We start from the raw sequence: 230,686 nt of genomic DNA, 5'->3' as shown, positions 1-230,686 counted from the left end.
TAAACTGTGTTTTCGTTACACCAGAAATCACACCGATTTCCGCAAGGGCATTGACAGATCCTCTTACGCGGGTATTTAAGTCTTTAAAACCTGCATCAAGTGCATTTTTTGTATCAAGCATGAGCATATTAGCTAAAATAACGGCTGCATCGCCTCGTGTTAACGTTTGGTTTGTACCAAATTTTGTTGCCGAAATACCATTGACTACTTCTATATCATATAAAAAGCTGACAGCTTCATCATATTGACTTCCTACATCTACAAATGGATGGTTCGACTCTGCGCTCACTGGAACTGCTAAACTAGATATGACTACTGTGATAGCTGTTACAGCTGTGAATAGCGAATATTTGTTCAATGGGTTATCTCCTATTCTTCAATTCTTAGAATGATTCTACCATACCCCATGTCATAGGTAAATATTTACAAACAGAAGATTTCTAGAACTCCATCTGTAACATTTAAATTACGCTGGACTAAAAGTTCACTATAACCCTTATCTACAGCCACTGAAAAACACTTTATTTTGAAAAAAATTGGTCAAAATAAAGTGTTTTTCAAATTACTTTTGTAATTATTGATCAATTTCAATAGTCTCTATTGCATTAAAGCACCCGTTAGTTTAATGAGAGTTAATCTTGTTCCCATCTTAAAAAAGCCCAAAATTGCAGCATTTCCATTTTTAAAGGGTATGTATGATTTAAATATTCCTCTTCAACAACCTTAATGATGGGGAAATCAGCTACTACCTCCGTACAGGCAATGCTTAATATTTCTTTTTCTTCCTCAGTTGGTTCACCGTCAAAATAGCCTTTCCAATACAGCGTTTCGTTTTCTAATGATACCGTTAGCCCTCTTAGTTTGTTGGGTATTGCGCTTAAAAGGGAATAATGGCAACTAATAATCAAATCATTTATCGCTGGAACCATAATAAACACCTCTGTTTAATGATTGTCTCCTAATAAATTACAGTATCTCTTATTCAAGCAACCTACCCCTATAGTTAAAGAAAAAGTTCTGAAAAATAGGATTTCAATCAATCTTTACTTTCAATATTCGAACCTTGTTTTCAATGATACAGCTGCTGAAAGTATAAGAATATTTAAAGCTTTTCAGTTAGAAACTCTGGTCCTTTCTTTGATTAACATAATCCTCGATACAGGAAATTAAAAATTATCCTTCACTAAGGATTCTTTTTAACATTTTGGGTTTTGATTCTCTCAAGCTTTTAACAAACTTTTCTCCAAAGATACAAATAGATCGTTGCCACGGATGGGATAAATATCCCCATTCAAAATCTTTCTGTAAGAAAAAATAATAATCTCCATTTGGAAAAAAGGGAACAAGCCATTCATCGAACTCATCTTTTATAAACTCTAACCTGGGATTTACCCAATATCCATCATGTTGCCAATCCAAAGCATAGATATAATCATCTTCATTTGTACACTCAATGAAAGCCGATATTAGCTTATTCTCTAAATCAATGTGATCTTCATCATCCCAATCATCCCAATAACCCTTAAAATAATCTGATATGTCATAAATAACAAAAGGACTTGGAACTTTATACGAATTTCGATTATCTGTATTGGGATTAAAAGAAAATTCTTTGCAGAATCTGTTCCAAATGTCATCATATTCTTTCTCGTTTAATAGAATCCAATTTTCCAAAATTTCTTCACTTCCGTTTCATAGCATATTATTTAATCAATTATACTGTCTAACTCATATTTTGCCATTCCAGTTCACGTAATGTCACAATATCGAAATCAAAAAAGAGCTTCCAATAGGAGATCCCTTTAACTACTTAACTAAAACCTTCGTCAATGAAAAGCCTAATTTTTTAATCAGTAATACCTAAACATAGTTATTGATACTTATTGTATTTGTTTGAATCAAATAGGTGGTACCAAGTATCTGATTGTAATTTTGCTTTTTTATTTATTTCTATAAATTCTTTAATGTCCATACTTAATTTGTTCTCCAATTGAGGGAGACGTTCACCCCAAGTCCAACCAACTAATATATTCTTAATTGACTTGTCCGAAAGAATGTTTTGAAAGAACTTATTATCCAGCGTGATTTTTTTACCATCTTTATGAACAAAATTGCAAGAACACATGCCATCGGTTAATGTGAAGTTAGGATATTGACCCTCAATTTTTATATCGTTACTTTTATCAGAAATTGATTTCATTAATTCTTCAGCGCATATCTTTTTACCTTCCTCGGTTACTTTTAAATGTATAAAATAACACACTTACTCCACTCTCCCTCTCATTTTGATAACGCCTTAGAGTTCGTGTCATTTTTCTATAGAGTATCTATTATCTTCTAGACTTTTGAGTTCATCCCCCTTAATAATGTCTTTTGAGAAAAGTGCTTCCTCAAAATTATCATCATCTACTAGATACGAGTCTCCATCATCTACTCGCCAATTAAATGTAGTAATATCAATTGGCTCTAATAGATCCCCAAGTAAACTTCCGTATTCATTTGGTATTTCAAAAGTAATCCCTCTCTTCATTAAGCATACCTCCAAAACTTAATCGTTTGCTTGGACTATCTGACTCTAAGTCTTTACATGGTTTCAACCATTGAAAACAAGAAGCATTCTACAATCATTTTGCATCGCTACTTTATCTAAAAGGACAATTAACTTAAAATATTTCCCTCGTTCTTCAACCACAATGAGTTTTGCTCCTTACCTCTATAAAAGTAGACATCCTCCCTTAATATCTTTTCATCCTATCACAAAAGTGGTACCATTTTCTTATTGAGGAAATGTTTGATTTCCTCGCACTCCCCTTTCTACCGATTGGGGGTTTTATTATGCTACAAAAAAGGAACGTACGTTCTAAAAAATGTCAAGGTGAAGCCAATGGCCTATTCTACAAGATTGGAGGATTACATTTTTTCTTTATATCAATCCATTCACATCTATGAACCTGAACAACTAAGGATTGAACTTATTGCAAGTCGACTAGGTGTAAATGTGGAATACATAGGCGGTGTTAGTAAAACGATTCATATGCCGGAACAACCTCTCATTCTTATCAATCGGCACTTAACTCCAGAAGCCCAATGGCAAGATTTTGGCCACGAATTAGGGCATTTATTGCGACATTGCGGCAACCAAATGTGCCTCCCTCCTCCCTTTATCGAATTACAAGAGTGGCAGGCTAATAACTTTGCCCTACACTTTTGTATTCCTACCTTTATGATGGAACAATTAGAGTTCCCTTGGCGGAAACAAGAAGTAATTTACTTACTGGCACGAACTTTTACGGTTGAATTTTCTTTTGCGGCTCACCGTCTAGAAAGATGGCTGCACCAAAAAGAAAGTCTGTATTTTTGGCAAGATATGTCCGAAGCTCAAGAACACTATTTGTAGCCGCGTGCTAATGGAATGATACATAAGCAAACGGAAAAGCTTAAACTATGGTTAAAAGACAACAGTAGAGAATTTGGGGTTTTTGTGGAGATTAAATATACTACCAAGACTGAAGAAGCAGTAAAAATTACTCTCAGAGAGATTCCTAAATGAATAAGCAAAATTAAAAAAAGCTCCCTATCCACTAAGGACCAGGAGCTCTTCTCTTATTTTTCTTCTCTAATTTGTGGATTAAATCCAAAGTGATGGGAAATATTCTGTTGAGCTGTCGAAGCTGATTCCAGCGTATTAAACACGCCTGTCCAGATTCTTTTCTCCTTAGCAAATGGTTTATATCCCAACTTAGCGCCGATTAGTTTGGCTTGCTTCTCCGCTTCTGTGTTCGTTTTAAAAGCACCCGTATAGATACGGTACTTTCCTTCTGTAACGACAGCAGCCTTTGTCTCTTCCTTATTCAAAAACCATGATAGCCGTTTGTTTCCTATTAGCTGATTCAAGTCTACGTTCCCTTTTACACCAGCCAAGCGACCAGTGTCAGTATATTGGTGTAGATCACAAGGATAGTCGGGCTTTTTTCCACCATAACGTGGAATCCAAACAAAATCTGCTTTGATTTTGTCTGCTTGAAACAGCTTGTACGTATGATGACCGACATACAGTCCCACTTTTTTCGCTCCCAATCTTCGTAGCTCATCAATGAAAGCCTGTGTACTGGCTCTCATATCGTCCATCGTTTTTACTTCCACATCAGCCACCCAGAATAGCGCTTCTTTGTCGCCCCTTTCCCAAAAATCTTGCGCTTCTCTTTTGGCATCGCTAATAGAAACAAAGCGACAAAAAGCATAGTTGCCAAATGGCACTCCATACTTTTTAGCTCCGGCTGCATAGTTTTTATATTGTCGGTCCCGCACTCGGGACCCGTCTTGAACCCTGAGAATAGCGAGGGACAATTCTTTTGATGCTTTGCTCCAGTCAATATCCCCTTGATGATGGGACAAGTCTGCAATTTTACTCATTTATCTTTCCCTCCAACCGTTTTCGCCCTTTTCTCCCCTCAACTCGACTTACCTTTGCCTCTAACTCTGACTTTACCCACTCTGTTATTTTCTTTAGAAGCCATTCCGGTACCCATTCTCCCCAGCCTGCACGAATACTATTAGCGGTCATGGGGTGAATCACATGGTATAAGACACCGAGTGATAACAAGCCAAACAAAATTCCCGGCAACCCTAACGCTGCATCTAGCAAGTGGCCACCTGCAGGTCAGAGAAGTATAAAAAAGTACGGAAGACACCATATAATCCGTACTTGCTTGCATACGATTTATCTTTTTTAGAAGCTCTAGTCTCACTCATCCAATCCATTGCTATAAAAAACGCTACAGCAAGCATCAATGCTCGTACTGTTTCCCTTTTTCCGCAAAAGTTTTCAAATAAAGGTGTAAATAAAGCTCCCATAAGAGCCGCACCTATTCGTTGAACTGAATCCATTGCCTCACCCCTAATATAAAATAAAAGAATGTCTATAGAGACATTCTCAAAAAATCAGCGTATAACTTATCAAGACTCACCAATAACTCTTTGGAGTACCTCCTTGGATATTACCCTAGCTTTAACCCATCCTTTTAGAAGAGAAACTAAATGCTCTTCTTCTAAATCTAAAGGGCGAGGCACGAAACTTTCTTTTTCATCTCTATCTCTTTTGTAATATGCAAACCTTATCTCTGTTGTCCCTTTTTCTCTAACAAGAATTTTTTCAATGGCATAAACTGAATCTCCTGATGTAACTTCTCCTTGCTCAAGCAACTAGCAGCATTTCGTGGATTTAATTACTTTACTAACTAACATTACCTCCCTTTCATACAGGCCATTCGACACATCGGCGAAGCAAACCTTTTTTCATAAAAAATACATCTATCCTGTTTGGTGTTGCATTATCTTCTGGATGTAATAAAAAAGCCAACAGGTTACTGTCAGCTTTTTTAAGGTACTTAAACCCTCTTGTATTAACGTAAATCTTCACTCTTTCAGAACAGATTCTTTAGGGGATTCTGCACCCTCCAAAACAAAATATTTGCCATCGACTTTGTCTAGGACCCAAAAAAATGGAGGCTTATCCTCAGAATTTTCATCAGAATCTTTCTTTGGTTCTACCATAACCATAGTCCAACCATTTTCATAATTTGAATCTAAACCCCCTACAACTTCTTTACGGATGTCTCCTTTGTTCAACTCTTTAAACTCTAGATTTTCAGTTCCCCCCAAATCATGCACAATCTCAGCCAAGTCGGACGAAGCTTCTACATAGCGCCCTCTAATTTTCTCATACTGAGAAGATATCTGCTCAAACGTTTCAATGTCTTGATTCAAAGCCGCTTCATACCACTCTTTTACTGTTTGTTCAGATGAACTACTACTTGAACAAGCACTGAGTAGAAAAACAAATATAAGTGCCATAAAGACTTTTTTCATTATAACTCTCCTAACCACTGATGTTTTTCTCTTGGTGATCAAATAAAGAATAATATTACCAAATCAATTCCATAAGAGAATTTTTAATAGATTGAACAAACTCATACATTGATTAATTTGATATACCATCTGTTTTTGAACCAATAGTACTAGGATAATATATCTAACATAATTACACAATACATGAAAATATATATCATTCTGGTTAGTTTTTATAATTCGATAAAGGATAGTTCAGCAAATTACATTTATATTGATTAACCTTAACAGGTGTGTATTTTCAAGTGCCATATTGTCGTCCCGACAAGTCATGAAAAATAACTCCTATTGTTCAGCAGCGTTTACATCTAATACTTGATAGACGATCTCTTTTAAGTTGGACAGTTTTGGAACCTGCTCCTTTTGGTAATTTCCATTCAATATATTTCTTGCCTAAATTTTGATCACAGATTAAATCAGCTGGTGCACGTTCATTAAGGCTTTCCATGATCTCCAATGTTTCTTCTAGAAGGAATTTAGAAAAAAAGCCATGAGTAACAGCATTCTGATTTCCTTTTGTAGCAGTCCCAGCTTTATTGACTTGGCGTTTATATTTCCCTTGGGTGCACTTCTCTTTTTTGTGTGCACACTTTTTCAGAGAGTGCACCCCGGTCACGGTTCCATCCATAACGCTTTTTCCAAGACTTTACCGTGTTAATAGATACCTCGTACTTTTCAGCAATATCTTTGTACTTCATGCCTTTGACGTAATCTTTCTCCGCTAATATATATATCTTTCAGTCATGCTACATCACCTGTCACCTCCGATATTTATGTTTGTTTTGGAGCAAAGAAAAAAGCACCCATTTATTCGGATGCTTTGAATAATTCATCTTCCCTGGCTACCTTAATACAGCGGGTCATTTAGAACAAAAACAGAGTTAGGTGTGACCATGTATTAACTTTAGACATTTCAACTGCTGATAAAAACCTTCCTTATCCTGCAACTGTCAGAAGAACCATAATTCCATTGGTCAAACCGTGAATAATGACCGAAGGCCAGATAGAATCAGTACGTTCATATGCCAAGGCAAAAATTATACCACTCAAGAAATTTACAGGCATAACATTATAAGTTGGAATATGAATAGCTGTGAAGATTAATGAACTTAGTAAAATGGCTCCGACTATACTTATGCGTGTACGTAACCAGCGGTATAAAAAACCACGATAGAATATTTCTTCATATATTGGCGAGATAACTGCGGCAGCTATAAAAGCAATTAAGGCATTAAAGAAAGTTACATTTTCCTGCAAGGCCTCTGTTTTGCTGTTCTCATACGTATTTCCAATAAAGCTAGTAAGCACCATAACTATCGTGGCACCAACCATTAAGACAATAGTCAGCATGAAAATAATTTTCCAATCCTTTTTAGAAAATGCTCTTATCCCTACTTCACTCCAAGAAAGTTTTTTTGGGCGGAGAGCAATAAAGTATACGCCTAGAATAAGAACAATTGCTATTGTTAGCCCCATTAAAGTCCCTGAATATAGATCATTATCAAGCCATTGAGAATAAATTGGCCAAACGACAAATTTAATACACCCTATTACAAATCCAAATTCAAGTAACATCAATAATACAAATTCTTTTAAACCCCAGTGATCCTGTTCCTTCCAATTCACTTCATTTGTTTTCATTCACTTTCCCTCTTTCTTCACGTGTTATAATTTAACTATATTAGATGACGCAACGTCATCTTCAATCTTTATTTTCAGGAGGAATGAAATGAAACAATGGACGACAGGTCAAGTATCTAAGGAGCGAAACATTTCCGTTCGCACACTTTGTTATTATGATCAAATTAATCTCCTCACCCCAAGTTATAAGGATGATAAAGGACGACGATATTACTCAGAAGAAGACTTATTCAAGTTAGAAAAAATTATTATTCTAAAATCACTCTCACTCCCACTAAAGAATATTCGCGATTTATTAGATAAGCTCTCCTATAAACAAATTTTGATCTCTCATCATAATTACTTACAAGAACAACTTTCAAAAATTCAAACCAGCATTTCTAACACAGCTTCACTGATCAATATGATCGATTTGGAAGAATGTTTGTCTTGGGAACATGTCTCCCGCATTGTTCAAACTTCGCAACATAACTCTAAAAAATGGATGGACTATTTTGAAGATGATGAAAAGATACTCCTGCAAGAGACAATTCCAAACCTTGGCAGCAATAAAGAGATAACACAACGGTATATTTCTTTGTTACGGCGAATTAAATGGTGTATAAAACACAATATTAAACCGGAATCAGACGAAGGTTATCAAATTGCTCTCGAATTAATAGACATATCGAACGACACCTTCCAAGGAGATACAGAATTAATGGATAAGTTTTGGAAAGTCAGAAAACTGCAGACTGACGAAACAGGACTATATCCGATTTCCGAAGATGCACTAGAGTATGTAGAACAATGCCTTTCCTATGCAACAGAGTTAAGAGCAGGTATATAAATAGCCAGTGTAAAGCATTATGACAACGCACCCTTTAAAAACTCAATGAAAGACGGCGTATTTCTTATAGAATGCTGAGAATGCGGAATAAAGAAAAATATTTAACCCCATCAATGGACGGGGTTTTTATTTTAAGAAAAAAGCATCCCGAGGGATGCTTAATCAAAATCGAAGAGCTTAGGATATTTTCTTCTTCATAAAGGATCTTATTATAATTAAGATTTTTTATTAATTTCATCCAACAACTTGATAATAGTGTCATTTTGAGCTTTAATAGCCTTTAAACTTTTTTCAATCATACTACTTGAGAAAAATACAATTAGTATAAGTGCTATTCTAATAATCCAATCCATATACTTTTCTCTCCATTTTGAAATTCTATTACATAATATACTACTAGACTTTATTAAAAGAACGACTTCCACACTCTGTTTAAATTACAACCGTGTCGGAGCTTTCACTTAACTGAAAAATAAAAAATGCCATCGAAAAGTGACGCCTTGTATAAAGTTCTTCTGTAACATTCAAACAGTAGCCTTAATTTTATACTTCTTCACAAAATCCAAATTAACGCTACCATTTTCTACTACGTAAAATCCTTTCGCTTTTTCAAGCTCATCTTTCAGTTCCTTTTCAGAATTCCTCTCCGCCTCAAGCGTGATAACCTGATTATTGATTAAATGAAAGTCAATTGAATATTTTTTTATTCTCCCCCCTCTATCTACATAGTTCGATAGAAGGAAGTTTTTACCTACAGTATTCATTCGACAAATACCAACAATAGAAAAATTTCCTTAAGGTGCCTCTAACTGAGTATTTCTTATAGAACACGTAGAGTGTGGGAAGAAAAAGATTATCTATCCCTGTTATTCAACAGTGTTTTTATTTTGCATACAGAACAAGCACCTCAAAGAAGATGCTCTGTTTAAAACTTATCTCGCCTTTTTATCATCCATCTTTTTAATCAAGGATGTAAACTCTTTTAAATATTCATCAGTGGTAACTAGCCCTTTATGGGCCAGGACATTAACCAATGCCACTACACTTGCTGAATGAACCTCATCACCATTTAAGTGTTTAATACCTGTTTTTTCATAAGCACTATTCAAGTCTTTTTCTTGCAAGTTACCAACCACCTTCTATATTTAACTTTTATCGAGTAGTCACCTCAAATAAAAACAGCTAAAGAATAGCTGCCACTGTTTATTCCTGTTCATATTCTTTTATATACTTCATTCCTTCCGCGGTTAACTCCGGACCTTTGCTACCATTATTTGTGGCATCAATTTGAACTAGATCGCTCTTTTTAATATGGTCTATTTCGGCTTCAAATTGCTCCTCATTCATAGAAAAGTCATTCTGATGAGGTTTTTTCCCGTTCTGAATTGCTTTTAGGACTTTGTACATAAACTGGTCTCTTTCCATATGGCCTCCTCTGTGTTAGCTCTCTAGAGATTTAGTTGATTGGTTGCCTGCTAACTTGCTTATAAGTTCCCTGTGCATACTTGGAGTAAACACTCTAGTTATACAAAAACTATCTTTCTTTATTACTCTTAAGAGCCTCTTAAACGAGAATAATCTTTTTATAGGGTCTACCATATGAGGAATGTTTTACCGCTCCGTTCCTGCCTCCCATTCTAACAAGCCGAATGATGCTCTTGCAAAACCGTATCCTTTGGAACATCCGGAACATATTCTGCAAATTGCTCTATAATTTTCTCTCTCAACCGTCTGATATATTACTTTATGCATAATAAGCACAAAGATTCTGGCAAACATGAAAATAAAGACCATAAACATGAATGCAATGGATGTATTTGTGATCAATTAAGAAAGTTATAAACACAGACAGAAGTAGACGTTTTTTTATCTAGTGGCCAAGTATTAGAAGACGTAGTATTTATTAACTTTGATCGGGATAACTGCTGTGCCTTCTTTTCAGATCCTGAAACAGAACCAGGCTCAACCCTTATTGTAGACTGCCAAAGAATTGATGCGATTCGTATCGAAGCAGACTAATGAATTTCAACTGTCAAGTTTAAAGTAGTGGTTGGAAAAGGCTGGGAGCTTTCCTGGCTTTTTTATTTTCTTCTTTCCAATTCTTTCTGAACTTAATCCAGTATGTAATATTGTTTCTTCCCGTACTCTTCAACTGGACCACTTACCGTCAACATGATAGTTGTATATCTTTAAGCGTTTTTTGCCAATAAGCACAATCCCTCTGCGAAAGACTTTTGCTTTTCACTTTTATTAAAGGTCCCCAGTAGATTCCGCCTTCTTTTTTCAATGAAATGCTACTTAGTATATAAGACTTATTTTTCTAAACAAGTACAAGTTTCCAGTAAAGTCTGATATAATCTCTCTTGTTGACAAATTTCTTCAATATACTACAAATGATCTTCATAATTATAATAGTTACTAGAAAGGAGAACTTATTGTGCTTCCAATAGAACTTATTTGTCATGAACTCAAACGTTTAACAGACGACTATTATAAATGTGAAAATTCCACTATAAAAAACCTTATATATTCTGATATCAAACTTTTAAGCAAAGCTCTGTTTCTTAGTGACCAGTCGGATATATAAACAGCTTAAGAATCTATCTCTTTGAATACACACTACTGACAGACCCCAACTTACTCTATTAAATGAACTTGGCCTTAGATAAGCCGGGAGCTTTCCTGGCTTTTTTATTCTCTCCCCATCTTCTCTAGATCACTCTAATAATGCGCTAAGTGCTGCTATGTTTTTTAAATTAATTGTGCCCACATTTGACATCATCCTCTTTTGCTAAACTTCCCTTCTTTTTTACAAAATGTTACATATAAGTAAAATTTATTGTCACATCTTCCATATACAAAGAATAAAATGTAAACTATAATTGTAAACAATAGAGGTAAAAGGAATTTATTACAATTTAATTCAGGCATAGAGATCCACGTCCTTTACCACAAATAAAGGGAGGTAATGATCGTGTCTTTAGAACATACAAAAAACATGTTAAAAACAATGATGTTTTATAGTAGCAGTCAAATTACTCACAGTGTTTCCAAAAACCAAAAACCGCTACTCTCTATAAGCTACAAAAAAGAAAGCAATATTTTTGAAATAACTTATTTAGAAACAGCTGCTGTTGAAACTTACAGTGATATTGAATCAACCGCTCTGGCAATAGAAGAAGCCACAAATAACTAATTTTAAAACATACTCCATAGGGTCAAAGTGGTTTCTATTTCCATATTGAACTAAATCACCACTTTTCACCTCTTTTCAAAGCTACCTAGATTATATTTCTAAAACTCTGTATATTCTCTCTCTGGATTCTCACCGGCAACATGAGAGCCAATCCGCCTCTCTGCATCTTTTGCTAAGTGAAGCAGCCCCCTCGGTCCGAAGACTCTTAATCTGCGATTCCATTAAAATGCTCACTTCTTCCTCTCAACACCTATTATTTTTCAGCAGCTTTTTCTTTTGTTTTTTTGAAAATCAATATTATTAAGGTTATAAATAACCCACCAACGATCGTTAAAGGAAAGAGCAAAGTATTGATAAAATGCTGATAAATCCATGTATCAAAAAGCATAAGTTTCACCTCAATCATTTGCTATTTCTTGTAGTATGAACACTAAGAGCTATCCTTATGAAAAAGTGAATCACATACACTGCTTTATTTCGCTCCTTCCACGGCTTGTGCATTAATATCAGTATTTAATTCCTAAAGTCTTGTGGTAACATTTTTAGTACAAAAAACAATTTAGGAGGCAATTTTATGTCATTTGCAAATACTCCCGCCCCGCCGTATTACGCTGTTATTTTTACTTCTCAACGAACCGAAACAGACGCTAAAGGATATGACAGTACAGCTCACTTAATGGTTAAGCTTGCTTCTAAACAGGACGGGTTTTTAGGCTTAGAAAGTTCAAGAGATCAGAATGGGTTAGGTATAACCGTTTCCTACTGGGAGTCATTAGAAGCCATCAATCGATGGAAGGAGCACATTTCACATCAAAAAGCTCAAGAAAAAGGGAAAAAAGATTGGTACTCCGCATACATAACTCGTATTTGCAAAGTAGAACGCGACTATTCCCTTTCCGAATAATAATACTTCTGAGGCTTCCATTATATGAAGCCTTTTTATTGCATATTTTGTGTCTATTATGACTCTGAGACGTGTTTATTCTGCTTACTGTTATCAATATATATCCTTAATAAGCTCCCCTCCTCCTCTCACCTTCTTTTTCCTCCTCACATAAGCCCGATACTCTTCTGTCGGCAAAAACCCTTCATGATCGAGACTATATTGTAAGCAAACTCAAGGATTGAAGTGACTCTCTAAACAAATATCCATTCCAATCCGCTCCTCTTGATTCAGTTTTCAAAGTCCGTTACAATAGAAACAATCCTATATTTTCTAAACATCTGACTCGCTCTGCCAAGCGAGTCTTTTTCATTCCGCTGTTTTAAAGGTTGCCCCAAGGTGCTCAATTAAATAATCCTCCAAATTCTTTTCTAGATCACTTCCCCATTGATTTCAATAATGTCATCCCCTACTAAGATTTCATCACCGAAAGCATCCATACCAACATGTTCTGGCTGACTCATCATGTTTGCATAACCTGTTTCCATCGTACGAGTAATTACTGGATGTTCGATGTTCATTGGATTCGCCTTCCTTTTTACTAATAATGTGAATATTCCCTCAAAAAGTAAAATATGTTATAATATTCTTATTCGCCCATATGGCGGTGAGCAACTCCAACTAGCTTGCCGCTTTTCCTTTTGAGGCGAAATAACGTTTTTTAGCTTCAAACTCTACTGATAAAAGTAAAATTGGCTTATCCCCCATTTCCTTACAAAGCTTTCTTCCTTCAGAAACCTTCATTAAACGACTTGCTGATAAAGTGAAACACATTTTTGTCATCCCCCCTATAGGAAGCTGGTTATCCAAAATCTAAGAAGTAGCCGCTTCAAATAAATCGAAAACCAAAAAGTTTGATGAAATCAGCTTGTATGCTCAAGATTACAACGCTAGCGACAGTGAGCGTACAGAGTTTGAGAATTACATCGTTAATGAATATAAAACTGGTAAGTATCTATCAGACATAGAAAATGACGAGTATATGCTAACTAACATCTTTAAAGCTGAGGTTGCCGATGCTTACTATGATCACCGAGGACAGGCAGTACACCGATCGCCCTCTTCGCTTTTGATTTTTGGCAGAATACAAAGTATACATACAGAGGCATTGATATTGTGAATAGCCATGAGGTTAAAACCAATGAGGAACAGATGAATAAGTCTTTGGCGAAGATGTATTGAATAAAACAGAAACTCCCACTGAAGAAATTGGAGTGGTGTACAGAGATAATACAGTTGTTTAATTTACAATAAAGTCATTTAAAAACGTCAGTCATGCTATTCAACAATCAGGCCATTTTGTTGAATAAAAAAAGGAGTTGTTTGTAGGTTAATCGAAGCTAATCATGAAGATAAAAAAGGATAATGGAGAGGATAAAATGAAGGTTATTGGTCTTATTGGCGGAATGAGTTGGGAATCTTCTGTTGAATATTATCGGATTATCAATGAAGAAGTTAAAAGAAGGTTAGGGGGATTACATTCAGCGAAATGTCTTTTATATAGTGTTGATTTTCATGAGATTGAACGTTACCAATCAGAAGGCGCCTGGGAGATGGCCGGTGAAATGTTAGGTAATGCTGCGCGTTCTTTGGAAAAGGGAGGAGCTGACTTTATTGTCATTTGTACTAATACGATGCACAAAGTTATAGGTGACATCCAGTCAAAAGTTAATGTCCCACTTTTGCATATCGCAGATGCAACAGCAGCTCAAATTAAAGAGAAAGGAATTAATTCTGTTGGGTTACTAGGCACAAGGTACACAATGGAGCAGGATTTTTATAAATCACGCTTGGAGTTTAACGGTATACAAGTTATTGTGCCAAATGACAATGAAAGAGAGATTGTAAACAAGATTATTTACGAAGAGTTATGTTTGGGTAAGATTCATCATGAATCAAGGAATTATTATAAAAAAGTTATCCAAGGTTTAATCGAATCTGGCGCTAAAGGGATTATATTAGGCTGTACAGAAATTGGGTTATTGGTAAAGCCGGAGGATTCTGTTGTTCCTCTATTTGACACAACCTACATACATGCTTTTGAAGCTGTAAATATGTCCTTAAAATAAGGTTATGAACTTTTTAAAGATTTTTTAATTCTTCCGCAAACGGGCGCGATTGTGGAAGAAAACTTAGATTTTTAAACGACTTTATTGTTATATTTTTTAGTGTAATGAAGTATCCTATATCAAAAATTAAATAACATATTTTTAACCCCGTCCTAAATTTAGAACGGGGTTATGCTTGTTTGATCTTTTAAAATAAATAACTTTATTGTCATTTTACAAGTGGGAGTTTTGCTTTATTTGCCTGATATCCCTCCCAGCGCAAACAGATGGAGGTTTTTTCAAATTACTCTTATGATTATGGATCATTTTAATAGGTTTATTGGGTTGAAGCCCCTGTTAGTAAAGCAAGGAAGTTGAAATAATTCGCCTAGCCGTTAACCATACATAAACAGAAACTAAAAATAAACAACCGGGCATGACCGCCCGGTTGCACATCATCCTGTATTAATTAAATTCAACATCGATTCTTTTTTTATCCTGGCTTGGATCATTTAATTTAGGCATACAAATTTCCAATATTCCATTCTTATATGTGGCTTTCATATCTTCTTTTACAGAAACCCGTGCCGGCAAACTAATGGAACGCTGGAATCGGCCGGTAAAACGCTCTTGTGTGTACAAGTGTTCACTCTTAATTTCCTGTGACGTGTTATTGGTTCCACTGATTGAAAGCAGAGTGCCTTCCGAATCTAAGGTAATATTTTCTGGCCGTGTTGGCGAGTGAACGTAATGGTTCGGACGGAATTATGGACATAGATAATCTCCTCCTATGAATTGTCATATAAACGAGATTTTCTATTAAAGAATTGCATTCAGTTTAAAACTAGTTTGACTCAGCCATAAGAGTATAGTCATGAATAAAACTAGGATCATGTTCTGTATTTTGCTACTTACCGTCATAAATAGTCAAGCAACAGGGGGTTTTTGGATTCCTTCAGGTTGAAATCTTTTCAATTCACGGCGAAGTAAGCGTTTGATCTTTCGCTTTCTGTGAACAGCTTTTTTCCCATGTGAAATCCCTCCTTTAAAATTGGAAACATTATTCCCCATTGTAGTAAGAGACATATTCTTCTTCGGCAAAGTAGCAATCGTAGAGGCCAGATTCTTCAGTAACTTCTTGACATAATGAACAGTAAAGGTCGGCTGGCCAGAAATGAATTGGTCTTCCACACTTGGTGCAACTACCTTTCAGTATTACGTCCCCTCCTTTACAGTTATAGCTATAATTTTTACAATTTTTTTATACCAAAATTCAAAAGTGATTTCAATTACGATAAAAACTCAATATTCACCTTATTTTTTTATTTGTACGGATTTTTATTATTCTACTTGTACTTTTCTTGATTTTTCACATCATTTCTCTCATTTTTATTATATTTACTACTTGTCCTAAACTTCCCTTCTTGCATTAAACTGCCCTGTTAATTTAAGAAGAAAATCATAAAAATAGGACCTTCAATCGTACTTGATTATAATTTTTCAATAAGGATAGGATAACACACTGACTCTCCCCTTTGCTTTTGACTTTTGGTAGAACACAAAGTATACAGGCATTGATGATGTAATCAAAGCGAACGAGGAACAGTTGGATAAGGATTTGGCGAAGATGTATTGAGTAAACAAAACTCCCGCTGAAGATGCTTAAATTCAATGGTTTTTAATTTTTGTCTACCTCCTATTGTTCTTCTAACAAATTCTTAGTGATCAGAAAACGTAGAAAAGCAGATTACTTCCTTTTCCAATTAAGTGTAATTATAATTATTTATGATGCTTCCCTAATAAATACTTAACTTTCTGTCATCCTGTCAATCCAATATAACCTCTTTCCATGAACAGCTATGTTTTTAGTACTTGACTGTATCGTCACTTTACTATTTAAAGCGTTAGGTGTTCTTTTTACTATTGCACAAATTTCATATATAAATGGAGGGATCACAGTGCAAAAACGAGCCATTATTTATTGTGAAAATCAATTTGGTACTATGGATGGTAAAACGGCGAATGGGTTGATACGGGAGCCTGGCAATTATAAGATAACCGCCATTATTGATAGCAGCAAACATGGACAGGATGCCGGACTATTCCTAGATAATCAGTTTAATGGAATCCCGATATGCAAAGACTTAGAGGAAGCAATTTTTTGTTCTAAACAAAAGCTGAATGATTTCATTCTTGGCATCGCACCGGCTGATGCCTTCTTAAAATTGGCTGAAAAAGAAGTCATTATCCAAGCGATGAAATTCGGAATGGATATTATTAACCCTCTTCAAGAATTTTTAACCGATGACGAGGAAATGATGAGCTACGCTAAACAATACGGTGTAAAAATTCATGATATCCGCAAACCGAGACCGAAGAAAGAGTGGACCCTCTTTACCGGCGAGATATTAAACATAACTACCCCAATCATTACTATACTCGGTACAGATGGAGCATGTGGTAAGCGTACAACTGCGAAGATTATTGAAAAAGAGCTTAACGACAGAGGATATAAGACGGCGTTTATTGCAACTGGGCAAACTGGCTTAATTCAAGGGGCAGAGTATGGGTTTGCTATGGATGCTTTTCCGATGCAGTATTTGATTGGTGAACTGGAGCGGGAAATACTGCGAGCCAATCGAGTCGAGCAGCCCGATATTATTATAGTTGAGGGACAAGGTGCATTAAGTCATCCGGCATACGCAAGCTCGTGTGCTATTTTAAAAGGAGCCAGACCGCAAGCTGTTATTTTACAGCATCCATCAAAAAGAAAAGTGTTGGGAGACTTCCCTTTTATAGAAATGCCAAATGTGGAAGATGAAATCAATCTAATTGAACATTACGGAAATACAAAAGTAATTGCGATCACGCTTAATCATGAAGATATGACCGATCAGGAGGTCGTACAAGCAATCAGTGAGTATGAAAAAACCTATCATCTTCCTGTTGCAGATGTGTTAAAAACAGGCTCTGAGAAAGTCATTCAATCAATCATCGATTTCTTCCCTTCCTTGAAGAAGGCAGTTGTATCCTAATGGTTCTGTCTCCACGAGTGGAAATAAACCTCGAAAAAATACGCCATAACGCAAGGACTTTAAGAGATCTATATGGAAGGAAAGGAATCGAAATTACAGGGGTAGTGAAAGGTGTAGCAGCAGACTTCAAAGTAGCCAATACTTTAATTGAAAGTGGAATCGCTAGTCTTGCAGATTCCAAAATAACCAATATCGAGAAGCTGAAAAAAGCTAATCTAAAAGCATCCTTGCTGTTATTACGCTCCCCCGCAATGAGTGAAGTTGAAAAAGTAGTGACATATGCGGATATCAGCGTAAATACGGAGCTGGATGTTATTCGGGCTTTATCGGAAGAAGCTATTAGGCAAAAGAAAAAACACAAAATTATTATCATGGTTGAAATGGGAGACTTAAGAGAAGGTATTTTGTTAAAAGATGTCCCCCACCTGCTCCGTGAAGTCCTGAAATACCCTGGCATTGAAATTGCTGGGATTGGTACGAACTTTGCGTGCTTTGCAGGAGTAATGCCAACCGAACAAAAAATGAGGGAATTCTCCCACTTCGTTACAAACATACAGAAGACATTTTCTCTTGACCTTTCCTACATTTCTGGAGGGAACTCCGCCAATCACAATTGGCTAATAAACACAAAAAACGTTGGTGCTGTTAATAACATTAGGCTTGGAGAATCTATTTTTTTAGGCCGGGAAACAGCAGATAATGATATTATTCCTTCTTTATACCAAGATGCTTTTTACTTCATTGCAGAAGTGATTGAATCGAAAATTAAACCGTCTGTTCCATTTGGAAATGTTGGAAGAAATGCATTTGGAGAATCTGTTTCCTTTGAAAACCGTGGCAATATGAGAAGAGCAATTGTCGGAGCTGGAAGGCAAGATGTGCTAGTTTCGGGACTCGTCCCCGTTCAACCATTTGAAATAATAGGATCAAGCAGCGACCACATCATCATTGACACAAAAAACACTGCTCTGAAACCGGGAGATGAAGTAAGATTTTCTCTTAATTATGGGGCAATGCTTTCTTCTATGACATCTCCTTATGTGTACAAAACATATATCAATTCACTATCTAAAATTAGACAAAAAGAATTTCATAAAAAGCAGTTTCTATTTAATAAACCTGTGCAAAAAAGCTCTTATTTAAGTAGCTAATATTTATGACAGGGACTAGAATGAAAAAGACACTCCTTAAATCATCACTTGGGAGTGTCTTTTTTGTATGTTATATATTAACACGAAAAGCATCCAGCATTTTCTTACAATCCTTGAAACTATTTCCACCAAGATGAGGTTTATTGTAAACTCCCAGAGAACATATGTTTGCAATGTAATGTCAAGGTGAAGTCAATGGCCTATTCTACAAGATTGGAGGATTACATTTTTTCTTTGTATCAATCCATTCACATTTACAAACCTGAACAACTAAGGATTGAACTTGTTGCAAGTAGACTAGGTGTAGATGTGGGATACATAAACGGTGGCAGTAAAACTTTTCATATGCCTAAACACCCTCTCATCCTTATCAATCGGCACTTAAAGAAGCCCAGTGGCAAGATTTTAGCCACGAATTAGGGCATTTATTGCGACAATGCGGCAACCAAATGTGCCTCCCTCTTCCCTTTATCGAATTATAAGAGTGGCAGGCTAATAACTTTGCTCTACACTTTTGTATTCCTACTTTTATGATGGAACAATTAGAGTTCCCTTGGCGGAAACAAGAAGTAATTTACCTACTGACACGAACTTTTACGGTTGAATTTTCTTTTGCTGCTCACCGTCTAGAAAGATGGATGCACCAAAAAGAAAGTTTGTATTTTTGGCAGGCTATGGCCGAAGCTCAAGAACACTATTTGTAGCCGTACCCCAATTGAACAATACATAACCGAGCTAAATGAATGATGGATTTAAAAGGAGTGAAAGGAAATGGCAAGTATTTAAAAACGTGGAGAAAATTCATTTCTATTAGTTGTTGAAGCAGGTTATGATACAAAAGGCAAACATAAAAAGAAAACAAAAACAGTTCGTGTTGACCCAGGTCTCTTAAAAACAAAGAAAAAGTTAAATGACTATTTACAAGCAGAATTATATAAATTTAAAACCGAAGTGGAAGCTGGAGAGTATATTGCTCCAGAGAAAATAAAACTTGGCGAGTTCATTAAAGAATGGCGAGAAAAATATGCAGAGAGAAATCTTAGTGACAAAATTCTCTATAAGCAATGGCAATTGATTGAGAATCATATCTCTCCTCACCTTTCTCATCCACGTCTTGATCAAATCAAACCTATTCATATTCTAAATCACTTTGATTACTTATCTCAGGAGGGTGCTAGAAAAGATGCGAAACCTGGTAAACTATCTGATGCAACCTTATATGAAATCGACAAAGTATTAAGAAGTATTTTTAACCGTGCAGGGGAATGGCAGCTTATTAAAGCTAGCTCTCTGAGGAATATTAAACGACCAAAAGTGCAGAAAAAAGAAATGAATTACTTGGATGAACAAGAGGCTCGAAAAGTAATACAAGCTCTCAACGAGATGAATCCAACAAGGAACAAAGACTGAAGCAAAGCAAGATATTTCTATGCCTCGTTGGTATATGGGCGAACTGAAAGACTATTACCGAGAGTGGAGAAAAGAAAAGCTTGCTCTTGGCGATCAATGGCAAGGCGGAGATCGCCAATTTATTTTCCATTGTGGATTAGGTATTCCCTATTATCCGGCTAGAGCTACAATTAACTGGATCAAGTTCCGGGATACACACGGTCTTAACATTCGGCTGCATGATTTGCGACACACAATGGTCACCCTCTTGACTGAGGAAGGAGTTAACTCGAAAGCCATTCAACAACGTGCTGGTCATAGCAGTTCTAAAATCACTTCTGATGTCTATGGTCACATCACTAAAAAAGTATTGGAAGCAACCGCTTAGAAGTTTGAAAAATTCTACCCAAAGAATTTCGTCACCAACTGGCTTTTCTTAAAAAATGACAAAGCCACAAAACGTTTATACATCAAGGTTTATTAGGCATACAAAAACGGGGCGAAAGTGATTTTATCTCCCCGCCCCGAAGGATACACTATTCAAGTTAATTCTTATTAACACTCTAGGAATACGATTGTGTCAAGATTTTTAATCTTCCCATTATGATTAATTCGAGTCAAAAAAGAAGATTTTTGATGAATTTGGTCCCTAATTGGTCACCATGGTGACCGTGAAAAGAGGTGGCTTTATTCTTTATTTCCTCTTTGCTGATGGTACTATCTCAAATGTTTCCTCTAATTGATGCGCTGCCATTTCTACTAATGATCCGTCTTCTAATACAAGAAAAAGCATGGCTCCTTCTATTGGCTCCGAATGTCTCAGAAAGAGCCCTGTCTTTCTGCATCGAAGATTTACATTGTTTTCACACCTGAACTTATCCAACTCTTTAAAGCCTTTAATACTATTCAATGACAATAATATCCTTCCCTTCACATGATATATAGAACTTTTTATTCAAATAACTAGAAAAACTTTCTAATTATTTCTTCCCAACCCTATTTTACCTGATAAAATATACTTATAAATAAAAAGGAGGAAAAAAATGAAAAAATTTTTAAAGGTACTTATATCTATGGTCTTATTACTTATCGGTTTTACAGCCTTTCATTCAACTACAGAAGCAGCAAAAAATCCGATCAGCCCTAAACAAAGCCGGATTACATACACATTGAAAGATGCAAACGGTGTGGCTTATAAAGTGTATTTCGCAGGTGTTAGAGAGAAAAAGGCAATTGCCTCATACAACCGTGGTGACTGGGCAGGTGTTTGGGCCGGAGCCAATCCGGGAGATTTGCTTTACAAAGGGAATTACACACTCTACACACAAAAGGTTGGAACAGGGCAAATTAAACAGTCTCGTCATTATTTTAAAGACTACACATTGAATTCAACAAAGAGAACTGTTCATATGTACCCCTCTAAATATAAAGGGCAACCAGATATTTTAGCGGTTGCAGAAATAGAAAGTTCTAATTCTGAAACTGCTTCATGGTACTATATGAAAAACGGTGTTTTAACTAAAATTGTAGACGCCGGTTATACACTAAGAGCTCAAGTTCTTGGAAAGAATTCATTCCTCATTGCAGGCTATGATAATGCTGAAGGGGAATGGTACTTTAGTGAATTATACTTAGATCCATCTAAAAATATTTTTGATCAATATGATCCTATCTATAATAATCCAGGAGCAGTGATTAGAAACTGGAAAAAGCATTGGCAATAAAAATAAGCCCCACTCAAACGAGCGGGGCTTTTCTCATTGTTCTTGCCTAATTTGCGCATTGAAACCAAACTCTCGGTTAATATTCTGTTGAGCTATCGTAGCTGATTCCATCGTATTAAACACGCCTGTCCAGATTCTTTTTTCCTTAGCAAATGGCTTGTACCCTAGCTTCTCGCCAATTAATTCGGCTTGCTTCCTCGCTTCTTCTTCAGTCCTAAATGCGCCTGTATAGATACGATACTTTCCCTTTCGGACAACAGCGGCCTTTGTCTCTTCCTTATTCAAAAACCATGACAGCCGTTTGTTTCCTACTAATTGATTCAAGTCTACATTTCCTTGTTTTCCCCCCATCTGGGCAACTCCTTTCGTAAGTTCCCTTCACATATCCCCTTTCTTTACATAAAAAAAGACACCTTTTTCAGGCGCCTTTTGCTTTATTAATAAATTCGATTCATGTAAAGAGTGTCTAGAAACCGAATGTGTTCTTCTCGCTTCGATGCCTCTAGATCACCTATTAATTTTCTAATTACGCTCCTTTGCTCAAAAATAATTGTTATTAATTCCTCTTTAGTCATCCTTTTGAACCCTGGTCTCGTAATGAGAAACTCCTCTTCATATCCCATATACTCTAATAGAGCTTTATGAAGATTGGCATACTGATCAGCAGTCTTTTTTAATTGTTCGTAATCGGACAGAGAAACTTCAATTTTAGCTTCGTGTTCTATGTCTCCCATTTTCCCCACCCTTGTTTTTATGCTAGTTGTAATATAGAAAATCAATACTGGAAAAAGTTAAAACTTATTTCTCCTGCGTTATTTATCGTCATTGTGAAAGACTTTCTTTAATAACTTTTAAAAATATTTTTGGTAATAACACCTACTATACAGTAGTGTCTGCACCTTTCCTTTTCATAAAAATACACCTATTCTGTTAGGTGTTTTGTGTCGTATTATCGTCCGGGTGTGTAAGAAAAACCCCCACCTAAAAAGGTGAGGTGTGAAAAGATGCACTCAAGGCGCTGGATTAACTACATTCCAGCCAGTATTCCCGACTACTAAATCAGACGTTAGGATAAAATCTTTGTTGGTAATACTGATATTGTCACTTGAGATATTTTTAATTTTTGTGCGCTATTCTCGTCTTATCCTTCTCTATAACGAGCCTTCACCATGCAGGCGGCTTTCGCCGCACACGGCGATCCGTCAGCGATAGATCTTAAAACTTATTTCCCCGGATAAATTACAGTTCATAAGTCTTATAAAACAAGAAAGCCTACACTGTTTACGTTTTATCATTCCGCTCATATCTAAAAAATAACACCTGCTATAGATCAGCGCTGACATCTAATACTTGATATACGATCTCTTTTAAGTTCGACAGCTTTGGAACCTGCTCCTTTTGGTAATTTCCATTCAATACATTTCTTACCCGAATTTCTACTAATGCGCTGTTTGCTGTAAACATTACGCATTTCCCCCAAGTGCAACTGTTAGTTCCATATTTAACTTTATATTTCCCTTCTTTATCGGGAAAATCAGCTATCTCCTCTACTAAATACCCTTCTTAATGCAGCTGCTCTTGCGTTTTATTCAAACTGTAGTGAATAGGTACCAACACTATTTATTCCAAAGGCCGGGAGCTTCCCCGGCTTTTTTATTCATTTTTTTGTAAAACTTAAGAAAAATATTACTTTTAATGTAAAATAAAAGTATAATATTACCTTTAACACCTGCCGATATATATAATACTAAAGGTTTAGGGGTGGTGAAAATGAGCTTACAAAAAGAAATTAAAGAAGCCGATGAGTTAATAAATCAAATCAATAACATTCGAAGCCTCATGATCTCAACAGGAATGCGTAAAGGTTTTACCGATCTCCAAACGTTAAAATACAGCGAGGAATTAGACAAATTACTCAATAAATATCAGTTAATAAACTTATCCTTTCCTTATAAATCGTAGTCAGAAGCTTTCCTGGCCTTTTGCACCTTTCTTACACCTTCGAATAAACTATTTTGTATTCAATGGCACCCAGCTTTCACTTAATTGGATACGGTCGTTGATAAGCCAGGCAAAAGCCAGGCTTATTTGTATATTTCTGTAGAAGTTGGAAATACTGTTTAAAGTAGTACTCATCTGTAATCCTCCTTAGAATATATAGGCTAATCATTGTGTCAGGGCTTCCCTGGCTTATTTATTTTCTTCTTTCCAATTGCTGAACTAAATCCAAGATGTATTTTTGATGATTCACATATTCTCCCACTGAATTTTCATTGGCAACATGAGAGCCAATACACCTTTCTACATCTGAGATTAATTGTCACAACTTCTCTTATTAAAAATTTTTAATTTATGATTTTATTAAAGGTCCAATTGGTTTCCTTCTTTGCTTTTCGACTCACTGTTTGATCAACTCCTGTTAATTAACAAATTCTTGAACTACTTCATACAATAATCAAAAAAATGGAGTTGATCCTCATGGTGAGATGGATTGATGTATCAACATCAAAACATCAATTGAGACTGTTGGATGGGAACAAGCTCATAAAAACTTATCCAATAGCTGTTGGAAAAATATTGTCGCCAACACCTTCTGGGACATACACAATTATCAATAAACAACATAATCCCGGTGGACCATTTGGAGTGCTTTGGATGGGATTATCCAAACCTCATTATGGTATACACGGAACAAATAACCCAGCTTCTATTGGTAAGAATGTCTCGCATGGGTGTAGTAGAATGTTTAATCACGATGTTTTAGAATTATCATCTAGGGTTCCAATCGGCACCATGGTTTCTATTCATAAATAGCTCTGTTAATCTCAACACCTTTACCATATAGTTTGTAACTAAAGCGCATCGTTAATTGAGCAATTTTGCTTCTTTTGGATAAATAAATTAGAATGCCACCATACTACTCTTAAAAGGTGGTGAATTAATAAATGGATTTCCCTACAATACACACAAACTTTTGGGATGCTGTTATTGCTGTTCCTGTAGTGATGATCCTAACCCAGTTGATAAAAGTCTTTTTCAAAACCCCTAAAACGTTTGTCCCTCTAGTAGCTCTTTTGCTTGGAGTACTCATATCCGTCTTTATCAGCCATAGGGGCCATCTTATAACCGGGCTATTTATGGGCTGGTTTTATGGCTATGCAGCCATAGGTTCTTATGCTTCTTTAAAGACCAGCATCTTTGCTTATTTAAAGAAAGTGAGACGTGAATAATGTTAATTTAACGTCCCTCTTCTTTGGTAGCTGTCATTGTCTGCATCTAATCGGCTATCTCCTCATTCCTCTTTCTTTTTCCCAGATCAATCTACTTTCCTAATGACGCGTCTGTCTGCTCCCCCCATCTTCTTTTTCTCTCTCACATAAGCCCGATACTCTTCCATTGGTAAAAACCCCCTCATGATCCGGACTATAGGTAAGCAACCTCAGTATGTGCGGATACCTCTTCTCAAACAGCTTTCGCTTGACCTTAAATACTTCGGTTTCCACTCCCTTGATGTCTACTACTTCAATGCTTCCGTTCTTCCTATGCACTTCAAAGTCGGCCACATACTCAATTTTCCGGTGCATTATCCCGTTCTTCGTAAAAGCTTCTTGAAGCAAATATCGCGGTTGTGTCCGAAAGAAGAGAATTTGATCATTCGTCTGCAGCCGTTTCAAATGCTCATAATACTTAGCTTCAGCCTTGCTATCGAACGTGATGCCGTCCACCACTGCTTTCCTAGAGCCGTATTTTGACCTCACAGACTGGTAAGTATCTATCAGATATAGAAAATGACGAGTATATGTTGACGAATATCTTTAAAGCCGAAGTTATTGATACTTACTATGACCATCGAGGACAGGACAATACACCGCTCTCCCTCTTCGCTTTTGATTTTTGGCAGAACACAAAGTATACGTATCGAGGCGTGGATGACGTGAATAGTCACGAGGTTAAAGCCAATGAGGAACAAATGGATAAGGCTTTGGCGAAGATGTGTTGAATAAATGACAACTCCCACTGAAGAAACATGCAGTGGGAGTTTTGTTTTGCTTTGTTTGCCTGGTATCTATGAGAATTGATGAAGCGTTTTTTCGAATGACTATTATAGTTTTTATAACAAAGCTTGATAAACTTAATAAATCCTATTGAACTAAAGCCCCCTTTAGTTCAATAACCATTTCTTCTAAAGGTGCAATTTTAATCCCTCATGCGATGCCTTGAAACCTAACTTTTCATAGAAATGAAGTGCTTCGGGTCTCTTTTTATCTGTTGTTAATTGAACCATATGACATCCACGCTCTTTGGCACGCTGAATCGCCCATCGAATTAACATAGACCCTACACCTTTTCCACGTTCTAAAGATGCAGTACGCACACCTTCAATTGTGGCCCTCCATCCTCCTTGGTGAGTAATGAATGGAGTATATGTAATCTGTTGAACACCTACTATTTCTTCACCATAACAAGCCACAATCAATTCATTGTTTGGGTCAGAGTTGATGGATTGAAATGCCTTTATATAACTTTCTGGCAAAGGCTGTTTATAAAGCTCTCTTTTGTTTCCTAAAACATCATCCGAAAGCATATACACAATCCTGTCCAGGTCTTGTATTGTTGCTTCTCTAAATGTAACTTGATTTGTATTCATTAAAATTTCCTCTCCAATGTAACCATAATAAGTTTTATTCCATTAATGATAGTTGAGATATTAAGCAAAAGTCCCCGTTAGTTAAAAAAGCAGTATCACTATTAGGCATTACTTTTAATAAGAGTTTGGTTATTGGGGTAATCTTTTACGAGCCGCTCTAATGTTTTTTGCTGATTATTTCCTATATCACAAAGATTCGATAATCTCTCTTTTGGAATATTCGATACAATGTTTATGAAAGTCCAGATTCAATCATACCTATAGTTTGGCGTGTAATACCAACATCTTTAGCTATATCTGCTTATTTGAATATTTTCATATAGACTTTTATTGAATTGCCATTATCATTTTTATCTGCTTCTATGAGCAAGTATTCTTCTTCGTCTATTTTATGAATATTCATATCAGAGTCTTTTAATGGTACAGAGTTAGATTGAATTATTATAGGAATACAGAATAACCATTTTTGATTAATTTGTTGAATGTTTCCCAAAATAATCGGTATTCATTTTTACATTTCTATAATTTAAGTTGTAAATCCTTCTTCAACTAACCTGCCCCTATAGTTGTTGATGATGTAGATAGTCATGAGGTACAAGCGAATGAAAAACAGATGGATAAGGCTTTGGCGAAGATGTATTGAATAAATGACAACTCCCACTGAAGAAATTGAATCCAGTGGGAGTTTTGCTTTGTTTGCCGGGTATCTATGAGAATCAATGAAGTGTTTTTTCAAATTACTATTATAATTTCTATAACAAAGCTTGATAAGCTTAATAAATCCTATTGAACTAAAGCACCTGTTAATTCAACAACAAACTCCTTTAACGGTTCTCCGTGTTTTTGTAACTGCAAGTTTTAAGTCCATTCTTTACCGATGTCCCTTTTTTGAATCCAAAATAAACATAGATGCATCCTGTCCCATGAATAGTTTACTTCCAGTATAAAAAGTTTTGAATTGAATGTCCCTATACCCGATTTTAGTCATCATGTCGGTTAACTCTTCTGGATTAAATCCGTTATGAACAATATCTGAAACTACTTTTTCATTTATATTAAAGTCCACTATTAATAGATGTCCCCCTTCATTAAGAACATCAAATAGTCTTGATAAAACGAATTCAACATCAGGAATATGGAGTAGAACTTGAGCCATAAAAATATAGTCGGCATGTAAATCCGACGGTCTTTCCTTTTCAATATCAAAGCATAGTGTATCTGCATTCTGAATATTAAAATCCGTTATTTTTTGTTTTATTTGATTTATCATATTTTGTGACGTATCCAGAAAAAGTATAGAATGAAACTCGTTTAACAAATTCATTCCGACAAGACCAGTTCCACATCCAAAATCAATCGCATTCTTACTTTTAGCGTCAACTAAATAATTACGGATGGCATCTGAGCATACCTTTGCAATTTCGATTCTTTCAGGAGTGTCATATTTATTAGCTATCATTTCAAACTTATCAGTATTTCCCATTATGATCTCTCCAATCAGGCATAAAAAACAAACCTAAACACTCAAAAAATGTCATTTTTCAACATACCACTCTGTATATAATAATACAACTAACTTGCCCATTAGTTTAAGAAGAAAATCATAAAAATAGGACGTTCAATTGTACTTGATTATAATTTTTCAATAAGGATAGGATAACACACTGACTTCCCTCTTCGCTTTTGATTTTTGGCAGAACACAAAAGTATACATATCGAGGCATTGATGATGTGAATAGCCATGAGGTTAAAGCCAACGAGAAACAGATGGATAAGGCTTTGGAGAAGCTGAATTGAATAGTTGAAAACTCCCACTAAAGACATGAAAATTTAGCGGGAGTTTCGCTTTAATTACCAGATATCTATGAATGTTCATCCTGATGAGAATAGACTTTTTTTTGAAATGATAAAGTTGCCCAAATAATAGTAATTAAAGCTTTTCGGTTAGAAGTTATAAGTTTTCTTCTCATTATGATAATAAAGTTATTTAATTCTTCTTTAACTAGAGTACCCATTAGCCTAAGTGTATTAAATAAAATAGGCTATAGGCTGTCTTAGAAATTCTAATGTATATGATCATATTCTTCATTTTCTAAAATTGTAACAGCACGAATTTTAGCATCTAAAAAGTTAGACTTTATTTGTTGTTTGGCTTCTTCAAAATTAAATGCCGTTACATTCTTATAGAAAATTACACCAGAGAGTTCATATTCAACTGTATAAATATCCTTTTTTTCATTTTTTTCCAAAGTGATACCCTCCCCAAAGTTATTTAAAGAAGTTTAGCAATCAAATTACATTCTTTACTTTTTCTGAATTACATTTTAGGGGTGTCCATACCTATCACAGCCCATTCCTCTTTTGATGGACCATATAAACCAGGAACTGTTAAACCTGCTTGGCGCATAAGGATTGTCATTTGTCCTCGATGATGAATTTGATGTTGAATCATAAAAAATAAAAGGTCTGAATTTGACATTCTCTGTCCAAAAAACTCCTGTATTTCCCCAAGACTCTTATCATTCCATTGTTTTTTTACAGCTTGAGACAAAGCGCTACTTGCTTGTCGATAGGAGTCAGATATGAACTTTGCTGAAGTCGGAACAGGATAATCTTGATTGGGAGAGTCAAAAGAAAGGTCTGTTCGAGATGCTATAACGCCAATTGCTGTTACAGTATGCCAAGCTATCCTTCCTAATGTCCAATTTTTAGATGTTACTTTCTGGAGTAAGGATTCATCTGTAAGTTGATTGAGAATTTTTTGGGTAGCTCCTGCTTCAACATCCCATACTTTAAAAAAACTATTTAGTGTTTGAAACATATTTATCCTCCTTACTTAAATACTCCATAAATATATTCTATATCCTCTCAAGATTTCCTATTAATACCGCAAAAAACGGATGTATTTTTCAAATGACTTTATTGCCACTAAGTACATCCAATAGAATTTTTGTTTTTTTAGCTTTCATTTATAGTATGGTTCGCCCATATTAATTTCAAAAGCAATTACCGAACTTGTGCACGAAGTTTTTTCTTCATCGATATTTAAATACTAAAAGAAAAGGAAGTAAAAAAGAAAACAATTATGTCCAAACAACTATGCCAACCAAGCCGACTCCACTAACTACGGAACCAGCTCCTAAAAAAGAATCATTTAAAAACTGTACGGAACTTAGAAAGAAATATCCAAATAGCGTTGACAAAGGACACTCGCTTATGATCCAAAGCATGACCGTGATAAAGATGGATGGGCTTGTGAAAAACAAGTATGCTTCAAGTTACCTATTAAGAAAGGGACCACTTCAGTCCCTTTTTCTATTTTCTTTAACCTGCTTAGTTGTTGCTTTAAAATAAAGATTGATTAAAAACACCTCACAAACTAGTATTCTACGATAAATAAAAAGAATCCATTCTAAAAAAAGATTGATCAAAATGAATTCTTTTCCGACATATTAAGTTTAGTTTTTATAAAAAAAGTTTAATCACTCTCTAGCAGTATTTCCCTACAATCGTTTTTTTCTTGAGGAAGCATTTACATAATGATTAGATGTTCTACATCCTATTACAACAATTAAGCATGTAGTCCATACATTGCAGGGCGTCATTAATCCGGCGTTTCTTAGAATTATAGTAACGTACACCTAACCCTTCTTGGATACTTATCGATTCTCTAATAATGTTATGCCATCTTTCTGGCATGTAATTGATTGCATATTTGCCTGTATCTATTTTTGAAATGATTTCATAAAAGGCCGTCATGTCTCCTCCGGAGCATTCCACCATCAGGTTAGCTCCAGTGCAGCGATAGCTGACGGCCTTTTTCTATATAGTCACACACGAATCTGTCAGTTCAAAATACCACTCTAGGAAGGAGTTAAAGCTTTTCCATTGCGAATTCAATTTACCGGCAAAAAAATCCTCCATCTGCTGGCCCAACCCTAAACCTAACACTTCGTCTGTGTTCTTATTATAAAAAAAGCCAAACTCCCCTTCGAAGTTATCCAACGGAATATATTCTTCAGGCAGGTTTAACACAGCATGAGTTCTCTCCATACCTAATATATAATCAGAAGAATTGATCATAAACCAACAAATCTGATAGATTTCACGTCGTTTGCTAAGGAAGGTCGGCCCATCCTCTGCATGCAAATAAAATGTAGCAAAGTCTGAACTCAAATCGACGCCTAACTTTACCAATGCATGTTCATACTCCTCTGTAACGTCTTCAAACCACCAGTTTTTGCTTTTGCAATAATCGATCACCTTTTCCGATAACATCTCAACTGCTCCTTCGATATAAAATAAATTATCTAAATTATAACCCTGAGTATATCATTCCTTCTTTTTCTGTCTTAGATGGTTTAAGACACTATGTAGTGAATCAAAGCAAGGCACATCTTTATCCTTACTTTGTTTCCAGCAACCCTCCAGAATCAGTTCAATTACTTTACGCTCTCTGCGTTAAATCAAGAAAATTGCCAAAAACCTGCTACTGGATGTTGGACCTCAGTTACCCCTATTTTGGCGAAAATATATAGTGATCCAAAACCAAAAGGATAATTGTAATCGGGATGAAGCAGCGTTTCGGGGTAACCATCTTCATCTACTTGAAATAAAAAAGAAAATGATTCCTCCTTTAGTTTCGTAAAATAATAGTCTTTATTTTGAATAAGCCTCGGGTTTCCACCGAGTTTGATCAAAAAAGACTGATCCATGGATTTTTCGTCATTGCTTATTTCTCCGTCTGAAATTACATGTTTTATAAGACCTAGATTAGTAAACATATCTTTGACGCTTTCCGTTGAAATTGGATGCTCAATCACCTTTATCGAGCAATTCGGATAAACATTGTTGTCCAAATATTCCTCATAGTCCTCTGGGATGAAGATTGAAATCATGCTCTCAGGTTTAAAGGGATGGACGAGGCTCAAGTAAAAATAATATTTTTGGTTACTTTCGTGGATAAGATCTGCTTGACCATCAAAGAAGTCAGGTGCATTCCCGCCGATCCAGCCTGTACCATGCTCGTTCGATAGGCCTGGCTCCGCATAATAGAGAATACAGTCTGTCCTCTCAACTAAACTATTCATACGGTTCTTCATTTACAACTCTCCCTCAAGAAAATGAATGAGGTGCATTTCAGGCTGCACGAGGAACTCTGTAAAGCTGCATAAATCCGCATAAGTCTGATACTCCACGTCATAACAGCCTATCTGACCTTTTTTCTTCGAATTCCAAACTAGCTGCAGATCGGAGTAATGGCCGATATCAGCTGATAAACGCAGCAGCTTTTGCCTGCCGAATTCCCTCTTAATCGTATTGGTCAATGTGACCAGTTCATCGGTTAATTTATATTTTTTCAGCTCACACTTTTTGTTTTCCACATTATGTATAGCAAATGGCTCCAGCGATTTTAAATAGTCGGCCAAAACTGTATTTTTATTATTGATTGCAGTTGTATAAGGCCGCTCGCCGCCCTTTTTACGCTAAAGTAACGCCCACGCTTTGTTCAATCAAAAATTTGACCATGACCAAATAACCGTGCATTAATCTAAAGAGCACTATTTGGTTTGACACTCGAGCAAGAATCTGCCACCAGCTCCGATCCATCATTAATATTCATAGTTATAAATGGAATGCAAGGATTTCCCACAGCTAATTATAGCTATACCAAAATACGGCTAAAATTAATGTTCTTTCCTGGTGTAGATTGCAGAAAAACTAAAGGACAAGTTTACAGTCGCTACGAGCACCCACTATACTAACAAAAAGTTGTTTAAAGATACAAAATGATTAGGATACATAAATTCTTTTTTAGGTGTCTTGGAGCCATATGCATCATTGAACTTAATCATTTCCGAAAAGGGGAATTACACACCCACCTCAACAAACCTTGACCAAAATCTATTATTCTATTTTATTGAAAACACTCTTGCCTCAGATGGAGATTATTTATTTTATGATGATTTAGGAAACGAATTTGCAAATTTTATTTCAATTAAAAACTGAGTAACAAAACAATGGGCTATGCACTTAAAGGTTGTCTGGGCTGTTTAGACCTATTCATATTGTTACCTCTTGTAGTTGGTGGATGTATTGCATACTTCAGCGCAAAAGAATATGACGAGCCAGAGGAATCTGTTACTGAAAAGGTTGAAGAAGCAACTCCTAACAATGGATAATGCCCACTAAAGAAATATGCAGTGGGAGTTTCGCTTTGTTTACCTGGTATCTATGAGAATCAATGAAGCGTTTTTCCAAATTACTATTACAAAGTTTACTAATTTTAATAAATCCTATTGCACTAAAGCACCGTTTGTTTAAGCACAATTATTCACATACTTTATCAGAAATGCTTATTCCTTTATATCTTACTCATCAGAAAATAAAAATTCAATTCGCTCTTGTTTTTTCTTGTTCATCAAGTAAAGTAACTTTAAAACAACAAATATTATACATGGCAGAAAGGAGTAATATATCTATGGGCTTTAAACTCTCTACACCTAGTTATCAGATTATTTTTAATGGCTCTGCTATCAATATTATTGATTTAGACAATCATGAAATGATTGCCAAATTTAAGGACTTGAAATTTGCATACCGTGGTATGCTCAATCCAAACAAAAATACTTTTGTTGCAAAAAGTAATGACGGAGTGCTTGCAATTTACTCTTTAGACAGTATGACATTAATATCCAAATATAAAAAACGGGGTATACGCTCTCCGCAAGATGGAGACTTTTGCTTTGGCCCACAAGGTAGTTTTCTGAACCTAGAATATAACCCCAAAACTTTGCTTAGTTCTGTTGTTGTTCATGATGATGTAACCCTTGAGGAAAAATGTAGATACTTTGAGACTGAACATTTTGTGCTAGATACTGTGGAATATGATAACGAAAAAGAAATGTTTTATATTATCGGGTTTGAAAGGTTATGCTCTAATAATCCACAGGACTCTCAAAATGAATACTTTGAAATGCTTTTTGACGGTAGCCAAATTATCCAGAAAAATAAGATTACATTCAAAAGATATGGGTATCTATGTTATCTAAAACATACATTAAGATGGCATCCAGAATACGCACATCCATAAAAATAAAATTTCTAGCGGGAAAGCCCCCGTGTGGCTTTCCTGCCCTTTCCCTACTCCTGCTAGTCCAGATATAATATAAATTTTATTCATTATTCCCCCCACTTTTTATATGTACAGATGTAATTCAATGTAAAAACCTTGAAGTCCCTATTCAACTAAACTGCCCCGTTCGTATTATAAGGTCAGCCAGATTTTTCTGGTTGATCTTTTTTGTTTAGGATTTATCCTATCGGTAGCCGGGGTAGAACGTACCTGCCCGTGGAACAACGATTCCGCCAACTAACCTGTTCGCCCCCTACTTGTAGAAACATGTTTGAGGCTGGTTGGGACTGCGATCCCGTATAACAAGCGAAGCTATGAAACTGCAAGCAGGAATTAGGGGTTACCGGCAATCATTCAATCAGGAGGAGATAACAAGCATGAACCCAGTAATTGGTCTGGATGTGGCGAAAGGTGAAAGCCAAGCCCAGGCATTTTTAGACAAAGGAAAACCTTATGGAAAGAGCTTCGGCATTCAGCATACACGTGAGGGATTAGATACATTTCTTCACTTTCTAAAAGAGGTGGAAAAGCAGACAGGACATCAACCTGCGGTCGTTTTAGAGTCAACAGGACACTACCATACTCCCGTCATTCAGTTTCTGGAGGAACATTATTACCTGTTTATTGTCATTAATCCTATCATCTCTTATCAAGCGAAAAAAGCCAGTCTACGCAAGGTAAAAACTGATGCCATTGATGCCTATCATCTAGGGGAACTTTACTACAAAGAAGAACTTGAACCGTATAAAAAAAGAGGAATTCAGCTTTTAAACCTCCGACATTTGACTAGGCAGCATGAAACCCTGACGGGTTTATGTGTTCAAGCCAAGTTACAGTTTCATTCAATTTTAGACCAGGTGTTTCCTGAGTATAGAGGTGTGTTTGGTGACTTGTACTCCAAAGTATCTCTGCATACTTTATTGGAGTTTCCTACGTCAGAAGCTATATTAAACGCTGGAGAAACGAAAGTAGCTGAAAGAATTGCCATACTATGTATGAGCCGTTCCGAACGGTGGGCAAAGGAAAGAACAAAAAAGCTAATGGAGGCAGCCAAACGAAATCCATTTCAAAGCATTATATATCACAGTCACCTCATCAGCCTAGAAATGTATATCAAGATGGTTCTCCAATACCAAGAGCATCTAGCTCAGTTGGAGAGCAAAATTGATGCCCTAGCTGGAGAACTGGAAGAATATAAGATTATCCAATCAATCCCTGGTATAGGAGAAAAGATCGCCGCCACGATTATTTCTGAAACAGGAGAAATTAATCGGTTTAATCATCCTAAGAAACTGGTGGCCTTTGCCGGTATAGATCCTAGTGTTCACTCATCTGGTAAGTTTACAGCTACGATCAACCGTATCACCAAACGAGGCTCAAGCAGGCTTCGGCATGCCTTATACATGGCTGTTCTCTGTGGTATTAGAGGTTCCCGAAATAAAAAGCTGAAAGCTTTCTATGACAGAAAACGAGAAGAAGGAAAACCCTTTAAGGTGGCAATTATAGCCTGTGCCAACAAGCTAATTCATTGGATTTATACTCTTTTGAAACGCAAAGAACTTTTCCTTGACTTAGATTAGAAAGAAATTTTAATTAAAAAACCCAAAACCTTCCACATAGAAAATGGAAGGTTATTTGGCATGTCTATTTTTAGTATAGCATCTAATTCTTAAAATATTTATAGAAAAATATTGACAAACTATTAGCTGGGTTAGTTTAAGAAGAAAATCATAAAAATGGAATTTCAATCGTAATTAATTATGATTTACAAACGAGTATAAGATAACACACTGATCAACCTCCTCACTTTTAACTTTTGGCAGAACACAAAATGTACAGGCAGAGGCATTGATGTTGTGAATAGCCATGGGACTAAAGTCAATGAGGAACAAATGGAGAAGACTTTGGCGAAGATGAATTGAATAAATGGAAAACTCCCACTGAAAAAATTTGAATTCAGTGAGCGTTTTGCCTTAGTTACCTGTTATCAATGGAGACTCGTCCTAGCGAGAATCAATGAAATGTTTTTTCGAATTACTATTATAATTTCTATTTGAAACGGTCTATCCATTGTTTTATGCAGAAATGGAGACCGTTGGCGTTTTAAATATGGTATAAACCTTTGATAACGTACTTACCATCATTTGATTTGATTCAATTAGATAATGTTCTAATCCTTTTTCTTTTGCATATGTTTTATAAGCTCTTTAAGCGTCTGTTACAGTACATTGCCAGTATTTTATTATTAGTACAAGCAAAACAGCACAGGTTCTGCCCAAGAACTGAACCTGTGCTGTTTATTACATATGAACCTCTCTAAATGGTTACTCTACCATCTTTGCATTCACATATACTACTAGTCCTAGGATTACAAGCACGCAAAAAGTAACTAAATATCCTGGAGGTTTAACACCTACCAATCCGCCAAGAATCATTATACATCCAAGAATAACCTCAGTTCTCCCAACAATCTTTGCAAGTTTTGTTTTATCTTTTACGCGTTTTTCATTAAATCCTGATAATAACCACGTCATTTTTTTGACTCCAACCAAATAACCTAACACTAAAAAAATAATACCAATCACAATTAAATTAATATCCACTTCTCAATCACCCCTTTAAAATTTCTTTACAATTAACGGTACAATATAGAAAGGCACGTAAAGCGTTAATAAGAGATACAATAGCAGCATTTCGTTATTCAAATTGATTGTTAGCAATCGTCTAGCATCCAACACTAATAATAAAACCAAGAACGCATTTAATAGATACACACTTCTTAAAGACCATTTTGATATATTAGCATTTACTCGATCATCAAATTCGATTTCATCTGCTTTCATTTTAGTCCGAATATATTTAGCTAAAACAACAAGGAGCGCACATATTATTAGCAGCATCCATTTTAATATGGAATCTTCTAAAGCATATAAAACAAGTAACAAACTAATAATTGGTATGTATGTGAAGATTGTTTTCATCCTTACTACTCCTCCATCCAAAATAGTTGGTCTACTGATACTTCTAAAGCATTTGCGATTAATAAACAAACTTTAATTGTTGGATTATACTTTTGTGCTTCAATTAAATTCATCGTTTGTCTTGTTACACCTACAATTTTTGCTAAATCACTTTGTGTTAAGTTTCCTTTTTCAATTCGCTTCAGTTTCACAGAATTTTTCACTTCAATATCTTTCAAAAATAAACCACCTTTCCGAAGGCAATTCAGTAATTCGGCTTAAATGTCTCCAAACACATTGTAACATATATTTTAACTATGTCATATATATATGACATTCAATTATAAAAATAAGCTCAAAACAATACTTCAACTAGTGATGTTTTTATAAAAAGTTACAGAAAAAGAATAAAAAATTCATTAACGTAAAACGATCATACTTAAACTAACGAGACAGGACTGTGCAACTAATGTTACAATTTATGATATATATTTCGATAGATAAAAATAGGGCAGGTCGAATATGAATAGATTTCTGAAATTATTTATAGGGTTGTATTTAGTTTTTGCATTAACAGGGTGTTTTGGTGAAGATTATGATGTGGGAGTGCCAACTGCTCATTTAAATTTGGATATTGCATCCGTACAATTAACAGAAGCAAATATTAGCTGGGTTACAGCAAGTGAAGATGTACAACAAAAGATAGAGGATACTGAAAAATTTGCATCATCACTGGATGAAATAAAGGTTTTTTCAAATCAGAAAGCCTCTTTAGATTTTAAAGAAAACGAAGAAAATGGGGGAGATATTTGGACAGATCCCAAAATAACAGTTTTCCTATTAAAAGATGACCAACGAATCGAACTCCCATTGGGTGATTCAGGAGAATTTCAATTCCCAACTAATAAAGGTAATTACGTTCTGGAAGTGACATTTATAAATTCGGCAGGGAGTGCTCAGTATTTAGGAAATGTTCTAATTCAGTGATTAAAACACGCCTGTTGTTGGAGTAGCAAACGCTTTAGTTCAACAAGGTAAATAAAAAAGCCCCTATCCATTAAGGATAGGGGCTTTCGTCTGTTATTATTCTTGCCTGATTTGCGGATTGAACTCAAAACTCTCGGCTGATATTCTGTTGAGCTATCGTAGCTGATCCCAGCGTGTTAGACACGCCTATCCAAATTGTTTTCTCCTTAGCAAATGGTTGATATCCCAACTTAGCGCCGACTAGTTTGGCTTGCTTCTCCGCTTCTGTGTTCTTTTTAAAAACACCAGTATAGATGCGATACTTTTCCTTTATAACAGCAGCTATCTTTGTCTCTTCCTTATTCAAAAACCATGATGGCCGTTTGTTCCCTGATCACCTTCCTCACTTTTGATTTCTGATAAAACAAAAAAATATATGTATAGTGGCATTGATGATGTGAATAAGGCTTTAGTGAAGATGTATAGAATAAATGAAAACTCGCACTAAAGATACTTAAATTCAGTGCGAGTTTCGCTTTGTTTACCTGGTATCCCTTCTAGTGCAAACAGATGAAGTTTTTTTCAAATTACTCTTATGATTATTGATAGCTTTAGCAGGGTCAATTGCGCTAAAGCACCCATTTGAAAAAAAGTTTGATCATTTTCTACCCTATGTTATTCAACAATCGCGCCCGTTTCAGAAACAAGCGGTTAACGGAGCTCTATTGAATGGGCACTTAAACACGTCCTCTACTTTTTAAAATTCTCATCTAACAAAGGTTTTCCTTCTTGATCAACCATAACAGTTAATCCACTTCCAGCACCCGTCTGATTCAACATGTATAGAACCCCGGTCTGATTATCACGAATAACCTTAAAAATCTCTAATTTCCCTTGGGTATAAATAATTTCAAAACGTTTGCTATCCATTATCCCACTCCCCCTTAACCCAATAATTGTTAAAATGATTCATTAATTTTAGATAATCTCCTTAATTTTAACATATGCACCATTCTCATCATAACTATTCCTCCAGAATATGGCCCTTTAATGGAGGAACATAAACAGAGTTTTACAACATCAATAATAAAAAGAAAAACCCTGTTTTATCATTGAATTTTGATTAAACTTTATTAAAATTATCACTCTTTGTTTCAAAACTACAGCGCTCAGATGATTCCAAGTATTGTAGCAAGTCAATATATGGCTGCTCTTTTCTTTTTATAGTATTTTCCTTTCTTCAGGTCCATTTCAGATAAATTTTGATGTCCTTTATCTCCTGAGAATAAAATACTTTATTTCAATAATTCTCCGCTCAGTAAAGTCCAAGCTGTTCTCTAATGCACGTTCAATTTGCTTCAATTTTAATTCATTGAGCCGACCCTGCTCACGTACAGAAGGTCATGTTGTTGACTCTTACAAAAAATTAAAATCACCAGGTATTAATGTGACCATCAGAAGTCAATTTAGAATGGATATAGATGCTGCTTGTGGTCAATTGTATGGAATGATCCAAAGAGCAACAAGCAGTAATTTGAGGTAAAGATGGGGCTGAATTGTATTCCATAAAAAAATTTGTTAATATAAAAATACAATTATGAGAGGACTGATGGATGGACAATGATTAACTAATCTATATTTTTATTTGAAATGAATAACTTCAAACTACAAAATATAGGGTTAGTCTATCCATTTTTACAAATCAGTCTACACTTTATTCGTCATGGTCCCAATGGCAAAAAAAGAACTTATGTAATATAAGTGAAAGGCTAATCCTTCCAATTATAAATTGGGAGGATTTTTTATTCTCTCATAGTTAAGATTGATATTTTTTAACCTGTAACTTTAATCTAATAAAGGAGAGAGAAATGAGCAATTCAGACACTATTGTTACGCATGTAATACTCCGTATAAGTCGTTAATATCCATCAAACTTATGCGGAGAAATTCAGAATAGATGGATGTGCCGACTTTGTATAAGAAGCAAGAAGTGTTGATATACAAAGGAGGAATTATCATGTCAATGATACAAGTTCAAGATTTAACTTTTTCTTATCCAGGTAGCTTTGACAATATTTTTGAAGGTGTAAACTTTCAAATAGATACGGATTGGAAACTTGGATTTATCGGTAGAAATGGACGAGGTAAAACAACATTCTTTAATTTATTATTAGGGAATTATGAGTATAGCGGGAAAATCATTTCTTCGGTAGAATTTAATTATTTCCCTTATCCAGTTTCGAATAAAAACAAGTATACTTATGAAATCTTTGAAGAAATTTGCCCCAATGCAGAAGATTGGGAATTTCTTCGTGAAATATCCTATCTAAATGTTGATGCCGAGGTCATGTACCGACCATTTAAAACATTATCAAATGGGGAACAAACAAAGGTGTTGCTTGCTGCACTTTTTTTGACTGAGGGTCAATTTCTATTAATTGATGAGCCTACCAATCATCTAGACACTGATGCACGAAAGATGGTCTCTGATTATCTAAGGAAGAAAAAAGGGTTTATTTTAATTTCACATGACAGAATCTTTTTAGACGGATGCGTTGACCATATCTTATCTATAAATAGGGCAAATATTGAAGTTCAAAGTGGTAACTATTCTTCTTGGAAGTTAAATTTTGATAGACAGCAGGAACACGAAGAGGCAACAAATCAGCGTCTACAAAAAGACATTGGGAGATTAAAACAGTCTTCAAAGCGTTCAGCAGGTTGGTCTAATCAAGTGGAAGCTTCCAAAAATGGAACAACGAATTCGGGCTCTAAGTTGGACAAGGGTTTTGTAGGCCATAAAGCGGCAAAGATGATGAAGAGAGCAAAGAACCTTGAATCAAGGCAACAAAAAGCCATTGAGGAAAAATCAAAGCTGCTAAAAAATGTGGAAAAAACTGAGTCATTAAAATTAGAACCATTGGAATTTCAGTCGAGTGAATTGATTGTTTTAACTGATGTGTCTGTTAAGTACGGTAACCAAATAGTGAATAAGCCAATTAGCTTTAAAGTTGAACAAGGTGACCGAATTGTACTTGATGGAAAGAACGGAAGCGGAAAAAGTAGTATCCTAAAACTAATTCTAGGAAATCCGATACAGCATACAGGCTCAATGAATTTAGGTTCAGGCCTCATTATTTCCTATGTCCAACAAGACACTTCTCATTTGAAGGGACTGTTATCAGACTTTATTGAAGAGCATGAGATTGACGAAACGTTATTTAAATCCATCCTACGTAAGATGGATTTTGACCGAATTCAATTTGAGAAAGATATATCTCATTATTCTGGTGGACAAAAGAAAAAGCTGCTTATAGCCAAAAGTTTATGTGAAAATGCTCATTTATATATTTGGGATGAGCCGTTAAATTTTATTGATATTTATTCACGCATGCAGATTGAAGAGCTTATCCAAAGATTTAATCCCACAATGGTTATTGTTGAGCATGATCAGGCATTTCAACAAACAGTTGCAACAAAAATTATATCTATGTAGTTAAATATGAAGAACTCAAGATATAATCAGTAAATCAGGTTAGTAAACTATATGGTGCTTTAGTTGAAGAACATAGCTAAAATGAACAAACTTTTTTATGAAAACTAAACATAAATCTGCAAGAGAAGAATCCATTTTGATCAATCTTTTTTCAAAATGGATTCTTTTATTTACCGTAAAATAATGGTTTATGAGTTGTTTAGGAACAAACTTTATTTTAAAGCAACACTATCTCTTGTAGTTGGTGGATGCACTGCATACTTCGGCGCAAAAGAACAGGACAAGACAATACGCCAATCACTCTCTTCTCTTTTGATTTTTGGCAGAACACAAAGTATACAATCATCATGAGGTTAAGGCGAATGAGGGACAGATGGATAAGGCTTTGGGAAGATGTACTGATGAATAGAACAAACTTCCCACTGAAGCTACATGAATTCAGTGGGAAGTTTGCTCGAATTATCTAGTATCCATTCCAGTGCAAGCAGATGAAGGATTTTTTCAAACTGCTCTTATGATTATTGATCATTTTAGTAAGCTCTATTGTGCTAAAGCACCCATTTGTTTAATAAAAAGAAACTTCAAATAACCAACTCTACTATATATTATATTAAATTACATTTTTTATCTTAAAATTTATAGTACCAAAAAATCGCTATTTCGTTTGCTGTTGGGAAGTTTGAGTAAAGCATAGTATCAACTGCCCCTATTACAAATTGATTTTTGGCATAAAAATTACAAGCTGATACATTAATCTTGTGTTTCAAGCATAAGGCCGCAAAAGTTATTCTCCTTTGCCCACTCAATAGCTTTATTTAATAATGCTGTTCCTACACCATCTTTTCTATACTCTTTTGCAACAGCAATGTCCTCAATTAATGCATATCCATTCCAATTCGAACGAAGTTTTATCCGCCCAATACAGTTTTTTCAACGTAATAGAAAAAGACAGCCTTCTCTTCTTCTTCAATATAACTGATGTCAATTTCATCATCTTCGTATGGTTTAAAATAAGGTTCAGAAAACTTTTCCACTGTATATTTCCATACATTGTTTTTAAATGCAGGTATAATTCTTCCTGAAACAACGAAACCTTCGTTTGGTTTACAAAAATCCTTCATATTAAATTGATTCATTTTAATTATCATATCAACCTCTCCATCAAAACGAAATTATACGTATTCAATCGTCAGTTTTACTTTATCCTTATGGAACCAAACTGCTCCTTTAGTGCAGTACGCCTGAAATGGCTTTTATTTTTGGTCTTCAATTGTAATAGTTGTGGCAGCTGGATCTGATCCCATTGAACTGGCAAATGTGACGAACCATTTGTCCGTTTTTTTGTTATAGGCAATTTCACGAATGCCTTCTACATCTGGTTTTTCTTCTCGTTGTTCGATAGCTTTTCGAACAATATCTTCTTCAGTTAAATCCGCTCCTTTTGGCTGATAGGTCGGCAAAACGGTAACAAATTTGGCCCTGCCTTGTCCCGGATATGATTCAGCGATCGCTCCTGATGCTTCCACATCAACACGCTGGCCGATCTTCAGCTTTTCGTTTGCTTTTGGAAAGCTGTAATTCACAGCTCCATAATGCTCCGATACTCCGCCGGTTGCGGAGAAATTATCCGGTCTCGCCTGAACCACAAGCATCCTGTCCGCCGATACCTTCATTACCCAGCCTCCTTCATTTGTTTGTTTATACGAGACGGGTTCTTCCGGATATTCAACATCGCGATCTCCAGGAAGCGGAAGCATTCTTCCTTCCTGTTTAAAGTTCATTTTATAATCTGTAAATTGGTCCTTCAGTTTGTTAATCTGCTCGCCTGTTAAAAAGTCATGACCAATTTCAATGGTCCTCGTGATTGTATCTACACTCATATTGAGTTCGACCCTCTCTGGTTCCGGCATGGCGTCTTTCATCGGCTTGATGGCTTTTGACACTTTATACATCAAATCCTGGTTGTCCCATTCACTGTATTCGCTCTCAAACAAGTGAATGTATTTAGCCAGAATTTTTCCTTCATCGACTTGTTTTTGTAGGCGGCGAGCGAGTTCCTTTGCTTTATCATCCGGATCTTTTATGCCAACCCAGACACCGGATTCTTCAGCACCAGATTCCTGGTTTTTCAAGTACAGAATGCCGTACTCATGAAAACTCCCGTAAATGTTTTGAATCGCATTAGTTACCGCTTGAAACTCAATGGACTGAACACCATAATCTTCTTTCAACTCTGGCGTCACTTTGCCCAAATAGCCGCCCGTCAATGTCTCATCGTGCAATGCCTTTTCATACGCCGCGTCGCGAATCGCTGTATCATCTGCTGTTTGCTCCAACTCCACAAACACGTTTTTCTCCTGTTCTGATGATTGTTTCTGCTCTTTTGGCTCTTTTGGCATCGGTGACTTTTCATCTCCACAGCCAGCGAGCAATGTACCTACTATCAAACTCAACATGAGTTTTTTCATGGAAATTTCCTCCTTCATTTCCACTATATCACAAACAGATGAATGAATATCCTATACGCCCTTTGTTGACATCACACCACAACTTTTTTCCTCATTATAAACTTTTATTAGAGTCACCAGGTCAATATACTGATTATAGCTGCTCACTCCATGAGCTCTTGTCGTTTTTTGACAAACCGAGAATATAGAATTCCCAATTGATTTGTAGGATACCGTAGGAAATTGCTTTCAACTTATACACGCTGCGGCGTGTCTTTATTTTAGATGTATGCTAGCTGTAGAACGATAATAAAGTTGTTTGATTTCTCCATGATAAATAAGAGCCTTACTACATTTGATATGTAATAAGGCTTTTAAAAGTTGTTTAAAACTAAATTGAGCTAAAAGAATTGTGTTGCTTAAAAGGGTATTAAAGTTGTTTAATTTTTGTTGAACCATCGCACCTGATAGTTTAAGTACACTTATTCGTAAAAGCAAGATACTTCCCTCTAGAATCATTACCAACAAATTAGTGAAATTTGTTAAACAGCCCTGTAATAAGAAATATACTTACTACGCCCCAAACTGTGGTGCCAACTATCCACCAAACTATGAATGGGGTGGTTGGATTTTTCTTATTAACCATATTCCTTTTTATAAAAACGATAACAATAAATCCAATTAAGATGAAACCAAGAGTTATCCAAAGTAATAAATCCACTCTCTATTCCCTCCATTGACAACCATATATACTCATTTTACCTTAAAAGCATAAATTTGTTATAGAACTAACCTGCACCCGTTCAATAAGAATTAAACAACTTTATTGTTATTAAACATTAGCACAGGGAAATCGGAGATTATTTTTGAAGAAATACATTCGTTGTTGCTTGAAGAATATTCTCAAACTAATAATAAAATCAGGAACATATGGATTATCTTTTTCAATTTTTTATACCATTTCCCCCTTACTTTTTACAAATGCACCTCATTAGAAAGTCCATAAGTGTATTTGGCATTAAAAAGTGCTGACCTCTGCACAAAATCGTTGCGTGAGTCTTCACATGTGTTCTGTAAGATACACTTCCTCTAATCATCGATTTTGTTTACCGCCTCTGCACTGGTACTCCTGCGTTTAACAAATAACCACACGACTAAAACAATAGTATTAATTTGCAATTTTTTCCGTTTCCTGCTATGATAAAGAAGAATTATTTTTGTTCGGTGTAAAGGATAGTATGAATATCGACTTTTCGTCTTGATGATACTTTGGGCAAGGATAGTAATATAATGTGTGGCAACGCACTAGGAGGCAATAAAAATGGAACAAGGTACAGTGAAATGGTTTAATGCAGAAAAAGGTTTTGGCTTTATCGAACGTGAAAATGGAGACGATGTATTCGTACACTTCTCTGCAATCCAAAGTGACGGATTCAAATCTTTAGACGAAGGTCAAAAAGTAACGTTTGACGTTGAGCAAGGTCCTCGTGGAGCTCAAGCCGCTAACGTTCAAAAAGTTGCTTAATCTCAAATCGATTATACAAACAGGTTCTTTATAGAGAGCCTGTTTTTTTATGCCCTCTATATCATACTCAATAAAAAACCCTGCTCAACGTTCGAGCAGGGAGATGGTACAGGTAATAGAAAAAGATGTAAAGCTTCAAAGGTTTGTTTACAGTATAACACACTGGATTGACAATATGCGGAATAACCAACATAAATGTGACATATGCCAACCGCCAAAAGTATTACGCTACACGAAATATCAATTTCTATTAAATAGATGTTGGCGCTATTTTATTTTATGGGAGTAATCCATGATAACTCCTACCCTCCCCTTCCTTTTCATCCCATCGCATCAGATGAAATTTATGTATATCCTATTATGATCAGCAGCAAACAAAAAGGATCATCCCTTTTCGTAAAGACTTATCCTTTTCTTCGTTCATTCAACGATCTTTAGGTATTCTTGATTAATTAGAATAACAGCTGGACCATCTACAAGAATTCCACCAACTTCAATTTTTTCATAAGACTCAATCTTAATAGAAGTAACCCCTTTTCGCTTCTTTAACTCGTTACTTAATTCCTGCGTTGGAATGTGTTTCATATCTCCACTCCTTCTCATTGTTTCATCTAATCTTATTATGTTAAATGAATGATAAAATGGTTTCTAGTTCTAGAAATTCCGTTAATTGCTATTGTTGACTATATATTTAGATATTTATGAAAAAAAGATACACAATTCTATTCACTATCACAATAGATGTAAAAAGTTTTTAAAGGTAGAGATAAGATTGATTATTTTTTCTTCTAGAAATAACCACTAAGATAGTCCTGAAACAATGAAAGCCCTGCCTCTCTTTCATCCTTACGGCTCCTTGTCCGTGCCAGTATGAATCAGGATTACAAAAATCAAGTGACTATTTTATCGAGTTTTTTGATAAATCTTCAAATGTTCATAGAAGAAATTTAAATAATAAAGATGGATTAGATTGTAGAAATAATAAAAGAGGTTAATGTTCTAAAAGTAATTGAAGAAGTTGAATGTCTTTGAAATGATTTACTTTTAATCATCATGTTCCCGAAAAATTCAGAATGCTCATCGGAATGCTATACATATCTATAATTGACCCTAATAAAAAATTTTGATTTGATTTTCAGTGATTCCTTTAATTACCTCCAGTTCACTAATCAAAAATCCATATGCATTATCCAACATTTTTTTTTCGCTTGCATTAAGTGCTTTTTTTTCCTTCATACGCATTAAATCGCGTACAACTTCCGCACCTTCTTGTATTTCACCCGTCTTTATTTTGTTCGTGTTTATTTTATGCCTTTGCTTCCACGGCAGTAGCTTATCTGATTCTCCATGCTGAAAAATGTGTATGATGTGTTTCAATGCAAGAATATCAGTAACTGGCCGTATACTTGAACTCAATATTTTATGCGTTGGAATCATCACTTGCATATTACCGATTGACATTTTTATGACATAATACTGCTGTCTTTCCCCTAGGAATTCTCTTTCTTCTATGGCTTCAATTATACCTGCTCCGTGCATTGGATAAACGATGTTATCGCCAATTTGAAACATATAATCCACCTCCATATATGGTAACCTTCTTAAGGTTATCATATATGTGTTTTTTTATCAAATATATTATAATAACACGGCATGTTTTTTATTGTCAATAACTTTTTCTTTAAAAAGCAGTTCAACGAAAACATTAAAACAATAAGAAAGGTGTCACATTCCCACTAAAGGAAAGGTCAATTCGTCCGTACATATCCTAAAACCTTGGCCAATTAACAGAGATGAGTTTTTCTTTAACCGTTGATCATCTTACTAATACGGCGATTGTCTTCGTTATAAGTATACTTGGCCGCCAGCTGTTCACTAAGAGCCTGGATTTCTACCAGCTCATTGAGTTTATTATGTATAGATTTATACTGCCCGTCCCGTGTCCGGTTATCATCGTCATCATAGGTGTAGGTATGAGAACCTGCTGTCTTCAGTTGGTTGCTTGCATTATACGTATATTCTTTAGTTTTCGTTTGGCCAATGTACAAGTTTCTATCTATATCCTAACTACACGTGACTCCCCTTTACGCTTTTCCCCCTTCCATAAGCCCAAACCTTTCATGTAACTTATCACATAGAAGAAAAATAAGACGTTCCATCCGAAAGATGAAGGGTCATTTATTAATTTGCACAGGCTGCGCGACAGCTACCATCAATCTGGTATTCCTACATCTAATTTCATAACTTATTTAAACACCAAATCCTCTAGTTCACCAAGCGTACTTACACCTTCTAGTGAGCAAATCACTCTGCTCTTCCCTTTTTTATTGTACATAGGTATAGTACCATAAAAATCACAAAGTATTTCCATTGAATAATACATTAAAAAAGCCCCGCTCACTAATAGCAGGGGTATACTTTATTCACCAAACAGGCGGTATTTTTTTGCACAGCTCATCCTGCTCTGCTTTTCATGTTTTCATGTTACTCCTAAAAAGAAAGCTTTTCCTATTAATTTTTATGAATGTCTGGAATCACTTGCTGTTTCATATTTAGTGCAGAAAATTTATTTATTACTATTACAATGAAGCTGAAACATCCTTTCTTGAATTTTTATTATTATGTTTATTCCGCTTTGATTTTTTTTGAAAAAAACCAGTAACTAAAAGTATCAAAAGCCAGGACATTATTAGCAAGAAATTGGTCGTATTGCCTGAAGCTAACCTTAGAGTACTCCATACATAGGCTGCATAAAACAGAAGCGTGCCAATAATAAAGAGCAAGAATATCCTAATCCCTGCTTTGATGTACGGTTTCTTCTCATGTTTGATAATAAAGACTCTTCTGCCGCTTTTCACTTTAACTGCAAATAACAGCAAGTATATCCCCAGTAAGACTCCGAGTACACAAGATATAATTAAGTTATTTTTTCTCAGCTTGGCAATAGAGGAATATCCTTCAGGCATTTCCCCAGTCTCATATTCCATCCAAGAATGATAAACATCCTGCCTTAAGTCTATCCCCCCTTCGCTATTCGTAAGGATAACCAATCCATCTTTTGATGACGGGTTAATACCATAAAAAGAATGCCACCCTCGATTATCACCGGAATGGTAAATTAACTTCTGTTGATCAGGTACGTTTTTCACGAATATCCCCAAACCATTCTCCCCTAACACCAGCCTCTGCATTTCCTCTACGCGTTCTTTCTTAATGATTCCATACCCCTTGCTTTTCTGATTGGTGGTATCCATACTTGCCAATATTAATGTCATCATATCGGTTATATTTGTTTTAAGACCTGCAGCGGCTTGTTCGGTAAATTGATAATTTGGAAGCTCTTGCCCAAAATAGCCGTATGCTTTCGAAAGATTAGGATCTTTTGTATCTTGCCGGAACGAACTGGATTTCATTCCTAAAGGCTTCATAATTTGCTCTTCCATATATCGATCAAAAGGCATTTCTGCCACCTCTTCAATGACAAGCTGCAAAATACTATAACCGACGCCAGAGTAAAGCGTCTCTTTACCCGGTTTATTAGTAATTTGCACAGGGTCATTCAGCCATCCCTTTCCAGATAAAGACTCCTTTATCGAATAGAGAGGCTATCCCGGTGCCACATCGGGATAGCCTTTATGTGGAGATAACCCTGCAGTGTGGCTCAATAACTTTCTAATAGTAACTTCGTTATTATTAAATTCTGAATTAGGCAGTTTCCAACCTTTCAAATACTTTTCAACAGGGGCATCCAGTGACAAACTCCCTTCATCTGCAAGGTGTAGAATTCCCCATGAGGTAAGACTTTTAGATACAGAGCCGGCCTGAAATAAGGCATCCCCATCAATAGGTATCTCTTTTTTCTTATCTGCATAACCGTAGGTAAAAGTATACGTAATACGTCCATCATGTATAATTCCAATTGCAACTCCCGGCACACCATAGGTCTGCTGCCATTTTGGCACTCGTCATCCATCTCTTTCTTGAAGTCTTCCACACTTTCATTAGGATGTATATCCGTTTCTGCTTTTACCGCTTTCGTAAACCACAATTTATCTGCGGTCAATACCGAAATGATTAAACATAAAATCAATAATGCTTTTAGTCTATTCCTCATCTTTGTCTCTCCTGTGTGAATTAAGACTACCGCATTGGATGATTTGGTTTAATCGATCTTTCTTTCATTAATCTTACAAAACTGTCATCCATCTTTAAAACCCTGATATTCAACGATTTTACAAAGTAAAAAAGTTAATGGCAGCTATGGAAGGACAAATAGCTATTCATGTTTCAAACAACGGGAATATGTACAAGTAAATGCGTGCGTTAGGATAAAAACCCCCCATCTATCAAAGGGGGGACTGATCCCTATCGTCTAACAGGGTGTTTTTATAGTGGATCATCTGAATTGAAAGACCCATTGGGGAACTGTTGAGTGACACTACGTTGTTCCGTTAAAGGGCCAAATTGTTGAGTACCTCTTGAACTACAATATTCTTTGTAATTAAGCAGTAAACCATTTTCTAGAATGCTCTATTAGCAGCTGATACCAGTAAATGATAAAAGCAAAGACAAAATAATATAAAAAAAGGTGGATCCGTTTAAAATTAACTAATTTATAAACGTTAAACTTTTCAAAAAAATAAGTAAGTGGGTAGGAAAAGCTTAAATTCGAAATTAAATTCAAAAGAATATAACGTTTAAATTTTCCAAACGATAAATGGAAAATCCATAGGGTGCCAGCAAAAAACGGACCAAAAATAAAGCTTAAATCATGAAAAATGAGCTCTTTGATTCCTCCTTTAACCCTCCACCATTTATACTTATAGGATAAAAAACATCCGCATATAACAAGCGACGAACAAAAGATGGAAACAGGCAAATATTTACGAAATGCATTTTTGGGTAAAAATATAACAGAAGTCCATGCAATAATTATGGATACTATTCGAATTAAATTAGGTATCATTCTTTCTCCCCCTTTTTAGATATTCTGTATTATTTATGGGGAGACTATTCATCTAAAAGGGGCTTGATATTGAAAAGGTTTTCACCTAATTACAGGGAGCGATGGTTAAACAACAAAGAGTAGAAGATAATTAAACTTTTTTATAAAAATCAAATTAACATCTACTGAAGAAGAATCCATTTTGATCAATCTTTTGTCAAAATGGATTTTTTATTTAACGGAAAATAGGGTTTGTGAGGTATTTTTGATTAAGCTTTATCTTAAAACTACCGCACTTCAAGCGTGGTAACATGATTACTGATTAAATAAAAATCAAATGATCTTTAAGTTTGATAATCCGCTTCATCATAACAACTCCATTTCCTTATATTTCTACAAATAGGGAGGTTTCGCCTCTTATCTTGTTGAATATGGTAAAAAGAGGAGGTGTTAAGTATGACTCTCTATATAGTTACTTATGATTTAAATCGTCCAGGGCAAAGATACCATAACTTATTAAAAGTATTACGTCGTTATCCTGATCATCATCATATTTTAAAATCCACTTTTTTAATCAATACCACGGAAACCACTTCACAGATTTCTGAAAAGATTAAAACAGCCGGTTTGGCTGATGCCAATGACAACTACTTGATTACAAAAATAACCAACCCGACACAGGGATGGTTACCAAAATCAACATGGGCTTGGATCAATGAAAGAATTTAAAGACTTTCGCTAGCAAGCATCTTTAAAGATGCTTGCTTTTTTATTTTCTCCTCGAGCTTCCCCCTCACTCTCTTATATGTATCCCGTTTGGTACCCATAATCTCTAAAACACCTCTCTTCTGATAGCTCTTCATCAACAGAAACAGCAGATAATTCCTCTTTCATTTTATCTCCCTCTCAATAAGCACCGCCTTGCGCTATTTGCTTTTATATTTTTTTAGGTTCTCCGTATCCATCCCCGTGACGATCGTGCGCAATCCTGCTAGGCTCCGGTTACTCACTTCCATCTACTATCTGTTAATCTTTTGGACAAACCTCATATTAATCACAAGGGTAAAAAAGATGATTGGGTATAACAATGCAGAATACCAAAGCTTCCACTCATTGTGATAAAAAAATCCAGTCTGTATGGAAACCCATTCAAAAAAAGTGGAGAAAATAGACCAGCATAAGGTGTATAGTAATTTTATTGATATTTTTTGTTCAAAAGGAAAAAAATTAAGAAATAATAAGCTAATTGACGGAAAGTAAAGAATGGTTCCAAAAAATCCCTTCCATTGAAATCCTTTTTGAAAATAGCCATAAAAATCATAATGTAAGTCGAATATCATATCAAACGTCAAACCGTATGCGTAAGCAAAAAAGCATGTGGAATAAATCACCACTTTATCGATCCTTTTCGGAACAAAAAACGCAATTATATTAAAAAGGATAAAAACAATAAAAATAATTATCCACAAATTAATTTTCCTTTCTTACAATTCCTTTATTTTTGCCATACCTAAAGCAAAGTGACTCCAAAGAACATTCTCTATAAACTCCATTTGCGATTCTTCACAATTAACAATTAGAATAACCTCAGAATGCTTTCCTCTTAATAGCCTTCTCTTTTTTTTTAGAACTAATTCGATAAAGAGTCTGATTCCGAGTCCACAAACAAACCCGATAAACGCTCCTATAAGTCCCCAATAAATGGGCCCCCATGATAAGACAAATCCGATACTAGCACCAATAACGGAAAAGGCTGTGGCAAGTGCCATTCCTATATCAATCAATGATGTACCATCAGAGCGATGAAGAGAATCAAGTATTTTCCGCTCTTCTATGCGATTATCTAGTGGGACTGCATATATACATTCTTGATTAATCCCTTTTTTCTCCAATGTTGATATAGCCATTTCCAAATAAGAGGTGGTTTCAAAGGTCGAAAAAATTTGTATTTTGTTCATTTTACTTTTTTCCCCTTAAGTATTTTAAATCCGGTAGATTGGTAATTTTCTTTTAAGTGCCTCCTTAAATCTTTTTCAAAAAGCTTATTATTTTCAACTGTATTAGTGTAAGCATCATAAATGGCATATCCATAATGGGAAGGAATAAATAATAACCACTCTGGTTTCAATATAGAAGTTGCTTCCTTCACCTGACCTAAAAACAATAGAGAAACTGCCTCTAGAGCATGTGAAAAGTAAAAAAAGGTAACTAATCCAACGATGATAAATATAGCTGTCAATATTCTGTGTATATATAGTTGTCCTAGACCAGGGATAAACAACGACCAAATGACGGAAAGAGCCGGGTTTCTTTTATCTAGGTAGTTAATTTCTAATGCTCCTAAAGCAAATGTGTTAAAGCGATGATCTTCATGTTCCGCCAAAAGATAAATTCTATTCATATCTACAGTCGTTCGATAACTATCCCAAATACCAAAAAGGTAAACAGGAATGTACATGAGAAGCCACCTAGTATCTAACACGTCTTTAGCCATGTCTATATTTCCTTGAAAAGAATAAATCATGGCAAGGTTGACATTTGCATGGATGTTAACGATAACCTCCCAGATAAATAATGCATATCCTCTAAGATATTTAGACAAAATCATATGTCCGAAACCCGGGAAGGCTGCTGACCACCATGCGATGATATAAGGGCTCCTTAAATGCAATTGAGTAGTTCCAAATATACTTACATGGGCTAAATATCTCCTTGCACTATTATCATTTGTATAGTTATTCATATTAAGCCACCCTTAGACAACGAATATTCATAGGTTTCCCAAATTTTATATTTTTATCCTGTTTTGCTAATGAATCTAAATAGCAGTCAAAAATATGAATAGTCATATTTATCACCTAAAGGTGTTAATCAACAAAATAACCCTTTAATGGCGTAACATAAACGGAGCTTTAGAACATCAACAATAAAAAAGGAAAAATCCTGTTTCAACACAGAACTTTGAACACGTTTTACTGAAAATTATTAATCTTTCTTTCAAATCTACAGCACTCAGATGATTCCAAGCGCTGTAGCAAGACGATATATGGCCGCTCTTTTCTGCTCAAAGAAACAAACCCGCACCGGCAAATGCTCAACCTGTGATTCCATTAAAATGCTCATAAAAAAATTCCTTCGCATTTTTTTATAAAATATGCATTAACTATTTATAAACTGTTTATTTCCTAACTCAGCAATAATGGTAAAATATTCATATGAATAGAAATCTATCTTTAGAAAAGGTGGGTCATTCGTGAAGTATTATATTGATTTTCTTTTAGCCATCTTACTAACAGCTTTATCTTATTTCATTGGCAGCCTTGCACTTGGCAATGGGGTATTAGCCTGGCAAGCTCTTATAATTGGTATTTCTGTAGTCTTATTAGGTGCTATTACAGAGGCACTCAAAGCTCCCATGTGGTTAATTATTCTAGCCCCTTTCCCAGTCGGTATGCTTTTGCTTTTTCTCTTTTTACGTGAGCCTGTACAAACATGGTTTCTTACATATTTAATCACGTTAGCTATATACTCAGTCATACATGTGATCATGAGTTTCTTTTTTAAATTCCACTCTTTAATCCCTGCTTGGAAATTATCATAATGAAGTCATTTGATAGAAGGGAATCCTATGAAGGGTTCTCTTTTTATGTCACAGTTTGCTGCTGGAAAAGGAAGCTGGTTATCCAAAATTCAAGGAGTCGCCGCTTCAGATAAAACGAAAAAAACCCACTGAACACGCTTGAATTCAGTGAGTTTTTGCTTTAGTTATCCAGTAGCAATGGATGATGATCATCCTAGTTAGAATCGACGAAGTATTTTTTCAAATTCCCCCATGATTTTTACAATAAGGATTCATCACTTTGATAGATCCCATTGCACTAAAACACCAGTTAGCTGAAAATAACTAACTAAGCATCCGTTATAGCCTTTCCTGTTCCCAAACAAGTGTTACAATCTTGGACATAAACGGATTCAACACCTAAAGAAAAAAATCCTCTACCTGTGCAATCGGGACATATTCCCCTTTGAAAAATTTTTTCTCTTCGTTTTTCTTTTAGATTCCCAAAGAATGTTAACGAAACCATGTAACCACCTCCAAGCTTTATCCCGAGTATCAGTTAGTTACATCTTTTAATCCTATGGAAGCTAATTTAAATAAACTGCAACCTTTAGTAGAAGGACTATTATTGGGTATTGTTTTTTCTTGCTTTTGCTCTTTGATCTGCTGCTTTTGAACGTTGTTGAGCAACTAGATCATCCTTATCAGCAAGCTCTTGTGAGAATTCAATATCTCTACCGTCTGACTGAAAAGCCCCGGCTGTATTCGTAATTTGATCGTTATCCTCATTATTTTTGCTTTGTACCATCTTAAAAACCCTCCGATTGAATTGTAGTATACACATAAAGTGTGTAATTTTAATTCACCTTATTCATTTTTTGCTTAGCTTTATTCGAAGCACTTGTTTCTCTAAAGTCCTTACTTTTTTCTCTTCTAATGAGCCAGCTACTAACCAGCCACGTTAATTTAAAGAGAAAATCATAAAAAACAGGACTTTCCCTCGTACTTGATTATCATTTATCAACAGAGATAAGATAACACACTGGTCTCCCTCTTCGTTTTTGATCTTTGACAGAATACAACAAGGCGTCGATGATGTGAATAGTCATGAGGTTAAACTGATGGATAAGGCTTTGGCGAAGATGAATGAAATAAATGACAACACCCACTGAAGAAATTGGAATTCAGTGGGTGTTGCTTTAGTTACCTGGTTCTATAGGTATTCATTCTAGTGAGATTTATCTTTTTTCTTTAGGACTATTACTTCTGTTTTTTCTCTTCCATTTTCTGACCAATCAACAGTTATCGTTAATTCTTTTGTTTCTGACGTAACCACTTTATTTATTTCTTCAGCATCTGGAGTAGCCTCTCCTTGCTCGTTCAGAGTATATTCACTTCCACTCAAACCACCCTGTTTCGTCTCCAGTTTGTACCCTAGATGTTCTACCACTTTAGGATTGCTGCCTTTAAACTTTAGATATATAGACGGAGCGATTCTTTTGTCTGAATACTCTGTCGTTTGTCCTGTATAAACCTCTGTTCCCCAGCTTTCTCCTTCTCCTCGGAATAATAGATCTTCATCTTTATTCGAATTACATGCTGCAAGCATAAAAATCACACTCATCACTAACAAAAAACTAAATCGTTGTTTTTTCATCTCAAATCACCTTTATGTTTTTTTACAACATTTTCACCATGTAAAGGAACAATAGTGTTTGATCGTTGCAAGTTTGCATGCTCTATACAGGTCTGATTCATATAACCCAGCAAGAGTGAGATATTTTTCAAATGACTTTTATGATCTTTGCAATAAAGTTTGATAATTTAAACGGTAAACTAAACACAAAACTCCCGTGTAATCTGTTTCTTTATCTCCTCTATCGGAAATTTCTGTGGATAGGTAGATATCATCAACATAATCCCTTGCAGAACAGATGAAAAATATAACGACCGTTTTCTTGGCTCCTTCTCTCCCATCCTTTCAAATATTTTACACTGGAGTTCAAATTGTCTAGTATTTTCTTCGATAATAAGGCGACTGTATTTAATCAACTCTTCATCAGACTCTGGCTGAGTTTGTAGATGGAGGTAGAATCTATGGACTTCCGGGTTTTTGTGAATATTATCAATAGCTCCATTAATTATAAATTTAAGTTGTTCACTAGGTGTCTCCAAGGAGACTGCTTCCGTCATTACTTCAACTACTTCCCCGATTCTAACCTCTACCATTTCAGAAAGCAGCTCTTCTTTTCCTTTGTAATAGTTATAGAGTAACCCTTTCGAAATACCCGCTTGTTTAGCAATATCGCTTATAGAAGTAGCGTAATATCCCTGTTTCATAAATAACTCCATAGCTGTAGCGCGAATTTTTTCTTTGGATGCTTGGCGAATACGATCATTCTCTTGAGGGGTACGTGGCATTTTAACTTCAATCCTCCATAAAAGCAGTGATTTCCTGATATAAATTTTCAGAATGAGTGAGGGGCAGCATATGGTCGGCATCCTCGATTTCGACGAAACGAATGTTTGGAACCCTGCGGAAACAATCGGCAACCCGAAAATTATCTGCCAAGTCCTTTTTCCCAATAAAAAACAAAGTTTCGGGATTCAATTCTTCTAATCGTTCTATTGCTGGTGGTTGAGGCCATTTCATGCAGAAGTCAACAGGCCACTTAAGCATACGCTCGAAATGATGTCTGAGCATTCGGACAATGAGATCTTTGAGCGGACTATCGATAACGACCTGATATGTTGATGAACGAAGGGCAAGCTCTAACATTTTATCAATATTAGGAGCAGCTTCCAATATTTCGTTGTGATATTGCTCAAACTCTTTTGAATAGGAAAAACCAGTCAAGGAAGGAGCAATTAATACGAGTTTTGATACTCTTTCAGGATAATTAAGAGCGAGATCGGTTGCAATCTGTCCTCCCATGGAATGGCCTATAATGGCTGCTTGATTCAGTTCTAGGTCATCCATTAGTGCCAGTACGTCTTCAACATAGTTTACATGTTTTATAGGAGATGGTGATTTACCAGCACCGCGGCCATCAAAAGCAATCACTTTGTAATTCTTAGATAAAAGAGACACTAAAAGTGTCCATTCCCTCAAATCAGTCCCACCACTATGAACAAGAACAACAGGATGACCATTACCAGTGATCTCAAAATATAAATCCAATGCAATCCCTCTCTTTCATACTGAATTTTCAGTTTTATTTTATTATTGAATGAACGTTTAGTCAATAATAAATGTTATTTAATTTTTAGGCTCTGTTAAATGCTATTATCAATTGTTCGTAAAGCTAAAGGGACTTATAATTTTAAAGTCCCTTTTGGCTTAAATTAAATCGTTCTTTACTGAATGCAAAGCACGTAAAGCATTTACTGTGTGTGAACCCCAGTGAGCTTCAAAATGAAATTTCCAATGCCAAATTGCTTCGTTAGTCGTTTCTTGCTCGAACAATATGATCCCTTCTTTAAGGTCTTTATAAATATCTAAAATATCATCTGATAAGCTTCCGCATTCTGGCTTATCTAATTTATAAGGGTCAAATACTTCCCAGTAATATTCATATTTACCGAAATCAATCTTGGGTAAAGAAATTTCTACTTGTAGTGCTTTTATATTATCAGGTTCAACATCAGGAAGTTGCTGTGCCTTTAAGTATAAGTCTAAAAGGGCAACCAGAAGTTTTTCTATACTTCTTTCCTCAATACAAGTTAATGAATCAATTAAAGTACAATAATGATTAGCCGAGGAAAGGAAACTCCTTACATCCTCATTTTTCATATTTACTCACTCCAATGACAAACAATTTAGCCACTATATTTTGTTAATCTTAATTTTCTATAAGTGGCATTAGTGGATAACAAGCAACTATCAATAACCGCCTTACTTATGATTGTTGAATTATTGCGGAATCTGATTAGATTCAAAAACTAAAACCAACTCAAATAATGGTCGAAGTATTTTGTTGCCGCATCATTAAACCAGGCCAACCAGTCTGTTAAACGGCTATGATAGTGATTGACATTTTAAACATGATAAAGCTTCCCCACGGAACTACTTCCCTTTTCAGTTGGAAATACCTTCTAAATATTCTTTTTATCTCCCAATTCAACTGATAGAATATACCTAGAAACTAAAAAGGGGGATGAAAAATGAAAAGATGTTGGAAAGTAATTATTTCTACGGTTTTATTGTTAGTCGGCTTCACAGCTTTAAAACCAACAGCAGAAGCAGCAAAGAACCCGATTACACCACAACAAAGCCGAGTTACATACACATTAAAAGATGCGAATGGCGTGCCGTACAAAATCTATTTCGCAGGCGTGAGGGAAAAGAAGGCTATTGCGTCAACAGACCGTAACGACTGGGCGTCTGCTAACAATAGTGAGGCAGATAAGGGCGACTTGCTCTATACGGGTAATTACACGCTCTATACGCATAATCCAAAAACAAGCCACATTAAAAAGTCGAATTTCTACTACAAAAGCTACTTATTGAACGCGACTCGCAAAACGGTTTATACAGTTCCTTCGCGATATAAAGGGCAACCAGACATGTTGATGGTTGCATACTCTATGGGCGACGGCTATGAAGGCGCAGATTGGTTTTATATGAGAAATGGTATACTGACGCAGATTATTTACGGCGACACGCTGCCACACTCAAAGCGTCCACAGGTAATCGGCAAAAATAAATATCAGACCGCTATGTATGATCCTGATGACCGCCGTTGGTACTTCGCAAACATTACAGTTAACCCGACCAAAGCGACGCAAAGCCGTACGTTCCCAGAATACAATAATCCTGGCGCTGTTCTCCGCAACTGGAAAAAGCACTGGCAATGAAAATAAGCCCCACTCGTACGAGCGGGGCTTATTGTTCTTATCTTATTTGTGGGTTAAAATCACGGTGTTCTGTTGGACAGTCATAGCGGATTTAAAAGTATCAAACATGCCTGTCCAGATTCTTCTCTCCCTAGCAAATGGCTTTACTATTATAATTTCTATAACAAAGTTTGATAAATCCTAGTGCACTAAAGCTACCCAAATAAAAACCGATCTTATCTTTATTTTATTGATTTTCTTTCTTCACAGCTTCGCTAGTTAAACGTGCATTATTTAAGCCTTTATCGCTAAATGCATTATCACTATTTAGCCGATCTCCTATTGGTTCTCTATCCATATCATCCTTTAGTGCACCTGAAATTTTTCCATGTATATTGTTTTCCTTTTGTGACATGATGTGTAACCTCCTTTTCATTTATTATCTGTTGCCCGTAATTTTCTTATACTAGCGCTAATAATAAGAATGTATCTATATTTATTTTTCATTTCTTCTTCAATTTATATCTTTATAGAATTGTTATCATTTGCTTTTCCTGCTTTAATTTGCCTGCCACCCCTATGTTTTTACACAGTGCCAGTAAGGACACATGACGGCTTTACCACTTTGCCTGTGAGCGTGTAAGCCTGTTTGGCCTTTTCTCATATTGCTCCTCTCCCTTTATTTTTTCTCTGCTCGTGTCACTCAGTGAATACTTCGTTCAAAAGAAAAAAGCACCCAATTGTTTGGATGCTTACATAAGCGTTATAAATCAACTAAATTCCCATGAAACCTTGTTATCCCTTCACCTGTTACTTCAATTTCCGCAACTCTTACCGATTGACCTTTAATTGTAACGATATCAGCCTGAAGCATTAGTTGGAGAACGTCGTGATTAACTTCGCTCCCGTACTTCCCTCTCTCTGTTATAATCTCTATATCATATAATTTTTCTTCGTTCATTTAGGACTCTCCTTTCAGAACTATTCTTACTCTTCCCCATTTTAATACAAATAACGTAAATATTCTCTTTTGAAGTCATTTGTAAGTATATTTTCTTATAACCTAGGCATTAACCAAGGGTTTTCAATAATATATGGCACGGTGGACAATTTAGCTGCTACCAGTCCCTCTGTTCTTCTCTGCTGATATTACTTTAAGGATAATTTTATTACAAAAAGAAAGAGCACTCCCTTAGGAAGGCTCTTTTAATGGAAACCTGTGTTCAATTATTTTAGTTTCACTTACGTTTCCTCTATTGTTTCTTTGATTGCATTTGGGAAGCTGGTGCCGTTCATTTAAAATAAATGCTATTTACTCTGCTGAAAGCACGATGTTATGAGTATCTTCTTCTAAACCATCCTCATTTTTAAAAGGATAAATCAATTTATAAACCTCAGCCATGTCTCAACCCTCTTTCACCTTATACATCGGCAAAAAAGAGGAGGTATTAATAATAAAAAGCGCCTGTTACTTTGTTAGGAGCATGAGCTCGTTAATAACAAATACTATTATTATCCAGTCTAAAGCTAGAAAACTCTAACTTACCTGCATACTTTTTTCCCCACAGGGAATAGGAACTATAAATGCTTTAAGGAGGTCTATCCGTGGATGGAACACGATTAAGATTGGAAGCCAAAAACCTTTATCTGAGAGTTGCTAATGTTACGCGTGACGATAAAAGCTATGTACTTCTAACTGCATATGATAACGCTAATAATGAATTTGTATTGGAACTAACACATGAACAAGCTGGGTGGTTGGAAGACCAATTTTATGCGGCTAATCGTAGGTATGAAGAGAGACTGACACATCCGCACCGAGCAAACGAACCTGTGCACAACCCTATTTTAATGCCAACCGATAGTCAAGAGTCACCTAATTGAATATAAGACAACCAAACAGCACCTTGAAGAAATTCAGGGTGTTTCGTTTTATAGCTGGTAAAGTTCACGATTCATATGCTTCAAGGTTGTCTCTGTGTTGTAACCTACTCAGTAGCTGAATTCCTATTTTTGATTTCAACTTGATAGGCGGTTTCTCCATCTGTAACAAACACGATAAAATCTTTATCATTCATTACGACATCAAAATGATAACTAATTTCTTTATCGTTTATCATATGAAACATCTTTGTTTCGTTGTCATATTCAAATACATTACATTCATTGTATCTGACATCACCAGTATAGATAGCTCTTATCATCTCGATTCATTTCTCCTTTGCCAAACGATCTACTCAGCTAGTTTATCAACAATATTATGATATAGCTAGCTCATAAGCCGCACTCTTATGGATTCCTAACTGCCCTTCTGCTGCTGTTACGCTATATCTGTTCAGCCAACAATCCAGCATCGCTTGTTCCCTTTGATCCACCGCTTTATCCAGCCGACCACTGATATAGACAATCTCTTTATCATATTTCGCCCCCCTCCATTGCTTCTACTATTTCGTATGACAATGAGAAAGAAAAGACAGTAAACGAAGAGGTTAGGGCTTTGGCGAAGATGTATTGAATAAATGAAAAAAACCCACTGAAGGTACTTGAATTCAGTGGGTTTCTTCTTTAGTTACCTGGTATCAATGGATGGTGACCACCCTAGTAAGAAGAGCTGAAGCATTTTTTCAAATTATTATTAGGATTTCTATAGAAAAGTTTGATAAATCCTATCGCACTAAAGCACCTGTTAATGAAAAACCAAGTTTATTCTTTTAAGGCACTCACCAATTGTTTAGCATCTATCATTGACATTCCTTCTTCTTCTCTTAGATACTTTATGGTTTTAATGTCACCTAGGGTTTTCATTTTCTCACTTGCTAAGGCAATCCATTCATCATTGTTTTCAATAGGAGTTAATCTTTTATTCTCTTCCCTTAAAACATTGATTTTCTTAAATTGTCCAAATATTATAATTAAAAATGTCACATTTAAAATTAGGGATGCAATCAAACTCACATCAATACCCATTGTTAAGCCTCCATTCTTGATGTGTCCCAACGATTTTGGCATAAAAACTAGGGACAGATGTCGCCTTAACTCTCATACGGCTTAGAAGTATGAATAAACCATCGGTCTATATTACAATTCACTCAATTCAACTATTTCCCCATTACACGCTTTTACTGCATATTGACAATCCAACTTTCCACATAAAACATAGTAGCCTTCCTCAAAATCATATACATAATATGGTGTCAACTGAATAAAGTCTTTGAGTTGCTCAAATGCTTTCTCTTTTGTGACTTTTATTTCATCGACTTCTTTTAATTCCATATACATTTTTAAAAAAGACTTATTATCCATGAGATTCAACACTTCATAAGTCTTCGAGTCAATGAATAGCTTCATTTTTCTTTTAAATACACGTTCTTCTTGTTCTTTTGCCCTTAAAGTTGCATGGATGTATCCCTTATCCCGATGCAATGACTTTAATACCCATTTTCCTGAATCATTAGCGTATTCTTGACTTAAAAATTTTTGTACAGCACTGATACACTTTTTAACTTCTTCCTCTGTGATGGGCTGCAAATCTGGATGTGGTTCACATCGAAAGGCTTGTTCAGGTGTGACATTCTCAATGAGAGAAATTATTTTCCTGTGAAAAGGTTGTTGAATTTGATAATTCCACTCTACCACTTTGTCCATTTGCAAGCGAGATTTATCGTCTACCAAAAACTCAAAAGGCAAAGTAGATGAACAATCATTTTTTATATAAATCTCCTCTATGGCGAAAGCAGGAACGAGCTTGTGCTGCTGCATGATTGGAAATTCGACCAACTTCAATTGTTCCTTAACCAACTCTTCTAATTGTTCAAATGAAAGTGTATACATGTCTTGTTTTACGAGTTTCTTAGAAGGAAACTGTCCAGTCACAGAAAATAATATAAGTTTTCCTTCCTCATCAAGTTTACATTCAATGTAACCTGAAGGAGAAACGGCAAAACCATCTATACATTCCTTGAAATGAAGCTCTCTTTCTTCTTCCTTCCAGAACTCAAACTGCTTTTTGTAATTCAGACCTGTTTCCTTTTCAATCCACTTGATGATTCCGTCCTTGTTATTCAAATCAAACGTCATGCTATCAGTATAGGACCTTCCCCCAACATAAATCACACTTCTGACCTTCCTGGAATGGAGGTCTATCTCGATACACGCTGTTCCCTCCGGATTACAAGTCTCATCACCCCAATCTTTAATATCATTGGGAAACCATTCCATGCTTAGTGTATAAACCGTTTCATTGAAAATTGTGGTACTACGGTTAATGTGAAATGTATGTAAATGATATTCGTGTAAGCCGTATTTTTCTCTTGTATAATCAATTAATTCTTTTATTCTCTTATCCATTTTCATCCCCTTATACTTTTGATATTGTGAATAACGTCTGCCATTTGAGAATGTTATTATACTTTTCATGGTAAACCAACACAATTTTACTATATTCCTCTTCATCATTACTGCCCCGTTAGTTTAAAAAGAAAATCAAAAAATAGGCCCTTCAATCGTTCTTAATTAACTATTTACGAACAAGTATAAGATAACACACTAATCACCTTTAATTTTTAGCAGCACACAAAGTATATCTATAGAGGGGTGAGTGATGTAAATAGTCATAAGGTTAGAATGAATCAGGAGCAAACGGATAACTCCCACTGAAGATACGTGAATTCAGTTGGGTTTCGCTTTGATCTCCTATTACTTACAAATAAGAAGCCCTTGATAAGAAAGAATTATGTATAAATTAGTTAATTAGAAGCTTTTAATATTTTTAAGATATTGCTCACCGTATGACTGTCAATTACAGTTCTTAATATAGACTCTCTTTTAAGTGTATTATACTCAGGCACCTCGTAAGTAGGAATATTGATAACTCCTCTAAAGCGATCACTCAAGTACGGTTCTGCAGCTGCTAAGTTAAACAAGTCATCCATTAGATAGATCTCTTCTATATTCTTCAAAGCTTTAAGCAGGAAGTATCGTTCTTTATCCATCTCACCTTTATGGCGATAGCATTTTGACAGCTCAAGGCAATTATCAACATACTGGTTATTGCTTTCAACAGACTGTTCCAAAAAGTAATAATGTTGTTGTTCATCGATTTCGTCGCTCCAAGATTTCACTAAATAGATAAGAGATGTAGAAAGTGAATCCATCTCTGCATTCTCTAATAAATTATCCAATAAAATTAATGTGCTTGGATGGATATACCCTTGATGGAAGTATTGAAGCCATGACAGGAATATAGCTGCCTCTGTGTTTGTTTTATCATAATGAAGGATTTTTTTCATACATTTTATGCTCTTAATAAAATCTACTTCCGGTTCTTCTAATACCACTACAGCTAATTTGAAATATAACTCTGAATTAGTAGTCTCTTGGCCTATCTTTTCTGTTAACATTTTTTCTGCATGTGAAATTTTTTGACTTTTTGTTAACATAGTGGACGTAAAGATTTCCTTTAATTTTAAGTCGAAATTATCCATGAAGACCCCTCTCATTGATTATCTTTGTGTAGCTATCGATATTATAACTGATGCTCTACATAACTAGGAAAAGCATTGAATTTTAATAGTTCACTGTTTTTAACGTGAAATATTATTTCTAGTAATTAATTATCCTTTCGATACGCGGTTTTAATTGAGCTATCACTTAAACAGGACCTAGCTCATAAGAAAAACCGAAACCCTTCTCTATAAAGAGAGGAAATTCCGGTTTGTCTTTTTTATAAATGGTTTAACTTTATTTCGAAGCCGCAATGGATTCTCTCAACCTATACATTACGATCACTTTCAGGGTCTATTGCCCCACCCTGATTCTTTCTCCTTCTTCCTTTCCCAAACTTCCTCAGTGGAAACAGCTTTTTCGCACCTGCACCGTCCAGGTTTAATTCAATTTGCTAAATAGGTGCTGATTTTATCATTCCTCTTTTCTTGTATCTGTTGGTGGCTTTATGAAAAAGGATAGAACAAATGCAAGAATGATTAGAATAAAAGCAGACAGGAAACCATGGTTCAGTCCATCCAATAATGCGAGTAGAGAAACATCTTCAGACTTTTCTGGATGATTGCTAGAATACCCAGCAACGGTAGCCGACATTACCCCTACCATTATGGCTGCACCAAGTGATGCAAACACTTGACGAACAGTATTATTAATTGCCGAACCATGACTTATTAAACGATTTGGCAAAGCATTGATCCCTGCTGTAGCCAAAGGCATCATAACTAATCCCATGCCTAACATCCTTAAAGAATAGAGACAAATAATCCACCAAATAGGTGTATCCTTAGTCAGCAGCAGGAAAGGGAACGTGGCCAGGGATAGGATAAACATGCCTAGCATAGATATTTTTTTAATCCCATATTTATCGAATATTTTCCCTGCAATCGGTGAAATAATCCCTAATACTAGCGCACCAGGAAGTAATATTAGACCTGATTGAAATGCTGAATACCCTTGTATTGATTGTGTATAAATCGGTAAAAGAATCTCTGAGCCAATCATTGTCATAAAAATAATAGAAACAATGACTGTAGACAAAGTAAAGGTTCTACTCTTAAATACCCTTAACTCCAAAACTGGTTGTGCTAATTTTAATTGACGATGAGAAAATATTGCTATTACTACAAGGCCGATTACACAAGAAGTGAATACAACATTATTTTCCCATCCTCTGTTTCCAGCAATGCTTATTCCATAGAGAAGTGAACCTAAACCTAGGCTACTAAGAATAATGGAAAAGATATCTATCTTCGCTTTTGTTACATTAATAATGTTTTTCATATACAAGAATGCTAGCAATATATTCATCCCGACGATTGGAAGGATTATATAAAATAAGTAATGCCAATCATAATTATCAACAATCCAACCGGATAGAGTTGGGCCAATTGCAGGAGAAAAAGCGATTACTATTCCTACTAACCCCATTGCTTCCCCACGTCGATTAGCTGGAAACACCAAAAATATTAACGTTTGCATTAAAGGGATCATTAATCCCGAACCAATAGCTTGAATAACACGTCCTACAAGCAGCGTGCTAAATGTAGTACTTAATGCACAAATGACAGTACCTACGGCAAAACTCCCCATCGCTCCAAAAAATAAGCCTCTATTAGTAATTAAATTTAGCAAAAATGCTGAAATAGGAATCATGATACCACTGATTAACATAAATGCTGTGATAAGCCATTGTGCATGATTAGCATTGATATCTAAATCGATCATGATTTTTGGCAAAGCAGTAACCAATAAGGTTTGATTAATAATAGTTAAAAAAGTTCCAACCATTAAAACCAGTACAAAGCCAGCTCTTTTAAAGTGTTTTCCATTTATATCAACTGGTTGTGTGTGAATGTTTTCCATAATATTTATGCTCCTTTACCCTTTTTGAACTAATGTATATTTTTTTATACTTAAGTTCATTTTTTTATTATAATATGGTATAGTAATACTAATGTCAATAATTGTTTTAGGGAGGGAATGCGGCATGAGTAAAAAAGAGCAAATCATTGAAGCAGCAAAACAATTGTTTCGAACAAAAGGTTATCATGATACTTCAATTCAAGATATCTTGGAACATTCCAAAGTTTCTAAAGGCACATTTTATAATTACTTTGCTACGAAATCACAATTAATTCTTTATATTATTCAAAAAGTTGATGCAAAAGTTGAAGAACAACAAAACTTGTTATTATTGGAAGGAAACCCTTTTGATAAGCAAATTTTTTATTCTCAGCTTCGAGTAAAACACTCCATCTATGGGACTGAGAAGATTGCAGAGCTATATAATATCTCATTGGGGGAAAATGATGAGTCATTAAAAAAATATATGGCGGAAAGTCATTATAAAGAGCTTGATTGGCTGGCAAAACGGTTAATAGAAGTTTATGGTAGAGAAATAGAAGAAAGTGCAATGGATTTATCTACCCATTTTATTGGAGGATTAGGTTATCAATTTAGATATTCTGATCAAATGAAGCTGAATCTTAATAGTTCCGATATATTGGACTACAATATTTTGCGATTAGAAAAAAACATTGAAATAACAAAGGAATCTAATCAAGTTCTCTTTCCATATAAGTCACCTGATTCAGTTGAAAATCCAGAAATAGCTATCGATAAAATACAAAAGTTACTTAAAAAAGTAATAAATGATTATGAGGTGTCTAAAGAAGAAAAAGAATTGATTGATTTTATTTTGGATGAGTCCCAAAACTCATATGTAAGATGGAGTGTTTGTGAAGGAGCTGTTCGACAATTAAAAATAATATCCTCCTCTCATTCAAATAATGAGCAAATATTTAATGAAGTGTTTAATATTATAAATAGACAAAATAAAAACAGTTAAAAATTGTTTAGTTAAAATAAAGATTGAGCATTAGATATTGAGTTGGAATTCCCCCTTAAAATGGGACAAGTAAAAACACCTTTAAGTTGAAATGAGGATGTCGGATACCTAAATACAACTTGGAGGTGTTTTTTGTGAATAAAAGAGTGAGTTATCTGGCAGAAGTCAAGTTAAAGGCAGCAGAGACGAGAAGGACCGGATCAGTTATTAAAACCACAACGAAGGGATAACGAAACAGAACAACCGCCGATAATCCCCAATCAAATCGTTTTACGCCTCACTAAAGCCAGAAAATATTCGTATTCAATCCAAACTAAACAGCCAGTCACCCGATACACTATCGGCAACTGGCTTCTTAAAGGCGTTTTGGTCCCTGTCTCAATTATGGGATCTATTCCCCCTATAGAGTGGGCTTGTTTTAAACTAATTATCTCGGTCTAACAATTCTTTTTTTAGAGCACGAACTTGTTTGAGAATATCTTCTTTTTCATCCTCCAAACATTCTAGCTTTAATTTTCCATTTTCTTCTTCAATTGAAATGAGGTCTCCTTCTTTAACATCAAAAGAGAATGTCTCGATAGTAATTAATTCCTCAATGGATTCATCTTCACGATATAGCAGTTTGGCTACCCCTTTTTCAATGGAATCAATGGTATATTTTCCAGTTCTCATGATCTTTCACAAGCCCATCCATCATTGTCACGGTCGTGTTTAGATTCATATGCTGGATGACCTTTCTTTACTCCATCCGGATAGACCTTTCTCATCTCCGTACAATTTTGGAACTTTGTTGGAGTTGGAGCTGGTGTGGGAGCCGGAACTGGTTCTGGCGTTGGTTTTGGCTTGGGTGCCGGGACCGAATTCTGAACAGGCGCTGATGGCACTTGCTTCATAAAAACATAACTGCCATCTGTCCAAGTTTGAATTTGACCATTCGGTGTTGATACGATGTGTGCCCCAATGTTTTTTAAACGGTTCACGACAACAGATTTCGGATGGCCATATTGATTGTTCTCTCCATATGACAGAACACCATAATCCGGCTTAACTTCATTTACCAACGCTTGGGATGTACCAGTGTCCGACCCATGATGAGAAGCTTTTAAGACCTCTGCATCCAAATCGTACTGATCCACTAACAAGGCTTCTACTCTTGTATCTGTATCACCTGTAAGAAGATAATCAGACTCTCCATAACTAACCATAAGTACAATTGACCCTTCATTTGAATCACTTGCATGGCTATTAACATAAAGTACTTTCACAGAAACACTAGAATCTAATGTAATGTTTTGACCCACTTGTGCCACTTTAAATGATGCGCCAGTTGCTTTTACAGCGTTTAAATAATCAAGATAGATTTGAGTGGTATGCTCCTGACCAGAATCTACAACATTCTTAACCTTATAGTTTTCAATCACGTAATTTGCTCCGCCAATATGATCAGCATCAGGGTGTGTAGCTACAAACGTATCAATCGCTGAAATATTAAGTGAAGCTAATTCTCTTTTCACCTCATCATCGGAACGACCAGCATCGACTAGCATGGCTTTTCCATTAGGAAATTTAATGAGAATCGCATCTCCCTGTCCAACATTTAAAAAATCAACTTTAAGGGTTGGACGCTTTGTGTTATCGATGAACACTGGGTTTAACGAGCGTGACATAAATGCTGCAAACTGGCCACGGGCTACTGCAATGTTAGGACGATATGTATGATCTGGATACCCTGCTGTAATACCAGCTGCTATGATTTTTCCGATAAATGGATAGGCAGCTGAATTTTTTGAAACATCTTTAAAATTAACTGCAGCTGAGTCACTGAGTTTAAAAGCACGTGCCAAGAAGATAGCTAATTGACCACGGGTTACTGTTTCATTTGGACGATAAGATCCATCTGGAAAGCCAGTGATAATTCCGGTTTTTACAGCAGAATCGATGTAACCAGAGGCTACATTATTTGCGTCAACGTCTGAAAACGTTGTTTGTCGTTTTGTACCATCAAGTTTAAGTGACCTTCCAATCATAATGGCCGCCTGTGCCCGGGTTACCTTATCATCAGGTCCAAACCGTCCATCTGAATAACCTGAAATGATGCTTTTTCCTGATAGATAGTTAATCTCATTGAAAAATCGGTAATTCACTGAGACATCTTTAAAAGATGCTGCACTTGCACTCGGTATGAGGACACTCAATGCAAGAAGAAAGCTCAAAAAAAATACGATAGCCTTTTTCAAATTATTTCCCCCTCTTTTAATAACTGTTCGATTATAGCATAATATGCCATGTTAAAATCAGGGAAATATTTCCACAAAAAAAAAAAAAAAAAACAACCTATCTATCTAAAAATAAGCCCTACTCATACGAGCGGGACCTTTCTTATGGCTCTTGTCTTATTTGTGGTTTAAAAAGCCAAGGATTCTATTGGGTGATCATTGCAGGTTTTACAGTGTCAAACATACCGGTTCTTTTCTTTTTAGCAAATGTTTATAATCTAATTTGCCGCCAATTAAGTTGGCTTGCTTCTCTGTTTCTTGATTCGTTTTAAATACACCTGTATAGTCCTTTTCACGACAACAGCGGCCAAACGGCCAGTCTCAGCGTATGGGTGTAGCTCAAAAGAATAGTTACCATAAAAAATAAGGAAATGAAGCGATGGACTACAGGGCAAGTACCTAAGCAGAAAAATATAAATAACCAAATTCATGAATAGATTTTTCAAAGAGATATATTTAGAATCTTCTGGCTGCAAGTCAGTTCCTGGCTGATATATAGTTGAATTTGCTAGACTGAATGATTCTCTGACAAGTACGTATCCTTTGGGATGTCTTGAACATCTAAAAAAATCTTCTCCCTAATTTATCCTTATTAAAATGACAATAGATTTGTAAAATAAAAGAGGACAGTAAAACCCTAAGCAGCTATAAAGCTATTCCATGGTTTTACTGTCCTTTAGATGGCTGATAGAATCAATTTATTTTTTCACTGATGCGTTTCCACTTTATTCTTCTTATGATGGATCAAGGATGTGACAAAAATCCCCCTCTACTTAACTTATATAAAATAATATTTATGTTAACGGTTTCGATTTTCAACTTGATTTATCCAATTTAAATCTGCTTCTAAGTGCAGCAATATACCAGTGATTAATAAATATTTATTTTCGTCCCCCTGAAGCAATAATTCGGTTTTTAATTTAGTTAAGTCCATCACTTCTTTAATAATCATTGCTTTTTGTTGTTCAAGCATTTGCTTTTCCTGGGCAAAGTGAATTCTACGAGCACAACTCCATTTAAAGAAAAAATCCTCTTTTGTCGAGTAATAAGGCACGGGTTCCAGTAACCATTTTTCCAATTCATCTTTACCTTTTGGTTGTAACTCAAACAATTTTCTTTCCTGATCATCTGCTCCTGGGGATGAGACAAGCTGGTCACGTGTCAGGCGATCAAGAGTGGTATAAATCTGACCAGGATTAATTTTACCTTTAATTCCAAGGAGGGAATCCAATTCCAATTTTAATTCGTACCCATGATGTCTTTGCCGGAATAATAATGTTAAAATCCCATACTTTACTGACAAATTATCAACCTTCTTTGAGTGATGATTGGATATCCATTTTACTTGCACTTTTACTGGAAATCCAGGCTGCACAGAGGCTTAGAGAAACTCCGGCAATTATTGCTAGTATAATATTACTCATGGGTAATTGGAAAGACATAAATCCTTCCATCAGTTTAGATTTACTTGTTACATATATTAAAATTACGCCTGTTACAATACCTCCAATTACACCTGATAATCCAATGAGCATACCTTCAGCAAGTATCATGTTTCTAACCTGTTGTTTAGTAAAACCGAGTGCTCGCATAGTTCCAATCTCAGGTATACATTCTAAAATATTCATTAGCAGCGTATTAGCTGTGCCCACACTAGCCAAGCCGATGATCATCAGCAACATGACTAAGATAAGGCCACTCATACTGGAAATAGCTGAAGTAGTAGATTCAATTTCATCTTCTACGGTTTGAACCTTTGAAAGATGATCACCAAAATCAGACCATAACTGGTCACGAATTGAATCGTTCCCTTCACTGTTTACAGTGAGTAGCAAATCAAAGCTATTTGTCCATCCAAAAACATCATTGAGGTATTCCTCGTCCATAAATGCGACATAACCAGAATAATGTGATGTTTTAACCACTCCAATAACTTTAAAATTCTGTTCACCATTCGAAGTATTCATTAGTATACTCTGACCAATTTGTCCGCCCCATTCTTCAAAGGCACGATCCCCGAGCAACACGGATGGTTTCTGTTTTAACTCTTTGTATAGATCCTTCTCCCGGAAATCAGCAAATAACGAGGGGCCATTTTCACTTACAGAAAGAACGGAAAATTGTCTACTTCTTCCGCTATTTGTTTCCCAAGTAATCGGCGTTGCTTCAGTTAATGTTTTAACACCTGTAACAGCATCATAAGAAAGCACTTTTTTTATATCTTCAGCAGACCATGGAGCCTCAGATGTAACTCTCATGTCTCCCCCATACGTATTTCTTATTTCTTTTTCGTATCCTTTAGGAGCTGACCCTACCGCTGCACCAAGTAATAATATAATCGATATACCAATGGCTAAAATAGCAGCTGTATTTGCATTGCGATTTATTTGCTGCAAGAGACTTTTTATAGCCATGATACCAGCATAATCAAAAAAGTATTTTAAAATGGGCTTTACTATTTTGCTTAAACCTAACAATAGGAAAGGAAACAAAAGAATAACACCTATTAATATAGCAACATAGGAAACTGGGTGATCTATAAACACAAAGCACAGAAGCCCCACCCCAACAACAGTTCTAAGAAAATACCGTCTTGATAATGTTTGCGTTTGATTTGCTGCTTTTAATGTCAATAAAATCGACGTCTTGCCTGCATTATAAATAGGAAAAAGTGAAAAAACTATAGGAAATAGCAATCCAATGATAATAGCCATCATCGCTGGTAGCTTCCAATTTAACGTGTAGACCATATCAAATTTGAATACACTAAGAAGAGCTTGCATAAACATATCCCCGAGCCATATACCAAGCGGAACTCCAACAGCTGTGCCGATCAATACCAAAAGTACTATTTCAATAAGAACCAGCTTAGAAACAGAACTTTGTGTATAGCCTAAGCTTTTCATTACAGCAAATTCTCTTTTTCTTTCTATAACGCTTGTATAAATCACATTAAAGACAATAAACCCGCTGATAAACATGGACAATCCCGCAATTAAATAGAAGAAGGTATAGAGTCCGCCTATATCATTGCTTTGGAGGTCATCCGCAACAACAGGTTCTATGTATACATTAGAACCACGAAACTTTTGCTGAAAAGAGTGAAAGAGATCTTTGCCGTCACCTTTGACTTGAAAACGCATATAAGAAATCTCGTCACTCTTTCCTGTCCACTCTCTTAACATATCAAGCGGAGCCATAATGCGAAAACTGCTTGATTCAGCACTTTCCCAATCACTGGGACTTGCAAGCAGTTGTGTATACTCAACAATGGCAGAAATCTTTGCTTCTCCCATATTAGTAAATCGAACCGTATCTCCAACCCCTTTTCCCAAAAGCTTTGCAACAACTTCTGGTAATATTACTCCTTCATTATCTAAGCTACCTTCAATAACTGGGAGTTTCAGCAAAGGGCTATTTTGATCATTTACTCCTGTAATTCGCACAGATCTTTCATTCAAAGAATGATTACCTTCAAGTTCAAAGAAAGCTTGCTTATCAAGGGCAAGCAATGTATGAGTAACAGCGGGATCCTTTTGAATAGACGAGATCATCTCTTCAGGATAAGTATGTTCATCACTTAAAACCCAATAATCTGCATTGGCGACATACATTTGTTCGTAATAATCAAAAACGTCCTTCGTTGTTTTATCAGCCACCAGCATAGACGTTAAAAAAGATGTCCCTAGTATAATGGACAGCAATGTAAAGAAAAATCTTTTTTTGTTTTGCGTAATATTACGCCATGAAATTCGCCAAATATTTAGCATAATCACTATCCTTCCTAGATATCACTTGATCTATAGCCCCATCTCTAAAAAGTAGAATGCGATCTGCAAAGCCAGCTGCAAAAATATCATGTGTAACCATCACGATGGTTTGCTTATTTTTACGGTGAAAGGTTGACAATAAAGCCAGAATTTCTTCTGCCTTAGCCCTGTCTAAATTTCCTGTTGGTTCATCAGCTAATAAAACAATCGGGTTATTAACAAGTGCTCTAGCTATAGCAACACGTTGTTGCTGACCACCACTTAATAGATTGGCACACTTACGATTTAATCCCTCTAATCCTACAGAATGAATTAATTCATGAATCAATTTACTTTTCTTATTAGTTAATTTCCCGTCTGCATGAAGAGGAAATGCGATATTTTCCTCTACAGTTAAGTTAGGTAATAGTTGATAATTTTGAAAAACAAAACCTAGTTTTTTTCTACGAAATATGGTTCTTTCCTTTTCTCTCATTTTATTTAAAATCTTATGATCAATTTGTATATCTCCCTTGGTGGGTACATCAAGCCCCCCAAGTAATTGAAGTAGTGTGCTTTTTCCAGAACCGCTGGGTCCCATGATGGCCACGAATTCCCCTTCTTCAATACTTAAATCAACACCTTTTAAGACTTGCGTTTTCTCTTGTCCTTGTAAAAATTCTTTTGTTAGGTTGCTAACTTTGATCATATTGCCCCTCCCGTTATTTCCTTTTTCAATATATACTAAGTATATAACACATAACACCAAAACCGGCAATTGATCCAAATAAATTTCTATTTTTAATCAAAAATCCCTCTATAATATATATACTAAATAAATATAATTCAGTGATATTAAACAAGAGAGACAAAGAGTAACGAGTGCTCCCTTTCTTTTTTGGCCTTTATTAATTATCGACTCTCCAAAACTATTTAGTAATTTCCTCGCGTTTAATCACATCTTTATTGTGATAGGATGAATTTAAAGTTCTTTCATCTCAATTGTATAAAGTATCCCCCCAACATGTTCCATCTGATTGATCATATTTGCATAACCGTTTTCATCATGCGAGTAATTACTGGATGTTCAATACCCAGCTATTCCCCCTTCTTCCTTACAGTCAGTGTATAACTTCCCATTAAAGGAAAAATATGTTACAATACTCATAATTCGCCTATATGGCGGTGAGCTACTCCGATTAGCTTGCCGCTTTTTCTTTTGAAGCGAAATAACGTTTTTAGCTTCAAATTCCGCTGATAAAAGTAAAACCGGATTATCCCTCACCTCTCTAACAGATTTCTCACTTCAGAATCCTTCATTAAACGACTTGCCGATAAATCAAAATACATGTTGACTGCCCCTCCCTTCCGATAATCTCTCTAGCGTGGTATTCAAGCTATCGATGAACACCATGGCCTCAAGCAGCTCGCCCATCATTTGAGTAATGCCTTCTTTTTCATTTTCACTAATAACGCTAGGCGGTTTAGCTAAACAGACGGTTCGGATTTAAAGGGTGCCTTGAGTGCCTGCTATATTATTTTGTTGTTACCGCTGCACCGCATACTTTGGCGCAAAAGAATATAACAAGACAAAGAAGTCTGTTACTCATACTGAAAATGTGGCGGAAGAAGTTCCTAATAACTAGGCAAGTGAATACGAAAAATACCTCCTATCACCGTCCAATCGATTAAATTCTAAAATTTTATTTTTTAAATAATGTGGTTTAATAAATAAAGAAAAGTGGTAGAAGTTTACGTGGAGTTAGATATAAAGGGGGAGTATAAAGTGACGTCTCTACAATCGTTTAAATTGAAAGAATTTTTCGAAAGTAACACTAAGGAATTTGAAGAGAAGTTACTATCTGAGGCTGTCAATGTAAAGGATAAAATCGATGAAATTCTGGCAATCGGAAATATTGACCTTATAAAAAATGCCCATAACCTAGTTGTTTATATTATTGAAGGGAAAGAAAGAGAACTTCAATTATTTGCGAAACAAGAAGGAATAGCGTGGGCTACTCACTCCCTCACCTTATCATTCAAATTGGAGTGGGTACAAGCCATCCGGAGAACTCTGTGGAATTTTATAGAGCAGTATAACGAGTTAGCAGATAAACAGACGACGTTGAACTTTTTCCGTCTGGAAAAGGAAATTAATAACCGGGTTGATACATTTTTAAATACCTTTTTTATTAATTATTCTACATATAAGGATTCCCTGCTTACTGCTCAGAGAGAGTTGGTCGAAAATCTATCGGTTCCCATTATTCCGATCAATGCCTCGATCTGTATTTTGCCTTTGATTGGTTCGGTTGATACTTTTCGAACGTCAGTCCTTGAGGAAAAGGTTCTAACTGAAATTGGTGTATCCCGCATCCAAACTTTAATCATGGATTTGTCAGGCATCGCCGATATGGAACCTGAGGTCATTGACCATTTAACGAAAGTTATCAATGGCGCTGCCCTCATGGGATGTAAAACGGTCATTACCGGATTAAGAGCAGAAGTCGTGAGAAAAATGATACATCAGGACCTCTCATTTGATCATACGACCAAAACACTGGGTACGTTGCAACAAGCATTAAAAGAGTACTTAATAAGCTAAAGAGACCCTAAATGTATCAGCAATAGCGCTGCTAAAGCCCCCTTTAAGGGGCTTTTTTCTTTACCTAATCTGCAGCTTCTTGACCTGTGCTAGTAACAGTCTGTTGCCTCAGAGCCCCCATTCAGAATCTTATTCCACTCTGTCATTCCGCTCTTTAAGCTTTCTTCGGTATTGTATCTGAAATTCACCAGCTGATATTTTTCCGTTAAGGCATTCCTCCATTGTTTTTTATATTTGTTTTCTAACATTTTTATCCTCTTCTCCGACTAGCGACATACATTATAATGAAGTCGTTTAATTTTCTCCTCCATATTAATAATTACAAGGAAAATTTAAAGATTTAGCGAAATTATTATGTAAAAAGCTTAGGGGGTTCAGTATGTTTCAAACATTAGATCATTTCTTAAAATCTTGGGAGTATGAAGCAGGGGTCACTCAGAAATTACTAAATAATTTAACTGATGAATCACTCAAACAGGAGATTACCTCACAGAATTGGACTTTAGGACGGATTGCGTGGCATACCGTTGCTGCTATCCACATCATTGCCTCAAACACAAATTTAAGGTTTGAAGCTATTTCTGAAGATTGGCCTGTTCCTACCTCATCACGTTTTATAGCAGACAGCTATCATCAAGCTAGCGAGGCATTTGTACAGGCATTAAAAACTCAATGGACAGACAGTACTTTGCAAGAGCCTATAGATTTTCTAGGTAAAAAAATGCCAAATGGCTCTCTTTTGATGTTTTTGATTCAACATCAAAACCACCATCGAGGACAAATGACTGTTCTTATGCGACAAGCAGGGTTGCTCGTTCCTGGCATTTATGGCCCATCAAAAGAAGAATGGGCTAATTTTGGTATGGAAGCTCCCAAAATGTAACCTACTCCATAGGCATTTCGTTTTTGACAAAACACAAAGTAACAGATAGATAAGAGCTTGGTGAAAATATATTGAATAAGGTGAAAGAATCCCACTGAAGACATAACCATACAGTGGGATTTCCGTTTCGATTACATGATGTCCATGAATGATGACTATCCTAGTGAGAATAGATAGAGTGTTCTGTTCGATATCAATGGAACTCTTTCCAAATGTAACATTTAAGTTTAAGTTCGATTAAAAGCTCCTTCTATCTTCGAAATGGGTTGTGCTATTTATTTTCATCTAAATGATAGATTAATTGTACAACTCCAGAAGAAAATGTTCTTGTATCAACCATCTTTAAATTTAACCTTTCCTCTATATCACCAAACAAAGGTTTTCCCTCTCCCAAAACAACAGGGTGAACAGATAATCTAAATTCGTCAACGAGCCCTAAATTGACAAAAGTGGCAATAAGACTTGAACCCCCATATAGCCAGATGTCTTTACCAGGCTGATTTTTTAATTTATTTACTTCTTCAAGAATATGATCATTTATGAATATCGCTTTATTATCTGTGCTCTTTTGAGTTTTGGAGAACACATACTTTTCTTTGCTATGGATTAATCTCCAAAGTTCTTTTTCAGTATCATCATCTTCCGTTTTTGGAGTAAATTCTCCCCATAATTCATAACTTTTCCGCCCATACAAAATAGTATCAATCTGATTTAAGAAATTAACGAACTCCATCTCAGAATCCATGACACACCAGTCAACTTCTCCATTTGCTCCTTCGATAAAACCATCTAAAGTAACCGCTAAATCTAAAATAATTCTTCTTCGTTTTCCACTGCTGGACATCATTCTTTCTCCCTTCAAATTTTTTGGAAATAATAACAACAATCATAGCTTTTCGGTTAGAAACTATAGTCCTTCCTTTGGGCAACCTGGTACACATTTAGTTTGAAGCAAGACATTTCAGAAATAGGCACTTTAGGTGAACAAACAGCAAAAAGAAGCTCCTGATGAAGAGCCTTTTCTGTATCCAATAATAGAGGTTATATTATACAATATAAATCAATTTAATTCTAAACGGAGCCTACCTAGACTATGATCCTCAATTAAGTTGATGCTTCTTTTATTTTCATGATAGTCATTGATTTCCTGGCTAATATTGGGTATCAGCAAAATGGAGTCTAACTCCTCTAGAGAAATCCACTTGACCGCCGATTGATGTGGATCAGGATACTTGGACAACCGTGCCAGCGAATTATTCTTTATGCTACATTCAAAAATGAGATGCAATGCGTGTTGCTCATTGAGATGATAATCGCCAGATTGTTTATGAGGAGCAAATTCATAGATTAGTGCCAGCGGCCCTACATCAACATGAGCTGCAGTTTCTTCTACCACTTCTCTTGCAACCCCTCAATGATCGTTTCACCAGGCTCTAGTCCTCCACCCGGCAAATTATAATGAATCCCATTTTCATCATATTCCACTAAAAGTACAGAGTTATGTTCAATAATTAGACCCGTACATCGAATTCTTACATGTGACAAGATTTCACCTCATTTAAAATACTGTTTTAAGACAATTTTATGTGAAGCCCAAACAGTAGAGACTTTTCAAAGAGAGGTTCACCATTTTTCCAGCTGCAAATCTCAAAGATGGAAATTCCTCATAATTCTCAGGATAACCGCTTCTTTTTCATTCAAAATAATGGGCTAGCGATTATTCGTCAAGAACAATGGCCTCTTTAAACATCTTGCTTTGAAGATAGGCTAATTTTTTCGCCATAACTTCGGGAGAATCTTTGAAATCCTGGTGAATCCAGTACATAAAAAAGCCCAGGCTGCCGTATGTTAAGAAGTAGTTTAGTGCAGGGATTTCAACTTCAGTTGCCTCACCTAGTTTTAGTTCGAGACTAGATGTTTGAACTAGACTTTCACAAAATTGATTCTGTGATCCCGGGAGCACTTCCCCTTTTAAAATGAGTGAGAAAACGAATTGATTTTGATAAATAAATTCAAAAATAGGGAGATGGCGATGTTCATCATCTGCCGAAAAGCGCTCTACACTGCGATACCCTTCACGAAAGTGAGCAATTAATTCTGTTAAATAGTCATCGAAGATTGCAGCCAATAAATCGTGTAAATCTTTATAATGCGAATAAAAGGTTACCCGATTACATTTGGCATAGTGCGCTACCTCTGTAATAGTGAGATCGTTTAACTCCTTTTCCTTCAATAATCGTAATAACGCATTTTTTAAATTTTTTTGCGTACGAGCTGAGCGACGGTCTTCGCTATTTGCCATTTATCGATATCTCCTTTAAAAAGAAACTTTCTATTACATTTTATTATGACATCAATCTTTTTATTGGACAAACACTCTTTTTATCTGTTAATTTACAAATGTAGTTTATCTTTATTATCTTGCCATGATGTTTATAGGAGGAGTAAAAACATGACTCGCTTAGAAGGAAAAATTGCCATTATCACAGGTGCTGCTCAAGGTATGGGTGCCGCACATGCTCAAAGATTCATTGAAGAAGGCGCAAAGGTTGTTTTAACAGACTTAAACGAAGAAAAAGGTAAAGCTTTTGCGGCAGAACTTGGCGAAAATGCTTTATTCGTAAAACAGAACGTAACAAGTGCTGAAGATTGGGCAAATGTAGTGGCTGAAACAGAAAAAGCCTTTGGTTCAGTAAATGTTTTAGTCAACAACGCGGGTATCACAATGGCAAAATCTATATTAGAAGTAACGGAAGAGGAATATCGTCGGATCGTAGACATCAACCAAGTTTCCGTCTTTTTAGGTATGAAAGCAGTTATCCCAGCCATGCAAAAAGCAGGCGGCGGTTCCATCGTCAATATTTCATCAATGAATGGTATTGTTGCGGGAGCAATAGGTTATACAGATACAAAATTTGCTGTGCGTGGTATGACAAAAGCGGCTGCAATCGAGTGTGCTAATTACGGAATTCGTGTGAATTCGGTGCATCCGGGTGTCATCGCCACACCAATGGTTGTTCAAGAAGATACCAAAGCAGCAGTGGAAGAGTTCTCTAAACATATTCCTATAAAGCGCGTGGCCCAACCGGAAGAAGTTTCAAGCTTAGTGGTTTACTTGGCCTCTGAGGAGTCCAGCTATTCAACAGGTTCTGAATTCATTGTTGATGGCGGCTTAACAGCTATGTAATGCGAGCGTCATGACATTGGCAGCAATAAAAGGTAAAAGGTGATACAGAAACTTGTATCACCTTTATACATAACCTCTTCAAAACCTGCCACTATGGATGTATTACTTTTATGATTTTAGTTACATTTTTTGAAAGAAGAAAAGGTTTCTAAGGCATCTAAGAGTATTCCCTCCTGCCTCTCTATTTCATTTAATTTCTCTTTTACTTGTAGAATACACTTACATAAGATTTCATCTGGTATTTTACCGTTAATTGCCTCTATTAATTGATGAGCTTGAGCTTGCACTTCAAAGTTTCCATTGATCAAATGATCAACTAATGTTTCTAAATGTGCTGAACAATCAAAAGGTTCCAGTGCATATAGCAGGGTCCCTCTATTTCCCAAAGTTTTTGGATCATTAATTACTTCTATTAGCGGTTGTACTGCCTCTTCATTTCCTATATCACTTAATGTCAAAGCAATGGAGTTTCTCAATAAGGCATTTCCTGTACTCTTTAAATATTCAATAAGCAAAGGGACAGCCTCTATATTTTTGCTTCTACCCATCTCCTTTAACATGATTTCAGCTTCATCAAACTTATCATTTTCTACTACCAATCTTAATGAATGGATATCCATGTGATTTATCCAAACTCCTTATCACTGACAGTAATTAACTTAATTATATCACGGTTTTTCTCTAATGATCTTGCCTCTATAGCCAATAGACGAAATTTTCAATCAATATCATTTATAATTTATCGATCTTTATTTTGAACAATCCAGCTGGTAAAATAACGATCCTCATTTTCGTTCAACAAAAAAAGCCGACAATCTTAATTGACCATCAGCTTGAACCCCGTTATTTTTTTAATAAGCGAATAGAGATTAATAAATTCTCGCCTTGCGGAAACCGTCAAACACACTGATAGCTGCCGATACAACGAAGAAGAAAATCCCCCCACCAACGATCCACATTGTAAATTCGTTAGCGGTAACAGTAAATAAATTTGTCATATATCTAACGAAATCTTTGCTGAGTATATCCGGATTAATCAATATGACAATGAAGACGATGCTTGCGATTAGTTGGAGAATAGCGTTGCACATAGCTATTCTTTTTGTCCATTGTCCCTTTATTAACTTGTAAAGCGATAATGCTATTTCTAATCCGATCATAACCACAACGATCGGCCAATATCCTAACAAAACCTCTTGATTTAATGCTGGGGCCACGAATTCTAGTCTGCCCCCTTCTCCTTCGTACACACCCAAAAGATAATTTGCATAAAAGTAAAAGGTTGCCCAAATCGCCGTCCACATTAAGCTTCCAAATACTTCGATCTTTGAAATAGCTTTTTTCTTAGGGATGTATGAGATGTTTTTTAAATCATCAGGTGTCCATTTCTTAAGGCTCGCTGTTAATGGATGTTCATCTTTTCCTTTATCTGTTCTTTCTAAAACGGCAAACACAAGTGTTAGCCAAAAGAATACCTGGATTACCACTTCAATGATCCTCCATACGCCAAAACCCATAATATCTAAAACGACATTTGCTATTGCTTCTTCACCACGGTAACCTACAAAATATTCAGCAATCATCGAGATGAACGAAATGGCAACGGCAATTGGTAAAATCATTTTAAGCAACGTAACATATACATCAAAATAGCGTGGACCAATTAAATGCATTGGCTGATCGCGATACCTACTAGCCAATACGACTGGACTCCCTAATTTTTCAAGAATCGTCTTTATCTCTTCTTCACTGGGATCATCAGGCAGCATATCCTCAATTGTAGATCGTAACTCAAGTGCAATATCCTCACGATTTTTTTCCGGAAGCCTTCGAGTAACTTCCCGAATGTAAATCTCAATCAGATTCATTGTCTTCCTCCCCCTTTAATAAGCTGTAAAGCTCTTTTGAATTCTTCATCCATTCTCTTTTTAACTGCAAAAATATGTCTAGCCCGTATTCGCTTAAAACGTAATATTTACGGGGTCTACTTTCAGAGGTATCCCAACTACTCGATACTAACTCCTGTTTCTCTAATCTACGAAGCAATGGATACAAGGTACTTTGATCAATGGTTACACCTGACTGTTCCAGTAATTGGACGAGTGAATATCCATATTGGGGGGTTCGCAACTGACTCAAAACCGCTAAAGTCAAAGTCCCTCTTCTAAGCTCTGTTGTTAATGAATTTAATAAATTACTCATCCACCCACCTCATTTTTACTATATGTCATACAGTATCTAACTTATACTATGCATTATACACTATTATTGTTCCGCAATCAATTAAAATTATCATATTTTAAATAGTAATCAAAAAATTCACTCAAGACAGATCGGTTGAAGCGTGTGCAGTCCACAGATCTTTCACTAAAGGCGAAGGCGATCTGTATTCTGATATTAACTTTTATATATTTACCGACAATGATGAAGAAGAGAATATAGCTCAAGCCATTGGATTTCTGAAATATATCTCGTTCACTTGATCATTTACAACGATCGTAGAACAGAAAAGATGACCGGAAACAAGTCAAATGCATTTACAAAGCTGGCAGGGTTATAGGAAATGCAACATTTGAAACACAAACACTCACTTATGAAAAGTGGGCAATGGTGCTCATCCAGCTTGTTGTTTTGTCGTTGAAGAAGAAAGTGAAACCCTGGGATGGTGCAAATTAGGTTCTCATTCATCCCTAGGCCAAAAGAGATGGTGTGTGGCGCATACACTATCATTCTAGAGAGAAAAATTACAGTAGTTAGTGCGAATTAAAAAAGGCAGCTTGTAACATGCAGCTGCCTTTTTTAATCACCATATATCAATTTATTCTCTTAATCTATTTCTTTGCCTTTCATGGGCTACTTCCCTGTTTTTGAAAAGTATTCTATTCTTTCGCCAATTTCATCACGTACCCGTTGGAAAAAAGCCCATTTCTCTTCTATTGTTCCTTCTGCCTTTGCTGGATCATCAAATCCCCAGTGTTCGCGTTGGACTTGCGGCGGCGTAACCGGACATTTATCTGCTGCATCCCCACATAACGTTACGACTAAATCAGCGTTGTTTAATATTTCCTCTTCAATAATATCTGACGTTTGGTTAGAAATATCAATTCCGGCTTCTTTCATTGCTTTAACCGCATTGGGGTTTAATCCATGAGCTTCAATCCCTGCACTATAGACATTCCACTCCTTACCTAAGTATTTTTTTGCCCAACCTTCTGCCATTTGACTGCGACAAGAATTACCTGTACATAAGAAATAAATGATTTTTTTGTTCATGTTATTCATCTCCTTTTATGAGCAGGCTCATTGCTATTAGTGAATAATCAGCAGCCAGATATATAGCCCTGCCAATGTAAAGAACAGTGTTGGAATGGTCAAAATGATTCCAGTTTTAAAGTACGTTCCCCATGAAATCTTAACCCCTTTTAAAGACAAAACATGCAGCCATAATAGAGTAGCCAAAGAACCAATAGGTGTAATTTTTGGTCCTAAATCCGAACCGATAACATTGGCATAAATAAGAGCTTCTCTAATCACGCTGTTTGTATTGGTATCTGCAATGGCCAGTGCGTCAATCATGACAGTCGGCATGTTATTCATTATTGATGAAAGAACGGCAGCAATGAATCCCATTCCCATGGTAGCTGCAAATAGCCCCTGATCTGCCGCCACCTGAATAACATCTGCTAACACATTTGTCAGCCCTACATTTCTTAAACTGTACACTACCACATACATTCCGATAGAGAAAAAGACAATTGCCCATGGCGCTCCTTTGATTACCGTTGAAGTATTCACAGCTGGACTTCTTCTTGCCATAAATAAAAAGAAAATTGCTACTGCACCCGCAATCATCGAGACGGGAATGTTAAAAAATTCACTGGCAAAGTATCCAACAAGAAGTATCCCTAATACGACCCATGATAAGCGAAACATCTTAGCATCCCGAATGGCTTCTACTGGCTTCTTTAATTGATCTATATCGTAATGCCTTGGAATACTTTTACGGAAAAAGAGATACAAAACCAAAAGGCTGGCTGCCAGAGAAAAGAAATTCGGCACAATCATGCGGGTAGCAAACTCAATAAAGCTAATATTGAAAAAATCGGCTGAAACAATATTAACTAAGTTACTAACCACTAACGGCAAAGAAGTTGTATCTGCAATAAAACCACTAGCTAATATAAATGGAAAGACCATGGCCTCATTAAACTTTAATGCACGAACCATAGCTAGGACAATGGGTGTTAAAATGAGAGCCGCCCCGTCATTAGCAAAAAAGGCGGCTACAAGCGCTCCTAAAAACGCTACATAAACAAACATGAGAGTGCCGTTTCCCTTTGCTGCCCGTGCCATATGTAAAGCTGCCCACTCAAAAAAACCAATCTCATCAAGTATTAAGGAAATAATAATAATAGCAATAAAAGCTAAAGTAGCATTCCAAACAATCTGAGTAACATCTACTACATCCTGAAAGTCAACGACACCGACTAACAAGGCAAGCAATGCTCCTCCACAGGCAGACCAACCAATCGATAAATTTTTTGGTTGCCAAATAACCATCACAAGCGTTACTAAAAAGATTAATGATGCTAATATTGTTGATGTCACAATCTAAACCTCCGATGATTTAATCACAAGAAATACGCAAACCCTTTTCCTTGAGTTCTTCTAAATTCTTTTCTTGACTCGGAAGGTAATCCAAAAGGCTTTGCACAAGTTGATAATGTTCACTTTCTTTATTCATTGAGTAATGAATCCACTGTCCTCGTCGAGTTTCTTTTACTAGTCCTCCATCTCGTAGTTTACGCAAATGCTGACTAATAGCAGGCTGACTGATCTCAAACATTGCTACAAATTCACATACACAACATTCATTCAACTGCAGCAATTTCATCATTGTCAATCGGGTTTTATCTCCAAGTAATTTTAGAACACTTGCCATGCCTTCAATTTCTACCATTGATTTTATGCTCATTTTTCTCCATACCTCCTGCATCGCTAATCATCATATAATAATATGCTTATATGCGCAATTAATTATTAAGTGGATCGCCTATCAAGGAAACTGTAGCCTCCTTCTCAGTGTTACATTCCCTATATGCTACAACCCCTTGAAAAGAAGCCTTCAAAATTATACCGATCTCAAAAAAACATATCTGAAAAGCGTTGGCAAAGGACCTCTGACTTATCATTTAAAGCATGATTGTGATAAAGACGATGAGTAAGAACTGAATTACAACCAAACTGGACTTCAAAATTGAAGTCCAGTTTTAAATGTTAAGATGCAAAAGGGCTAACAAAGTCTCCTTGAATGGGTTCAAGCCCATTCTCAAAACGGATACGAATCGATTGGCCCTTCAAATAGTTAATTGAATTCATTACTTGAAAATGTAAATGAGGCTCCGATGAGTTTCCTGAATTTCCACATACCCCGATCACCTCTCCTTGCTGTACGAAATCTCCCTCACTCACAAGGATGGAGCTTTGTTTTAAATGCGCAAGCATGCTGTACTCATTGTTTTTGTGTTCGATAATCACGCAATTCCCTTCAGGTGGCTCGGGATTGAACTCGCCCGGTACATTATCCTTTATCCCGTCTACTATTTTTACTATCTTCCCTTCTGCTGGGGCTATGATCTCTTTATTAAAAGCATAATAACTTTCATTCTCTTTCACGGGACCACTATATGATTGACCGTCTTTCATAATAATTAAGTCGTACGCATACCTTTGATCAGCATATACATAGTGATAATTAATAAACTGGTTTGTCCCCCCCCAAAAAACAAACCATTCCTCTTTTATTGGCATAATATATGTATTCTTTGTGTACTGTTGGTCGCTTTCTGGAAAAGAAACAAAAGGTGCAAGGCTTATTCCATAAATAGTGTTATTTTCATCAAAAGAAATGCCTATGGCTTTCTCTCTTTCATTATCTAACCATAAATACTGCGTTATATACTTGTTTAAATTCGTACTCATTTCCAGGCTATATGTTTCTACCCCATTATTAAAGGACTCACCATATTCAATAAATTGTTCGAGTGTTGCTAACTGCTTAAACTCCTCTGTTGTCTGCTGATAGATCGCAGAAAAATCTCCATTTAAAAACCTAGATCCAAAATCATTAGGAGTAACCTCTAATTTTTGCATTCCTCTCAATTAAAACACTCCAATTTCTATAAATTATTTCTTACAAAAACTTTATACGCTCTTTATAACAAATAAGTTTCATTAATTGGATATTTTAGAAATATATGTAGCTGCATTCATTGGCTCCGTGTTTTATACATTAAACAGGCTTTATTGATGATTCAATTGCTAACCCATACATTGATTTATTGAATGACAATTAAACTGAAAAGCTGGACTTTAAAATTGAGGTCCAGCTTTTCAGAGTTAGGCGTTATTAAATTTTAATGAGAATAACTTGATAAACCTTTAAGGAAACCCATGGATGAATGATTTAGGCCCACTCCACCTTGTACATTAAATAAATTTGGTTGGCGATGTAATCCGAACTAAAATGAAGGCCCTTCTTTATCCACCACATGATGATACCTACCAAGGAAGCTGTTTTAATATCTACCGAAACATATTCAGGAGGTAAATTTTTTTCAGTATTCTCCCTTCTCGTTTCCACTAATTGTTTTAACAACGAAAACAATTGCTCCTCAAACTGATTGATATTAAATAAAGTAAGTAAATAATTTCTATGGACGTATAAATAATCCAGCAATTGTATTAACTGTTGTTTTTCTGATAAATCTTTTGAATGAATTAAAGCAACAATTTTATCAGATAGCTCATTTACAATCTCCGCGGTAATATGCGTAAGTAAATCTTGAATATCTTGATAATGTAAGTAAAACGTTGTCCGATTTAACCCCGCTTTAGCTGCAACCTTCTGAACCGTTAAATTTGATATAGCGGCATCCTCGCTTAAGAGAGAAAAGACTGCATTTTTAAACATTTCTTTCGAACGAATCACACGAGGATCTTCTTTTTTAGATATAGACATTTTACGCTCCTTTATAGATTTTTCTTCAACCTTCTCAACAAAAGGCGTTTTCTATGTAGATTAATGAACATTCGCAGTAAAACTGTTCATGGTCAAGGCCTATATAGTTTGTTATTATGAATTTTATCGACACAATGTTGAGAATTCAAGTTTAAAATGAAGGAGTATACAAATGGAGCAGGAGATAGCAGAAAAAAATAAGAAAATCTTATTAACTGTTCTGATTGCCGGCTGTTTTTTATCGACATTAAATCAGACTTTATTAAATGTAGCATTGAGCAGTTTCATGGATGTCTTTCATGTCACAGCTGCAACTGTACAATGGTTATCAACAGGATTTATGCTGGTAAACGGTGTTTTAGTGCCCATTACGGCATTTTTAATGAAGCGTTTTACAACGAGGCAGCTATTTATTAGTTCGATGTTCTTTTTGTTCATCGGGTCTGTACTTTGTGCCTGTGCAATGAATTTTAGCATTTTATTAACTGGAAGAATGATTCAAGCAGTTGGTGCTGGAATTATTATGCCTCTCATGATGACGGTTATTTTATATTTATACCCTAGCGAAAAGCGTGGCAGCGTGATGGGAACCATTGGCTTTGCGATCATTTTTGCGCCGGCTATCGCTCCTACATTATCTGGCTTTATCATTGAGTATGTTTCATGGAGATGTCTATTTATTGGATTAGCCCCATTTGCATTAGTCGTCATTGTGCTTGCGTTCAAATATTTAATGAATGTGGCAGAAACAACAAAAGCAAAATTAGATGTTGCAAGTGTTGTTTTATCAACCATTGGTTTTGGCTGCATCTTATTTGGGTTCAGTAATGCAGGAAGCAAAGGCTGGGATGATCCTGTTGTGATTGTAACTATCGTTGTCGGAATCATCATCACGGCTTTATTCTGTTTGCGGCAAATGAGATCCAACGACCCATTATTGAATTTGAGCGTATTCAAATATAAGGTTTTTACTGTTACGACCTTCATAAATGTACTAATTACGATGATCATGTATGCAGATTTAATTCTTCTACCAATTTACTTGCAGAATGGAAGAGGTTTTACAGCTTTTGAAGCGGGATTACTTTTATTACCTGGAGCTGTGATCAATGCCTTCTTATCCCCTGTCACAGGCAAAATGTATGATAAGTACGGGGCTAAGCCACTCTTTATTACGGGGTTACTATTTATTATTATTTCCATGTGGGGAGTCATCAATTTAACGGAATCTACGACTTATATGTATTTGATGGTTCGTACTATTATTTTACGGATTGGATTAAGCTTCATCTCTATGCCTTTAAACACAGCTGGATTGAATGCTTTACCGAGAGAATTAGGGGCGCATGGTTCAGCAGTCAATAATACCATTCGCCAATTGTCAGGGGCTATTGGTACAGCAGTGGTCATCACTGTATATACTATTCAAGCAACTTCCCATGCCTCTGATCTATCCATGGAAAATGGAAACATTACAGCTGCCAAACTAGCGAAATTAGCTTCGATCTCTGGTTCAAGTGATGCCTATGCATTTATGCTCGTCTTGTCTTTTGCGGCGTTAGTGTTTGCATGCTTTATGCCTAAAAAAACAGCTAGTCAAAAACGCGAAAGCGCATCACACACCTGATGAATTTAACATCGCATTCATTATGTCTAAAAGCAAGCCTATCTGAGACTTGTCAGATAGGCTTGCTTTTTATACTTATTATAGTTGTTACATCCAATCAGCTGTCTTCCCTCCTTTAACCTGTTCGGTCTATAATGATAACTAGCAAATTTCCACTAGAAGGACTAGAGGCCAAAATAAAAGCAACCGCTTATCAAAAGGCGGTTGTTTTACTGTTTAACCAAAGGAGCCACACTAAAATGTTCTTCCATTTGCTTGGCCAAACATTCTACTTGCGATCTGTTGCTCAAAGTAAAGGTGAGCTTGCTGTCTTTCCCTGGATCTATCCCTACCACTTTGAGCCCTCTTTCCCTGCATTTCAATTCCACATCATTTTCAAACAAAAAATCATCGAGTTGTCTGTAACTTTTGATCTCTTTCAAATCCATGTATCCATCCCCCTCCAAAGGACTATTTCTCTCTCCAATTAGAAATTCCTGCTAATTTTTCTTTTTAACCTCCAATCAAAACAGTAAAATGTGCCCAGGAAATAAAAAGGAGAGTGAGACATAAAAAGGTATGAGAACGCAATTATACCTACAATTTTACATTCACCGGCTTTACAGCTTTAGAAGTTCTGCAGAAACGGCAAGGAGTCAGGCGGCTGAGAATTTGCAAAGTCACTATTCCCCCACTTAAAGCTACAGAAAGCCGTGCTCCTGTTGAATTTAAAGGAAAAAATGCCGTCTTGAGGAACGGGCGAAAAGGTTGGCAATAAAAATCAGCCCCACTCAAACGAACGGGGCTCTTCTCATTTAAACCTATGTTCAAAAGCGCTAAAAAATTTTTTTCTTCCGTTTCATCTGGTGAGCTTAATTAGCTTTAAAGTTATATAAAGGCTTAATTACTTTTTCGATTGTTAAGGACTCTTCCACATTGCTCATAATTTCATCTATCGGCTTATAAACCATTGGCGCTTCATCAAGCGTACTTTCTCCAATGGATGTGGTCCATATGCCATTCATAGAGTTTTTAAAATCATGTAATGATAAAGTTTGTTTAGCCTTCGATCGTGACATGATACGACCTGCTCCGTGCGGTCCTGAAAAATTCCAATCCGGATTTCCCTTTCCTATGGCAATAATAGAACCATCTCTCATATTAATCGGAATAATTACTCGCTCACCTTTTTGTGCAGAAATTGCCCCTTTACGCAAAATCATATTCTCCATGTCAATGTAATTATGAATGGTAGTGAAACTATCAGTGATCGCCCATCCCATGCGTGTCACAATCTCATCTACCATCGCTTTACGGTTCAACATAGCGTACTCCTGAGCTATTTTCATATCATTCATGTAATCGTCAAAGCCTTGCCCTTCAAGATAGGCTAGATCCTTTGAAACTTTTGGTCGACTAATTGCTTGTAGAGCATCTGGGATTTCTGCTTGTCTGCCTTCTTTCTTAAGACGCTCAATCACTTCTTTTCTCTGTTCGGTGATATCAGTCAGCTCATCGTAAGCACGCTTTTGATAATATTCAGCCACTTGTTTGCCAAGATTCCGTGAACCAGAATGAATCACCAATACTACTTTATCATCCATTTCGTTCAACTCGATGAAGTGATTGCCACCCCCAAGCGTACCGATAGAATCCTTTGCCCGATTCAAATTAAATGGAGCGCGAACATCTCTAAAATTGATACGTTTAGAAAGCGGGTGACGCTGACTTCTAGAACGAACACTAAAGCCGCTTGGCACAAATTTGCGTACAGTATCATCAAGCTGATCAAAATTGACTTCTGTTTTATGTTTATCAATGACAGCCACTTCCATGCCGCAGCCAATATCGTACTTTATATCCTCTAATTTCTTAGGGAGTGGACTATACCTTCACTACAGTCATCGGAGTAGGCAGCTCCTACTGTAGGCTCGCCGTGTTAATTATTCCATCAAGTTAAATTGTTCTTCCTGTTGGCAGGAATTAAAGCCGGAATATTCGCCCCGTTCTGTTCACTGACATATCCTTAAACCATCATAGGGAACGTTCTCATTTGTCATTCAACTACACGTCTTGCTTCTATCATGTAGCGTTGGATAGCGGGATGTGGAATAATTCTGCACCTAAGTCTGCTAACAGGGTGCAAGTCTCTGAACCATTTGACTATGTCACCATAGCCTCTGGCTGCTGATTGCCCTCGTCTTTACGTTAGGGTTTCCAGCAATTGAGCGAGTTTTTTAACGTTGGAGCCGATTTAGTTAACCCCAACTAAATTTGGAACAATTTTGTCTTGAATGGTCATAGTGGTTCCGATTGTGCATCCAGCCCCCGCGTGGGTATCCGGCATAATCCGGATCTTGGAATCTTGAGCAAACTCTTGGTTGCATAGCTCAACAATTTGAGACATGGCTGTTTGCTCCACATTGTCCGTAAATACCTTTGCCATATTGTATTTCCCGTTTAATTCTAGCATCCTATAACCTTCTCTCTATTTTATCTAAAACAGTCTACTAAAATTTGTATTTTTACTTTTTCTTATTATACATCATATTTCTATTCTGCCCGTTTATCAACAGTACCGTAATACAATCTTTTCTCGATTCTTAAATGACCCCTGTTTCCTGTCGTGCAGTGAATATGCGTACAATTATCTATTTCTTTTCATGTACTATTTGCTAATAATAATTGATAATTTGTAGCTTACAAGATTGCTCAACCTTGTCAAAAACTCATCTAACAGTTCATTGGATGGAAATTTGCATTCGAGAAGATAGCAACTTTCTCCACTGGTCTTGTAGTTATTTATTATGTGTGGCTCTTGTTGTTTTATGAACGACAGGTACGGTTGATGATTTGGGCTTTTTGTATAAATGTGAATGATTGCATGAACGGAATAACCCATTTTCACCTGATTGACTTTAATCGTGTATCCCTCAATAATTCCACTTTCCTCTAATTTGGCCACTCTAGCTGAAGCAGCTGGTCCAGTCAAATGGACTTTCTTTCCGAGTTCTTTCATTGTAATCCGACTGTTCTTGGTCAATTCATTTAAGATATGAATATCCGTGTGATCTAACATTTATTGAACTCCTTTCATTAATAAAGTAAAACAGCCATAAGACTTTATTTAATCTATGTATCCGTCTATGAGTCACAGTATAGAATATACATTGTTCAAGAAAATTTCAAAGAAGAGGAGTGAATGAATATGAATATACAGCAAATTCGTAATGCAACTATAATCGTTGAATACGCAGGAAAAAAGTTTTTAATCGACCCAATGTTAGCGGAAAAAGGCGCCTACCCTCCTTTCCCAAATGCACCCAGACAAGATCAGAATAATCCTTTAGTCAGCTTACCCACATCCGTTGATCATATTATCCAAAATATTGATGCAGTTATCGTTACTCACCTTCATTATGATCATTGGGATGATGCAGCTAAAGAAGCATTGCCAAAAGAGATCAAAATATATGCTCAAAACGAAGAAGATGCGGCAGAAATCCGAAATGCAGGCTTCCAAAATATAGAGATTTTACAAGAGGACACAGCCTTTGAAGGTATCCAATTGATTAAAACAAAAGGTGAGCATGGAAGAGGAGACATTTTACAACTTGCTGGTCAAGTATGTGGAGTGGTCTTCAAACATCCAACGGAAAAAACTTTGTATGTAGCTGGAGATACAGTCTGGTATGAAGAAGTTCACAAAGTCATCGACACAAATAAACCGGAAGTCATTGTGGTCAATGCCGGAGATAATCAATTCTTTGAAGGCGGTTCTCTAGTCATGGGGAAAGAGGATGTCTATGAAGTGTATAAAACTGCTCCCAACGCTAAAATTATTGCCGTTCATATGGAAGCTGTCAACCACTGGACTTTGTCAAGAGAAGAATTAAAGAGTTTTATGAATGAAAAAGGCATCTCTAATGTTTTAGTGCCAGCTGACGGAGAATCCTACTTATTTTAGAAGATACATTCAATAAAAGAAAGAACCTCCCTGAAGAAGTATCCATTCAGTGGAGGTTCATTTTCATAACCTGATAAGTTTTCCAAATGACTCTTATGATTATTAGGAATGTTAATAGACCCACTTATACTAAAGTACCTTTTCGTTCAATAAAACTAGAATTTGTATTCATATATCGCCCAGGGAAGCCATAATACAGGTTCCGTGCCTATCCTTTCATCATTGCTATACTCACAATACTTCATGGCCATTTCCAATGTAGGGATGAGGCCCTTTTCGTTCAAAGAAAATGTGAATTTATCGCTATAGTCTTTTTCTAAACCATTACAAATATAAGAATGGAACGTTCCACATTCAAAACCCAATACCTCATATCCGTTTAACATTGATGCTTCAGTATCTACTGGTATCTTATTCATTAATAGCGCTTCAACGCCATACCGCTCTTTAGCAGGTAAAGAAAGTGTCTCTTCCTCATCTAAAAATTCTCCTACAAGACTTTCAGGCAAAGCCACCCCGATGATCTTTATGTCATTCAAATGACTTAGAAACATGTGGGCAAAATCCCTTGCTATATCAACTGTGGTAAACACTTGTGGAAATTGAAACGTTCCCTCCTCAAATTTATCCACTACCCATCGTTCCATTTTCTCAAAGATACTTCTTGAAAGATTCCATTTCTCAGCGTAATTTCGTTTATTCTTTTGTGAATCTCCCCATAATATGTTTATTTCAGGATGAAGATCACATAGACACTCACTAGCTGATACAATTATTTCTGGCAGCAAAGATTGATCCATATAATTTGCTCTTTTTGAAGGGGAAATAACATAGTAACCACCTGAAATGTAATTCATGTATACACCCTTTCTTAAACTAGCAACATCGTTATTTCAATCCCTCTTTGTGAGTGAAAGCGCCCCAAGAAATTGAATGAATGGCTTTATACACCTTTAATTCACATATCATCACATCTAGCTTTTCATGTCTCCCACAACCAAAGAGCCCCCGAAGCAATCATCCACATCAAAATAGAGATAATTAAACTACTGATTGCTTCTACCCATGTATACCTTCTAACACGTTTTTTCATTATCTGGTCCGTACTAAAAAATAATATCGAAGCACACAGACTAAACCATCGCAGGATAAGACCAAAGAGAACATGCAACATTGCAGAGACGACAAATTCTGCTTTTTTCCTCTTAATTTTAATGGATATGAATTCACCAACTTTATCACTAATTATAGATGTAAAAACTCCGTATAGTAAAATAGCTGGAAAGGTATACATCATGTACAGTGTAAATATTGAAACAACAGCAAACAGATACTCTCCTGTTGAGTTAATAGGTTTCCCAAAGGGATTGGGTTCAATTAAGCTTAAGAGAACAGTAAATAACGTGCCGGAGATTGTGGCTGAAACTATTTTCCTCTGTAAAATGTGTATTCCCCCTATTTTTAGCTGTTTTTTCTTTATTACCCCCTCTATAAATAGATTCATCCTCTTAATGTATCCTCAGGAGTTTTTCTTTATTGCATTGCCAAAGAACGTTATTTTCACTAAAAAAGCAACGATAACTAATACAAAGGTAAATTTTAATTAATAAGGTCCTAAAAAATCAGATGCTATTTGCTGTACACATAGTCAGTCAGCCCAAAGCCTTCGCCTTGTCCAGCAATTACTCAACAAATATAAAAATCAGTAAACTGATTGCTAAAAAAGCATATGCAATTTGAAAGGTGAGGTACATTGTAAATTCAAAGGTTGAAAGTTTTCTTTGTTTCTTATTTTTTACTAGCTGTCTAAAATAAAAAGAAGAACTAATTATCAGTACCGTTATAGCAATTGTACGCAAAACTTCTGCTAAGATGATCAATTGAATCAACTCCTTCTTAATCACCTTAAGTCCGACAGGTGTGTTAAAAAATGGTCCAATCGTCCCCACTGATTGCTAGATGCAAATGATCCCTTTTAGAATAGATTCAAGAAAATGCCGATCTACATTGATACAGAAATATCTATTCACTAAAACAAGCGATTTCTTCAGACTAGAAATCGCTTGTTTTGGTTTATTTGTTTTACAAAAGAAGCCTTTGATTTGCATGAGTATGCTTGCCACTATGGGACAAATTCCACTTGACCCGTAAACAATAAAATAATTGCAATGAACCAAAATATAAAAAATGAAGAGGAGAGAATTAAAAATAGAATGGTAAGTATATTTTCCTCCGGTTTCTTTACTATTCCAGTTATGGACAGGACGATCCCGATACCTGTAAGCCAAAAAGTACGCCTCTTCATCATAACTCATACAGGAAGCGGTTAATCTCTAAGTTGTTTCTCCTGATTTTCAATGACTTTATCAAGTTTGCTTTCGATTCTCTCTAAAGCATCGCTTCTATAAAATTGATTTTTGCGAAGCCCTCTAATAAATAAAAACACTGACACAAAGAATAAAATTACCAATAAAAGCATAGCGATTTGAAATATTACATCCCCAATATTAACCATAGTCACCTCATAAGTTTAAATATCCATTCCTCTATTGCTTTAAAAATGCATGCATTGGTGCAAGGAGCTATCCCCAGCCCAACAGCTGAATAAAATAATTAATGTAAAAAATAATGATTGCACTACTCGATGTTAAAAAAACAAGTGTAGCAACATACTGTTTTGAATTCCTTAAATACTTCCACTCGAGGAAAGCTTGAAACCCCAACAACAGAGCCAAATACACGATCCAATACCATTTGATAATATCTGTATCCTTCGTAACAGCAAAACCTAGAGCACATAAAAAGACAACTAAGATGATGCTCCTCCCCCATCGGTCAATGTTTTTGCCAGGAGTTTCTGAAATCTTCTTTCTTTCTACATCAAATAGTTTATCTATTATTTTTTCTAGAGTGATAAATACAAGACTTAAAATTATGATAACAATAACAAAAATGAAAAACTTCAAACACTTGTCTCTCCTCTTTTATATTTATATTACCACAAAAATTACATTTATTGATAAATTAACCATAATGATCAAAGAATCAAGAACTCAAATAACACCTGCTTATGATCCTCGGTAAGATGGTGGATTGGTCTTAAGAGAGATTCGTATGTTTTCAGTCTTTCATCTATCCTTCGTTGAGCTGGATAACGTTGGACGTTTCCGCTTTCGTATGATTGCCTCTTCATACATTTTATTCTTTCCCCTATCCTCATTGAGATATCTTCAAGCTGGAAAGATAAATGCTTACACTTGCTTTATTTGCCGCATAGCTCAATATTTTAGATTTGTTGGTTTAAAACCTGACGTTCTCATCTTTATTATGCTTTTTTTACAGTAGACTTTTGATACTCCGTATTTTCTATCAATCCATCTCCTCGTTTCAAACTAGTGGACTTTAACTTGTCTGTATACTCTTTTTCCTTCCAGTGAATAGTAATTACAAACGCTTTAGGGAGGTTATATTCATGGACGGAATGCACTTAAGGTTGGAAGTTAAAAATCTTTACCTTAGAGTAGCTAATGTCACTCGTGACAACAAAAGCTATGTACTTTTAACTGCCTATGATGATACTAATAATGAACTTGTATTGGAGCTAACACATGAGCAAGCTGGATGGTTGGAAGACCAATTTTATGCGGCTAACCGCAGGTATGAAGAGAGACTGACAAATCCACAATCAGCTAATGAGCCCGTCCCCAATCCAATTTTAAAGCCAACCGATGGACAGGAACCCATGCATTGAATATGTAGGACAATCAAATACCGCCTTAAAATGAAACTTCTAAAAACCACCTTTAAGTTGCAATGAGGGTATTAAATACTTACATACAACTTAAAGGTGTTTTTTCTATGGACACAAGATTGAGTTATCTGGCGAAAGCCGAAAAGACAGCAGACATGCGAATGGCTGCTGTTCCTATGAAGAAAGGATGGATGAAGTAATATCAAACCGGATTTTCACCAACCTATCGGGAGACTATAGGCTCATAGCCATCCCCCCCACTTCAAGAGGGAAATGACAAAATGACAAACCGAAAACTTTTGCCTAACATAACTATATGCCATCATTTAAGCATTTCCCTCATCGGTAGAAGAAAGACGCAGCGGACGGCTTTGAACAAAGGATTAAGCTACTGTAACTCTATTCCTGCCTATGAAAGAAATGTCCCGGTTGCCTTAAGTATGATTCTTCACCAGCTTGAATTAAAAATAATTCTTCAAAACTAAAGGATAACGATACCTTCATCTGCCATTATGTAATCCGGCTAACACCATTTCCTCTATCTTCCTCATTAAAAATAGTCTCCTCTTTCAAAAAGGTAATAGCAAAATCCCGAAAACTGTTAACAACAAATGAGCTCTTTCTCTCTTTATTCCAAGCAATCCCTACCGTTTGAAAGCAATCTGGATTTGAAATCTTTAAGATTTTTACATTGTCTAAATACACATCTAAAAATGAATTTTTAAAAATAAAGGAAATTCCTTTTCCTTCGTTCACTAATTGTAAAATCACAGACAGGTCTTCCCCTTCAAAGGCAATACGCGGAGTAAAACCCGCTTTTTCGAATATTCGATTTTCTGTTGTGCGAAAACTTTGACCTGTTTCTGACAAAATAAACAGTTCCTCTTTAGCCTCGATCAATGAAACACTTTCTTTAGCTGCCAGAGGGTGATCTCTTGGAACGACTAAAAAGACCTCTTCCGTAAATAGCGGCACCCACTCTATCCTTCGATCCACAATGGGATGAATAACAATCATCAAATCAATTTCACCGGAAATTAGCTTTTGTTGGGCTAATTTATCTGGTAATAAATACTGGTGGAATTTAACATTGGGGCGCTTTTTATAAAAATCAAAAAATAATTTGGGCAACAGCTTTGAATTCATTACGTTAATCGTTACACTATCTTCACGAATATTAGCCAGCTCTTGAATTTCTAGTTTTGCCGCCTGCAAATCAGCTAAAGCCTTTTCTGCCTTTTCATAAAAAATACGACCATATTCGTTTAAACGAATAGATTTCCCTTTTCGATCAAATAGCGGCACCCCAATATCATCCTCTAAACGGGCAATAGTTTTACTTAAGGAGGATTGTGAAATCTCCAACTCCAATGCAGCTTTTGACATATGCTCAAATCGCGCGACTACTAAAAAATATTCTAATTGCGTTAATTGCATTTTCATTCACCTTCTTATGCTTATAACTATAAAGGAATAAGCTCATTCTCACAAAAATATTGAATGCGCTTTTTTAAGAAAGCTATACTACACATGTAACCAATTAAGCAGCTTTTATGATGAACACCAAAGAGCAATGAGGAGGAAAATAATATGAGCATAAAAGATTTTGAAGGTCGTGTTGTCTTAATCACTGGAGCAGCAACTGGGATTGGACGTGCTACAGCGCTTGCTTTTGCTCGCCGTGGTGCGAAAGTGGCCATTGGTGACGTAGATGATCGCGCAAAAGAAACCGTGGAACTAATTGAAAAAGAAGGCGGAGAAGCTGTATTCTTTAAAACAGACGTGACAAACTCAGAACAATTAAAATCACTTGTTAAACAAACAGTAGAAAAGTTTGGTGGATTACATCATGCATTCAATAACGCTGGCGTTTTAAATAAACCAGCAAAATTCGTAGATATTGAAGAGGATGCATTTGATAAAGTGATGTCTGTTGATGTAAAAGGTGTATTCTTTGCTGTGAAACATGAGCTTGAACATATGATTGCTAACGGTGGGGGTACCATTGTAAACACTGCTTCAGTAGCTGGTTTAATCGCAGACCCTAATATGGCACCATACGTTACTGCCAAGCATGCAGTAACTGGTTTAACGAAAGCAGCTGCCATTGATCACGCCGAAGATGGCATCCGTGTAAACGCTGTAGCACCAGGTTTAACAGAAACACCAATGACTCAAATGTGGAAAGATGATCCAGAGACATGGGCAGAAGTTATTTCTAACGTTCCAATGCGCCGTTCTGCTAAACCAGAAGAAATCGCTGAAGTAGTAGTCTTCCTTTCTTCCGATGCGGCAAGTTTCTGTAACGGTTTTGTTTATGCAGCCGATGGCGGACAAGTTGCTCACTAATAGTAAACACGCTAAATAAACAAAAATAATTCTTAAGTCAATTCATTACTCTAGATGTTTAATCATTCATGGAGAACAAGGTCATTATACTTTTCGTTTTTGGAAATGTTAAGATACCTTGTTCTTTTCTTATGTCATATAAACTTATATGCTCTTCTTTCATTAAAACTCCCTCTTTAGTCGGAGAAGAAGGATGATGTTACTTTCAATATGCAGAGTTACCAAATTTGTTTAATTTTACCTGTTTCACCTTCTCAGTAACTGCTCTTACTATCTTCATTATTAATAAAACGGCCACTGTGGTTAAAGGGATCCATCCTGAAAAACAAAATTTCCCATCAAACTCAATTATCCTTTATCAATTGCCCAACAAAGATAGACAACCTACCGACTTCCCTCTCCCCTTTCGGTTTTTTTGCAAAACACAACGTACAGTGAATAATCATGAGATGAAAGAAAATGAGAAACAGGTGGATAAGACTTTAACGAAGATATATTAAATGAAATGAATAAATCCCACTGAAAACATAAAAAATCAGCAGGATTTCGCTTTGTTTATTTCATATTGGCAAATGGTGACTATCCCAGCAGTGAGGATAGATGAAATGTTTTTTTATTATTTTGCTATCCTTGTTAGTCCTGATCAAACCATAGTTGATCTTTGTTATCCACGTCGCCGTTATAATTAATTAAAATTTCTTCTCCTGCTTTTATATCTGTGAAAGCATAGAAATCAAATGTGTGATTCTTAAAATTAATCTCATACGTGGCATTCGGTTCATAAGAATGATTAAACAGCATTCCATAACCAAGAAGGATGGCCGAGTGATTTATCCCATACTCAAAAGCGTAATCCGCAAGTAAAGTTTTCTCAATGTATGGATGTTGGTCATTCGGATAAGAAATAACGGGCGCTTCATGCAACAGCTCTCCTTTTTTGATATTACATGTAGCAAATACCCCTCTATTGAATTCTCCATCACTTAGGGGAGATGTTTTTATCTCAATCATGTCGTTCGCCTACTCACTTTTAAAATTTTCTTTCTAGTGGAAACATCAATTTGAGCATTAAGCCCTTTTTATTCAGTAAAAAGTCTCTTCGTTTTGTTAAAAACATGGGCTAGTCTGTGCGCAGCTCATTCCGGACTCCATACGTTAGCGTGACGCTTTTGGCGGTTGGCATACGTCACATTTACGCTGGTGATTATTTTTAAACTTTGTAAATGTTTTTTCAAAATTGCTGCCACAAGCACATTTAAACAGTAACTTTTGTGAAAAACCATGATATTCCGTCGTTAGCAGCTTGCTTTCCGAGTTATTCTCAACGAATTCTTTAATTTTACCGATTGTCCATCGCTTATTCATTCTCTTACACCTCCATATTTTATCGCTAGGCGGAGGCTTTTACCAGGCATCCGTTCAATTATGACCAAAAGTCGTAATTATCCTAAGTTTCTCATTATAACATGAGCTGGCACACAGTTAAATAGAGCGTTATTTTGACGAGTGCTAAATGATTACTCCCTGTCACAGTACATTGTTCGATCTCTCCTCTTTTAGGAATGGCATGAAATGGCTTGACCATTCCATCTATCCCCATTCTAAAATTATTTCTCTATCCTGAGAAAGAACACATATGAATCACAAAAATTCCAACTGCCAAACTATCATTACAAAGCACCTGATAATAAAGACCTCCCCCATGCATTTCCCTCCTCGTTCCGAAGACAAAATACGGATAATCATTGCTCATCTCAAGGACTTTTGTCGTTATTTGACGAAAAGATAATATAGCATTTCAATTCAATTTATAGGATACTATAGAAGGTGTTTTTCTGCTTATACACGTGATAACGTGTCTTTATTTTTATGTCATTACCAGTACTTTAATCACGAGTCTTATTATCTATTTATAAAAGGAGCTACATTATGTTTAACAAAAAATCAGAATTATTTAAGCCTATTGCTGCGGCTGTCCTGTCTTTATCCTTGCTTGGCAGCTCATTTACACCTTTTGCCATAAAAGAAAGTAATCATGTTCAGGCAGCTGCACCTACAACAGCTGTTACTTCAAAGGTTACTGAAGTCATTGATGGAGACACTATTAAAGTCATGTATAAAGGTAGAAAAGAAACTGTGCGTATGATTTTGGTGGATACACCCGAGACAAAAGACCCCAACAAGTGCGTACAATTATTTGGTCCAGAAGCATCTGACTTTACCAAAAAAAGCTTACAGGGAAAAAATGTGAAAGTAGAACTTGGTGTTCAGACTCGTGACCAATACGGCCGTGTTCTTGCTTATATTTATTTAGATAACAAAATGTTCAACAAAACATTATTAGAAAAAGGATTGGCCCGTGTTGCGATCTTTCCGCCAAACACTCAGTATTTAGAAGAGTTACAGGCTGCTGAAGCCACTGCTAAAGAAAAAAAACTTGGCATCTGGTCTAGTGCAAACGCTATGAATGGAGCTTGTGCTCCAAAAACCACACCAGTGAAACCAAAACCGGCTCCAGCAAAGCCAGCGCCTAAACCAAAGCCGGCTCCAAAGCCAAAGCCAGCGCCTAAACCAAAGCCCAAGCCTGCACCTAAAAAAGAATCATTTAAAAACTGCACAGAGCTTAGAAAGAAATATCCAAAAGGTGTGGCCAAGGGACACCCTGCTTACGATTCAAAACACGACCGCGATAAAGACGGTTGGGCTTGCGAGAAGTAAGTAACTACTACAGCCTCACATTAAAGCTACTTTAAAATAGGTAGCCGTAATGCACGGCAATGAGCCTGGACTTCAAAATTGAGGTCCAGTTTTTTATTTTCTATATAAAAGAAAGCCGAAGGTTCATTTTGTAAGTTAACAACAAAGACAACCAAATTAATTTTAATAAGTTGTTCATAAGTTCCCTTTGTAGGTTAGCAATGCTTCATATTATAATTACATAACTGACTTACCTCTGTTATTTTCTCCACCCGCTGTGTACATATGGGTAATGTTGTATCTAACTAAGAAAGGCCGTTTAATACAAATCTAGAACAATGGCAAGAAAGGATTTTTAAGGATACTGACGAAGCGGGAATAAACATTGTGTTAGATAGGATTGAAGGAAAAACAGTTACTTGGCTGTTCTCTACAAAGGCGAAACTTATGTGAAATGGGAACTGGCTAAGAAGGCTAACACAAATGCATTAATTGATGATGTCCGGATTATCGCTGCACTCCAAAAAGCTAGCCAAGTTTTCGAAGAACCAACGTATAAACAATGGGCCCAAAGCATTCAAAACACGATAGCGAAAAAGCAAAAGAAAGCAGGTTATTATGTTGACTTCTACGATTGGTCGCTGGAAAAGTCATCGTCACGAATGACTCTAAGTTATTTAACACCGGATTTTTTTCTCTTTTCCCAGACACCCTGCAATCGAAGCAGCTTCTCACTCGCTTAAATAACAACAAGGATCTCTTCTTTCCCGAATATTATAATATAGAAAAAGAAACCTATGTGCACAATAAAACGGTGCATATGATCGATCAGTTGCTAATTGCTATTAATCGGAAAAATATTGGCTACAACTCGGATCAACTAAATGAATGGCTGTTAAAAGAGTGGAACAATAAGCACAAACTTTTTGGTCAATACGATCGCCAATCTCTACAGCCTGCTGTTTCGTATGAGTCATTATCTGTGTATTATTATTTGCAAGCTTATCTGAAACGAATTGGCAAGCAGGACATAGCTGAAGAGGTCATCAAGCGAGCCAAAGAACTAGATGAAGATCCCGTTCGCCACCATGCTCATTTTTTTGATTACATTCATTATCAACACCTATTTATTTATGAAAAAAAAACTGTTTAAAAGTCGGCCATGCGTTGACTTTTAAACAGCCTTTCTAAATACAAATTTGACCCATCACCCTCTATGAGACAAGAAACAGGTTACTATTTTTTCTGCTTTCAATTTTGAATTCAGCTCTTCTAAACTGTGCTTATCTGGAAGTTTAATAATCCCCGGGCGTTTCCTTATGTGCTCATACTATACACATACGCTCAAAATGAATCCGCAAAACTTTACAAGAAAGAGGTGTCTGTTTGAATAAAAACTCAGTTATTTATACTGCTATAACTATCATTATTTGGCTCTTTTTTATCGCTGTAAAGTATTATAATGTCAAATATGGCGCATTTAGCGTGAGCCCTTGGGGAGCACATAATTTTGTAAATATAACGCTGCAGCTCTGTTTTATTGTTTTACCTATAGTTGCGCTTGTATTGTCTCTTTTGATTAACCAAAGACCGCTTAAGTATATATTACTGTTAGGCAATCTTGTAACTTTTTATTCTTTTTCAATCGCTTTTATTCTAGCATGGTTAGATTATTTTAGAGGATTTTAAAAGATAAAGTTTATTTGCCTTTAGTTTTTATTTATAGACATGTTTTCGTATTTATGAAAGCTTCGCTAGCGGCTGCACTGACTGAAAACGACTTTTTACTGATTCTCATGATAATGCACACAGTCCTCTTCACTATGTTTGGTGGGTTTTTTAATCTCTCTATACCTTGGGCTATACCTTTCACAAAACTGCTTGACAATCTTCCCTTTTTTCCTTACTCCATAATAATACGTTATATCTGGCTCATCTTTGAACTTCACCATATATTGAGTATGAAGATATTCTTTATTTGAAGATTCTTTCGGTTCACCCTCATGCTGTTCTATTATCGATTCCTCCGTATACCCCATTTTCTCAAGATAGGAAGGTACATGCTTATTGACGAGATAGATTTCGTATGGGTTACCGTAGTTCAGACGGAGGATCATCATAAACGGCACTAATAAAAAGAGCAGGCTAACCGCCGTTATTATAAGTACGATCTGCTTAGTGGTCATGTTTGTGATCTCCTTAAATTCATTATACTCTCCTGCAAATCTTAAAGAGTGGTGGCATTATTTTTTAAAAGTTCATCAAAATATATAAGCGTTTCATCTTGATCCAATGAACTAAACCACCGGTAATTGTCCCTATCAATAATCCGATAATGTTTGCTGATCACATTCTGCTGTAAAATGAAGTCGTTTTCTTTTTTAATCTGTTTCCACCAAATCTTTCCACCGAGTGTTTTTTCTCTAGGTCTATCAATGTTCCCGTGTGCTAATGTTTCTATTACTTCCAGAGGGTCTTCACCTAAGGCTGCCTGAATAACTTCAGAATCTCTAAATAGAGCGCAAAGAGCAATGACGCACGTCCATGTAGCAGACGTTCGCCCTTTTTCAATCTGAACTAATGTTTTTTTAGAAATCCCAAGGACCTCTGCCATTTTCTCTTGTGTATATCCTTTTTCATGTCTTACTAGTTTTACTTTTTTGGAAATAACATCAATCACATCTTTCTCATTCATAGAGCATCCCCTTAGTTACTTATGTTTAATTTAGTGTAATTTTACACATTTGGAATTCAAATATCAACAATAAACTGGAAATTTATCAAGTATATTGAAAAGGACAGATTTAATTTCCTTTGTCCTTCTCTAGGCATTTCTCTAAATTCAAACAAAAAAAGCTGAGGATCCTTTTAGATACTCAACTTCTTTTTATTTATGTAAATCATTCTATGGATGATCCCTCGTTTGCGCATACAAATCAAATTAAATCCATTCAGCAAACCAAGCGACATAGTAAGCAGCAGGAATAAATAAAAGCTGCGCCACAAACGTGCCTAATAATTTTGAACTGACCATTGTAAGGGAATAACTTTTTAAATAAACATAACTGCTTTGTTTTTTAACCACTCTATCAGCCAATACTGAAGCTTTCGGATCAACAAATAGCGTCAACAGAATAGTTGCCACACCATTGATAATGCCTGATGACATTAAGGCAGCCTGCGAGTAATATTGTGGAACTAGCATAGATGCATATATAGACGAAAGGACACCAATAGTAAAAACAGCTGAAATAATGACATTTATCACGAAAATCCGCTTAGGGATTGTTTTTAAAGTAATCCCTTTAAGGTATGTTAATCTGGGTAGCCTAAAACAGCTAAATCCCTTTGCAATTCCTTTTTTATTAACATACTTAAAAAGCAGTGCCATGATTGAACCTCGCTCATTAGATAATTGAACAATAGCCCGTGAAAAGATATTAATGAACGTAGGAAAGAGAAGAATTCCAAGTAATACCCCAACAGACGTTACTCCAATTAAAATTCTGTATTGCTCTTCTATGTAGTCTAATTTGTTTAAGTGCGGTGCTTCTGCAATAAGCTTTGCTGTTAGTGGCTGTTGGATCATGGTAGAAAATCTTGAAATGATCACTAACGTACTAAACAAGGATAAAGCGGTTGCTATTAACTTTACCCTCGCCCCCGAAATTCTAGCTGAATAAGCTAACGTTTCAATCATTGTGATGATCAGCAGGAATACAGATATGATGATTACTTTACTCGTAACTAAGCTCATAAAACTTCCCCCTTGAAAGACAGCCTAACTGTATGATAAACCAAGTTGCAAAATCGATTCACCTCTCAGTAGTTGAAGATGTTCTTAAAGAATGCAATGACTACTGCATATGCCTTTCATTCACATTCTTTTTACCATCAGCCTCTCGTTTTTTCTTTTGCCAGCGAGTTCACTGTTACTATCAATTCCTTTACTTTTACTGCCACCATTTTACTAACTTTCTCGATATCTGAAGTGCCTTCTCCTTGTTGATTTAGTGCATATGCTCCGCCCTTCATATTCTCTTGTTTCGTTGCAGTGTCGTGCGCTATATTTTTTACTTTCCCATTCCAAACCACCTTTATGTATTTCAATAACAATAATACCATATAAAGGAATAAATTGTCTGACTGATAGAAATCTATATGCTCTATTGTACAAAACAAATGGATGGAACGGATGTTTGACCTTTTAATGGGTCTGCCGCTTTGTTATTCTAATGATTACTTGTAAATGAAAGCAGAGAGATGACAATGACAAAAACAAAGTTGGCATTCGTTTTGCTAGGTGTCATGAACTTGATTCTTATCCTTATGCATCTAACAGGCTATTTCATCCTTTTCTTTAGACAAACCGGTTATATGATTCCTCTAGCAGTTGATATTATTATTTTAGCTATACTTGGCTTTCGCTCTTCTCGATATAGTAATAGATTGATTATTGCAGGCCTATTCCTAAGTGTTCCATTCTTACTCATGCTCAATCTTTGGGTTCAAATAAGAGATTATAGCTACAAGAAAATTGATTCTCCCCATGGTCAACAGTCGCTTATCATTGAGTATCGGGACTTTACATTAGGTGAAACCACGTATTATTACCATTTTTACAAGACAATATTCGGTTTTGTTGGCAAGCGCCTTGATGATCAGTCTATTGAAATGGTTAATTATGATCGTGGAATTCGGTTGACTGCAGAAGAAGCATTAGGATTAGGCAGAGAACAATGGATCACTAAAAATATTGTTCGCTTCCCTACTTGGGAAGGAATGAAAGACATACATTTGGCTCCTTCTCGATCGCCAGTGAGTTCAGCCGATATTGAAGCTTTCATCAATATGGCGAAGAATAAGAAGAATGGCCGAACCTTAACGGTAAATGGTAATCAATTAGAAATAAGATATGACGAAATGTCCGGTCAAAGCTGGATTGAGGTAACTAGCGACGGTGTAATCCCTAGGCAACAATGCTCTCGCATTGTGCCCAATGAAGAAAGCCAATTTTATATGTTGGAAGAATGTACGCATCGGTGGGAATATCCTCTGTATCCTATGACAGAAGGCAAGTAACTTATCAAAAGTGTAGACATAATTATAAAATGACTCCTGGACTTCTACAGCTTTATTGATGTTTTCAAGTGTGCGAGATCGTTTCTCCCTTCCGAAAATCAGGTAAGGGGGTATATGTGTTTCAGAGTAAAAATTTAATAATTACTCTAGAAGAGACTTTTGTGTAGATATCTATGTTAGAATGGGATGGTAAAATTTTATAAAGGAGTAATATTTATGAAAAAGAGTTTACTGTTTACTTTTTTGTTTTTTTTATTGGCGATTCCTCTTCTTTCTCCTTCTACAACTGTCAAGGCAGCTAGCTTTGTAGATGTCCCTTCTCGGGCGTTGAAAGAAGTAAATTATCTGGAAGAAGGTGGAATAGCCAATGGCTCATCTGCCACTACTTTCGCTTCAGATAAAACGGTAACACGAGCGGAAGCAGCAGCCTTCATTGGACGTGCCCTTCAATTGAATGGTACAAAGCGTACAACCAACTTTAAGGATGTGGCACCGGGCAACTTCTCTTCCGGTTATATCCAATCTGCTGTAGAAAAAGGCATCCTCTCTGGATACTCTGGAGGCAGGTTCCTTCCATATAACGAAGTCACACGTGGTGAAATGGCCGTTATGCTATCGAAAGCTTTTGGTTATGAATTTGGTGGAAGCCTCTCCGGTGCAGCCAAAGCATTGACAACACGCGGCATCGCAAACGGGCTTGAGAACGGCACATTTGGATCTAATCAGCCGATCATTCGTGCAGACTTCGCTGTGTTTTTGGCTCGTGCCATCCATCCTGAATTCCGAACAAAAGAGTCAGCAAGCTTTGATAAAAGACGCTGGGTAGATGTAGATGATTTGAATGTACGTACCGGTCCGGCTGCCAAATATACGAAAACCGGGTCTCTTAAAGAAAACACGAAGGTGCTTGCGGGACATGAAGTAGGTAGTTGGATTTATATCCAATCCGGTCATATTACTGGTTTTGTACATAAAAGCTATTTACGAGAGACAGAGGAAAGAAGTAGCATTGGAGAGGCAGATCCACGTCTTGCCAAGCAAACGATTATTCTGGATCCCGGGCATGGCGGAAGTGATCCAGGTGCAGACGGTTTCGGCCTTCTGGAGAAAGATGTGGTATTGGATACAGGCTTAAAGGTAAATGAGTTACTGAAAAACACACCTTTCAAGGTTTATATGACCCGCACGAGTGATACGTATCCAAGTTTGTCTCAGAGAACAAGTTTCGCAAAAAGTAAAGGTGGTAATATCTTTGTAAGCATTCATGCGAATGCTTCTACTGGCGGCGGAAATGGAACGGAGACACTTTACTATGGCGCTGCGACTTCAAAAAACCCTTATGTTGCTGACAGCAAGCTACTGGCAACGAAAATTCAACAGCGCATGGTTGAAGCTTTAAAACTGAAAGACAGAGGAGTAAAGCCAAGAAACAACCTGCACGTCCTTACACGCAATAGTATGCCAGCTATTATCGCTGAGATGGCATTCATTGATCACAAAAAAGAAAATGAAATGCTTAAATCGGATTACTGGCGTACGGAAGCCGCTAAAGCCATTTATAACGGAATCTTAGACTATTATAAAGCGAAAGGCTATAAGGTGGACTCTCTTTATAAAGCAGCAAAATAAAAAATCGATTTCTATTAAACTATCATGAGAAGATGGAACTCCTGTTAAACTAAAAAATAAAAACACCTACCTACAACTTGTAGGTGTTTCAGACTGCAGACAAACTCAAGAAATTCGGAAGTTTGTCTGCAGTCCTTTTTATTTTTCTTGTGAATCGAGGCTGTTGATTTCCATTCCAGGCGCTTCGCTTTCCGCGGGGCGGTCGGTGAGCCCGCAGGAGTCTTTGCGCCTTCCATTCCACCCAACAGGGTTTACAAAGTTGGGGTAGCCGTACAACCATACCAGTAGAGACATGAGGGATTAAATATGACTAATCTGTCATGTTCTTCTTCACTAATAGTTTTCCTTCGTTTAAGTGTAGTTTCTCCAGCACACAGTCAGCTTCTCTCTACGATCGATCCTTTTCTGGCTACGGGAGCATTTTTGCCTACTATTACAGAAAAGACCACCACCCCTGCTATGACAAGTGTGAAAAGTGTGACGGATTCATTCAAGAAGACGGCCGCAAATAGAATCATTAAAAATGGTTGTAAATATTGAATCTGACTCACTCTTGCTATTCCGCCCATGGCCATTCCACTATACCAGGCAACATAGGCGAGAAATTGACTAACGACTGCGAGATACATAAAACTAACCCAGGCCTGTAAAGGAGCATGGATCATTTCTGTTGTAAAGTGCAGCCCGACTGGAAGAATGAAAAATGGGGCACCGATCATGATGGCCCAAGCAATCACCTGCCAGCTGCCTAATTCTCTTGCCAATCTTCCTCCTTCCGCATAGCTAAGCCCAAGTATGATCACCGCTGCCAATAAAGCTAAATCAGCAAATTGCAATTGGCCAAACCCAAGATGAAGAGCATACATAATAACAGCTAAAGAGCCGATTACACTGGAAAGCCAGAATTTAAGAGAAGGCCGTTCGCCTGCTCTAAACATAGCAAATCCCGCTGTTGCTAATGGCAACAGGGCTAATTCCACAGCACCATGAGAAACAGGCAAGGATTCCATCGCCCAGGAAGTAAGGAGAGGAAATCCTAAAACTGCTCCACAAGCAACAATAACTAGACTTTTAAATTGGCTAAGAGAAGGCAGTTTTTCTTTTCGCACTATCAATATTATCGCTACTAAAATAGCGGCAACCACTGTTCTTCCTAAACCGACGACGGCAGTCCCAAAGTACTCCACTGCCACCCTTGTAGCTGGGAGTGTTAAGCTAAAACAAATGACACCTATTAACCCTAACAATAATCCAATTTTCTCGCTTGTCTCTCTCTGCATTTTGTCCTACCCCTATCTTTTAAATTCGTATTATATCTGTCCCATTTTCTGCTTTTCTAAAAATAGTTCTGATATAACTCAAATAATAACGGGGTACATGCCATAAAATGAATCGTCTTTTTCTCCATCTGTACTGGTACAATTAAAAGAGAATGAATATAGTCACTTAAACCAAATCACAAAAAAATCCTATATGATTTTGTAAGCACGCTACGGTTTGATTCAAATTTATAAACTGAAACATAGAAAGCCCGCTGAAGAAATATCCAATTTAGCAGGCTTTTTGCTTTGTTAATGATCTTGCATTTAAACATGGCAGTGTAATTAATATTTCTTTGCCCGTGGCCATCACTGCAGCCAAACTCAATCATAGAAGCCTGTATCTTCCTCTATGAGTATGGGGAAAAGATTGATGTTAATGGTTTTCACTCCGGGTAACTAACAGGTAAAACATAAATATCCCCAAGCTTTCGGAAGAACAGTAAGTCTCTTCTTTGAAAGGGGGAATGGTGTATGCCTAAAGATATGATTACGTCTAGCGTGTGACAAAGATTTATTACTTTTGGAGGCTTTCTTTTTATTGCTGTTCTCTAGCTTTTTAAGTAAGGAGAGGCTCTAGCCCGCCCAGGGTATTTCAGGTTATGGCACATTACGTCTGTAGTATGCCCATTAAATAATAATTAAAATCATAAAAAGACCTTCATGCTAAAGAATAATCTCTGAAGATGATGACACAATAACTGTTATAAGTAGCAAACTATCGACGCAAACAACCACTTCTATTTCTCTTTGCTATTCGCCTCAGAGGGGTTGGGTGCTTGATACTTGCTGCTTACTTTTTATTACAAAGACAACTAAGGAGGAATACACATGAACAACAACAATAATAATAACAACCGTAATAAAGAACTGGATCTAAACAATGTAAACCTTGAGCTTGGACTTGATAACGAAATCGAGAACCTTGATAACAGAAACAACCGCAATAACAATAACAACCGTAACAATCGCCGCAACAACAATAATAACAACTGCTAATATTCTCCTTAAAAGAAACGTTTAGAGCGGGACAAGTGAGAGCGTCACTATAAACGGTGACGCTCCTAAATAGGCCATTTCTTCTCAGAAAACATATTTCTTTTTTCTCGTCCATTTAAAAGTCTTTTACTGATTATTCGCCAGCAGAATCCTCTTCAATCATATACTACAATTTTATATAGGCTTTGGTTCTTGGAAATTTATCGATGTTCCAACTAAGCAAAAAGCAGCAGTGAAAAATAGCACGTCGAAAAAGGCTTGTTCTGCCCATCAAACAGTAGCCTTGATTTTATATTCCTTTACCTTATCCAAATTAACTACGCCATTTTCTACTATATAAAATCCTTTCATTCTTTCCAGTTCATTCTTCAGTTCCTCTTCTGAATTTTTCTGTACGTTCAATGTGATGACTTGATTATTTTTCAGATAAAAGTCAATTGAATAAGTTTTTATTTTACACACCCCCTCCTACCTACACATTTCCATAAGAACGGGTATTTTCCTATACTATTCATTCGACAAATCACACCAATAGAGCCAGTAAGCCCCTATCCGCTGTTAAAGAAGCTGATCCTTCTCTTCATTAAAGCGAAAGCGGCAATCACATTTGCAACATAAAAAGGAACACCAATCTCTAAGGCAGCTGCAAAGCTGCTTTAAAGTTTTGATGCCCTTCTTTTTACTGTTAAGCTATTGTTAATCCTCTAAGAAATATACTTTCTCTACTCTCCATTCAACTGGCACACCATCTGTATGAAATGTAGGAAAATAAGTGTAGACAAACTCTTTCATTTGTTCTTCTGTTGGGTATTCATCAAAATGTTGACTCTTGATCAATTCCATACACACAATTTGAAACCGGTGTTTTACTTTAACTTGTTTCATTCATAAGTATCCTTTCTTGTTGCACTATTCCTTACTTTCTTCACTATAGAGTCGTTACATCATTACAACAGATCCTCCTTCCCACAAAATACAGTTCTATATACCCTTTTATTTTTTCATCAAACCACATTTATGAATCTTTATCTTCATTTTAAACTATATCTAAATACCCATTAAATAGCTAATATATTTTTTAAACATCAGCTATTCTTCCACACCACAGTTTGTATAGTAAAATAAGGAACAAAGCCCTTTCTGAAAGGTGTGGGATTTATACGGGAAGAAAGCACTCGCAATTTTCTTTTAATAAGTTCTTACGGCACACTGGGCATAGCTATTTTTTCACTATATACGTATGGTACAAACAAAAATTTTCTCGTACTTATTTACGGTTTTTAAGCTCTTTTATCATTGCAATAATAAGTTTAGTTATTTGGACGGTATGGTTGATCGGGCCAGTCTACCTTGAACCCGAATAGGCTTCTACAGAAGGTTCTCTCAACATAATGACGGCCAATTTATTATGGATTTTTAGTGTAGCTCTCTTGCTTGTAGGGATCGCTAAGAAGCAATAGTATAATCAAATAAGGCGTAGTTGAATTTTCCTGTTCATACCAACGGGGCCTCCTAACACGTCGACTTTTTTTATGCCGGAAGACATTCGACTAAAAAAAGCCGAATTCCTTATTGTGCTAAGGATTCGACTTTCTTGAAGCGGTTCTTAATGGCTATAGAAATTGATCAGCGTCTATCTTAGAGGGAGCTTTTCCCTTAACCTGTTTTAACGTGGCTACTATAAGAAAGCTAACAATCACTAATAAAAGCCATGAACTTACCTTTCCTAGATGAACGAGACTCCATGCATCCGCTTGGTTTGGATATTTCCAAGCGCCAAAGAATGTCGCAATATTTTCGGCAATCCATATAAAAAAACCGATAAGTATGAAAGAAAGTACGAGCGGCATACGGTAACGAATCCCCCCAACCTCATATAGGACCCAGGATTGCCAGAAGACGATAATGACAAGTCCCGATAACCACCAACGAACATCAATCCAATAATGATGGATGAAAAAGTTCAAATAAATCGCAGCTGCCAACGGTACAACCGTCAAAAAAGACGGCCACTTAATCAGTTCAACCTTAAGTCTTCTCCACGCCTGACAAAGATAACTCGCTACACTCGCGTACATGAACCCGCTATATAGAGGCACGCCAAAAATTTTGGCATACCCTTCCTCTGGATAAGACCAGGAGCCCATATGTACCTTAAAAAGCTCAAGAGCAAGCCCGATCAAGTGAAACAAGGTAATAACCTTTAATTCATCCCTTGTTTCAAGCCCTGAATGCACCATCCACCACTGCATTAAAAGGCAGATAATGAGCAACCAGTCATACCGCGGCAGGAAGGGAAGCGGTATAATTTGTGTCAAAGCCAAAGAGGCAAAAATAACGACAGGAAACAAACATGATAATGCCTGCTCCCACCCGAAACGAACGAGTTGTTTCAGCGCTCCCATGATTTGTGCGTTCAACGGTTCCTTCTGATATGCCACTTTATTATTCATCTTGGTCGTCTTCATCATTTCTATATTCTAAAATATCTCCGGGCTGACAGTCTAAAGCTTTACAAATCGCTTCTAAAGTTGATAATCGAATCGCTTTTGCCTTTCCATTCTTCAATATAGAAAGATTAGCCATCGTTATTCCAACCCTCTCCGAAAGTTCAGTGACGCTCATTTTCCTTTTAGCCAGCATAACATCAATATTAATTATAATTGCCATCTCATTCACCTCAGACCGTTAAATCATTTTCTGATTTTATATCAATTGCATCTTTCAAGAGCCTTTGAAGAACAGCAGCAAAGACTGCAATCACCAGTGAAGCAAAGATGATGATTAATCCGATGACTATGATGCCTGGGGCGTCGTCCTTCTCTGCTATCAGATATAAGAGCGGCAGATTCATTACGTACAGGACACTAATTGTGATAGCACAGTATTTTATATTCTTTAAGGATTTTACAGACAGTTCCGAGAATGCATGATTCTTATCGATGTAATGCAAAAGCTGAAAAGCCTGATACAAAGCGAAGTAAAAAGGAATCGCCGCTGCATACAAACCGATGAACATGAGATATTTCAAATATAGGCGATCCGGGTATAATTCTGCTGTAAAATTCGCAATCTCAGGCACCACAAATATGCACAAAGCAAGAACTGGAAGTCCAATGATAATAACTGCTATCTTTAGAAAAAGTGTTGTTCCTCTTTCCATAAAAAGCACCTCACTTATTTATTTTCCACTTGATTTTAACAAGTTATTTATCGTTTTACAATAAATTTTTATCTATTTTTATTATATTTTTGTTGTTATGTTACTATCCTTTTATCTTAGACAAAGACAAAAAAAGCATTCCTACTACATAGAAGCACTCCACAACTTTGAGCTATTCCCTTTATCACTGTTCCAACAGCATTGAAAGCAAAGCGCCTGTACGAGCGGCATAGCTCCATTTCTTCTTCTTTTTTGTCAAAAATACCCTCACCTGATTGAATAAAAGATACATCTAGTTTGTTAAATAATTTGTGTGGAACTATCCGTCCCGCTTGGAAAAGTAGGAAATAAAAAAACACCCCTTCCAGGGTGCTGTGCACTTATAAAAAAGACGGGCTGCTAAGAATGATAAACTTCATATTTCTTCACTTATCAAATAAAACCTAAAGGATGCTCTTTCTCCTTCTTGCTCAAATGAACGAATCTGCTAACACATGCTTGGGGGAATGTTCGTCGGGTTGGCTTTAAGGGCTGCTGGCGGGGTATTGAATATATATGGTGGGGCAGGCTTCAGTTTTGGCGCTTTAGCACAAGGAAGAGGGTTTTCCACGTAATTGAATGTCCCCTGACAATCCATACTAATTCCATGGGCCCATCGCCCTTCAGCACTTTCATTTCCTCGTGAAAAATTAAACAGCGTATAAGCGACTTCACGTTTTTCCAATTCCTTTGGAAATGCTACCGGGACAACAATCCCCCTTTCTGCTGCCTCCAGTTCCTTGATAGCTGCGATCCATTGATTCTGATGCATGGTATCTCTCGCTATTAACCATGAAAGCATATCCTTGACGCCTCTATCATTCGTTTCCTCGTACAAGCGAACGGCTTGCAATCGCCCTTGAGATTCTGCATTTAAATTAGCTCTAAAATCAGCTAAAAGATTTCCGCTCGCAATAATATAATCAGCCGTCCATCGATTGCCGACACTGTCTGCCGGCATGGCTCCTAGTCCGGATACGATCACGTGCTGTGGATTCATTCCTCCAAGAATAGCTCCTATTATTGGATCTTTCGCTGCCTCTTCCAGGTCGCCAACCGGAGCACCATCCAATAAACGGGCAATCATTGTCGCTAACATTTCTATGTGGGCCAGCTCTTCGGTTCCCGTATCCATTAATAAATCTTTATACTTCCCATTCCCCCGCACACTCCATCCTTGGAACAAGTATTGCAAGGCAACAGAGATTTCGCCGAATTGCCCGCCTAAAACTTCCTGTAGCTTTTTCGCATATAACGGATCAGGTCTTTCCGGCTTTGCATGATATTGTAATTCCTTAATGTGGTAGAACAATCCACTCACCTCTTCTTGAAATGTGGTCACGCTAATAAGGTTCAAGTTATACTATTAGCTGGCACTTTATTAGGTGCGTGTCCCGTCATCCCCCTACCATAAGGTAAAACATAGGATTGTGGCTTATTCAATGCTCGTCTGCTTTTTCAGTGGCTTGAAATAAAAGTAAAACCTTCTTATTAATCATTTGTTCGTGTTCTTCGTCATGAATAAATACACGAAAAGAGTCAACCTCTCCTCGTCGTTGACTCCATTTTTTGTTTTATTCTGCCCTTTCTTGAGAAATAGATAAATGCCTCTCTAATTTCCATAAGCTTTTTTCCTAGAAACCTCTGTATGATACTAGTTAAATCGACTCCATTTAAATCTCTTTCCTGCTATCTCTTGCATTTTCTTCGCTTTCTTGTTCATCCATATCAATTTAAATCCTAGGTTTGTCTTTGCTCGTTTGATTTCTTTTTCTCCAGCTCTTCATCTGTAATTCCGTTAGAAGACTTGTCCAAATGTCTCTTCCGTTTTTCCAATGAAATACGGTTTTTCCTATAAAGCAATAAAGCCTTTATCTAATTACCAACAGACTCCTATGTCATTAGAATTATTATTAGGTTATAATAATAAATGTCTCCTATCCTTAATCACAAAGGAGGTTAAAATATGGCCAAGAAGTCTATGATCGCTAAACAAAAACGCACCCCAAAATATAAAGTACAAGAATATACACGCTGCGAAAAATGCGGAAGACCCCATTCTGTTTATCGTAAATTTAAGCTTTGCCGTATTTGCTTCAGAGAACTTGCTTATAAAGGGCAAATTCCTGGAATAAAGAAAGCCAGCTGGTAATAAAATTAAAATAAGTCTCCTAAATAGGAGACTTATTTTTTTAATAAATACGAATCCCTAGTAAAGTTTGGTATAATTCCACTTGTCGACAAATTTCTTCTCTGTCTTACAAATAACGTTCATCATTATACTATTAGTTACTGGAAAGGGGAGCTTCCTTTGATTCCGATAGATCTTATTTGTCATGAACTCAAACGGTTAACAGACGACTATTATAAATGCAAAAATCCCATTATAAAAACCTATATTTATTCTGATATTAAACTTTTAAGCAAAGCCCTATTTCTAAGTGACCAGTCAGACGTATAAATAGCCCAAGCCTCTTTTCTTTCCGATACATACTATTGATCTTACTGATCTGTTTCATTCAATAGAATTGGCCCTAGATAAGCTGGGAGCTTTCCTGGCTTTTTTATTTTTCTTCTACTTTTATCCACCAACCTAATTGTATGTTAGTACCCCTATTCATATTTTTATATTTCCCCCTATTTGATGAAACACCTTTTCCTTTTTACGCCATGTTACAAAAAAGTAAAAAACGTCATCAAACTTTCCATATACAAGGAAAAAAATACAAATTATAATTAATTATAGAAAAGTAGTATTGAATCACTTCTTTTAGCCTAAAAAAAGGAGATAACGACCTTGTCTTTAGACCATACCAAAAACATGTTAAAAACCATGATGTTTTATAGTAACTGCCAAATCACTCAAACGGTTTCTAAAAACCAAAAAAGGGTACTCTCTGTAAACTATCAGAAAGAAAAGAAGCTGTTTGAAATAACTTATTTAGAAACAGCCGCTATTGAAACTTATGGCGACATTGAATCAACTGCTCTGGCAATAGAAAAAGCCATAAAAGACTAATTTCAGAACACTCTTCCTAGAGTGTAATTCCTTATTGAATCTAAATACCTACTTCACCTTCTTTTTGAGGCAAGCTAGACGATCCTTCTGACACCCTGTAGGCTCTTCCGCTAGATTTTCATGAGCAATAGGCCTTTCTATATCTTCTACTAAAAGAAGATCCCCTCATTTCCACACCTCTTCATCTGCGATCCGGTTAGAAAGTCTTATTCCCTTCCTTCTTGTCACTTTTCAGCAAGTAGGAACTACGTTTGTAGAAGTATCTGTTATTTTTCTGTAGAGTTATAATCTAGTTAGTTTCAATATATGGAACAGAGGTAATTTTTTTATGAAACACTTTACATTTTTTATTTTTCAATCAGTATTATTTAGTTTGTTTTTTGTTGTCAATTTTTATTTTGATGAATATATCAGTCCTCCATTTACTCGTATTGATCTAATAGCATCATGTATATTTTTACTTCTTGCCATGCTGGTTTCAAAACCGATCATTCATTTTTATAGACATTTCAGTACCATTCGTCTTCGAATAAAGTTTCTTCTCTCCATACCAGCCTTTATTTCAGCCACCTTATTAGGAGGATTCTTCCTATCTTTATTAATGGGAGAAGCCCTCTTCAATCTCTAAAGTTCCCTATACAGTTTCTTTTGGCTGTAAGCCCCCTTTAGAATGTTCGGATGCTTCTGAAAAGTTTTCTAGGTTCATTCCCCTTGAAGCAAATGTGAGTGGGCAAGGGGATTTTTATGTACTCTATTTTTTATTGAATAACAAGCCCGCCATCTTCGGTTTTAGCCGAAAGACGATTCGTCCCGTCGCCAATAGCATGAGTGTTTCTATCATATTTAGGTAACTCAATCTTCATATCTTCACCAGCCGTCACCAATTGAAGCGAAGCAGGTGTTTTTATATATTGAATACCGATATCACCTGAAACACTTTTCAATTGTATATTCGGCTGTTCCGTAGCCTCTGTTATTTTAATTTGTCCGTCAGCTGTTCGTATCGTATGTGCTGTGCCTGTGCTTTCTTTTATGGAGACATCGCCTGCATCTGTTGTGATCGATAAATTTTTGAGACTACTTTTAGCAATTTTCACCATGCCGTCTGCCGTGGAAAACTCAGCATTTGAGACGATTACATTTTTTACATGCGCCATGCCAGCGGAGGTTCCTGCCTGTATTGTATCCAACTCCAAACCTTGAATGATAAGATCGCCATAGGCACCGTTAATTGTAAGAGCTTTACTTTGGGACTTCGGCAGTTTCATGACCACGGTTGGCATGGGACGAAAGTGAATATTTTCTTGCCATTTTTTCTTTTGGCGTGTCTCCTTCAGGACGAATGTATTGTTTTTTTGACTAACTGACAGTATATTTTTATTTAATGTATGCCCCTTTATTTGAAGATGTATTTTATCATCAGGTGAATCGGCAATATCAATATTTAACTCATCTAGTGTAATGTCGATATACGGCATCGCTTTATACCCGCCGATTGCTACCGTTTTAACAGGCTGTTTCAGATAAAGAATGAGGCCTGCACCCATTGTTCCGAGCAATAATAAAACAAACATTTTTCGTAGCATTAGGCCACATCCTTTACATCAATGCTGCGGAACGACAGATAGGCAATCCCCAATCCAAACAATGCCAGGATAAGTGGAATAAATACGACATCCGCTAAGCTGAAGGTGTCCCCACCGTCTGAAACTGTGGCATTAATTAAAAAGCCGATAATGACCGCTGAGGTAATTGTTGTTGAGGTGGACTTTTTTCGCATACCGAAAAACAGTGGAATCAATGCGATGGCCCCCATCATTAATGCGTTTGATACTACCTTTGGAGAAACGGAGAATATTTCTTGTAATGTGACCGTGCCTTCAAATAGTCCGAGTGAAGGCTGCAAAAAATACGTGATCATTTGCATGAGCCAAAGGCCGATTAATAGACTTCCCGCCGTAAAGGCATAAGCAAGTGTTAATTTAGCCAACAATAGTTTTTTCCGTTGTATCGGATATGTGAATACCACTTGTATTGTTTTAGTGCGAAATTCTGAAATAATTAAGCGCGATAAAATAACACTGCCGAAAATAATAAAGGTAATATTCGATAGGATGGTGAGGAGCGACATAAATTCATGAAAGGAGCTCATTGCGCCATCCATTTCATTTTTTGAACTTAAGGCAATGAGCGCCACAAATCCATAAATGCCAATCATACAAAAGGCAAAGCTTTTAAAATAGCGGGTCATTTGATGTTTTTTCCATTCCAGCTTAATTAAATGCAGCATGTGTGTACCCTCCTTTGATGCGGTTAATAAAGTATTCCTCCAACGTTTGATGCACCATTTCCACTCTCTCAACGTCTACTCCGTGTAAAATCAAGTGTTTCGTTAAATCGGCTGTTTTTACATTTACTTTTGTAAGGCGCAATGTCGTTGCGTTAATGATTTGTACCTTGGCCTGAAACGCTTCTTCCAGCAATTGCTTTGCTTTTCCTGCGTCGCTTACCATGATCTCTGTCGTTGGCTGATGCTGCTCGCGCAATGCAGGCATGGCGATTTCCTCGATTAATTTTCCATCCTTTAATACGCCGATTGTATCGGCAATAGACTCAATTTCAGCTACGATATGACTGGAAATTAAGATGGTCATGTCGTATTGTTTTTTCAAAGTAACAAGCAGCTCCCTCACTTCTTTAATGCCGACAGGATCTAACCCGTTAATGGGTTCATCTAAAATTAAAATTTTTGGTTTTGTAATGATGGCGCGCGCAATCGCTAAGCGTTGACGCATACCAAGGGAAAATTCCTTTACTTTTTTCTTTTCAATTTGCTGCAAGCCAACGGTCTCTAACACCTTTTCCAAGCGGCGATGATCGTCATAGCCTATATAGGCACAGTGCAATTGCAGATTTTGCTGCGCAGTAAGGTCCTCATAAAAAATCGGATACTCAATTAAACTGCCGATGTCTTTTAAGTAGCTATAGGAAGTGGCCGCAATCGATTCATTTTGTATAATAATGTCGCCAGAAGATGGCTTAACTAAATTTAACAGCATTTTCATAACCGTTGTTTTGCCAGAACCATTTGGACCAAGAAATCCGTATATTTCCCCCTTTTTCACTTTCATGCTTACATGATTGATGATGAGCTCAGATGTAAAGCGTTTCGTTAATTGATGCGTTTGAATAATATAAGTCACATGCGAAACCTCCTGTTTTTTGCTTATATCAAGCGTAAAAGATGAAAGTAAAAATAAAGTAAACTGGCAGGAAAATGTACGTAATATTTATTTTTAAGATAGGTATAAAAAGAAAAACTTGTTAGGATAGAAATAGGAAAGAGGGATTACAATGACAGACGACGCTAAAATTTTAATTGTGGATGATGAAGTCGGCATTTTAAAACTGCTTACCATTACATTACAGAAAGAACATTTTTCTCATATCGTCACCGCATCAACGAAAGAAGAAGCCATGCAAACCCTATTCAAGCAAGACTTCCATATTATTTTGCTTGATGTCATGCTGCCGGATGGTGATGGCTTTGCCTTATGCTCAGCGATTCGTCAGCAAACAACAGCCCCCATTTTATTTATTAGTGCACGCTCGAGCGATTTCGATAAATTAACTGGGTTAAGCGTCGGTGGTGACGACTATATTACCAAGCCATTTAATCCGCTTGAAGTAGTAGCCAGAATACGCGCTATTTTACGACGCCAGCGTGTGTATGAAAAACAATCGTCACAGCCCGAGGCCAAAAGCTTTGTATACGATACGTTTGCTTTTTCACCTGACGAAGCCTTATTAACCATACGAGGAGAAGCAGTGGAAGCGACGGCGAAAGAATTAGAGTTACTCCATTTCTTTTGTAAAAACCCGAACCGCGTGTTCACCACAGCGCAAATTTATGCGTTCGTTTGGGGAGAAGATGTGTTTGGGGAAGAAAAAACCGTTACCATCCATATTGCTAAACTGCGTAAAAAACTAGGAGATAATACGAGAAAGCCAAGTATTATTGTGAATTTGCGCGGGATTGGCTATAAATTTATTCCGCCAACAGGTGAGGCATAATGAAAATTCAACAACGCTTTATTTGGCATTTACTATTAGGCTCGTTGATTTGGCTGCTGCTGTTAGCGATCATATTGCCAACTGTTATGGATGGGATTTTACCAAAGTTCGGACTTGGCGGTGAGCGTTATGAATGGCTGGTGCTCATTGTTGTTGGCATGGTGACGGTGCTGTGCATGTTACTATTTGGCTGGTACTTTGGCAGCCCATTGCTGCTTGTGATGAAATGGATTAACCAGCTTGCCCATGAAGATTTTTCCCCGCTGCAAGAGTGCGAGAAAATGTATACACGGAAGAAAAAATTAAAGATGCGCTATCGCTTGTATCAGGAAGTGATTACGCAGCTTGCTGATATGCGCTTGCAGTTAGAAAAAGCGAAAATTGAACGCGCTCAGGTAGAGGAAGCGAAGCGCGATTGGATTGCAGGCATTTCACATGATTTAAAAACGCCGCTCACTTATATTAAAGGCTATTCTACCTTGCTATTAAACTCTGATTATGATTGGTCAAAAGAAGAGCAGCAAAATTTTATTCAAGAAATTGATCTCAAAAGCTCGCATCTAGAGCAACTGGTGCAGGATTTAAATTTAGCCATGCGCTTTGATGGTTCACAGGCCATACCGATCCATAAAACAAAGCAAAATATTGTGGAGTTCGTTCAGAGCGTCTTAGCTGATGTGAGCAATGATTTACGTGCAGAGCCTCATCACTTCGAATTGCATTTTACGACGCCGGATATACAACTAGCATTTGATGATCATTTATTACGGCGTGCGCTGCAAAATATTTATATGAATGCTGTGCTTCATAACGAAGCTTCCGTAAATATTGAGACAACCATCGAACAGCAGGTACGAGGTATTGTTATTCATATTGAGGATGATGGAATTGGCTTGAACGAGGAAACGAAACAAAATTTGTTTAATCGCTATTATCGCGGAACGACGACTGAGCAAAAATCAGAGGGGACCGGTTTAGGCATGGCTATTGTTAAATCTTTAATCGGAGCGCATGATGGTGTCATCACGGTCGAAAGTACAGAGCAGCAAGGCACATCATTTACAATTACATTGCCAATGGTAAAGTAGATTTCTAAAGCAATACCGCTTAACAAAGGAGCCCCTTCCCCAAGGATGCAAGAAAGGGTTCAGCTATACCATCGATGTAGACAATGATCTTTTCCCAACCAAAGTTTTCTTAGATAATGTATATAGACCAAAAGAGCCTATCCTCTAAACAAGGAATAGGCCCTTTGATTTTCTCCTGCTCTCACTCGCTAAAATAAAATCACTTCCTTCTCATTGCCCTATGCAGTATCATTAATAGAAGAACTTCATTAAATCATCTTTAGGGAGGTGTTAAACATCAATCTGCAAAAATGCGAAACTTGTCATCGCAGGTTCAAATGGACTGAAATTTACCCCTCACTTTTCATTGAAAGCAGAGCTCTGTATTGCAAACAATGTCAAACCCACTATACAATGATTCATTCTTCACGTTTAACTTATTCTGCCCTATGTGTACTAATAGCCATACTGCTATGTTACTTCACTATTTATCGCTATCATTTGAGCTGGCCATCCATCTTTGTGTATCTTCTATTGATGACTTTAACCTCCTTCCTTTTTCCGCTCTGCGCAAAGTATCAGCGTTCTCAAGAAACAGAAGAAAAATCTATAAATACGACCCGTTAGTTGAATATCTCGGGCCTTATTTTTTATGTATGACACATTGAGATTTACTGCATATCAAATTATATAAAAACTTTCTTTATTTTAGATTTTCCTAGAAACATGGTTGCACAGCCATATTTGATAAAACATAGAGAAATTTCGGTATGTGAGGAAACTACGTTATGTTATAGTCATACATATAAGGGGTGATCCCCTTTCTAACTCTAGTCAAAAGGAGGCCTCGTCATGATTATTAAGTGGGTTCGACTGCGATAATTAAAGGGGCAGGCCAATGAGACTCCGGAAAGAGTTTATTGATCTGCGCCTTAATAACGGCGATTAGATAATAAATTATACGGAGGTAAAAATATGAGTGAACAGATAGTGAAAATAAATAATGTAGATATATGCACAGAATGCTTTGGAAACCGTAAGGACCCTGCCGTACTTTTGATTATGGGAGCGATGTCTTCATTGGATTGGTGGGATGAGGATTTTTGTCTCCACCTCGCTGATCAAGGGCGATTTGTCATTCGTTATGATCATCGGGATCTTGGGCGATCGACAGTATATGAGCCTGGTACTTCCAACTATACAATAACGGACATGGCCGATGACGCGGCAGGTGTGCTAGATGCTTATTCTATAGAGCAGGCACATATCGTTGGAATGTCCTTAGGCGGTATGATCGGCCAGATTCTTGCCCTGAGATATCCAGAACGCACACTCACGCTTACACTCATTGCATCAAGTGTGTTTGGGACTGAAGCGGAAAAGTTGCCTCCAATGGATCAAAGCATACTGGATCACCATGCGAAGAATGCATCGATAGATTGGTGCGATCGAGAGGCCGTTATTGCCTATCTGGCAGATGGGTGGAAAACTTTAGCTGGATCCAAACCTTATGAACAAGCAAGAATGTATAAACTGGCGGCAAAAGAATACGATCGTGCCAAACAGCTACCAAGCAGGTTTAATCATGCCATGCTACAAGGCGGAGACGAGTATTTCGATCGAATGAATGAGATCGACGTACCTGTGCTCATTATTCATGGTACAGAGGACCCAGCCTTGCCATACGAGCACGGGCTTGCTCTTGCAAAAGCCATCCCTCATGCTGAATTAGTGGCTCTTGATGGATCAGGACATGAAATTCATTGTGAAGACTGGGATCAAATTATCCATTCAATAATAAAGCTTGGTTCCTGATAAGCGAATCATTCCCTTCTTCCTTTGCCGTTCAAATAGATGGATTTCCAAAAGATAAGCAGGCTTCACATTTATCATTAGAAAAGGGGCCGCTCTGGTCCCTTTCTCTTTTCTCGCTTCATTCAGCCTAATGGTTCATCTCTGTTACCTGAAATTCTTATAAGGAAAATTTACATATTGGCGTTTGTTTTCAAGGAGCCTGAAATGGAGCCACACTCGCCAAACGACTGGCATATCGCAGACAGACTGAATGGGGAGGTTCTTTTATGCTAAGAGAGGCAACATTATCAGATACGAAAGAAGCTGCTCAACTTGCTTTGTTGCTCTGGCCTGGACATACTTTGGAGGAACTTATACACGAAATGACACAGCTTCTTGGCCAGCCAGATGCGACTATAATTTTGGCTTATGATAGCAATGAAGCCATTGGGTTTGCCCAATGCCAATTGCGCTATGATTATGTTGAAGGGACAACTTCAAGCCCTGTGGGATATTTAGAGGGACTCTATGTAAAAGAAGCTTTTCGTAAGCAAGGGGTTGCAAGAAGCCTAATTCATACGTGCGAAAATTGGGCTAGAGAACGGGGCTGCCAGGAGTTTGCTAGTGACTGTGAATTAGGAAACAAAGAAAGTTTAGCGATGCATCTTAAATTAGGATTTAGCGAAGCCAATCGTATCATTTGTTTTACAAAGAGGTTATAGGTATATAAATGAAAAACTCTTCAAACACAATTAACAGACAGCCCCTTTATATACACTTTGTCCAAAGGGGCTGTCTGTTGCCTGACTATCTATTTGCCAACTTTCGCCTAATGGATATTATGCTTTCTGAAATTGCCGCCTTTTACCTCTGCTACGTCATATACGGTCACAAAAGCCTCTTCGTCAATTTCATTAATAATTTCCTTAATTTTACTTTCTTCTAACCGGTTAATAACACATGTAATTTCTTTGAACTTTTCATGGGAATAACCGCCATACACTTCATTATACGTGGCACTTCTTCCTAAGCGGTCTCGTATCGTTTTTACCATTAATTCAGGTTGAGTTGTAATAATTTTAAAGGTTTTTGATCCGCTTAAGCCTTCTTCAACGATATGAATCACCTTAGAAGCGATAAAATAAGCAATGGCGGAAAGAATGGCCCCTTGTAGACCAAATACGGTAGAGACAAAAATGAATACAAATAGGTTTAAAAAAAGAATAAAATCACTCGTCCCAAACGGCAATTTTCGAGAGAGCAGAACGGCTAGCATATCAATACCGTCCAACGCCCCGCCATTACGCAAGGCTAACCCCATTCCAAAGCCGAGAATAATTCCGCCGACAACAGTAACGAGCAAAGTATCCCCTTCAATAATAGCTGGCATATGATGCATAAGACTGGTGCCAACAGCTAGTGAAGCGATGCCGATAATGGAATAAATCGCGAAGCTTTTACCAATTTGTTTATAACCTAGCCAAACAAAAGGAATATTAATAACAACAATGAGGACTCCTAAAGGTAATCCAAATAGTTGTGAACCAACGATACTAATGCCGGTTACTCCTCCATCGGATACATTATTTGGGATTAATACGGTTTCAAGTCCATATGCTGCGATAAATCCTCCTATAATGATTATCAATCCTCGTAAAATTAATTTTAATTGATTAGGACTATGCTTTTTAACTGTACTCATCTGATTCCTCACTTCCAATATTTTTTTCCTTTTTAAATTTACCATAAAACGCTTCTTTGATTACTCCGCTTTGTTTATATCCTAAGAAAAACTGCACAAATTACAGGACCATGCTTTCTGCCACTCCCTCTCACATCGGCTATCCATCTACTTGCTAACACCATGTAAAAAATGTGTAAAAATATTTTTTAGTAACCCCGCACAAAAAAGACCATTCTAAAATAATTACTTTAAGAATGGTCTTTTTCATATATTATTGAATCTTTTCTTTAAAACAATCCCGTAAGCTTCTTTTTTCGAATCGCGAATTTCTTTCCTAATTACAAAAGATCGCCCTTCGCCTTTTATTGTTATTTGGCAAACAGAAAGGATAGAATTCACGTTGATATTGGATATGAAAAGAAATTTTCACCACATAAACTTCACTCTGCTAGCAAATCAAGCGAATCTTTAGGACGTTTTTCAATATCTGCTTTGTTTGTGCTAGATTGGTATGTGCTATTAATCAGGCTGCCGAAGCCTTGTTCACGAAGAAGTTGAACGATAAAGGCCGGTATCGGCACCTTATTGTTAACCATATACTTCGTTTTTGAGCGAATCATTTCGTCAAATATTATACTGCGCGGGATGCCTGTTTCGGCAAATATATTTTGGCTTAACAGCAGATCTGCTAGGGTCAAATGAGGGTAGTCATCGCCTCCAAATGCCTTTGCTGGGCTTACTCGGTACCAAAGATCACCATTAGAGCGGATCCACTTTGGATGAAGCGCTTCAATACCCGCTTTAATTTCACGGGCTGTTTTCAAGTAAGCAGGATGATTCGTTTGCTTATATGTTTCGAGCAAGAAACGCATCTCACCGAGTGCGTGATTGAGTGACGCATGTGTTTTGGCATGATTATTTCCGATCCCATAATAATCAGCGATTAAATAGCTAGAAGCTGTGATTGGGATAATGTTTCCGAGGCTTTTTTGTTTCACCAAATAATCAGCATAACGAATGTTGGTGCCTTGAAGCTCTCGAATAGATAACGATTCGGAAGTGTTTTTCAAGAACAAAGCGGCGTTTTCATTCAATCTAGTGTCAACATAGGGAGCAGTTAGACCGTATGTTTTTTTAAGCAACGAACTTGTATATTCCGTCGGAAAGATCGGATTCTTTCCTGCTGTGATCGCTCCGCTAGAGAATACATCCAAATCGGCCACTGCATTAATGACAAGATCATAAAAGTAGCGTTCCTTATTGCCAGTATAGGCTGTTAAATACACTCCCCCTTGAAGGCGCGTGATGTTACGGCCGTATCCCATCTTATAACCAGGCTCAATTGACCATGGCAGTTTCGTGTAAGCTCCGTCCGCCGTAAGCCAGTTGTTGATAGTTGTATATTGGCTGATCGTCCGTTTAAACCAATCGTTTCTGTTGTTATCATTGGCAAATAAACGCTTATCCGATAACAGTATCCAGTTTTCCGAAATCGCTTTAGAGCGGACAGATACGTTGACATGCGTCGTAACGAGGTTGCGCGCTTTATCCGTGTACATTTGATAGCTTTCCCGCTCCTCAATCAGCTCGCGAAGAACAGATTTATCCCCGGTCGGGTAATTATGCTGGCGATGAAGGGAAATATAGTTTTTGCCGATCATCATTTCATTGACCACCGCATTGCCTTTTTTCGCTGATAAAATGCCGGTCGGATGTGACGTTTTATCAACACCGAATGTATCATCATGCTTTTGATCTACCTGGCCGAACGTATTATATTTAGCCAATGAATAATTATCCGACTGCTGAAACGGCACAATGACAGATGCTGAGTATGTATTGTTTCCATTATGGATAAATTTTGTAAAGGCGAATACATCGCCGTTATCCAACTTTCTCAATGTCACTCTCAAGGAGCCAAGCGGCTTAGAGGCATTTCCCATATGATAGTAATAATGATAATCAGTTGAGCGAATATGTGCATCTATCGTACGTTTGTCGTATGTAAGAGGTACACCGCGCGTATTCATTCTTACTTTAATATATTGGTAGTCATTGACTGGGACGACAACCTCTGAGGAATCGATCGGCTTAGGAATCGTAATCGGATCCTTGCTTCCAGAGAATAAATCAAGCTTTTCCATCAATCGATACACAAACACGGCTGATTCACCGCGTGTAGCAATTTTCTTCGGCAAAAAATAATTATCTGCTGTTCCTTTAATGAGTCCGTAATGAGTCATGCGCTGTACAGATTCATAGGCGTACCGGGTAACATCTGCTGCATCCTTATACGTAAGTGCAGCTTTTGTTGGGTACTCTCCTTTTAGCTGCATGGCCCGATCAAGCATAACAGCTACATCCGAACGTGTGACCGGATCATTGGCGAGCGCATAGCCCTCGGCATTTCCTAAAAGAAGCCCCGCTTTTTTCGCAGCACTGATATCTTTATATAAACTGCTGCCGGGGCCTACATCCTTAAATCCAGAGTCACCAGATGGCAAATCCAGAGCTCTTACTAGAAACGCCACAAATTGTCCCCTTGTGACTGACGAATCGAGTCGCAATGTTCCATCATGATAGCCTTCCATGACTCCAGCATCCATAAGCGCCTGCACTTGCTCCATTAAGCTAGGACTGCTAGCAGCCCTTGCTGTGGAAGTGGACGACTGAATGGAGAGCATGAAAAATAAAACTATTACGGCTAGACCTGTCATCAATCTTTTTATAGTGATCCCCTCCTCTGGCTTATTTTAACATAAAATATTAATTACAAAATATTACTAATTCACTATCTACCATCTTGACATGACGCCGAAAGCACGAGCGGGATAAAGAAGGTTAGCTTGCAGAAAGTCGTTTAATTACGATATACCGCCTTATCTTTTCGGAATGACGCTTTATTGACTTACACAGTTTATATCTTTTTGATCGTTTAGAAGCGAACCTAACGAATCATTTTCTCTTACCCAAAAAGAACAAATCCCTTTTTACTCCAAAGATATCTTTCTTGTATTTAAAAAAGTACACCCCACAATAAAGTCGTTTCCCCCTCCTCAGACTTCTTCTTTCATTCCTCTATTTCATTGTGTTCTCAGAAAAATTGATTGGCTATTTTCTCCTGCTATTTGATAAGAGGGACCATCGAAAGAACAAGCGAAATCATTGACAAAAAAATTTATTTATGCTATAATTTACAATTAAAATTCAATCATCTATAATAAGATTCTCCTGGCCAGGGGAATCTTATTTTATTTTATAAGGGAGAGAAATTGCATGAATCAAAACCAGGTAAGTTTAACAGCCTTAATATCAGCCTTTGGCCGTGCCTATCATAGTAAATATGACTCACCTAAAGTTTTTGACGACTTTATCGCCGAAGAGTTCATTTCTAAAAAAGAGTTTGCGGAGATTAGAGAGCATATGATTCAAGGCGTTTACTTTTTCAACAAAGAGATCGCCCAGAGGCTTAACAACGATCCAGATGAAATTATAAAATGGATTACCCAAGTCCAGCTTTCCCCTACTCCCTTAGCACGAGCAGCATTTTGCGAAAAAGTTTTAAACCATGAAATCAAATTAGGTGCCAGACAATATGTGATCCTTGGCGCTGGATTAGATACATTCTGTTTTCGCCACCCGGAATTAATTGAAAACCTGGAAATATTTGAAATTGACCATCCATCTATGCAAGCGTTCAAAAAAGAGAGACTGGCGAGTACAGCCCTAGAAATTCCCAATCATCTTCACTTCGTTCCAATGGATTTTACGAAACAGTTTTCTAACGAGGAATTAGTCAAACAAGGGTTTAAAGATCAAAAAACCTTTTTTAGTTTGTTAGGAGTCTCCTATTATTTAAGCAAAAATGAAATAAAAAAATTATTTAAACACCTATTTGCAAATATCCCGTCAGGCAGCTCGATCGTATTTGATTATGCAGACGAAAAACTGTTTAAGGAAAAAGGATTATCGAATAGAGTAGCAAACATGGTGGAAATGGCCGCTGCCAGCGGAGAACCTATGAAATCATGCTTCTCTTACGCTGAAATCGAGAGGTTATTAGAAGAGGTAGGGTTGCTTATCTATGAGCACTTATCACCAGCTCAAATAAATGAACAATTTTTCAGTCACCGAACGGATTATTTAACTTCATTTGAAACGATTCATTATATTCACGCTGTAAAAAAATAAGAAGAGATACATGCTGCCGCTCAATAGCTAAGATGATTGAGCGGTTCTATGTTTATTTTTCTGCTTCAAAATTATCACCTGTTTGCAGACAATTGAAAGAGAAGTAAAAAACATCCGTTCATTCGGATGTATCCCTTTATAAAAAACAGGACATGTGCTCTGCTCTATATAGAAATTTTACTTTGTTTAGATTTAGATTTTTCTTTATACATGTCTGTATCAGCAAGGTTAATCGCTTCTTCCAAAGAAATATCCGTCCCTGATTCATAATAGCAAAAACCATGGCTGACTGAGACGCTGTACGGCTTATTGTGTAATTCGTTCATTTCACCAAAAGCAACAAGGATGTCATCCCATACTTTATGGACCGCAGACATTTGCTTATTAAAAAAGACGATAATAAACTCATCCCCGCCATACCGAAAGAAAACATCTTCTTTTTCTATATGCTTTGTTATTTCCTGACAAACCGACTTAATCAATTCATCTCCTTCTGAATGACCGTATTTATCGTTCACCTCTTTTAGATTGTTTATATCAATAAAGCACAAAATAAATTCTTTATGTTGTTTTTGGGCATTCTGTAAAATTTCCGTGCCGCTCCTCCTGTTTATTACGCCGGTAAGAATATCTACCGAGGCATGCCTTCTCAGTTCAGCTTCTACTTTTTTAAAATTCGTTATATCGGTTACTCCAGCTAAAATATGCTTCTCATTTTCATGTTCAATCAATTCATAGTTTACAGAAAGCCATTTAGTCACGTCAGGAGATATATTTTGCTCGACAATATGATTTTTGATGCTGCCGTATTTACTAAGTTGTTTAACAATGAAGAATCTCTCTTCTAAATTGTTATAAATCAGATTTCCGTCAAATGGCTCTATCTGTCCAAATGAATGCTGATAAAAATCGATGGCTCTTTGATTAATCAACACAATCTTGCCATCACTGATTGTAGTAAGAAGCAGCGGATACGGATTGACTTCAAATAACTTCCGAAAGCTTGCTTCGTTTTCTTTTATTTTTAATTTATGAATAAACTGGCTTCTTCGATTTGCATAAAACGTCAGAACAATAAAAAAGGCTATAATTGCTGCAATGGTTGTATTGATTTGTTTGGCTATAAGAGTGTATTTATCTTCATTCACCATATAAAGGCCTATAAGAAAAGCCGCATGGTTAAACAAAAAAATGAAAAATGCATGTTTAGGCTTTATAGGAAGTATGACAGCTACACTAATCAGAATAATCGCATAAGCATCAACATTTCCAGTTAATCTTTGACTATTAATAGAAGCCATTGCTCCCATGAAAACATAAAATATAACGTACGTATTAATAAGGAAAGCGGGCCACATAGATGTGAAAATGAATCCTTTATTTTTTATCTTGCGGTAAAAATAAAGATACAAAATCGATAAGAGAAAACCAGCAGAATGGAGCGCGATCAGCGTGTATCTAAAACTAGGATCTTTTAAATCATTAACCAAAATAACATCCACATATAAATAATAAGCGTATAAAATCAGCAAAATAATGGATGCTATTTTCAATCTATGCAATAAAAAAATATGATTCGTTTTAACAAAGCTCTTATCGTCCATATAATCCTTATGTCGGTATAGTTTTGCTATTCTTTCCATGACTGTCATTACTTTAGAATTAGCCATACAAAAAAAGTCCTGCCTTTTTATTCATTTTTTCTCATTTTAGCATGTCGTTTCTAAAAATAATACCGTTTTCATCACAGGCAGACTCGATCTTTTTGATAAGCTTGCGGTTGGAAAAATGCTGGTACTTGCATCTTTTGGCACACATCACAATTGTGAATAAACAACCTCTCTCCAGCGGTCCGTTCAAAGCACTTTGGATGGGATTATCAAAACCTCATTGGGGTATCCGTAGATCAAACTTTTTGTATTAATACATAAATGAACAAGTGAAGGGATAAAGAAAGAAAATAACGAATAGAACAAAGCGAGGAAAATCCCTTTCATCTCGTGATTAAACTCGATACGATGCAAGAAGAATGACATACGAAAAACAATTTAAATTGAAAATAAGTCCCTTCTAAAAGAAGGGAAAAGAGGGGAAAAACCCTCTTTCCATCGTCTCATTCCGCCTAAAGAAATTAGTATCCTAGACTTCTTCCCCTCCCTCTTTATCAACAACCTTTGACGAATCCGGGAGTACAGAAGGCCTCCCCCATCTAAAAATGACTTTAGTTTTTATCGCCTGTTACGGCCCCTCCCACCTCTTCGGCTCTCAAGTAGCTATTACATTCACCTATTAATCATTTCACTGGAAGTAAATGATCGATAACGATGCTATTGATGGCATTAATGTAGGCTTCGGCACTTGCTTTTAGGATATCGGTATCTGATGCTTTGGCGATATACTTTTCTCCTCTGAACTCCACTTGAATTTTCACTTTTCCTAATGCTTCTTTGCCTCTTGAAATGCTCTTTATATCATATTGAATTAGCTTAATATCTAAATCACATATATTGCTGATTGCAGAATATAGTGCATCAATTGGGCCGGAACCTACGGCACTGCCTTTTATTGTTTGATTCGCTTTCTTCAACTCTACACTGGCGGATGGGAAATTGGTATTACTGATGACCTGCAGATCCATTAGCTCATAGAAATTGTCGCTATATGGATGGATTTCCTGGCTGTTATATTTTTTATAACAGTTTTCAATAATCACATATAAGTCATGATTATACACCTCTTTTTTAACATCAGCTAACTCAAGGAAAGCGGCAAAGATTTCTTCAAATTTCACATCGGTAAACTGATGGATGCCCAATTTTTCAATTGCCGTTTTCACAGCATGCCGACCAGAACGAGCGGTTAATACAAGCTCCATGTCATCTAACCCCACTGCAACCGGATTGATGATTTCGTAAGTATCTCTTGACTTGATTAAACCATCCTGATGGATGCCTGAAGAATGAGCAAAAGCATTCTCTCCTGTAATCGCTTTATTTACTTGTACATCGAGCCCCATAAATCCACTTACCATTCTTGAAGTATTCATTATTTCTTTTGTATTAATGTTCGTGTGGACTCGATAAACTTCCGCACGTGTGTTTATCGCCATTATCACCTCTTCCAATGCTGCATTTCCTGCACGCTCTCCAATTCCATTGATCGTACATTCCACTTTATCCGCCCCATTTTTGATTGCCGCTAACGTATTGGCAGTAGCCATTCCAAGATCATTATGGCAATGGACACTTAAAAGTGTTCGGTCATTTAAATTTTTCAAGCGATCATTTAATTTGTATATTAACTCACCAAACTCTTCCGGCTCTGCAAAGCCAACTGTGTCAGGCACATTAATCATTGTGGCTCCTGCTTTTACAACAGCTTCTATCGTTGCCCACAAATATTCAAAATCTGAGCGTGACGCGTCTTCTGTAGAGTACTGGACATTCGGAAGAAGTGTTTTGGCGTATTTGACAGCATCCACCCCCATGTCCAAAATTTGACTTTTCGACTTGCCAAACTTCTTATCTAAGTGAACATCTGATGTGCCTAACACGATATGGATAAGCGGGCTTTCCGCATATTTCACACTATTATATACCGCATCAATATCAGACTGTACGGCTCTTGCTAATGCTGTAATCATTACCTCATCTGTGTTTCCTACCTTCATGGCAATTTCTTTCACGGCATTAAAATCGCCAGCCGATGAAGAAGGAAAGCCAGCTTCAATGATGTCTACCTGGAGGTTTTTTAATTGCTTGGCAACTTCCAGTTTTTCGTATAAATTTAATTTTGCGCCCGGAACTTGTTCTCCGTCTCTTAAAGTCGTATCAAATACCCAAATTTTCCTTGTCATGTAAAAAACACTCCTTTAACATCGTTAATTTATAAAAAAAGCCTCGTCTCTATAAAATATAGAGACGAGGCTTTGCTCGCGGTACCACTCTAATTGGTTAATCAAACTACATTAACCCTCTCATTTTCGGTGGCCATCACCACCTATCTGCATAACGGGAGAAATCCGGCACCCCCTACTTACTTCGTGTGTTCAGGGAGCAGCTCTTGGATGAGTTCAAAGGCCATAACTGTCGATTTTCACCAACCATCGACTCTCTGAAAAGATTATAAACCTCCTACTATTTCCAATCTTCGCTTTTTCATTATGTAATTATATGCCATACTATATGAGTGAACTCTAGTTGTCAATATAAAATTAACTGAATAGTTATATTATTCCTGCGATCATTTCAACTGTTTCCTTTTTTTACGTAAAATAGGCCTGTTCTGTTAGATGCTTTACACTGCGCCATATCCCATCACATCCCAAAAACCAGCAGCCAGGCATTCCTATTTACTTTATTGATTAAACTGAACGTTTATTCGTTAATATTTTTGAACTCTTTCATCGTTTCACTAATTTTCAATTGAGTCTCCGTTACTAAGCTTTGCAAGTTCTCTGTGATGTCACTTACCTTCACCACTTCTTGGGTTATATTCTCAACGTTATTATTCACTTTAACGATAGCATCTGAAACATTTCCTGCTAATTTTCGAACTTCATCAGCTACCACTTTAAAACCTTTTCCGTGCTCACCAGCACGTGCTGCCTCTATAGCAGCATTTAAAGCTAACATGTTCGTCTGTGAGGAAATATTCTTGATTGTTTTAGATAGCTCACTGATCAATGTAGTTTGTTCTTTTAATGACTGAAGAGCTTGCATATTTTCTTTAGACTTTGCAACAACCAAATCGCCAAGTTCTGTGGACACATTGTTTAACTTAGAAACTACACTCTCTGTTTTAATTTCTCGCTCTGTAATATCAGTAGCAATTTTAAGAACAGCGTCTACCCTCCGCTCTTCATTTAAGATGGGGATGTAGGTAGCTTCTAGCCAAATGAGTTTTCCATTTTTCCCTACTCTCTGTATCTTTTCTTGAAACTTCTTTCCAGCCCGTAAATTATTCCACAGTTCAACATACTCTTCGCTTTCTCTAAATTCTGCCGTACAAAATTGTTTATGCATCATATGACCTAATTCATTCACATCATAGTCTAATACCTGCGCAAAATTCTTATTTGCCCATATCACTTTGCCATTAATATCAAACTCTATCATGGCAAGATTCGTTTCAAGTGATGATAATACAGCCGCTGAATCCAATACTTGTGTGCTTTTATTTATTGTAGTACTCATAAAGTACCCCCTCTTTTCTTATAGTCTAGTCTTCCTAGATGCCTTGGGAATGCGTGACAATAATACTATAATATTACTTGCAAGACAATGAAAATTAGCACTTTAAAAAAAGAGGGTTGAATGGATAAGCAAAAAATTGTCTCTTATTTATGTCTACTACTTGATAACAAGCTCTCCTACACCCTTCTCTTCATCTATATAACTTAAGCGCAGAACCCCTCAAACCAATAGAGCGTCCTTATAATTTGACTACTATACCATCTTTTTTGACAAATATACTTGTCAAAATAACCATTATACTTTACAATCAATGGCAAGAGGTGAAATTTTATGAAAAGTCGTCTTAAGGAATTAAGAGCTCGGGATGGCTTGAACCAAACACAGCTCGCCAAACTGGCAAAAGTTTCTAGACAAACAATTAGTTTAATCGAACGCGAAGAGTTCATCCCTTCTCTCTTAATTGCCATTCGTATTTCACGGATATTCCGGGAGCCTGTAGAAAATGTATTTTTCTTTGAGGAGGATGAATTATAAATGAAAATAATCAAGCAACTGTTGATCGGAGCCATAGTGGGATTTATTATAGCAATTAGCGCCCTGAACTTTTCTACCATTGATTTTTCACATTACGCAAAACCCGCCGTTATTTGCTTGTTTTCTCTAAACGTTATCCTGCTGGGATGGAGCTTGCTGTTATGCAAACAAATTAAACAGTTGCATAATACAGAGCTTACGGGTGAGGAAGAAGATGCCGCTGGGGAACTAAAATATAAAAAGTTTTCAGACTACTCCTTATTTGCTCAATCCAGTACCGTTTTATCGTTTTTAGCGTTAAGTTTCACCCTTGTTTGTAAAATGGATATAGTCTTGGTTATCCTAGCAATTATTCTGTTGATTGTCGGTTATGCGTTTACTGCCTATATGATTCAGTTAATGAAATTTGTGTATCCCGATCGTGAGATCCCCCCTCTTTCTGACACGCAGTTTTCGGAAAAGCTTTTGGAAATCTCTGATGAAGGGGAAAAACATATTATTATGCATGGTTTATATAAATCGTATAACTTATTAAGCATTGCGCTGACAGTTGCAATTGCAGCCGCTGTCATCTACTCCATGCTCTCACAGAATTCTCAGTTGTTTTCCATCATCGCTATGTGTATTGTTTTACTCTTAGTACATGGAAAATATATCTTGACTATTCGCGACAAATAAAATTGAAAAAAGGCCTAGACTGTATCACCTTGCTCCTCTAGAGGACGAAGTAAAAACAAAGCTGGACTTCAAAATGAAGTCCAGCTTTTTAATCAAGATGTAAAAGGTTTCACCTCCCTCTTTTCAAATGAACTCAACTCCTTCTTCGACAGGGCTCCGAATGAATCATTCAATTATTAAATGGAATAGTTTTCCTTTATTCTTCTCCATAATCACGGGCCTTTGTTTTAGCCATTCATTTAGGAACAATTTTATTAATTTTAAGTGGTTATTTTTAATCATTCCTTTTAACTATGGAAAGGCCTCACCTGAACCTCCATCTAGCAAGTCACAGACATCCTTGTTTTTTGTATGTTTTCTTTTTAGAGAGAGACACTAACTATAATCAAGGTAGATACCCTCATTGCTTTATTCAAAATTGCTTTTGGTTAGCCGGGAACCTTCCCGACTTCTATGGTTTCTCTTTATTTTGTAAATACATCTATAGACAATGCTTGCTCAATGTGTAATGTAAAACCAGCTGTTTGTATCTGTATTCAATTCAACATCCTATCTCAAGCTGGAGGCGATGTGGTTTGCTGAAATATATGGTCTTTTTTTGCACTCTTTTTATTGGTTGCTTTTCCATTGTATTGTCTGCAGATGCCCATATGAGCAGTCGTCAGGAATATGAGAAGTCAGGTCAAGCCATATGGGAAACGGCTACTAAAAAGAAAGTTGTAGCCATCACTTTTGACGATGGCCCAAGCCCAACCTACACTCCGCAAATACTGGATGTTTTGGCTAAGCATAGGGCAAAAGCCACTTTTTTTGTCACCGGGAAAAATGCAAATAAATATCCTAATGTTTTAAAAAGAACGGTGAAAGAAGGCCATGAGGTGGGCAACCATACGTATACCCATATTTATGACAGAAGCAAGAGCGTAAAAAAGTTAAAAAGAGAGATCGATTTAACCGCTCAAACGGTAAAAAAAATCACGGGCCAGGAAACCTCACTTTATCGCCCTGTTGGAGGCATGTATAATGACTCCATCATGACCACAGCTGCTGACAAGAACCATCTTGTCGTCATGTGGTCTTGGCATCAGGATCCTAAAGATTGGCTTCGACTGCCTGCAAACAAAATTAGCAATCACGTGATTAAACATTTGCGGTCTGGCGATATTATTCTCCTTCACGATGCTGGCGGCAATCGCACTCAAACCATTCGGGCATTAGACAAGATACTGGATTATTTAGACAAATCCGGCTATCAATGTGTTACGGTTTCTGATTTAATATATCAATCTAAAGTGCTCGATCATGATACACTTCCTGGAGATCCCTCTGATGACTATTTCTCACATTCACTTAAAAATAGTTAAAAGAATCCCATACAATCTTTCGTCAATCCCCGGGTGCCGCAGCCATGCTCGGGGTAATAATCGTGTGTTAGAGCATAGAAAAAAGCACCCTAAAGGGTGCTCCAGACTGTAGACAAACTCAATGAAATTCTAGAGTTTGTCTACAGTCCTTTTTATTTTGCTTGTGAATGGGGGCTGTTGATTTCCATTCCAGGCGCTTCGCTTTCCGCGGGGCGGGCGGTGAGCCCGCAGGAGTCTTTGCGCCATTCATTTCAATCAACAGGGGTTACAAAGTTAGAGTAGCCGTACAACCATACCTGTTTTAAAATAAATAGATCAAACACTTGAGGTGAGAAAGATGCTTTCGAAAAACAATCCAATCCAACGGAATCAAATAGAAATGATCGCTCTAGACCAGCTTGTACCAGAGAATCACCTGGTCCGTAAAATGGAGGCAGCGATGGATTTCTCTTTTATTTATGACTTGGTGGAAGGATTGTATGCGGAAGTGGGCCGCCCAAGCATTGATCCAATTATTTTAATTAAACTAACATTTATCCAATATGCCTTTGGCATTCGATCCATGCGCAAGACGATCGAGGAAGTGGAAACGAATATGGCCTACCGCTGGTTTCTCGGTTATGGATTCCATGATAAAGTGCCGCATTTCTCTACCTTCGGTAAGAACTACGAGCGTCGCTTTAAAGATACCGACCTGTTTGAACAGATCTTCTATCGTATCTTAAAAATAGCTGCCGAGAAAAAGCTCATTAGTGCGGAGCACGTTTTTGTGGATTCCACTCATGTAAAAGCTAGCGCGAATAAGCGTAAATTTGAAAAGAAAATGGTTCGCAAAGAAACACGCGCGTATCAGGAACGCCTCCAAGAAGAGATTAATCAGGACCGAGAGGATCATGGAAAAAAGCCGTTCCCGCCAGATAAGTTCGATAAAGAAGAAACAAAAGAAATCAAGGAAAGTACAACCGATCCGGACAGTGGCTACTACGTTAAAGACGAACGAACCAAACAATTTGCCTATTCCTTTCACGCGGCCGCAGACCGTAAGGGATTCGTAATTGGCACAATGGTCACACCAGGCAACACACATGACAGCCAAATCTTAGAGCCGTTAATGGAGAAAGTGATAGAAAAGGTAGGAAAACCTAAAGCTGTTGGTGCAGACGGAGCTTACAAAACACCTGCCATTGCCAGTTATTTAATGGAAAACGGCATGACACCTGCTTTGCCTTATACACGGCCGCGCACAAAAGAGGGCTTCTTCAGAAAGCATGACTATGTGTACGATGAACATTTTGACTGTTACCTTTGTCCGGCAGGGGAAGTATTGAATTACTCAACGACGAATAAGGAAGGCTATCGTGAATACAGATCACCCAAACAGGTTTGTACCTCCTGCCCTTTTTTAGCTAAATGCACGAAAAGCAGAAATCATCAAAAAGTGGTGACACGCCATATTTGGCAGAAATATATGGAAGAGGCCGACCATCTTCGCCACCACGAAGAAGTTAAAGCGATTTATGCGGAGCGAAAAGAAACGATTGAGCGTGTATTCGCAGATGCAAAAGAAAAGCATGGCATGCGTTGGACAACGTTAAGGGGACTTAAAAAATTGTCGATGCAAGCGATGCTTACTTTCGCTGCCATGAATCTCAAGAAAATGGCCAGCTGGACTTGGCGAGAACCAGAAATGGCTTAAATGATGACCTCGGAGAGGTCTATCTTTCTCTCGAATGGCTTTAAAACTACCGAAAAATCAAAAGGGGTTCGGAATAAGACTATTCCGAACCCCTTTTGTCGACAAACTGAAGCACCCTAAAGGGTGCTCAATGAAGGAATGTAAATATATCGATAATTTTACTATCAAATTGGACGCTCCATGCACTGTTTGTATCATTCTCCCCAGATAATAAAATTCCTCACCTGATAAGAAGATGATCTTTAAAACTAATGGTTTGAAATGTCCAGCGTATAGGAATTCTACATTTTTAATCTGGTCATATTTGAAAGTCTTTATCATGATAGCTTGTTGGCTTTCGCCTAGAGCAACGACTTTATCTTTTTTGAAAAATACACTTCAAGCGGCTTATCATCTGCAAATAAATTTTTTGGATAAAAAATTTTTACATCACTTTGATCTATGAACCGCTCGATCACTTCAATCATATTGCCGTCTATTTCAGTCCCTCTTGCAATATGCTCTTTGAATACTTCAACATTCATTTCGTCCATTCCATCCTCTCCTTTCATCCCTTCACTTCGACAAAAGGGGTGTTTTCCCTCCCTCCTTGACTATAAAAAGAACCTGCGCTCTTCATTTTGATGACAACACCCACGAAATCAATAAAGAAGAATCAGAGGAGGAAGAAAATCTTTAATCCTATAATAAATTTCTTCTCATGCAAGAGTGGCTCTTGGAGGAGATATAAAATAAAAATGTATAGGATATAACCCCTTGGTTAAGTCGGTACTCATCACCTCATCATACAAAATAAGTAAAAAATAACTTTATTATCCTTTCAATATGATATGATAGAATTTAACAAAATAAGGAGAATCATTATTATGAACAAAAGAAAAGCAACAAAAAACATTATTGCTGCTTCACTTAGTATTGGCATTCTAGGATCTGGTTTAGCTTCCCTTACTAATCAAGACAATGCTTTGGCTCAAGTAACAGAGACAAAAGAAGTTAAAAAAGTTCATTTTACAAGTTCAAATACTGAGTCTAATAAAATCAATATTCAAAACACTATGCTTAATGCCATTGATTACTATTCAACTGTATCTGGTTCTTTAGAATACTACAGCAAAAGAGGCGGTTTTAACTTATTAGTCACGTATCAAAATGATCTTTCCGAAAAGCCAAAGTCTTATGAAAAAACTTTGTATAACCAAAAGACCAATGTGAAAAACCAAGCTATGCCGAACGATGAGTATGAAATAAAAACATATGATGGTGACACTTTAACCGTTTATAAAAGCGGCTCTAAAGAAAGAGGAACAGCGTCAAATGTTACCACCAAAAAGATTGCTCCAATGCCTACTGACACCAGAAATCTATTTAAAGGTACAACTATGAAAGAACGTATAGGTACAATAGATGGTGAAAAACTGTATAATTTTAGATTTGAACCATCCTTAATGAGTGGTACTGTAAAAACTTCTTTACTACCAGAAGATATTGCCATGGGCTTTTTAGAAGATACAACCAAATGGGATATAAAAGGTGAAGAAAAAATAGCAGGGGTCAATACTGTTGCTATTGAAGGTACATTAAATGCTAACTATACTGAACGATTTAACGCTAAAAATTTCAAAATCAATGTAGACCCTCATACTGGAATCATGTTGCAAATGGAAGTTATTAATGATGCAGGCATTATGGTAGAAGCTCTTTACACAAAGGATATTGAAATTGACAAGACCTTAAATCAAAAGTTGTTTTCATTCGCAAAATAACCTTTGGTTAGTTCATAAAAACCTTACTCAAAGACAGATTATCAATAGACGGTCCGTTTTATAGCTTTGAGTCTCATAACCCCAGCTTATTAAACACTTTGTAAGCTATCTAATTACAATTATCTGTATAATTTCCTTACTCCGATGTTAACTCTTTTATTATAAGCAACTTTGGCAAGTTCTCTTACACTAATAAAAAGGTAGTCTAAATAAAAACAAACGCCCCTATCCATTGAGGATAGGGGCGTTTACATGAAAAATAATAAATATTGCTTGATTAAAGGACATTACCTATTTTATACGACTAATATATAATATCCCTTTTTTCAACTAATGCACTCGATAGTTTCAGTATACGGTATAGACAATAAATTATTTAATTTTGAAACCTTAAACAACTTATTATTAATTTGACACTTCCTATGGGGGGTGACAGCTTCGCTGATTCTATCCCTTTTTAATAAAGATATTTTCGCCTGTTTTTGTTATTTATACATTTGCACTGTCCATAAATCCTTTTCCGATAACATCCCGCACATCATGGATGGCCACAAAACTTTCATCATCAATGGCTTTCACAATTTTCTTAAGCATCAGCACCTCTTGTTTATGAATAATGACATAAAGGATTTTTTTATCATCTTTCGTGTAATAGCCGTATCCTGTCAATACCGTGATGCCTCGATGTGTTTTTTGGTTAATTTTCTCAGCAATTTCTTCATGACTCTTCGAGATGATGGTGACCGCTTTTTTGTGATTCATTCCTTCCACAATAAAGTCCATAACTTTTGTTCCGACATAAAGCATGACAATCGTGACCATCAAACGCTCTGTTCCGATGATAAAGTATGAGGAAAATACTACAATGAGGTCAAAGAACAGCAACCCGTAGCTGATACTCCATCCGAAATATTTATTGGCAATGCGGGCAAGAATCGTGGACCCAGCTGTTGTCCCGCCTGTTCTAATCACCATCCCGATGCCGAGTCCTGCAAGAACGCCGCCAAATATCGCATTCACCAGCATATCCGATGCCTCTACCCGCCAATCATGGCTTATATGGAGAAAGAGAGAGTTAAAAATAACAGCAATAATCGTGTAAAGAACAGAGGTCTTGCTTAAAAATTTATAGCCAATCACAATTAAAAGGCTGTTTACCACAAGGGTTACAAGTCCAGGAGACCATTCGAACAAATAATAGAAGATAAGCGCAACCCCCGTTACTCCGCCTTCTCCAAGGTTAGTAGGAATGATAAGAACATTAATCGCCAAAGCAAAAATAAAGGACCCTACCATAATCGTTAAAATATCCAACAATCTTCTTTTCACATTAACACCTGCTTATATATTTTTGAAAAACAAACGGGCAGCTCTTTCGTTTTTGTAATAGAAACGAATAGCGCCCGCCTGTCTCTTTTAACTATCTATTCTTATATTCCTTGTATTCACTATAAAAAATCATTAGCTGTCCTATAAACCTCCTTTACTCTCTAGGAAGGTGAAAACTTTTTATCATTATACACTTATTGACTTCTATCTTTCTGCATTTATTTTTTTTTTATAGGGATACGGAAACGATTCTGGATGTCAGGGGCCACCATAGGAGTAAATGCCGTGTAATCCATTTTGATCATTGCATTCAGGAAACTTTAAATCCTTGAAAATCAATAAACCTTTGCCTTCTCCATAGGAGAAGGCTTATTAAGAAAAATAGACTGAACAGCAAAAACCGATCAGTCTGTAAGTAATTATCTGGCTCAACTAAAGCGCCCGATTCTTGAAGACCATTTCATCCTCATTCCCAAAGAAAAAGCCCACCGTCGTTCAAAAAGATTTAATGTGATTTTTTACTTCCATAAATATTTTTAAGTTGTATACAAAAATTAGGATTTAACATAATTTCAAGCATGGCAATTATTTAAATTCGTATAAATTTGCTAAGTTAATTTTATTAACTCATTCATTTACTGAATTCATCAATTGAAAGAAGTATTCAGGTTGATGAGTCTTATGTAGGTTATACCAGGAATGTAATGTATCTGGTGCACATACATCTAGTTTTTTCAGTACTTCCATTGCGAATTCCAGAGGAGCTACTCCTGAGGCAGTAACCAAATTCTCATCGGATACCGCGGATCTTCCCTCATAAAATTTTTCTCCATTGTAATTAGGACAAACCATTTTCATATATTCCAAGTTATTACTTGTATGCTTTCTAGAATCTAGGTATCCCATGTTTGCGAGACCCTCCGTTGCACCGCAAATGGCAGCAACAATAGTGCCGAGTTCTAAAGCTTCACCAGTTTTTTGCAGGATAGATTGATGAAGCTCTTCTCCCCACGTGTTCCCTCCAGGTAAAATTAAAAGATCTTTCCTCTCAAGAGTACACTCATTAAGGGAAATATCTGGTTTTATGCTCAGTCCTCCCATCGTAGTAATCATTTCTTTATTCGCTCCTACTGTAACTACTTTTAAAGGCGCTACATCTTTTTTGAAATATCTCCCTGAGTGTAGTTCGGCAATTAAATATCCGTATTCCCAGTCTGACATTGTATTGAATACATAAAGATAAACTTTTGGGGTCTGCATCTAATAACACTCCAATCACAAGTAATATAGCTTATTATAAGATAACTTCCCTGACAGCTAATGTCAGGGAAGTTATCTTACTTGATGAAATTTTATTAATTCCGACAGAATGTCAATAAGCCGCTCCTTAAGGCTTATTGGCTGAATAACTTCGATAGATTGACCGTACGGTAAAAGTAAGTAAGGTACATATGTATGGAGGATATCTTTTTCAAGAAGAAATACTGCTTGATTTGAAGTTCGTTCTTGTAAATAATGTTCTAAAAACCAATGTCCGCAAACATCACTCAACGCCCTTGCCTCTCCATTTATAACCAAAGAAATAATCTCTTTCTTATTTTCTATCGTTGGAAGAAGGTTTTTCATAAAAACGTCACGTGCGGAAAATTCTTCTGGTCGAGTAAATTTATTTTCGGTCAACATTAGATTTTCAATCCGCTCTATTTTAAAACTACGGATGTCATTCCTGAGGTGACAAAATCCAATCACATACCACTTATTATTCCAATAAATCATTCTGTATGGATCAACCAACCTGTACTTTGATTGCTCTTCGCCACTTCTGTTGTATAGAATTTTCACAGAGTATCCGTCAGCTACGGCCTGCTCCAAGTCCTTTAACAAAGGTTCCATAGAAAGCGAACTTAATCGACGTATTACTTCAAGACTGGTTACATGTTGGTTTATTTTTGTCTCTTGCTCTTGATTTGAATATTTGCTTAGCTTTGAAATAGCCCTTTTTAGTGCTTCACCTCCATAATATCCGGCTTCTTCTGCAAAAATAGCAGCATGACATAGGGCGGTTTGCTCCTCAAAATCAAAAAAAAGAGGAGCTTCAAGAAAATTGTTCAATAAAGTATATCCACCGTTATGGCCTGTGTCTGAAATGATAGGTACGCCACTTGTTGAAAGTGTATCAATATAACGGTACACCGTTCTTATATTCATCTCTAGCTTTTCTGAAATTTGTTTTGCAGTAACTTTTTTACCTGAACTAAGCATCCATAGAATTGCTAGTAGATTGTCACTTTTAGGCATATACATCCACCTCTATACGGAATTGATTATGTAAGTTTATGTTCGTTAATTAATAATGAGTGAGTTCCACTGTATTTATTATTTAAATTCAACTTATTTCCTTGGATTGCTAGTATATCTTGATAGTTCAAATGGAATTCTTCACAATCCGTTTTCAAATCCATCAACCGGGTTACCCCACAACCTGGCCCTTAGCAAAGAAAGATGAATGGAGTTTTACCTTATCACAACAAAAAAGAAAAATCCTGATTTAACGCAGGATTTTTCTCAACCTTTGTTTCAAATCTCCAATGCTCAGATGGTCCAAGCGCTGCAGCAAGATGATATGTTATAGCTACTCGCTGCTTTTTATACTATTTTCTAAAATAAAGGAGGGTTCCAAACAATCAAGCAGTTGCAACCTGCCTTAAAGTTTTAGTGCCCTTGATTTTTCTGTTAGGCTGTGTATTAAGTTTTTATATTTTCCACATTATAGATCGTTCTAGCGGAGTGAAGAAGTCGAATTTTTTCATGTGATATAGTGAATTTTTATTTAGACGTAGGGAAACATCCTATTTAAATAGTAGTTTACAGAATAAGCGACCATGCTATGTCCTTTTGGCGTCCAATGGAAGCCTAGCAGCGGATCAACTAACCCGCTTTTTGAAATCTTTGTATCTGTCGCATTTCCAGCTTTCAATACGGCATTCGCATAGTTATCTACGAGTTGAACCTTGTGCACCTTTGCCACTTTTCGGATCACATCGTTATAGCTGTTCTCCCATTTGCGTAGGCCGCCCTTATCAGCGTATAATGCTCTCACTTTAGGATTGCTTGCTGAATGGAATTGATAATATACTCCCTCATTCACAGGCAGATTAGTCATCAATATGACTTTAGCAGGTCTTTCTTTTAACTGTAAGACCATGCTGGCAAGATTTCTTTCAAACTGAGCCTTACTAACTTGTGGTTGTCCAGTTTTAGGGTTAATCAATGCATCGTTTAGTCCAAACATAATCACAACAACTGCTGGATTTAGGTCTAGCACATCTTTCTTAAATCTCTTTATGGCTTGATCCGTTGTATTTCCGCTTACGCCTTTATTGATCACACCTGCAACGTTAGGCCAGTTGCAGTCAGGATAATCCGGGAACTCTTTCGGCAAATATGATCCAGACGTGTTACTGTCCCCAAAAGCAACGACTCTATCAGTTTTGATTGGAGCCGCCTCTATATTAAATGACACGCCGGAGATGAGGAGTCCGGCTGCCGCAATCCCAGATACCAACAATTTTTTAATCTTGTTCATTTTAATAACCCCCACTCTATGTACACACTTATTATACCATTTACTTCCTTACTTGGAAGAATAAAACGGAATAGTGGAACCTCACTTTTTCACCGAACTACAATGACTTAGAACAACCGAACTGTTCGTCAATGTCTCGCAGCGTTACTCCTCGTTTCCACTGGATGCCAAATAAATGAATCGAACCTAGAAAAATATCCTGCTCAAAAGCACTCTAACTCGGAAAATGGGGTTACTATCAAAACTGAGAAAGCTAAGTACCCAGCTGCAGTGAAGGTGATCACTGTCGAGATCTATAATGAAAGTGATAAAGAATACATGACATTTGCTCACGTGTTTCTTGTAAAAAAGGTAGACGGTATATGGCGCAAGGTGCCAATGAAAGCAAAAGTCTTCACAGAGCAAGGAATGATTCACCTTCCAAATGAAGTATCATCCTTAATCCTTAATGTTGATGATCTAAATTACGAGCTTACACCGGGTGAATACCAAGCTCTTATAGGCGCACTTGCTGCTCCATTTAAAATTGTAGAATGAGAAAGGAAAAGGCTTGATCTGTGACTCCATTAAAGTACTACGCCATAAAAGTACATTCATAAGTTATAGGTGTATTTTATAGAAAAAGGGGTACCAAGTTATTAAGCTTTCTCATCTAATATCTAGCACTGAGCTTTCTTTATTTGGTTTGAATAAGGAAAACCCGGTGGGAGGTGATTACATGAGAAAAGTTCATGGCATAAAGAATTTAATCGCTTATTTAGAATTCGTGGATTTTCCACTTACGGAAGAACAGGTCAACGATCTATTATTAAAAAAAGAACTCCCTCACCTCAGACCTTTAAAACACCTCATTATTTTTAATTTAGATCACATTGACTGGTGGATCAGCCAGCAGCGATTAAAGCCATAGATGAATACTGCCCTGCTACTAAGCAGGGTATTTATCATGAGCTGTTCATTCTCAATTTCGTGTAATTTTATTTGATCCTCGCTCTACTCTCTATTTGTTTTAAGAACGCGCATACACTTATTGAAACCTTTCCTACTATCCAATTGCTGCAAGTCATTAAGCTTTCCATATTTTTTGGCCAACCATGGATCTTCGCTAGCCTTTCACAAATACGACAGCTCAAAGACAACTACATAAAATGCTCCTTCGTTAATAGCCGATTTCGAAATTCTGCTATAATGTCTAGTTTGATTTATACTATCCGTTCATCGCATAATGTATCGGTAAATTCTCGATTATCCATCTACATAACATCTGCATGTTGCTTCTCAAACCAAAACAAGCAATGTCTACAGCAATCATTTAAAATAAGTTGCACACCCTCCCCTCCTTCGTATATTTTATGAACTGCGTAACAGCATTCGTGTGCTTTTTGTAATGTTTCACACCGCTTATGTCCACTATTCCTCAATCTTCATGTTCAATTGCTTCCCTAGATACTTACACTTGGAACACTGCTTCATCAGTATGATCTCTGAGCGTATTTCTGATTTTCGCCCCTTCCTTTCGTCTATCCCTCTTCACGTCGTTAAACCAATCATCCCTTTACTAAAAAATAATCGCTAATTCGTCTTCGTTGTTCTGTTCAGTTGATACAATCTTTACCAATGACTCCCCAGGTCACGAAATACAAGAGAGACTAGGTTATGCCCCTAGCTTTATCTGCGCAAAATCAGGCATATAAGCCCAATAAACTATCTCCCCTCTAGACCTTTTGTCGTTATTTGACGAAAAAATGATCTGGAATCCCCAATTAAGTTGTAGGAAAATGGAAGAAAGTACATTTCATCTTTTATGTGTAAAGTTTAGATAGAATTGCTAAAAAATTAGCTGGAGTGCAATAAAGATGATTGGATTTTTAAGAGGTAACTACACATGAATTAAAGGAGCCGATTTATTATGAATCGTATTGCTACAGTAATCTTATCTTCGTCCCTAATATTAGGAGTTTCAGCCGTCACTCCTTCCACTGTGGATGCAGCGGCAAAATCTTATAAAAACTGTACGGAACTAAACAAATCCTATCAAGGTGGAGTCGCCAAAGACGCCAAGGTAAAAAATAAAGGCGGCAAAACTAAGTATAAGCCCACAGTATCTGCAGCCCTTTATAAGTCAAATTCAAAGCTTGACAGAGATAAAGATGGCATTGCTTGCGAGAGATGAGTAAACTTTAACACTATTTCCTCTGTTCTTATAATCTATAGAGAGGATAACAACCCGCTGAAGATCTAACTAGTCAGCGGGTTCTCTTATTTTATTTGGGTAAGATTCTCTCTCAATAAAAATTCCACTGTCACATTCACTACAAATACTGGCTGTTCCATTTAAACCAAGTGCTCTTCCATTCTTCAATTCGCCGATTTTTGTTCACTTGTTTGTTATTTTTTGTTATAGCGCATACTTTCACATATAGTATAATTTTTTACATTAAACAAACTTTTGCCACATAAAGGGGATAAGAAGTAATAATGATTTCTTTTTTGCTAACTTTAAAACGATTTTTAAAAGCCCTAAAACATGCTTTTAAATTGAAGAACTTTCAAGTGCTTTTCACTTTAGTTTTGATTTTTTTACTATCGGGAACGATCTTTTATGTTAAGCAAGAAGGGTTAAGTATAATAGAAGCTCTTTATTTTTGCGTTGTGACGCTCAGTACAGTTGGCCATCCTAATTTTGAGCCTCAAACAGCGTTTGGCAAGGTGTTTACAATCGTTTATATTTTAGCTGGTACCGGTTTGTTTGTTGGGCTGATAGTGTATCTTGCCTATGCCATGATTAAACAACCGGAGGATGAAAAGCAAACGATCAAATAACAACCACAGCAAGACAGATCGCTGTGGTTATTATCAGTTGTGCAGGTGCTACTGATAATCATACAGGCGCAAGAAATAAAGAAACATACAGGTTCATCCGCTACTCTTCTTGAACAAGCTTTACCTCATCATATCCACAATTATGACAATACATTACATGGGGACAAATCTGATCTCTCGCTGTGTTCGGATAGCCGTCCCCCATCTTTACTGTTTCTTCATCGTTATAATGGCCGTATGGATCTAAAAAATCGGATACTTTGCCCGAATCATCTAATTGGGAACCGCAATCCGGGCAATACAATTCCAATTCTTTAAATGAATTACACAACGGACACTGTTTCATTTATATCACCTCTTTTAGCTTCCAAATTTAGTATTCATTTTCCTCTAGATAATATGTGCAATATAAGCAAATGATAAATACAATATAGCGGATAAACTCCCGATTTATTCGTTCACTCTAGTCTTTCCTCAACCTGTTAAAGCAGTAAATCCTCTTCCAGTGCATTAAAGAAACAAATGGAAGAATGTTCTTATAGGACTCTTGCTTAAAACAGTAAAATAGAGTACATAAGACTGTTTTGCTCCAAAAATAAAACACCCTTTTAGGATGCTTCGTTGTTCATTTCTATTCAAATTCTCCTGTATACCCAAGTATTCAACTTCCTTTGAAGTCCTCTGTCTTTTCTTCCTTAAGCTGTTCCTATAAAACTGTGCCAGCCTCAAGTCATTTTTCTTTATTCATACTCGCTGTCTCTACCTTCAGACACTGTCCAGTTCCATTCAATGTTTGCGTAAGTCCTTATTTTATTCCTCCGAAAAGCCCTGCCTATGATAGTTCAGTCGGCTTTCCTCTGGAAAATGCGATGTATCTCGTTCCCTGGAAAGTTAGAGTTCCTATATCGCCCTCTGCCATCAGTCCATATTCCTTGCCTGGAACACGAAACTCTGATCGATCGCCACTCTCAAATTCAAATGTAACGAAGTAAGTCGTAGAGGAACTGTTAGAGTAAGTATTCTCATCATATGACTGATTATGTCTTGTAACATTTATTCGTTTAGCCTTCACGCTTGCTGGAACAGACAAACGGGGAGAATGCTCATTTTTATTCCATTGGCTAAGCCCTCTGAATCCGTTAACTATAATGCCGATAAGAGCGACCGCAAAAATCAGCCCTATAACAACAGGAACAGCCGTGAATAACCAATCTCCATTTCCTTCAAGAGTATACATGACACCGTCCTCCTTATTCTGTTAACACAATTATACGAAGAAATTGAAAGAAAGTTCCCCATTGTTTATAGTTTTTCTACTGGCGGCGGTTAATTGTAGCAATAGCAGCAGCAAGGATGAAAAGATCATCTTAGCAACAGGTGAATAAAGTTAATCATCCATCATAAATAATCGGGAGGAGATTAAAGGTTGTGTCAATTAGAAAACTCGAACTTTACTTGCTAATTTATGAGCCTAGTAGCATTTCCCTTTTCCCGAGCAACTCTGGTATACTTTAACACTTCACTCTATTCACCTATAAATTTCAACCAGCCACTTCCTCTTCTTATACCTTTGTCACACCCCTAAGTCCCCATTCATTGGAGATGGAAGTACGGTTTAGTTCTCTGCAACATTCTTTCCGTAGAGGCTTCCTTTTAACATAGTTTATTGATCCATTTGACTTGCTCTATATAACATAGACCATACTTCTTCCCTTGTCACCGGCCGTTGTGGGTAAGTACCATCGGATATGCCCTTTTCTTTAACCCACTTCTGGGCTTCTCTGAAGCGCGGGGATGCAGCCGCATCTTTTTTGTATTCCACGTTTGGTTCCTCCTTTTCTGTATCTTTGTTATTTTCCTTTAACTCTTTCAACAGTTCCTCTATCTTAGCCAGCGTCTTTTCACCTGTGATACCATCGGCTTGGAGTCCAGTACGCCTTTGCAAAACCATCACAGCATTAGCGGTAGCGTTGTCATAAATCCCATCCACACCCCCTGTATCGTAACCAAGCTTAACAAGTTTTCCTTGCAATTCTTTTACCTTGTTGCCTCGGTCTCCTTGCTCAAGATAAGATTTTTCAGGAGGTGTGTAGCTGCCAGATGGCGGCGGCTTCTTTCCTGATCGGAGTTCTGCAAGAGATAAGCCAAATGTTAGCTGAAAATGCGGAGGATCCTTAAAACTGCGAAAATCTCCTCCCCATTCAAGTCCGAGTGATTTACCTAATTGCCCCACTTGATACCAGTCTTTTTTCCCGTCTTTATTGGTATCAACATTTTCGTTCCAATATACGGCTGTCCCATCCGACGACGCAATAACAAAATCGAAAGCCAATCCAAAGTTATGGTAAGAGTAGCCCCCCTTGGCATTTGTAACAATCTCCCCCGGTTTCTCACGTCCTTGTGCATATAATTCATTTTGCTCAGCAATCGTTCGCAATCCTTGAGTAATAAGGATATAGATTCCTTTACTATGCGCTTGTCTAATAAGCTCTCTCGCTTTCTCTGCGAGCAACGGATGAACATCTTTCAAGCGCCGATCCGCTTTTGCTAATAGTTCATTTACGTTCATTTTAACCCTCCCAGTTTTAAAATTTTTCACTTCAATGAACCTTGCATGTAATATTACTATTCTTCTAGTGGACAATTCGTGTCGGCGTTTTAGCAATAACTGGAAAGGCATTTCGCTCAATTTTCTAATCAACTGAAAATGGCAGGGTGTATCGTATAATGTGGATTCTTAGACAATCACTAGATCAAAAAAGAATGATTGTCCCATCATTTATTTGATTCATTAGTGATAGAGATCCTCCCCTCTATATAACTAGGAAAAATTAGGCTTCCATACATTTGCGGGAAATCAACTTTCCCATAGCAAAAACAGCCTGACTGGTGAGCTTTATCTGAAAATACTTCTTTGTGTATGGTCGACGGCTATCCTCATTCCGGAGAGAATACTGATCTATATTATGTAAGGAAGGATGTACCCACTCATTTATTGATCATTGCTCATGATGAAAGAATGATGAATACAGGTATAAATCCTAAAACCAATAAATTTTCAACTAATGATGATATGTATTTTAACCATCCAGGAGCCAGATTAAGAAACTGAAAAAAAACATTGGCAATAAAAAACCCCGCTTATAAGCGAGGTTTTTATTTTTAAGTCTCCCAAGAGATTCCAGTCTCTTAATCGATGGTTTGTTGGCAATTATATAATTATTCTTTTGGAGAATGCGGAGTAAAATAACAAAAGCAGCATTGGTGATGCATCGAAGATTTAGCTTGATAGAGAGCCAGATCGGCATATTCCAAAAGTTTATCTATATCCTGGCCTTGTTCTGGATAAAGGCTGATACCTATGCTTGCACGAATAGAAATATGACTATCCTTTACGAGGAAGGATGTATCGAATACTGCTTTTACTTGATTCATCTTTTCTTCTAGGTGATCATCCTGTTCTATTAACAATAAAAACTCATCACCGCTTAAATGGAAGGCATCAATGCCGTACTCTGCTAGCGCTTCTAAGCGTTTAGCTGTCTCAATGAGAAACCGGTCTCCCGCCGAATGTCCAAATAGATCATTTATCCCTTTAAACTCATCAATATCAATCAAAGCGATTCCCAAGCTGTTTCCAGCTTGTTGGGCACGTTTCATATATGATTCTATTGACATATAAAACATACGACGATTAGGCAGCTTTGTCAGCTCATGGTGTAACGCTAAATACTTCCATTTTTCCAGTTCGTCCTTCATGGATCCCTCACTTTCAACTAGCTTCTTCTGCTGATTATCCATAGAGATCTTCCTCTCTTTGTTTCCCTGACTCATTTCATTTTATAACTCCATTCTTACACTCCTCTCTCTTTTCTCTTACAATAAACTTATCTGAAAGGGAAAAGAGAGGAATAACTATAATTTAAGCGATTTAGCAAATGGGAATCATTGATAATGTTTTCGTCAATATCGCTTTCCTTGCTATTCATCTACTAGGAATTAATGGGTTTGATTAACCTGCACTGGTTCAGGAGGAAAAGCTTGATGTCCAAATTGTGTGTGTCACCGCTCATCAATAGTGAAATTCAGGCGTTTAACCTTGATTATCTCACGTAGCATGGAACGGCCCTCTCAAAAAATGAGCCGTCTAAAAGCCAAACTGCATCCATAAAAAAGCGATGGCTACTATATATAGTAGCCATCGCTTCATTAAGCCTCTTAATATGTATAATCGTTAGCCAGCCAGCCATGCGGCAACCAACACGGTCGATGAACAACCACCGCATTAGCCGTTCTCATGGATTTTATCGAACGTATGAACTATGAATCTTTAGCTTTGAATAGTAAGAAGTTTGATTCCTGAACTCTAAGGGCTGAGCTTTGAGCTTTGAACTTTTATCCAAGTATGCGATAGCTTCGCATGACTAAATGTTTTAGATAACCTCATTATGATAAAAGTTAGCGGCTGTAAGGTCGAAGCCGCTGGCACCTGTTCAGTTTTATTGATTTTCGGCTAACTAACCATCTCTATTTACTCAGGAATTTCAATTTCTGTCAATGTGTTGGATGTCGATAGCACAAAATCGACTTCTGTTAAATACTCATCAATCTTTTGTTCTAATCTTTCATATTCCTGTCGCAGCTTCAACGGGTCAACGATTTTCGCCTCATGTTTTTCCCGATAACTTTTGGTCAGCTCATTGCTTTCCTCTGCTTTTAATTTCGCTTCGCGACCATACAATACTTCCAATTGGCGATCTAACTGTTGTTTTACTTCATCATTGATATCTTCTACCTGGTCGGTAACCAGTGAAAATTCTTGTTTCATTTTTCGGAGAAGCTGCTGTTCGTATTGAATAGATGTTTTCCGTTCAATAGCTTCTGCTACTGTATACTGATTGCCCGCAATTTCAACTTGCGTCATAGCATTAGATAAAACAATCGCAGATTTAATAGCATTTCGGCGCTTAATCAAATCAAGTGTGGATTGATAAGCCGATTTGGCTTTATCTTCAAACTCTTTATTCGTAGCAAATCCGCTAACAGGCTTATTGCCCACAGCATAACTAATAAAAGGAGTTTGATTCATTGTTGTTTGAATGCGTTTATCTAACAGTTTTAGCTCTGCCAGGGCTCTCGTAATTGATATCTTCATAGATTGAACAGCCTCCATTACTCATTCTCTTCCTAAGAATAACATAAGCCAAGAGTTAGAAGCTTCTTAATTGATTCTATTTCTCTTTTTATTTACCAAAATAGTGCATTTCTATGTAAAGGAACTTAATCTAAAGCTTATAAAGCGTTTATTCGATAAAAAATCTTACTAATGAAGAAGGAGTAGAGAAAAACGAATGATTCCTTTCCTATCTTATAGGAACATACAGGTCAACCTTGCATTTTCCTTCTGGATCTTCCGCTGGGTTGTTTAAATTAAATTCCAGGTTATGCCTCTCATAATCTGCCTGATAGACGCTTCGCGGCAGCCAATCCTCAAACATGTATTGATACGCGGCATTCAATTTCTCGGGCGCATCACAAAATGAATATACTGCATATACCCCTCCCGCTAATTTCCTAAATTGCACTTGTTTATGTTTCTCTGTTTCAAAGTCTTGAGGAATGGTTACACACGCATCATGACGACAGCTGTGGCTCTCAACTATACTCGGATTATCTAAGGAGATTCCTATGAAAGACTGCTTCGGCGGAAAAAGCCCATTATTCGCTGCCCAATCGATCAACTTTCCCCAGTGTTCCTGCGGTTCAAAATAACTTCCCGTACGCCTAATAAACGCCACATCAAATCCCGGTAATTCTTTAATTTTTATGTTCATTTTTCTCTCCGATCAAACTAGAATAGGTAAATAAGTTCATTCTCTATATATTCCTCGCTTTATTTATGAATCCTTTATTTTCCTATTTGCCTTTTTTGTTATTAGACAATTCAGTTTTTTCTTTGAAACGATTATCTCTTATGGTAAAATTTCGGAATAAAGGTGTGATCAATAAATCCTGCTAAATGACTAGGTAGAGTGAACAGGTACCTCACATCTGTATTTACGGTTTAACTATAGGAGGCTATATAATGATAGATTTGCGCAGTGATACGGTAACAAAACCAAGCGAAAAAATGAGAAAAGCCATGTATGAAGCCGAGGTAGGAGATGACGTCTACGGCGAGGATCCAACAGTCAATAAATTAGAAGAGCTTGCTGCGGAGATGCTTGGAAAAGAAGCGGCTTTATTTGTCACAAGTGGCACGCAGGGAAATCAAATTGCCGGCTTGGTACATTGTAAGCCTGGAGAAGAAGTGATATTAGAAGCTCAATCACACATATTCCTCTACGAAGCCGCTGCCATGTCAGCATTTGCTGGTGTGCAAACCAAAACATTAGTTGGGGAACGTGGAGCTATGAAGCCAAGTGATGTGAAAGCAGCTATCCGAGAGGACGATATCCACCAACCCGAAACAGGACTGATTTGTATAGAAAACACACACAACAAAGCTGGTGGGGCTGTTGTTCCGCTTAAAATCATGGAAGAAATCTATCAAATTGCCCAAAGAAACGGCGTGCCTGTTCACTTAGATGGTGCCAGATTGTTTAATGCTTCCGTTGCTTCCGGAATTCCAGCAAAAGAATTTGCTAAACACACCGATACAGTCCAATTTTGCTTATCTAAAGGATTAGGCGCACCAGTTGGTTCAATTATTGCTGGTTCCTCTCGTTTCATCTCCAAAGCACGGAAGTGGCGCAAGCGCTTAGGCGGTGGTCTCCGGCAGGCTGGAGTTCTGGCTGCACCTGGTATGATCGCCCTTCAAGAAAACATCGAGCGCCTTCATGAAGATCATGAAAATGCCAGGCATCTTGCTGAAGGTCTTCATAGTATTGAAGGAATCACACTAGAAAACAAGGTCGAAACGAATATTGTGCTAGTTAATATTGCTCGTTCTAACCAAACAACAGAGATCTTCTTAAATGAATTAAAAAGGAATGGCGTCTTGGCTGGAGAGTTCGGCCCCCATTTGATTAGATTTGTGACGAACAATGGTGTTACCAGAACAGATATTGATAAGGCATTATTGACTATCCAAAGAACAGTAAATGTTCAACCTATTTAATGATTGCAGAGAGAGGTCTATTATTTTCTTTGATTGAAAGCTTGATCATTCATGCTAAAGCAACCAACAGTTCACCCAAACTGTTGGTTGCTTCTTTTTCTCTTAAAATTGTACGTATCGGTTGAGAATTTTAATTATTCCCCGATCTCAATCACACAAGCTTTTTCACGCGAATACTCAAGAATCGAATCTGTGCCATATCCGCTTTCTTTAAAACCGCCAAACGGCAGGTCGGCTCCTACTCTTGAATAAGTGTTTACCCATACATTTCCGGATTCTATTTTCCGAATCATCCGATGGGCAAGATTAAGATTCCTTGTCCACACTCCCGCCCCTAGGCCAAAGCAGGTATCATTTGCTATTGCCGCAGCCTCTTCTTCTGTTTCAAAAGGCATAACAACCGCTACCGGACCGAAAATTTCCTCTTGGCAGATACGCAACGAGTTACTGTTCACTTTAAACAAAGTAGGTTCCACCCAGTAACCGCCGGAGAGCTCAGGCTTGTCTGGAAGAATAGTCTCCCCTCCATGGCGACCGCCACAAACTATTTCCCCCCCTTCTTCTAATCCCAGCTCGATATAAGAACGGATTTTTTCGTATTGATCCAGGCTTGAAAGAGGACCCATTGTATTTTTCAGATCCATGGGGTCACCTACGCTTATCGTACTTTTAATTCTTTCCGCTATTCGATTGATCATTTCATTGAATATAGAACGTTGAATGAGAATTCTTGAGCCAGCTGTGCATCTTTGTCCAGCGTTACTCGTGTAGATGCCATGAATGACTCCATCGACCGCTTTATCAAGATCCGCGTCTTCAAACACAATATTCGGTGATTTCCCGCCTAATTCAAAAATAGCTGGTTTGGGATGTGGAGCACTTGCACGAAGGATGGCACCAGCAGTTGTCCCGGAGCCTGTCATGCTTACTTTGCTCACCCCACGATTAGCTACTAAAGCATCCCCTATGTCTCTCCCCAATCCGGAAATAACATTAAGCACACCCGGAGGAAGAATTTTACCCAGCAATTCACCATACCGCAATGAGGAAACAGAAGCCTGCTGAGACGGTTTAATAATGACCGTATTGCCCGCAGCGAGAGCATAAGCGGCTTTTATTGTGAATGTAAAAAGCGGCGCATTCCATGGCAGGATTCCTACTACAACTCCAAATGGTTCTCTCAAGGTATATCCGATGCTAGTTGGTCCCATTTGAACCGTTTTTCCCTGGCTACCATCTTTGCAAGCTCCTGCCGCGTCATACCAGACTGATTTGATAGCTTCAGCTAGATAAGGTGCGACGGCGATCACTTCTCCGTTATCTCTAGTCTCCAGCGTTGTTAATTCTTCAGCATGCAACGAAATAGAATCGCCGATACGTCTTAAATAACCTGAACGTTCTTCAGCAGAAAGTGCCGACCAGGCAGGAAAGGCTTGACGTGCTGCTGCAACAACGGTTTCTACATCCTCTTGTTGGCTTAATGGAATCTTAGCCCAAGCTTCTCCTGTAGAAGGTTCAATACTATCCATTGTATTTCCAGAAGAGGCTGACATTAACTGGCCATTGATAAAGTTCTGGTACTGCTTTAATTCTTGCTTTGTCGTCAATGTAATCCCACCTTTTTTAGAATATTAAACTACTTTCAACTAGCCATCTTTCACTTTCCATTTATCTTTCTATCTAACTCTCTAGTGGAATGACAAGGTTATGCTAGTATGGATTTTTCGAGGATTTCTACAATATCCAATGTTTGAATACTGCCCTCTTTCTCCATCGCTTTTGTGCCGTCGCTTAACATCGTCAGGCAATACGGACATCCACTGCCTATAACACTCGGATTTACAGCCAGGGCCTGCTGTGTCCGTGCTACATTTACCCGCTGTCCGGTATCTTCTTCCATCCACATCATGCCTCCGCCTGCCCCACAGCACATAGCTGTTTCACGATTGCGCTCCATCTCCGCAACTTTTACTCCAGGTATGCACTTCAGGATTTCTCGCGGCGGATCATAGACATTGTTATAACGGCCCAAGTAACAAGAATCGTGATAGACAACCGTTTCGTTCACTTCGTATTTCGGAACAAGCTTGCCCTCTTTGATCAGTTTAAATAGAAGATCCGTGTGGTGATAGACTTCGACATTTTCAAGTCCAAACTCTGGATACTCATGTTTGAATATGTTGTAGGCATGCGGGTCAATGGTTACAATTTTTCTTACATTGTGCTTCTGAAACATTTCAATGTTAGCCCTTGCCAGCTCTTGGAATAAAAATTCATTGCCAATCCGGCGGGGAGTATCTCCGGAATTTTTTTCCTTATTGCCCAAAATGGCAAATTTCACGCCCGCTACATTTAGTAATTTGGCAAAGGATTGAACAATCTTTTGGCTGCGATTATCATAAGAGCCCATCGATCCCACAAAGAATAAGTATTCAAATTCTTCTCCTTTTTTCTCTAGCTCCTTAATGGTCGGCACTTCAATATTTTCACGTCCGGCCCGCCAATTCTCCCGTTCTTTGCGATTGATTCCCCAAGGATTGCCCTGGCGTTCAATGTTAGTAATTGCACGCTGGGCATCCGCATCCAATTTGCCTTCCGTTAATACGAGATAACGGCGAAGATCAATAATTTTATCTACATGCTCATTCATAACCGGGCACTGATCTTCACAATTTCGGCAAGTTGTACAAGCCCAGATTTCCTCCTCTGTAATCACGTCCCCGATCAGGCTTGGGTTGTAATCAAGAGCGACGACGGTTTCCTGATGCGTATTCACTTTAGCCATTGCGGCGAGCTGATTTCCCTGCGTATTAGCAAAAGCAAATCCTGGAACCCATGGCGATTGAGCAGTTACTGCAGCGCCTGTGTTGGTCAGATGATCCCGCAGCTTCACGATTAGATCCATCGGTGAAAGCATCTTTCCTGTACCGGCTGCTGGACACATATTCGTACAGCGTCCGCATTCTACACAAGCATACAAGTCAATAAGTTGATTTTGTGTGAAGTCCTGAATTCTGCCAACACCGAACGTTTCTTGTGATTCATCCTCAAAGTCAATGGCTGCCAGCTTTCCAGGCGGAGTTAACCGGCTGAAAAACACGTTGGCTGGCCCGGCGATTAAGTGAGCATGCTTAGATTGAGGAACATAGACGAGAAAAGAAAACAGCGCCAGCAAATGAATCCACCAGGAAACATAAAATAGTGCCATGGCAGCGGGCTCACTCAGCCAGCTAAAAATACTAGCAACAACAGAAGCTACCGGTTCAGTTAACGACGGCGCATGCCCGTGCCAAATGATAGACATTCCATTGCCGAACAGAACGGAAAGCATGAGTGTCCCGATAAAAATTAACACAAGCCCTGCCTTCAACCCACGTTTCAAACGTACGAGTTTTTCAATATACCGGCGATAGAACGCCCAGACAACAGCTATCAAAATCATTAATGTGACAGCTTCCTGAAAGAATGTAAAGAAAGGATAAATTGGACCGAGCGGAAGATGAGCACCCGGCACAAGCCCCTTTATGATAAAATCAATCGCCCCTAGTTGGACAAGGAGGAAACCATAAAACATCATGACATGAATGATCCCGCTCTTCTTATCCTTTAATAGCTTTTTCTGGCCAAAAACGTTAATCTTCACTAAATCGAGCCGTTCTTTAAACCTGCGGTCAAACTCCTGCTTGCGGCCTAACTTGATATATTCATAACGAGTCTTCACCAGATATAGAAACAAGTAAAGGGCGTAACCTGTCACTAAAAGAAAGGCGATGGTATTGATGATTAATAGATTCATTATGGTCACTTCCTTTTATTGTGATAGCGCCCCTTTGCTTACTGCTTGACTGCAGCAAACTCTTCAATTAACATCGGAACGACTTCAAATAGATCACCGACAATGCCGTAGTCGGCTACTTGGAAAATGCTCGCTTCCGGATCTTTATTGATCGCCACAATCACTTTTGAATTGGACATGCCTGCCAGATGCTGAATCGCTCCAGAGATCCCACAAGCAATATATAGATCTGGAGTTACCACCTTTCCCGTCTGACCAATTTGCAGTGAATAATCACAGTACTCGGCATCACATGCTCCACGAGAAGCACCAACCGCACCACCCAGAACCTTGGCAAGTTCTTTTATTGGTTTAAATCCCTCTTTACTTTTCACTCCGCGTCCACCAGCGACAATGACTTTTGCTTCTGAAAGATCGACCCCTTCACTCGTTTTTCTCACCACCTCTTTGATGACGGTGCGTACCGTCTGAACCTCAACATCTAAGGAAGAGACTTCTCCAGAACGAGACTCATCCTTTGCTAACGGTTCAATATTGTTCGGACGAAGCGTTGCAAAAACAAGGCCATCTATAATAATTTTCTTTTCAAATGCCTTTCCCGAATAAATGGGTCGAGTGAAAACAAGCGTTCCGTCGATTTCTTCCACACCTGTGGCATCAGAAATCAAACCAGACGCAAGTTTACTGGCGATCCTTGGTGCCAAGTCTTTCCCCAGTGCGGTATGGCCAAAGATTAATCCGTCTGGATTTTCTTGGTCGATGACAGCCATTATTGCCTGGGAAAAGCCATCGGGTGTGTAGTGCTTTAATTGATCGCTTTCTACAGTTACAATCCGATCTGCACCATATTGGATAAGTTCACTTCCTAACGGCTGAACAGCTTCACCGATCAAGATCCCTACTACTTCTCCATCCCCTGCAGCGATCTTGGCTGCATGAATCGCTTCAAATGAGACATTTCTTAAAGCTCCGTCGCGCACTTCTCCTAATACGAGAATTTTTCTGCTCATCTTAAAAACCTCCTATGCCATGTTTTATTTTGATGATCTGTTTTGCCATTACAGCTTATTTTTATTAAATGACTTTCGCTTCGTTACGCAGCAGGTGAACGAGCTCAGTTACCTGCTCATTCAATTCACCGCTTAATACTTTTCCTGCCTCTTTTTTCGCCGGTAAAAAAATTTCAATGGTTTTAGTTTTCGGTTCCACGTCCTCTTCATCAAGGTCAAGATCATCTAGCTCCAATTCTTCTAATGGCTTTTTCTTCGCTTTCATAATTCCCGGTAAGGAAGGGTAACGTGGTTCATTTAAGCCTTGCTGGGCAGTGACTAGCAGCGGCAAAGAGGCTTCAATTGTTTCAGAATCACCTTCCACATCGCGAACAATCGTTACATTCTGACCATCCATCTCAAGGTCTGTAATCGTTGTTACAGCAGGGATTCCCAACATTTCAGCTACACGAGGGCCCACTTGGCCAGAGCCGCTGTCAATAGCTACATTGCCGGCGATGATTAAATCGGCCTGTTTATCTTTTAAATATTCAGCGATAATTTTAGCTGTTGTATATTGATCGCCATTTTCAACGTCATCCTCACTATTAATTAATACCGCTTTATCCGCTCCCATGGCTAAAGCCGTTCGCAGCTGCTTCTCCGCTTCCTCGCACCCGACGGAAACAACTGTTACTTCCCCTCCTTGAACGTCACGCACTTGTATCGCTTCTTCCACTGCGTACTCATCGTACGGATTAATAATAAATTCCGCTCCTTCTTCACTGATTTCCCCGTTTGACAGATTGATTTTTTCTTCTGTATCAAATGTTCTTTTTAACAGAACATAAATATTCATGCGAAATCCTCCTATTTCTATTTAATTTGTTGGCCTTTGATTAAATATTGGTCTTTATCCCTTAAATGACTTCCGTATCTTCTTTGCTTTCCGGTAATTTCTCTGTCTTCTCTTGAATCCCCGTTATTTTTTTCGGAATTAAGATCAGAAAGAGGAAGGCAGCCGCTGTAAAAACAGTTAGCAATAGGGCTGTAGACGAAAGAGCGCCTACTGAATTTCCTCCTGCTGCAAACAACGCAAACGTAACAAGCGCGAACGACGCTCCAACGCGAGAAGCTACATTCTCAATCGTAATATAGGTAAATGACACAACCCCCAGACGAGCCTCATGTGCTTTTGATACAATAACAGATTTCACGACTGGTCCAACTGTCCCGATTGCTGTGCCGATTAAGCTCATGGACACGAATAGATAGAAAAAGGACGTGTCGATTTTGGCGACAGTCAGCATGCCGATCCCCACCACTAACAAACTAATACTCGTGCCAATTAGCGCTCGTGCCGAGAGCTTGCCCATTAACCGGCCGCTCAACAAGTTGGCCAGTGCCATCGTTAAAAAAAGAGGAAACTGCAGCAAGCCGACAACTGTTGAAGGCTTTCCTTGCACACTTTGTACAAAGAACGTTAATAGATACATGACGCTGCTAAATGACATGTACATAATGACAGCAATAACAGACGGCACCCAGAAATTTCTCGTCTTGGCATAATCGATATCCAGCAAAGGCTTTTTTTGTCTTTTTTCAACAACGAGTAATAAAATAAAAGAAATGACAGAAATCACAAAAGCAGGCACCCACATCCACGAAGAAATGCCATAGTTGTTAATGAACGTTGGTACGGTTAAAAGCCCTCCTAATATGAAGAAAACTAATATTACACCACCAAAGTCGAAATGTTCAGACTTTTTACCTTTTACATGGGGTACTCCGTAAGCAAACAATAAAAAGGAAATCACACCCAATGCCGCACATAGGAAGAAAATAGAAGACCAACCGAAGCGGTCAACGAATATCCCGCTTAACAGCGGACCTGCCAAGCCGCCAATAACTGTGTAAAATCCGTAAAGCCCCATGGTTTTTCCCCGTTGCTCGTTCGTAAAATATCTCCCAACGAAGGTGACACCAGCAGGAATCACAGCGGCCCCGGAGAATCCTTTTAAAAACAACCCGGCAACCAATATCCAAAAAGTAGGAGCAGCCGCAATAAAAAGTGAACCAAGTGCCATACAGGCAGCTCCGAATAAGATGACTATTTTTTGCCCGAAGGAATCTGACATCCACCCCATGAGTGGTTGAAATCCTGTTAACCCTAGCGCAAATCCCAATTGCATATAGACCGAATACCCTGTACCTAAACCAAAGTGTTCAAGCATTTTAGGATAGGCGGGGATATGTGTTGCTTCCGCAAAAACAACAAGAAGAATTCCAAGACACAAAAAATGAAAGGCTTTCCTCACTGATTTTTCTTCCATTAGCTTTCCTCCTTGTTTTAAAAAACACTATAACAGTGTGTGCAATTGGGATAAGCGGGGGGAACAACACTCGGCCTGCTTAATATTGCAGCCAGCTATTTTACCTGTTTTGAAGCCGAAACAGCCGGCTCAGCTGCTCTCCACATATCCCATTTACAACACATGTATTTGCGCGGGCATTTTCCATGAACAAAGATGATTGGCTGTATATGAAATTCTTTACTTTTTTCATTGCTTATAAATGGATTTTCGCCTCTTGCGTATTAAAATTGTTTCACCTTTTCTGGTTCACACCAGCCCAATGCAGCGGCCGCTTTTTCATAGTACGATTGTGTGCTTCCCAAGTAATTTTCATAAAAGCGTGCCCGTTTGACATAGAGGTGACAGTCAATTTCTTCGGTAAAACCGATCCCTCCATGAATCTGGATATTATTAGCGGCTGCTTTATTGTACGCTTCTGCCGCAAATAGCCGGGCACATACTATTGCCTGTACCCGATCTTCGGGCTCATTCTCCAATGCCCAGTTTGCGTAGTAAGCGAGCGAACGGGCCATCTCAAGGTCTACCTTCATGTCGACGATTTTATGCTTAATCGCTTGAAAACGGCCAATAGGCTGACCAAATTGTTCGCGGATTTTTGCATATTCTGCAGCCATCTCTACAATGGCTTCCATTCCGCCGACCATGACGGAAGCAAGAGCAGCATTAACCGCGATCACCCCCTCCTGGAGAATGTCCCATCCTTTATGAAGCGGTCCCACCATTTGCTCTTGAGGGATCTGGACATTATGGAACGTAATTTCCGCCAAATGCCGGCTGTCATCAATATTTTTTTGCTTGCGTATTGCAATATTTGTTTCAGCCAAATCTACGATAACAAGCGAAATTCCTTCCTCTCCTCTTTCTCCACTTGTGCGCACAGGGAGAAATAAGCTATCCGCCAGTTCCGCGTCTGGTACTAATGTTTTTGTCCCATTTAATCGAATGGACTCCCCCTCCAAAGAGGCCGTCATTTGAATACCAGCCGGATAGTAGCTGCCACCAGGCTCCAGCCAGGCAATCGAGAAAGTTTGATTGCCTTCTGCAATGGCTGGCAAGTACTTTTGTTTCTGGCTGTGTGAACCAAATCTTTCAAGCACAGGTACGGCAAAGCTGTTCGTCTCTAGATAAAGACCAGGCAGAACACTGCGTCCTAACTCTTCAAGTACCGGAACTAAATCGAGTGCTCCGAGCCCCATACCGCCATATTCCTCAGAGATGTTAATGCTTGTACAGCCTAATTCGGCCAGCCCGGCAACAATCGTTTTGTAAGACTCTGTCTCCCCTTTGATAAATTCGCGAGCTGTTTTCGTGTGACCCATACTATTTAAATATTTGTTCACGTACCCGCGAAACATTTCTTGCTCTTCACTTAATGAAAAATCCATGCTATGCCACCTCCATTATGTTTAGCGTCCCAGATCCTTAGGTAAGCCGAGAATGCGCTCTCCAATCGTATTTTTCTGCACCTCGCTCGTTCCTCCTCCGATCGTCATGCCGAATGAATACAGGAAGTTATCTTGCCAATAGGAATCTCCGAAAATCGCATCCTCTTTCCACAATACGCCCTGGTGGCCCTGTATGGAGAGTGATTGAGAGAACAGTTCTTTCGTCAATTCGCTCACTATTAACTTATCCATTGATCCCTCTGCACTCGGCTGCCCATTTTTCAATGTTTTTGTCAGGTTTCGATAATAGTTTAAGAGCGAGCCCCTGGAGCGGGTATATAAATCCACCATTGTTTTGCGGGTAAACGGGTTTTCGATCAGAGGCTGGCCGTCTTCTTGCAACTCTTTCGCCAATACGACCAAATCTTCAAATTGCTGCTCAAGGGTGAATACCTGGGCCCCAATGCCGGATCTTTCATGCATCAACAGAGCAATCATGACTCTCCAGCCTTCATCCACTTCACCAACAATATCTGCATCGTAGGCAATAGCATCTTCTAAATACACCTCATTAAAATCATGCTTTCCGTCCATCTGAATAATTGGCCGCGTTTCCACCCCCTGCTGATTCATATCTAAAAGAAAAACCGTAATCCCTTTATGTTTCTTTTCTCCCCGGCTTGTTCTGGCGAGAAGAAAACAGCGGTCAGCTAGATGTCCGAAACTCGTCCACACCTTTTGGCCATTAATTTTCCAACGGTTTCCGTCACGGACGGCTGATGTTTGAATAGCAGTTAAGTCTGATCCAGCATTCGGCTCCGAATAGCCCTGACACCATACCTCTTCACCAGTCAATATCTTTTGGATGTACGCCTCCTTTTGTTCTTCCGTCCCGATTTGCATTAACGTGGGTCCTACCATATGAATGCCAACATAATTTACGAGCGGCGGAGCCTTAACGCGTACTAGCTCCTGCTGATAAATGATCTCCTCCATTAAGCTGGCTGCTCTGCCCCCGTATTTTTCCGGCCAAGCAATGGCTGCCCAGCCACCTTCGTATAACTTTCTTTGCCAGTTTCTCAAAAACTCTGAATATTGTTCCTTGTCTTCCGGAATGTCTCTCTTTCCTTCCAACCAGCCATCGGGCAAATTGCTTTCCAGCCATGTACGAAATTCCTGGCGAAATGCTTCTTCTTTTTCTGTAAAAGAAAAATCCATTCTTTTTCTCCCCTTTCAAATCAAACGATTATCGAATTACGCAGGAATCCATTGTGGCAGAGCGCGTTCTTCAGTGATGTCTTGCCACGTCATTTTTACATTCATCCCGATGCTTACATCTTCCGGGCTGCAATTCAACACGTTGGCAATCAGTTTTACTTGTGGTGCTTTTTCCAGCTCTACAACAGCGATGACAAGCGGAAGGTCATCTTGAAATCCAGGTAGAAACGGCCGGTAGGAAACGATAAATGAATAGACAGTTCCATTCACTTCACTGCCGAGATTTTCCCAGCTGAGTTCTGTACTGCCGCATTTGGAGCAGGCCGGTCCAGGCGGATGTGAATAATGCTTACAATTTTCACATGTTTGGATCATCAGCTCATGACGATCGGCTGCATCCCAATATGGGTGATTATCCTGATTTTTTAATGGTATTGGTTTTTGATAGTCCATAGTTTCCCCTCCTAGTTTCTAAGAATCATAGCACCAGCAATATCCGGACCAGCCCAGCCCGTGCAGAGACCGATTTCACAATTTTCCACTTGGCGGTCTGTTCCTTGATAGTCATGACGAATCTGGCGGACAATCTCAAGAACGTTGTTCATTCCATGTGTATAGCCTTCTGAGAGCATGCCACCGGCTGTATTGCTTGGGAGTTTTCCGCCCATTTTCAGATTGCCTGCTGCTACAAAGTCCCCTACTTCTCCGCGCGGCGCGATGCCATAAGCCTCTAACTGCCGCAAAACAACCCAGCTGTAGCAATCGTAAATGGAAGCGACATCTAAATCTTCCGGAGAAATGCCGGCCTTTTTATACAATTCAGGAGCTACGTAATCGGCTGCTACTTCTGATAAGTCGGACCAGTAATGAGAGTGGGATACACATTGTCTGGCGGTTATCCCCATAATATAAACCGGCCTTGACTGGCAATCCTTTGCTCTTTCAACCGATGTTACGATAATGGCATTCGCTTCATCTGATTCAAGGCAAAAATCATGTTTATTGAACGGGTAGCTTAAATAAGGGGTTTCTTTATAAGCCTCCATCGTTAATGGCTTTCCATAAAAATAAGCTTTCGGATTTCGCTGGGCATGTTCGTAAAAGCTGACGCACACGTGACCTAAATGCTCTTGTGTAAGCCCAGTTTCATGCATATGTCGAGTAGCAAAAAGCCCAAACCATTGAGCCGGCCCCCCTGCTCCGTAAGGGATGATAAAGCTGCCGCCGTCAATAGCAGACTGCAGCATATTGATGTCCCATCCGCCGCCGCCCATTCTCACTCCCGAGCGTCCATTCATCGAACGATAAATGAGCACCGTGTTCACCTGTCCTGTTTCAATGAGCCCAATTGCATCTGCAATTAGCATTTCCGTACTGCTGCCGCCCCCCATAATATCTTTAACGTATTTAGGACGAACACCTAGATAAGTAGCCAATTGATGGGAAGTACAAGAGTCATTCTCACTATAGCTCATAAATCCATCGATATCCTTCGCTTCAAGTCCCGCATCCTGAATGGCCGCTCTTGCTGCATCTAGCGCCAGATGCAGCGGTGTCGTGCCAGAGTTTTTTGAACGCTCACTTTCTCCTACACCAACAATGGCATAGCGGTCTTTTATTTGTGCCATACAAAACACCCCTCTTCATTTTAGAAAAAACGCAAAGTAGCTTGACCTGATCCAACAACTTTCCCAGGTGCTTTTTCAGCTTTAATCTCTAGATTGACATATTGCTTTCCTTCTTCTTCATAGACACTGCGGACAACTGCCGAACAGGTAATCTCATCCCCTGGTCTTGTTATCGCTCCAAATCTCATACGAAAGTTTGTTGATTCAGCTGTCACACCGGCTATATGCATCACATATTCGCCAAGAAACCCCATGATGAGCATGCCATGGGCAATAACGCCCGGCATTCCGATACTTTTGGCAAATTCATCATCCGTATGCAACGGATTGAAGTCTCCTGAAGCGCCAGCATATTTAACGAGTTGCACCTTTGTAACGGCCGGTTTTGTAAGCGATTCTAATACTTGTCCTTCTTGCAATTCACTGTATGTCAGCAATCGCTGCTCCTCCTCTCTCTTTCCAAAAATAACTGTTATATTTTGGCTTATTGAACGGTCATTTTTGAGCGGTAAATAATATTCATACGGCTAATAACTACTCTGTTTTGGTTTTCATCCTTGATTTCTGTATCAAGCACTAAACACTGCATTCGTCCGCTTCTTCCTTCCTTTTCATATAAATCAGTTACTTTCATCTGACAGGTCAGGCGGTCTCCGGGCTTGATTGGACGAGTGTAAATAAACTCCTGTTCACCGTGAAGCATTCGTTTCGGATCAAGCTCAAGATCAATGCCCTCACCTTCTGAACCAATGACAATCGGAAAGGTAGGTGGAGCAATGATTCCTCCATAAGGCGTGCCGGTTGCATACTCTTCATCCACGTATAACGGGTTTTGATCACCGATGGCCTGGGCAAATTGCCGAATATGCCTCTTGTCCACTTCAAACGTAAATTCCGGTCCTGTTAAACCGATGATGCTTTTATCTAAATCCATTGGTTTACCCTCCAACCTCTGTTTTTTCAGCCATATGGCTGTTTGTCACAATAAGCGCATCGGCTGCTTTCAAGCCATTCTCATAGACAATGAGTGGATTAATGTCTAACTCATCAATCCTGCCTTCCGAGTCAGCAATGAGTTCTGAGACTCTTAGTAACACATTGATTATGGCTTCACGATCGGCAGGTGCTTGACCACGCACTCCGGAAAGGATGGCTTTTCCTTTGATTTCCTCCACCATCTCGATAGCATCCTGCCTTGTAAGCGGAGCCACTCGGAAAGACACATCTTTGAGTGTTTCTACGAAAATTCCACCTAGACCAAACATGATGACCGGACCAAAGGCAGGGTCCTTCGTGACACCGATGATGACTTCTGTGCCTTTAGGAAGCATTTCTTGAACAGATACACCATTAATAACTGCATCCGGCTTGTACCCTTTAGCAGATCGCAAAATATCAGCATACGCATCGATCACTTGATGGTCGTTTTGCAAATGAAGTCTGATTGCATCAGCATCTGTTTTGTGAGGAATATCTTTGGAATCTACCTTCAGCACAACCGGATAGCCAATGCTTCTGGCACATTGAACAGCTTCCTCAGCCGTAGCTGCCAGGGCTTTTTGAGCCGTTGTAATTTGGTAAATCTCTAATATTTCGCTCGCTTCAAATTCACTTAATGTAACACCCGGCTTTAGCAAGTTCTCCAAAATACCTTTTGCCTCGCTCCCTGCTGTCTCACGCTGTTCTGCCGATTCATTCGCCTGTTTGTTACGGCGATATTTCTCACTGTAATCGACCAGCTTGGCAAGAGCTGAGACGGGATGTAAATCCCCTGTTATTACCGGTATTCCATTTTTCTCCATTTCAGCGGCCCCTTTAGGAATAGACATTCCTTGCAGTGGAAATGTCGTAACCAAAATGAATTTATCGGAGCTTTTGCAAATCTCAATAAATTCCTGAAGCAAAGGGTGATCAGCCTCCCAATGCATAGGGAACTCGGTTAAAATGATATTATCGACTTCCGGATCTTCACTCAGTGCCCGCAATGGTGCGATAAATAGTTCTGGATTCGTCACTGCCGCAGCAGCTGTTAAATCAATAGGGTTAGATGTACTGGCAAATGACGGAACAGCTTGTTTAATTTTTGCTTTCGTCTCGTCTTTAAGCGGAATGATTGTAAGGCCGTTCGCTTCACAACGGTCCGCTTCGTTGATCCCTCTTCCGCCGGAACTTGTAATAATGACGGTATTGCGCCCCGTAGGTAATTTCCCCGAAAGAAACAGCTTGGAAAAAGAAATGATTTCTTCATAATCATTCGCTCTAATCATGCCTGTCTGCTTAAAGAAAGCATCATAAACCTGGTCTGAACCAGCCAGAGACCCGGTATGAGAAGCGGCCGCCCGGCTTCCTGCCGAACTTCGTCCCGTCTTCATCACGATCATAGGCTTATTGCGGTCAAGTGCTTCTTTTGCTAATCGGCGCAGCTTAGCAGGATCTTTTGCGCCTTCTAAATAGCCGCTGATCACTTTCGTATTTGGATCATGAACCATATACTCGACGATGTCCGCAAATTCCGTTTCCATTTCATTCCCGACAGTAACAAAATAGTTAAAGCTTAAACCATGTTGGGCTGCCGCCATATAAGTAAGGACGCCAAAAGCCCCGCTTTGAGAAACATACCCAACGGCGCGATTGTCACTTAATGGATAGGCCATCACGCCAGGTGAAAAGGTACCAACGAGCCCATTCAGTGTATTTACCATGCCTACACAGTTCGGGCCGATCAATCGAATGCCATTCTTTCTGGCAATCTCAGCAAGGAGCTCCTGCTGCTTTGCCCCCTCCTCGCCAGTTTCAGAAAAACCGGAAGCAAAGATGATGGCAGCTTTTACTTTTTTCTGCGCACACTCTTCAAGACTTTGCTGAATTTGATTCGCACTGACACAAAATATCGCTAAATCTACAGGCTTCGGTACGTCCGTAATAGACGAGTAACACGGCAATCCTTCTATTTCTGTAGACTTTGGATTGATCGGAAAAATCTCTCCGCTAAACTTTCCGTCGATTAAGGCTTTCATTTGAATGTAACCAAGCTTGTTAGGATTCTTTGATGCACCCAATACGGCAACAGAACGAGGATAAAATAATGATTCGAGACTTCTTTCGGCAACGCTTTCATTACTCATGCTTTTCACCCCGATTTAACATAATTTGAATAGATATCCATCCTTGATTGCTATCATATAAAACCCGATTTAATAATTCAGAAAAAAAAGATACTTAGATTATTTAATTATTAGGCTTTGAAGTTTTTAAAAAAATCCGTACATCCTTTGTTATATAAGAGGTAAAATAATAAAGAACAATTTTTGTGTACACGATAACCCCGACTTTATGCTTGATAACCTCGACAAATGAATAAGATAGACTTCTTGCTTTATGAGGACCTCCGCTTTTACAAACAAAAAAGAACGGTATCTCCAATCTTCAAAATGGAGATACCGTTCTTTTGATTGTTAATGAAATCGTTCCAGCCACTTGATCAATCTTGCCTGAATTTTATTTGACGGAATTTTCCTTCCTCTTTCAATGCTGCTCAAATAAGAAGAAGAGATTTGAATTTCTTCCGCTGCCTCATGCAAAGATAGGTTTAATCTTTCTCTTATTTCCCTTACTCGGCTCCCCATGATTTCTGTTGATCCCTCTACGCTATAATGATCTGGCTGAGCCTTTGGTATGCTTTGTACGGATTGATTTCTCTTAATCGGCCGATATTGTTCCTTCACATATTCAGGTGGATCGATAACAATCGTCGAATGAGCCCAAACACGGCCCCATCCTTTTTGATCGGCAATCAACTCATTCCACTTTTCATAATGCCAGGACTGAATAAGGCCATCTTGCTGTAAGGTATCAAGTGCCTTTTCCAATCGATCTCTCGTGCGCGAAGGCATACGTTCATTAGTATTGACACTTATCGCCTCTAGTAACGTGTTGACTTTATTAGGCTGAAGAAAGTCTCCTTTTCTTGCCTGAATCCGCCAACGCCAGCTTAAATATCTGGCCAACCGCTTTTCCCACGTTTTACGGTAAGGATCATAATGCAAAGTTTTTATAGGAAGAAGTGCTACCTGCCTTCCAGAGCCGCTTAAATACTTTGCAAATACTTGATCGACTGTATACCTTAGTTTTTTTCCGTTCATTTCCTCCGTTATCCGACAGTCTTGTCTTTCTTGATCAACAAATAAAAAGGCTCGTCCTTCGAGTTTTGTCTCTACTGGTTTTCCTTTTTCATATACTATCGCTTTATCTAGCTCAATCCATAGATTTTGGATGATTGAAAGCGATTTCAACACTTGGCGTCGTTGCTTTAATTCATAGCCGCCCCGTCGCCCCTCCCCGCCCAACTTTGGCTTTAGGCCACGAATAGATAACAAATCATCGATCTCCACTTCAACTACATCTTTATAGTGTTTTGCTTTAGACAAGAAAATAGCACAAAGCGCATCAAATACATCTGCATCTAAGTCTGATAATCCTTCAGCTTGCTTCCACGATTCCTTAATAATGGGGTGGGTAGCGTGAAATCGATAGTGATCTTTTTTAAAGGGCTTGATTTGAAGTACGCCCGTCATGTTTCCTTTAGAAAGCGGCATGGTTGGCCAAAAGCCCTGTTCATGTAGAAAATGGTTCTTATAAAGAGCCTCCCGAACAGATTGGTAGGGGGCATTGTTCATGACAGACAAAAAATCTTTTGTAGCTAGAGTTGAGTCGTATTCAAGCGACAATGCAGAAAATGGTTGAAACAAAGCATTCTTTTTTAAATTGAACATGGCCTCAATTTCGTGCATCGTCCAATCTTCTAGATTTAACATCCTACTAATTTTCTTAATCCATTCTAACGTGTAAGTGTTCACTATACTTGTAAACCTTATAATAAATTCTTGATCCTCAGATAAATTTTTTGATATATACTCATAAAAAAGCTCATTTAACTCTTTCCTATTTAATGCCTCTAAGCCATGAGGACCAAGAGATTGTGCCATTTCTTCAAGGACCCATTCAGTTAAATGCATTCGGCACCACCTACAAAAATTCTCCCACACTTCGTCATTCACTAAAAAAGTATCCCTTTTCAAAATATTCTCTATGTAGTGGATGGATGAGCTTTTCAACGTCTTATCATTCAAGATGGAGGATAGGGATGGGGAAAACTTTTTATATTTCATCAACAGGTGGGTAACAATGTTATCAGCAATTTGTCTAATGAACCGGTTGCGTGCAGCCACACGCAAACTGTTAAACACTTGGGCACTCTCCCGGTAGACGCGCTCCCAAATGATAAATGAATTAAACCCTTCATTTTCAATAAAGATCGGTAAATCGGATGCTGTCCTCTCTGATCTGCCTCCAAATCTGTGATCGAGCCCTAATCTACTATCCTGTTCATAAACACACAGAATAAGAAAATCATCTATTTTTCCTGATAATTGTTTAGAAAGGTTGTTTGTTTTTTTTACACCTTTCTGTCTCAAAACATGATCATTTTCTAACATCATTACTACCTCCCCAGACTTTAATAGAGGATATATGTCTCGATGAATATTTTTGTTGAACTCTAGAATCATTAGTTATCCTTAAATGTAGCAAAATTATTCTGAATATTCAATACGGCATTTTGCTATTGATTAAAGGAATATCCCTATTCTTCCCATCAATCTGCTAAGGTTGGCTGAACTTTTGTGTGCTATTGTTATTTTTGCTTTTTCAGACGCTCATTACCTGATTGTCATTGATAATTAATAAAGTTTTTATAGAAATAAACTGTATAAATGGTAAAATTTAATAATCATCTATTAACAGTATGGAGCAGGTGTAAATGAAATGAGAAACAGCCAAGTGATTGAATTAAAAAATTTCTCCATTGGCTTGCCTAAAAAATTGACGTACGGAAACGGCAAAGAAATGGAGACTGGTATTTGTAAACAAACGGTTGAAGAAGCCTTCTTAACGAAAGAAGGCTTCCGGGGCGATGGAGTAGCAGATTTAAGGTATCATGGAGGGCCCGACCGCGCCGTATGTGTATATCCGTATGAGCATTATTCACTTTGGGAAAAGGAGTTTGCAATCCCCTTGTCCTCTTCCACTTTTGGAGAGAATTTAACAGTAACGAATATGCTGGAAAAAGACGTGTATATTGGGGACGTTTTTCGTCTAGGTGAAGCCGTCATCCAAGTAACTCAAGGCCGCATTCCGTGCAGCACGATTACAAAGAGGAGTAATAATCCAGCTCTCCTAAAAAGGATGGTCCAAACAGGTTTCACGGGCTATTTGTGCCGGGTTTTAGAAGAAGGTACCGTTCGCAATGACTCTAACATAACGCTGTTAGAATCACATCCAAAACAGGTATCCATCCTCGAAGGGAATGAAATTTACTTTCGTAAACCGAAAGATGCGGAAGGAATGAAAAAGATGCTGGCTGTTGATGAATTAGCCAATGAGTGGAAAGAGCTGCTGGAAGATCGATTGAATAAATTGGCTCCTCTTTTATAAGTCCTTTCAAGTAATTTATTAATATGGACTCCCCTAGCAAGAAAAAGGCCTGCTCACCAAGAGCAGGCCTCAGTTTGTCGACAAAAGGGGTTCGGAATAGTCTTATTCCGAACCCCTTTTGATTTTTCGGTAGTTTTAAAGCCATTCGAGAGAAAGATAGACCTCTCCGAGGTCATCATTTAAGCCATTTCTGGTTCTCGCCAAGTCCAGCTGGCCATTTTCTTGAGATTCATGGCAGCGAAAGTAAGCATCGCTTGCATCGACAATTTTTTAAGTCCCCTTAACGTTGTCCAACGCATGCCATGCTTTTCTTTTGCATCTGCGAATACACGCTCAATCGTTTCTTTTCGCTCCGCATAAATCGCTTTAACTTCTTCGTGGTGGCGAAGATGGTCGGCCTCTTCCATATATTTCTGCCAAATATGGCGTGTCACCACTTTTTGATGATTTCTGCTTTCCATGCATTTAGCTAAAAAAGGGCAGGAGGTACAAACCTGTTTGGGTGATCTGTATTCACGATAGCCTTCCTTATTCGTCGTTGAGTAATTCAATACTTCCCCTGCCGGACAAAGGTAACAGTCAAAATGTTCATCGTACACATAGTCATGCTTTCTGAAGAAGCCCTCTTTTGTGCGCGGCCGTGTATAAGGCAAAGCAGGTGTCATGCCGTTTTCCATTAAATAACTGGCAATGGCAGGTGTTTTGTAAGCTCCGTCTGCACCAACAGCTTTAGGTTTTCCTACCTTTTCTATCACTTTCTCCATTAACGGCTCTAAGATTTGGCTGTCATGTGTGTTGCCTGGTGTGACCATTGTGCCAATTACGAATCCCTTACGGTCTGCGGCCGCGTGAAAGGAATAGGCAAATTGTTTGGTTCGTTCGTCTTTAACGTAGTAGCCACTGTCCGGATCGGTTGTACTTTCCTTGATTTCTTTTGTTTCTTCTTTATCGAACTTATCTGGCGGGAACGGCTTTTTTCCATGATCCTCTCGGTCCTGATTAATCTCTTCTTGGAGGCGTTCCTGATACGCGCGTGTTTCTTTGCGAACCATTTTCTTTTCAAATTTACGCTTATTCGCGCTAGCTTTTACATGAGTGGAATCCACAAAAACGTGCTCCGCACTAATGAGCTTTTTCTCGGCAGCTATTTTTAAGATACGATAGAAGATCTGTTCAAACAGGTCGGTATCTTTAAAGCGACGCTCGTAGTTCTTACCGAAGGTAGAGAAATGCGGCACTTTATCATGGAATCCATAACCGAGAAACCAGCGGTAGGCCATATTCGTTTCCACTTCCTCGATCGTCTTGCGCATGGATCGAATGCCAAAGGCATATTGGATAAATGTTAGTTTAATTAAAATAATTGGATCAATGCTTGGGCGGCCCACTTCCGCATACAATCCTTCCACCAAGTCATAAATAAAAGAGAAATCCATCGCTGCCTCCATTTTACGGACCAGGTGATTCTCTGGTACAAGCTGGTCTAGAGCGATCATTTCTATTTGATTCCGTTGGATTGGATTGTTTTTCGAAAGCATCTTTCTCACCTCAAGTGTTTGATCTATTTATTTTAAAACAGGTATGGTTGTACGGCTACTCTAACTTTGTAACCCCTGTTGATTGAAATGAATGGCGCAAAGACTCCTGCGGGCTCACCGCCCGCCCCGCGGAAAGCGAAGCGCCTGGAATGGAAATCAACAGCCCCCATTCACAAGCAAAATAAAAAGGACTGTAGACAAACTCTAGAATTTCATTGAGTTTGTCTACAGTCTGAGGCCTGCTCACCAAGAGCAGGCCTTTTTCAAGAATCCATTTAGAATTTCAGCGATTTTATATCCTAAATCAACCTAGCTACGGCAACGAATATAAAATAGAATCTAATGGAACTGTCAAGTGTGCCAATCCTTCTATTGTATTTTCCCTTCCTCTCTATTTAGGGAAACTCACTTTTCTACTATAAACGTGCGTAACTGCGCCTTTGTACCAGGTATCTCCTTCATGAGTATTTCAAAGAGATTTTTCTCTAGGACAACAATATTTGCAAGTTTCCCTGCTTTCAATGCTCTTAATGCTCCGTTCTCTTAACGACCGGCTTTATTTCAACCTTACAGTTTAAATCGATGAATGGCTTTCTGTAACTCCTGAGCGATATGGGCCAGGCTTTCAGAAGAGCTGGATATTTCATTCATCGAGGCAAACTGATCCTTTGTGATAAATACTACATGTTCAGAATTTACTGTAGCGCTCTTAGCGACTTTTGATATCTCTTCTATTAAGCCTGTTACTTGTTTAGATCTGGCAGACATTTCTTGTGATGAGGCTGAAACGTCCTGTATCTGTTTTACGACATATTCAATATTTTCTAATATGCGCTGGAAGGATCGGTCTGCTTCCTCTACAACAGTCAAACCTGAACGTACTTCTTCTTCTCCTGTTTCCATTGCCACTATCGCTTCTTGTGTATCTTCTTGAATGCCCCTAATTAGCCCGGCAATTTTATCTATTGATTGCCTTGACTGATCGGCCAGCTTTCGGACTTCATTGGAAACTACTGCAAAGCCTTTACCATGTTCTCCAGCACGTGCTGCTTCAACAGCGGCATTAAGAGATAACAAATTCGTTTGGTCTGCAATATTTGTAATGACATCTAATATTTGAACAATCTCCTTCGAATGTTCACCTAATCGTTCAACAACTTTGGCGGTTCCTTCAACTGAATGATTAATTGAACTCATTTGCGAAAGAACCTTATTTATCGCTTCTTTCCCTTGTTGTGCCTCTTTCAATGCTCCCATCGATATATCTGAAACAAAAGAAGCAGATTTTGCAATTTGCTGAACCTCCAATGACATTTCTTCTATCGCTTGAAATCCTTCTTCTGAAGCGTTTAATTGCTTGCTAGAGCCGGTGGCAACTTCTTCAATTGCTTGCTCAATTTGCTGATTCATATGTGTTGATTGTTCGGCACTTGCATACAACTGCTCCGAAGAAGCGGCAATGTGCTCAGATGTAAAAGTAACCTTTTGAATGATCTCTTTTAATTGATAGACCATATGGTGAAATGATTGACTTAATTGGCCAATCTCATCTCTGCGTTTCACCGGCAAGCCTGCGATATATTTATTAGCGCCCCTCAAATCGCCTTCCGCTACATGCTCTGCCGTGTATTTCACGATATTAAGTGGTTTCAACGCGTTCATAATAAATACATATAAAATGATCACAGCGATAACCATAAAAATAATTGTAGTCACCAGAAAGGTCGGTAAACTTTCCAATACTACTTTATCTGTTATTGAGCCTACTTTCTCCGCATTAATATCAACACCTAAAATACCGATTACTTTTCCTGTTTTATCTTCTATCGGCGCAAAAGCTGATAAAAACTCGCCATATTTAGGATCATTTACGATTTCAGTGCTTGCCGTTTCTCCTTTAAGTACCGGCTCAATAGACTTGTAAGTCGTGGCATTAGTTGTCTCACCTATTGTTGATGCAGTCTTGGCGGATTCTCCGATTATTAGAATCTCAATCTCTTTTGTATCTGTTACACCAAGTGTATATACATATAATGCTCCTGTTTTTACTCTAAAATCATTCAGTTGCTGTCTCAATTCCCAATATACTTTATTTTTTTTCTGATTTTGTAAGAATTGTTTATAAGTTTCAGGATTTATATGGCTAACAATCGTTTCGGCTGTGTCTATACTAACATTTGAGATAGCACGCTCTGCCGCCTCTTGAGCAGTATGATATATCATACTCCCACTTACAACTGTTAAGATAACAATAATAATTGCAGCAATATTAGCTATCTTTATGCCTAATCCACCTAATCTGCCTTTCACACCCATCTTCTTGTCCCCTAAATTGGAAATTTGAGCTATCTTACTTTTCTATTAATGAATCGGTATGATCGAAAACAACCTTTCCATCAACAATTGTTACCTGCACTTTCGTATCCGGTATGTCTTCAGTGGGTATGTCAAAAAGGTTTTTCTCTAACACAACAATATCCGCCAGCTTCCCTGCCTCTAATGTCCCTAATTCCTGCTCTCTAAATGAGCCGTACGCAGGGCCGGCTGTGTAAGCTTTCAATGCTTCAGCAAGTGTGATGCGCTCATGCGGATGCCACACAGCTTCTCCGCTGCTGTCAATTCTCGTTACCGCACGGTAAATTTGTAAAAGCGGATTCAAGACATCAATGGGAAAATCCGTCCCAAACGCCAATTTCGCCCCGGCTTCTTGCAATGTCTTGATCGGAAACACATACTTTTCTCGCTCAGAACCAATTCGATCCGTGTACACCCCCCGCTCAGACATCGCAAAGTGATCCGGCTGCATGGACGCCGTCACGCCAAGCTCTTTGAAGCGCGGGATATCATCAGGGTGAATCACTTCGACATGTTCAACCGAATGGCGCGAATCCCGCTTGCCATTTGTCTTTTGCGCTTCCTCATAGGCATCTAAAGCCAGACGGATCGCTCCATCGCCAATGGCATGAAAGCGAATGCTAAATCCTTCTTTATCCGCTTCAACCACCCATTTTTTAAACGTTTCCGGAGGGAAGGATGCCTCTCCCCGAGTGTCGGGTTGGTCAGCATAAGGCTCAAGTAAATAAGCGGTGCGGGCGGTAATCACCCCATCAATAAATTGCTTCAGCCCCGATACACGAAGCTTGTCCGATTGATACGTCTCCCTCAGCTGTTTCACATGCTCCAAATTGCCATTTAATGCAGGCCATAAATGAATGCGGGCGGTTAATTCTCCTTTCTCTTCGAACTCTTTGAATACATCATAGTCATTAAGCATTTCCAATGCCTCTATTGCAAATAAGTCGTGAACAGCCGTTATTCCTAAGCTTGCGGCATGATTAAGGAAATTAGCGAACAGTTCCCGCTTTTGTTCTTTTGTAAAATTATAAGCATGACGGAATACTGTATCCATGGCCTTTTCGTACAACAGACCGTCGGGCTCTCCATTTTTGTCTTTGCTGATCATACCGTAAGAAGGATCCTCTGTATCTCGATTAATGTTAGCAATCTCTAAAGCTTTCGTATTCACCCATACGTAATGCCCTTCCGCATGGAACATCAGCGCTGGGCGATCCGGAAGAATGCGGTCCAATGAATAACGATTCGGCAATTGCTGGGTATCCCAGTATCCTGCATCCCAGGAATTGCCGATGATCCATGAATCTTCCGGCCGCGCTTCGGCAAATGTACGAATCATCTCTAATGCTTCTTCTTCAGAACGGGCTGAGAATAAATTAACACCGTTCATCGAAACAGCTCCATCCATCATATGAAGATGGAAGTCATGAAACCCCGGCATAATTAATTGGTCGTGAAATGGATAGACTTTCGTCCTTTCACCCGAATAAGATCTAATCTCCTCCTCCGAACCAATCGCAAGGATCTTATTATCCTTAATGGCAATGGAAGCTGGTTCCGGTTGATCGGAAAGCCCTGTAAATACTGCATTACTTGAAATAATCACATCAGCTAGTTGTTGACTCATTTTTAATCCATCCTTTTATCTATAATTGTGTACTCAGCTATTATTGCGCCTCTTCAAAAACAAGCTCGGGCGGGGGCTGCTTAAACATTTTCGTAAGATTAAGCAGGTACAAAAACCCTAACGTAAACCAAACTCCACCCAGTATTAGTGAATGAATATCTAATTTCACAAAAAATAATCCTGTAAGCGAAGCGCCAATTAACGGAATAATAAGGTACTGAATAGTCCCCCTAAGGGATCTCTGTTTTTTTCGGATATAATAGTGTGCGATAACCGAAAGATTAACAAGGGTAAAAGTAAACAATGCCCCAAAGTTTATGAGAGATACAGCAAATGTAAGACTTAAGAACAGTGAACTGAAAGCAACACACCCTATGATTAATATGTTATATACAGGGGTGCGATGTTTAGGTGAAAGATGCCCAAATATTTTGGCAGGAAGTACCCGCTCACGTCCCATTGCATAAAGAATACGAGATGCACTTGTCCCTGATGCAATGGCAGAGGCAAAGCATGCCATAGTTCCTTCTGCAAGGATATAGCTTATTAAAAAGTTGCCGCCAATATACGCGGCAATGTCTATATAAGCAGCTTCCGGGTTTTTAAAAGATTGGTAGTCTGGCCAGACAAGCTGCAAAAAATAGGAACCGACGATATATAATGCCCCGCCAATGATTGTAATCAGATAAATGGCCTTAGGGATCGATTTTTTAGGATTTTTCACTTCTTCTGATAGGGTTGTGACGGCATCAAATCCTAAAAAAGAAAAGCATAAAACAGGAATGATGGACATTACGTCAGATATATTCGCATTTGAATCCATAAACGGAAGGATCGAAAAAAGCGTTCCTGCTCCTTGACCGTTTAAAAGACCCTTTATCGAAAAGATAATGAATAAGGCGTACGTTCCAAATTGCATAAACAGAATAGCGGTACTAAATTTGGCAGCAACCGTTACACCAAGTACATTTATAGTTGTAACTATAACAATAAACATAATAATCCAAACATACATAGGAACGGAAGGGAAATAAGCATTCATAGCTATTCCTAGAAATAAAGAGCTAATCATTGGACTAAATATATAATCAAGTAAAATGGTCCAACCTACGAGAAAACCAACGTGAGGACTTATGGCCTTTTGTGTAAACGTGTAAGCAGCACCCGCCGTTGGATACGCTTTCACCATTTGTGCATAGCTATAGGCTGTAAATAACATAACGACTAGAGCAATGATATAAGCCGTTGTCATCATCCCGTTTGTGCTAGTGACAGCTACTCCATAGGTGGAGATCATAGTGGTGGGAGCCATAAAACTCAAACCAAAAAACACGATATACTTTAATGACAGGGTACGCTTAAGAGTTGGGGAATTTGCATTCATTAATCAATCCTCCTTTTTTTATTCATACACTACATCTTAATATTCTTACTTCCATTCATTTTTAGTAAGCAGATACTTCAGATGATCAAATTTTAATTTCCCAAACTCCCTCTCCAATTTCCTGCGAAGGTGTAGAAAGTGACACCCTGCGCTCTTTCAGATAGTGATACTGTTGTCTGCTCTCCTGGACAAGCGACAAGTCGATCGTTGCTGATAATACTTCTTCTTCGCATCCTGCTTCAGCAATTATCCGTCCATATGGATCAACGACAATGCTCCCTCCGCAAAACGTAATTTCCTCCAGCTCTCCAAGTCGATTTGTCAAAGCAACAAACATCTGGTTGTCTTGTGCTCTGGCTTGAACGGCAACACGATGTACTGGACCATCCCAATTTCCATCTGTCACTAACAATAGCTCTGTTCCCATGCTGGCAACTGCCCGGGCTGTTTCTGGATATTCTATATCGTAGCAAATGAGCAGCCCGACTTTTGTGTCTTGCCAGCCGCAGCTTCGGAAACAATTTCCAGGATTGACGACTGCCTCTTCCCCCACCCATAAATGAGTCTTACGATAAGAAAGCAACAATCCTGTCGGTCCCACTAGAATCGTGGTATTATAAATGTTTTCTCCTTCCTTTTCGTATAAGCCCACAACAATGGAAGTATTAGCTTCTCTTGCTTTACGTTCTAAATGTTTGACAAGAGGTCCATCCAAGGGCTCGGCTAATGTACGAGCAACCTCTGGAGAAGGAAACCCCATGATAAATGTCTCAGGAAACAAAATGAGGTCGTGAGAATGACCATACTTATTAACGACCTCATCCAAACGAGTAAGATTGTTTTCAACCTTCCCATCTTCACAAATGAGTTGTGCTAATGCGATAGTTACTTGATTCATAATAAAATCCTCCCTTTAACTGATGTCAAAAATATTCCAAAAACACTAAACCGATTTTTGCATTATAAGAGCTTAGCCCCTAGTGATGCAAAAAGACTTAATAAACCTCCTACTAGTAATATTTGCTCAGTTAATAACTTGCAAGAATAGTGCCAATGTTTAGATTACTTTAAAACCAGGTCATTATGTGAATACTCTAATGCAAAATTGAATTAACAACAGGAGGATTGATTTGTTTTTGCATTACAATTCATATATGAATTAATTCTCTGTTTCTAGCTTCCTTTCAATCGTTATATGGCTTAAATGAAGATGCTCTCTATCCCACATATATTTTTTAGATGACGAGACTCCACTTTTTCAAGAAGTTCCTTTCATATTTTTCTATTCTCAGTCTTTTTGCAAAGTCTCGCCAGCAGCCCTATTGCTTCAGATAAATCGCTCAAGTTCCTAACTTCTGACTAAACCTCCTAGTTTATGTGTGTTCTCTGGCCGATCATAAGAAATTAACAGATCAATAGTTGCTTTCTTATTCAAGCACTGCTTCTCAGCCGTTCTTATTCCACGTCTTTGTGATTTCATAGCTAATCTGTTCTACGCCTGCATTTTCTATAGTATGAGTGGTCTGCTTTTGTTTGTTTATTTTCCGTTCTTTTGATAGGACAATTAACTCATTATTTCACTAATTCTCCGGCATGATCATACACTACTTTCCCATCAACAATTGTTACCTGCACCTTTGTATCAGGTATGTCTTCTGCAGGTAAGTCAAAGAGATTTTTCTCTAACACAACAATATCCGCTAGCTTCCCTGCTTCCAATGTTCCTAACTCTCCCTCTCTAAATGAACCATATGCAGGACCGGCTGTGTAAGCTTTCAATGCTTCGGCAAGTGTGATGCGCTCATGCGGATGCCAGACGGTTTCTCCGCTGCTGTCAATTCTCGTTACCGCACGGTAAATTTGCAGAAGTGGGTTCAAAACATCGATGGGAAAATCCGTTCCAAAGGCCAAGTTTGCACCAGTTTCCTGCAATGTCTTGATCGGAAACACATACTTTTCACGCTCAAGGCCGATTCGATCGGTGTACACCCCCCGTTCAGACATCGCAAAGTGATCCGGCTGCATGGACGCCGTCACGCCAAGCTCTTTGAAACGCGGAATATCATCAGGGTGAATCACTTCGATATGCTCCACGGAATGGCGGGAATCCCGTTTGCCATTTGTCTTTTGCGCTTCCTCATAAGCATCTAAAGCCAGGCGGATCGCTCCGTCGCCAATGGCATGAAAGCGAACGCTAAACCCTTCCTGATCTGCTTCAACTACCCATTTTTTGATCGTTTCCGGAGGAAAAGACGCCTCTCCGCGTGTGTCAGGTTGGTCTGCATACGGTTCTATTAAATAAGCCGTACGGGCGGTAATCACGCCATCAATAAATTGCTTCAACCCCGATACACGAAGCTTGTCCGATTGATACGTCTCCCGCAGCCGTTTCACATGCTCCAAATTGCCATTTAATGCAGGCCATAAATGAATGCGGGCGGTTAATTCCCCTTTATCTTCAAATTCTTTGAAAACATCGAGAGATTCTATTGTTTTCAACCCGTGTAAATCGTGAACAGCCGTTATCCCTAAACTTGCTGCATGGGTTAAAAAATGAGAGAAAATTTTACTTTTATATTCATTTGAAAAATTAAATGCATGATGCACGACCGCATTCATTGCTTTTTCATATAAAATACCATCAGGTTCTCCCTCTTCATCCTTGCCGATTATGCCGTAAGAAGGGTTTTCTGTATTGCGGGTAATTTGAGCGATTTCTAACGCCTTTGAATTTACCCATGCGTAATGCCCTTCCGCATGAAACATGAGCGCTGGGCGATCCGGAAGAATACGGTCCAATGAATAACGATTCGGCAATTGCTGGGTATCCCAGTACCCTGCATCCCATGTAAACCCGATGACCCATGGATTTTCCGGATTTGATCGAGCAAATTCCTGGATCATTTCCAACGCTTCATCTTCTGAACGAGCCGCGAATAGATTCGCACTATTAAGGGAAACAGCTCCTTGCATAATATGAAGGTGAAAATCGTGGAATCCCGGCATAATTAGTTGATCTTTAAATTGATACACTTTTGTATTTTCACCCAAGTAAGCCTTTATCTCTTTCTCTGAACCAACCGCAAGGATTTTATTGTCCTTAATCGCAATGGACGCGGGTTCCGGTTGATCACAAAGCCCTGTAAATACAGCCTTACTTGAAATAATTACATCAGCTAGTTGTTGACTCATTCTTCATCAATCCTCTCATTATATAGATCTACTCCCTTTTATTGAGCTTCTTCAAAGGTAAGCTCAGGAGGCGGTTGCCGAAACATTTTCGTTAAGTTTAATAGATAAATAAATCCGATAAAAAGCCAAGCCCCGCCTAGTAATAATGAATGCTGGTCTAATTTTATGAAAAACAGTCCAATAAGAGCAGCGCCAATCAATGGAATGATCAAATATTGAACCGTTCCTTTGAAAGACCTTTTTCTCTCTCTGAAGAAGTAGTGAGCGATCACTGAAAGATTCACAAAGAAAAAAGCGAACAATGCCCCAAAACTAACAAATGAGACGGCTGTTGTTAGATTGATAAAAAGAGCACTTAACGCAACGGCGCCAATGAGTAAAATATTAAGCACAGGTGTATGATATTTAGGGGACACATAGCCAAAGAGCTTCTTCGGCAATACATTTTCCCTTCCCATCGCATATAAAATGCGAGAGGCGCTCGTTCCCGAGGCAACGGCCGAAGCAGTGGTAGAGGTTAGTCCTACTGCAATAAAGAAACTCACAAAAAGACTTCCACCGACATACATTGCAATCTCCAAATAAGCAGATTCAGGGTCTTTAAAAGATTGGAACTCCGGAAAAATCAGCTGAGCAAAATACGAACCCGTAATAAATAAAAATCCACCAATTAGCGTTACAAGATAAATCGCTTTTGGCAATGTTTTCTTAGGATTCTTTGTCTCTTCTGACAACGTAGTGACTGCATCAAAACCCAAAAAGCTAAAGCAGAGAATAGGGACAACAGATAGAAGCGTCGGTACACTAACTCCGGGGTCATAAAATGGAACGGTTGAAAATAATGTACCTGCCCCTTTTCCTTCAAGAAGCCCTTTAATCGACAAAATAAAAAATAGCACAAACAATAAGATCTGTAGAAGAAGCATATAAATATTAAGTTTCGCCGCTAATTTAATACCAAGAATATTGACCGTGGTAATCACCGCAATAAACAAAATGATCCAAACGACTATCGGGATGGATGGGAAATAAGCTTTCAATGAAATTCCGACGATTAGGGCGCTGATCATTGGGCTAAACATATAATCAATAATGATCGTCCAACCAACAATAAATCCAATATGCGGACTGATTGATTTTTGTGTAAACGTATAAGCCGCCCCGGCAGTCGGAAACGCTTTCACCAATTGGACATAGCTGTAAGCTGTAAATAGCATAGCCACTAAGGCGATTGCATAAGCAGTTGGCATCATCCCATTGGTGCTATGCACGGCAACCCCGTAAGTAGCAAAAAATGTTTTAGGCGCCATAAAAGCTAAGCCGAAGAAAACGACATGTACAAGAGTAAGCGAACGCTTGAGGGTTGGTGAGTCAATGTTTTTCATAGCTTAAACCTCCTTATAAAGTGTTTCTCCTTAACATTTGATAATAAAAATGAAAAATGACTATTTTTATTTAAATCCAATTATTCTGAATTTAAAGAATCCCCCCATTCCATCTGCATGACTTCATCATAAAGTCTCGTCTAACCCTAGAGTCAACTGTTTCCATAGAAAAAACCTTTGAAATGATAACGTTATCATTTCAAAGGTTTCTTCGAACTTGTTTTTCTTGGACAGGGATTTGTATTTCATAGTAGGCTTCCTCATATTGATCTGTTAAAGAAATGTCGACTTGCATAACCCTAATAGCGTCACCAGTAATCATATAACCATGAGTATCACAATAATGAAGCAGCTTTTTAAGCTGAGTCAGCATTTTCTCTCTCGTGAGCCCTCCATAGTAAGAGCATGCAAATATCCCTTTTTCTATTTTTTGTGTTGATTGTCCAGACGATTGATTTTCTACAAGAATAAATAGTTGCGATTGATATTTATCAAGGTTAAGAGGTCCATCCGCTGATTGGCGAATGTCGTTAAAATAATCTTTTTTGATAAAATCCCCAAATTTGTTACTAGCCAACACTGGGATGATCCCACCAACTTTATTTTCGAGCTCTAATAGTCCAAAATAAAGATTTTCTTTATCTCCCCAGCTTACTGGTCTAGCTAGCTGAATGTATTCGCGCTCTTCAAATTGTTTAACTACAATATCCGAATTCTTATAACTATTAGTGAAATATTCAATATTGTATAGTCGAGTATTCAAAGTATCATAGATATCTTGCAATCCCTTTATTTTTTCTTCTATATTAGCCAGTGATTCTTGAAGTGTTTGAATGGATTTTTTAACGTTACGGTTTGTTAAGAATTGCTTGATTTCCTCTAGGGAAAAACCGATTTTCCTCAGTTCCTTTATCGTTCCGAGAACTTCATACTGGGAAATGGAGTAATAACGATATCCGGTGTCAGGGTCAATGTAGTAGGGCTTTAACAATCCAATTTTATCGTAATGACGCAGTGTATCCACCGTTATACCTCTTAACTTTGCCATTTCCCCTATACTCAGCTTATTTCTCATGGCTCTTTCTCCTTCTAGCTAGTACTGGAAATAAATATACTAAAATAATAGCACGACCACTTCTGTTGTAAAAGAGAGATTTCTTATCACGAACAGGAAGTAAAAAAGGGAGTGAATCATTCTTTTCCGAACAATCCTTTCTTTGCCTCTAGCTCTTATCCCTAAAATATAGTATTGCTTTCTTTACAAAGTGTGGCCTCTCTTCTAGCGGCTAAATCGTTGCCAGCACCTAATTTTATTGGATACATAAGATGCTTTTAAAGGGGTGATCAGCATGCCGTGGCAGGATAAAGCTAGCGAGCTCATCGGTCAGCCCGTGGGCGTCTCATTGTCCAACGGCCGGGGAGTGTCCGGTATTTTATGCAGTGTGTCTGGAGGGAAAGTTTCTGTCATCGAATATTTATATAAATCTCAATTTGCATTGAAGCAGTATGATTATCGGTCGGTCCAAGATATCAACGGATTTCCTCCTTGTCAAAACCGGCAATGGTTCTATTATTAACAATGACCCTCTTTTAATAAAGAGGGTCATTGTCTTTGCTTGCCGCTGTTGTGCCTAACTAAAAGCATCGACTTCTCCATCTTTTATTCCTTATTATGGTATCATGCAAAAAATAAGGAAAGGAGTGAATAAATACTTGAGCTTAATGTCATTTGTTATCGTCATCATAGGCGCATTAATGATTGACTTCTTCTGGCTTGATGTGGAAAGCAAAAGATGGAAGTGGCTGAAAAACCGCTCTAAACCTCAACAGGTGCTGTTTTTTGTTTTTTTTATGAGCTCTTCGCTAGTTCTTTATTATTTGTTTGGACATAAGTTTTTAAGTTAATGAAATCACTTCAACTTGCCAATCATTTCTATAAAAGGATTGGCAGGTTACTTTTACCTCTTGCAGTTGTATACAAAATATCAATCATACTTAAATAAAGAAGAGGTTATTTGTTGATTGCACCTTATCCGCTTATGGAATCGGTCTTCCTTTATTTATTGTTATAAACAAAGGCTCTGTTAAAAAGAAAGGATATTCTTTTGAGAGTTAGTTGTAACAGAAGACAGTGACTCCAGCGGGAAAAGCGAGTATTATAGTGAGACTCCGCACAGAGCGCACGCGCCTAACCAAAAGAAAAAGCACCATAAGCGGTGCTTTTTTCTGCTGTGTGATTAGAAAAGTCAATTCTTCGACTCGCGATCTATTCATCTCTCACTCTAGCTTGATTTCATTAATAAAAGGATAGGATAACAGGGAAATCACTACCTTCTTCGTGAACATTTTCACGGGAGTTTAGAAGAACAGGTTTTTCATAAAGAGAAGCGGCCTGTATTTTCTATATTTTCAAAGGGACATAATCATTTAACTCCCACAGCGTCAAAAGATTTACTGACGGCATTTACTTCCGCCGAACCGGCACCAAAGAGGTCGGCTGCTGACTGCACCAGCGCAGCTCGAGCTTGGCTAAAAGTCGAAGATGCTGTTAGATAAACGGTATTCGCACGATAATAAATCTGCCCTACCTTCTCGTTGCCAATACCTGGTACTGTTATGCCATAATGAGTCCCTCCTTTGGCCAGAAGGTAAGCAGCTTTATTTATGATGCCACTATTCGTGTGTACGCCGCCATTATCTGCTGTACCTGTATAGCGTTTAGAATAATGATCAGGATCTCCATACTTCGCAGGGTCGCTCATTGAACGAAGCGCATCATTTGCAACCCCGGGTGTATAGATGTCTTCTCCAATCTCATAATCAGCGTTACTGTTATGGTAAAATTCAGCAAGAGTACCGAAAACATCTGAAATCGCTTCATTTAAGGCTCCAGATTCATTTTGATAAATTAAATCTGAGCTGCTGTCCGTCACGGCGTGCGTAATTTCATGAGCGACCACATCAATCGCGCCGGATAGCGGAATAAAAGTCGAACCGTCTCCGTCTCCGTATACCATCTGACTTCCGTTCCAGAACGCATTGTTGTATCTGCTGCCGTAATGAACCGTTGACCTAATGGCAGCCCCTCTACCATCATAGGAATTACGATTGAATTTTGTCTTATAATAATCATAAGTTTTAGCCGCATAGAAATGAGCATCCACAGCTGGAGCCTCATAGGTGCTATTTAAAAGATTGTCAGAGCTTGTCCAAAGTGTGCCAGGAACTTGGGAACGGTTTGCCGCATCATAAGTAACGATCCCGCCGCCTCTTGTTCTATCTTGTAAATAATAGGTTGAACTTGAAAGCGTCATATTCAGGTTTTTCGTATCCCCTAACACCCCTTTTCCAGTGCCTGTTGTATTGGTAGATGCTGCAGCACCTGGCTTAGCGGCCTCTTTTTTGCTTGTTTCCTGAGTGTTAGCTTCATGAAGGTCGTTATATTTATTCAGTATTTTTCCAGTTGAAGCTTCAATAAAATAATTATAGTTTCCTGGTTCTGGAGATAGGAAGTTCAAGTTTACTAGATAAGCATAAGTAGCATCATCGCCTTGCACGTACACAACCAACTCTGACGTTGGCTCTTTTTCATATTCAGGAATCAAACCAAGATCAGCTTCAGCAATTTTAATTGATTGGTTGGCATTAACTTTCCTTTCATGTTTTAGCCCTTTTTTATCTTCCAGGTTAGGGGTGACTGTGCCCGAGAATACAGTTAAGATGCCATTATCTGTTACCATGGCTGCTTGTGTAGACCCCCAGACAGGGACTCCGTTGTATACCTGCTGTAGTCGAAGAGCAGTGGACCCGTCCTTTTCCTTTTTACTTGATGTTACTTTGAAGGATTCTTTAGCAGATTTAGATCCGAGCTTATATTTGTCTTTGTTAGCGCTTACATAATCATGCACAACGCTTTCTGCATTTTTTTTAGCTGGTTTTGTCAGGTTACCCGAGACAAATTCAGGCGAACCGACTGACTGATTATACTTGTAGTTTGACAAAACATTTTTTGGTGCGGCAAGCGATGAGGCAGGAGAGAAGACACTAGTGGCTAAACCGAGAGACAATCCAAGAGCTAAAACTTTTCTGTTCACTTTAAGTCCTCCTTGGTTAACATGAATGGTAATTCAGAAATCATCATACCATGCTGAAAATTATTTTTATACTATTTTTTTCAATTTAATTCCATTTTACTAGAAAAAGTAGAATTTTAAGGAAATTAATCCTCAGAAACATAGACTCATAGTAGATAAATGGTATTATTTACAATTCACCCATTTATAACCATAATAAAAAAGCCAGCATACTATGCGCTGACCTATACTCTCTGTATCCGCTTGTCGAATAAAGTCTTTTAAGCCCCGCCATTAAAATCTTTTTAACATCTGCTTCTAAATCATTTTTTAATGAATTATATAAAGTTGCTGAATAATTCTTTACCTGGTTCCGTTTTCGGAGTAAAAACAGACTTCTTAACGGGATCGTTTTTGACTATCTAGTAATCAATTCTGTTCCATATGAATTATCAACCGCACAAAGCCAGCTGCCTTGTAAATTTTTCCGAAATACGTATGTTGCTCTTCGATCCATTGAATATTCGGTTTCCTGTTTATCCGCATCCAAAAGCGTCTGAGAAATAACTAACGCCGTATCGCCAGCTTCCAGAATAACCATTTCCCCCTGTGTCGGCACGAGAGTATTATTGAAGTATTGGGAAATAGCGATAAATGCTTTTTTGATTTCCTCTTTGCCCTGTGCTACCTTTCCGGGCTTTATAACGAGAATAGCATCATCGGTATAGTAATTCATCAATGTATCAAAATCTTCCTGCTTAATTGCCAGATCACACTTTTTAATAAGCTCTGTTAATTCATGTTCCATAAGATCCTTCCTTCCCCATACTAAAATATGTTAATTAGATCGATTTTACATGATTTACCTCAATGACACTATCTTTTTTCCCTGCTCACCAAAAAAAGCCAACAAGAATTTGTTGGCTCAGTTTGTCGACAAAAGGGGTTCGGAATAGTCTTATTCCGAACCCCTTTTGATTTTTCGGTAGTTTTAAAGCCATTCGAGAGAAAGATAGACCTCTCCGAGGTCATCATTTAAGCCATTTCTGGTTCTCGCCAAGTCCAGCTGGCCATTTTCTTGAGATTCATGGCAGCGAAAGTAAGCATCGCTTGCATCGACAATTTTTTAAGTCCCCTTAACGTTGTCCAACGCATGCCATGCTTTTCTTTTGCATCTGCGAATACACGCTCAATCGTTTCTTTTCGCTCCGCATAAATCGCTTTAACTTCTTCGTGGTGGCGAAGATGGTCGGCCTCTTCCATATATTTCTGCCAAATATGGCGTGTCACCACTTTTTGATGATTTCTGCTTTCCATGCATTTAGCTAAAAAAGGGCAGGAGGTACAAATCTGTTTGGGTGATCTGTATTCACGATAGCCTTCCTTATTCGTCGTTGAGTAATTCAATACTTCCCCTGTCGGACAAAGGTAACAGTCAAAATGTTCATCGTACACATAGTCATGCTTTCTGAAGAAGCCCTCTTTTGTGCGCGGCCGTGTATAAGGCAAAGCAGGTGTCATGCCGTTTTCCATTAAATAACTGGCAATGGCAGGTGTTTTGTAAGCTCCGTCTGCACCAACAGCTTTAGGTTTTCCTACCTTTTCTATCACTTTCTCCATTAACGGCTCTAAGATTTGGCTGTCATGTGTGTTGCCTGGTGTGACCATTGTGCCAATTACGAATCCCTTACGGTCTGCGGCCGCGTGAAAGGAATAGGCAAATTGTTTGGTTCGTTCGTCTTTAACGTAGTAGCCACTGTCCGGATCGGTTGTACTTTCCTTGATTTCTTTCGTTTCTTCTTTATCGAACTTATCTGGCGGGAACGGCTTTTTTCCATGATCCTCTCGGTCCTGATTAATCTCTTCTTGGAGGCGTTCCTGATACGCGCGTGTTTCTTTGCGAACCATTTTCTTTTCAAATTTACGCTTATTCGCGCTAGCTTTTACATGAGTGGAATCCACAAAAACGTGCTCCGCACTAATGAGCTTTTTCTCGGCAGCTATTTTTAAGATACGATAGAAGATCTGTTCAAACAGGTCGGTATCTTTAAAGCGACGCTCGTAGTTCTTACCGAAGGTAGAGAAATGCGGCACTTTATCATGGAATCCATAACCGAGAAACCAGCGGTAGGCCATATTCGTTTCCACTTCCTCGATCGTCTTGCGCATGGATCGAATGCCAAAGGCATATTGGATAAATGTTAGTTTAATTAAAATAATTGGATCAATGCTTGGGCGGCCCACTTCCGCATACAATCCTTCCACCAAGTCATAAATAAAAGAGAAATCCATCGCTGCCTCCATTTTACGGACCAGGTGATTCTCTGGTACAAGCTGGTCTAGAGCGATCATTTCTATTTGATTCCGTTGGATTGGATTGTTTTTCGAAAGCATCTTTCTCACCTCAAGTGTTTGATCTATTTATTTTAAAACAGGTATGGTTGTACGGCTACTCTAACTTTGTAACCCCTGTTGATTGAAATGGATGGCGCAAAGACTCCTGCGGGATCAGCGGGACAGGTGAGACCCCGCAGGCGCTTTCGCGGCGAGGAGGCTCACCGCCCGCCCCGCGGAAAGCGAAGCGCCTGGAATGGAAATCAACAGCCCCCATTCACAAGCAAAATAAAAAGGACTGTAGACAAACTCTAGAATTTCATTGAGTTTGTCTACAGTCTGAGCCAACAAGAATTTGTTGGCTTTGGGTACATGTGCTTTAGCTTGCTTTGTCTATCCTCCTGCGCCCATCAGTCTTCCATAATTTCATCAAAGGCGGCAGAAACTTTGTCGAACTCTTCCTCACTTTCAATGGAGGTAAAGTCGCCCTCTTGGTCGACCTTTAAAAAGAAAACGTCAATGTCTTCCTCTGTTTCATCCTCAATATCCTCTACAAAGCCGACTGCCGCATATTGCGTGCCTTCGATATTAATAGCGGCCAATACTTCAACCCTCTGTTCTTCGTCGTTCTCACCGCTAATCGTGAAAACTTCTCCTACTTCAATATTTTCCATGCAATAACCCCTCTCCTTTTAAATTCCTCTTGTTTTAATAAGACCTCTAGTCATCTTATTTCCAAAGGGCGAGTAATTCATGCAAGAAATGCCGATTTTCATCCTAAGTATTTTCTTCTTTTGTTTTTCCCATACTATTGGTGCAATTTAGATTAGAATTGCTAACCTTCAAATTCAACGATATTCCAACAAACTTCTTGTTTTTTTCATTACACCCGTCTATATTTATATAAAGATAGCTGTCAAGACAAGGAGATAGACACAATGTCAGAAAAAACAATTTCACAGAAAAAGCTGCTTGGCATCGCCGGCCTTGGCTGGATGTTTGATGCAATGGATGTCGGCATGCTGTCATTTATTATCGCTGCTCTAAAAGTAGATTGGAACTTGACACCAGAGCAAATGGGCTGGATCGGCAGCGTGAACTCAATCGGAATGGCTGTTGGTGCGTTCCTATTCGGTCTTTGGGCTGACCGTATGGGTCGGAAAAATATTTTTATTATTACGCTGCTGATCTTTTCACTGGCAAGCGGCCTATCCGCACTGACGACCACACTCGCCGCTTTCCTTATTTTGCGCTTTTTTGTCGGTATGGGACTTGGCGGCGAACTGCCGGTTGCTTCGACGCTTGTTTCAGAGAGCGTACCAGCAAAAGACCGAGGGCGAGTAGTCGTTCTGCTCGAAAGCTTCTGGGCGTTCGGCTGGCTGCTGGCTGCATTAATTTCTTACTTTATTATTCCGTCATTCGGCTGGCAAATTGCGCTTGTACTTGGGGCACTTCCAGCGTTTTATGCCCTTTATTTGCGCCTAAACATGCCTGATTCTCCTGCATTTTCACCGAAAAAAGCAGAAAAACGCACCATCGGCCAAAATATCCGTGATGTCTGGTCGAAAGCATATGCCCGGTCCACTCTCGTACTATGGGCCGTTTGGTTTACTGTTGTCTTTTCCTATTATGGCATGTTTCTCTGGCTTCCAAGTGTCATGGTCATGAAAGGATTTAGTATGATCCAAAGCTTTGAATACGTGTTAATCATGACTCTTGCTCAGCTGCCTGGTTATTTTACAGCAGCCTGGCTTATTGAGCGCGTAGGTCGGAAGTTTGTCCTGTCTACCTATTTAATTGGAACGGCTGCCTCCGCTCTTGTATTCGGAAATGCAGAAACAACTGCTGTGCTTATCACCTCTGGTATCTTACTATCCTTTTTTAATCTTGGTGCCTGGGGAGCCTTATATGCCTATACGCCAGAACAATATCCAGCCGTCATTCGTGGAACAGGTGCCGGCATGGCCGCTTCCATCGGCCGGATTGGCGGCATATTGGGACCGCTTCTCGTTGGAGCTTTAATTGCTGCCGACTATTCTATTGCATTCATCTTCGGTTTGTTCTGCATCAGCATCTTTATCGGCGTAGCTGTATTGGTCATTTTCGGCCGAGAAACGCGTCAAGTGGAACTTGAATAGAAATAAGCTATTCATATAAACAGTTATCAAACGATCGAATGATCCGCACTATTTTTCATCCACACTCTTTTTCCTGTGGAAAGAACAAAAGGGTTGTCCTCATGGGACACCCCTTTACTCTACAGGTTCTCATAAAACGAACTGGCAAACTTTCTGAGTTTTCTCCTTGAAGCCCCTTTTATGATTAGCCTTTTGATTCTTCCATTACTTTTCTGTTCCATAAATCTTAGATAGAGAAAAACCTCTTCCAAGAATCTCAGAAGCATTAAGAAATACAACAAAAGAAGATGGCTCCTGCTCTTGTAATACCTTTTTCAAATAAATAGCCTCCTGCTGTTCAACCACACATAGGATCATCGTTTTTTCTTTATTGGAAAACCCGCCAATGGAGCGCACTTTTGTCAATCCTCGGTCAATTTCGTCTTTAATAATGGATTGAATCTGCTCTTCCTGTTCAGTAATAATAAGAACAAGCTTTGAGGGTGAGGTTTGCAGCTGGACAAAATCAATGACTTTGCTCGTAACATAAATAGCCATCATGGCATAAAGAGCAAGCTCCAAGTTAAAAACAAGGGCGGAGCTAATAACAACAAATCCGTCAACGATTAACTGGGAATAGCCACTGGAGAGTCCTGTATATTTTTTAACAATTTGCGCAACAGTAGCTAGTCCCCCTGTTGATCCCTTTCCTCTATAAACAATTCCTAGCCCTACCCCCAGGAGAATTCCTCCATAGATAGCGGACAGTAAAGGATTATCAATCTTAAAAGGAATATCAGCGCTGAGCCAAATAGTAAATGGAACAAAGAAAATCCCTACTAACGTCTTTAAGCTGAAATCTTTTCCCAGAAGCAAAAGGCCAATAAAAAAGAGTGGAATATTAATAGCCCATTGTACATAAGCGGGGTTGTACTGATATAGCTCATACAGGATCGTGCTTATACCAGAAACACCGCCTGCTGCGAGCCGAGCCGGCAGCAGAAAAATATTATATGCCAAGCCAACTAAGGCCGAGCCAATGATAATAGATAAATATTCCATGAGTAATTTTGTCTGAGCTGTATGTTTTATCATTCTTTGAGACAGTCCTTTCCTGACGGTAACTCATAAATAAAACCATGCCTTTTCATTGCAGAAAAGTTACATTTCCTCTTAACCGCTAGCCTTCGTTTGTTCCTGTGCACTCTTTCGCTGATAGGTAGATAGCACAACTCCGCTTACTATGAATAAAGCGCCTAAAAGTTCTATCTTAGTTATTGGTTTATGCAGAATGATTAATCCCGTAACCATGGCTACAAATGGTTCTAAATTAGATAACATAGAAGCCTTTGAAGCATCCACATACCTAATGTTACTGTTCCAAATCAGCGTAGCTATACCGTGCACTACAATAGCCGTTGCAGCTAGAAAAGCCCAACCCTTGCTATTAGAAGTTATTCGTAAAGGGATATCTAATAGAAAAACAAATGGAATCGACACAACAAAACCTACTACATTCGAATATAAGGTAATAGTCAGTGCATCTATTCTTTTAGAGAGCACCCTTGTCATAATAATCATAATAGCGAACGTTATCATTGTTACTATGATCCATACCAGTCCCTTATCCACGTGCAAAGACGATAAATGACCTTTTGTTACAACAAAATAAATTCCCGTAATCGCTACGATAGATCCTACTAACATCCGGATTGTTAATTTCTCTTTTAAAAAAAGGGCTGCTAATAAGCCAGTTAAAATGGGAGTCATTGCTAAAATCAATGCGGACGTGGTCGGATCAGCTGTTTGCAGACCGACAAAGAAAGACCACTGATTTATCAGCACACCAATAATTCCAAGAAGAGACACTGCAAGAAAATCTGATTTACTTATGCGTTTAAAGTGTTTTTTGTAGAAGGAAACTCCACCTAAAAAAAGTACAATAAATAGCAGCCTTAATGCAGTTAATAAAGCTGGTGAGAAATCCTGGACTAAAATTTTGCCAAAAACAAAATTACTTCCCCACACAACCACACAAAAGGTCAGCCAAGTATACGCTTTTACTATCGTTGTCACCCCCATGCAGTAAAATATCAACTATCCTATTGTAGACTGACTCAAATGTTTCGTATACCCTTTGTGCCAATTACGTAGATCTCTTTACTGCTATTTTGAATTTCAAAGCAGAAATCCATTGAGAGGCTGGCTTTTCAACCTAAAAAATAGCCTGTTGAATGGAATATTCACAGGTTGAATTTCTTTCACTCATTATTTTAGCTTTCATTACAATTAGAAAAACCCCTGTACATCCGTTTGAATCCCACGGAGTGCAAGAGGTTTTTACTATGCTGATACAGGTTTTTTAGTTTCTCATCAACTTACAAAATTTATATTGTCAGTAATCCTCTTAAAACTTACCACATTTCAATTTGTTGAAATCTCAGAGCGAGCCATATCCTAAACAAACGATTTCACATTTATAAATTATAGTTTTTTTTATTTATTTTTTCCACGCATTTTTTATGCGATCAATAACAATTTTTGGGCTCTGACAGTTGCAGGAAATATCCACTTTTTTAGCAGCAATATGCTTGCTGTCTTTAGACAATAAAAGCCGCTCCAATTGGTTTTCCAGCCGTTTTTCGAGCTTCTTCTGTTAATGCGATATAACTTACTCCCATACCAATAAAATAAAGGACCTTATGAGGTCCTTTATTTACAACACTGTCATCTAACTGAGACAACGTTAAAAAGAGTATGTCTGAAGAATAATTTTTCATTTCATGAATAGCGGCTATTGAGAGCTTCTCCGCTTGCCATCTTTTTTCACCAGCAACTGCCCAACTGCTTTTACCTTAATGAATAATGCATTTCCCGGCATATAAGCAAGCGGAATATCTTCAATTGAAACAATTTTTACTGTCTTAGGATCTGCATTTGCTTTAATGGCCCGTTCTATGGCAAGCTCTTTGGCTTCTTCAATGGCTTCTGCGTAAGATTGTTCACTGAGTGAGTATACTTTTTCGACCTCTCCGGAAATATCGCCGATCGCTGCTCCAATGGCATTGGCCACTTCAAAATGTTCAGGTTTTATAACCTCCCTGGCTCCTTTTATAGAGCTAGGAAGCAGGATGCTGCCTCCACCTGAAAGAATAATGGAAACATCATCAGCGTTCGTCTTCATACGATCAATAGCCACCTCAACCTCATGAACAATTTGCTTATGTGCTTCCTTGCATTCTGTTTTATCTAAAGCATCCGCATTTAAGTCGAGCAAATCTATGGTCGCCATTCCAGCTCCGAAAGCGATGTCAGTCGCGGTCAAGATATCGCCGCCGAAGATGATTCCCTTTTTCGTTATTTCATGGCCTACGCTGTCGGGGCCAATTGTATAACCCGTCTCATTCTTTCTGATAATTGTTCCGCCACCAATGCCGATAGATAACATATCAGGCATTCTAAAATTCGTACGGACGCCCCCAATTTCAATAGCTACGGACGATTCTCTTGGAAATCCGTTTTTAACTACACCAATATCTGTAGTGGTTCCTCCAATATCGAGAATCATAGCGTTTTCTATGCCGGATAAGTAGACGGCCCCGCGGATTGAGTTCGTCGGTCCACAACCGATCGTGAAGATTGGATAGCTAAGAGCATAGTCAGTTGTCATTAGTGTCCCATCATTTTGTCCAAGAAAAATCTCCGGGTCCAGCCCATTTGCTGTTAAGGCAGCAGTAAATCCATTCACTACTAATTTAATGACCTGTATTAAGGCGGCATTTAAAGTAGCGGCATTTTCACGCTCCAGCAAGCCCATGCTTCCAATTTCATGAGACAAGGACACATGCATATCCGGAACGATTTCTTTTATAATTTCCTGGACTCTTACTTCTTGATCAGGGCGGACCGGTGAATACACTCCCACGACGGCGATCGCATCTACTTCTTCTTTGATTTCATTTACAATGGATCTAATTTCTTCCTCGTCTATCGGGACAATTTCATCTCCATTAAATTCATATCCCCCTGAAACAACATATTGATGGTTTCCTATTGCCTCAAGCAAATCTTGTGGCCAATTATAAAGCGGAGGGATCGAGGTAGTGGCAGGATAACCAATCCGAATTACCCCTACCCGATTCAAGTTTTTTCTTTCTACGATTGCATTTGTACAATGGGTAGTGCCCAGCATTGCATGTGTAACGTGCTTTTTATCTACACCCGATTCTGCTAATATACGAGCGATACTGTCATGAATGCCTGACATAATATTTGCAGAAGTTGCAGACTTGTATTTCGCGATCACTTGCATATTTTCATCAATAAGAACGGCATCTGTATTTGTTCCGCCGACATCTATTCCAATTCGATAGCTCATTACTTCATCACCTCTCGTGCATGTAACTCCTCAACTGGCTTGTAAGCTACGTCATAACCAAAATAACCAGGCCCTGCGGTGGCAATCCCTTTTTCTGTACGCCACTTCTCATGGCAAGGGTAGGCAATAACAACGACACGGGCTCCATATTTCAATGATTCCGTCGTAATCGGATAGCCTGTTTCCTGATCTAAAATTGAAATCAAATCCGGAGTGATGGCTAACGGATTGCCTTCCTCAGTCACAAGCAGCTGCTCATTTTGGAAATGCAAAGTCACTTCACGGGAATGATCTTCATTTATTCCAGCTACTCTCGCTATCCCCTTTGTGAAACCGCCCTCTATCTTTCTTTCAATTGACGTAATTTTGCCGGTAATCAAAGAGTATCCTCTCAGTCTATCTATCAATAGATCAATGGCCGTCTTGTTACCGCTATGTTTCTCCATTAATATCTCGCCGATAGAAGCAGCTAATGTTAACGTACCAGGGATCGCACTCTTAACCACATCTCTTCCGTATAACGCATAATCACACATCGAGGCATTTCCACCCATCTCTATCGTGAGAGCACGAGCGATTTTCTCCGACCACTTTCCATTCATAGGAGAGAAAGTGACCACATTTCCTCTTTCATCCGCCATTGTAACTGGGTCCGGCTTTAGGCCGTCTAAATGGAACGTGACCATTTGTGCTTCTGGGAAAGCACGCCCCATTGCATCGGCGTCTACTACCGGTACTCGTTTCTTGGCGGCTGCAATAATAGGAATTAAGGAGTTGCCTCCCCCTATTTCAATTGGCATGACCGCTCGTATTTTTTGATCAAAGTGCTTCTCAATGGCTTCTAGTGCTGCGATGACCTGCTCTTCCGATGGTATTTTTTCGACCATCACACTAGGGGCTCCGATCATTGAAACAGGAACAACTAAGTCACCCTCTTTTAATTGATCGATGCTGATAATTTCTACTGGTCCGTATTTGTCAATTGCCCGCATCGCCATTAGCTTGCCAAGATGAGGGTCTCCTCCTCCACCTGTACCGAGGACAGCAGCACCAATAGCAATTTGTTCAATCATTTGTTGTGTTAACTTCTTCATTTAGGTATCTCCTCTGCTAATTTTGTTGTTGCATCTGTTTTAGAAAGCACTTTTCCTAGGATGGCTTGAGCAGCCAGCGCCAGTAAAAATCCATCGAGTGCTGGGATGGTAGTTATGTCGAAAATCCCCAACCCTGCAGGAGCATCTGTCGTCAAGAAAGCTACAGAAGAAGCCAAGAGCCAAACAATGAATGAACGGCCGACAAAGGAAACTCGCTTTTCATTATCGAAACGAAATTGCTGCTTGTTGACAAAGTAATACTCAGCTGCATAGATCCCGCCAATCGGTGCAATTAATACAGTGACAATCGAAAGAAACGTAACGAATTGATCAAATATCCCTAAAACAGCTACTAAAGTGGCTACTATTCCCGCTATCAAAGTGAGCAATTTTTTTGGAATGCCAGGAAATAACACGGCAAGGCCAAGTGATGATGAATACAGATTATTCGTATTCGTTGTCCACTGCGCCAGTGTCAATACTATGATCGCAGGCATGCCCAGTCCGACTACAGTGAAGATCGTAATCAGATCACTTGTATTCATTGCTTTTGACAAAAGAATCGCCATAACAAGCATGAAGCTGTTCCCTACAAAGAACCCGATAAACGCTGATAAAACAGCGTCCTTCTTTGATCTTGCCCAACGGGATATATCCGGAGCCAGAATAGTCCCCAATACAAAGATTCCAATAACTAGTGACGTAGCCGCTCCAAAGCTGAACGCTGTATTCTGTGTTTGTAACATGGCATTTGTTCCTTTTTCGCCGATTACGAAAAACAGGGCGATAAAGATCAAAAGAATGAGGAGAGGGACAGAAAACTTGCTTAATTTCTCAATGGCTTGATAACCATATATAGCAGTTGACATCATTAACAATCCACCAATAAATGCCAGTAACTTAACAGAAACATCCATACCGAATATGGATGACAAGGCAGCATGAGCATTTTCTGCAAAAAATCCTGCTTGTACACCAAACCAGCCGAGCGATGAAACCGCCAGGCAAAGCGAAGTGATCTTCGCCCCTTGTCTCCCAAAAGTAAATGTAGAAATCATCGCTGTCGACAATCCTGTGGCCGCTCCTACATATGCGCAAAACGCACCGAGCAAACCGAGAAAAAGAGAACCGAGAAACACTGCCAACAATGCCTGGCTTAAGGACATGCCCGCCCCCAGCTCCGCACCAAGTAACACTGCTGATAAATCAATGCCTATCGCTATCCAGACGCTGCTGATCGATATCCATCCTTTGCGAAGTTCTCTCGGCACCGGCTCCCGTTCAAAATCATTGCTATTTGCATTTTCCATATTTTTCACCCCTCTTTAAATAAAATTGCTATTTATTGCTTTATCCCAAGCCAGTATTGCTCCCATATAATCTCAAGTCGCCGTGAAAACTCTCGCTCGTCATAATACTGCATCTCCAGAAACACGCCATCCATTACACACAAGAAGGATGTCACCATATCCTCAACCTTTCTAGGTTGAACCTCCTGATTTCTTATTCCTTCTTCAAAAATTTCTCTCAACAATTCACTTTCCATCTGTTCAATTTTGTTGAAATTTTCTGTTATTTGTTTGTATAAAAATGGTGGAGGAAACAACATTAATCTTCTAAATAACTTTGTTTTGCCAGTTTCAGTTAAATGATAATTTACTGCTGTTAATAACAGGCCATACAACCTCTCTTTTGCCGATCCATTTCTTGCTTGCTCCAAGCTTTTTTGCAAATGATCGTAATGATCTTCTAAAATGTCCTGATAAACGTTTAAAAGCAAATCTTCTTTTCCTTCATAAAAAGCGTAAATAGAGGGCGTCTTAATCCCTACTGCATGAGCAATTTCTTTTAGGGACGTTCCCTCATATCCCTGATCAGCAAACAAATTTGCCGCAGCCTCTTTTAATTTTTCTCTTGTAGACAATGATTTAGCCAACCTCCTCGTCACCTAACTATTATTAGTTAGTATAATCCATATAAACAGAATTGCAAGTATTTTCTTAACTATCAACCAAGTTTTATTTAAAAAACAATCATAATAATTATTCAATAAAAAAACCTCTTCGTCTCATTGATTTTATACATTTAAACCAAATATTGATCAAAATCCCTATGTAATTGGGATCACAACAAAAAAAGAATCCATTATAGAAATAGACAAACCAAAATGGATTCTGCATATTTGAATATAAATACAATTTTCACAAGAGGTTTTGACGATGCCGAGTATGCTTCGTTGCCTATTTGCAATGGACGGCTTAATAGGAGTAGGAACTATAAAAAGTAAATATAAAACTTTTATACTTATTATCCATTTCTTTTTTAGCTGAATGCTTCTCCTATGCTTGAAAGCTTATTGAGGGTATGCCCATTGCGGACAGTTGCTGAAACCTGCAATTTTTCAGATGAGTACCACGTTTGGAGGTTCGGCTACTCTCATAGAATAAGAGATAGACCTCTCTCCCATTTATAACACAGCGCACTTTTTCATTATTATAATATAATAACTTATCACTATTTTCCTTGGAAGGAGCTGCTGGCAACAAAGCTACATGCAGACATTCCTCTTTAGAATAAGCATTTGCCTCTGAAAGCTGCTGTTCTGCACCAATCATTCTTTGTCATTCTTTAGCTGTCCTTATGATCACTATACTGGATATCCCATAATATCCTGCCTCCTTCCCTTATTGTTTAATTAACAATTTTCACAGACGCAGCAGATGACCAATGGGCTGTCCTCAGACAGAGAAAACCCGCCAATAAAAAAAGCTGATCGGTGAATGATACCCATCAGCTTTTTTACTATTTATTTTTCTCGAACAACTAATAACACACCGGCAAAGATCAGTAGAGTACCAATCCAGAAAGACCATCCAACTTGTTCACCTAATAGCAGCCATCCTAGAAAAGTACCAGCTATCGGCTGGAAAAAGAAAAATAATCCGCCGCTTGAAGCATTAAGCATTTGCAACCCACGATTCCATAGTAAAAAACCACAGGCTGTTGAGATCACGCCTAAATATAATAGACTGCCCCAAACCGCTGGATGCATCATGGCCTGAAAATCAAGTGCTGCTAGCCTGCTGACTGTAAAAGGCGTCAGCAAAACAATCGCTACAAGAATAGCATAGCCCGTTACGACAATTTGGGAATACTGTTCCGGTACACGTTTAATTAGAACAGACATCAGCGCCCATGTCAGCGCTGCTGCAAGTAAGGATAAACCGCCGAGCTGTTGAGAAGAATCAATCTGGGCGTTGCCAATAATAATGTAAACGCCGATCGTTGCCAGAATAATAGATGCAGCTTTTTTTAATGTAACGGTTTCTTTTAAAATAAGACGCGCAAATAACACCATAAACGCAGGGGTCGTCGAGGTAATAATCGCCCCCATTTGCGCGGTGGAAAGCATCGTGCCAACTTCTTGGGTTACGATAGAAATCGTGTTTCCAACAAGGCCGATAACAAAGATTAGTAGCCAATCTCTTTTTTTAATCCGCCACGATTGTTTTTTAACCACACTAATTATCAGCAGTGCCACAATGGCAATCACATAACGTAACCATACTAATTCAAGTGGCGGCACAATCTCAACCACAAACTTGACTACCACATACATCCCGCCCCAAATACTTGCAGCGAGTGCTAAATACAAAGAACCCAGTAACGTATTTCTCATTTTGTACCCTCCGTTTTGTTTAGACAATGGTTGTCCTTAACGGAGATGCCATCTTCTGCCGTTAAGGAAGAAGAATAGCAGGTACATCATTTTCAAACAGCGGAGACCATAGCATGTTTTTCAGCTCACTTTCGAATAATTGACTTAATCATATACTATTTTGCTGGCTTGCGTACAGAATCATGGATGATCAGGTCACTCTTTTACATCCACCATCTGTCAGCCGGATTTTATTTTTTGAGACTAAAAATTTTCACCCTCTAAGAAGACCTTTCCACAATCAATTATTCTAATTTAATGCTTCCGTTATAGAATACGATAGCGCTTACTTTTCTAGAGGCACAACTTCTAAATAGTCATCTAAACGATCAACCGGCAATTCCATCTGCGATCCGTCACTTAGTATAAGAGCAATTACCCCTTCTTCCTCCTCGGTCGGCTCGATTAAAGTGACACAGAGGCCGCTCTCCTTACAGCGAATGTCCACCTTATGTTCGAATATAAAATCATCCAAATCTTCAAATTTTCTTATATCTTTTAATAACAACAAAACCATCCCCTTTTTCCAATATGATTTTTATTTCCATATGGAATGTAAAAATCCTTTTATTACAGGCAAGTTTTTTGTTAATCTGCTCTAAAACCAACCGGAAGAGGAAAGTAACGACATACATAAAGATAAGACATTACGATTGGACCGATTCCTGGACCATTCATATCAGCTCGGATAGCTGTTGACGGCATCTCGCTAACAACCATCTTTTCAACAGAGAACAGTCTATCGGGGTGCATGTCCAGAACTTCTTTACACTCTTTCAAATGATAATCTTAAAAACGTATGAAAGCTTTAAACCTCCTTGCTATATTTATGACCAGGCCTTTTTCAAGAGGGACACACCGAGTTGGATTTCCTCATAAGAAAGGCTGCTAAAACCAAGCTTAACAATCGGCTGATCAGGATGATTGTTAACAACATACAGTGAGGTCGGCTGGACTTTAACTCCATGGGAAAAAGCCTGTCTGATCAGCCATTCTTCTGAACGCCCTATGTGTACCTTGACTAATAAGTATAAGCCAGACTGCTCGCCGATAATAGAAATATTTTGACCGAATTGCTTTCTTAATTCAGAAACTAAGTGCAGCATTTTTCTTTTATAAACAAGACGCATTCGCTTAACGTGGCGACTCCATTCTCCTTCTTCCATAAATTTAGCCATTGTGAGCTGATTAAGAAGGGACGTAGTACTCTCAAAATGACGGAAGCGATCTTTATAACGATCTAATAGCGGCTGAGGCAACACCATATAACTTAAACGAATGCCTGGAAGAAAGCACTTCGAAAAATTCCCCAGATAAACGACTCTTTGAGCATCAATCGAAGCAAGGGCAGGAAATGGCCGTTGCGTATAACGAAATTCACTATCATAATCGTCTTCAATAATGTATCCCTGTACCTCGTTAGCCCAGTGAATAAGCATTTGCCGCTGTTGAATCGACATGCTTACTCCAATCGGACTTTGATGGGACGGGGTTACATAAATTAGCCGGGATTGCATCTGTTCTAACTGAGAAAAATCAACCCCTGCTTCATAAACCGGCAAAGTTTCAAAGTGAAGACGGTGAAATTGAAAAGCTTCCCTGGCGCCATCATATCCAGGATCCTCTACGATCACACTTTGGAAATCATCTTTCAGTATATGCCCAAGGTATATAAGCATTTGCTGGGTACTGCTGCCGATAATAATCTCATTTGCCTCTGCTTTTACTCCCCTTGATTGAAACACATACGCGGCAATTTGTTCTCGCAGACATACCTCGCCAAAAGGATCTCCGTATTGGAAGCTCTCTTGTAATGTTAATGCTTGGTTAGCTATTCTTCTCCAGACTTTTAAAGGGAAATGTGTTTGATCTACCGCATCTGCTCGGAAATTAACAAGAACAGCTGCTGTCGATTCTGTTTGCTTTCTATTACGAGAGATTGCCTCCTGTTGAAATAAAGCGGGCTCTAATTCATTTACAAAATAACCTTTTCTCCCTTCTCCGCGAATATAACCTTCAGCTACAAGTTGATCATAAGCCATTAATGTAGTATTGCGGCTTACTTGAAGGGAGTCTGCCAGTTGACGGATAGTAGGTAGTTGCTCATTCGTTCGTATATCTCCTTGCTCAATAAATAATTTAAATTGTTCGTAGATCTGTTTGTATTTAGGTGTGTCTTCCTTAAAAGTAAAAATAATATTTTTCATTTACCTTTCCCTCTGACATGTATATTTGTTTATTATTGTACCTTTTTTCATGTCAGTTTGTGTAATATTATTTTTTTGCCGGGTATTTATATTTTTTAAAATTCAAGTATAAGTGGAAAGGATGATTATGGTGTACATTCCTAAATATTATCGTATGGATCATGAAGAAGCCGTTCAAATGATGAAATCTAATCCGTTTGCGTTATTGGTTACTGTTGATGAACACCGGCCCTTGGCTACGCATATTCCTTTAGAAATTCGAGAAGATGAAGGAAAACTCTACGCGACTGGGCACATTGCATACGGAAACAAGCAGAAAAAAACTTTAGACAATAATAGTGATGTGTTACTCATTTTCCAAGGACCGCACGCTTACATTTCATCCAGTTGGTATCAGTGCGAAGAGGTCCCTACATGGGACTATTTAGCTGTACATGCGTATGGAACAGCACGTGTAATCACTGGAGAAGAGCTGGAATCAGCTTTGGATACTATGCTTAAACACTATGAGTCTCCCCGAGAAAATGGTCGGACCTGGGAGACGTTTGATCCAGAGCTGCTCAAGAGTGAAATGAAAGGAATCGTTGGTTTTGAAATTGAAATCACCTCTATTCAAGCTGCAGCCAAAATGAGTCAGAATCGTAATGACACCGATTACAAAACGATTGTTGGCGAGCTTGAAAAATCAAATGAACAAGAGGACGTCCAGGTCGCTCAGTGGATGCGTGAGCAGCGGAAAGGGTTATTTAAATGATTGGCCTAATTATTACGGCTTGTTTTCTTTGATTTGCTCATAGGACAGCCAATACCAAAACTTTATGCAGATGGTTAAAATAAGGATTTATGCCATTATTTTAGTACAAGTTAAAGCCCCTCTAGGCTATAGCTCTTATTCAACAAGAGGGGCGTAGTTTTTAAATAATGAAATCTCAATTGTTTATTTATCTTACTAAAAGATTGGGATTTCAACATAAAAGTATTCTTACCACTGTTCATTTGTGGTTTGCTGTGGGCACTCCTAAAAGTAAAAATGGGGTTTATCACCTTTTATTTTCAGGTGCCAACGTGAAATTGTGTAACCGTTTATGTTTACGAAGAAGTTAAGCTAACCAAGGAGATGTTTAATTAAATCCTACACAAAATACAATAAGGAGTTGCATTTTATGGAGTTTTCAACTATTTGGCTATTTGTCATCGCTGCTGCTACATTATTAATACTACCTGGACCAGCTGTACTCTATATTATGGGAAGAAGTATAGATCAAGGAAAGAAAGCGGGCTTGGTATCAGTTGTTGGTGTGTCTCTTGGTGGTTCTATTCACGTTTTAGCAGGAGCAATTGGAGTTTCTGCCATTCTTATGACATCGGCAACAGCCTTTAATATCGTTAAATACTTAGGCGCCGCTTATCTTATCTACCTGGGGTGTAAGACTTTATTTTCTACACCTGATAAAACAACTTCAGACATTCCAAAACCCCCTCGCAAAAAACTAGTAAAGATTTTTTATGAATCAGCTCTCGTAGAAGTAATGAATCCTAAGACAGCACTCTTTTTTTTAGCCTTCTTTCCACAATTCATATCACCCTCTGCTGGATCAGTGACAGCACAATAGCTTTTCTTCCCATCACATTTCCCTTACGTTTCATATGTAGTCTAATTAAAGACTTCAATAGAAGTACATTAAAAGAATAGATAAAAATCTGTTCCAGCAACAAATCCATTATTTGTGCGAGAACACGGGCAGAGTATCGTATACCATTCTTTTGCCAATGTGTAAATTAAAGAGAAACGGGTATAAAATGACTAAGTTTTTTCATTCTAATACCTGGCACTGAGTTTTCTTTTTTATTCAAACAAGGAAGACCCGGTGGAAGGTGATGAAATGAGAAAAGTTTATGGCATCGAAAACTTAATCGCTTATTTGTCTTCAGTGAATTTTCCAATAACTGAAGATAAAATTAATGATCTCATCTTAAAAAGAGAACTGCCTCACCTTAGGCCATTTGGCAGTATTCTCATGTTTGATTTGGATCACATCGACTGGTGGATCAATCAACAGCGATAAAAGCCATAGATAGTACCCCTGCTTTCTAAGCAGAGGGTACCTTAACCAAGCCTTTCCCATGCTGCTCAGTAATGGTACATAAATCCTCATAGAGAACCATCCTGCTTTTTATGAAACTATAAACTGCTTCTGATTCTTCTTTTTAAAACAGGCTTCCCCTACTCCAAGAACAGCGCTGACGCGTCTTCCTCTCAAGAAGAATGGGTACCTGTAATCAATATCGCTTATAAGGAAGATTTCTGAAAAAACAAGCAATAAAATGTAAAAATATATCGAATCACCCTCCTTACTAACAAAGTTTCCTCCACGGATTTTTAACGATTGCGCCTAAAAAATAGCGGTTATTTCTTTTCATTTTCATCGATTAAAAATAATTATATTTCCCTGATTTCGTTTTAATCGATATTTAAGAGGGGTATAGTGAACCTGATAGGATAATTATATTTACAGGAGGGGAACCATGGATCAAATCAGAAAAGTTCTTTTTGCTTTTATACTTATATTAAGCAGTGTCACTGTAATCAATTATTCAAATTCATCTATTGCTGCGAAGGCAGAGGTCAGAGAGAATGTCGGTGTGATGACTTCTTATTCCTCCCTTGCCAAGAACACTTTCCGTACAACTCTTTTTGTCGGAGGGAATTCACCTAAGATGGCTGACTTTACAGTTAAGCATACTCCCACTTTTTCAATTAAAAAAAGTGATGGCATGATCGTTAAACAAGGTTCCCTTAATACCTGGGTGCATCGTGCAGGACCAAAATTTGATCTTTATGAGTTAGCCAGCAGCACAAATGTAGATCTCTCTGCCCTTTCTCCAGGAAATTACCGTATTTATGTATCCATTCCCATGGATGATGGAGCGATCAATTCAGCGGTAAATGGCAGCTTCACTCAAGCTTTCACTCTCCATTCAGATCACACAGTGACAAACATTCGTCCTTAATATCATAAAGCCCCGAGCATTCTGGACTGACCCCAGAAAGTGAGACAAATAAAAAACACCTTTAAGTTGAAAACGAGTATGGGATACTCGAAAATAACTTGGAGGTGTTTTTCTATGGGGACAAGAGTCAGTTATCCAGCGGAAGTAAAAATGAAGGCTGTAAAAATGAGATTAGCTGGGGTGCCGGTCAAAGAAGTCTTAAAGGAATTAAACATTCGAAATAAGACACAGCTTAAAACATGGATGAAATGGTACAAAGCAGGCGAGTTTCATCGATTTGAACAGCCAGTGGGCAAGCAGTATTCCTTCGGAAAAGGGGCTGAGTATGAAAGTGAAACAGAGAAACTGAAGGCAGAAAATCGGTATTTGAAACAGCAGATTGAAGTACTAAAAAAGTACAAAGAATTGGAGAGGAAGTGGTCCCAGAAACAGCTGTAGAATTAGTAAAAGAACTCCAAACCAGCATGCCCGTCAGGGAAATATGCCGGCATCTCGGCATTGCTAGATCCACTTATTATCGCTGGAAGAGCAGGAGCCGGAAAGAAACAGCCAGGCAGATCGTTGAACGAAAAATCGGCACGTTGTGCCGGGACCTTAAGTTTCGATATGGTTATCGTAAAATCACGGCCTTATTAAAACGAGAGATGTCGATTAACCATAAAGCGGTACAGCGTGTAATGCAGAAGTATGGCTGGCAGTGCCGGGTAAAAGTGAAGAAACGCAAACGAACAGGACAGCCCTGTCATATTTCCGATAACCTGTTAAAAGGAGATTTCCAGGCAAATCAGCCTCTTCAAAAGCTCGTCACAGATATTACATACTTGCCTTTTGGCCAGAAACAGCTGTATCTTTCAAGTATTCAGGATTTATTTAACGGCGAAATCATTGCCTATTCTTTAGGAAGCTGCCAGAATACAGATTTTGTGCTACATACGCTGGCCCAGTTGCCACCCCTCCCAGAGGGATGCATTCTGCACAGCGATCAGGGATCTGTGTACACATCTTATGCTTATCAGCAGGCAGTCAAAGAAAAAGGCATTACCATGAGTATGTCCCGGAAAGGGACACCCTCTGATAATGCCTCCATCGAATCGTTTCATTCCTCGCTAAAGTCTGAAACGTTCTATCTCGACGAGTTGACAAGCACTACGACGGCTATCGTAGAGCAAACTGTCGAAAGCTATATTCACTATTATAACCATATCCGTATTCAAGCGAAACTAAACAACCAGCCACCGGTCAAATATCGGCAGCTGGCTGCTTAAAGGTGTTTTGATCCCTGTCTCAAAAATAGGGGTCAGTCCCCTTCACAGCTGGGGCTTTTTATAGCGTTGATATAACGCCTTGTACGTATGCAGGTAAAATGACTGGTTTTGCTTGGCTTCTTGATAAGCATGAGCAAAGAATCTACCCCCTCTCTTCCACTTATTATGAAAGGGTCGGTTCATTTTTCATGCTGGTTCATGGACAAAAGGTTTTTATTCACAAAATAACAGTCCCGCTTGCTAAAAGCAGCGGGACCATTCCTACCTTCATAAAAATGGGGCACTTTAAAAATCAGCGCTGAAGAGATGAATTCATCTGTTGGTTCTGTTGATTTTGCTGGTATTGTTGAGAACTCAATTGCTTCAATTGTTGCTGAGACTGATCAATTTGTTGAGTCATTTGGTTTAGAATGCTAAACGATTGCAACGTTTGTCCCACGCTCCCTAGCATTTGTGCAGCTTGTTGAACTGTTTGCTGAAGCTGCTGGAACGTCTCTTGTTGCTGACTTTGAGCTTGTCTTCTAAATTGCTGCATCTGTTGGAGCAATTGGGATGCTTGCTCGTTTTGCATAGTAGCAGGCTGGTCGATAGAACCTAATTGTTGTTGAGAACTTTGGAGTTGGTTCAAGGCAGTGGCCATAGAATCTAATTGGCTTCTTAAAGGCGCCAATTCTTCTCCAATCTCTTCTTCAAATTTTCTTTCCGCTACTCTTTCAGCTACTTGTTCAGTTACCTCTTCAGATGTTTTTTTAGCCATTATAAAGTCCCCCTTTGTTAAATTCGGCACATTTTCCATCACCAAGTCATCCGTCCTGTTATCTGCTCGTCCTTTTTTTCTGTAGAAACAAAATGAATAACAGCAAGAATAACCAAGCCGACGATTAATAGCGTAAGAATCAAATGTACTACCTCCTGGGCTGGCGACTATGTGCTGCTTTTGAAACACAATGATATTATGGACTTTGCAACCGACTCTTATTAATACCAATGATTCCTTTGGAAGTCATTAAATAGAGAGATCATTTACTTTTTTTAACACATGCATTCCACTACTCCCCACTCTTATATGAACCGATTCCTTTTCCACTAACTTTATCATGAGAAAAAGCCTTGCTCACTAAGAGCAAAGCTTTTATTGTTTATATGAGAGGAAGCATATGCCTATTTATCCTTCTTGTTGCTCTATTGTTGCAATGGCAATGGAAAGCCCTTCAACCACTCCTTTAATGTAGGACTCTTTATTAATGTTGTCCTTCTTTAAGGCTATTTCAATCTGTTTGTTCTCATACAAATCCTTTGCATTTTGCAACATTTTGATGACTTCGTTTTTATCCATTGACAATCCTCCTATCTTACCCATGTTGTTCATTTCTACTAGCAGTCTAATCGAGTACAAATTAATCCTCGAAGGCAGCCACCTTCTGTAACTTATTTACCCACCAAGCAAGCTGTTTAATCCTCCATCGGGAAAAAATAAGAAATGAGTTAAACATTTAAAAATTCGTCTAATCTTTCCTCTGCCGATTCATTATTTGCAGGCAACTCCGTTAAAATATTTAGCATCAAATTCTTTTCAGCCATCTTCTTTAATGCGTCAAATACATTCGGCTTATAATTTTTTAGCAGCGTCATAATTTCAGCAGCCGGCAATGGCACTTTAGATCGAATCTTTAAGAAAGACCACAAATAAGCGACAAAATCGTGAGCGGCATCGGTGTTATCCGGATGTTTTTTTAGTAAATCATAAAATCGTTGAATGCTTTTTCTTAATTCTTCATTTTCTTCCATCAATTTCGGTCCCTACCTTTTATTTGCGTAATCACCCAAATGAGGAAGTCTTTCTCATTTGGCAGCCCGGCTATCATTGTCTGTAAACTTTAGACCCGTGGCTTTGCGTCCTTATTTTTCAATAAGTTTGCCTTTTCATCAGAAACAATTTAATCATACAATAAACAAGGGGATGATGAAAAACATAACCCTTGCTCTTTATATTAGGTAACACGTTCAGCCATTTTTTTCAATTCCTTTGCACGTAAAATAATAAATGCAGTCATGTATTTTTCTAAAAATAACTTATCAGCTATAACGCCCAGTATACCAAGTGGAGACTTATATTGAAACGTATCTATCATTAATGTGCCATCCGCTTTTTCAACAAATTGATGTATATGCTTAAAAGAGTGAAAAGCTCCATGTACCATTTCATCTATGAATTTATTCGGCTTCTCCATAAATGTCACCTGGGATGTCAGCCTTTGCTTAATACCAAAGTGAACGGCTTCCCAAATAACAATATCTCCTTCCTCCAACATTCCTTCGGTTACGCCCCCAACCGCTTTTTCGTTTGTCTGGTGTGTCGTTTGTGTATGTACCTTTACATTCCTCGCCAGATCAAAACATACTTCAATCGGTGCTTGAATAAATTGTTCATGTATAATAACAGGCATTTTCCTTCTCCTTTTGAGGCCTGGCTTATGGTTACCCCTTTTGACAGTGGCCTATGGTCATGGCAGAAAGGTTTTCTCCCTATGGCCTAACAATGTGAAACCTCGTATCTCCAAAGCCACATTAGTCAATTCTCAGCTGTCCACTTTTCCCGGTCATAAAAGACTAAATCGAAATGGAATACTGTCTTTAAGCTACTGACATGCTGCAATATAAACAAACGTTCATCCCCAAACAAAAGCGACATGAGTTTCAATCTCTTTTAGTTTAGACGCCAGCATGTCGCCAATCAATAGAATTAAACTCCCGAAAAGACATTCCTGTACCATTCAATAAAGTTGCACAAAGTAATTCTTGATCTATCCCCTTTGCCTATTCTTGATAAATTTCGTTGATCATTAAATATGGTACGTTTCTCCATTTCACCCTTATATAAAGGATAACCTGGCTTATTGTTAGACTTACCTGATCGTTGTTCCCATGTACTTATTTTGCAAACTAATTTTGAATCTGCGAACAAAGAGGATGGAAGAAAACAGAATAACTACTTTACAACAATAAGCTGCTAAATAGAGGCAAAAAAGCAGTTGAAAGAGCCCTCTCTTTAACTGCTTTTCTGGGAGCACCAGCCCCTGTTTCAATGATCATTAGTTAATAAAATAAAAAGCTGTTCCATAAGCCGGATTTCCGTCTTATAGAACAGCTTTTTCATTTAAATAAACAAGCTGGCCTACTAAAAAAGCTCTTTTCTTTTTACTTAAGAATCATTTTCTTATCTAGTGTTAGCTGTACCTCTTGTTCATTTGTATTGAAAATTTGTTTTTTCTTCATTTTGAAGTGATAAACCACGTAACAACCAATAAAGAAGGCTCCGCCGCAATAAAGCGCCATGCGCTGCGCAGGATCAAATGCCAAGCTAATCATGACGATACAGTTGGCAGTCAAAGCAATGATCGGCAGTACCGGATAAAGAGGAATTTTAAACTTTAAGTCTTCCACTTTGCCGCCCTGGCGGATATACGCTCTTCTGAATGCAAGCTGGGAAGCTGTAATAGCGATCCAGCCAATTTGCGCTCCTAAGCCTGCAAGGGAAAGCAGCCAAACAAATACAGTCTTTGCCGCTACTACACTTGAAAGCAAAGATAGACCGGCTATTGCAAGTGTGATGAGCAAGGCATTCATCGGTACCCCTCTCTTATTTACCCTTCCTAACGCTGGGCTTGCCATCTTCTCTCCGGAAAGAGAGTACAGCATGCGTGTCGCAGCATAAAGACCAGAGTTAGCAACCGATAGAAGAGCGGTAAGAATAACGAAATTCATTATATCCGCTGCATAAGGAATCCCGATGCTGTCAAATATAACGACGAATGGGCTTTCAATGACTCCCGCCTTTTCCATAGGAATCATGCCTGCAAGTACAAAGACAGATAGCACGAAGAAGAAAAGTGTTCTCCAAACTGTTTGTCGAATGGATTTAGGAATGGTTTTCTCAGGATTTTCACTTTCCCCGGCAGCGATCCCAATTAGTTCGGTACCCTGGAAGGAGAAATTCACGGTAATCATTGTTATTAGCAAGGCGGATATCCCATTAGGGAAAAGCCCCTCGGCATAAAAGCGCGAAAGAAATGGTGCCTCTTCTCCACCTTTCATATCAATTAAACCAAACATGGCAGCTCCGCCAACTATGAGAAACACAATAATGGCTATCACTTTAATACTTGAGAACAAAAATTCTGCTTCAGCAAACGCTCTTGTTGACAGGGCATTCAATAAAAAGAGAAGAGCAGCGAATATAGCACACCACATCCAAACTGGTGAATCAGGGAACCATCTCAACATGAGCTGGCCTGCCGACAAAAATTCTAACGCAACAGTCACTGCCCAGCCAAACCAGTAAAGCCATCCAATAGAGAAACCAGTCGCGGGGCCAATAAATCTCGTAGTATAGGTTTGAAATGAACCTGAGACCGGCATGGCAACAGACAATTCCCCGAGGCAAAGCATGGTTAAATACATGATGAACCCGCCCACTAGATAAGAGAGAATCGCACCGGTCGGTCCAGCTTCATGAATAGTATAACCTGATCCAAGGAAAAACCCTGTACCAATACATCCTCCCAGAGAAATCATAAATAAGTGCCTTGCTTTCATGCTTCTTTTTAATTCATGTGTTTGGTTTTCTCCTGACTTCATTCAAACTCTCCTTTAGCTTGTTATTTTGAAAACGATTTCGTTTTTGTATAGGAGTTATTCCATTGATTATTACGATTTTGCGGGCCCTTTATCTTTTTTGATAAACTGCCCGCAGAAAAATCTATGATTCTTGCTACATAAAAGATTGACTAGCTTTATAGAAGCTCATGGCTTTCTTGGTTGTTAAGCTGCTTTATTTAAATTACAGCAATGTATCTCCCAATAAGGAACTTATCAATGCAACAGCCGCTGCAGCCGTTTTGTTGTGCTCATCCAGGATTGGGTTGATTTCTACAAACTCTGCTGAAGTTACTATGTTAGCCTCTGATAACATTTCCATGGCTAAATGGCTTTCGCGGTAACTAATCCCTCCAGCTACAGGTGTCCCCACTCCAGGTGCATCCTCTGGATCAAGCCCGTCCAAATCAAGCGATAAGTGCACGCCATCCGTGCGTTCTTTTAAATAAGCGATCGTTTCTTCCACCACGGCAGTCATGCCTAAACGGTCGATTTCATGCATTGTAAACACTTTAATGCCTGTTTCCTTGATCAGTTCTCTTTCTCCCGGATCTAAAGAGCGAGCTCCGATAATAACCACGTTTTCAGGCTTTACCTTTGGAGAAAAACCGCCAATATTCGTTAGGGAAGGATGTCCCAGTCCCAGACTTACCGCCAAAGACATTCCGTGAATGTTTCCTGATGGAGAAGTTTCTGCGGTATTTAAATCGCCGTGGGCGTCATACCAAATCACCCCCAAATTTTCAGGGCGCTTCGCTACACCTGCCAATGTTCCAATAGCAATACTGTGGTCTCCCCCTAAAACCAACGGAAACCGGTCCATGCCAATTACCTCATCTATTTTTTGTCTCAGTGCCTCATTTCCCTCTGCGACAGCGCTTAAATTTTTTAAGTTATGATCTGTATCAGCTTTCGTTTTTTCTTTAATCTCGACCTTTATGTCTCCTTCGTCGTGGACCATGTAGCCAAGATTTTCAAGTCTTTCGCTTAACCCGGCATAACGGATAGCACTTGGCCCCATATCTACGCCTCTTCTCGTTTGGCCGAGATCCATAGGAACACCGATGATTGAAATTTCTTTTCTCATACTTCATTCTCCCTGTTCAAATTTTCTCACCTAGTGTAAAGGAAAAAAATAAATGACTCAACTCGACATTTTTCTTAATATTTATACGATTGAAATGTTTTTAGAAATTACAGCTATTATTATTTTTAAATATTATTTTTATAGTTAAATATATCTAACATCTCGATTCATTAAACTACAAAGGATTTGAAAAAAGAGGAAAAAATCACTGAAGAAAGCAGGATAAAAATCTCTATATTTTTTTAAAAAAAAGATACCATCCCTCTTTCAATCAGGATTTCTAACTCTATTGAGCACTGTTTCCCCCAAAAAGCCTCCTCTTATCCTTTCGCTATAAATCTGCTGTCCAATTAGCATGCATATAACAATAAAGTGAAATACAAATTTAAAAAATGTTTTTTCAAAAAATAAAATTCATACAAATAAGAAAAGATATTTTACCAAATAAAGGAACGAAACCCTATGAATAATTGTCATAAATAGTCGAATAATTTTATCAACGATTGAAGTTGTCAAAAAAAAAATTATTACTCATAGAAAAAATTTTAGTTATTCCCTTCTTTCTAAAACAGCTAAACGAAAATTAAACCGTTGTCCTAAAAACTCCCTCTTATAAAAATGGATATTCCATGGTGATTTTCCTTCTGGCTTCTCCCTGTGCTTTGCAAAGAAAGCTGATACATAAATACTTTTCCAATTGCGTAAAAATATAAAGATTGCTGGCCGGATGATCACTGATCAAACTATCGATTTATTTACATGCTAATATTTCCGAAGATTTTCACTTCTGGGAAAGTGAACAATCAGAGGGCCTGGCACCTAAATATTGAAACAACTTTATCTACTGGCATAAGTTCTTTATTTACGGGAAAGTCTTGCTGAATGGGCCCCTTGTGGACACCCCTCAGAATTATAGATGCATAAAAGAAAGAAAAGGAAAAGCAGAGGATGCTTTTCCTTTTCTTAAACAAACTGTTATTCAACTTTTCTCTTAGGCGAGGTCGGCTCTCCTTCTCTTCTGTATTCCTTCTCCCAGTAATCAGCATTTTTAATTCCCAGCGATACAGGGTCAAATATCGGATCTGCAATCCCTTGCTTTCTCTGTCTTTCATAGTCTTTCAAAGTAACTAGCGCTGGTTTAGCAAGTATAATAATAGCAATCATATTCAGCCATACAGTAATCCCTAAGCCGGTGTCTCCCATTGCCCAAGCCAAAGTTGCTTCGTTCGCAGCTCCGTAGAATGATGCTGCGATTACCACAAATTTTAGCACTAGCATCGCCCACTTGTTATCTTTGCCACGCATTAAGTAGGCAATGTTTGTTTCAGCTATATAATAATAAGCCATAATTGTTGTGAAAGCGAAGAAGAACAAAGCGATAGCGACAAATCCTGCACCAAACCCAGGAAACACGCTGTCAATAGCAGCCTGAGTATACCCAGGGCCTACCTCAACTTTTGGTATATTGTCAACAAGACGGGTACCATTCTCAGCTTCAATATTGTACATTCCAGTAAACAGAATCATAAAGGCAGTTGCTGAGCACACAAACAATGTATCAATATAAACAGAAAATGTCTGAACCAATCCCTGTTGTGCCGGATGTGACACCTCGGCAGCTGCCGCTGGATGCGCCCCTGTTCCCTGTCCTGCTTCATTTGAATAAAGTCCGCGTTTTACTCCCCACAAAATTGCCATTCCAATCATTCCGCCAAAAACAGAATCCATGGCAAAAGCGCTTCTAAAAATAAGAGCAATAACTGCTGGAACCTCTGTAATATTCATAGCTATAATGATGAGTGCTAAAATGATATATCCTAAAGCCATAAATGGAACGATAATGGTGGCGGCAGTCGCAATTCTCTTGACTCCCCCAAATATAATAACAGCTAACAAAAGGCCAATAATAATCCCGGTTATATTTTTATCAATCCCAAATGCCGTATCAATTCCTGTCGCAATTGAATTTGACTGAACCCCTGGCATAAGAATGGCAAGAGCAATAAACATCGCAATAGCAAAAGTAACGGCAAACCATTTCCATCCGATCCCCTTTTCAATATAATAAGCTGGACCGCCGCGATATTGCCCATCTTGCTTTACTTTGTAGATTTGTGCCAATGTGGATTCAATATATGCGCTGGAAGCTCCAATGAACGCGATGGCCCACATCCAAAAAACAGCACCTGGCCCCCCGAAAAAAATAGCTGTTGCCACACCGGCAATATTCCCGGTTCCTACCCGACCCGAAAGCGCTATGGATAAAGCTTGGAATGAGGATACCCCGGCTTCAGATTTTTTCCCCTGGAACATAAGTCTTATCATTTCCTTAATCTGTCTTACCTGCACAAAGCGTGTTGAAATCGAGAAAAACAACCCCACTCCGAGTAACGCATAAACAACAGGTGTACTCCATAATAATCCATTAAACCAATTTACAAAGTTCTCCAAACAAATCCCCCCATATATTTTGTGGTGTAAGTCTATATAAACTGAATGATATAGAAAATTTACAGGAAAACGCTTTCATTTCACTCAGTTATATACCGTCCCTTTGCTACCAATGACTCTTTCATAATAAAAGGAGTTTTTCATCCGTTGCTGCTTCTTTCAGCAGGGATCATTCTGCTCTTCATGGCCCTTTCGCTAAGCCTCCTCTATCAAATAGAACTAGAAATTTGCAGATAGGAAGGGCTTAGGCATAACTCATATAGATACAAAGACTTACTTTTATCCAATAAAAAGGAGGCCATATTGACAGATTTTCCCCGTCGTCAATATAGCCCCCTACTTCACTAAATAACTATGAGCTTGTAATTATTTTAATTTCTAGTCATTGCTAAGTGAACCGTTATTTACTCTATAGGCTATTAGCCTTATGTGAGCGTGTCAGCAACTCTCTCGGCCTCGCCTCTCTTATTCATGATAAACCCACAGATTGGTTACAATTAACTTCTTTATTATTTTCTAAAATTTCTAAATTGGCTAATAACTAATTTGATTATAAGTGGCTACCTATTATTTGGTCAACAAATCTTTTATCATTGGTTACAATTTTGTGTAAATTAACAAAGCAGTCTCTTTCCCTCTATTGCTCACTGAAATACATTCAAAAAGCATTATCGCGAGTTTCTGAAATGTGAAACGTACGCTGATAATGCCTTATCCAATCGTTTTTTCAAAAAGCGGGGATCTCTCTCATCAGATTACTCTGTTGGTGCTTCTCCATTTTTGTTCCCGTATTCTTCATTGCTCATATTGCTGCGGGAGTTGTTCTGTTTATCACCCACTTCTTCATTTTTTCCAAGCTCCTGATAAACGCCTTCAGCAAGCTCCCCAGCCGAAGCTGCCCCGCTGCTTTGAGCCTTTTCTTGAGAAGGTACTTTATCGTTATTCCCATGATTGTTAGTCATAAAAATCCCTCCTTGTGAACTTTTCTTTATATGTCTCCATCATTCCCTTTTCTTGATATTTCAAACTAACATTTATCTACTTCAAGTAATCATTGGGGCGATTGATCGTATCGACCATAGCATTGAAATTTTCAAGGGAGATATTGTGCTCTGTTCCCTTTATGAAAATGAGCTAACAAAGAAAGATTCATTGAATTTTCAAGTGCTTGCATTGCGACTTTTTTACTTTTGCAGACTTTATAGCTGAACGCTAAAGACGCTATCCCTATATTCTAAAAATGTAATTTTCTGTTCATCTGCCGTTCACATAAGGCAGATAAACTGGAGTTATTAAATAAAGGATTGGAGGAATGATGATGAACATCGCATGGAAAGAAATTAAAAAAAATAAAGTGCGGTTTACGATTTTAGGTTCCATCATTTTTTTAGTTAGCTTTCTCACATTCATTATTTCTGGATTGGCAAATGGATTATCCCAGGACAATGCTGCCTTAATTAAGGATTTGCCAGACGGCCAATTTTATATGGAAGCAAATGCAGATGCCACCTATAATTTGTCAAAGATAGATAGCGATACCCAGAATAAGGTATTAAATGACTATGATAAGGCTGTGGCCTTCTCGATTCAAATGGGCTTTTTAAATGATAAAAACGGCAAACAACAAAGCGTCGCTTTCGTTGCTTCCACTACTTCAAAGTTATTTACCAACGTCCCAGATGGCGAAGTAGTGCTGGATAGCTCAATGAAAGCTAAGGGAATAAAAGTCGGGGACATTTTAACGAACAACCAATTTAGCGGCAAGTTCGTTGTCAAAGGCTTTGTTAATCAGAAGAAATTCAGCCATGCACCTGTCGCTTTTATTAATATTGAGAACTATAAAGAAATTTACCGGGTGGATGAGATGCAGTTGATGTTTGTACCTGAAGAAGACAAAGCCCCGGCAATAACAGGGTTACGAGCTTTTTCAAAGAAAGAGTTTCTTAATACTATTCCAAGCTACAGTGCAGAGCAAATGTCCCTCAATATGATTGTTTGGTTTTTAGTCGTAATAAGCGGAATGTTGTTCGCTATTTTCTTCTATATGATGAATGTCCAAAAAGTCGGATTATACGGCATTTTAAAAGCGATCGGCGTAAAGACAGGGACGCTGTTTAAGATGATGTGGGCACAAATGATTGTCATTACAGTTGCAGCCCTTATCTTATCTGTTGTGCTCAGTCAAGGTTTTACAATGATTTCCCCTGAAGGCATGCCTTTCAGTTTAACACTTGAAACAACGATGCAATTGTCTGTTGTGTTTCTCATTATTGGATTTATTGGCGCAACACTTTCAGGAATACAAATCAAAAAAATTGAACCGCTACAAGCTATTCAGCAAGGAGAGGTATAATATGGCTATTTTTATGATTGATGAAGTGAAAAAAACATTTATTAACGGCGAAGTAGAGGAAGAAGTATTAAAAGGGGTGAATCTTTCTCTTCAAGAAGGCGAGATTACTGCACTAATAGGCGCTTCAGGATCTGGAAAAAGTACCCTTCTTACGATAGCGGCCGGACTTCAGCCTGCTTCAGATGGCCAGGTATTATTCGAAGGGAAAAATATAAATGCCATGAGTCAAGAGCAAATCAGGAAAATACGGGCGAACAAATTTGGATTCATCTTTCAATTTGCCCATCTGGTTCCCTTTCTTACCGTAGAAGAACAACTCATGCTTATGCTCGATGTTTCAGAAACAGAATTAAAGAAACACGAACAAAAAAGAGAAATTGATAGAGTGTTAAAGCTAGTAGAAATGGAGCATCGGAAGCATGCTTATCCCGCCTCCTTGTCAGGAGGAGAAAAACAACGGGTTGCTATTGCTCGCGCCATTATCCACAAACCTAAAGTTCTCTTTGCGGATGAACCAACGGCAAGCTTAGATTCGAAAAGATCCAAAGACGTCATGCGGTTAATCCAGCGTTTAACTAAAACACTCAATATTACAACCTTGCTCGTAACCCACGATGAAGAGATGCTTTCTTATGCTGACCGCATTATAAAGATGAGCGACGGGCTCATTTCATAAAGAGAAGATAGGACTCTTGCCCTCAAGGTGATATTAAATATTTATTCAGCAGCCTGGACATACTGTGCTGGGCTATTTTTTATAAATGGAATGAACGTTTATTATAAAGGACAACACTAGACAAGAATCCGGATCTTTGTAGTAACTGAAGGCATTGTTGCTTTGACTAATGACTAATAGAACCAAATCGATTTTACAGGAGTAAATATTATGACAAATATTCTAATTGCCGATGACGACATCAATGTTTTAAAGCTGATCGATATTCACTTACGCAAAGAGGGATACAGGGTATTTCAAGCAAAAGATGGAATGGAAGCCCTCCAATTGTTTGATAAAGAAACTTGCGATTTGGCCGTTATAGATGTGATGATGCCTTACATGGACGGCTATGAGTTAACAAAAGAGCTGCGCAAGCAGTACAACATTCCCATCATCCTGTTAACAGCTAAAAATCAAATCGAAGATAAAGAACAAGGATTTGACTCAGGAACAGATGACTATCTCGTCAAGCCTTTTGATCCAAAGGAATTGCTGTTCCGCATAAAAGCATTATTGCGAAGATACAATCCTCAACAAGATGAGCAGCTCATTCGTATCGGACATACAAGCATAAATAAAAAAAGCTATGAAGTTCAAATTGAAGGTCGGACCATACTTTTGCCCTTAAAGGAATTCGAATTATTATTCTTTCTCGCCTCGAATCCACTGCAAGTGTTTTCTCGGGATCAGCTCATCGAAAAAATCTGGGGAGTAGATTATGAAGGGGACGAACGAACAGTGGATGTCCATATAAAAAGGCTTAGAGAACGTTTTTCTAAGCTGGCGGCTGATTTTCAAATCAAAACTGTTCGCGGCGTTGGTTACTTATTGGAGACGAAGCACTCATGAGGTCCCTTTATATGAAATTTGTTGGGGTGACGATTGGAATTATGCTAATCAGCAGCCTCCTTGCTTTTTTCATCTCTAATACGTATTACCAGCAAAAATTAAAGCCCTATAACGATCAAAAAAATACAAAAATTGCTCTTGGCATCGCTACATTTACTGATAAGCACCCCGATATGGATTTGGAAGAGTATCTGCAAAATATTTCCTCCGTCGGGTATCAACTATATCTGGTTGATGATTCCGGTCATGAAACTTATTTTGGTGCTCCTTTCAGAGTCAAAAACCTCTCTACTTTTACCAAAGAGCAGGTACTGCAAGGTAGGACTTATCATGGTATTCTCTATTTCCCCCAGGAAACATTTGTAACAGGATTTTTCGCTAATGAATTAAAGAATACGATCGGCGTCCCGCTGACACATAACAAAAAAAATTATGCCCTGTTTCTCAGACCAGATATTAAGCTCCTATTTAATGAAATGCACCTCCTATTCGGCTGGCTGCTGGCATTTACAATTGCTTTAAGCATTGTCATGGTCCTTTTCAGCACGAAATATTTAGTAAAGCCTATCTCCCATTTGACTTCCGCCACGAAATCACTCTCAAATGGCGATTTTAATGTGGAACTGGACGTTAACCGGCACGACGAACTAGGAGAGCTTTCAAACAGTTTTTTACGGATGGCGAGAAAACTAGAACAGATGGATGACATAAGGAAAGAATTTATTTCAAACATTTCGCATGATATCCAATCTCCCTTATCTAATATACAAGGATATACAAATTTAGTGGACAACGATTCAATAAGCGCGGAGGAACGATCCTCCTACATTTCTGTCATTAACAGTGAAATTCGGAGGCTTTCCACTTTGACTAAACAACTATTGCTGCTCGCCTCATTGGACCGAAATGAAGAGATTGTGAAGAAAAAACCTTTCAATGTTGGCCAACAAATAAAGGAGTTAGTGCAAAGCTATAAATGGAAAATTGGCGAAAAAGACATTATGCTCAGCTACTCCTTGCCAGATATACAGGTCGTTGGCGATCCCTCTTTGCTCAACACGGTTTGGGATAACCTTCTGTCAAATGCCATTAAATATAATAAACCTAACGGTAATATTGATATTTCCATTATACAAAAAGGAACAGCCGCCTTTATAACCTTTGAGGATACAGGAATAGGATTGAACCCTGCAGAATTAGAGAGAATATTTGATCCCTTTTATCGGGCCGACCTCAACCGCTCTCGAACAGTGGAAGGAACGGGACTCGGCCTTTCCATTGTTTCCTCTATTGTCAGGCTTCATAGCGGTCATATCAGTGTCAGCAGCACAAAAAAAGCAGGAACGACTTTTGTCGTTGAACTACCTGTTAGTTAGCATACTGTTTTATCAAGATCATGTATTTCTAGGAAAACCTTTACTGTTTACCTGAACTTAGCAGTGATTGGCAAGCAGCTCTCTAGCCTATAAACAGGTTCAAATGTATGCCACTCTCAAAATAAAACGGAGATCCTGTATGAATCAAATACAGGATCTCTTGCTGTTCGCAAACAGAACACCGAGTTTTTCATCATAATAAAGCAATTCAAAAAAACAATTATCAAACGAGGCAGCTCTAGTGATTGGTCGGCCTCTTTTTGTAGATCCTATAAATAAGAGAGAATATTTGCATGTTACTTAATTATATTTTAAACTAGTATTAAGTAACATGGATTAAGGAGAATAATCATATGGAATATGTAGAGGCTCTAAGGGATATAAAGCAAATTAACTCCATGAAAAAATATTTAAAAAAACATTCGGAACGAGACTATCTGCTCTTCGTCTTCGGCATTAATACCGGCTTGAAAATCACGGAAATATTAGCTATCAAAGTAGAGGATGTAGTAGAAGAAGACCGCCTAAAAGATTTTTTCCTACTTCCTTATAAAGAACTGAAAACGACGAAAGAGATCTATCTCAACCACAAAGTAAAAAAAGCCCTTTTGCACTATATCGAATCAAGCCATCTGAAGAGTGATGATTATTTATTCAAGTCTCCCAAAACTGAAAAGCCGATCACGCGCCAGCAGGCTTATCGCATTATCCATCATGCCGCAGAAGCGGTAGGTATAAAAGGGAAAATCGGCACGAATTCTATGCGTAAAACCTTTGGTTATCATGCTTATAAACGAGGAGTTGCCATTTCTCTTCTCCAGAAGCATTTTAACCATTCCACCCCCTCTGAGACTCTTAAATATCTTGGAATTTCCAAAGATGAGAAAATTAGAACAGAAATCGATGTCAACCTTTAAAACAACCTTAATCCATTGTTCAATCATTTAAAGGAGGAATTCTAAAGTGAATATTAGAGAAAGCGAACTGCCAGGCATTGGCTATAAGTTTGAAATTATTACAAAAAACCAAGATAAGCTAGTCATCGTTATTCATGATGATGGGCGGAGAGAAATTTACCACTTTGACTCAGAAGATCATGATGAGGTCATAAGCAGTGCGACGTTCAGCGATGCAGAAGCAAGACAAATCGCCGGGATTTTAGGTGGAATGGCTTACAATCCTAAAGCCTTGGAAACGGTAGACTTTGCTTTTGATGATTTACTTATTGAATGGTATCAGGTAGAACCAGGGGCTCCGGCTGTTAATAAAACCATTGGTGAGGTTGATATCCGAAGCAATTTCGGCGTGAATGTTATTGCTATTAAAGAGAAAAACACGAAAAAAACCCACAATCCAGGCCCTGACACAGTTATTGAAGCAGGTGACATCCTAATCATCTCAGGAGAAAGAACTCAGTTAAAAGAGCTTATTAAAAATCTACTATCTAACAAGGGGTGAGGAATATAGATGAACGATCTAGTTCTTGAAGTCGGTACTGCACTTGTTCTCGTTTCCATCGTAGCCATTCTTGCAAACAAGCTTAACTTTTCCATTATTCCATTCTTAATTGTTCTTGGTATGGTCGTTGGGCCACATGCTCCAACGATTGGGATTATTGACTTAACCTTTATTGAAAGCAATGAGATTATTCAATTCTTAGGACGCATTGGCGTGTTGTTCCTCCTATTCTATTTGGGCCTGGAATTTTCAGTCGGAAAACTGATGAAATCAGGACGGGATATTGTAGTTGGCGGGAGTATCTATGTGTCTCTTAATTTTGTTTTAGGGCTTCTTTACGGGGTACTCACAGGGATGCCGTGGATCGAATCCCTGATTATTGCCGGACTGCTTAGCGTGTCCTCTAGCGCAATCGTAGCAAAAGTACTCGTTGATTTAAAAAGGACAGCTAATCCGGAAACAGAATTAATTCTTGGAATGATTTTATTTGACGATATTTTCCTGGCTCTATTTCTGACCACCATGTCAGGTGTCTTGCTTGCAGGTTCTACCTCTTTCCTCGGTATTGCCACTTCCGTTCTTATCTCAGTCGGTTATATGTTATTGTTCTTTGTTATTGCGCGAAAAGGCGCACCTCTATTAAATAAATGGTTAAATATAAAATCAGACGAAATTTTCATTATCGTTATATTCGCTTCATTGTTTTTTGTGGCTGGTTTTTCAGAAACTCTTCATGTTGCTGAAGCAATCGGTGCTTTACTGCTAGGGTTAGTCTTTTCCGAAACGGAACATCGTGACCGGATTGAACATCTAGTAGTTCCTTTTAGAGATTTCTTTGGGGCTGTTTTTTTCTTCAGCTTTGGACTGAATATTGACCCCTCTACATTAGCTGGCGCCTTCTGGTTGTCGCTAGGTGCGGCTTTGCTTACCATTGTCGGAAACTTTGTTGCTGGCATGATTGCAGGGAGAAAAGCCGGACTGTCCCACAAAGCTTCCACTAATATCGGTTTAACTATTATGGCACGAGGAGAATTCTCCATCATTGTTGCCAACCTCGGAATTACAGCAGGCTTAAACCCTATTTTAACGCCTTTCACAGCCCTATACGTGCTTATTTTGGCTATTTTAGGCCCGCTTATGACGAAAGAGAGCAAAACCATTTACAATTATTTAAATAAGATTTTCAAATGGAAAAAAGAACCGGGAAGAAAGAGAATAAAGATTCCCAATGAGTAAATAACTATTTAACAAACCATACCAACTTTAACTCCTCCAGCTAAAATTAGCCTAGCTTTGCGCTAATTCTTAGTATCTGTATATGAATAAATATATATTTCGAATCTATTTTTCGAATAATTTAAATACGGTTTACCTAATTGGGAAGGCCAAAACAGCGTAGGTCTATTGGTTAAGCTTCTACTAATAACAAGCCCGGCTTAACCGTTAGAACACTTATACATTTGTATTCTTATAAAAAATTCCTCTTTTCTAAGAGGAATTTTTTTAAGGTACCGAATAAACTTGTCATGGCAGAGCTTGATTATTAAATCGAGTAATCCTCCGGAATAAAGACTTTTAATTGATTAGGCCGAACAAAAACCTCTTCCCCGACTTTTAAACCAAGCTCGCCATATTGTTCTTTCGTTAGTTCTGCTTCAAGAAACTGCTCGATCTCTTTGGGTTTTAGTTCAATATGGACAGTCCTGCCGACAATATGAATATGAACAATTTTTGCTTGAACGGCATCCTTCGCTATACTTTCCCGTTCAATCATTACATCATGTGGACGCACATAAGCAACAGCTGGTCGATTTTCCTTATTATCGATGCCTGGCACATCAAGTTCAACTTTGCCATTGAGAAGCTTCCCGTTCTCCAGCCTGCCGTGAAATAAATTAACATTCCCCAAGAAATCATACACAAATGGGCTGTTCGGGTGGTCATATACCTCTTCTGGACTGCCGATCTGCTCGATTTTCCCTTCATTCATTACCACGATGCGATCCGCAACATCAAGTGCCTCTTCCTGATCATGTGTCACAAATATACTCGTAATATGAAAGTCATCATGCAATCGGCGCAACCAACGCCGCAAATCTTTTCTCACCTTCGCATCAAGCGCTCCAAATGGCTCATCAAGCAGCAGCACCTTCGGCTCTACGGCGAGTGCCCTTGCCAAAGCAACACGCTGGCGCTGCCCGCCGGAAAGCTGGGACGGATACCGATCTGCCAATGCATCCAGCTTAACGAGACTAAGAAGCTCCGTTACCTTTTCGTTTATTTCTTTTTTAGACGGCCTCTCTTTTTTAGGACGAACTCTCAATCCGTAAGCAATATTGTCGAATACAGTCATATGCTTAAACAAAGCATAATGCTGGAAAACAAAACCGACTTTCCTCTCTGTTGTACGAATGTGAGTCATATCTTCACCGCCGAATAAAATCATTCCGCTATCCGCTTCTTCAAGACCAGCAATGATACGCAGAAGGGACGTTTTTCCCGACCCCGATGGCCCGAGTAATGCAACCAGCTCCCCTGTTTGGATGCTGAGTGTAATATTACTCAGCGCATTGAATGAGCCGAATGATTTTGATACATCTTTTATGTGAATGCTCATACGATGATCCTCCCATTAACTATGTTGATTGGCTTTCCATTCAATTATATTTTTTAAAATAAGTGTTACGATCGCTAATATGGACATCAACGAGGCAACGGCAAACGCCGCAGAAAATTGATATTCATTGTATAAAATTTCAATATGAAGCGGCATCGTATTTGTTAATCCCCGAATGTGGCCAGATACGACCGACACAGCGCCGAATTCGCCAATAGTTCTCGCGTTACATAAAATAATGCCGTATAATAATCCCCATTTAATATTAGGTAGCGTCACTAGCCAAAATGTTTTCCACCCGCCGGCTCCAAGCGTTAAAGATGCTTCTTCCTCTGCCGCCCCCTGGGACTGCATCAACGGTATCAGCTCGCGCGCAATAAATGGAAGAGTAACAAATAGTGTAGCCATAACAATACCTGGCACCGCAAAAATAATTTTAATATCGTGGGCGAACAAAAAATCGCCGAATAATCCATGTGTGCTGAAAAGAAGGACAAATACGAGCCCGGCAATAACCGGTGACACCGCAAATGGCAAATCAATAATTGTAGTCAGCAAGCTTTTCCCTTTGAAATCAAATTTTGTAATCGCCCAAGCTGCCGCAATTCCGAACAAAGCGTTAACCGGTACGGTTAGCAAGACAACGAGCAATGTAAGCTTAATGGCCCCAAGTGCGTCTGAGTCAGTAATAGATGCCGCATAAAGATGAATCCCTCGTTCAAATGCCTTTATAAAAATGGCCGCAAGCGGCAATAAGAGAAATAAAAATAAAAATACAATAGCGATACCTATGAGCACCATACGGACAAAAAGTGGCTCCTCTGCGGCTTTCTTTGCCGCTTTCCTACTGCCATACGTCAATGGAATATGACCAGCCATTCATATGCCTCCTTAATTATGAGCAAACTTTCTATTCATCCACCATTGCATGCCATTGATTAAAAGCAGCATGATAAATGAAATAATTAACATAACTGCCGCAATAGCCGTTGCTCCCGCATAATCATACTGCTCTAGCTTTGTCATAATGAGAAGTGGCGTGATCTCAGTCTTCATCGGCATATTGCCGGCAATGAAGACGACCGAACCATATTCACCGAGAGCACGAGCCAATGCAAGCGAGAAGCCAGTAAGAGCAGCTGGCAATATCTCTGGGATGATGATTTTCATGAAGGTCTGGCGCCGGTTCGCTCCTAAAATGGCCGACGCTTCTTCTGTCTCTCTATCAAAATTTTGTAGTACCGGCTGCACCATCCGCACGACGAATGGCAATCCAATAAACGTCAAAGCAACCGTAACACCGAGTGGAGTAAATGCCACTTTAAATGATAAAAATTGGCCAATCCAGCCCGTCTTCGCATACAAAGTAGTTAAAGCGATGCCGGCAACAGCAGTTGGAAGCGCAAATGGTAAGTCGACCAACCCATCAATTATGCGCTTGCCCGGGAATGAATAGCGGACGAGCACCCAGGCAATCAACACACCGAATATCATATTAATTCCGGCCGCAAAAAAAGCGGCACCAAAGCTTAATTTATAGGAAGCGATCACCCTCGGTTCAGTTACTGTTGACCAAAAGTCAGACCAGCTCATCGAGGCAGCATTTACAAAGATCATGGAAAGTGGCAAAAGAACCAACAGACTGACATAGAGCATCGTAAAGCCGAGTGACAGCCCAAACCCCGGTAAAATACTATGTTTTTTGAATCTCCACTTCTTTTTTGCCATCTCTTCACCTGCATTTCAAATAATCATAATAACGGCGGAATATGACCGCCGTCTTAGAGATACACTTCCTATTGTTTCGGCTGATAGATTTCATCGAATGTTCCGCCGTCATCAAAATGTTTTTTCTGAGCTGTTTTCCAGCCATCAAAGTCCTTGTCAATCGTTACGAGATTAATCTCTGGGAACTGGTCAGCGTACTTCTCCAATACTTCTTTATCACGCGGACGGTAATAATTTTCCGCTGCAATTTCCTGCCCCTTCTTTGTGTACAAATATTTGAGATAAGCTTCCGCCACCTCTTTCGTGCCTTTTTTCTTCACTACTTTATCTACTACTGCAACTGGAGGTTCTGCTAAAATACTGATTGAAGGAACAACAATTTCAAATTTATCTTTCCCTAATTCATTTAAAGAGAGAAAGGCTTCATTTTCCCAGGCGATTAGTACATCGCCAATTTCTCGTTCTACAAACGTTGTTGTTGCTCCACGTGCACCTGAGTCTAATACTTCCACATTTTTGTAAATGCTACTGACGAATTTTTTTATCTTCTTTTCGTCACCATTGAATTGTTTATCAGCATAGGCCCACGCTGCAAGATAATTCCAACGTGCCCCGCCCGATGTTTTCGGGTTTGGCGTAATGACTGATACTCCTTCTTTCGTTAAGTCCTCCCAATCCTTGATATTTTTCGGATTGCCTTTTCGAACAAGAAACACAATGGTTGAAGTATAAGGTGTTGAGTTATCATCAAGACGTGTCTGCCAATCTTCAGCCGTTAGACCATTCTTAGCTACTTCATCAATATCGCCTGCAAGTGCAAGTGTTACTACATCTGCTTCAAGCCCATCAATAACCGCTCTTGCCTGCTTGCCAGAACCGCCGTGCGACTGCTGAATCGTTACATTTTGACCAGTTTCTTTTTTCCAGTGAGCAACAAACTCTTTATTAAACCCCTCATATAATTCACGAGTTGGATCGTAGGACACATTTAACAGCTCAACCGGCTTCTTTGAAGATGAAGCGCTGTTTTCACTTCCTGCTTTTGAATCACCACAGCCTGCTAAAATCGCTGCCATTGCTGTCATGCTTATTAATAATTTAGATATAACTTTTCTATTTTGCATCTTCTAGAACCTCTCTCCCACTTGTTTGATTTCATATAAAAAAGGCAGACTACTTTTAACAACTAACGGTTAAAAAAGTCTGCCTTCAGTATGTCTGATCGGCTTTTATTGAATGTTTGCTGGTTTTTGTCTTTCTAGTGCTCGATTTTTTTATAGAAAACCGTCGTTTTTCCAGTCGGTCAATTTGCGTAATCTGTGAATCGTGGATAACGATCTCTACTGATCCGTACTCTATTCCTTCCAATGACTGAAGAATGCGTTCAACCCATTGGTTATCAATCTGTTTTTCAGACATTTTTCCTCCCCCTGTTTTGCTCGTTATTCACGGCTCCCCATTCCCAACAAAGATGCTCTTCTACCTGCATTTTCTAAGATAACCGGCCCCTTCAGTTGTCTGATAGGTCCTTAGAATGTATTTACATGAGATTAGAATAACCAAGCATTCTTATAAGTTTTATATGTTTAATGGGATTATAACGCACCTTTTATATAATGTCTATATGTTTTTTACAATAATTTCATTCTTTGAATCTTCCTCACTAAAGATCAAAATATAGACAACTTTCATTCTTCTGCATAGAGAATGCCTCACGCTCATCTATTAATTAGGTCTCAAGCAACTAGTGACTCTCCCCCTCATATGTAGTCTTGCAGAAAATAGAGCGATGATTTTCGAAAAGAAAAAGTATGAAAGAGACATAAAAAAAACAGAAGGTTGTTACAACCTTCTGTTTTTTATCCTTTGAGAAAGAAAACCTCTCATCGGACTGTGCTATCTTATTGAACGAGTAATAGGTTTCATTATTAAAACTTTCTTTATATACGACGGAGAAGGAGGGATTTGAACCCTCGCGCCGCTTACGCGACCTACACCCTTAGCAGGGGCGCCTCTTCAGCCTCTTGAGTACTTCCCCAGAAAAAATAAAAACTCCGCAGGCAAGATTCGAACTTGCGACCGATCGGTTAACAGCCGATTGCTCTACCACTGAGCTACTGCGGAACAAAGTGGGCCTGAATGGACTCGAACCATCGACCTCACGCTTATCAGGCGTGCGCTCTAACCAGCTGAGCTACAGGCCCATTTATGTAAATGGAGCGGGTGATGAGAATCGAACTCACGACATCAGCTTGGAAGGCTGAGGTTTTACCATTAAACTACACCCGCATTAAAAACTGGCTGGGCTAGCTGGATTCGAACCAGCGCATGACGGAGTCAAAGTCCGTTGCCTTACCGCTTGGCTATAGCCCATTAATAATAATATGTATGGGGCGATCGATGGGAATCGAACCCACGAGTGTCGGAGCCACAATCCGATGCGTTAACCACTTCGCCACGACCGCCATTCTCACTGGTGGAGGGGGACGGATTCGAACCGCCGAACCCGGAGGGAGCGGATTTACAGTCCGCCGCGTTTAGCCACTTCGCTACCCCTCCATCTGAAATAGAGATAGTTTTTTAGACAATGAAAAAATGGTGGCTCAGGACGGAATCGAACCGCCGACACATGGATTTTCAGTCCATTGCTCTACCGACTGAGCTACTGAGCCACACAAGAATATTATATATCAACAGCAAGACACTCCTTGCTGGAAGAAATATGGCGGTCCGGACGGGACTCGAACCCGCGACCTCCTGCGTGACAGGCAGGCATTCTAACCAACTGAACTACCGGACCAGATTGCGGGGACAGGATTTGAACCTGCGACCTTCGGGTTATGAGCCCGACGAGCTACCAGA

The 230,686-nt window shown here is 38.2% G+C and carries 234 protein-coding genes, 10 tRNA genes, 10 pseudogenes, 1 riboswitch and 1 other annotated feature (2 of these 256 only partly in view); of the genes and pseudogenes, 77 read left to right on the top strand and 177 right to left on the bottom strand.

Annotated features, from left to right (window positions below; genetic code table 11):
- The 5 genes from MKZ02_RS12610 to MKZ02_RS12590 all read right to left on the bottom strand — a co-directional run.
- Positions 1-358: the 5' portion of an S-layer homology domain-containing protein gene (locus MKZ02_RS12610; protein WP_340853840.1), read on the bottom strand. It extends 632 nt beyond the left edge of the window; 358 of the gene's 990 nt are visible here — the first part of the coding sequence; the start codon lies at positions 356-358; its stop codon lies off the left edge, out of view.
- 274 nt (positions 359-632) lie between these two features.
- A complete protein-coding gene (locus MKZ02_RS12605; protein WP_340853839.1) occupies positions 633-929 on the bottom strand; it encodes a hypothetical protein in 297 nt (98 codons plus the stop codon).
- A 244-nt stretch (positions 930-1,173) separates the two neighbouring features.
- Positions 1,174-1,674, bottom strand: a complete 501-nt coding sequence (locus MKZ02_RS12600) for a DUF2716 domain-containing protein (RefSeq protein ID WP_340853837.1) — start codon at positions 1,672-1,674, stop codon at positions 1,174-1,176.
- A gap of 196 nt (positions 1,675-1,870) precedes the next feature.
- A complete protein-coding gene (locus MKZ02_RS12595; RefSeq protein ID WP_340853835.1) occupies positions 1,871-2,263 on the bottom strand; it encodes a hypothetical protein in 393 nt (130 codons plus the stop codon).
- A gap of 45 nt (positions 2,264-2,308) precedes the next feature.
- Complete coding sequence (locus MKZ02_RS12590) at positions 2,309-2,530, bottom strand: DUF2691 family protein (RefSeq protein WP_340853833.1); 222 nt, start codon at positions 2,528-2,530, stop codon at positions 2,309-2,311.
- Between the two features lie 354 nt (positions 2,531-2,884).
- Here MKZ02_RS12590 and MKZ02_RS12585 point away from each other — a divergent pair, with 354 nt between their 5' ends.
- Positions 2,885-3,397 (top strand): ImmA/IrrE family metallo-endopeptidase, encoded by a 513-nt coding sequence (locus MKZ02_RS12585; protein WP_340853831.1) that lies wholly within the window; start codon positions 2,885-2,887, stop codon positions 3,395-3,397.
- 15 nt (positions 3,398-3,412) lie between these two features.
- A complete protein-coding gene (locus MKZ02_RS12580; protein WP_340853829.1) occupies positions 3,413-3,550 on the top strand; it encodes a DUF3889 domain-containing protein in 138 nt (45 codons plus the stop codon).
- Positions 3,551-3,603: 53 nt separating this feature from the next.
- On the opposite strand, the gene MKZ02_RS12575 is transcribed toward MKZ02_RS12580, so the two are convergent.
- The 7 genes and pseudogenes from MKZ02_RS12575 to MKZ02_RS12545 form a co-directional block, all read right to left on the bottom strand.
- On the bottom strand, positions 3,604-4,413 hold the full coding sequence (locus MKZ02_RS12575; protein ID WP_340853828.1) for a glycoside hydrolase family 25 protein: 810 nt from the start codon (positions 4,411-4,413) through the stop codon (positions 3,604-3,606).
- Positions 4,406-4,645 carry a hypothetical protein gene (locus tag MKZ02_RS12570; protein ID WP_340853826.1) on the bottom strand — a complete coding sequence of 80 codons (240 nt, stop codon included), beginning with the start codon at positions 4,643-4,645 and terminating at the stop codon, positions 4,406-4,408. The genes MKZ02_RS12575 and MKZ02_RS12570 overlap by 8 nt, the downstream gene beginning before the upstream one ends.
- A complete protein-coding gene (locus tag MKZ02_RS12565; RefSeq protein WP_340853824.1) occupies positions 4,639-4,887 on the bottom strand; it encodes a hypothetical protein in 249 nt (82 codons plus the stop codon). Before MKZ02_RS12565 ends, MKZ02_RS12570 begins: the two co-directional genes overlap by 7 nt.
- A 69-nt stretch (positions 4,888-4,956) precedes the next feature.
- A complete protein-coding gene (locus MKZ02_RS12560) occupies positions 4,957-5,202 on the bottom strand; it encodes a hypothetical protein (RefSeq protein ID WP_340853822.1) in 246 nt (81 codons plus the stop codon).
- Positions 5,203-5,415: 213 nt separating this feature from the next.
- Positions 5,416-5,868 carry a hypothetical protein gene (locus tag MKZ02_RS12555; RefSeq protein WP_340853820.1) on the bottom strand — a complete coding sequence of 151 codons (453 nt, stop codon included), beginning with the start codon at positions 5,866-5,868 and terminating at the stop codon, positions 5,416-5,418.
- A gap of 439 nt (positions 5,869-6,307) precedes the next feature.
- Positions 6,308-6,605 (bottom strand): annotated as a pseudogene (locus MKZ02_RS12550) (terminase gpP N-terminus-related DNA-binding protein); the annotation flags it as partial.
- Positions 6,606-6,843: 238 nt separating this feature from the next.
- Positions 6,844-7,548 (bottom strand): CPBP family intramembrane glutamic endopeptidase, encoded by a 705-nt coding sequence (locus MKZ02_RS12545; RefSeq protein WP_340853819.1) that lies wholly within the window; start codon positions 7,546-7,548, stop codon positions 6,844-6,846.
- Between the two features lie 88 nt (positions 7,549-7,636).
- On the opposite strand from MKZ02_RS12545, the gene MKZ02_RS12540 reads away from it, so the two are divergent.
- The gene (locus MKZ02_RS12540; protein WP_340853817.1) at positions 7,637-8,377 is read left to right on the top strand and encodes a MerR family transcriptional regulator; all 741 of its coding nucleotides are present in this window, start codon (positions 7,637-7,639) and stop codon (positions 8,375-8,377) included.
- A gap of 215 nt (positions 8,378-8,592) precedes the next feature.
- On the opposite strand, the gene MKZ02_RS12535 is transcribed toward MKZ02_RS12540, so the two are convergent.
- The 4 genes from MKZ02_RS12535 to MKZ02_RS12520 form a co-directional block, all read right to left on the bottom strand.
- A complete protein-coding gene (locus MKZ02_RS12535; RefSeq protein WP_340853816.1) occupies positions 8,593-8,730 on the bottom strand; it encodes a hypothetical protein in 138 nt (45 codons plus the stop codon).
- Positions 8,731-8,901: 171 nt separating this feature from the next.
- Positions 8,902-9,141, bottom strand: coding sequence for a hypothetical protein (locus MKZ02_RS12530; RefSeq protein ID WP_340853814.1), 240 nt, complete (start codon positions 9,139-9,141; stop codon positions 8,902-8,904).
- Positions 9,142-9,309: 168 nt separating this feature from the next.
- On the bottom strand, positions 9,310-9,501 hold the full coding sequence (locus MKZ02_RS12525) for a hypothetical protein (RefSeq protein WP_340853812.1): 192 nt from the start codon (positions 9,499-9,501) through the stop codon (positions 9,310-9,312).
- A 79-nt stretch (positions 9,502-9,580) separates the two neighbouring features.
- The gene (locus MKZ02_RS12520) at positions 9,581-9,802 is read right to left on the bottom strand and encodes a hypothetical protein (protein ID WP_340853810.1); all 222 of its coding nucleotides are present in this window, start codon (positions 9,800-9,802) and stop codon (positions 9,581-9,583) included.
- A gap of 1,549 nt (positions 9,803-11,351) precedes the next feature.
- Here MKZ02_RS12520 and MKZ02_RS12510 point away from each other — a divergent pair.
- Both MKZ02_RS12510 and MKZ02_RS12505 read left to right on the top strand, forming a co-directional pair.
- Positions 11,352-11,573 (top strand): hypothetical protein, encoded by a 222-nt coding sequence (locus MKZ02_RS12510; protein ID WP_340853808.1) that lies wholly within the window; start codon positions 11,352-11,354, stop codon positions 11,571-11,573.
- Positions 11,574-12,147: 574 nt separating this feature from the next.
- Positions 12,148-12,477, top strand: coding sequence for an antibiotic biosynthesis monooxygenase family protein (locus tag MKZ02_RS12505; protein ID WP_340853806.1), 330 nt, complete (start codon positions 12,148-12,150; stop codon positions 12,475-12,477).
- Between the two features lie 410 nt (positions 12,478-12,887).
- Here the strand turns inward: MKZ02_RS12505 and MKZ02_RS12500 are convergent, their stop codons facing one another.
- Together MKZ02_RS12500 and MKZ02_RS12495 are read right to left on the bottom strand one after the other, a co-directional pair.
- Positions 12,888-13,037, bottom strand: coding sequence for a YqaI family protein (locus tag MKZ02_RS12500; RefSeq protein WP_340853804.1), 150 nt, complete (start codon positions 13,035-13,037; stop codon positions 12,888-12,890).
- 100 nt (positions 13,038-13,137) lie between these two features.
- Positions 13,138-13,299 (bottom strand): hypothetical protein, encoded by a 162-nt coding sequence (locus MKZ02_RS12495; RefSeq protein ID WP_340853802.1) that lies wholly within the window; start codon positions 13,297-13,299, stop codon positions 13,138-13,140.
- A 596-nt stretch (positions 13,300-13,895) separates the two neighbouring features.
- Between MKZ02_RS12495 and MKZ02_RS12490 the strand changes: the two genes are divergently transcribed.
- Positions 13,896-14,585 (top strand): aspartate/glutamate racemase family protein, encoded by a 690-nt coding sequence (locus MKZ02_RS12490; RefSeq protein WP_340853801.1) that lies wholly within the window; start codon positions 13,896-13,898, stop codon positions 14,583-14,585.
- A gap of 444 nt (positions 14,586-15,029) precedes the next feature.
- Here MKZ02_RS12490 and MKZ02_RS12485 read toward each other — a convergent pair whose 3' ends face one another.
- Both MKZ02_RS12485 and MKZ02_RS12480 read right to left on the bottom strand, forming a co-directional pair.
- Positions 15,030-15,284 carry an Hsp20/alpha crystallin family protein gene (locus tag MKZ02_RS12485; protein ID WP_340856390.1) on the bottom strand — a complete coding sequence of 85 codons (255 nt, stop codon included), beginning with the start codon at positions 15,282-15,284 and terminating at the stop codon, positions 15,030-15,032.
- A gap of 207 nt (positions 15,285-15,491) precedes the next feature.
- The gene (locus MKZ02_RS12480; RefSeq protein WP_340853800.1) at positions 15,492-15,755 is read right to left on the bottom strand and encodes a hypothetical protein; all 264 of its coding nucleotides are present in this window, start codon (positions 15,753-15,755) and stop codon (positions 15,492-15,494) included.
- Positions 15,756-16,522: 767 nt separating this feature from the next.
- Here MKZ02_RS12480 and MKZ02_RS12475 point away from each other — a divergent pair.
- From MKZ02_RS12475 to MKZ02_RS12455, 6 genes and pseudogenes are all read left to right on the top strand, one after another.
- A complete protein-coding gene (locus MKZ02_RS12475; protein ID WP_340853799.1) occupies positions 16,523-17,599 on the top strand; it encodes a DUF1611 domain-containing protein in 1,077 nt (358 codons plus the stop codon).
- Entirely contained in the window at positions 17,599-18,750 is a 1,152-nt protein-coding gene (locus tag MKZ02_RS12470) for an alanine/ornithine racemase family PLP-dependent enzyme (protein ID WP_340853798.1), read from the top strand. The genes MKZ02_RS12475 and MKZ02_RS12470 overlap by 1 nt, the downstream gene beginning before the upstream one ends.
- Before the next feature lie 494 nt (positions 18,751-19,244).
- Positions 19,245-19,454, top strand: a pseudogene (locus MKZ02_RS24010) (ImmA/IrrE family metallo-endopeptidase); the annotation flags it as partial.
- A gap of 247 nt (positions 19,455-19,701) precedes the next feature.
- Positions 19,702-20,160 (top strand): hypothetical protein, encoded by a 459-nt coding sequence (locus tag MKZ02_RS12465; protein ID WP_340853797.1) that lies wholly within the window; start codon positions 19,702-19,704, stop codon positions 20,158-20,160.
- A gap of 19 nt (positions 20,161-20,179) precedes the next feature.
- Positions 20,180-20,527, top strand: a complete 348-nt coding sequence (locus MKZ02_RS12460; protein ID WP_340853796.1) for a tyrosine-type recombinase/integrase — start codon at positions 20,180-20,182, stop codon at positions 20,525-20,527.
- Positions 20,528-21,182: 655 nt separating this feature from the next.
- A complete protein-coding gene (locus MKZ02_RS12455) occupies positions 21,183-21,863 on the top strand; it encodes a hypothetical protein (protein WP_340853795.1) in 681 nt (226 codons plus the stop codon).
- Between the two features lie 33 nt (positions 21,864-21,896).
- Here the strand turns inward: MKZ02_RS12455 and MKZ02_RS12450 are convergent, their stop codons facing one another.
- The 3 genes from MKZ02_RS12450 to MKZ02_RS12440 form a co-directional block, all read right to left on the bottom strand.
- Positions 21,897-22,214 carry an SPOR domain-containing protein gene (locus tag MKZ02_RS12450; RefSeq protein ID WP_340853794.1) on the bottom strand — a complete coding sequence of 106 codons (318 nt, stop codon included), beginning with the start codon at positions 22,212-22,214 and terminating at the stop codon, positions 21,897-21,899.
- A gap of 86 nt (positions 22,215-22,300) precedes the next feature.
- Positions 22,301-22,597, bottom strand: a complete 297-nt coding sequence (locus MKZ02_RS12445; RefSeq protein ID WP_120031878.1) for a hypothetical protein — start codon at positions 22,595-22,597, stop codon at positions 22,301-22,303.
- Positions 22,598-23,186: 589 nt separating this feature from the next.
- Positions 23,187-23,327 carry a hypothetical protein gene (locus tag MKZ02_RS12440; protein ID WP_182916951.1) on the bottom strand — a complete coding sequence of 47 codons (141 nt, stop codon included), beginning with the start codon at positions 23,325-23,327 and terminating at the stop codon, positions 23,187-23,189.
- A 306-nt stretch (positions 23,328-23,633) separates the two neighbouring features.
- Between MKZ02_RS12440 and MKZ02_RS12435 the strand changes: the two genes are divergently transcribed.
- Positions 23,634-23,825, top strand: coding sequence for an aspartyl-phosphate phosphatase Spo0E family protein (locus MKZ02_RS12435; RefSeq protein ID WP_340853793.1), 192 nt, complete (start codon positions 23,634-23,636; stop codon positions 23,823-23,825).
- Positions 23,826-23,873: 48 nt separating this feature from the next.
- Here the strand turns inward: MKZ02_RS12435 and MKZ02_RS12430 are convergent, their stop codons facing one another.
- Complete coding sequence (locus MKZ02_RS12430) at positions 23,874-23,999, bottom strand: hypothetical protein (protein ID WP_259455554.1); 126 nt, start codon at positions 23,997-23,999, stop codon at positions 23,874-23,876.
- A 342-nt stretch (positions 24,000-24,341) separates the two neighbouring features.
- On the opposite strand from MKZ02_RS12430, the gene MKZ02_RS12425 reads away from it, so the two are divergent.
- A complete protein-coding gene (locus MKZ02_RS12425) occupies positions 24,342-24,677 on the top strand; it encodes a L,D-transpeptidase (protein ID WP_340853792.1) in 336 nt (111 codons plus the stop codon).
- A 131-nt stretch (positions 24,678-24,808) separates the two neighbouring features.
- Positions 24,809-25,093 carry a hypothetical protein gene (locus tag MKZ02_RS12420; RefSeq protein WP_340853790.1) on the top strand — a complete coding sequence of 95 codons (285 nt, stop codon included), beginning with the start codon at positions 24,809-24,811 and terminating at the stop codon, positions 25,091-25,093.
- 99 nt (positions 25,094-25,192) lie between these two features.
- Here the strand turns inward: MKZ02_RS12420 and MKZ02_RS12415 are convergent, their stop codons facing one another.
- A complete protein-coding gene (locus MKZ02_RS12415) occupies positions 25,193-25,588 on the bottom strand; it encodes a DUF1064 domain-containing protein (protein ID WP_340853789.1) in 396 nt (131 codons plus the stop codon).
- Between the two features lie 23 nt (positions 25,589-25,611).
- Here MKZ02_RS12415 and MKZ02_RS12410 point away from each other — a divergent pair, with 23 nt between their 5' ends.
- Positions 25,612-25,863 (top strand): hypothetical protein, encoded by a 252-nt coding sequence (locus tag MKZ02_RS12410; protein WP_340853788.1) that lies wholly within the window; start codon positions 25,612-25,614, stop codon positions 25,861-25,863.
- Positions 25,864-26,046: 183 nt separating this feature from the next.
- Here the strand turns inward: MKZ02_RS12410 and MKZ02_RS12405 are convergent, their stop codons facing one another.
- The 4 genes from MKZ02_RS12405 to MKZ02_RS12390 form a co-directional block, all read right to left on the bottom strand.
- Positions 26,047-26,511 (bottom strand): GNAT family N-acetyltransferase, encoded by a 465-nt coding sequence (locus tag MKZ02_RS12405; protein WP_340853787.1) that lies wholly within the window; start codon positions 26,509-26,511, stop codon positions 26,047-26,049.
- 871 nt (positions 26,512-27,382) lie between these two features.
- A complete protein-coding gene (locus tag MKZ02_RS12400) occupies positions 27,383-27,994 on the bottom strand; it encodes a class I SAM-dependent methyltransferase (RefSeq protein WP_340853786.1) in 612 nt (203 codons plus the stop codon).
- Positions 27,995-28,574: 580 nt separating this feature from the next.
- Entirely contained in the window at positions 28,575-28,760 is a 186-nt protein-coding gene (locus tag MKZ02_RS12395) for a hypothetical protein (RefSeq protein WP_120031894.1), read from the bottom strand.
- Positions 28,761-28,828: 68 nt separating this feature from the next.
- A complete protein-coding gene (locus MKZ02_RS12390; RefSeq protein WP_340853785.1) occupies positions 28,829-29,332 on the bottom strand; it encodes a DinB family protein in 504 nt (167 codons plus the stop codon).
- A 412-nt stretch (positions 29,333-29,744) separates the two neighbouring features.
- Here MKZ02_RS12390 and MKZ02_RS24005 point away from each other — a divergent pair.
- Positions 29,745-29,876 (top strand): annotated as a pseudogene (locus MKZ02_RS24005) (hypothetical protein); the annotation flags it as partial.
- A gap of 187 nt (positions 29,877-30,063) precedes the next feature.
- On the opposite strand, the gene MKZ02_RS12380 reads toward MKZ02_RS24005, so the two are convergent.
- The 4 genes and pseudogenes from MKZ02_RS12380 to MKZ02_RS12365 form a co-directional block, all read right to left on the bottom strand.
- Positions 30,064-30,294, bottom strand: coding sequence for a hypothetical protein (locus MKZ02_RS12380; protein WP_340853784.1), 231 nt, complete (start codon positions 30,292-30,294; stop codon positions 30,064-30,066).
- 39 nt (positions 30,295-30,333) lie between these two features.
- The gene (locus tag MKZ02_RS12375; protein WP_340853783.1) at positions 30,334-30,789 is read right to left on the bottom strand and encodes a hypothetical protein; all 456 of its coding nucleotides are present in this window, start codon (positions 30,787-30,789) and stop codon (positions 30,334-30,336) included.
- Positions 30,790-30,977: 188 nt separating this feature from the next.
- On the bottom strand, positions 30,978-31,613 hold the full coding sequence (locus MKZ02_RS12370; protein WP_120031902.1) for a hypothetical protein: 636 nt from the start codon (positions 31,611-31,613) through the stop codon (positions 30,978-30,980).
- Positions 31,614-32,052, bottom strand: a pseudogene (locus MKZ02_RS12365) (ankyrin repeat domain-containing protein); the annotation flags it as partial. It abuts the gene before it with no gap.
- A gap of 703 nt (positions 32,053-32,755) precedes the next feature.
- Between MKZ02_RS12365 and MKZ02_RS12360 the strand changes: the two are divergent.
- Together MKZ02_RS12360 and MKZ02_RS12355 are read left to right on the top strand one after the other, a co-directional pair.
- The gene (locus MKZ02_RS12360) at positions 32,756-33,604 is read left to right on the top strand and encodes a hypothetical protein (RefSeq protein ID WP_340853782.1); all 849 of its coding nucleotides are present in this window, start codon (positions 32,756-32,758) and stop codon (positions 33,602-33,604) included.
- A 419-nt stretch (positions 33,605-34,023) separates the two neighbouring features.
- Positions 34,024-35,226 (top strand): IS110 family transposase, encoded by a 1,203-nt coding sequence (locus MKZ02_RS12355; protein WP_340853781.1) that lies wholly within the window; start codon positions 34,024-34,026, stop codon positions 35,224-35,226.
- A 744-nt stretch (positions 35,227-35,970) separates the two neighbouring features.
- On the opposite strand, the gene MKZ02_RS12345 is transcribed toward MKZ02_RS12355, so the two are convergent.
- On the bottom strand, positions 35,971-36,249 hold the full coding sequence (locus MKZ02_RS12345; protein WP_120031914.1) for a DUF3784 domain-containing protein: 279 nt from the start codon (positions 36,247-36,249) through the stop codon (positions 35,971-35,973).
- Between the two features lie 383 nt (positions 36,250-36,632).
- Positions 36,633-36,845 (bottom strand): helix-turn-helix transcriptional regulator, encoded by a 213-nt coding sequence (locus MKZ02_RS12340; RefSeq protein ID WP_220702323.1) that lies wholly within the window; start codon positions 36,843-36,845, stop codon positions 36,633-36,635.
- 283 nt (positions 36,846-37,128) lie between these two features.
- On the opposite strand from MKZ02_RS12340, the gene MKZ02_RS12335 reads away from it, so the two are divergent.
- The gene (locus MKZ02_RS12335; RefSeq protein WP_120031918.1) at positions 37,129-37,593 is read left to right on the top strand and encodes a hypothetical protein; all 465 of its coding nucleotides are present in this window, start codon (positions 37,129-37,131) and stop codon (positions 37,591-37,593) included.
- 729 nt (positions 37,594-38,322) lie between these two features.
- Here MKZ02_RS12335 and MKZ02_RS12330 read toward each other — a convergent pair.
- Entirely contained in the window at positions 38,323-38,502 is a 180-nt protein-coding gene (locus MKZ02_RS12330) for a DUF6440 family protein (protein WP_120031922.1), read from the bottom strand.
- A 466-nt stretch (positions 38,503-38,968) separates the two neighbouring features.
- On the opposite strand from MKZ02_RS12330, the pseudogene MKZ02_RS24000 reads away from it, so the two are divergent.
- Positions 38,969-39,115: pseudogene (locus MKZ02_RS24000) on the top strand (23S rRNA (adenine(2503)-C(8))-methyltransferase ClbB); the annotation flags it as partial.
- Between the two features lie 474 nt (positions 39,116-39,589).
- A complete protein-coding gene (locus MKZ02_RS12325) occupies positions 39,590-41,068 on the top strand; it encodes an Lsa family ABC-F type ribosomal protection protein (RefSeq protein WP_340853778.1) in 1,479 nt (492 codons plus the stop codon).
- A 629-nt stretch (positions 41,069-41,697) separates the two neighbouring features.
- Here the strand turns inward: MKZ02_RS12325 and satA are convergent.
- Together satA and MKZ02_RS12315 are read right to left on the bottom strand one after the other, a co-directional pair.
- A pseudogene (gene satA, locus MKZ02_RS12320) lies at positions 41,698-42,216 on the bottom strand (streptothricin N-acetyltransferase SatA).
- Between the two features lie 105 nt (positions 42,217-42,321).
- Positions 42,322-43,536, bottom strand: a complete 1,215-nt coding sequence (locus tag MKZ02_RS12315) for a DUF3221 domain-containing protein (protein WP_340853776.1) — start codon at positions 43,534-43,536, stop codon at positions 42,322-42,324.
- 1,300 nt (positions 43,537-44,836) lie between these two features.
- Between MKZ02_RS12315 and cspC the strand changes: the two genes are divergently transcribed.
- On the top strand, positions 44,837-45,040 hold the full coding sequence (gene cspC, locus MKZ02_RS12310) for a cold shock protein CspC (protein WP_120031937.1): 204 nt from the start codon (positions 44,837-44,839) through the stop codon (positions 45,038-45,040).
- Between the two features lie 420 nt (positions 45,041-45,460).
- Here cspC and MKZ02_RS12305 read toward each other — a convergent pair whose 3' ends face one another.
- From MKZ02_RS12305 to MKZ02_RS12290, 4 genes and pseudogenes are all read right to left on the bottom strand, one after another.
- Positions 45,461-45,625 carry a BC1881 family protein gene (locus MKZ02_RS12305; protein WP_120031939.1) on the bottom strand — a complete coding sequence of 55 codons (165 nt, stop codon included), beginning with the start codon at positions 45,623-45,625 and terminating at the stop codon, positions 45,461-45,463.
- Between the two features lie 525 nt (positions 45,626-46,150).
- Positions 46,151-46,612, bottom strand: a complete 462-nt coding sequence (locus tag MKZ02_RS12300) for a CarD family transcriptional regulator (RefSeq protein ID WP_120031941.1) — start codon at positions 46,610-46,612, stop codon at positions 46,151-46,153.
- Between the two features lie 233 nt (positions 46,613-46,845).
- Positions 46,846-47,088, bottom strand: a complete 243-nt coding sequence (locus MKZ02_RS12295; RefSeq protein WP_340853774.1) for a hypothetical protein — start codon at positions 47,086-47,088, stop codon at positions 46,846-46,848.
- A gap of 531 nt (positions 47,089-47,619) precedes the next feature.
- A pseudogene (locus MKZ02_RS12290) lies at positions 47,620-49,154 on the bottom strand (serine hydrolase domain-containing protein).
- A gap of 1,287 nt (positions 49,155-50,441) precedes the next feature.
- On the opposite strand from MKZ02_RS12290, the gene MKZ02_RS12285 reads away from it, so the two are divergent.
- Positions 50,442-50,714 (top strand): hypothetical protein, encoded by a 273-nt coding sequence (locus MKZ02_RS12285; RefSeq protein ID WP_120031947.1) that lies wholly within the window; start codon positions 50,442-50,444, stop codon positions 50,712-50,714.
- A gap of 290 nt (positions 50,715-51,004) precedes the next feature.
- Here MKZ02_RS12285 and MKZ02_RS23995 read toward each other — a convergent pair whose 3' ends face one another.
- The 3 genes from MKZ02_RS23995 to MKZ02_RS12275 all read right to left on the bottom strand — a co-directional run bounded on the left by MKZ02_RS23995 (position 51,005) and on the right by MKZ02_RS12275 (position 52,728).
- Entirely contained in the window at positions 51,005-51,376 is a 372-nt protein-coding gene (locus MKZ02_RS23995) for a CBO0543 family protein (protein ID WP_406909452.1), read from the bottom strand.
- A 93-nt stretch (positions 51,377-51,469) separates the two neighbouring features.
- Positions 51,470-51,934 (bottom strand): hypothetical protein, encoded by a 465-nt coding sequence (locus tag MKZ02_RS12280; protein WP_340856388.1) that lies wholly within the window; start codon positions 51,932-51,934, stop codon positions 51,470-51,472.
- Positions 51,935-51,939: 5 nt separating this feature from the next.
- Positions 51,940-52,728 carry a hypothetical protein gene (locus MKZ02_RS12275; RefSeq protein WP_120031951.1) on the bottom strand — a complete coding sequence of 263 codons (789 nt, stop codon included), beginning with the start codon at positions 52,726-52,728 and terminating at the stop codon, positions 51,940-51,942.
- Between the two features lie 510 nt (positions 52,729-53,238).
- Here MKZ02_RS12275 and MKZ02_RS12270 point away from each other — a divergent pair.
- A complete protein-coding gene (locus MKZ02_RS12270) occupies positions 53,239-53,586 on the top strand; it encodes a hypothetical protein (RefSeq protein WP_340853773.1) in 348 nt (115 codons plus the stop codon).
- 307 nt (positions 53,587-53,893) lie between these two features.
- Here the strand turns inward: MKZ02_RS12270 and MKZ02_RS12265 are convergent, their stop codons facing one another.
- From MKZ02_RS12265 to MKZ02_RS12235, 7 genes and pseudogenes are all read right to left on the bottom strand, one after another.
- Positions 53,894-54,070 (bottom strand): hypothetical protein, encoded by a 177-nt coding sequence (locus tag MKZ02_RS12265; protein WP_340853772.1) that lies wholly within the window; start codon positions 54,068-54,070, stop codon positions 53,894-53,896.
- Positions 54,071-54,169: 99 nt separating this feature from the next.
- Complete coding sequence (locus MKZ02_RS12260; RefSeq protein ID WP_120031955.1) at positions 54,170-54,352, bottom strand: YfhD family protein; 183 nt, start codon at positions 54,350-54,352, stop codon at positions 54,170-54,172.
- 420 nt (positions 54,353-54,772) lie between these two features.
- Complete coding sequence (locus MKZ02_RS12255; protein ID WP_340853771.1) at positions 54,773-55,201, bottom strand: hypothetical protein; 429 nt, start codon at positions 55,199-55,201, stop codon at positions 54,773-54,775.
- 179 nt (positions 55,202-55,380) lie between these two features.
- Positions 55,381-55,965, bottom strand: a complete 585-nt coding sequence (locus MKZ02_RS12250) for a TetR/AcrR family transcriptional regulator (RefSeq protein ID WP_120031959.1) — start codon at positions 55,963-55,965, stop codon at positions 55,381-55,383.
- Positions 55,966-55,972: 7 nt separating this feature from the next.
- Positions 55,973-56,725, bottom strand: a complete 753-nt coding sequence (locus MKZ02_RS12245) for an alpha/beta fold hydrolase (protein WP_340853770.1) — start codon at positions 56,723-56,725, stop codon at positions 55,973-55,975.
- Positions 56,726-56,884: 159 nt separating this feature from the next.
- The gene (locus MKZ02_RS12240) at positions 56,885-57,337 is read right to left on the bottom strand and encodes a DUF5063 domain-containing protein (RefSeq protein ID WP_340853769.1); all 453 of its coding nucleotides are present in this window, start codon (positions 57,335-57,337) and stop codon (positions 56,885-56,887) included.
- A 26-nt stretch (positions 57,338-57,363) separates the two neighbouring features.
- Positions 57,364-57,582: pseudogene (locus tag MKZ02_RS12235) on the bottom strand (IS1595 family transposase); the annotation flags it as partial.
- Between the two features lie 126 nt (positions 57,583-57,708).
- Between MKZ02_RS12235 and MKZ02_RS12230 the strand changes: the two are divergent.
- Positions 57,709-58,401 (top strand): hypothetical protein, encoded by a 693-nt coding sequence (locus MKZ02_RS12230; protein ID WP_340853768.1) that lies wholly within the window; start codon positions 57,709-57,711, stop codon positions 58,399-58,401.
- A 226-nt stretch (positions 58,402-58,627) separates the two neighbouring features.
- Here MKZ02_RS12230 and MKZ02_RS12225 read toward each other — a convergent pair whose 3' ends face one another.
- On the bottom strand, positions 58,628-58,795 hold the full coding sequence (locus MKZ02_RS12225) for a hypothetical protein (RefSeq protein ID WP_340853767.1): 168 nt from the start codon (positions 58,793-58,795) through the stop codon (positions 58,628-58,630).
- A 348-nt stretch (positions 58,796-59,143) separates the two neighbouring features.
- Entirely contained in the window at positions 59,144-59,341 is a 198-nt protein-coding gene (locus MKZ02_RS12220) for a hypothetical protein (RefSeq protein ID WP_120031968.1), read from the bottom strand.
- Positions 59,342-59,985: 644 nt separating this feature from the next.
- Between MKZ02_RS12220 and MKZ02_RS12215 the strand changes: the two genes are divergently transcribed.
- Positions 59,986-60,264, top strand: coding sequence for a hypothetical protein (locus MKZ02_RS12215; RefSeq protein WP_120031972.1), 279 nt, complete (start codon positions 59,986-59,988; stop codon positions 60,262-60,264).
- A gap of 104 nt (positions 60,265-60,368) precedes the next feature.
- Here MKZ02_RS12215 and MKZ02_RS12210 read toward each other — a convergent pair whose 3' ends face one another.
- The 5 genes from MKZ02_RS12210 to MKZ02_RS12190 all read right to left on the bottom strand — a co-directional run bounded on the left by MKZ02_RS12210 (position 60,369) and on the right by MKZ02_RS12190 (position 65,745).
- Positions 60,369-60,584 (bottom strand): hypothetical protein, encoded by a 216-nt coding sequence (locus MKZ02_RS12210; protein WP_120031974.1) that lies wholly within the window; start codon positions 60,582-60,584, stop codon positions 60,369-60,371.
- A gap of 499 nt (positions 60,585-61,083) precedes the next feature.
- On the bottom strand, positions 61,084-61,347 hold the full coding sequence (locus MKZ02_RS12205; protein WP_340853765.1) for a hypothetical protein: 264 nt from the start codon (positions 61,345-61,347) through the stop codon (positions 61,084-61,086).
- 111 nt (positions 61,348-61,458) lie between these two features.
- Positions 61,459-62,733 carry a hypothetical protein gene (locus MKZ02_RS12200; protein ID WP_340853764.1) on the bottom strand — a complete coding sequence of 425 codons (1,275 nt, stop codon included), beginning with the start codon at positions 62,731-62,733 and terminating at the stop codon, positions 61,459-61,461.
- Positions 62,734-63,125: 392 nt separating this feature from the next.
- Entirely contained in the window at positions 63,126-63,863 is a 738-nt protein-coding gene (locus MKZ02_RS12195) for a hypothetical protein (RefSeq protein WP_340853763.1), read from the bottom strand.
- Between the two features lie 433 nt (positions 63,864-64,296).
- Positions 64,297-65,745, bottom strand: a complete 1,449-nt coding sequence (locus MKZ02_RS12190) for an MDR family MFS transporter (protein WP_340853762.1) — start codon at positions 65,743-65,745, stop codon at positions 64,297-64,299.
- 124 nt (positions 65,746-65,869) lie between these two features.
- Between MKZ02_RS12190 and MKZ02_RS12185 the strand changes: the two genes are divergently transcribed.
- Positions 65,870-66,730 carry a TetR/AcrR family transcriptional regulator gene (locus tag MKZ02_RS12185; RefSeq protein WP_340853761.1) on the top strand — a complete coding sequence of 287 codons (861 nt, stop codon included), beginning with the start codon at positions 65,870-65,872 and terminating at the stop codon, positions 66,728-66,730.
- A gap of 423 nt (positions 66,731-67,153) precedes the next feature.
- Here MKZ02_RS12185 and MKZ02_RS12180 read toward each other — a convergent pair whose 3' ends face one another.
- From MKZ02_RS12180 to MKZ02_RS12160, 5 genes are all read right to left on the bottom strand, one after another.
- Complete coding sequence (locus MKZ02_RS12180; protein ID WP_340853760.1) at positions 67,154-67,402, bottom strand: hypothetical protein; 249 nt, start codon at positions 67,400-67,402, stop codon at positions 67,154-67,156.
- Entirely contained in the window at positions 67,399-68,967 is a 1,569-nt protein-coding gene (locus MKZ02_RS12175; RefSeq protein ID WP_340853759.1) for an S-layer homology domain-containing protein, read from the bottom strand. Before MKZ02_RS12175 ends, MKZ02_RS12180 begins: the two co-directional genes overlap by 4 nt.
- Positions 68,968-69,805: 838 nt before the next feature.
- The gene (locus MKZ02_RS12170) at positions 69,806-70,309 is read right to left on the bottom strand and encodes a PadR family transcriptional regulator (RefSeq protein ID WP_340853758.1); all 504 of its coding nucleotides are present in this window, start codon (positions 70,307-70,309) and stop codon (positions 69,806-69,808) included.
- A 4-nt stretch (positions 70,310-70,313) separates the two neighbouring features.
- Positions 70,314-72,776: an ABC transporter permease gene (locus MKZ02_RS12165; protein ID WP_340853757.1), complete on the bottom strand. Its 2,463-nt coding sequence runs from the start codon at positions 72,774-72,776 to the stop codon at positions 70,314-70,316.
- On the bottom strand, positions 72,745-73,464 hold the full coding sequence (locus tag MKZ02_RS12160; RefSeq protein WP_340853756.1) for an ABC transporter ATP-binding protein: 720 nt from the start codon (positions 73,462-73,464) through the stop codon (positions 72,745-72,747). Before MKZ02_RS12160 ends, MKZ02_RS12165 begins: the two co-directional genes overlap by 32 nt.
- A 1,077-nt stretch (positions 73,465-74,541) precedes the next feature.
- Here MKZ02_RS12160 and MKZ02_RS12155 point away from each other — a divergent pair.
- On the top strand, positions 74,542-75,360 hold the full coding sequence (locus MKZ02_RS12155) for an STAS domain-containing protein (protein WP_340853754.1): 819 nt from the start codon (positions 74,542-74,544) through the stop codon (positions 75,358-75,360).
- A 379-nt stretch (positions 75,361-75,739) separates the two neighbouring features.
- Entirely contained in the window at positions 75,740-76,243 is a 504-nt protein-coding gene (locus MKZ02_RS12150) for a DinB family protein (protein WP_120031994.1), read from the top strand.
- 271 nt (positions 76,244-76,514) lie between these two features.
- Here MKZ02_RS12150 and MKZ02_RS12145 read toward each other — a convergent pair whose 3' ends face one another.
- The 4 genes from MKZ02_RS12145 to MKZ02_RS12130 form a co-directional block, all read right to left on the bottom strand.
- Positions 76,515-77,087, bottom strand: coding sequence for a dihydrofolate reductase family protein (locus tag MKZ02_RS12145; protein ID WP_340853751.1), 573 nt, complete (start codon positions 77,085-77,087; stop codon positions 76,515-76,517).
- 216 nt (positions 77,088-77,303) lie between these two features.
- Complete coding sequence (locus tag MKZ02_RS12140; RefSeq protein WP_340853750.1) at positions 77,304-77,639, bottom strand: NUDIX hydrolase; 336 nt, start codon at positions 77,637-77,639, stop codon at positions 77,304-77,306.
- Positions 77,633-77,788 carry a hypothetical protein gene (locus MKZ02_RS12135; RefSeq protein ID WP_340853748.1) on the bottom strand — a complete coding sequence of 52 codons (156 nt, stop codon included), beginning with the start codon at positions 77,786-77,788 and terminating at the stop codon, positions 77,633-77,635. The genes MKZ02_RS12140 and MKZ02_RS12135 overlap by 7 nt, the downstream gene beginning before the upstream one ends.
- Positions 77,789-77,960: 172 nt before the next feature.
- Positions 77,961-78,545 (bottom strand): TetR/AcrR family transcriptional regulator, encoded by a 585-nt coding sequence (locus tag MKZ02_RS12130; RefSeq protein ID WP_340853747.1) that lies wholly within the window; start codon positions 78,543-78,545, stop codon positions 77,961-77,963.
- Between the two features lie 150 nt (positions 78,546-78,695).
- On the opposite strand from MKZ02_RS12130, the gene MKZ02_RS12125 reads away from it, so the two are divergent.
- Positions 78,696-79,430: a glucose 1-dehydrogenase gene (locus MKZ02_RS12125; protein ID WP_120032001.1), complete on the top strand. Its 735-nt coding sequence runs from the start codon at positions 78,696-78,698 to the stop codon at positions 79,428-79,430.
- 116 nt (positions 79,431-79,546) lie between these two features.
- Here the strand turns inward: MKZ02_RS12125 and MKZ02_RS12120 are convergent, their stop codons facing one another.
- The 8 genes from MKZ02_RS12120 to MKZ02_RS12085 form a co-directional block, all read right to left on the bottom strand.
- Entirely contained in the window at positions 79,547-80,050 is a 504-nt protein-coding gene (locus MKZ02_RS12120) for a HEAT repeat domain-containing protein (protein ID WP_340853746.1), read from the bottom strand.
- Between the two features lie 249 nt (positions 80,051-80,299).
- Positions 80,300-81,298, bottom strand: a complete 999-nt coding sequence (locus tag MKZ02_RS12115; protein ID WP_340853744.1) for an HAAS signaling domain-containing protein — start codon at positions 81,296-81,298, stop codon at positions 80,300-80,302.
- Positions 81,285-81,632 carry a PadR family transcriptional regulator gene (locus tag MKZ02_RS12110; RefSeq protein WP_120032007.1) on the bottom strand — a complete coding sequence of 116 codons (348 nt, stop codon included), beginning with the start codon at positions 81,630-81,632 and terminating at the stop codon, positions 81,285-81,287. The genes MKZ02_RS12115 and MKZ02_RS12110 overlap by 14 nt, the downstream gene beginning before the upstream one ends.
- Positions 81,633-82,283: 651 nt before the next feature.
- A complete protein-coding gene (gene arsC, locus MKZ02_RS12105; protein ID WP_340853742.1) occupies positions 82,284-82,703 on the bottom strand; it encodes an arsenate reductase (thioredoxin) in 420 nt (139 codons plus the stop codon).
- Positions 82,704-82,739: 36 nt separating this feature from the next.
- Positions 82,740-84,038, bottom strand: coding sequence for an arsenic transporter (locus MKZ02_RS12100; RefSeq protein WP_340853741.1), 1,299 nt, complete (start codon positions 84,036-84,038; stop codon positions 82,740-82,742).
- A gap of 19 nt (positions 84,039-84,057) precedes the next feature.
- Positions 84,058-84,405: an ArsR/SmtB family transcription factor gene (locus MKZ02_RS12095; protein ID WP_340853740.1), complete on the bottom strand. Its 348-nt coding sequence runs from the start codon at positions 84,403-84,405 to the stop codon at positions 84,058-84,060.
- 302 nt (positions 84,406-84,707) lie between these two features.
- Positions 84,708-85,583: a M23 family metallopeptidase gene (locus tag MKZ02_RS12090; RefSeq protein ID WP_340856387.1), complete on the bottom strand. Its 876-nt coding sequence runs from the start codon at positions 85,581-85,583 to the stop codon at positions 84,708-84,710.
- A gap of 313 nt (positions 85,584-85,896) precedes the next feature.
- A complete protein-coding gene (locus MKZ02_RS12085; protein ID WP_340853739.1) occupies positions 85,897-86,451 on the bottom strand; it encodes a TetR/AcrR family transcriptional regulator in 555 nt (184 codons plus the stop codon).
- 172 nt (positions 86,452-86,623) lie between these two features.
- Here MKZ02_RS12085 and MKZ02_RS12080 point away from each other — a divergent pair, with 172 nt between their 5' ends.
- Positions 86,624-88,078, top strand: coding sequence for a DHA2 family efflux MFS transporter permease subunit (locus MKZ02_RS12080; RefSeq protein WP_340853737.1), 1,455 nt, complete (start codon positions 86,624-86,626; stop codon positions 88,076-88,078).
- Between the two features lie 209 nt (positions 88,079-88,287).
- Here MKZ02_RS12080 and MKZ02_RS12075 read toward each other — a convergent pair whose 3' ends face one another.
- The 4 genes and pseudogenes from MKZ02_RS12075 to MKZ02_RS12060 form a co-directional block, all read right to left on the bottom strand.
- Positions 88,288-88,506: a hypothetical protein gene (locus MKZ02_RS12075; protein WP_340853735.1), complete on the bottom strand. Its 219-nt coding sequence runs from the start codon at positions 88,504-88,506 to the stop codon at positions 88,288-88,290.
- Between the two features lie 423 nt (positions 88,507-88,929).
- Positions 88,930-89,892 (bottom strand): RtcB family protein, encoded by a 963-nt coding sequence (locus tag MKZ02_RS12070; protein WP_340853734.1) that lies wholly within the window; start codon positions 89,890-89,892, stop codon positions 88,930-88,932.
- 422 nt (positions 89,893-90,314) lie between these two features.
- Positions 90,315-90,530: pseudogene (locus MKZ02_RS12065) on the bottom strand (RtcB family protein); the annotation flags it as partial.
- A 195-nt stretch (positions 90,531-90,725) separates the two neighbouring features.
- Positions 90,726-91,136 carry an Lrp/AsnC family transcriptional regulator gene (locus MKZ02_RS12060; protein ID WP_340853732.1) on the bottom strand — a complete coding sequence of 137 codons (411 nt, stop codon included), beginning with the start codon at positions 91,134-91,136 and terminating at the stop codon, positions 90,726-90,728.
- Positions 91,137-91,265: 129 nt separating this feature from the next.
- Here MKZ02_RS12060 and MKZ02_RS12055 point away from each other — a divergent pair, with 129 nt between their 5' ends.
- A complete protein-coding gene (locus tag MKZ02_RS12055; RefSeq protein WP_120032033.1) occupies positions 91,266-92,024 on the top strand; it encodes an MBL fold metallo-hydrolase in 759 nt (252 codons plus the stop codon).
- Between the two features lie 155 nt (positions 92,025-92,179).
- Here the strand turns inward: MKZ02_RS12055 and MKZ02_RS12050 are convergent, their stop codons facing one another.
- The 4 genes from MKZ02_RS12050 to MKZ02_RS12035 form a co-directional block, all read right to left on the bottom strand.
- Entirely contained in the window at positions 92,180-92,881 is a 702-nt protein-coding gene (locus MKZ02_RS12050; RefSeq protein ID WP_340853731.1) for a hypothetical protein, read from the bottom strand.
- A gap of 125 nt (positions 92,882-93,006) precedes the next feature.
- Complete coding sequence (locus MKZ02_RS12045; RefSeq protein ID WP_340853730.1) at positions 93,007-93,528, bottom strand: hypothetical protein; 522 nt, start codon at positions 93,526-93,528, stop codon at positions 93,007-93,009.
- An 822-nt stretch (positions 93,529-94,350) separates the two neighbouring features.
- The gene (locus tag MKZ02_RS12040; RefSeq protein ID WP_120032035.1) at positions 94,351-94,539 is read right to left on the bottom strand and encodes a DUF4083 family protein; all 189 of its coding nucleotides are present in this window, start codon (positions 94,537-94,539) and stop codon (positions 94,351-94,353) included.
- A gap of 67 nt (positions 94,540-94,606) precedes the next feature.
- The gene (locus MKZ02_RS12035; protein ID WP_120032037.1) at positions 94,607-94,990 is read right to left on the bottom strand and encodes a DUF4181 domain-containing protein; all 384 of its coding nucleotides are present in this window, start codon (positions 94,988-94,990) and stop codon (positions 94,607-94,609) included.
- A 506-nt stretch (positions 94,991-95,496) separates the two neighbouring features.
- Between MKZ02_RS12035 and MKZ02_RS12030 the strand changes: the two genes are divergently transcribed.
- Complete coding sequence (locus MKZ02_RS12030) at positions 95,497-95,775, top strand: hypothetical protein (protein ID WP_120032040.1); 279 nt, start codon at positions 95,497-95,499, stop codon at positions 95,773-95,775.
- Positions 95,776-96,056: 281 nt separating this feature from the next.
- On the top strand, positions 96,057-96,260 hold the full coding sequence (locus tag MKZ02_RS12025; RefSeq protein ID WP_120032042.1) for a hypothetical protein: 204 nt from the start codon (positions 96,057-96,059) through the stop codon (positions 96,258-96,260).
- A 25-nt stretch (positions 96,261-96,285) separates the two neighbouring features.
- Here MKZ02_RS12025 and MKZ02_RS12020 read toward each other — a convergent pair whose 3' ends face one another.
- Complete coding sequence (locus MKZ02_RS12020) at positions 96,286-97,212, bottom strand: LysR family transcriptional regulator (RefSeq protein WP_340853727.1); 927 nt, start codon at positions 97,210-97,212, stop codon at positions 96,286-96,288.
- 153 nt (positions 97,213-97,365) lie between these two features.
- On the opposite strand from MKZ02_RS12020, the gene MKZ02_RS12015 reads away from it, so the two are divergent.
- Complete coding sequence (locus tag MKZ02_RS12015; protein ID WP_340853726.1) at positions 97,366-98,124, top strand: SDR family NAD(P)-dependent oxidoreductase; 759 nt, start codon at positions 97,366-97,368, stop codon at positions 98,122-98,124.
- 633 nt (positions 98,125-98,757) lie between these two features.
- On the opposite strand, the gene MKZ02_RS12010 is transcribed toward MKZ02_RS12015, so the two are convergent.
- Together MKZ02_RS12010 and MKZ02_RS12005 are read right to left on the bottom strand one after the other, a co-directional pair.
- The gene (locus MKZ02_RS12010) at positions 98,758-99,135 is read right to left on the bottom strand and encodes an SET domain-containing protein (protein WP_340853725.1); all 378 of its coding nucleotides are present in this window, start codon (positions 99,133-99,135) and stop codon (positions 98,758-98,760) included.
- A 144-nt stretch (positions 99,136-99,279) separates the two neighbouring features.
- Entirely contained in the window at positions 99,280-99,489 is a 210-nt protein-coding gene (locus MKZ02_RS12005) for a hypothetical protein (protein ID WP_120032050.1), read from the bottom strand.
- 564 nt (positions 99,490-100,053) lie between these two features.
- Between MKZ02_RS12005 and MKZ02_RS12000 the strand changes: the two genes are divergently transcribed.
- The 4 genes from MKZ02_RS12000 (at position 100,054) to MKZ02_RS11985 (ending at position 102,510) form a co-directional block, all read left to right on the top strand.
- Positions 100,054-100,842 carry a thermonuclease family protein gene (locus tag MKZ02_RS12000; protein WP_340853724.1) on the top strand — a complete coding sequence of 263 codons (789 nt, stop codon included), beginning with the start codon at positions 100,054-100,056 and terminating at the stop codon, positions 100,840-100,842.
- Positions 100,843-101,270: 428 nt separating this feature from the next.
- Complete coding sequence (locus tag MKZ02_RS11995; RefSeq protein ID WP_340853723.1) at positions 101,271-101,564, top strand: hypothetical protein; 294 nt, start codon at positions 101,271-101,273, stop codon at positions 101,562-101,564.
- 56 nt (positions 101,565-101,620) lie between these two features.
- On the top strand, positions 101,621-101,974 hold the full coding sequence (locus MKZ02_RS11990; RefSeq protein ID WP_340853722.1) for a hypothetical protein: 354 nt from the start codon (positions 101,621-101,623) through the stop codon (positions 101,972-101,974).
- 233 nt (positions 101,975-102,207) lie between these two features.
- Positions 102,208-102,510, top strand: coding sequence for a hypothetical protein (locus tag MKZ02_RS11985; protein ID WP_120032058.1), 303 nt, complete (start codon positions 102,208-102,210; stop codon positions 102,508-102,510).
- Positions 102,511-102,605: 95 nt separating this feature from the next.
- Here the strand turns inward: MKZ02_RS11985 and MKZ02_RS11980 are convergent, their stop codons facing one another.
- The 4 genes from MKZ02_RS11980 to MKZ02_RS11965 form a co-directional block, all read right to left on the bottom strand.
- A complete protein-coding gene (locus tag MKZ02_RS11980) occupies positions 102,606-103,007 on the bottom strand; it encodes a DUF3139 domain-containing protein (RefSeq protein ID WP_120032060.1) in 402 nt (133 codons plus the stop codon).
- A gap of 41 nt (positions 103,008-103,048) precedes the next feature.
- Positions 103,049-103,516, bottom strand: coding sequence for a helix-turn-helix domain-containing protein (locus MKZ02_RS11975; protein WP_340853718.1), 468 nt, complete (start codon positions 103,514-103,516; stop codon positions 103,049-103,051).
- A gap of 246 nt (positions 103,517-103,762) precedes the next feature.
- Positions 103,763-104,578: a lipid II flippase Amj family protein gene (locus MKZ02_RS11970; protein WP_340853716.1), complete on the bottom strand. Its 816-nt coding sequence runs from the start codon at positions 104,576-104,578 to the stop codon at positions 103,763-103,765.
- A gap of 137 nt (positions 104,579-104,715) precedes the next feature.
- On the bottom strand, positions 104,716-104,931 hold the full coding sequence (locus MKZ02_RS11965) for a hypothetical protein (RefSeq protein ID WP_340853714.1): 216 nt from the start codon (positions 104,929-104,931) through the stop codon (positions 104,716-104,718).
- Positions 104,932-105,090: 159 nt separating this feature from the next.
- Between MKZ02_RS11965 and MKZ02_RS11960 the strand changes: the two genes are divergently transcribed.
- Together MKZ02_RS11960 and MKZ02_RS11955 are read left to right on the top strand one after the other, a co-directional pair.
- Entirely contained in the window at positions 105,091-105,903 is an 813-nt protein-coding gene (locus MKZ02_RS11960) for a hypothetical protein (protein ID WP_182916957.1), read from the top strand.
- A gap of 216 nt (positions 105,904-106,119) precedes the next feature.
- On the top strand, positions 106,120-107,532 hold the full coding sequence (locus tag MKZ02_RS11955; protein WP_340853713.1) for an N-acetylmuramoyl-L-alanine amidase: 1,413 nt from the start codon (positions 106,120-106,122) through the stop codon (positions 107,530-107,532).
- A gap of 377 nt (positions 107,533-107,909) precedes the next feature.
- On the opposite strand, the gene MKZ02_RS11950 is transcribed toward MKZ02_RS11955, so the two are convergent.
- Entirely contained in the window at positions 107,910-108,812 is a 903-nt protein-coding gene (locus MKZ02_RS11950) for a DMT family transporter (RefSeq protein ID WP_340853711.1), read from the bottom strand.
- Positions 108,813-109,682: 870 nt separating this feature from the next.
- On the opposite strand from MKZ02_RS11950, the gene MKZ02_RS11945 reads away from it, so the two are divergent.
- A complete protein-coding gene (locus MKZ02_RS11945; RefSeq protein WP_340853710.1) occupies positions 109,683-109,850 on the top strand; it encodes a hypothetical protein in 168 nt (55 codons plus the stop codon).
- A gap of 270 nt (positions 109,851-110,120) precedes the next feature.
- Here MKZ02_RS11945 and MKZ02_RS11940 read toward each other — a convergent pair whose 3' ends face one another.
- The 6 genes from MKZ02_RS11940 to MKZ02_RS11915 all read right to left on the bottom strand — a co-directional run bounded on the left by MKZ02_RS11940 (position 110,121) and on the right by MKZ02_RS11915 (position 114,364).
- A complete protein-coding gene (locus MKZ02_RS11940; protein WP_340853709.1) occupies positions 110,121-110,312 on the bottom strand; it encodes a hypothetical protein in 192 nt (63 codons plus the stop codon).
- Positions 110,313-110,546: 234 nt separating this feature from the next.
- Positions 110,547-110,735 (bottom strand): hypothetical protein, encoded by a 189-nt coding sequence (locus MKZ02_RS11935; RefSeq protein ID WP_120032078.1) that lies wholly within the window; start codon positions 110,733-110,735, stop codon positions 110,547-110,549.
- A gap of 728 nt (positions 110,736-111,463) precedes the next feature.
- Positions 111,464-112,255, bottom strand: coding sequence for a DUF817 domain-containing protein (locus MKZ02_RS11930; protein ID WP_120037776.1), 792 nt, complete (start codon positions 112,253-112,255; stop codon positions 111,464-111,466).
- Between the two features lie 40 nt (positions 112,256-112,295).
- On the bottom strand, positions 112,296-112,520 hold the full coding sequence (locus MKZ02_RS11925) for a helix-turn-helix domain-containing protein (protein WP_120032080.1): 225 nt from the start codon (positions 112,518-112,520) through the stop codon (positions 112,296-112,298).
- A gap of 10 nt (positions 112,521-112,530) precedes the next feature.
- Positions 112,531-113,013, bottom strand: a complete 483-nt coding sequence (locus MKZ02_RS11920; RefSeq protein ID WP_120032082.1) for a DUF2975 domain-containing protein — start codon at positions 113,011-113,013, stop codon at positions 112,531-112,533.
- A 487-nt stretch (positions 113,014-113,500) separates the two neighbouring features.
- Positions 113,501-114,364, bottom strand: coding sequence for a manganese catalase family protein (locus tag MKZ02_RS11915; RefSeq protein ID WP_120032084.1), 864 nt, complete (start codon positions 114,362-114,364; stop codon positions 113,501-113,503).
- A 654-nt stretch (positions 114,365-115,018) separates the two neighbouring features.
- Between MKZ02_RS11915 and MKZ02_RS11910 the strand changes: the two genes are divergently transcribed.
- Positions 115,019-115,204 carry a type Z 30S ribosomal protein S14 gene (locus MKZ02_RS11910; protein WP_120032086.1) on the top strand — a complete coding sequence of 62 codons (186 nt, stop codon included), beginning with the start codon at positions 115,019-115,021 and terminating at the stop codon, positions 115,202-115,204.
- A 645-nt stretch (positions 115,205-115,849) separates the two neighbouring features.
- Positions 115,850-116,071 carry a hypothetical protein gene (locus MKZ02_RS11905; protein WP_120032088.1) on the top strand — a complete coding sequence of 74 codons (222 nt, stop codon included), beginning with the start codon at positions 115,850-115,852 and terminating at the stop codon, positions 116,069-116,071.
- A 758-nt stretch (positions 116,072-116,829) separates the two neighbouring features.
- Here the strand turns inward: MKZ02_RS11905 and MKZ02_RS11900 are convergent.
- The 3 genes from MKZ02_RS11900 to MKZ02_RS11890 are packed head-to-tail and all read right to left on the bottom strand — an operon-like array spanning position 116,830 to position 119,274.
- The gene (locus MKZ02_RS11900; RefSeq protein ID WP_340853706.1) at positions 116,830-117,657 is read right to left on the bottom strand and encodes a DUF4097 family beta strand repeat-containing protein; all 828 of its coding nucleotides are present in this window, start codon (positions 117,655-117,657) and stop codon (positions 116,830-116,832) included.
- Positions 117,657-118,361 (bottom strand): ABC transporter permease, encoded by a 705-nt coding sequence (locus tag MKZ02_RS11895; RefSeq protein WP_120032092.1) that lies wholly within the window; start codon positions 118,359-118,361, stop codon positions 117,657-117,659. The genes MKZ02_RS11900 and MKZ02_RS11895 overlap by 1 nt, the downstream gene beginning before the upstream one ends.
- The gene (locus tag MKZ02_RS11890; protein WP_120032095.1) at positions 118,345-119,274 is read right to left on the bottom strand and encodes an ATP-binding cassette domain-containing protein; all 930 of its coding nucleotides are present in this window, start codon (positions 119,272-119,274) and stop codon (positions 118,345-118,347) included. Before MKZ02_RS11890 ends, MKZ02_RS11895 begins: the two co-directional genes overlap by 17 nt.
- A gap of 151 nt (positions 119,275-119,425) precedes the next feature.
- Between MKZ02_RS11890 and MKZ02_RS11885 the strand changes: the two genes are divergently transcribed.
- The 5 genes from MKZ02_RS11885 to aac(6') all read left to right on the top strand — a co-directional run bounded on the left by MKZ02_RS11885 (position 119,426) and on the right by aac(6') (position 123,728).
- On the top strand, positions 119,426-120,145 hold the full coding sequence (locus tag MKZ02_RS11885) for a response regulator transcription factor (protein WP_340853704.1): 720 nt from the start codon (positions 119,426-119,428) through the stop codon (positions 120,143-120,145).
- Positions 120,145-121,233, top strand: a complete 1,089-nt coding sequence (locus tag MKZ02_RS11880) for a sensor histidine kinase (RefSeq protein ID WP_340853703.1) — start codon at positions 120,145-120,147, stop codon at positions 121,231-121,233. The genes MKZ02_RS11885 and MKZ02_RS11880 overlap by 1 nt, the downstream gene beginning before the upstream one ends.
- 267 nt (positions 121,234-121,500) lie before the next feature.
- Complete coding sequence (locus MKZ02_RS23990; RefSeq protein WP_406909434.1) at positions 121,501-121,839, top strand: TIGR04104 family putative zinc finger protein; 339 nt, start codon at positions 121,501-121,503, stop codon at positions 121,837-121,839.
- A 348-nt stretch (positions 121,840-122,187) separates the two neighbouring features.
- Positions 122,188-123,027 carry an alpha/beta fold hydrolase gene (locus MKZ02_RS11875; RefSeq protein ID WP_340853702.1) on the top strand — a complete coding sequence of 280 codons (840 nt, stop codon included), beginning with the start codon at positions 122,188-122,190 and terminating at the stop codon, positions 123,025-123,027.
- Between the two features lie 266 nt (positions 123,028-123,293).
- The gene (gene aac(6'), locus MKZ02_RS11870) at positions 123,294-123,728 is read left to right on the top strand and encodes an aminoglycoside 6'-N-acetyltransferase (protein WP_340853701.1); all 435 of its coding nucleotides are present in this window, start codon (positions 123,294-123,296) and stop codon (positions 123,726-123,728) included.
- Positions 123,729-123,835: 107 nt separating this feature from the next.
- Here aac(6') and MKZ02_RS11865 read toward each other — a convergent pair whose 3' ends face one another.
- Entirely contained in the window at positions 123,836-124,708 is an 873-nt protein-coding gene (locus tag MKZ02_RS11865; protein ID WP_120037778.1) for a YitT family protein, read from the bottom strand.
- A gap of 422 nt (positions 124,709-125,130) precedes the next feature.
- On the bottom strand, positions 125,131-127,317 hold the full coding sequence (locus tag MKZ02_RS11860; RefSeq protein WP_340853700.1) for an S-layer homology domain-containing protein: 2,187 nt from the start codon (positions 127,315-127,317) through the stop codon (positions 125,131-125,133).
- Positions 127,318-127,966: 649 nt separating this feature from the next.
- Between MKZ02_RS11860 and MKZ02_RS11855 the strand changes: the two genes are divergently transcribed.
- Complete coding sequence (locus MKZ02_RS11855; RefSeq protein WP_340853698.1) at positions 127,967-128,881, top strand: class I SAM-dependent methyltransferase; 915 nt, start codon at positions 127,967-127,969, stop codon at positions 128,879-128,881.
- Between the two features lie 164 nt (positions 128,882-129,045).
- Here MKZ02_RS11855 and MKZ02_RS11850 read toward each other — a convergent pair whose 3' ends face one another.
- The 3 genes from MKZ02_RS11850 to MKZ02_RS11840 form a co-directional block, all read right to left on the bottom strand.
- A complete protein-coding gene (locus MKZ02_RS11850) occupies positions 129,046-130,551 on the bottom strand; it encodes a sensor domain-containing diguanylate cyclase (protein ID WP_340853697.1) in 1,506 nt (501 codons plus the stop codon).
- 623 nt (positions 130,552-131,174) lie between these two features.
- Entirely contained in the window at positions 131,175-132,737 is a 1,563-nt protein-coding gene (locus tag MKZ02_RS11845; protein ID WP_120032115.1) for a 2-isopropylmalate synthase, read from the bottom strand.
- A 57-nt stretch (positions 132,738-132,794) separates the two neighbouring features.
- Positions 132,795-133,040, bottom strand: a binding site (T-box leader).
- 217 nt (positions 133,041-133,257) lie between these two features.
- Positions 133,258-134,076 carry a methyl-accepting chemotaxis protein gene (locus MKZ02_RS11840; RefSeq protein ID WP_120032117.1) on the bottom strand — a complete coding sequence of 273 codons (819 nt, stop codon included), beginning with the start codon at positions 134,074-134,076 and terminating at the stop codon, positions 133,258-133,260.
- A 330-nt stretch (positions 134,077-134,406) separates the two neighbouring features.
- Between MKZ02_RS11840 and MKZ02_RS11835 the strand changes: the two genes are divergently transcribed.
- From MKZ02_RS11835 to MKZ02_RS11820, 4 genes are all read left to right on the top strand, one after another.
- Positions 134,407-134,610, top strand: coding sequence for a helix-turn-helix transcriptional regulator (locus tag MKZ02_RS11835; RefSeq protein ID WP_340853695.1), 204 nt, complete (start codon positions 134,407-134,409; stop codon positions 134,608-134,610).
- Entirely contained in the window at positions 134,611-135,288 is a 678-nt protein-coding gene (locus tag MKZ02_RS11830; RefSeq protein ID WP_340853694.1) for a DUF3169 family protein, read from the top strand. It begins immediately after the preceding gene.
- 575 nt (positions 135,289-135,863) lie between these two features.
- Positions 135,864-136,652, top strand: coding sequence for a polysaccharide deacetylase family protein (locus MKZ02_RS11825; protein WP_340853693.1), 789 nt, complete (start codon positions 135,864-135,866; stop codon positions 136,650-136,652).
- A gap of 337 nt (positions 136,653-136,989) precedes the next feature.
- On the top strand, positions 136,990-138,348 hold the full coding sequence (locus MKZ02_RS11820) for an IS1182 family transposase (RefSeq protein WP_340851863.1): 1,359 nt from the start codon (positions 136,990-136,992) through the stop codon (positions 138,346-138,348).
- 341 nt (positions 138,349-138,689) lie between these two features.
- Here the strand turns inward: MKZ02_RS11820 and MKZ02_RS11815 are convergent, their stop codons facing one another.
- Entirely contained in the window at positions 138,690-138,881 is a 192-nt protein-coding gene (locus MKZ02_RS11815; RefSeq protein WP_340853692.1) for a DUF3908 family protein, read from the bottom strand.
- Between the two features lie 333 nt (positions 138,882-139,214).
- Between MKZ02_RS11815 and MKZ02_RS11810 the strand changes: the two genes are divergently transcribed.
- Positions 139,215-140,111, top strand: a complete 897-nt coding sequence (locus tag MKZ02_RS11810; protein WP_340853691.1) for a hypothetical protein — start codon at positions 139,215-139,217, stop codon at positions 140,109-140,111.
- A gap of 489 nt (positions 140,112-140,600) precedes the next feature.
- Here the strand turns inward: MKZ02_RS11810 and MKZ02_RS11805 are convergent, their stop codons facing one another.
- The 4 genes from MKZ02_RS11805 to MKZ02_RS11790 form a co-directional block, all read right to left on the bottom strand.
- Positions 140,601-141,440: a YitT family protein gene (locus tag MKZ02_RS11805; protein WP_120032128.1), complete on the bottom strand. Its 840-nt coding sequence runs from the start codon at positions 141,438-141,440 to the stop codon at positions 140,601-140,603.
- Between the two features lie 627 nt (positions 141,441-142,067).
- Positions 142,068-142,700, bottom strand: coding sequence for a type 1 glutamine amidotransferase family protein (locus MKZ02_RS11800; protein WP_120032130.1), 633 nt, complete (start codon positions 142,698-142,700; stop codon positions 142,068-142,070).
- 72 nt (positions 142,701-142,772) lie between these two features.
- Complete coding sequence (locus MKZ02_RS11795; protein WP_340853689.1) at positions 142,773-143,738, bottom strand: helix-turn-helix transcriptional regulator; 966 nt, start codon at positions 143,736-143,738, stop codon at positions 142,773-142,775.
- A 532-nt stretch (positions 143,739-144,270) separates the two neighbouring features.
- A complete protein-coding gene (locus tag MKZ02_RS11790; RefSeq protein WP_340853688.1) occupies positions 144,271-145,026 on the bottom strand; it encodes an SGNH/GDSL hydrolase family protein in 756 nt (251 codons plus the stop codon).
- A 171-nt stretch (positions 145,027-145,197) separates the two neighbouring features.
- Here MKZ02_RS11790 and MKZ02_RS11785 point away from each other — a divergent pair, with 171 nt between their 5' ends.
- The 4 genes from MKZ02_RS11785 (at position 145,198) to MKZ02_RS11770 (ending at position 147,849) form a co-directional block, all read left to right on the top strand.
- Positions 145,198-145,563 (top strand): immunoglobulin-like domain-containing protein, encoded by a 366-nt coding sequence (locus MKZ02_RS11785; protein WP_340856386.1) that lies wholly within the window; start codon positions 145,198-145,200, stop codon positions 145,561-145,563.
- A gap of 181 nt (positions 145,564-145,744) precedes the next feature.
- Positions 145,745-145,936, top strand: coding sequence for a hypothetical protein (locus MKZ02_RS11780; RefSeq protein ID WP_340853687.1), 192 nt, complete (start codon positions 145,745-145,747; stop codon positions 145,934-145,936).
- A 999-nt stretch (positions 145,937-146,935) separates the two neighbouring features.
- Positions 146,936-147,199 (top strand): excalibur calcium-binding domain-containing protein, encoded by a 264-nt coding sequence (locus MKZ02_RS11775; protein WP_120032140.1) that lies wholly within the window; start codon positions 146,936-146,938, stop codon positions 147,197-147,199.
- A gap of 305 nt (positions 147,200-147,504) precedes the next feature.
- Complete coding sequence (locus MKZ02_RS11770) at positions 147,505-147,849, top strand: potassium channel family protein (RefSeq protein ID WP_120032142.1); 345 nt, start codon at positions 147,505-147,507, stop codon at positions 147,847-147,849.
- Positions 147,850-147,949: 100 nt separating this feature from the next.
- Here MKZ02_RS11770 and MKZ02_RS11765 read toward each other — a convergent pair whose 3' ends face one another.
- From MKZ02_RS11765 to MKZ02_RS11735, 7 genes are all read right to left on the bottom strand, one after another.
- Positions 147,950-148,195, bottom strand: a complete 246-nt coding sequence (locus MKZ02_RS11765) for a hypothetical protein (RefSeq protein ID WP_340853686.1) — start codon at positions 148,193-148,195, stop codon at positions 147,950-147,952.
- A 486-nt stretch (positions 148,196-148,681) separates the two neighbouring features.
- On the bottom strand, positions 148,682-149,086 hold the full coding sequence (locus MKZ02_RS11760) for a DUF2500 domain-containing protein (RefSeq protein ID WP_120032145.1): 405 nt from the start codon (positions 149,084-149,086) through the stop codon (positions 148,682-148,684).
- 426 nt (positions 149,087-149,512) lie between these two features.
- Positions 149,513-150,418, bottom strand: coding sequence for a peptidoglycan-binding protein (locus MKZ02_RS11755; RefSeq protein ID WP_340853683.1), 906 nt, complete (start codon positions 150,416-150,418; stop codon positions 149,513-149,515).
- Positions 150,419-151,068: 650 nt separating this feature from the next.
- The gene (locus MKZ02_RS11750) at positions 151,069-151,650 is read right to left on the bottom strand and encodes a GGDEF domain-containing protein (protein WP_340853681.1); all 582 of its coding nucleotides are present in this window, start codon (positions 151,648-151,650) and stop codon (positions 151,069-151,071) included.
- A 302-nt stretch (positions 151,651-151,952) separates the two neighbouring features.
- Complete coding sequence (locus MKZ02_RS11745) at positions 151,953-152,135, bottom strand: hypothetical protein (protein WP_142927210.1); 183 nt, start codon at positions 152,133-152,135, stop codon at positions 151,953-151,955.
- Between the two features lie 245 nt (positions 152,136-152,380).
- Positions 152,381-153,004: a hypothetical protein gene (locus MKZ02_RS11740; protein ID WP_120037789.1), complete on the bottom strand. Its 624-nt coding sequence runs from the start codon at positions 153,002-153,004 to the stop codon at positions 152,381-152,383.
- 208 nt (positions 153,005-153,212) lie between these two features.
- On the bottom strand, positions 153,213-153,683 hold the full coding sequence (locus MKZ02_RS11735; protein ID WP_120032151.1) for an AraC family transcriptional regulator: 471 nt from the start codon (positions 153,681-153,683) through the stop codon (positions 153,213-153,215).
- A 251-nt stretch (positions 153,684-153,934) separates the two neighbouring features.
- On the opposite strand from MKZ02_RS11735, the gene ltaE reads away from it, so the two are divergent.
- Positions 153,935-154,969 (top strand): low-specificity L-threonine aldolase, encoded by a 1,035-nt coding sequence (ltaE, locus tag MKZ02_RS11730; RefSeq protein ID WP_340853678.1) that lies wholly within the window; start codon positions 153,935-153,937, stop codon positions 154,967-154,969.
- A 134-nt stretch (positions 154,970-155,103) separates the two neighbouring features.
- Here the strand turns inward: ltaE and MKZ02_RS11725 are convergent, their stop codons facing one another.
- The 13 genes from MKZ02_RS11725 to MKZ02_RS11665 form a co-directional block, all read right to left on the bottom strand.
- The gene (locus tag MKZ02_RS11725; RefSeq protein WP_340853676.1) at positions 155,104-156,576 is read right to left on the bottom strand and encodes an aldehyde dehydrogenase family protein; all 1,473 of its coding nucleotides are present in this window, start codon (positions 156,574-156,576) and stop codon (positions 155,104-155,106) included.
- Between the two features lie 98 nt (positions 156,577-156,674).
- A complete protein-coding gene (locus tag MKZ02_RS11720; protein ID WP_340853675.1) occupies positions 156,675-158,765 on the bottom strand; it encodes a (Fe-S)-binding protein in 2,091 nt (696 codons plus the stop codon).
- A 38-nt stretch (positions 158,766-158,803) separates the two neighbouring features.
- Positions 158,804-159,775: an electron transfer flavoprotein subunit alpha/FixB family protein gene (locus MKZ02_RS11715; RefSeq protein ID WP_340853674.1), complete on the bottom strand. Its 972-nt coding sequence runs from the start codon at positions 159,773-159,775 to the stop codon at positions 158,804-158,806.
- A gap of 64 nt (positions 159,776-159,839) precedes the next feature.
- Positions 159,840-160,613, bottom strand: coding sequence for an electron transfer flavoprotein subunit beta/FixA family protein (locus MKZ02_RS11710; RefSeq protein ID WP_340853673.1), 774 nt, complete (start codon positions 160,611-160,613; stop codon positions 159,840-159,842).
- Between the two features lie 61 nt (positions 160,614-160,674).
- Positions 160,675-162,087 (bottom strand): MFS transporter, encoded by a 1,413-nt coding sequence (locus tag MKZ02_RS11705; protein ID WP_340853671.1) that lies wholly within the window; start codon positions 162,085-162,087, stop codon positions 160,675-160,677.
- A gap of 263 nt (positions 162,088-162,350) precedes the next feature.
- The gene (locus MKZ02_RS11700; RefSeq protein WP_340853670.1) at positions 162,351-163,514 is read right to left on the bottom strand and encodes an acyl-CoA dehydrogenase family protein; all 1,164 of its coding nucleotides are present in this window, start codon (positions 163,512-163,514) and stop codon (positions 162,351-162,353) included.
- A gap of 21 nt (positions 163,515-163,535) precedes the next feature.
- Complete coding sequence (locus MKZ02_RS11695; RefSeq protein ID WP_120032163.1) at positions 163,536-164,732, bottom strand: acyl-CoA dehydrogenase family protein; 1,197 nt, start codon at positions 164,730-164,732, stop codon at positions 163,536-163,538.
- 36 nt (positions 164,733-164,768) lie between these two features.
- Positions 164,769-165,185: a Zn-ribbon domain-containing OB-fold protein gene (locus MKZ02_RS11690; protein WP_120032165.1), complete on the bottom strand. Its 417-nt coding sequence runs from the start codon at positions 165,183-165,185 to the stop codon at positions 164,769-164,771.
- Between the two features lie 11 nt (positions 165,186-165,196).
- Complete coding sequence (locus MKZ02_RS11685) at positions 165,197-166,360, bottom strand: thiolase C-terminal domain-containing protein (protein WP_340853667.1); 1,164 nt, start codon at positions 166,358-166,360, stop codon at positions 165,197-165,199.
- A gap of 20 nt (positions 166,361-166,380) precedes the next feature.
- The gene (locus MKZ02_RS11680; protein WP_120032169.1) at positions 166,381-166,797 is read right to left on the bottom strand and encodes a MaoC/PaaZ C-terminal domain-containing protein; all 417 of its coding nucleotides are present in this window, start codon (positions 166,795-166,797) and stop codon (positions 166,381-166,383) included.
- 47 nt (positions 166,798-166,844) lie between these two features.
- Positions 166,845-167,294, bottom strand: coding sequence for a MaoC family dehydratase N-terminal domain-containing protein (locus tag MKZ02_RS11675; protein ID WP_340853665.1), 450 nt, complete (start codon positions 167,292-167,294; stop codon positions 166,845-166,847).
- Between the two features lie 4 nt (positions 167,295-167,298).
- Positions 167,299-169,485: an acetate--CoA ligase family protein gene (locus MKZ02_RS11670; protein ID WP_340853663.1), complete on the bottom strand. Its 2,187-nt coding sequence runs from the start codon at positions 169,483-169,485 to the stop codon at positions 167,299-167,301.
- A 330-nt stretch (positions 169,486-169,815) separates the two neighbouring features.
- Positions 169,816-171,858 (bottom strand): helix-turn-helix domain-containing protein, encoded by a 2,043-nt coding sequence (locus tag MKZ02_RS11665; protein WP_182916959.1) that lies wholly within the window; start codon positions 171,856-171,858, stop codon positions 169,816-169,818.
- A 325-nt stretch (positions 171,859-172,183) separates the two neighbouring features.
- Here MKZ02_RS11665 and MKZ02_RS11660 point away from each other — a divergent pair, with 325 nt between their 5' ends.
- Entirely contained in the window at positions 172,184-172,852 is a 669-nt protein-coding gene (locus tag MKZ02_RS11660; protein ID WP_340853661.1) for an MOSC domain-containing protein, read from the top strand.
- 179 nt (positions 172,853-173,031) lie between these two features.
- Here the strand turns inward: MKZ02_RS11660 and MKZ02_RS11655 are convergent, their stop codons facing one another.
- From MKZ02_RS11655 to MKZ02_RS11620, 8 genes are all read right to left on the bottom strand, one after another.
- A complete protein-coding gene (locus tag MKZ02_RS11655; protein WP_340853659.1) occupies positions 173,032-174,390 on the bottom strand; it encodes an IS1182 family transposase in 1,359 nt (452 codons plus the stop codon).
- A gap of 567 nt (positions 174,391-174,957) precedes the next feature.
- Complete coding sequence (locus MKZ02_RS11650) at positions 174,958-176,706, bottom strand: methyl-accepting chemotaxis protein (protein ID WP_340853658.1); 1,749 nt, start codon at positions 176,704-176,706, stop codon at positions 174,958-174,960.
- 34 nt (positions 176,707-176,740) lie between these two features.
- Positions 176,741-178,372, bottom strand: a complete 1,632-nt coding sequence (locus MKZ02_RS11645) for an amidohydrolase (RefSeq protein WP_340853656.1) — start codon at positions 178,370-178,372, stop codon at positions 176,741-176,743.
- Between the two features lie 40 nt (positions 178,373-178,412).
- The gene (locus tag MKZ02_RS11640) at positions 178,413-179,756 is read right to left on the bottom strand and encodes an APC family permease (RefSeq protein ID WP_340853654.1); all 1,344 of its coding nucleotides are present in this window, start codon (positions 179,754-179,756) and stop codon (positions 178,413-178,415) included.
- Between the two features lie 85 nt (positions 179,757-179,841).
- On the bottom strand, positions 179,842-180,654 hold the full coding sequence (locus tag MKZ02_RS11635; protein WP_340853652.1) for a carbon-nitrogen hydrolase family protein: 813 nt from the start codon (positions 180,652-180,654) through the stop codon (positions 179,842-179,844).
- Positions 180,655-181,328: 674 nt separating this feature from the next.
- Positions 181,329-182,948 carry an amidohydrolase gene (locus MKZ02_RS11630; protein WP_340853651.1) on the bottom strand — a complete coding sequence of 540 codons (1,620 nt, stop codon included), beginning with the start codon at positions 182,946-182,948 and terminating at the stop codon, positions 181,329-181,331.
- A gap of 38 nt (positions 182,949-182,986) precedes the next feature.
- A complete protein-coding gene (locus MKZ02_RS11625; protein WP_340853649.1) occupies positions 182,987-184,333 on the bottom strand; it encodes an APC family permease in 1,347 nt (448 codons plus the stop codon).
- 199 nt (positions 184,334-184,532) lie between these two features.
- On the bottom strand, positions 184,533-185,408 hold the full coding sequence (locus MKZ02_RS11620) for a MerR family transcriptional regulator (protein ID WP_120032220.1): 876 nt from the start codon (positions 185,406-185,408) through the stop codon (positions 184,533-184,535).
- 274 nt (positions 185,409-185,682) lie between these two features.
- Between MKZ02_RS11620 and MKZ02_RS11615 the strand changes: the two genes are divergently transcribed.
- Together MKZ02_RS11615 and MKZ02_RS11610 are read left to right on the top strand one after the other, a co-directional pair.
- The gene (locus MKZ02_RS11615) at positions 185,683-185,910 is read left to right on the top strand and encodes a hypothetical protein (RefSeq protein ID WP_120032222.1); all 228 of its coding nucleotides are present in this window, start codon (positions 185,683-185,685) and stop codon (positions 185,908-185,910) included.
- A 145-nt stretch (positions 185,911-186,055) separates the two neighbouring features.
- Positions 186,056-186,238 carry a hypothetical protein gene (locus MKZ02_RS11610; RefSeq protein ID WP_259455778.1) on the top strand — a complete coding sequence of 61 codons (183 nt, stop codon included), beginning with the start codon at positions 186,056-186,058 and terminating at the stop codon, positions 186,236-186,238.
- Between the two features lie 518 nt (positions 186,239-186,756).
- Here MKZ02_RS11610 and MKZ02_RS11605 read toward each other — a convergent pair.
- From MKZ02_RS11605 to MKZ02_RS11590, 4 genes are all read right to left on the bottom strand, one after another.
- Entirely contained in the window at positions 186,757-188,427 is a 1,671-nt protein-coding gene (locus MKZ02_RS11605) for a M4 family metallopeptidase (RefSeq protein WP_340853646.1), read from the bottom strand.
- Between the two features lie 397 nt (positions 188,428-188,824).
- Entirely contained in the window at positions 188,825-189,214 is a 390-nt protein-coding gene (locus tag MKZ02_RS11600) for a YybH family protein (protein ID WP_120032229.1), read from the bottom strand.
- A 227-nt stretch (positions 189,215-189,441) separates the two neighbouring features.
- Positions 189,442-190,800 carry an IS1182 family transposase gene (locus MKZ02_RS11595; protein ID WP_340853644.1) on the bottom strand — a complete coding sequence of 453 codons (1,359 nt, stop codon included), beginning with the start codon at positions 190,798-190,800 and terminating at the stop codon, positions 189,442-189,444.
- 350 nt (positions 190,801-191,150) lie between these two features.
- The gene (locus MKZ02_RS11590) at positions 191,151-191,414 is read right to left on the bottom strand and encodes a DUF1292 domain-containing protein (RefSeq protein WP_340853642.1); all 264 of its coding nucleotides are present in this window, start codon (positions 191,412-191,414) and stop codon (positions 191,151-191,153) included.
- A 264-nt stretch (positions 191,415-191,678) separates the two neighbouring features.
- On the opposite strand from MKZ02_RS11590, the gene MKZ02_RS11585 reads away from it, so the two are divergent.
- A complete protein-coding gene (locus MKZ02_RS11585; RefSeq protein ID WP_120032231.1) occupies positions 191,679-192,878 on the top strand; it encodes an MFS transporter in 1,200 nt (399 codons plus the stop codon).
- A gap of 204 nt (positions 192,879-193,082) precedes the next feature.
- On the opposite strand, the gene MKZ02_RS11580 is transcribed toward MKZ02_RS11585, so the two are convergent.
- The 11 genes from MKZ02_RS11580 to pdxR form a co-directional block, all read right to left on the bottom strand.
- Positions 193,083-193,952, bottom strand: coding sequence for a YitT family protein (locus MKZ02_RS11580; protein ID WP_340853640.1), 870 nt, complete (start codon positions 193,950-193,952; stop codon positions 193,083-193,085).
- A gap of 78 nt (positions 193,953-194,030) precedes the next feature.
- Positions 194,031-194,924 (bottom strand): DMT family transporter, encoded by an 894-nt coding sequence (locus tag MKZ02_RS11575; protein ID WP_340856383.1) that lies wholly within the window; start codon positions 194,922-194,924, stop codon positions 194,031-194,033.
- A 727-nt stretch (positions 194,925-195,651) separates the two neighbouring features.
- Complete coding sequence (locus MKZ02_RS11570) at positions 195,652-197,235, bottom strand: hydantoinase/oxoprolinase family protein (RefSeq protein ID WP_340853639.1); 1,584 nt, start codon at positions 197,233-197,235, stop codon at positions 195,652-195,654.
- Positions 197,235-198,329 carry a DUF917 domain-containing protein gene (locus MKZ02_RS11565; RefSeq protein ID WP_340853638.1) on the bottom strand — a complete coding sequence of 365 codons (1,095 nt, stop codon included), beginning with the start codon at positions 198,327-198,329 and terminating at the stop codon, positions 197,235-197,237. Before MKZ02_RS11565 ends, MKZ02_RS11570 begins: the two co-directional genes overlap by 1 nt.
- Complete coding sequence (locus tag MKZ02_RS11560; protein WP_120032237.1) at positions 198,326-199,639, bottom strand: cytosine permease; 1,314 nt, start codon at positions 199,637-199,639, stop codon at positions 198,326-198,328. Before MKZ02_RS11560 ends, MKZ02_RS11565 begins: the two co-directional genes overlap by 4 nt.
- 32 nt (positions 199,640-199,671) lie before the next feature.
- Positions 199,672-200,253 carry a TetR/AcrR family transcriptional regulator gene (locus MKZ02_RS11555; protein WP_340853637.1) on the bottom strand — a complete coding sequence of 194 codons (582 nt, stop codon included), beginning with the start codon at positions 200,251-200,253 and terminating at the stop codon, positions 199,672-199,674.
- Between the two features lie 415 nt (positions 200,254-200,668).
- Positions 200,669-200,944, bottom strand: a complete 276-nt coding sequence (locus tag MKZ02_RS11550) for a hypothetical protein (protein WP_340853636.1) — start codon at positions 200,942-200,944, stop codon at positions 200,669-200,671.
- A gap of 191 nt (positions 200,945-201,135) precedes the next feature.
- Positions 201,136-202,008, bottom strand: a complete 873-nt coding sequence (locus tag MKZ02_RS11545) for a DMT family transporter (RefSeq protein WP_340853635.1) — start codon at positions 202,006-202,008, stop codon at positions 201,136-201,138.
- Between the two features lie 325 nt (positions 202,009-202,333).
- On the bottom strand, positions 202,334-202,555 hold the full coding sequence (locus MKZ02_RS11540) for a hypothetical protein (RefSeq protein ID WP_120032243.1): 222 nt from the start codon (positions 202,553-202,555) through the stop codon (positions 202,334-202,336).
- Between the two features lie 80 nt (positions 202,556-202,635).
- Positions 202,636-202,800, bottom strand: a complete 165-nt coding sequence (locus MKZ02_RS11535; protein ID WP_340853633.1) for a hypothetical protein — start codon at positions 202,798-202,800, stop codon at positions 202,636-202,638.
- Between the two features lie 74 nt (positions 202,801-202,874).
- Positions 202,875-204,254, bottom strand: coding sequence for a MocR-like pyridoxine biosynthesis transcription factor PdxR (gene pdxR / locus MKZ02_RS11530; protein WP_340853632.1), 1,380 nt, complete (start codon positions 204,252-204,254; stop codon positions 202,875-202,877).
- Between the two features lie 121 nt (positions 204,255-204,375).
- Between pdxR and MKZ02_RS11525 the strand changes: the two genes are divergently transcribed.
- The 5 genes and pseudogenes from MKZ02_RS11525 (at position 204,376) to MKZ02_RS11505 (ending at position 208,531) form a co-directional block, all read left to right on the top strand.
- Positions 204,376-205,008, top strand: coding sequence for an FMN-binding negative transcriptional regulator (locus MKZ02_RS11525; RefSeq protein ID WP_340853631.1), 633 nt, complete (start codon positions 204,376-204,378; stop codon positions 205,006-205,008).
- A 409-nt stretch (positions 205,009-205,417) separates the two neighbouring features.
- Positions 205,418-205,864 (top strand): annotated as a pseudogene (locus tag MKZ02_RS11520) (LysE family translocator); the annotation flags it as partial.
- 273 nt (positions 205,865-206,137) lie between these two features.
- A complete protein-coding gene (locus MKZ02_RS11515) occupies positions 206,138-206,320 on the top strand; it encodes a hypothetical protein (RefSeq protein ID WP_120032251.1) in 183 nt (60 codons plus the stop codon).
- Positions 206,321-206,780: 460 nt separating this feature from the next.
- Positions 206,781-207,266: a hypothetical protein gene (locus tag MKZ02_RS11510; RefSeq protein ID WP_340853629.1), complete on the top strand. Its 486-nt coding sequence runs from the start codon at positions 206,781-206,783 to the stop codon at positions 207,264-207,266.
- A 114-nt stretch (positions 207,267-207,380) separates the two neighbouring features.
- Positions 207,381-208,531 (top strand): IS3 family transposase gene (locus MKZ02_RS11505; protein ID WP_340851290.1). Its coding sequence is split into 2 segments (ribosomal slippage): positions 207,381-207,654 and positions 207,654-208,531, totalling 1,152 coding nucleotides; the frame shifts between segments, so codons are not numbered across the junction.
- A 292-nt stretch (positions 208,532-208,823) separates the two neighbouring features.
- Here MKZ02_RS11505 and MKZ02_RS11500 read toward each other — a convergent pair.
- From MKZ02_RS11500 to MKZ02_RS11465, 8 genes are all read right to left on the bottom strand, one after another.
- Positions 208,824-209,288: a hypothetical protein gene (locus MKZ02_RS11500; protein WP_340853627.1), complete on the bottom strand. Its 465-nt coding sequence runs from the start codon at positions 209,286-209,288 to the stop codon at positions 208,824-208,826.
- Between the two features lie 408 nt (positions 209,289-209,696).
- On the bottom strand, positions 209,697-209,867 hold the full coding sequence (locus MKZ02_RS11495) for a hypothetical protein (protein ID WP_182916963.1): 171 nt from the start codon (positions 209,865-209,867) through the stop codon (positions 209,697-209,699).
- A 149-nt stretch (positions 209,868-210,016) separates the two neighbouring features.
- Positions 210,017-210,319 (bottom strand): hypothetical protein, encoded by a 303-nt coding sequence (locus MKZ02_RS11490; RefSeq protein ID WP_120032262.1) that lies wholly within the window; start codon positions 210,317-210,319, stop codon positions 210,017-210,019.
- 57 nt (positions 210,320-210,376) lie between these two features.
- Positions 210,377-210,461: riboswitch (cyclic di-GMP riboswitch) on the bottom strand.
- A gap of 61 nt (positions 210,462-210,522) precedes the next feature.
- Positions 210,523-210,978 (bottom strand): SRPBCC family protein, encoded by a 456-nt coding sequence (locus MKZ02_RS11485; RefSeq protein ID WP_340853625.1) that lies wholly within the window; start codon positions 210,976-210,978, stop codon positions 210,523-210,525.
- Positions 210,979-211,729: 751 nt separating this feature from the next.
- Positions 211,730-213,169 carry an amino acid permease gene (locus tag MKZ02_RS11480; RefSeq protein ID WP_120032266.1) on the bottom strand — a complete coding sequence of 480 codons (1,440 nt, stop codon included), beginning with the start codon at positions 213,167-213,169 and terminating at the stop codon, positions 211,730-211,732.
- Between the two features lie 202 nt (positions 213,170-213,371).
- Positions 213,372-214,274: an arginase gene (rocF, locus tag MKZ02_RS11475; protein WP_340853623.1), complete on the bottom strand. Its 903-nt coding sequence runs from the start codon at positions 214,272-214,274 to the stop codon at positions 213,372-213,374.
- A 975-nt stretch (positions 214,275-215,249) separates the two neighbouring features.
- Entirely contained in the window at positions 215,250-216,725 is a 1,476-nt protein-coding gene (locus MKZ02_RS11470; RefSeq protein ID WP_120032270.1) for an alanine/glycine:cation symporter family protein, read from the bottom strand.
- A gap of 755 nt (positions 216,726-217,480) precedes the next feature.
- Positions 217,481-217,687, bottom strand: coding sequence for a general stress protein B (locus MKZ02_RS11465; protein WP_120032273.1), 207 nt, complete (start codon positions 217,685-217,687; stop codon positions 217,481-217,483).
- A 356-nt stretch (positions 217,688-218,043) separates the two neighbouring features.
- Between MKZ02_RS11465 and MKZ02_RS11460 the strand changes: the two genes are divergently transcribed.
- The 7 genes from MKZ02_RS11460 (at position 218,044) to MKZ02_RS11430 (ending at position 224,715) form a co-directional block, all read left to right on the top strand.
- A complete protein-coding gene (locus tag MKZ02_RS11460; RefSeq protein ID WP_340853621.1) occupies positions 218,044-219,078 on the top strand; it encodes an ABC transporter permease in 1,035 nt (344 codons plus the stop codon).
- A 1-nt stretch (position 219,079) separates the two neighbouring features.
- Entirely contained in the window at positions 219,080-219,754 is a 675-nt protein-coding gene (locus tag MKZ02_RS11455) for an ABC transporter ATP-binding protein (RefSeq protein WP_340853620.1), read from the top strand.
- Between the two features lie 210 nt (positions 219,755-219,964).
- The gene (locus MKZ02_RS11450; RefSeq protein ID WP_120032277.1) at positions 219,965-220,645 is read left to right on the top strand and encodes a response regulator transcription factor; all 681 of its coding nucleotides are present in this window, start codon (positions 219,965-219,967) and stop codon (positions 220,643-220,645) included.
- Complete coding sequence (locus MKZ02_RS11445) at positions 220,642-222,021, top strand: HAMP domain-containing sensor histidine kinase (protein ID WP_340853617.1); 1,380 nt, start codon at positions 220,642-220,644, stop codon at positions 222,019-222,021. The genes MKZ02_RS11450 and MKZ02_RS11445 overlap by 4 nt, the downstream gene beginning before the upstream one ends.
- Positions 222,022-222,374: 353 nt before the next feature.
- A complete protein-coding gene (locus MKZ02_RS11440) occupies positions 222,375-222,938 on the top strand; it encodes a tyrosine-type recombinase/integrase (protein WP_120032282.1) in 564 nt (187 codons plus the stop codon).
- 46 nt (positions 222,939-222,984) lie between these two features.
- Positions 222,985-223,479, top strand: a complete 495-nt coding sequence (locus MKZ02_RS11435) for a cation:proton antiporter regulatory subunit (RefSeq protein WP_340853615.1) — start codon at positions 222,985-222,987, stop codon at positions 223,477-223,479.
- Positions 223,480-223,488: 9 nt separating this feature from the next.
- On the top strand, positions 223,489-224,715 hold the full coding sequence (locus MKZ02_RS11430; protein ID WP_120032286.1) for a cation:proton antiporter: 1,227 nt from the start codon (positions 223,489-223,491) through the stop codon (positions 224,713-224,715).
- A gap of 307 nt (positions 224,716-225,022) precedes the next feature.
- Here the strand turns inward: MKZ02_RS11430 and MKZ02_RS11425 are convergent, their stop codons facing one another.
- The 15 genes from MKZ02_RS11425 to MKZ02_RS11355 form a co-directional block, all read right to left on the bottom strand.
- The gene (locus MKZ02_RS11425) at positions 225,023-226,096 is read right to left on the bottom strand and encodes a sulfate/molybdate ABC transporter ATP-binding protein (protein ID WP_340853614.1); all 1,074 of its coding nucleotides are present in this window, start codon (positions 226,094-226,096) and stop codon (positions 225,023-225,025) included.
- A 15-nt stretch (positions 226,097-226,111) separates the two neighbouring features.
- Entirely contained in the window at positions 226,112-226,975 is an 864-nt protein-coding gene (gene cysW / locus MKZ02_RS11420; RefSeq protein WP_340853613.1) for a sulfate ABC transporter permease subunit CysW, read from the bottom strand.
- A 12-nt stretch (positions 226,976-226,987) separates the two neighbouring features.
- A complete protein-coding gene (gene cysT / locus MKZ02_RS11415) occupies positions 226,988-227,824 on the bottom strand; it encodes a sulfate ABC transporter permease subunit CysT (RefSeq protein WP_120032292.1) in 837 nt (278 codons plus the stop codon).
- A 68-nt stretch (positions 227,825-227,892) separates the two neighbouring features.
- Positions 227,893-228,948 (bottom strand): sulfate ABC transporter substrate-binding protein, encoded by a 1,056-nt coding sequence (locus tag MKZ02_RS11410; RefSeq protein ID WP_340853612.1) that lies wholly within the window; start codon positions 228,946-228,948, stop codon positions 227,893-227,895.
- A gap of 85 nt (positions 228,949-229,033) precedes the next feature.
- A complete protein-coding gene (locus tag MKZ02_RS11405; RefSeq protein ID WP_120032296.1) occupies positions 229,034-229,243 on the bottom strand; it encodes a YezD family protein in 210 nt (69 codons plus the stop codon).
- A gap of 531 nt (positions 229,244-229,774) precedes the next feature.
- Positions 229,775-229,862: transfer RNA gene (locus MKZ02_RS11400), tRNA-Ser, on the bottom strand.
- Between the two features lie 14 nt (positions 229,863-229,876).
- Positions 229,877-229,948 (bottom strand) — tRNA-Asn (locus MKZ02_RS11395).
- 6 nt (positions 229,949-229,954) lie between these two features.
- Positions 229,955-230,028 (bottom strand) — tRNA-Ile (locus MKZ02_RS11390).
- 11 nt (positions 230,029-230,039) lie between these two features.
- Positions 230,040-230,113: transfer RNA gene (locus tag MKZ02_RS11385), tRNA-Gly, on the bottom strand.
- 9 nt (positions 230,114-230,122) lie between these two features.
- Positions 230,123-230,197 (bottom strand) — tRNA-Gln (locus tag MKZ02_RS11380).
- 16 nt (positions 230,198-230,213) lie between these two features.
- Positions 230,214-230,289: transfer RNA gene (locus tag MKZ02_RS11375), tRNA-His, on the bottom strand.
- Positions 230,290-230,298: 9 nt separating this feature from the next.
- A tRNA-Tyr gene (locus tag MKZ02_RS11370) sits at positions 230,299-230,383 on the bottom strand.
- A gap of 37 nt (positions 230,384-230,420) precedes the next feature.
- A tRNA-Phe gene (locus MKZ02_RS11365) sits at positions 230,421-230,496 on the bottom strand.
- Between the two features lie 51 nt (positions 230,497-230,547).
- Positions 230,548-230,624 (bottom strand) — tRNA-Asp (locus MKZ02_RS11360).
- Positions 230,625-230,627: 3 nt separating this feature from the next.
- Positions 230,628-230,686 (bottom strand) — tRNA-Met (locus MKZ02_RS11355); it runs 15 nt beyond the window's last position.

The sequence above is a fragment of the Pseudobacillus sp. FSL P4-0506 genome (assembly GCF_038003025.1).
Lineage (GTDB): Bacteria > Bacillota > Bacilli > Bacillales > Domibacillaceae > Pseudobacillus.
The sequence above is the reverse complement of the archived record's forward strand: the minus strand, read 5'-3'. Positions and strand labels throughout refer to the sequence as shown.

What these genes read in the sequence shown, in the direction of transcription:
- MKZ02_RS12125 (WP_120032001.1), top strand. Translation starts at nt 78,696, where the DNA reads ATGACTCGCTTAGAAGGAAAAATTGCCATTATCACAGGTGCTGCTCAA.
- MKZ02_RS11580 (WP_340853640.1), bottom strand. Translation starts at nt 193,952, where the DNA reads ATGATAAAACATACAGCTCAGACAAAATTACTCATGGAATATTTATCT.
- MKZ02_RS11620 (WP_120032220.1), bottom strand. Translation starts at nt 185,408, where the DNA reads ATGAGAAATAAGCTGAGTATAGGGGAAATGGCAAAGTTAAGAGGTATA.
- MKZ02_RS12375 (WP_340853783.1), bottom strand. Translation starts at nt 30,789, where the DNA reads ATGTTATCGGAAAAGGTGATCGATTATTGCAAAAGCAAAAACTGGTGG.
- MKZ02_RS11855 (WP_340853698.1), top strand. Translation starts at nt 127,967, where the DNA reads ATGAATCAAAACCAGGTAAGTTTAACAGCCTTAATATCAGCCTTTGGC.
- MKZ02_RS11755 (WP_340853683.1), bottom strand. Translation starts at nt 150,418, where the DNA reads ATGAACGTAAATGAACTATTAGCAAAAGCGGATCGGCGCTTGAAAGAT.
- MKZ02_RS11500 (WP_340853627.1), bottom strand. Translation starts at nt 209,288, where the DNA reads ATGGCTAAAAAAACATCTGAAGAGGTAACTGAACAAGTAGCTGAAAGA.
- MKZ02_RS12200 (WP_340853764.1), bottom strand. Translation starts at nt 62,733, where the DNA reads ATGAAAATGGATAAGAGAATAAAAGAATTAATTGATTATACAAGAGAA.
- MKZ02_RS12205 (WP_340853765.1), bottom strand. Translation starts at nt 61,347, where the DNA reads ATGGGTATTGATGTGAGTTTGATTGCATCCCTAATTTTAAATGTGACA.
- MKZ02_RS11780 (WP_340853687.1), top strand. Translation starts at nt 145,745, where the DNA reads ATGAGAAAAGTTCATGGCATAAAGAATTTAATCGCTTATTTAGAATTC.
- MKZ02_RS11410 (WP_340853612.1), bottom strand. Translation starts at nt 228,948, where the DNA reads ATGCAAAATAGAAAAGTTATATCTAAATTATTAATAAGCATGACAGCA.
- MKZ02_RS12220 (WP_120031968.1), bottom strand. Translation starts at nt 59,341, where the DNA reads ATGAACGAAGAAAAATTATATGATATAGAGATTATAACAGAGAGAGGG.
- MKZ02_RS12150 (WP_120031994.1), top strand. Translation starts at nt 75,740, where the DNA reads ATGTTTCAAACATTAGATCATTTCTTAAAATCTTGGGAGTATGAAGCA.
- MKZ02_RS11795 (WP_340853689.1), bottom strand. Translation starts at nt 143,738, where the DNA reads ATGCCTAAAAGTGACAATCTACTAGCAATTCTATGGATGCTTAGTTCA.
- MKZ02_RS12015 (WP_340853726.1), top strand. Translation starts at nt 97,366, where the DNA reads ATGAGCATAAAAGATTTTGAAGGTCGTGTTGTCTTAATCACTGGAGCA.
- MKZ02_RS11920 (WP_120032082.1), bottom strand. Translation starts at nt 113,013, where the DNA reads ATGGAAAGAGGAACAACACTTTTTCTAAAGATAGCAGTTATTATCATT.
- MKZ02_RS11525 (WP_340853631.1), top strand. Translation starts at nt 204,376, where the DNA reads ATGATTATGGTGTACATTCCTAAATATTATCGTATGGATCATGAAGAA.
- MKZ02_RS11925 (WP_120032080.1), bottom strand. Translation starts at nt 112,520, where the DNA reads ATGGCAATTATAATTAATATTGATGTTATGCTGGCTAAAAGGAAAATG.
- MKZ02_RS12185 (WP_340853761.1), top strand. Translation starts at nt 65,870, where the DNA reads ATGAGTAAAAAAGAGCAAATCATTGAAGCAGCAAAACAATTGTTTCGA.
- MKZ02_RS11615 (WP_120032222.1), top strand. Translation starts at nt 185,683, where the DNA reads ATGCCGTGGCAGGATAAAGCTAGCGAGCTCATCGGTCAGCCCGTGGGC.
- MKZ02_RS11660 (WP_340853661.1), top strand. Translation starts at nt 172,184, where the DNA reads ATGAGAAACAGCCAAGTGATTGAATTAAAAAATTTCTCCATTGGCTTG.
- MKZ02_RS12565 (WP_340853824.1), bottom strand. Translation starts at nt 4,887, where the DNA reads ATGGATTCAGTTCAACGAATAGGTGCGGCTCTTATGGGAGCTTTATTT.
- MKZ02_RS12275 (WP_120031951.1), bottom strand. Translation starts at nt 52,728, where the DNA reads ATGAATAACTATACAAATGATAATAGTGCAAGGAGATATTTAGCCCAT.
- MKZ02_RS11850 (WP_340853697.1), bottom strand. Translation starts at nt 130,551, where the DNA reads ATGGCTAATTCTAAAGTAATGACAGTCATGGAAAGAATAGCAAAACTA.
- MKZ02_RS11960 (WP_182916957.1), top strand. Translation starts at nt 105,091, where the DNA reads ATGACAAAAACAAAGTTGGCATTCGTTTTGCTAGGTGTCATGAACTTG.
- MKZ02_RS12425 (WP_340853792.1), top strand. Translation starts at nt 24,342, where the DNA reads ATGGTGAGATGGATTGATGTATCAACATCAAAACATCAATTGAGACTG.
- MKZ02_RS12025 (WP_120032042.1), top strand. Translation starts at nt 96,057, where the DNA reads ATGACAAACCGAAAACTTTTGCCTAACATAACTATATGCCATCATTTA.
- MKZ02_RS12545 (WP_340853819.1), bottom strand. Translation starts at nt 7,548, where the DNA reads ATGAAAACAAATGAAGTGAATTGGAAGGAACAGGATCACTGGGGTTTA.
- MKZ02_RS11480 (WP_120032266.1), bottom strand. Translation starts at nt 213,169, where the DNA reads ATGAAGTCAGGAGAAAACCAAACACATGAATTAAAAAGAAGCATGAAA.
- MKZ02_RS11630 (WP_340853651.1), bottom strand. Translation starts at nt 182,948, where the DNA reads ATGAGTCAACAACTAGCTGATGTAATTATTTCAAGTAAGGCTGTATTT.
- MKZ02_RS12240 (WP_340853769.1), bottom strand. Translation starts at nt 57,337, where the DNA reads ATGAAAAATGAGGATGTAAGGAGTTTCCTTTCCTCGGCTAATCATTAT.
- cysW (WP_340853613.1), bottom strand. Translation starts at nt 226,975, where the DNA reads ATGGCTGGTCATATTCCATTGACGTATGGCAGTAGGAAAGCGGCAAAG.
- MKZ02_RS11970 (WP_340853716.1), bottom strand. Translation starts at nt 104,578, where the DNA reads ATGAGCTTAGTTACGAGTAAAGTAATCATCATATCTGTATTCCTGCTG.
- MKZ02_RS12430 (WP_259455554.1), bottom strand. Translation starts at nt 23,999, where the DNA reads ATGAGTACTACTTTAAACAGTATTTCCAACTTCTACAGAAATATACAA.
- MKZ02_RS12505 (WP_340853806.1), top strand. Translation starts at nt 12,148, where the DNA reads ATGTCATTTGCAAATACTCCCGCCCCGCCGTATTACGCTGTTATTTTT.
- MKZ02_RS11820 (WP_340851863.1), top strand. Translation starts at nt 136,990, where the DNA reads ATGCTTTCGAAAAACAATCCAATCCAACGGAATCAAATAGAAATGATC.
- MKZ02_RS11545 (WP_340853635.1), bottom strand. Translation starts at nt 202,008, where the DNA reads ATGAGAAATACGTTACTGGGTTCTTTGTATTTAGCACTCGCTGCAAGT.
- MKZ02_RS11550 (WP_340853636.1), bottom strand. Translation starts at nt 200,944, where the DNA reads ATGATTGGTGCAGAACAGCAGCTTTCAGAGGCAAATGCTTATTCTAAA.
- MKZ02_RS12050 (WP_340853731.1), bottom strand. Translation starts at nt 92,881, where the DNA reads ATGAATTACATTTCAGGTGGTTACTATGTTATTTCCCCTTCAAAAAGA.
- MKZ02_RS12060 (WP_340853732.1), bottom strand. Translation starts at nt 91,136, where the DNA reads ATGTTAGATCACACGGATATTCATATCTTAAATGAATTGACCAAGAAC.
- MKZ02_RS12110 (WP_120032007.1), bottom strand. Translation starts at nt 81,632, where the DNA reads ATGAGTAATTTATTAAATTCATTAACAACAGAGCTTAGAAGAGGGACT.
- MKZ02_RS12115 (WP_340853744.1), bottom strand. Translation starts at nt 81,298, where the DNA reads ATGAATCTGATTGAGATTTACATTCGGGAAGTTACTCGAAGGCTTCCG.
- MKZ02_RS11565 (WP_340853638.1), bottom strand. Translation starts at nt 198,329, where the DNA reads ATGAAGAAGTTAACACAACAAATGATTGAACAAATTGCTATTGGTGCT.
- MKZ02_RS12195 (WP_340853763.1), bottom strand. Translation starts at nt 63,863, where the DNA reads ATGGATAATTTCGACTTAAAATTAAAGGAAATCTTTACGTCCACTATG.
- MKZ02_RS12555 (WP_340853820.1), bottom strand. Translation starts at nt 5,868, where the DNA reads ATGAAAAAAGTCTTTATGGCACTTATATTTGTTTTTCTACTCAGTGCT.
- MKZ02_RS12000 (WP_340853724.1), top strand. Translation starts at nt 100,054, where the DNA reads ATGTTTAACAAAAAATCAGAATTATTTAAGCCTATTGCTGCGGCTGTC.
- MKZ02_RS11800 (WP_120032130.1), bottom strand. Translation starts at nt 142,700, where the DNA reads ATGCAGACCCCAAAAGTTTATCTTTATGTATTCAATACAATGTCAGAC.
- MKZ02_RS12490 (WP_340853801.1), top strand. Translation starts at nt 13,896, where the DNA reads ATGAAGGTTATTGGTCTTATTGGCGGAATGAGTTGGGAATCTTCTGTT.
- MKZ02_RS11585 (WP_120032231.1), top strand. Translation starts at nt 191,679, where the DNA reads ATGTCAGAAAAAACAATTTCACAGAAAAAGCTGCTTGGCATCGCCGGC.
- MKZ02_RS12260 (WP_120031955.1), bottom strand. Translation starts at nt 54,352, where the DNA reads ATGGTACAAAGCAAAAATAATGAGGATAACGATCAAATTACGAATACA.
- MKZ02_RS12255 (WP_340853771.1), bottom strand. Translation starts at nt 55,201, where the DNA reads ATGAAAAAACAACGATTTAGTTTTTTGTTAGTGATGAGTGTGATTTTT.
- MKZ02_RS12165 (WP_340853757.1), bottom strand. Translation starts at nt 72,776, where the DNA reads ATGCTAAATATTTGGCGAATTTCATGGCGTAATATTACGCAAAACAAA.
- MKZ02_RS12495 (WP_340853802.1), bottom strand. Translation starts at nt 13,299, where the DNA reads ATGACAAAAATGTGTTTCACTTTATCAGCAAGTCGTTTAATGAAGGTT.
- MKZ02_RS11930 (WP_120037776.1), bottom strand. Translation starts at nt 112,255, where the DNA reads ATGGGAGCGCTGAAACAACTCGTTCGTTTCGGGTGGGAGCAGGCATTA.
- MKZ02_RS11635 (WP_340853652.1), bottom strand. Translation starts at nt 180,654, where the DNA reads ATGAATCAAGTAACTATCGCATTAGCACAACTCATTTGTGAAGATGGG.
- MKZ02_RS12180 (WP_340853760.1), bottom strand. Translation starts at nt 67,402, where the DNA reads ATGAGAACTGGAAAATATACCATTGATTCCATTGAAAAAGGGGTAGCC.
- MKZ02_RS12095 (WP_340853740.1), bottom strand. Translation starts at nt 84,405, where the DNA reads ATGAGCATAAAATCAATGGTAGAAATTGAAGGCATGGCAAGTGTTCTA.
- MKZ02_RS12420 (WP_340853790.1), top strand. Translation starts at nt 24,809, where the DNA reads ATGGATTTCCCTACAATACACACAAACTTTTGGGATGCTGTTATTGCT.
- MKZ02_RS12390 (WP_340853785.1), bottom strand. Translation starts at nt 29,332, where the DNA reads ATGTTTCAAACACTAAATAGTTTTTTTAAAGTATGGGATGTTGAAGCA.
- MKZ02_RS12440 (WP_182916951.1), bottom strand. Translation starts at nt 23,327, where the DNA reads ATGTTTACAGCAAACAGCGCATTAGTAGAAATTCGGGTAAGAAATGTA.
- MKZ02_RS11980 (WP_120032060.1), bottom strand. Translation starts at nt 103,007, where the DNA reads ATGACCACTAAGCAGATCGTACTTATAATAACGGCGGTTAGCCTGCTC.
- MKZ02_RS11950 (WP_340853711.1), bottom strand. Translation starts at nt 108,812, where the DNA reads ATGCAGAGAGAGACAAGCGAGAAAATTGGATTATTGTTAGGGTTAATA.
- MKZ02_RS11485 (WP_340853625.1), bottom strand. Translation starts at nt 210,978, where the DNA reads ATGCCTGTTATTATACATGAACAATTTATTCAAGCACCGATTGAAGTA.
- cysT (WP_120032292.1), bottom strand. Translation starts at nt 227,824, where the DNA reads ATGGCAAAAAAGAAGTGGAGATTCAAAAAACATAGTATTTTACCGGGG.
- MKZ02_RS11430 (WP_120032286.1), top strand. Translation starts at nt 223,489, where the DNA reads ATGAACGATCTAGTTCTTGAAGTCGGTACTGCACTTGTTCTCGTTTCC.
- MKZ02_RS12370 (WP_120031902.1), bottom strand. Translation starts at nt 31,613, where the DNA reads ATGAAGAACCGTATGAATAGTTTAGTTGAGAGGACAGACTGTATTCTC.
- MKZ02_RS12460 (WP_340853796.1), top strand. Translation starts at nt 20,180, where the DNA reads ATGCCTCGTTGGTATATGGGCGAACTGAAAGACTATTACCGAGAGTGG.
- MKZ02_RS12585 (WP_340853831.1), top strand. Translation starts at nt 2,885, where the DNA reads ATGGCCTATTCTACAAGATTGGAGGATTACATTTTTTCTTTATATCAA.
- MKZ02_RS12590 (WP_340853833.1), bottom strand. Translation starts at nt 2,530, where the DNA reads ATGAAGAGAGGGATTACTTTTGAAATACCAAATGAATACGGAAGTTTA.
- MKZ02_RS12265 (WP_340853772.1), bottom strand. Translation starts at nt 54,070, where the DNA reads ATGGTTTCGTTAACATTCTTTGGGAATCTAAAAGAAAAACGAAGAGAA.
- MKZ02_RS11640 (WP_340853654.1), bottom strand. Translation starts at nt 179,756, where the DNA reads ATGAATGCAAATTCCCCAACTCTTAAGCGTACCCTGTCATTAAAGTAT.
- MKZ02_RS11735 (WP_120032151.1), bottom strand. Translation starts at nt 153,683, where the DNA reads ATGAACATAAAAATTAAAGAATTACCGGGATTTGATGTGGCGTTTATT.
- MKZ02_RS11655 (WP_340853659.1), bottom strand. Translation starts at nt 174,390, where the DNA reads ATGCTTTCGAAAAACAATCCAATCCAACGGAATCAAATAGAAATGATC.
- MKZ02_RS12250 (WP_120031959.1), bottom strand. Translation starts at nt 55,965, where the DNA reads ATGCCACGTACCCCTCAAGAGAATGATCGTATTCGCCAAGCATCCAAA.
- MKZ02_RS11600 (WP_120032229.1), bottom strand. Translation starts at nt 189,214, where the DNA reads ATGGAACATGAATTAACAGAGCTTATTAAAAAGTGTGATCTGGCAATT.
- MKZ02_RS12400 (WP_340853786.1), bottom strand. Translation starts at nt 27,994, where the DNA reads ATGGGAAATACTGATAAGTTTGAAATGATAGCTAATAAATATGACACT.
- MKZ02_RS11590 (WP_340853642.1), bottom strand. Translation starts at nt 191,414, where the DNA reads ATGGAAAATATTGAAGTAGGAGAAGTTTTCACGATTAGCGGTGAGAAC.
- MKZ02_RS12160 (WP_340853756.1), bottom strand. Translation starts at nt 73,464, where the DNA reads ATGATCAAAGTTAGCAACCTAACAAAAGAATTTTTACAAGGACAAGAG.
- MKZ02_RS11445 (WP_340853617.1), top strand. Translation starts at nt 220,642, where the DNA reads ATGAGGTCCCTTTATATGAAATTTGTTGGGGTGACGATTGGAATTATG.
- MKZ02_RS12405 (WP_340853787.1), bottom strand. Translation starts at nt 26,511, where the DNA reads ATGAATACAAATCAAGTTACATTTAGAGAAGCAACAATACAAGACCTG.
- arsC (WP_340853742.1), bottom strand. Translation starts at nt 82,703, where the DNA reads ATGAACAAAAAAATCATTTATTTCTTATGTACAGGTAATTCTTGTCGC.
- MKZ02_RS11775 (WP_120032140.1), top strand. Translation starts at nt 146,936, where the DNA reads ATGAATCGTATTGCTACAGTAATCTTATCTTCGTCCCTAATATTAGGA.
- MKZ02_RS11570 (WP_340853639.1), bottom strand. Translation starts at nt 197,235, where the DNA reads ATGAGCTATCGAATTGGAATAGATGTCGGCGGAACAAATACAGATGCC.
- MKZ02_RS11450 (WP_120032277.1), top strand. Translation starts at nt 219,965, where the DNA reads ATGACAAATATTCTAATTGCCGATGACGACATCAATGTTTTAAAGCTG.
- MKZ02_RS12005 (WP_120032050.1), bottom strand. Translation starts at nt 99,489, where the DNA reads ATGAATAAGCGATGGACAATCGGTAAAATTAAAGAATTCGTTGAGAAT.
- MKZ02_RS11650 (WP_340853658.1), bottom strand. Translation starts at nt 176,706, where the DNA reads ATGGGTGTGAAAGGCAGATTAGGTGGATTAGGCATAAAGATAGCTAAT.
- MKZ02_RS11845 (WP_120032115.1), bottom strand. Translation starts at nt 132,737, where the DNA reads ATGACAAGGAAAATTTGGGTATTTGATACGACTTTAAGAGACGGAGAA.
- MKZ02_RS11865 (WP_120037778.1), bottom strand. Translation starts at nt 124,708, where the DNA reads ATGAGTACAGTTAAAAAGCATAGTCCTAATCAATTAAAATTAATTTTA.
- MKZ02_RS12445 (WP_120031878.1), bottom strand. Translation starts at nt 22,597, where the DNA reads ATGGGAGACATAGAACACGAAGCTAAAATTGAAGTTTCTCTGTCCGAT.
- MKZ02_RS12300 (WP_120031941.1), bottom strand. Translation starts at nt 46,612, where the DNA reads ATGTTTCAAATTGGCGATAACATCGTTTATCCAATGCACGGAGCAGGT.
- MKZ02_RS12020 (WP_340853727.1), bottom strand. Translation starts at nt 97,212, where the DNA reads ATGCAATTAACGCAATTAGAATATTTTTTAGTAGTCGCGCGATTTGAG.
- MKZ02_RS11670 (WP_340853663.1), bottom strand. Translation starts at nt 169,485, where the DNA reads ATGAGTAATGAAAGCGTTGCCGAAAGAAGTCTCGAATCATTATTTTAT.
- MKZ02_RS12090 (WP_340856387.1), bottom strand. Translation starts at nt 85,583, where the DNA reads ATGCAAAAATTAGAGGTTACTCCTAATGATTTTGGATCTAGGTTTTTA.
- MKZ02_RS12500 (WP_340853804.1), bottom strand. Translation starts at nt 13,037, where the DNA reads ATGAACATCGAACATCCAGTAATTACTCGTACGATGGAAACAGGTTAT.
- MKZ02_RS11425 (WP_340853614.1), bottom strand. Translation starts at nt 226,096, where the DNA reads ATGAGCATTCACATAAAAGATGTATCAAAATCATTCGGCTCATTCAAT.
- MKZ02_RS11720 (WP_340853675.1), bottom strand. Translation starts at nt 158,765, where the DNA reads ATGAATCTATTAATCATCAATACCATCGCCTTTCTTTTAGTGACAGGT.
- MKZ02_RS12190 (WP_340853762.1), bottom strand. Translation starts at nt 65,745, where the DNA reads ATGGAAAACATTCACACACAACCAGTTGATATAAATGGAAAACACTTT.
- rocF (WP_340853623.1), bottom strand. Translation starts at nt 214,274, where the DNA reads ATGAGAAAAGAAATTTCAATCATCGGTGTTCCTATGGATCTCGGCCAA.
- MKZ02_RS11665 (WP_182916959.1), bottom strand. Translation starts at nt 171,858, where the DNA reads ATGATGTTAGAAAATGATCATGTTTTGAGACAGAAAGGTGTAAAAAAA.
- MKZ02_RS12330 (WP_120031922.1), bottom strand. Translation starts at nt 38,502, where the DNA reads ATGGATAGCAAACGTTTTGAAATTATTTATACCCAAGGGAAATTAGAG.
- MKZ02_RS12530 (WP_340853814.1), bottom strand. Translation starts at nt 9,141, where the DNA reads ATGAATACTGTAGGTAAAAACTTCCTTCTATCGAACTATGTAGATAGA.
- MKZ02_RS11495 (WP_182916963.1), bottom strand. Translation starts at nt 209,867, where the DNA reads ATGGATAAAAACGAAGTCATCAAAATGTTGCAAAATGCAAAGGATTTG.
- MKZ02_RS11465 (WP_120032273.1), bottom strand. Translation starts at nt 217,687, where the DNA reads ATGACTAACAATCATGGGAATAACGATAAAGTACCTTCTCAAGAAAAG.
- MKZ02_RS12085 (WP_340853739.1), bottom strand. Translation starts at nt 86,451, where the DNA reads ATGTCTATATCTAAAAAAGAAGATCCTCGTGTGATTCGTTCGAAAGAA.
- MKZ02_RS12145 (WP_340853751.1), bottom strand. Translation starts at nt 77,087, where the DNA reads ATGTCCAGCAGTGGAAAACGAAGAAGAATTATTTTAGATTTAGCGGTT.
- MKZ02_RS12380 (WP_340853784.1), bottom strand. Translation starts at nt 30,294, where the DNA reads ATGGTGGAATGCTCCGGAGGAGACATGACGGCCTTTTATGAAATCATT.
- MKZ02_RS11405 (WP_120032296.1), bottom strand. Translation starts at nt 229,243, where the DNA reads ATGTCTGAAAAACAGATTGATAACCAATGGGTTGAACGCATTCTTCAG.
- MKZ02_RS12130 (WP_340853747.1), bottom strand. Translation starts at nt 78,545, where the DNA reads ATGGCAAATAGCGAAGACCGTCGCTCAGCTCGTACGCAAAAAAATTTA.
- MKZ02_RS12285 (WP_120031947.1), top strand. Translation starts at nt 50,442, where the DNA reads ATGACTCTCTATATAGTTACTTATGATTTAAATCGTCCAGGGCAAAGA.
- MKZ02_RS12305 (WP_120031939.1), bottom strand. Translation starts at nt 45,625, where the DNA reads ATGAAACACATTCCAACGCAGGAATTAAGTAACGAGTTAAAGAAGCGA.
- MKZ02_RS12010 (WP_340853725.1), bottom strand. Translation starts at nt 99,135, where the DNA reads ATGATTGAGATAAAAACATCTCCCCTAAGTGATGGAGAATTCAATAGA.
- MKZ02_RS11490 (WP_120032262.1), bottom strand. Translation starts at nt 210,319, where the DNA reads ATGGAAGAAAATGAAGAATTAAGAAAAAGCATTCAACGATTTTATGAT.
- cspC (WP_120031937.1), top strand. Translation starts at nt 44,837, where the DNA reads ATGGAACAAGGTACAGTGAAATGGTTTAATGCAGAAAAAGGTTTTGGC.
- MKZ02_RS11840 (WP_120032117.1), bottom strand. Translation starts at nt 134,076, where the DNA reads ATGAGTACTACAATAAATAAAAGCACACAAGTATTGGATTCAGCGGCT.
- MKZ02_RS11880 (WP_340853703.1), top strand. Translation starts at nt 120,145, where the DNA reads ATGAAAATTCAACAACGCTTTATTTGGCATTTACTATTAGGCTCGTTG.
- ltaE (WP_340853678.1), top strand. Translation starts at nt 153,935, where the DNA reads ATGATAGATTTGCGCAGTGATACGGTAACAAAACCAAGCGAAAAAATG.
- MKZ02_RS11705 (WP_340853671.1), bottom strand. Translation starts at nt 162,087, where the DNA reads ATGGAAGAAAAATCAGTGAGGAAAGCCTTTCATTTTTTGTGTCTTGGA.
- MKZ02_RS12360 (WP_340853782.1), top strand. Translation starts at nt 32,756, where the DNA reads ATGAAGCGTTTTTCCAAATTACTATTACAAAGTTTACTAATTTTAATA.
- MKZ02_RS12450 (WP_340853794.1), bottom strand. Translation starts at nt 22,214, where the DNA reads ATGGGGGGAAAACAAGGAAATGTAGACTTGAATCAATTAGTAGGAAAC.
- MKZ02_RS11895 (WP_120032092.1), bottom strand. Translation starts at nt 118,361, where the DNA reads ATGCTGCATTTAATTAAGCTGGAATGGAAAAAACATCAAATGACCCGC.
- MKZ02_RS12470 (WP_340853798.1), top strand. Translation starts at nt 17,599, where the DNA reads ATGGTTCTGTCTCCACGAGTGGAAATAAACCTCGAAAAAATACGCCAT.
- MKZ02_RS12040 (WP_120032035.1), bottom strand. Translation starts at nt 94,539, where the DNA reads ATGGTTAATATTGGGGATGTAATATTTCAAATCGCTATGCTTTTATTG.
- MKZ02_RS12540 (WP_340853817.1), top strand. Translation starts at nt 7,637, where the DNA reads ATGAAACAATGGACGACAGGTCAAGTATCTAAGGAGCGAAACATTTCC.
- MKZ02_RS11455 (WP_340853620.1), top strand. Translation starts at nt 219,080, where the DNA reads ATGGCTATTTTTATGATTGATGAAGTGAAAAAAACATTTATTAACGGC.
- MKZ02_RS11560 (WP_120032237.1), bottom strand. Translation starts at nt 199,639, where the DNA reads ATGGAAAATGCAAATAGCAATGATTTTGAACGGGAGCCGGTGCCGAGA.
- pdxR (WP_340853632.1), bottom strand. Translation starts at nt 204,254, where the DNA reads ATGAAAAATATTATTTTTACTTTTAAGGAAGACACACCTAAATACAAA.
- MKZ02_RS11935 (WP_120032078.1), bottom strand. Translation starts at nt 110,735, where the DNA reads ATGAAACAAGTTAAAGTAAAACACCGGTTTCAAATTGTGTGTATGGAA.
- MKZ02_RS11700 (WP_340853670.1), bottom strand. Translation starts at nt 163,514, where the DNA reads ATGGATTTTTCATTAAGTGAAGAGCAAGAAATGTTTCGCGGGTACGTG.
- MKZ02_RS11460 (WP_340853621.1), top strand. Translation starts at nt 218,044, where the DNA reads ATGAACATCGCATGGAAAGAAATTAAAAAAAATAAAGTGCGGTTTACG.
- MKZ02_RS12315 (WP_340853776.1), bottom strand. Translation starts at nt 43,536, where the DNA reads ATGAAAAAACTCATGTTGAGTTTGATAGTAGGTACATTGCTCGCTGGC.
- MKZ02_RS11740 (WP_120037789.1), bottom strand. Translation starts at nt 153,004, where the DNA reads ATGAAGATATCAATTACGAGAGCCCTGGCAGAGCTAAAACTGTTAGAT.
- MKZ02_RS12520 (WP_340853810.1), bottom strand. Translation starts at nt 9,802, where the DNA reads ATGGAAAGAGACCAGTTTATGTACAAAGTCCTAAAAGCAATTCAGAAC.
- MKZ02_RS11750 (WP_340853681.1), bottom strand. Translation starts at nt 151,650, where the DNA reads ATGGATAATCAGCAGAAGAAGCTAGTTGAAAGTGAGGGATCCATGAAG.
- MKZ02_RS11975 (WP_340853718.1), bottom strand. Translation starts at nt 103,516, where the DNA reads ATGAATGAGAAAGATGTGATTGATGTTATTTCCAAAAAAGTAAAACTA.
- MKZ02_RS12535 (WP_340853816.1), bottom strand. Translation starts at nt 8,730, where the DNA reads ATGGATTGGATTATTAGAATAGCACTTATACTAATTGTATTTTTCTCA.
- MKZ02_RS11810 (WP_340853691.1), top strand. Translation starts at nt 139,215, where the DNA reads ATGAACAAAAGAAAAGCAACAAAAAACATTATTGCTGCTTCACTTAGT.
- MKZ02_RS11830 (WP_340853694.1), top strand. Translation starts at nt 134,611, where the DNA reads ATGAAAATAATCAAGCAACTGTTGATCGGAGCCATAGTGGGATTTATT.
- MKZ02_RS11745 (WP_142927210.1), bottom strand. Translation starts at nt 152,135, where the DNA reads ATGCGGTGGTTGTTCATCGACCGTGTTGGTTGCCGCATGGCTGGCTGG.
- MKZ02_RS11815 (WP_340853692.1), bottom strand. Translation starts at nt 138,881, where the DNA reads ATGGACGAAATGAATGTTGAAGTATTCAAAGAGCATATTGCAAGAGGG.
- MKZ02_RS11595 (WP_340853644.1), bottom strand. Translation starts at nt 190,800, where the DNA reads ATGCTTTCGAAAAACAATCCAATCCAACGGAATCAAATAGAAATGATC.
- MKZ02_RS11765 (WP_340853686.1), bottom strand. Translation starts at nt 148,195, where the DNA reads ATGAAACAGTGTCCGTTGTGTAATTCATTTAAAGAATTGGAATTGTAT.
- MKZ02_RS11835 (WP_340853695.1), top strand. Translation starts at nt 134,407, where the DNA reads ATGAAAAGTCGTCTTAAGGAATTAAGAGCTCGGGATGGCTTGAACCAA.
- MKZ02_RS11790 (WP_340853688.1), bottom strand. Translation starts at nt 145,026, where the DNA reads ATGAACAAGATTAAAAAATTGTTGGTATCTGGGATTGCGGCAGCCGGA.
- MKZ02_RS12210 (WP_120031974.1), bottom strand. Translation starts at nt 60,584, where the DNA reads ATGATAAGAGCTATCTATACTGGTGATGTCAGATACAATGAATGTAAT.
- MKZ02_RS11510 (WP_340853629.1), top strand. Translation starts at nt 206,781, where the DNA reads ATGGATCAAATCAGAAAAGTTCTTTTTGCTTTTATACTTATATTAAGC.
- MKZ02_RS12045 (WP_340853730.1), bottom strand. Translation starts at nt 93,528, where the DNA reads ATGAATCTATTTATAGAGGGGGTAATAAAGAAAAAACAGCTAAAAATA.
- MKZ02_RS11535 (WP_340853633.1), bottom strand. Translation starts at nt 202,800, where the DNA reads ATGCACCCCGATAGACTGTTCTCTGTTGAAAAGATGGTTGTTAGCGAG.
- MKZ02_RS11945 (WP_340853710.1), top strand. Translation starts at nt 109,683, where the DNA reads ATGAACAACAACAATAATAATAACAACCGTAATAAAGAACTGGATCTA.
- MKZ02_RS11885 (WP_340853704.1), top strand. Translation starts at nt 119,426, where the DNA reads ATGACAGACGACGCTAAAATTTTAATTGTGGATGATGAAGTCGGCATT.
- MKZ02_RS12120 (WP_340853746.1), bottom strand. Translation starts at nt 80,050, where the DNA reads ATGGATATCCATTCATTAAGATTGGTAGTAGAAAATGATAAGTTTGAT.
- MKZ02_RS11760 (WP_120032145.1), bottom strand. Translation starts at nt 149,086, where the DNA reads ATGTATACTCTTGAAGGAAATGGAGATTGGTTATTCACGGCTGTTCCT.
- MKZ02_RS12355 (WP_340853781.1), top strand. Translation starts at nt 34,024, where the DNA reads ATGAACCCAGTAATTGGTCTGGATGTGGCGAAAGGTGAAAGCCAAGCC.
- MKZ02_RS11900 (WP_340853706.1), bottom strand. Translation starts at nt 117,657, where the DNA reads ATGCTACGAAAAATGTTTGTTTTATTATTGCTCGGAACAATGGGTGCA.
- MKZ02_RS12225 (WP_340853767.1), bottom strand. Translation starts at nt 58,795, where the DNA reads ATGTCACAAAAGGAAAACAATATACATGGAAAAATTTCAGGTGCACTA.
- MKZ02_RS11440 (WP_120032282.1), top strand. Translation starts at nt 222,375, where the DNA reads ATGGAATATGTAGAGGCTCTAAGGGATATAAAGCAAATTAACTCCATG.
- MKZ02_RS12335 (WP_120031918.1), top strand. Translation starts at nt 37,129, where the DNA reads ATGAATAGATTTCTGAAATTATTTATAGGGTTGTATTTAGTTTTTGCA.
- MKZ02_RS12075 (WP_340853735.1), bottom strand. Translation starts at nt 88,506, where the DNA reads ATGGATTTGAAAGAGATCAAAAGTTACAGACAACTCGATGATTTTTTG.
- MKZ02_RS12455 (WP_340853795.1), top strand. Translation starts at nt 21,183, where the DNA reads ATGAAAAAATTTTTAAAGGTACTTATATCTATGGTCTTATTACTTATC.
- MKZ02_RS11910 (WP_120032086.1), top strand. Translation starts at nt 115,019, where the DNA reads ATGGCCAAGAAGTCTATGATCGCTAAACAAAAACGCACCCCAAAATAT.
- MKZ02_RS12605 (WP_340853839.1), bottom strand. Translation starts at nt 929, where the DNA reads ATGGTTCCAGCGATAAATGATTTGATTATTAGTTGCCATTATTCCCTT.
- MKZ02_RS12070 (WP_340853734.1), bottom strand. Translation starts at nt 89,892, where the DNA reads ATGGAAGTGGCTGTCATTGATAAACATAAAACAGAAGTCAATTTTGAT.
- MKZ02_RS11690 (WP_120032165.1), bottom strand. Translation starts at nt 165,185, where the DNA reads ATGGACTATCAAAAACCAATACCATTAAAAAATCAGGATAATCACCCA.
- MKZ02_RS11685 (WP_340853667.1), bottom strand. Translation starts at nt 166,360, where the DNA reads ATGGCACAAATAAAAGACCGCTATGCCATTGTTGGTGTAGGAGAAAGT.
- MKZ02_RS12055 (WP_120032033.1), top strand. Translation starts at nt 91,266, where the DNA reads ATGAATATACAGCAAATTCGTAATGCAACTATAATCGTTGAATACGCA.
- MKZ02_RS11715 (WP_340853674.1), bottom strand. Translation starts at nt 159,775, where the DNA reads ATGAGCAGAAAAATTCTCGTATTAGGAGAAGTGCGCGACGGAGCTTTA.
- MKZ02_RS12230 (WP_340853768.1), top strand. Translation starts at nt 57,709, where the DNA reads ATGAAAAGATGTTGGAAAGTAATTATTTCTACGGTTTTATTGTTAGTC.
- MKZ02_RS11610 (WP_259455778.1), top strand. Translation starts at nt 186,056, where the DNA reads ATGTCATTTGTTATCGTCATCATAGGCGCATTAATGATTGACTTCTTC.
- MKZ02_RS11645 (WP_340853656.1), bottom strand. Translation starts at nt 178,372, where the DNA reads ATGAGTCAACAACTAGCTGATGTGATTATTTCAAGTAATGCAGTATTT.
- MKZ02_RS12580 (WP_340853829.1), top strand. Translation starts at nt 3,413, where the DNA reads ATGATACATAAGCAAACGGAAAAGCTTAAACTATGGTTAAAAGACAAC.
- MKZ02_RS11875 (WP_340853702.1), top strand. Translation starts at nt 122,188, where the DNA reads ATGAGTGAACAGATAGTGAAAATAAATAATGTAGATATATGCACAGAA.
- MKZ02_RS11695 (WP_120032163.1), bottom strand. Translation starts at nt 164,732, where the DNA reads ATGGATTTTTCTTTTACAGAAAAAGAAGAAGCATTTCGCCAGGAATTT.
- MKZ02_RS11860 (WP_340853700.1), bottom strand. Translation starts at nt 127,317, where the DNA reads ATGGAGCAAGTGCAGGCGCTTATGGATGCTGGAGTCATGGAAGGCTAT.
- MKZ02_RS12080 (WP_340853737.1), top strand. Translation starts at nt 86,624, where the DNA reads ATGGAGCAGGAGATAGCAGAAAAAAATAAGAAAATCTTATTAACTGTT.
- MKZ02_RS12325 (WP_340853778.1), top strand. Translation starts at nt 39,590, where the DNA reads ATGTCAATGATACAAGTTCAAGATTTAACTTTTTCTTATCCAGGTAGC.
- MKZ02_RS11675 (WP_340853665.1), bottom strand. Translation starts at nt 167,294, where the DNA reads ATGGATTTAGATAAAAGCATCATCGGTTTAACAGGACCGGAATTTACG.
- MKZ02_RS11710 (WP_340853673.1), bottom strand. Translation starts at nt 160,613, where the DNA reads ATGAATATTTATGTTCTGTTAAAAAGAACATTTGATACAGAAGAAAAA.
- MKZ02_RS11770 (WP_120032142.1), top strand. Translation starts at nt 147,505, where the DNA reads ATGATTTCTTTTTTGCTAACTTTAAAACGATTTTTAAAAGCCCTAAAA.
- MKZ02_RS11515 (WP_120032251.1), top strand. Translation starts at nt 206,138, where the DNA reads ATGAGAAAAGTTTATGGCATCGAAAACTTAATCGCTTATTTGTCTTCA.
- MKZ02_RS12435 (WP_340853793.1), top strand. Translation starts at nt 23,634, where the DNA reads ATGAGCTTACAAAAAGAAATTAAAGAAGCCGATGAGTTAATAAATCAA.
- MKZ02_RS11955 (WP_340853713.1), top strand. Translation starts at nt 106,120, where the DNA reads ATGAAAAAGAGTTTACTGTTTACTTTTTTGTTTTTTTTATTGGCGATT.
- MKZ02_RS12030 (WP_120032040.1), top strand. Translation starts at nt 95,497, where the DNA reads ATGGACGGAATGCACTTAAGGTTGGAAGTTAAAAATCTTTACCTTAGA.
- MKZ02_RS12575 (WP_340853828.1), bottom strand. Translation starts at nt 4,413, where the DNA reads ATGAGTAAAATTGCAGACTTGTCCCATCATCAAGGGGATATTGACTGG.
- MKZ02_RS11625 (WP_340853649.1), bottom strand. Translation starts at nt 184,333, where the DNA reads ATGAAAAACATTGACTCACCAACCCTCAAGCGTTCGCTTACTCTTGTA.